General features: G+C 62.1%; 227 protein-coding genes, 2 tRNA genes and 3 riboswitches (2 of these 232 only partly in view). Of the genes, 105 read left to right on the top strand and 124 right to left on the bottom strand.

The features are described 5' to 3' along the window. Positions 1–439: the start of a serine hydroxymethyltransferase gene (gene glyA, locus ACR0JC_RS05855; protein WP_170338092.1), read on the bottom strand. The gene continues 857 nt to the left of window position 1, outside the view; only the first 439 of its 1,296 coding nucleotides appear in the window; the start codon lies at positions 437–439; its stop codon lies off the left edge, out of view. A gap of 168 nt (positions 440–607) precedes the next feature. On the opposite strand from glyA, the gene ACR0JC_RS05850 reads away from it, so the two are divergent. Then, positions 608–1,369: an NAD kinase gene (locus tag ACR0JC_RS05850; protein ID WP_170337641.1), complete on the top strand. Its 762-nt coding sequence runs from the start codon at positions 608–610 to the stop codon at positions 1,367–1,369. Between the two features lie 262 nt (positions 1,370–1,631). Here the strand turns inward: ACR0JC_RS05850 and ACR0JC_RS05845 are convergent, their stop codons facing one another. The 4 genes from ACR0JC_RS05845 to ACR0JC_RS05830 form a co-directional block, all read right to left on the bottom strand. Beyond that, positions 1,632–3,071, bottom strand: a complete 1,440-nt coding sequence (locus ACR0JC_RS05845) for an amidase family protein (protein ID WP_170338094.1) — start codon at positions 3,069–3,071, stop codon at positions 1,632–1,634. A gap of 90 nt (positions 3,072–3,161) precedes the next feature. Then, entirely contained in the window at positions 3,162–5,051 is a 1,890-nt protein-coding gene (gene prpE, locus ACR0JC_RS05840; protein ID WP_170338096.1) for a propionate-CoA ligase PrpE, read from the bottom strand. Positions 5,052–5,279: 228 nt separating this feature from the next. Then, positions 5,280–5,669, bottom strand: a complete 390-nt coding sequence (locus ACR0JC_RS05835; protein ID WP_170338099.1) for a GFA family protein — start codon at positions 5,667–5,669, stop codon at positions 5,280–5,282. A 46-nt stretch (positions 5,670–5,715) separates the two neighbouring features. After that, positions 5,716–7,989, bottom strand: coding sequence for an NADP-dependent malic enzyme (locus tag ACR0JC_RS05830; RefSeq protein ID WP_170338101.1), 2,274 nt, complete (start codon positions 7,987–7,989; stop codon positions 5,716–5,718). Between the two features lie 143 nt (positions 7,990–8,132). On the opposite strand from ACR0JC_RS05830, the gene ACR0JC_RS05825 reads away from it, so the two are divergent. The 6 genes from ACR0JC_RS05825 (at position 8,133) to upp (ending at position 13,847) form a co-directional block, all read left to right on the top strand. Continuing rightward, the gene (locus ACR0JC_RS05825; RefSeq protein WP_170338103.1) at positions 8,133–9,218 is read left to right on the top strand and encodes a cupin domain-containing protein; all 1,086 of its coding nucleotides are present in this window, start codon (positions 8,133–8,135) and stop codon (positions 9,216–9,218) included. A 106-nt stretch (positions 9,219–9,324) separates the two neighbouring features. Then, positions 9,325–9,708 carry a cytidine deaminase gene (locus ACR0JC_RS05820; RefSeq protein WP_170338105.1) on the top strand — a complete coding sequence of 128 codons (384 nt, stop codon included), beginning with the start codon at positions 9,325–9,327 and terminating at the stop codon, positions 9,706–9,708. A gap of 11 nt (positions 9,709–9,719) precedes the next feature. Further along, entirely contained in the window at positions 9,720–11,027 is a 1,308-nt protein-coding gene (locus tag ACR0JC_RS05815; RefSeq protein ID WP_170338117.1) for a thymidine phosphorylase, read from the top strand. Then, on the top strand, positions 11,024–12,235 hold the full coding sequence (locus ACR0JC_RS05810) for a phosphopentomutase (RefSeq protein ID WP_170338119.1): 1,212 nt from the start codon (positions 11,024–11,026) through the stop codon (positions 12,233–12,235). The genes ACR0JC_RS05815 and ACR0JC_RS05810 overlap by 4 nt, the downstream gene beginning before the upstream one ends. After that, complete coding sequence (locus ACR0JC_RS05805) at positions 12,232–13,218, top strand: adenosine deaminase (RefSeq protein WP_170338121.1); 987 nt, start codon at positions 12,232–12,234, stop codon at positions 13,216–13,218. The genes ACR0JC_RS05810 and ACR0JC_RS05805 overlap by 4 nt, the downstream gene beginning before the upstream one ends. Continuing rightward, positions 13,215–13,847: a uracil phosphoribosyltransferase gene (upp, locus tag ACR0JC_RS05800; RefSeq protein ID WP_170338123.1), complete on the top strand. Its 633-nt coding sequence runs from the start codon at positions 13,215–13,217 to the stop codon at positions 13,845–13,847. Before ACR0JC_RS05805 ends, upp begins: the two co-directional genes overlap by 4 nt. 6 nt (positions 13,848–13,853) lie before the next feature. On the opposite strand, the gene ACR0JC_RS05795 is transcribed toward upp, so the two are convergent. Beyond that, entirely contained in the window at positions 13,854–14,867 is a 1,014-nt protein-coding gene (locus tag ACR0JC_RS05795) for a hypothetical protein (protein WP_170338125.1), read from the bottom strand. Between the two features lie 145 nt (positions 14,868–15,012). On the opposite strand from ACR0JC_RS05795, the gene ACR0JC_RS05790 reads away from it, so the two are divergent. From ACR0JC_RS05790 to ACR0JC_RS05780, 3 genes are all read left to right on the top strand, one after another. After that, positions 15,013–15,948, top strand: coding sequence for a DMT family transporter (locus ACR0JC_RS05790; RefSeq protein WP_170338127.1), 936 nt, complete (start codon positions 15,013–15,015; stop codon positions 15,946–15,948). Beyond that, positions 15,945–16,592: a sulfotransferase family 2 domain-containing protein gene (locus ACR0JC_RS05785; protein WP_170338129.1), complete on the top strand. Its 648-nt coding sequence runs from the start codon at positions 15,945–15,947 to the stop codon at positions 16,590–16,592. Before ACR0JC_RS05790 ends, ACR0JC_RS05785 begins: the two co-directional genes overlap by 4 nt. A gap of 186 nt (positions 16,593–16,778) precedes the next feature. After that, on the top strand, positions 16,779–17,543 hold the full coding sequence (locus ACR0JC_RS05780) for a Hint domain-containing protein (RefSeq protein WP_260063326.1): 765 nt from the start codon (positions 16,779–16,781) through the stop codon (positions 17,541–17,543). A 55-nt stretch (positions 17,544–17,598) separates the two neighbouring features. Here the strand turns inward: ACR0JC_RS05780 and ACR0JC_RS05775 are convergent, their stop codons facing one another. The 7 genes from ACR0JC_RS05775 to ACR0JC_RS05745 all read right to left on the bottom strand — a co-directional run bounded on the left by ACR0JC_RS05775 (position 17,599) and on the right by ACR0JC_RS05745 (position 24,973). Then, positions 17,599–19,800 carry a 3-hydroxyacyl-CoA dehydrogenase NAD-binding domain-containing protein gene (locus tag ACR0JC_RS05775; protein ID WP_170338131.1) on the bottom strand — a complete coding sequence of 734 codons (2,202 nt, stop codon included), beginning with the start codon at positions 19,798–19,800 and terminating at the stop codon, positions 17,599–17,601. A gap of 23 nt (positions 19,801–19,823) precedes the next feature. After that, positions 19,824–21,035, bottom strand: coding sequence for an acetyl-CoA C-acetyltransferase (locus ACR0JC_RS05770; protein ID WP_170337662.1), 1,212 nt, complete (start codon positions 21,033–21,035; stop codon positions 19,824–19,826). A 10-nt stretch (positions 21,036–21,045) separates the two neighbouring features. Next, a complete protein-coding gene (locus ACR0JC_RS05765; protein ID WP_170338133.1) occupies positions 21,046–21,684 on the bottom strand; it encodes a glutathione S-transferase family protein in 639 nt (212 codons plus the stop codon). A 136-nt stretch (positions 21,685–21,820) separates the two neighbouring features. Then, on the bottom strand, positions 21,821–22,033 hold the full coding sequence (locus ACR0JC_RS05760) for a hypothetical protein (protein WP_005981899.1): 213 nt from the start codon (positions 22,031–22,033) through the stop codon (positions 21,821–21,823). A 56-nt stretch (positions 22,034–22,089) separates the two neighbouring features. Beyond that, positions 22,090–23,871, bottom strand: a complete 1,782-nt coding sequence (locus ACR0JC_RS05755) for an acyl-CoA dehydrogenase C-terminal domain-containing protein (RefSeq protein WP_170338135.1) — start codon at positions 23,869–23,871, stop codon at positions 22,090–22,092. Positions 23,872–23,917: 46 nt separating this feature from the next. Then, entirely contained in the window at positions 23,918–24,319 is a 402-nt protein-coding gene (locus ACR0JC_RS05750; RefSeq protein WP_093962630.1) for a MerR family transcriptional regulator, read from the bottom strand. 285 nt (positions 24,320–24,604) lie between these two features. Beyond that, positions 24,605–24,973 (bottom strand): MerR family transcriptional regulator, encoded by a 369-nt coding sequence (locus ACR0JC_RS05745; protein ID WP_093962629.1) that lies wholly within the window; start codon positions 24,971–24,973, stop codon positions 24,605–24,607. A 113-nt stretch (positions 24,974–25,086) separates the two neighbouring features. Between ACR0JC_RS05745 and ACR0JC_RS05740 the strand changes: the two genes are divergently transcribed. From ACR0JC_RS05740 to ACR0JC_RS05730, 3 genes are read left to right on the top strand one after another with little or no spacing between them, the layout of a single operon-like run. Continuing rightward, complete coding sequence (locus ACR0JC_RS05740; RefSeq protein WP_093962628.1) at positions 25,087–25,506, top strand: PaaI family thioesterase; 420 nt, start codon at positions 25,087–25,089, stop codon at positions 25,504–25,506. Between the two features lies 1 nt (position 25,507). Then, complete coding sequence (locus ACR0JC_RS05735; protein WP_170338137.1) at positions 25,508–26,026, top strand: PaaI family thioesterase; 519 nt, start codon at positions 25,508–25,510, stop codon at positions 26,024–26,026. 5 nt (positions 26,027–26,031) lie between these two features. Continuing rightward, entirely contained in the window at positions 26,032–27,348 is a 1,317-nt protein-coding gene (locus ACR0JC_RS05730; RefSeq protein WP_170338139.1) for an MATE family efflux transporter, read from the top strand. Here ACR0JC_RS05730 and arsC read toward each other — a convergent pair. The 4 genes from arsC to ACR0JC_RS05710 are packed head-to-tail and all read right to left on the bottom strand — an operon-like array spanning position 27,345 to position 29,504. Further along, a complete protein-coding gene (arsC, locus tag ACR0JC_RS05725; RefSeq protein ID WP_170338141.1) occupies positions 27,345–27,686 on the bottom strand; it encodes an arsenate reductase (glutaredoxin) in 342 nt (113 codons plus the stop codon). The genes ACR0JC_RS05730 and arsC overlap by 4 nt on opposite strands. Next, entirely contained in the window at positions 27,683–28,741 is a 1,059-nt protein-coding gene (locus ACR0JC_RS05720; protein ID WP_170338143.1) for a quinone-dependent dihydroorotate dehydrogenase, read from the bottom strand. Before ACR0JC_RS05720 ends, arsC begins: the two co-directional genes overlap by 4 nt. Next, positions 28,738–29,169: a DUF1330 domain-containing protein gene (locus ACR0JC_RS05715; RefSeq protein WP_170338146.1), complete on the bottom strand. Its 432-nt coding sequence runs from the start codon at positions 29,167–29,169 to the stop codon at positions 28,738–28,740. The genes ACR0JC_RS05720 and ACR0JC_RS05715 overlap by 4 nt, the downstream gene beginning before the upstream one ends. After that, entirely contained in the window at positions 29,166–29,504 is a 339-nt protein-coding gene (locus ACR0JC_RS05710) for a DUF952 domain-containing protein (protein WP_170340004.1), read from the bottom strand. Before ACR0JC_RS05710 ends, ACR0JC_RS05715 begins: the two co-directional genes overlap by 4 nt. 107 nt (positions 29,505–29,611) lie before the next feature. Between ACR0JC_RS05710 and ACR0JC_RS05705 the strand changes: the two genes are divergently transcribed. Continuing rightward, positions 29,612–31,189, top strand: coding sequence for a bifunctional metallophosphatase/5'-nucleotidase (locus tag ACR0JC_RS05705; RefSeq protein ID WP_170338148.1), 1,578 nt, complete (start codon positions 29,612–29,614; stop codon positions 31,187–31,189). 63 nt (positions 31,190–31,252) lie between these two features. Here ACR0JC_RS05705 and ACR0JC_RS05700 read toward each other — a convergent pair whose 3' ends face one another. Continuing rightward, complete coding sequence (locus tag ACR0JC_RS05700) at positions 31,253–32,905, bottom strand: tetratricopeptide repeat-containing sulfotransferase family protein (RefSeq protein ID WP_170338150.1); 1,653 nt, start codon at positions 32,903–32,905, stop codon at positions 31,253–31,255. Positions 32,906–32,960: 55 nt separating this feature from the next. Between ACR0JC_RS05700 and ACR0JC_RS05695 the strand changes: the two genes are divergently transcribed. Beyond that, positions 32,961–33,629, top strand: a complete 669-nt coding sequence (locus ACR0JC_RS05695; RefSeq protein ID WP_170338153.1) for an SOS response-associated peptidase — start codon at positions 32,961–32,963, stop codon at positions 33,627–33,629. 51 nt (positions 33,630–33,680) lie between these two features. Then, entirely contained in the window at positions 33,681–34,733 is a 1,053-nt protein-coding gene (gene mnmH, locus ACR0JC_RS05690; protein ID WP_170338155.1) for a tRNA 2-selenouridine(34) synthase MnmH, read from the top strand. Here the strand turns inward: mnmH and selD are convergent. The 7 genes from selD to ACR0JC_RS05655 are packed head-to-tail and all read right to left on the bottom strand — an operon-like array spanning position 34,724 to position 42,830. After that, positions 34,724–36,883 carry a selenide, water dikinase SelD gene (gene selD, locus ACR0JC_RS05685; protein WP_170338157.1) on the bottom strand — a complete coding sequence of 720 codons (2,160 nt, stop codon included), beginning with the start codon at positions 36,881–36,883 and terminating at the stop codon, positions 34,724–34,726. The genes mnmH and selD overlap by 10 nt on opposite strands. Positions 36,884–36,887: 4 nt before the next feature. Continuing rightward, positions 36,888–37,274 carry a Na+/H+ antiporter subunit G gene (locus ACR0JC_RS05680; RefSeq protein WP_170338159.1) on the bottom strand — a complete coding sequence of 129 codons (387 nt, stop codon included), beginning with the start codon at positions 37,272–37,274 and terminating at the stop codon, positions 36,888–36,890. A gap of 7 nt (positions 37,275–37,281) precedes the next feature. Further along, on the bottom strand, positions 37,282–37,551 hold the full coding sequence (locus tag ACR0JC_RS05675) for a K+/H+ antiporter subunit F (RefSeq protein ID WP_093962617.1): 270 nt from the start codon (positions 37,549–37,551) through the stop codon (positions 37,282–37,284). Beyond that, positions 37,548–38,045 carry a Na+/H+ antiporter subunit E gene (locus tag ACR0JC_RS05670; protein WP_093962616.1) on the bottom strand — a complete coding sequence of 166 codons (498 nt, stop codon included), beginning with the start codon at positions 38,043–38,045 and terminating at the stop codon, positions 37,548–37,550. Before ACR0JC_RS05670 ends, ACR0JC_RS05675 begins: the two co-directional genes overlap by 4 nt. After that, complete coding sequence (locus ACR0JC_RS05665) at positions 38,045–39,601, bottom strand: monovalent cation/H+ antiporter subunit D (protein WP_170338163.1); 1,557 nt, start codon at positions 39,599–39,601, stop codon at positions 38,045–38,047. Before ACR0JC_RS05665 ends, ACR0JC_RS05670 begins: the two co-directional genes overlap by 1 nt. Then, on the bottom strand, positions 39,598–39,957 hold the full coding sequence (locus ACR0JC_RS05660; protein ID WP_170338166.1) for a Na+/H+ antiporter subunit C: 360 nt from the start codon (positions 39,955–39,957) through the stop codon (positions 39,598–39,600). The genes ACR0JC_RS05665 and ACR0JC_RS05660 overlap by 4 nt, the downstream gene beginning before the upstream one ends. Further along, the gene (locus ACR0JC_RS05655; protein ID WP_170338168.1) at positions 39,957–42,830 is read right to left on the bottom strand and encodes a monovalent cation/H+ antiporter subunit A; all 2,874 of its coding nucleotides are present in this window, start codon (positions 42,828–42,830) and stop codon (positions 39,957–39,959) included. The genes ACR0JC_RS05660 and ACR0JC_RS05655 overlap by 1 nt, the downstream gene beginning before the upstream one ends. A 222-nt stretch (positions 42,831–43,052) precedes the next feature. On the opposite strand from ACR0JC_RS05655, the gene ACR0JC_RS05650 reads away from it, so the two are divergent. Both ACR0JC_RS05650 and ACR0JC_RS05645 read left to right on the top strand, forming a co-directional pair. Beyond that, positions 43,053–43,523: a rhodanese-like domain-containing protein gene (locus ACR0JC_RS05650; RefSeq protein ID WP_170338170.1), complete on the top strand. Its 471-nt coding sequence runs from the start codon at positions 43,053–43,055 to the stop codon at positions 43,521–43,523. Continuing rightward, positions 43,523–44,338, top strand: coding sequence for a CE1 family esterase (locus ACR0JC_RS05645; RefSeq protein ID WP_170338172.1), 816 nt, complete (start codon positions 43,523–43,525; stop codon positions 44,336–44,338). Before ACR0JC_RS05650 ends, ACR0JC_RS05645 begins: the two co-directional genes overlap by 1 nt. Here ACR0JC_RS05645 and mdoH read toward each other — a convergent pair whose 3' ends face one another. The 7 genes from mdoH to ACR0JC_RS05610 form a co-directional block, all read right to left on the bottom strand. Further along, complete coding sequence (mdoH, locus tag ACR0JC_RS05640; RefSeq protein WP_170338174.1) at positions 44,339–46,219, bottom strand: glucans biosynthesis glucosyltransferase MdoH; 1,881 nt, start codon at positions 46,217–46,219, stop codon at positions 44,339–44,341. After that, positions 46,207–47,706 carry an OpgD/OpgG family glucan biosynthesis protein gene (locus ACR0JC_RS05635; protein ID WP_170338176.1) on the bottom strand — a complete coding sequence of 500 codons (1,500 nt, stop codon included), beginning with the start codon at positions 47,704–47,706 and terminating at the stop codon, positions 46,207–46,209. Before ACR0JC_RS05635 ends, mdoH begins: the two co-directional genes overlap by 13 nt. Continuing rightward, the gene (locus ACR0JC_RS05630) at positions 47,703–48,920 is read right to left on the bottom strand and encodes an OpgC family protein (protein ID WP_170338178.1); all 1,218 of its coding nucleotides are present in this window, start codon (positions 48,918–48,920) and stop codon (positions 47,703–47,705) included. Before ACR0JC_RS05630 ends, ACR0JC_RS05635 begins: the two co-directional genes overlap by 4 nt. Positions 48,921–48,949: 29 nt before the next feature. After that, a complete protein-coding gene (locus ACR0JC_RS05625; RefSeq protein ID WP_170338180.1) occupies positions 48,950–50,320 on the bottom strand; it encodes a tetratricopeptide repeat protein in 1,371 nt (456 codons plus the stop codon). Between the two features lie 180 nt (positions 50,321–50,500). After that, entirely contained in the window at positions 50,501–51,685 is a 1,185-nt protein-coding gene (locus ACR0JC_RS05620) for a CaiB/BaiF CoA transferase family protein (RefSeq protein ID WP_170338182.1), read from the bottom strand. Further along, a complete protein-coding gene (locus ACR0JC_RS05615) occupies positions 51,672–53,291 on the bottom strand; it encodes a thiamine pyrophosphate-binding protein (RefSeq protein ID WP_170338184.1) in 1,620 nt (539 codons plus the stop codon). Before ACR0JC_RS05615 ends, ACR0JC_RS05620 begins: the two co-directional genes overlap by 14 nt. Positions 53,292–53,370: 79 nt before the next feature. Further along, positions 53,371–53,832, bottom strand: a complete 462-nt coding sequence (locus ACR0JC_RS05610) for a DUF302 domain-containing protein (RefSeq protein ID WP_170338186.1) — start codon at positions 53,830–53,832, stop codon at positions 53,371–53,373. Between the two features lie 144 nt (positions 53,833–53,976). Between ACR0JC_RS05610 and ACR0JC_RS05605 the strand changes: the two genes are divergently transcribed. Further along, positions 53,977–54,321, top strand: a complete 345-nt coding sequence (locus tag ACR0JC_RS05605; protein WP_170338188.1) for a DUF1636 family protein — start codon at positions 53,977–53,979, stop codon at positions 54,319–54,321. On the opposite strand, the gene ACR0JC_RS05600 is transcribed toward ACR0JC_RS05605, so the two are convergent. From ACR0JC_RS05600 to cbiE, 9 genes are all read right to left on the bottom strand, one after another. Beyond that, entirely contained in the window at positions 54,309–54,803 is a 495-nt protein-coding gene (locus tag ACR0JC_RS05600; protein ID WP_170338190.1) for a hypothetical protein, read from the bottom strand. The two genes, ACR0JC_RS05605 and ACR0JC_RS05600, sit on opposite strands and share 13 nt — an antisense overlap. Before the next feature lie 64 nt (positions 54,804–54,867). Then, entirely contained in the window at positions 54,868–55,566 is a 699-nt protein-coding gene (locus ACR0JC_RS05595; protein ID WP_170337718.1) for a CbtA family protein, read from the bottom strand. A 4-nt stretch (positions 55,567–55,570) separates the two neighbouring features. Continuing rightward, entirely contained in the window at positions 55,571–55,741 is a 171-nt protein-coding gene (locus ACR0JC_RS05590; RefSeq protein WP_170338193.1) for a CbtB domain-containing protein, read from the bottom strand. Between the two features lie 36 nt (positions 55,742–55,777). Continuing rightward, positions 55,778–55,986, bottom strand: a riboswitch (cobalamin riboswitch). Between the two features lie 43 nt (positions 55,987–56,029). Beyond that, positions 56,030–56,773, bottom strand: a complete 744-nt coding sequence (cobF, locus tag ACR0JC_RS05585) for a precorrin-6A synthase (deacetylating) (protein WP_170338195.1) — start codon at positions 56,771–56,773, stop codon at positions 56,030–56,032. Beyond that, positions 56,766–57,494: a uroporphyrinogen-III C-methyltransferase gene (cobA, locus tag ACR0JC_RS05580; protein WP_170338197.1), complete on the bottom strand. Its 729-nt coding sequence runs from the start codon at positions 57,492–57,494 to the stop codon at positions 56,766–56,768. The genes cobF and cobA overlap by 8 nt, the downstream gene beginning before the upstream one ends. Further along, complete coding sequence (locus tag ACR0JC_RS05575; protein ID WP_480763433.1) at positions 57,491–58,807, bottom strand: cobyrinic acid a,c-diamide synthase CobB; 1,317 nt, start codon at positions 58,805–58,807, stop codon at positions 57,491–57,493. The genes cobA and ACR0JC_RS05575 overlap by 4 nt, the downstream gene beginning before the upstream one ends. Further along, on the bottom strand, positions 58,800–59,594 hold the full coding sequence (gene cobM / locus ACR0JC_RS05570) for a precorrin-4 C(11)-methyltransferase (RefSeq protein ID WP_170338201.1): 795 nt from the start codon (positions 59,592–59,594) through the stop codon (positions 58,800–58,802). The genes ACR0JC_RS05575 and cobM overlap by 8 nt, the downstream gene beginning before the upstream one ends. Continuing rightward, positions 59,591–59,959 carry a cobalamin biosynthesis protein gene (locus ACR0JC_RS05565; RefSeq protein WP_170340006.1) on the bottom strand — a complete coding sequence of 123 codons (369 nt, stop codon included), beginning with the start codon at positions 59,957–59,959 and terminating at the stop codon, positions 59,591–59,593. The genes cobM and ACR0JC_RS05565 overlap by 4 nt, the downstream gene beginning before the upstream one ends. Continuing rightward, a complete protein-coding gene (cbiE, locus tag ACR0JC_RS05560) occupies positions 59,956–61,155 on the bottom strand; it encodes a precorrin-6y C5,15-methyltransferase (decarboxylating) subunit CbiE (RefSeq protein WP_170338203.1) in 1,200 nt (399 codons plus the stop codon). Before cbiE ends, ACR0JC_RS05565 begins: the two co-directional genes overlap by 4 nt. Between cbiE and ACR0JC_RS05555 the strand changes: the two genes are divergently transcribed. After that, positions 61,154–61,903, top strand: coding sequence for a cobalt-precorrin-6A reductase (locus ACR0JC_RS05555; protein ID WP_170338205.1), 750 nt, complete (start codon positions 61,154–61,156; stop codon positions 61,901–61,903). The two genes, cbiE and ACR0JC_RS05555, sit on opposite strands and share 2 nt — an antisense overlap. On the opposite strand, the gene cobJ is transcribed toward ACR0JC_RS05555, so the two are convergent. From cobJ to ACR0JC_RS05515, 8 genes are all read right to left on the bottom strand, one after another. Continuing rightward, positions 61,876–62,628, bottom strand: coding sequence for a precorrin-3B C(17)-methyltransferase (cobJ, locus tag ACR0JC_RS05550; RefSeq protein WP_170338207.1), 753 nt, complete (start codon positions 62,626–62,628; stop codon positions 61,876–61,878). The genes ACR0JC_RS05555 and cobJ overlap by 28 nt on opposite strands. Continuing rightward, positions 62,625–63,353: a precorrin-2 C(20)-methyltransferase gene (locus tag ACR0JC_RS05545; protein ID WP_170338209.1), complete on the bottom strand. Its 729-nt coding sequence runs from the start codon at positions 63,351–63,353 to the stop codon at positions 62,625–62,627. The genes cobJ and ACR0JC_RS05545 overlap by 4 nt, the downstream gene beginning before the upstream one ends. After that, a complete protein-coding gene (locus tag ACR0JC_RS05540; protein ID WP_170446721.1) occupies positions 63,350–63,979 on the bottom strand; it encodes a precorrin-8X methylmutase in 630 nt (209 codons plus the stop codon). The genes ACR0JC_RS05545 and ACR0JC_RS05540 overlap by 4 nt, the downstream gene beginning before the upstream one ends. Then, the gene (gene cobG, locus ACR0JC_RS05535; RefSeq protein ID WP_170338213.1) at positions 63,979–65,106 is read right to left on the bottom strand and encodes a precorrin-3B synthase; all 1,128 of its coding nucleotides are present in this window, start codon (positions 65,104–65,106) and stop codon (positions 63,979–63,981) included. Before cobG ends, ACR0JC_RS05540 begins: the two co-directional genes overlap by 1 nt. Further along, positions 65,103–68,396: a cobaltochelatase subunit CobN gene (gene cobN / locus ACR0JC_RS05530; RefSeq protein ID WP_480763424.1), complete on the bottom strand. Its 3,294-nt coding sequence runs from the start codon at positions 68,394–68,396 to the stop codon at positions 65,103–65,105. The genes cobG and cobN overlap by 4 nt, the downstream gene beginning before the upstream one ends. A 6-nt stretch (positions 68,397–68,402) precedes the next feature. Further along, positions 68,403–69,458 carry a cobalamin biosynthesis protein CobW gene (gene cobW, locus ACR0JC_RS05525; RefSeq protein WP_480763422.1) on the bottom strand — a complete coding sequence of 352 codons (1,056 nt, stop codon included), beginning with the start codon at positions 69,456–69,458 and terminating at the stop codon, positions 68,403–68,405. A gap of 2 nt (positions 69,459–69,460) precedes the next feature. Beyond that, the gene (locus tag ACR0JC_RS05520) at positions 69,461–69,844 is read right to left on the bottom strand and encodes a DUF1636 family protein (RefSeq protein ID WP_093962591.1); all 384 of its coding nucleotides are present in this window, start codon (positions 69,842–69,844) and stop codon (positions 69,461–69,463) included. An 82-nt stretch (positions 69,845–69,926) separates the two neighbouring features. Further along, positions 69,927–70,131, bottom strand: a riboswitch (cobalamin riboswitch). Positions 70,132–70,203: 72 nt separating this feature from the next. Next, the gene (locus ACR0JC_RS05515) at positions 70,204–71,079 is read right to left on the bottom strand and encodes a LysR family transcriptional regulator (protein ID WP_170338219.1); all 876 of its coding nucleotides are present in this window, start codon (positions 71,077–71,079) and stop codon (positions 70,204–70,206) included. Positions 71,080–71,187: 108 nt separating this feature from the next. Between ACR0JC_RS05515 and ACR0JC_RS05510 the strand changes: the two genes are divergently transcribed. Beyond that, the gene (locus tag ACR0JC_RS05510) at positions 71,188–72,144 is read left to right on the top strand and encodes an NAD(P)-dependent oxidoreductase (RefSeq protein ID WP_170338221.1); all 957 of its coding nucleotides are present in this window, start codon (positions 71,188–71,190) and stop codon (positions 72,142–72,144) included. A gap of 220 nt (positions 72,145–72,364) precedes the next feature. Here the strand turns inward: ACR0JC_RS05510 and ACR0JC_RS05505 are convergent. After that, positions 72,365–72,438: transfer RNA gene (locus ACR0JC_RS05505), tRNA-Cys, on the bottom strand. Between the two features lie 227 nt (positions 72,439–72,665). Between ACR0JC_RS05505 and ACR0JC_RS05500 the strand changes: the two genes are divergently transcribed. From ACR0JC_RS05500 to ACR0JC_RS05490, 3 genes are all read left to right on the top strand, one after another. Then, positions 72,666–73,319 carry a protein-L-isoaspartate O-methyltransferase family protein gene (locus ACR0JC_RS05500; RefSeq protein WP_170338223.1) on the top strand — a complete coding sequence of 218 codons (654 nt, stop codon included), beginning with the start codon at positions 72,666–72,668 and terminating at the stop codon, positions 73,317–73,319. 95 nt (positions 73,320–73,414) lie between these two features. After that, a complete protein-coding gene (locus ACR0JC_RS05495; protein WP_170338225.1) occupies positions 73,415–74,833 on the top strand; it encodes a TolC family outer membrane protein in 1,419 nt (472 codons plus the stop codon). 74 nt (positions 74,834–74,907) lie between these two features. Beyond that, on the top strand, positions 74,908–75,726 hold the full coding sequence (locus ACR0JC_RS05490) for a hypothetical protein (RefSeq protein ID WP_170338226.1): 819 nt from the start codon (positions 74,908–74,910) through the stop codon (positions 75,724–75,726). A 3-nt stretch (positions 75,727–75,729) separates the two neighbouring features. Here the strand turns inward: ACR0JC_RS05490 and ACR0JC_RS05485 are convergent, their stop codons facing one another. Next, positions 75,730–77,187, bottom strand: coding sequence for a cobyric acid synthase (locus tag ACR0JC_RS05485; RefSeq protein WP_480763417.1), 1,458 nt, complete (start codon positions 77,185–77,187; stop codon positions 75,730–75,732). A gap of 158 nt (positions 77,188–77,345) precedes the next feature. Beyond that, the gene (locus ACR0JC_RS05480; RefSeq protein ID WP_093962585.1) at positions 77,346–77,666 is read right to left on the bottom strand and encodes a DUF6280 family protein; all 321 of its coding nucleotides are present in this window, start codon (positions 77,664–77,666) and stop codon (positions 77,346–77,348) included. A gap of 219 nt (positions 77,667–77,885) precedes the next feature. Here ACR0JC_RS05480 and efp point away from each other — a divergent pair, with 219 nt between their 5' ends. Continuing rightward, the gene (gene efp, locus ACR0JC_RS05475; RefSeq protein ID WP_093962584.1) at positions 77,886–78,449 is read left to right on the top strand and encodes an elongation factor P; all 564 of its coding nucleotides are present in this window, start codon (positions 77,886–77,888) and stop codon (positions 78,447–78,449) included. 40 nt (positions 78,450–78,489) lie between these two features. Here efp and ACR0JC_RS05470 read toward each other — a convergent pair whose 3' ends face one another. Together ACR0JC_RS05470 and ygfZ are read right to left on the bottom strand one after the other, a co-directional pair. Continuing rightward, positions 78,490–79,455, bottom strand: coding sequence for an ABC transporter transmembrane domain-containing protein (locus tag ACR0JC_RS05470; RefSeq protein WP_170338230.1), 966 nt, complete (start codon positions 79,453–79,455; stop codon positions 78,490–78,492). A gap of 106 nt (positions 79,456–79,561) precedes the next feature. Then, complete coding sequence (gene ygfZ / locus ACR0JC_RS05465) at positions 79,562–80,299, bottom strand: CAF17-like 4Fe-4S cluster assembly/insertion protein YgfZ (RefSeq protein WP_170338232.1); 738 nt, start codon at positions 80,297–80,299, stop codon at positions 79,562–79,564. 72 nt (positions 80,300–80,371) lie between these two features. Here ygfZ and ACR0JC_RS05460 point away from each other — a divergent pair, with 72 nt between their 5' ends. Next, positions 80,372–80,971 (top strand): glycosyltransferase, encoded by a 600-nt coding sequence (locus ACR0JC_RS05460; RefSeq protein ID WP_170338234.1) that lies wholly within the window; start codon positions 80,372–80,374, stop codon positions 80,969–80,971. On the opposite strand, the gene ACR0JC_RS05455 is transcribed toward ACR0JC_RS05460, so the two are convergent. Beyond that, entirely contained in the window at positions 80,919–81,788 is an 870-nt protein-coding gene (locus ACR0JC_RS05455) for a hypothetical protein (RefSeq protein WP_254430695.1), read from the bottom strand. The two genes, ACR0JC_RS05460 and ACR0JC_RS05455, sit on opposite strands and share 53 nt — an antisense overlap. 106 nt (positions 81,789–81,894) lie before the next feature. Here ACR0JC_RS05455 and ACR0JC_RS05450 point away from each other — a divergent pair, with 106 nt between their 5' ends. Next, a complete protein-coding gene (locus tag ACR0JC_RS05450) occupies positions 81,895–82,665 on the top strand; it encodes an alpha/beta hydrolase (RefSeq protein WP_170338236.1) in 771 nt (256 codons plus the stop codon). Between the two features lie 14 nt (positions 82,666–82,679). Here the strand turns inward: ACR0JC_RS05450 and ACR0JC_RS05445 are convergent, their stop codons facing one another. From ACR0JC_RS05445 to parE, 3 genes are all read right to left on the bottom strand, one after another. Continuing rightward, the gene (locus ACR0JC_RS05445) at positions 82,680–82,961 is read right to left on the bottom strand and encodes a DUF1496 domain-containing protein (RefSeq protein ID WP_170338238.1); all 282 of its coding nucleotides are present in this window, start codon (positions 82,959–82,961) and stop codon (positions 82,680–82,682) included. 301 nt (positions 82,962–83,262) lie between these two features. After that, complete coding sequence (locus ACR0JC_RS05440; protein ID WP_170338240.1) at positions 83,263–84,198, bottom strand: COG2958 family protein; 936 nt, start codon at positions 84,196–84,198, stop codon at positions 83,263–83,265. A 2-nt stretch (positions 84,199–84,200) separates the two neighbouring features. Further along, entirely contained in the window at positions 84,201–86,159 is a 1,959-nt protein-coding gene (gene parE / locus ACR0JC_RS05435) for a DNA topoisomerase IV subunit B (RefSeq protein ID WP_170338242.1), read from the bottom strand. 156 nt (positions 86,160–86,315) lie between these two features. On the opposite strand from parE, the gene ACR0JC_RS05430 reads away from it, so the two are divergent. Then, positions 86,316–86,924, top strand: coding sequence for a carboxymuconolactone decarboxylase family protein (locus tag ACR0JC_RS05430; protein ID WP_170338244.1), 609 nt, complete (start codon positions 86,316–86,318; stop codon positions 86,922–86,924). A 45-nt stretch (positions 86,925–86,969) separates the two neighbouring features. Here the strand turns inward: ACR0JC_RS05430 and ACR0JC_RS05425 are convergent, their stop codons facing one another. Next, positions 86,970–87,848 carry an alpha/beta fold hydrolase gene (locus ACR0JC_RS05425; protein WP_170338247.1) on the bottom strand — a complete coding sequence of 293 codons (879 nt, stop codon included), beginning with the start codon at positions 87,846–87,848 and terminating at the stop codon, positions 86,970–86,972. Positions 87,849–88,030: 182 nt separating this feature from the next. Here ACR0JC_RS05425 and ppk2 point away from each other — a divergent pair, with 182 nt between their 5' ends. Beyond that, the gene (gene ppk2, locus ACR0JC_RS05420) at positions 88,031–88,912 is read left to right on the top strand and encodes a polyphosphate kinase 2 (protein WP_437342832.1); all 882 of its coding nucleotides are present in this window, start codon (positions 88,031–88,033) and stop codon (positions 88,910–88,912) included. 101 nt (positions 88,913–89,013) lie between these two features. Continuing rightward, positions 89,014–90,366 carry an MATE family efflux transporter gene (locus ACR0JC_RS05415; RefSeq protein WP_170338251.1) on the top strand — a complete coding sequence of 451 codons (1,353 nt, stop codon included), beginning with the start codon at positions 89,014–89,016 and terminating at the stop codon, positions 90,364–90,366. A 15-nt stretch (positions 90,367–90,381) separates the two neighbouring features. Here the strand turns inward: ACR0JC_RS05415 and ACR0JC_RS05410 are convergent, their stop codons facing one another. Together ACR0JC_RS05410 and ACR0JC_RS05405 are read right to left on the bottom strand one after the other, a co-directional pair. After that, positions 90,382–90,783 carry a hypothetical protein gene (locus ACR0JC_RS05410; RefSeq protein ID WP_170338253.1) on the bottom strand — a complete coding sequence of 134 codons (402 nt, stop codon included), beginning with the start codon at positions 90,781–90,783 and terminating at the stop codon, positions 90,382–90,384. A gap of 14 nt (positions 90,784–90,797) precedes the next feature. Further along, positions 90,798–92,000, bottom strand: coding sequence for a pyridoxal phosphate-dependent aminotransferase (locus tag ACR0JC_RS05405; protein WP_170338255.1), 1,203 nt, complete (start codon positions 91,998–92,000; stop codon positions 90,798–90,800). A gap of 92 nt (positions 92,001–92,092) precedes the next feature. On the opposite strand from ACR0JC_RS05405, the gene ACR0JC_RS05400 reads away from it, so the two are divergent. The 3 genes from ACR0JC_RS05400 to ACR0JC_RS05390 all read left to right on the top strand — a co-directional run bounded on the left by ACR0JC_RS05400 (position 92,093) and on the right by ACR0JC_RS05390 (position 93,306). Continuing rightward, positions 92,093–92,485 (top strand): helix-turn-helix domain-containing protein, encoded by a 393-nt coding sequence (locus ACR0JC_RS05400; RefSeq protein WP_170337797.1) that lies wholly within the window; start codon positions 92,093–92,095, stop codon positions 92,483–92,485. Next, entirely contained in the window at positions 92,482–92,730 is a 249-nt protein-coding gene (locus ACR0JC_RS05395) for a succinate dehydrogenase assembly factor 2 (protein ID WP_170338258.1), read from the top strand. Before ACR0JC_RS05400 ends, ACR0JC_RS05395 begins: the two co-directional genes overlap by 4 nt. 78 nt (positions 92,731–92,808) lie before the next feature. Further along, positions 92,809–93,306 (top strand): MarR family winged helix-turn-helix transcriptional regulator, encoded by a 498-nt coding sequence (locus tag ACR0JC_RS05390; RefSeq protein WP_093962569.1) that lies wholly within the window; start codon positions 92,809–92,811, stop codon positions 93,304–93,306. On the opposite strand, the gene ACR0JC_RS05385 is transcribed toward ACR0JC_RS05390, so the two are convergent. Genes ACR0JC_RS05385 through ACR0JC_RS05375 form a run of 3 tightly spaced genes read right to left on the bottom strand, consistent with a single transcriptional unit; the run spans position 93,300 to position 95,154 of the window. Further along, positions 93,300–94,031 carry a DUF1194 domain-containing protein gene (locus ACR0JC_RS05385; protein WP_170338260.1) on the bottom strand — a complete coding sequence of 244 codons (732 nt, stop codon included), beginning with the start codon at positions 94,029–94,031 and terminating at the stop codon, positions 93,300–93,302. The genes ACR0JC_RS05390 and ACR0JC_RS05385 overlap by 7 nt on opposite strands. Then, on the bottom strand, positions 94,028–94,729 hold the full coding sequence (locus ACR0JC_RS05380; RefSeq protein ID WP_170337802.1) for a DUF1194 domain-containing protein: 702 nt from the start codon (positions 94,727–94,729) through the stop codon (positions 94,028–94,030). Before ACR0JC_RS05380 ends, ACR0JC_RS05385 begins: the two co-directional genes overlap by 4 nt. Continuing rightward, positions 94,726–95,154 carry a VOC family protein gene (locus ACR0JC_RS05375; protein ID WP_170337804.1) on the bottom strand — a complete coding sequence of 143 codons (429 nt, stop codon included), beginning with the start codon at positions 95,152–95,154 and terminating at the stop codon, positions 94,726–94,728. Before ACR0JC_RS05375 ends, ACR0JC_RS05380 begins: the two co-directional genes overlap by 4 nt. Positions 95,155–95,332: 178 nt before the next feature. Here ACR0JC_RS05375 and thyX point away from each other — a divergent pair, with 178 nt between their 5' ends. Further along, the gene (thyX, locus tag ACR0JC_RS05370; protein WP_093962566.1) at positions 95,333–96,244 is read left to right on the top strand and encodes an FAD-dependent thymidylate synthase; all 912 of its coding nucleotides are present in this window, start codon (positions 95,333–95,335) and stop codon (positions 96,242–96,244) included. Between the two features lie 43 nt (positions 96,245–96,287). After that, positions 96,288–96,596 (top strand): hypothetical protein, encoded by a 309-nt coding sequence (locus ACR0JC_RS05365; RefSeq protein WP_170338263.1) that lies wholly within the window; start codon positions 96,288–96,290, stop codon positions 96,594–96,596. 82 nt (positions 96,597–96,678) lie between these two features. Here the strand turns inward: ACR0JC_RS05365 and ACR0JC_RS05360 are convergent, their stop codons facing one another. After that, positions 96,679–96,885, bottom strand: a complete 207-nt coding sequence (locus ACR0JC_RS05360) for a cold-shock protein (protein ID WP_008758035.1) — start codon at positions 96,883–96,885, stop codon at positions 96,679–96,681. 213 nt (positions 96,886–97,098) lie between these two features. Here ACR0JC_RS05360 and ACR0JC_RS05355 point away from each other — a divergent pair, with 213 nt between their 5' ends. Both ACR0JC_RS05355 and ACR0JC_RS05350 read left to right on the top strand, forming a co-directional pair. Then, the gene (locus tag ACR0JC_RS05355; RefSeq protein ID WP_170338265.1) at positions 97,099–97,416 is read left to right on the top strand and encodes an ArsC/Spx/MgsR family protein; all 318 of its coding nucleotides are present in this window, start codon (positions 97,099–97,101) and stop codon (positions 97,414–97,416) included. A 42-nt stretch (positions 97,417–97,458) separates the two neighbouring features. After that, positions 97,459–97,827, top strand: a complete 369-nt coding sequence (locus ACR0JC_RS05350) for a hypothetical protein (protein WP_170338267.1) — start codon at positions 97,459–97,461, stop codon at positions 97,825–97,827. 1 nt (position 97,828) lies between these two features. Here ACR0JC_RS05350 and ACR0JC_RS05345 read toward each other — a convergent pair whose 3' ends face one another. From ACR0JC_RS05345 to thrS, 5 genes are all read right to left on the bottom strand, one after another. Continuing rightward, positions 97,829–98,356 carry a DoxX family membrane protein gene (locus ACR0JC_RS05345; protein WP_170338269.1) on the bottom strand — a complete coding sequence of 176 codons (528 nt, stop codon included), beginning with the start codon at positions 98,354–98,356 and terminating at the stop codon, positions 97,829–97,831. Then, entirely contained in the window at positions 98,353–99,117 is a 765-nt protein-coding gene (locus ACR0JC_RS05340) for an HvfC/BufC N-terminal domain-containing protein (RefSeq protein ID WP_170338271.1), read from the bottom strand. The genes ACR0JC_RS05345 and ACR0JC_RS05340 overlap by 4 nt, the downstream gene beginning before the upstream one ends. After that, on the bottom strand, positions 99,114–99,971 hold the full coding sequence (bufB, locus tag ACR0JC_RS05335) for an MNIO family bufferin maturase (protein WP_093962561.1): 858 nt from the start codon (positions 99,969–99,971) through the stop codon (positions 99,114–99,116). The genes ACR0JC_RS05340 and bufB overlap by 4 nt, the downstream gene beginning before the upstream one ends. Positions 99,972–100,044: 73 nt before the next feature. Further along, the gene (locus tag ACR0JC_RS05330) at positions 100,045–100,347 is read right to left on the bottom strand and encodes a BufA1 family periplasmic bufferin-type metallophore (protein WP_005982123.1); all 303 of its coding nucleotides are present in this window, start codon (positions 100,345–100,347) and stop codon (positions 100,045–100,047) included. Between the two features lie 222 nt (positions 100,348–100,569). Then, positions 100,570–102,528, bottom strand: a complete 1,959-nt coding sequence (thrS, locus tag ACR0JC_RS05325) for a threonine--tRNA ligase (RefSeq protein ID WP_170338273.1) — start codon at positions 102,526–102,528, stop codon at positions 100,570–100,572. Positions 102,529–102,747: 219 nt separating this feature from the next. Here thrS and ACR0JC_RS05320 point away from each other — a divergent pair, with 219 nt between their 5' ends. The 5 genes from ACR0JC_RS05320 to ACR0JC_RS05300 all read left to right on the top strand — a co-directional run bounded on the left by ACR0JC_RS05320 (position 102,748) and on the right by ACR0JC_RS05300 (position 106,344). Beyond that, a complete protein-coding gene (locus ACR0JC_RS05320) occupies positions 102,748–103,497 on the top strand; it encodes an alpha/beta fold hydrolase (RefSeq protein WP_170338275.1) in 750 nt (249 codons plus the stop codon). After that, complete coding sequence (locus ACR0JC_RS05315) at positions 103,497–104,489, top strand: alpha/beta hydrolase (protein WP_170338277.1); 993 nt, start codon at positions 103,497–103,499, stop codon at positions 104,487–104,489. Before ACR0JC_RS05320 ends, ACR0JC_RS05315 begins: the two co-directional genes overlap by 1 nt. After that, positions 104,489–104,914 (top strand): VOC family protein, encoded by a 426-nt coding sequence (locus ACR0JC_RS05310; RefSeq protein WP_170338279.1) that lies wholly within the window; start codon positions 104,489–104,491, stop codon positions 104,912–104,914. The genes ACR0JC_RS05315 and ACR0JC_RS05310 overlap by 1 nt, the downstream gene beginning before the upstream one ends. 20 nt (positions 104,915–104,934) lie before the next feature. Further along, positions 104,935–105,549 carry a hypothetical protein gene (locus ACR0JC_RS05305; RefSeq protein ID WP_480763620.1) on the top strand — a complete coding sequence of 205 codons (615 nt, stop codon included), beginning with the start codon at positions 104,935–104,937 and terminating at the stop codon, positions 105,547–105,549. 84 nt (positions 105,550–105,633) lie between these two features. Next, a complete protein-coding gene (locus ACR0JC_RS05300) occupies positions 105,634–106,344 on the top strand; it encodes an alpha/beta fold hydrolase (protein WP_170338281.1) in 711 nt (236 codons plus the stop codon). Here ACR0JC_RS05300 and ACR0JC_RS05295 read toward each other — a convergent pair. Both ACR0JC_RS05295 and phaZ read right to left on the bottom strand, forming a co-directional pair. Beyond that, positions 106,341–106,925: a DUF6151 family protein gene (locus tag ACR0JC_RS05295; RefSeq protein WP_170338283.1), complete on the bottom strand. Its 585-nt coding sequence runs from the start codon at positions 106,923–106,925 to the stop codon at positions 106,341–106,343. The two genes, ACR0JC_RS05300 and ACR0JC_RS05295, sit on opposite strands and share 4 nt — an antisense overlap. Further along, positions 106,925–108,196, bottom strand: coding sequence for a polyhydroxyalkanoate depolymerase (phaZ, locus tag ACR0JC_RS05290; protein ID WP_170337826.1), 1,272 nt, complete (start codon positions 108,194–108,196; stop codon positions 106,925–106,927). The genes ACR0JC_RS05295 and phaZ overlap by 1 nt, the downstream gene beginning before the upstream one ends. 111 nt (positions 108,197–108,307) lie before the next feature. On the opposite strand from phaZ, the gene ACR0JC_RS05285 reads away from it, so the two are divergent. From ACR0JC_RS05285 to phaR, 3 genes are all read left to right on the top strand, one after another. Then, positions 108,308–110,110, top strand: a complete 1,803-nt coding sequence (locus ACR0JC_RS05285; RefSeq protein WP_170338286.1) for a PHA/PHB synthase family protein — start codon at positions 108,308–108,310, stop codon at positions 110,108–110,110. Between the two features lie 130 nt (positions 110,111–110,240). Then, positions 110,241–110,687, top strand: coding sequence for a phasin, PhaP (locus ACR0JC_RS05280; RefSeq protein WP_170338288.1), 447 nt, complete (start codon positions 110,241–110,243; stop codon positions 110,685–110,687). Positions 110,688–110,823: 136 nt separating this feature from the next. After that, positions 110,824–111,378: a polyhydroxyalkanoate synthesis repressor PhaR gene (gene phaR, locus ACR0JC_RS05275; RefSeq protein ID WP_170338290.1), complete on the top strand. Its 555-nt coding sequence runs from the start codon at positions 110,824–110,826 to the stop codon at positions 111,376–111,378. A gap of 48 nt (positions 111,379–111,426) precedes the next feature. On the opposite strand, the gene ACR0JC_RS05270 is transcribed toward phaR, so the two are convergent. From ACR0JC_RS05270 to ACR0JC_RS05250, 5 genes are all read right to left on the bottom strand, one after another. Then, positions 111,427–112,641 (bottom strand): DegT/DnrJ/EryC1/StrS family aminotransferase, encoded by a 1,215-nt coding sequence (locus ACR0JC_RS05270; RefSeq protein WP_170338292.1) that lies wholly within the window; start codon positions 112,639–112,641, stop codon positions 111,427–111,429. Between the two features lie 111 nt (positions 112,642–112,752). Beyond that, a complete protein-coding gene (locus tag ACR0JC_RS05265) occupies positions 112,753–114,057 on the bottom strand; it encodes an NAD(P)/FAD-dependent oxidoreductase (protein WP_170338294.1) in 1,305 nt (434 codons plus the stop codon). Between the two features lie 12 nt (positions 114,058–114,069). Continuing rightward, positions 114,070–115,428, bottom strand: a complete 1,359-nt coding sequence (locus ACR0JC_RS05260) for a glutamine synthetase family protein (RefSeq protein WP_170338296.1) — start codon at positions 115,426–115,428, stop codon at positions 114,070–114,072. After that, a complete protein-coding gene (locus ACR0JC_RS05255) occupies positions 115,428–116,108 on the bottom strand; it encodes a type 1 glutamine amidotransferase (protein ID WP_170338298.1) in 681 nt (226 codons plus the stop codon). The genes ACR0JC_RS05260 and ACR0JC_RS05255 overlap by 1 nt, the downstream gene beginning before the upstream one ends. 58 nt (positions 116,109–116,166) lie before the next feature. Beyond that, positions 116,167–117,486, bottom strand: a complete 1,320-nt coding sequence (locus ACR0JC_RS05250; protein WP_170338300.1) for a glutamine synthetase family protein — start codon at positions 117,484–117,486, stop codon at positions 116,167–116,169. 272 nt (positions 117,487–117,758) lie between these two features. Between ACR0JC_RS05250 and ACR0JC_RS05245 the strand changes: the two genes are divergently transcribed. Beyond that, entirely contained in the window at positions 117,759–118,046 is a 288-nt protein-coding gene (locus ACR0JC_RS05245; protein WP_170338302.1) for a sll1863 family stress response protein, read from the top strand. 25 nt (positions 118,047–118,071) lie between these two features. On the opposite strand, the gene ACR0JC_RS05240 is transcribed toward ACR0JC_RS05245, so the two are convergent. The 10 genes from ACR0JC_RS05240 to secG form a co-directional block, all read right to left on the bottom strand. Then, complete coding sequence (locus ACR0JC_RS05240) at positions 118,072–118,878, bottom strand: ABC transporter permease (RefSeq protein ID WP_093962543.1); 807 nt, start codon at positions 118,876–118,878, stop codon at positions 118,072–118,074. Beyond that, the gene (locus tag ACR0JC_RS05235) at positions 118,875–119,762 is read right to left on the bottom strand and encodes an ABC transporter permease (RefSeq protein WP_170338304.1); all 888 of its coding nucleotides are present in this window, start codon (positions 119,760–119,762) and stop codon (positions 118,875–118,877) included. Before ACR0JC_RS05235 ends, ACR0JC_RS05240 begins: the two co-directional genes overlap by 4 nt. Positions 119,763–119,842: 80 nt before the next feature. Further along, positions 119,843–120,592, bottom strand: a complete 750-nt coding sequence (locus ACR0JC_RS05230) for a transporter substrate-binding domain-containing protein (protein WP_093962541.1) — start codon at positions 120,590–120,592, stop codon at positions 119,843–119,845. A gap of 32 nt (positions 120,593–120,624) precedes the next feature. Continuing rightward, positions 120,625–121,401, bottom strand: coding sequence for an ABC transporter ATP-binding protein (locus ACR0JC_RS05225; RefSeq protein ID WP_170338306.1), 777 nt, complete (start codon positions 121,399–121,401; stop codon positions 120,625–120,627). Positions 121,402–121,529: 128 nt separating this feature from the next. Then, positions 121,530–122,273 carry a phosphate/phosphite/phosphonate ABC transporter substrate-binding protein gene (locus ACR0JC_RS05220; RefSeq protein WP_170340010.1) on the bottom strand — a complete coding sequence of 248 codons (744 nt, stop codon included), beginning with the start codon at positions 122,271–122,273 and terminating at the stop codon, positions 121,530–121,532. A gap of 5 nt (positions 122,274–122,278) precedes the next feature. Next, positions 122,279–122,716, bottom strand: coding sequence for a tellurite resistance TerB family protein (locus tag ACR0JC_RS05215; RefSeq protein ID WP_093962539.1), 438 nt, complete (start codon positions 122,714–122,716; stop codon positions 122,279–122,281). A gap of 20 nt (positions 122,717–122,736) precedes the next feature. Next, positions 122,737–123,186, bottom strand: a complete 450-nt coding sequence (locus ACR0JC_RS05210; RefSeq protein ID WP_170340012.1) for a tellurite resistance TerB family protein — start codon at positions 123,184–123,186, stop codon at positions 122,737–122,739. 39 nt (positions 123,187–123,225) lie between these two features. Beyond that, on the bottom strand, positions 123,226–123,519 hold the full coding sequence (locus tag ACR0JC_RS05205) for a DUF1330 domain-containing protein (protein WP_170338308.1): 294 nt from the start codon (positions 123,517–123,519) through the stop codon (positions 123,226–123,228). 80 nt (positions 123,520–123,599) lie between these two features. Further along, on the bottom strand, positions 123,600–125,243 hold the full coding sequence (locus ACR0JC_RS05200) for a CTP synthase (RefSeq protein WP_093963011.1): 1,644 nt from the start codon (positions 125,241–125,243) through the stop codon (positions 123,600–123,602). A gap of 160 nt (positions 125,244–125,403) precedes the next feature. Beyond that, entirely contained in the window at positions 125,404–125,769 is a 366-nt protein-coding gene (secG, locus tag ACR0JC_RS05195; protein WP_093962537.1) for a preprotein translocase subunit SecG, read from the bottom strand. Positions 125,770–125,919: 150 nt separating this feature from the next. Between secG and nthA the strand changes: the two genes are divergently transcribed. The 6 genes from nthA (at position 125,920) to ACR0JC_RS05165 (ending at position 130,087) form a co-directional block, all read left to right on the top strand. After that, on the top strand, positions 125,920–126,534 hold the full coding sequence (nthA, locus tag ACR0JC_RS05190; protein ID WP_170338310.1) for a nitrile hydratase subunit alpha: 615 nt from the start codon (positions 125,920–125,922) through the stop codon (positions 126,532–126,534). Further along, on the top strand, positions 126,531–127,208 hold the full coding sequence (nthB, locus tag ACR0JC_RS05185; RefSeq protein ID WP_170338312.1) for a nitrile hydratase subunit beta: 678 nt from the start codon (positions 126,531–126,533) through the stop codon (positions 127,206–127,208). The genes nthA and nthB overlap by 4 nt, the downstream gene beginning before the upstream one ends. Then, entirely contained in the window at positions 127,205–127,531 is a 327-nt protein-coding gene (locus ACR0JC_RS05180) for a nitrile hydratase accessory protein (RefSeq protein ID WP_170338314.1), read from the top strand. Before nthB ends, ACR0JC_RS05180 begins: the two co-directional genes overlap by 4 nt. 218 nt (positions 127,532–127,749) lie before the next feature. Next, positions 127,750–129,045, top strand: coding sequence for an adenylosuccinate synthase (locus ACR0JC_RS05175; RefSeq protein WP_170337852.1), 1,296 nt, complete (start codon positions 127,750–127,752; stop codon positions 129,043–129,045). Further along, the gene (locus tag ACR0JC_RS05170) at positions 129,045–129,287 is read left to right on the top strand and encodes a DUF2842 domain-containing protein (protein ID WP_093962533.1); all 243 of its coding nucleotides are present in this window, start codon (positions 129,045–129,047) and stop codon (positions 129,285–129,287) included. The genes ACR0JC_RS05175 and ACR0JC_RS05170 overlap by 1 nt, the downstream gene beginning before the upstream one ends. 86 nt (positions 129,288–129,373) lie before the next feature. Then, positions 129,374–130,087: a porin family protein gene (locus tag ACR0JC_RS05165; RefSeq protein WP_170337854.1), complete on the top strand. Its 714-nt coding sequence runs from the start codon at positions 129,374–129,376 to the stop codon at positions 130,085–130,087. Between the two features lie 69 nt (positions 130,088–130,156). Here ACR0JC_RS05165 and ACR0JC_RS05160 read toward each other — a convergent pair whose 3' ends face one another. Further along, entirely contained in the window at positions 130,157–131,893 is a 1,737-nt protein-coding gene (locus ACR0JC_RS05160; RefSeq protein ID WP_170338318.1) for a hypothetical protein, read from the bottom strand. 124 nt (positions 131,894–132,017) lie between these two features. On the opposite strand from ACR0JC_RS05160, the gene ACR0JC_RS05155 reads away from it, so the two are divergent. Further along, positions 132,018–132,725 carry a thiamine diphosphokinase gene (locus tag ACR0JC_RS05155; RefSeq protein ID WP_170338321.1) on the top strand — a complete coding sequence of 236 codons (708 nt, stop codon included), beginning with the start codon at positions 132,018–132,020 and terminating at the stop codon, positions 132,723–132,725. Here ACR0JC_RS05155 and ACR0JC_RS05150 read toward each other — a convergent pair. From ACR0JC_RS05150 to ACR0JC_RS05140, 3 genes are read right to left on the bottom strand one after another with little or no spacing between them, the layout of a single operon-like run. Beyond that, positions 132,670–133,584, bottom strand: coding sequence for a DMT family transporter (locus ACR0JC_RS05150; RefSeq protein ID WP_170338323.1), 915 nt, complete (start codon positions 133,582–133,584; stop codon positions 132,670–132,672). The two genes, ACR0JC_RS05155 and ACR0JC_RS05150, sit on opposite strands and share 56 nt — an antisense overlap. A gap of 45 nt (positions 133,585–133,629) precedes the next feature. Next, positions 133,630–134,046, bottom strand: a complete 417-nt coding sequence (locus ACR0JC_RS05145) for a GFA family protein (RefSeq protein WP_170338326.1) — start codon at positions 134,044–134,046, stop codon at positions 133,630–133,632. Between the two features lie 25 nt (positions 134,047–134,071). Beyond that, complete coding sequence (locus ACR0JC_RS05140) at positions 134,072–135,445, bottom strand: L-serine ammonia-lyase (RefSeq protein WP_170338328.1); 1,374 nt, start codon at positions 135,443–135,445, stop codon at positions 134,072–134,074. Between the two features lie 242 nt (positions 135,446–135,687). On the opposite strand from ACR0JC_RS05140, the gene rpiA reads away from it, so the two are divergent. The 6 genes from rpiA to ACR0JC_RS05110 all read left to right on the top strand — a co-directional run bounded on the left by rpiA (position 135,688) and on the right by ACR0JC_RS05110 (position 141,890). Beyond that, a complete protein-coding gene (gene rpiA / locus ACR0JC_RS05135) occupies positions 135,688–136,473 on the top strand; it encodes a ribose-5-phosphate isomerase RpiA (protein WP_170338330.1) in 786 nt (261 codons plus the stop codon). A gap of 119 nt (positions 136,474–136,592) precedes the next feature. Continuing rightward, positions 136,593–137,951, top strand: coding sequence for a glutathione-disulfide reductase (gor, locus tag ACR0JC_RS05130; protein ID WP_170338332.1), 1,359 nt, complete (start codon positions 136,593–136,595; stop codon positions 137,949–137,951). Between the two features lie 72 nt (positions 137,952–138,023). Further along, positions 138,024–139,172, top strand: coding sequence for an FtsH protease activity modulator HflK (gene hflK, locus ACR0JC_RS05125; protein WP_170338334.1), 1,149 nt, complete (start codon positions 138,024–138,026; stop codon positions 139,170–139,172). A 3-nt stretch (positions 139,173–139,175) separates the two neighbouring features. Beyond that, positions 139,176–140,072, top strand: coding sequence for a protease modulator HflC (hflC, locus tag ACR0JC_RS05120; RefSeq protein WP_170338336.1), 897 nt, complete (start codon positions 139,176–139,178; stop codon positions 140,070–140,072). Beyond that, on the top strand, positions 140,072–140,266 hold the full coding sequence (locus ACR0JC_RS05115; protein WP_170338338.1) for a DUF2065 domain-containing protein: 195 nt from the start codon (positions 140,072–140,074) through the stop codon (positions 140,264–140,266). Before hflC ends, ACR0JC_RS05115 begins: the two co-directional genes overlap by 1 nt. A 130-nt stretch (positions 140,267–140,396) precedes the next feature. Next, positions 140,397–141,890 (top strand): Do family serine endopeptidase, encoded by a 1,494-nt coding sequence (locus ACR0JC_RS05110; RefSeq protein WP_390895962.1) that lies wholly within the window; start codon positions 140,397–140,399, stop codon positions 141,888–141,890. Positions 141,891–142,131: 241 nt separating this feature from the next. Here ACR0JC_RS05110 and ACR0JC_RS05105 read toward each other — a convergent pair whose 3' ends face one another. The 5 genes from ACR0JC_RS05105 to ACR0JC_RS05085 all read right to left on the bottom strand — a co-directional run bounded on the left by ACR0JC_RS05105 (position 142,132) and on the right by ACR0JC_RS05085 (position 146,381). Continuing rightward, a complete protein-coding gene (locus tag ACR0JC_RS05105; RefSeq protein WP_170337872.1) occupies positions 142,132–142,800 on the bottom strand; it encodes a Crp/Fnr family transcriptional regulator in 669 nt (222 codons plus the stop codon). 131 nt (positions 142,801–142,931) lie between these two features. Next, entirely contained in the window at positions 142,932–143,537 is a 606-nt protein-coding gene (locus ACR0JC_RS05100) for an inner membrane-spanning protein YciB (RefSeq protein ID WP_170338344.1), read from the bottom strand. A gap of 17 nt (positions 143,538–143,554) precedes the next feature. Continuing rightward, complete coding sequence (locus ACR0JC_RS05095; RefSeq protein ID WP_093963009.1) at positions 143,555–144,457, bottom strand: EamA family transporter; 903 nt, start codon at positions 144,455–144,457, stop codon at positions 143,555–143,557. A gap of 79 nt (positions 144,458–144,536) precedes the next feature. After that, complete coding sequence (gene ftsY, locus ACR0JC_RS05090; RefSeq protein ID WP_170338346.1) at positions 144,537–145,688, bottom strand: signal recognition particle-docking protein FtsY; 1,152 nt, start codon at positions 145,686–145,688, stop codon at positions 144,537–144,539. A 57-nt stretch (positions 145,689–145,745) separates the two neighbouring features. Then, on the bottom strand, positions 145,746–146,381 hold the full coding sequence (locus ACR0JC_RS05085; RefSeq protein WP_170338347.1) for a lysoplasmalogenase: 636 nt from the start codon (positions 146,379–146,381) through the stop codon (positions 145,746–145,748). Positions 146,382–146,508: 127 nt separating this feature from the next. Between ACR0JC_RS05085 and ACR0JC_RS05080 the strand changes: the two genes are divergently transcribed. After that, a complete protein-coding gene (locus ACR0JC_RS05080) occupies positions 146,509–146,901 on the top strand; it encodes a hypothetical protein (RefSeq protein WP_170338349.1) in 393 nt (130 codons plus the stop codon). Positions 146,902–146,914: 13 nt separating this feature from the next. Here the strand turns inward: ACR0JC_RS05080 and xseA are convergent, their stop codons facing one another. Then, positions 146,915–148,408: an exodeoxyribonuclease VII large subunit gene (gene xseA / locus ACR0JC_RS05075; RefSeq protein WP_170338352.1), complete on the bottom strand. Its 1,494-nt coding sequence runs from the start codon at positions 148,406–148,408 to the stop codon at positions 146,915–146,917. Between the two features lie 74 nt (positions 148,409–148,482). Between xseA and purD the strand changes: the two genes are divergently transcribed. Continuing rightward, positions 148,483–149,745, top strand: coding sequence for a phosphoribosylamine--glycine ligase (gene purD / locus ACR0JC_RS05070; RefSeq protein WP_170338354.1), 1,263 nt, complete (start codon positions 148,483–148,485; stop codon positions 149,743–149,745). 78 nt (positions 149,746–149,823) lie between these two features. Here the strand turns inward: purD and ACR0JC_RS05065 are convergent, their stop codons facing one another. Both ACR0JC_RS05065 and ACR0JC_RS05060 read right to left on the bottom strand, forming a co-directional pair. Then, positions 149,824–150,570, bottom strand: coding sequence for an FG-GAP repeat domain-containing protein (locus ACR0JC_RS05065; RefSeq protein ID WP_480763618.1), 747 nt, complete (start codon positions 150,568–150,570; stop codon positions 149,824–149,826). A 32-nt stretch (positions 150,571–150,602) separates the two neighbouring features. Then, on the bottom strand, positions 150,603–150,926 hold the full coding sequence (locus tag ACR0JC_RS05060) for a 2Fe-2S iron-sulfur cluster-binding protein (protein ID WP_170338356.1): 324 nt from the start codon (positions 150,924–150,926) through the stop codon (positions 150,603–150,605). Positions 150,927–151,188: 262 nt separating this feature from the next. Here ACR0JC_RS05060 and ACR0JC_RS05055 point away from each other — a divergent pair, with 262 nt between their 5' ends. The 3 genes from ACR0JC_RS05055 (at position 151,189) to ACR0JC_RS05045 (ending at position 152,894) form a co-directional block, all read left to right on the top strand. Beyond that, the gene (locus ACR0JC_RS05055) at positions 151,189–151,503 is read left to right on the top strand and encodes a hypothetical protein (RefSeq protein ID WP_093962513.1); all 315 of its coding nucleotides are present in this window, start codon (positions 151,189–151,191) and stop codon (positions 151,501–151,503) included. Between the two features lie 102 nt (positions 151,504–151,605). Then, positions 151,606–152,043, top strand: coding sequence for an OB-fold nucleic acid binding domain-containing protein (locus ACR0JC_RS05050; protein WP_170338358.1), 438 nt, complete (start codon positions 151,606–151,608; stop codon positions 152,041–152,043). A 38-nt stretch (positions 152,044–152,081) separates the two neighbouring features. After that, positions 152,082–152,894 carry a class I SAM-dependent methyltransferase gene (locus tag ACR0JC_RS05045; protein WP_170338360.1) on the top strand — a complete coding sequence of 271 codons (813 nt, stop codon included), beginning with the start codon at positions 152,082–152,084 and terminating at the stop codon, positions 152,892–152,894. A gap of 49 nt (positions 152,895–152,943) precedes the next feature. On the opposite strand, the gene ACR0JC_RS05040 is transcribed toward ACR0JC_RS05045, so the two are convergent. From ACR0JC_RS05040 to ACR0JC_RS05030, 3 genes are all read right to left on the bottom strand, one after another. Next, on the bottom strand, positions 152,944–153,702 hold the full coding sequence (locus ACR0JC_RS05040) for a Hint domain-containing protein (protein WP_170338362.1): 759 nt from the start codon (positions 153,700–153,702) through the stop codon (positions 152,944–152,946). Next, positions 153,605–154,012 carry a hypothetical protein gene (locus ACR0JC_RS05035; RefSeq protein WP_170338365.1) on the bottom strand — a complete coding sequence of 136 codons (408 nt, stop codon included), beginning with the start codon at positions 154,010–154,012 and terminating at the stop codon, positions 153,605–153,607. Before ACR0JC_RS05035 ends, ACR0JC_RS05040 begins: the two co-directional genes overlap by 98 nt. 129 nt (positions 154,013–154,141) lie before the next feature. Continuing rightward, positions 154,142–154,840 (bottom strand): glutathione S-transferase N-terminal domain-containing protein, encoded by a 699-nt coding sequence (locus ACR0JC_RS05030; protein ID WP_170338367.1) that lies wholly within the window; start codon positions 154,838–154,840, stop codon positions 154,142–154,144. A gap of 105 nt (positions 154,841–154,945) precedes the next feature. After that, positions 154,946–155,023, top strand: a riboswitch (SAM riboswitch). Between the two features lie 67 nt (positions 155,024–155,090). On the opposite strand from ACR0JC_RS05030, the gene metZ reads away from it, so the two are divergent. From metZ to ACR0JC_RS05005, 5 genes are all read left to right on the top strand, one after another. Continuing rightward, a complete protein-coding gene (gene metZ / locus ACR0JC_RS05025) occupies positions 155,091–156,281 on the top strand; it encodes an O-succinylhomoserine sulfhydrylase (protein WP_170338369.1) in 1,191 nt (396 codons plus the stop codon). A 192-nt stretch (positions 156,282–156,473) separates the two neighbouring features. Further along, positions 156,474–157,577, top strand: a complete 1,104-nt coding sequence (gene folE2, locus ACR0JC_RS05020; protein ID WP_170338371.1) for a GTP cyclohydrolase FolE2 — start codon at positions 156,474–156,476, stop codon at positions 157,575–157,577. A gap of 277 nt (positions 157,578–157,854) precedes the next feature. Continuing rightward, positions 157,855–158,463, top strand: a complete 609-nt coding sequence (locus ACR0JC_RS05015; RefSeq protein ID WP_170338374.1) for a hypothetical protein — start codon at positions 157,855–157,857, stop codon at positions 158,461–158,463. Between the two features lie 52 nt (positions 158,464–158,515). Then, positions 158,516–159,964, top strand: coding sequence for a TrkH family potassium uptake protein (locus ACR0JC_RS05010; RefSeq protein ID WP_170418083.1), 1,449 nt, complete (start codon positions 158,516–158,518; stop codon positions 159,962–159,964). Continuing rightward, the gene (locus ACR0JC_RS05005) at positions 159,964–161,544 is read left to right on the top strand and encodes a thiamine pyrophosphate-binding protein (RefSeq protein ID WP_170338378.1); all 1,581 of its coding nucleotides are present in this window, start codon (positions 159,964–159,966) and stop codon (positions 161,542–161,544) included. Before ACR0JC_RS05010 ends, ACR0JC_RS05005 begins: the two co-directional genes overlap by 1 nt. A 53-nt stretch (positions 161,545–161,597) precedes the next feature. Here ACR0JC_RS05005 and ACR0JC_RS05000 read toward each other — a convergent pair whose 3' ends face one another. Further along, a complete protein-coding gene (locus tag ACR0JC_RS05000) occupies positions 161,598–163,343 on the bottom strand; it encodes a serine protease (protein WP_170338379.1) in 1,746 nt (581 codons plus the stop codon). Between the two features lie 206 nt (positions 163,344–163,549). On the opposite strand from ACR0JC_RS05000, the gene ACR0JC_RS04995 reads away from it, so the two are divergent. The 10 genes from ACR0JC_RS04995 to glmM all read left to right on the top strand — a co-directional run bounded on the left by ACR0JC_RS04995 (position 163,550) and on the right by glmM (position 176,842). Beyond that, a complete protein-coding gene (locus tag ACR0JC_RS04995; protein WP_093962505.1) occupies positions 163,550–164,479 on the top strand; it encodes a glycine--tRNA ligase subunit alpha in 930 nt (309 codons plus the stop codon). 31 nt (positions 164,480–164,510) lie between these two features. Next, positions 164,511–165,035 carry a DUF6446 family protein gene (locus tag ACR0JC_RS04990; RefSeq protein WP_170338381.1) on the top strand — a complete coding sequence of 175 codons (525 nt, stop codon included), beginning with the start codon at positions 164,511–164,513 and terminating at the stop codon, positions 165,033–165,035. A gap of 9 nt (positions 165,036–165,044) precedes the next feature. Further along, entirely contained in the window at positions 165,045–166,256 is a 1,212-nt protein-coding gene (gene gltS / locus ACR0JC_RS04985; protein ID WP_170338383.1) for a sodium/glutamate symporter, read from the top strand. 9 nt (positions 166,257–166,265) lie between these two features. Then, positions 166,266–168,530: a glycine--tRNA ligase subunit beta gene (glyS, locus tag ACR0JC_RS04980; protein ID WP_170338385.1), complete on the top strand. Its 2,265-nt coding sequence runs from the start codon at positions 166,266–166,268 to the stop codon at positions 168,528–168,530. A gap of 66 nt (positions 168,531–168,596) precedes the next feature. Further along, positions 168,597–171,158 carry a putative PEP-binding protein gene (locus ACR0JC_RS04975; protein WP_170338387.1) on the top strand — a complete coding sequence of 854 codons (2,562 nt, stop codon included), beginning with the start codon at positions 168,597–168,599 and terminating at the stop codon, positions 171,156–171,158. A 186-nt stretch (positions 171,159–171,344) separates the two neighbouring features. Then, entirely contained in the window at positions 171,345–171,986 is a 642-nt protein-coding gene (locus ACR0JC_RS04970) for a cell wall hydrolase (RefSeq protein WP_170338389.1), read from the top strand. A 79-nt stretch (positions 171,987–172,065) separates the two neighbouring features. Continuing rightward, the gene (locus ACR0JC_RS04965) at positions 172,066–173,442 is read left to right on the top strand and encodes a multicopper oxidase family protein (protein ID WP_170338391.1); all 1,377 of its coding nucleotides are present in this window, start codon (positions 172,066–172,068) and stop codon (positions 173,440–173,442) included. Positions 173,443–173,544: 102 nt separating this feature from the next. After that, positions 173,545–174,465, top strand: coding sequence for a dihydroneopterin aldolase (locus ACR0JC_RS04960; protein WP_170338393.1), 921 nt, complete (start codon positions 173,545–173,547; stop codon positions 174,463–174,465). Beyond that, positions 174,462–175,460: a dihydropteroate synthase gene (gene folP / locus ACR0JC_RS04955; RefSeq protein ID WP_170338395.1), complete on the top strand. Its 999-nt coding sequence runs from the start codon at positions 174,462–174,464 to the stop codon at positions 175,458–175,460. Before ACR0JC_RS04960 ends, folP begins: the two co-directional genes overlap by 4 nt. A 35-nt stretch (positions 175,461–175,495) precedes the next feature. Further along, positions 175,496–176,842 carry a phosphoglucosamine mutase gene (gene glmM / locus ACR0JC_RS04950; protein WP_170338397.1) on the top strand — a complete coding sequence of 449 codons (1,347 nt, stop codon included), beginning with the start codon at positions 175,496–175,498 and terminating at the stop codon, positions 176,840–176,842. Here the strand turns inward: glmM and ACR0JC_RS04945 are convergent. Next, the gene (locus ACR0JC_RS04945) at positions 176,836–177,738 is read right to left on the bottom strand and encodes a DMT family transporter (protein WP_170340016.1); all 903 of its coding nucleotides are present in this window, start codon (positions 177,736–177,738) and stop codon (positions 176,836–176,838) included. The genes glmM and ACR0JC_RS04945 overlap by 7 nt on opposite strands. Positions 177,739–177,810: 72 nt before the next feature. After that, the gene (gene ilvC / locus ACR0JC_RS04940; RefSeq protein ID WP_093962496.1) at positions 177,811–178,833 is read right to left on the bottom strand and encodes a ketol-acid reductoisomerase; all 1,023 of its coding nucleotides are present in this window, start codon (positions 178,831–178,833) and stop codon (positions 177,811–177,813) included. Positions 178,834–178,964: 131 nt separating this feature from the next. Between ilvC and ACR0JC_RS04935 the strand changes: the two genes are divergently transcribed. Next, positions 178,965–179,420, top strand: coding sequence for an Lrp/AsnC family transcriptional regulator (locus tag ACR0JC_RS04935; RefSeq protein ID WP_170338399.1), 456 nt, complete (start codon positions 178,965–178,967; stop codon positions 179,418–179,420). Beyond that, entirely contained in the window at positions 179,417–179,875 is a 459-nt protein-coding gene (locus ACR0JC_RS04930; protein ID WP_170338401.1) for an Lrp/AsnC family transcriptional regulator, read from the top strand. Before ACR0JC_RS04935 ends, ACR0JC_RS04930 begins: the two co-directional genes overlap by 4 nt. Positions 179,876–179,878: 3 nt before the next feature. On the opposite strand, the gene ACR0JC_RS04925 is transcribed toward ACR0JC_RS04930, so the two are convergent. Continuing rightward, a complete protein-coding gene (locus ACR0JC_RS04925; RefSeq protein WP_170338403.1) occupies positions 179,879–180,580 on the bottom strand; it encodes a GntR family transcriptional regulator in 702 nt (233 codons plus the stop codon). Between the two features lie 231 nt (positions 180,581–180,811). Here ACR0JC_RS04925 and ACR0JC_RS04920 point away from each other — a divergent pair, with 231 nt between their 5' ends. Continuing rightward, entirely contained in the window at positions 180,812–181,939 is a 1,128-nt protein-coding gene (locus ACR0JC_RS04920; RefSeq protein WP_170338405.1) for an aminotransferase class V-fold PLP-dependent enzyme, read from the top strand. Between the two features lie 13 nt (positions 181,940–181,952). Here the strand turns inward: ACR0JC_RS04920 and ACR0JC_RS04915 are convergent, their stop codons facing one another. The 3 genes from ACR0JC_RS04915 to ACR0JC_RS04905 all read right to left on the bottom strand — a co-directional run bounded on the left by ACR0JC_RS04915 (position 181,953) and on the right by ACR0JC_RS04905 (position 184,239). Beyond that, positions 181,953–183,149: a UbiH/UbiF family hydroxylase gene (locus tag ACR0JC_RS04915; RefSeq protein ID WP_170338407.1), complete on the bottom strand. Its 1,197-nt coding sequence runs from the start codon at positions 183,147–183,149 to the stop codon at positions 181,953–181,955. 74 nt (positions 183,150–183,223) lie between these two features. Beyond that, positions 183,224–183,472 carry a hypothetical protein gene (locus tag ACR0JC_RS04910; RefSeq protein ID WP_093962490.1) on the bottom strand — a complete coding sequence of 83 codons (249 nt, stop codon included), beginning with the start codon at positions 183,470–183,472 and terminating at the stop codon, positions 183,224–183,226. 122 nt (positions 183,473–183,594) lie between these two features. Then, a complete protein-coding gene (locus ACR0JC_RS04905; protein ID WP_170338409.1) occupies positions 183,595–184,239 on the bottom strand; it encodes a pyrimidine 5'-nucleotidase in 645 nt (214 codons plus the stop codon). A 101-nt stretch (positions 184,240–184,340) separates the two neighbouring features. Here ACR0JC_RS04905 and ACR0JC_RS04900 point away from each other — a divergent pair, with 101 nt between their 5' ends. Then, on the top strand, positions 184,341–184,988 hold the full coding sequence (locus tag ACR0JC_RS04900; RefSeq protein ID WP_093962488.1) for a GntR family transcriptional regulator: 648 nt from the start codon (positions 184,341–184,343) through the stop codon (positions 184,986–184,988). On the opposite strand, the gene ACR0JC_RS04895 is transcribed toward ACR0JC_RS04900, so the two are convergent. Next, positions 184,945–186,864 carry a glycosyltransferase family 2 protein gene (locus ACR0JC_RS04895; protein WP_480763375.1) on the bottom strand — a complete coding sequence of 640 codons (1,920 nt, stop codon included), beginning with the start codon at positions 186,862–186,864 and terminating at the stop codon, positions 184,945–184,947. The two genes, ACR0JC_RS04900 and ACR0JC_RS04895, sit on opposite strands and share 44 nt — an antisense overlap. 89 nt (positions 186,865–186,953) lie before the next feature. After that, entirely contained in the window at positions 186,954–188,120 is a 1,167-nt protein-coding gene (gene carA / locus ACR0JC_RS04890; protein ID WP_480763373.1) for a glutamine-hydrolyzing carbamoyl-phosphate synthase small subunit, read from the bottom strand. 183 nt (positions 188,121–188,303) lie between these two features. Between carA and ACR0JC_RS04885 the strand changes: the two genes are divergently transcribed. Then, entirely contained in the window at positions 188,304–188,789 is a 486-nt protein-coding gene (locus ACR0JC_RS04885) for a GatB/YqeY domain-containing protein (protein WP_170338416.1), read from the top strand. Between the two features lie 6 nt (positions 188,790–188,795). On the opposite strand, the gene ACR0JC_RS04880 is transcribed toward ACR0JC_RS04885, so the two are convergent. From ACR0JC_RS04880 to ctaD, 3 genes are all read right to left on the bottom strand, one after another. After that, positions 188,796–189,287, bottom strand: a complete 492-nt coding sequence (locus tag ACR0JC_RS04880; protein WP_170337938.1) for a DUF2244 domain-containing protein — start codon at positions 189,285–189,287, stop codon at positions 188,796–188,798. A 43-nt stretch (positions 189,288–189,330) separates the two neighbouring features. Continuing rightward, the gene (locus tag ACR0JC_RS04875) at positions 189,331–189,930 is read right to left on the bottom strand and encodes a 2-hydroxychromene-2-carboxylate isomerase (RefSeq protein ID WP_170338418.1); all 600 of its coding nucleotides are present in this window, start codon (positions 189,928–189,930) and stop codon (positions 189,331–189,333) included. A gap of 155 nt (positions 189,931–190,085) precedes the next feature. Then, positions 190,086–191,744: a cytochrome c oxidase subunit I gene (gene ctaD / locus ACR0JC_RS04870; protein ID WP_170337942.1), complete on the bottom strand. Its 1,659-nt coding sequence runs from the start codon at positions 191,742–191,744 to the stop codon at positions 190,086–190,088. Positions 191,745–192,036: 292 nt separating this feature from the next. Here ctaD and ACR0JC_RS04865 point away from each other — a divergent pair, with 292 nt between their 5' ends. Continuing rightward, positions 192,037–192,456 (top strand): HIT family protein, encoded by a 420-nt coding sequence (locus tag ACR0JC_RS04865; protein WP_170338421.1) that lies wholly within the window; start codon positions 192,037–192,039, stop codon positions 192,454–192,456. On the opposite strand, the gene ACR0JC_RS04860 is transcribed toward ACR0JC_RS04865, so the two are convergent. Beyond that, a complete protein-coding gene (locus ACR0JC_RS04860) occupies positions 192,437–192,883 on the bottom strand; it encodes a MerR family transcriptional regulator (protein ID WP_170338422.1) in 447 nt (148 codons plus the stop codon). The two genes, ACR0JC_RS04865 and ACR0JC_RS04860, sit on opposite strands and share 20 nt — an antisense overlap. Positions 192,884–192,960: 77 nt before the next feature. Here ACR0JC_RS04860 and ACR0JC_RS04855 point away from each other — a divergent pair, with 77 nt between their 5' ends. Continuing rightward, positions 192,961–193,914 (top strand): cation diffusion facilitator family transporter, encoded by a 954-nt coding sequence (locus ACR0JC_RS04855; protein WP_170338425.1) that lies wholly within the window; start codon positions 192,961–192,963, stop codon positions 193,912–193,914. A 314-nt stretch (positions 193,915–194,228) separates the two neighbouring features. On the opposite strand, the gene lipB is transcribed toward ACR0JC_RS04855, so the two are convergent. Continuing rightward, positions 194,229–194,885 (bottom strand): lipoyl(octanoyl) transferase LipB, encoded by a 657-nt coding sequence (gene lipB / locus ACR0JC_RS04850; RefSeq protein ID WP_093962478.1) that lies wholly within the window; start codon positions 194,883–194,885, stop codon positions 194,229–194,231. Between the two features lie 39 nt (positions 194,886–194,924). Next, on the bottom strand, positions 194,925–195,584 hold the full coding sequence (locus tag ACR0JC_RS04845; protein ID WP_170340018.1) for a DsbA family oxidoreductase: 660 nt from the start codon (positions 195,582–195,584) through the stop codon (positions 194,925–194,927). A gap of 142 nt (positions 195,585–195,726) precedes the next feature. On the opposite strand from ACR0JC_RS04845, the gene ACR0JC_RS04840 reads away from it, so the two are divergent. The 10 genes from ACR0JC_RS04840 (at position 195,727) to ACR0JC_RS04795 (ending at position 204,222) form a co-directional block, all read left to right on the top strand. Continuing rightward, positions 195,727–195,813: transfer RNA gene (locus ACR0JC_RS04840), tRNA-Leu, on the top strand. A gap of 139 nt (positions 195,814–195,952) precedes the next feature. Beyond that, positions 195,953–196,798 carry an arsenate reductase/protein-tyrosine-phosphatase family protein gene (locus ACR0JC_RS04835; RefSeq protein ID WP_170338427.1) on the top strand — a complete coding sequence of 282 codons (846 nt, stop codon included), beginning with the start codon at positions 195,953–195,955 and terminating at the stop codon, positions 196,796–196,798. Continuing rightward, complete coding sequence (locus ACR0JC_RS04830; RefSeq protein WP_170338429.1) at positions 196,795–197,793, top strand: ArsJ-associated glyceraldehyde-3-phosphate dehydrogenase; 999 nt, start codon at positions 196,795–196,797, stop codon at positions 197,791–197,793. Before ACR0JC_RS04835 ends, ACR0JC_RS04830 begins: the two co-directional genes overlap by 4 nt. Continuing rightward, complete coding sequence (gene arsJ, locus ACR0JC_RS04825) at positions 197,790–199,067, top strand: organoarsenical effux MFS transporter ArsJ (RefSeq protein WP_254430698.1); 1,278 nt, start codon at positions 197,790–197,792, stop codon at positions 199,065–199,067. Before ACR0JC_RS04830 ends, arsJ begins: the two co-directional genes overlap by 4 nt. Beyond that, positions 199,064–200,107, top strand: a complete 1,044-nt coding sequence (arsB, locus tag ACR0JC_RS04820; protein ID WP_170338431.1) for an ACR3 family arsenite efflux transporter — start codon at positions 199,064–199,066, stop codon at positions 200,105–200,107. Before arsJ ends, arsB begins: the two co-directional genes overlap by 4 nt. A gap of 108 nt (positions 200,108–200,215) precedes the next feature. Continuing rightward, positions 200,216–201,253 (top strand): tRNA dihydrouridine(20/20a) synthase DusA, encoded by a 1,038-nt coding sequence (gene dusA / locus ACR0JC_RS04815; protein ID WP_170338434.1) that lies wholly within the window; start codon positions 200,216–200,218, stop codon positions 201,251–201,253. Between the two features lie 33 nt (positions 201,254–201,286). After that, entirely contained in the window at positions 201,287–202,111 is an 825-nt protein-coding gene (locus ACR0JC_RS04810; protein ID WP_170337959.1) for a sulfite exporter TauE/SafE family protein, read from the top strand. Between the two features lie 59 nt (positions 202,112–202,170). After that, positions 202,171–202,890 (top strand): hypothetical protein, encoded by a 720-nt coding sequence (locus ACR0JC_RS04805; protein ID WP_367646500.1) that lies wholly within the window; start codon positions 202,171–202,173, stop codon positions 202,888–202,890. 33 nt (positions 202,891–202,923) lie between these two features. Then, positions 202,924–203,652, top strand: a complete 729-nt coding sequence (locus ACR0JC_RS04800; protein WP_480763364.1) for a SpoIIAA family protein — start codon at positions 202,924–202,926, stop codon at positions 203,650–203,652. Positions 203,653–204,003: 351 nt separating this feature from the next. Further along, positions 204,004–204,222, top strand: a complete 219-nt coding sequence (locus tag ACR0JC_RS04795) for a hypothetical protein (RefSeq protein ID WP_170338453.1) — start codon at positions 204,004–204,006, stop codon at positions 204,220–204,222. Positions 204,223–204,225: 3 nt separating this feature from the next. On the opposite strand, the gene ACR0JC_RS04790 is transcribed toward ACR0JC_RS04795, so the two are convergent. The 3 genes from ACR0JC_RS04790 to ccmI are packed head-to-tail and all read right to left on the bottom strand — an operon-like array spanning position 204,226 to position 206,168. Beyond that, a complete protein-coding gene (locus ACR0JC_RS04790) occupies positions 204,226–204,459 on the bottom strand; it encodes a DUF1289 domain-containing protein (RefSeq protein ID WP_170337967.1) in 234 nt (77 codons plus the stop codon). An 18-nt stretch (positions 204,460–204,477) separates the two neighbouring features. Continuing rightward, on the bottom strand, positions 204,478–204,942 hold the full coding sequence (gene ruvX / locus ACR0JC_RS04785; protein ID WP_093962467.1) for a Holliday junction resolvase RuvX: 465 nt from the start codon (positions 204,940–204,942) through the stop codon (positions 204,478–204,480). Continuing rightward, positions 204,939–206,168 (bottom strand): c-type cytochrome biogenesis protein CcmI, encoded by a 1,230-nt coding sequence (gene ccmI / locus ACR0JC_RS04780; protein WP_170338463.1) that lies wholly within the window; start codon positions 206,166–206,168, stop codon positions 204,939–204,941. The genes ruvX and ccmI overlap by 4 nt, the downstream gene beginning before the upstream one ends. A 175-nt stretch (positions 206,169–206,343) precedes the next feature. On the opposite strand from ccmI, the gene ACR0JC_RS04775 reads away from it, so the two are divergent. From ACR0JC_RS04775 to ACR0JC_RS04760, 4 genes are all read left to right on the top strand, one after another. Beyond that, complete coding sequence (locus tag ACR0JC_RS04775; protein ID WP_170338465.1) at positions 206,344–207,588, top strand: sarcosine oxidase subunit beta family protein; 1,245 nt, start codon at positions 206,344–206,346, stop codon at positions 207,586–207,588. Positions 207,589–207,802: 214 nt separating this feature from the next. Next, the gene (locus ACR0JC_RS04770) at positions 207,803–208,132 is read left to right on the top strand and encodes a sarcosine oxidase subunit delta (protein ID WP_170338467.1); all 330 of its coding nucleotides are present in this window, start codon (positions 207,803–207,805) and stop codon (positions 208,130–208,132) included. Between the two features lie 67 nt (positions 208,133–208,199). Beyond that, complete coding sequence (locus ACR0JC_RS04765) at positions 208,200–211,214, top strand: sarcosine oxidase subunit alpha family protein (RefSeq protein WP_170338470.1); 3,015 nt, start codon at positions 208,200–208,202, stop codon at positions 211,212–211,214. Next, positions 211,207–211,773, top strand: coding sequence for a sarcosine oxidase subunit gamma (locus tag ACR0JC_RS04760; RefSeq protein WP_170338472.1), 567 nt, complete (start codon positions 211,207–211,209; stop codon positions 211,771–211,773). The genes ACR0JC_RS04765 and ACR0JC_RS04760 overlap by 8 nt, the downstream gene beginning before the upstream one ends. A 55-nt stretch (positions 211,774–211,828) precedes the next feature. Here the strand turns inward: ACR0JC_RS04760 and ACR0JC_RS04755 are convergent, their stop codons facing one another. After that, entirely contained in the window at positions 211,829–212,215 is a 387-nt protein-coding gene (locus ACR0JC_RS04755; RefSeq protein WP_170338474.1) for a hypothetical protein, read from the bottom strand. A 105-nt stretch (positions 212,216–212,320) separates the two neighbouring features. Continuing rightward, complete coding sequence (locus tag ACR0JC_RS04750) at positions 212,321–213,082, bottom strand: FkbM family methyltransferase (protein ID WP_170338484.1); 762 nt, start codon at positions 213,080–213,082, stop codon at positions 212,321–212,323. Between the two features lie 97 nt (positions 213,083–213,179). On the opposite strand from ACR0JC_RS04750, the gene ACR0JC_RS04745 reads away from it, so the two are divergent. The 3 genes from ACR0JC_RS04745 to ACR0JC_RS04735 all read left to right on the top strand — a co-directional run bounded on the left by ACR0JC_RS04745 (position 213,180) and on the right by ACR0JC_RS04735 (position 215,342). Continuing rightward, entirely contained in the window at positions 213,180–213,779 is a 600-nt protein-coding gene (locus ACR0JC_RS04745) for a superoxide dismutase (protein WP_093962459.1), read from the top strand. Between the two features lie 3 nt (positions 213,780–213,782). Continuing rightward, on the top strand, positions 213,783–214,664 hold the full coding sequence (locus ACR0JC_RS04740) for a metallophosphoesterase (protein WP_170338487.1): 882 nt from the start codon (positions 213,783–213,785) through the stop codon (positions 214,662–214,664). A 216-nt stretch (positions 214,665–214,880) separates the two neighbouring features. Next, positions 214,881–215,342 carry a host attachment family protein gene (locus tag ACR0JC_RS04735; RefSeq protein ID WP_170338489.1) on the top strand — a complete coding sequence of 154 codons (462 nt, stop codon included), beginning with the start codon at positions 214,881–214,883 and terminating at the stop codon, positions 215,340–215,342. Positions 215,343–215,390: 48 nt separating this feature from the next. On the opposite strand, the gene ACR0JC_RS04730 is transcribed toward ACR0JC_RS04735, so the two are convergent. Beyond that, positions 215,391–215,942 carry an LOG family protein gene (locus ACR0JC_RS04730; RefSeq protein WP_170338492.1) on the bottom strand — a complete coding sequence of 184 codons (552 nt, stop codon included), beginning with the start codon at positions 215,940–215,942 and terminating at the stop codon, positions 215,391–215,393. Between the two features lie 126 nt (positions 215,943–216,068). On the opposite strand from ACR0JC_RS04730, the gene ACR0JC_RS04725 reads away from it, so the two are divergent. Then, positions 216,069–217,484 (top strand): LysM peptidoglycan-binding domain-containing protein, encoded by a 1,416-nt coding sequence (locus ACR0JC_RS04725; RefSeq protein ID WP_170338494.1) that lies wholly within the window; start codon positions 216,069–216,071, stop codon positions 217,482–217,484. A gap of 91 nt (positions 217,485–217,575) precedes the next feature. Then, entirely contained in the window at positions 217,576–219,366 is a 1,791-nt protein-coding gene (locus ACR0JC_RS04720) for an ABCB family ABC transporter ATP-binding protein/permease (protein WP_480763356.1), read from the top strand. Positions 219,367–219,426: 60 nt separating this feature from the next. Here the strand turns inward: ACR0JC_RS04720 and ACR0JC_RS04715 are convergent, their stop codons facing one another. Next, positions 219,427–221,678 carry the 3' portion of an efflux RND transporter permease subunit gene (locus tag ACR0JC_RS04715; RefSeq protein ID WP_170338498.1) on the bottom strand. It continues 1,525 nt past the right edge of the window, so 2,252 of the gene's 3,777 nt are visible here — the last part of the coding sequence; the start codon falls outside the window, past its right edge; its stop codon occupies positions 219,427–219,429.

The following is a 221,678-nucleotide window of genomic DNA, read 5'->3' as shown; positions in this document are numbered from 1 at the left end:
ACCACTTGCCCGACTGGTTGGGCTTGGCGCCATGGGTCAGGTGACCGCCGGCATCCAGGCTCATGCCCAGAATGGTGTCGCCCGGCTGGATCAGCGCCTGGAACACGCCCTGGTTGGCTTGTGATCCCGAATTCGGCTGCACGTTGGCGAATTCGCAACCGAAAAGTTGCTTGGCGCGGTCGATGGCCAAGTTCTCGGCGATGTCGACGAACTGGCAGCCGCCATAGTAACGCCGCCCGGGATAACCTTCGGCGTACTTGTTGGTCATGACCGAGCCCTGCGCCTCCATGACGGCTGCGCTGACGATGTTTTCCGAAGCGATCAGCTCGATCTCGTCGCGCTGACGTCCCAGTTCGGACGTGATTGCCCCAAAAAGTTCAGGGTCGCGATCCGCGAGGGACTGGGTGAAGAAACCGGTATCACGAAGATTGGCGTTCATGGGCGCTCCGCATGGCTGAGGTTGGTTTGGCGGATTTCCTATAGGAAACTGTACGGATGAAAAAGACTTTAAAGCGACGAAATGGCCAGCTGCGGCGTCACGTCTGGCCTAATGGGGAAAGGTATGTTTGTTTCGGAACCAAATGCGCAGCACCGGAAACCGGAAAACATGACCAAGAGAATCGCTTTTCTCGCCAGCGACGTGGATGTCGCGCAGTCGGCCCGCAACAAACTGGTGGCACGCTATGGCAATGCGGCCCCCCGAGATGCGGATGTCATCGTGGCGCTGGGCGGCGACGGGTTCATGTTGCGGACGCTGCACAACACGCAGCATCTGGATGTGCCGGTCTACGGCATGAATCGCGGGACTATCGGGTTTCTGATGAACGAGTTCCACGAAGCCGATCTGATGGAGCGTCTGAGAGCCGCCGAAGAAGAAGTCATCAACCCCTTGACGATGAAGGCCATGGACCAATCGGGACAGGTGCACGAAGCCCTTGCGATTAACGAGGTTTCGTTGCTGCGCGCCGGTCCGCAAGCCGCGCGCCTGAAGATCAGCGTGAATGGCCGCGTGCGGTTGGCCGAACTGGTCTGTGATGGCGCGCTGTTGTCCACGCCCGCCGGGTCGACCGCCTACAACTATTCGGCACATGGCCCGATTCTGCCCATTGGGTCGGATGTTCTGGCGCTGACGGCCATTGCGGCCTTTCGTCCTCGGCGGTGGCGCGGTGCGTTGCTGCCCAGTACGGCGCATGTGCGCTTTGACGTGCTTGAGGCCGACAAGCGTCCGGTGATGGCGGACGCTGATTCCATATCCTTTCCGGATATCGATTGGGTCGAGATTCGGTCGGAACCCAAGATCCGTCACAGGATCCTGTTTGACCCCGGGCATGGCCTGGAAGAGCGTCTAACGATTGAACAATTTACATAAATTCCCGAGATTCTCGGACTTATGTGAAGCAGTTCACAGGAAGCTGACCACCTCTCAGCTATGCTGATCTTGCCCGGAGAACACGCCGCGGTGGGAGTGAGTGGCCACCAAATGGTGTTTTCGGATGATTGCGCAGTTTTCGCGCTGGCGAGGGTGGGTGGTGCTACGCTCGTCATCACAATCCGGGCATATTTTAGCACGTGGACCCCGGGCTCTCAGTCCCGGGGTCAATTATTTTGGGCAGTTGAAAGCGGTTGGTGTTTCAGCCCGTGCTTGCCAGATCGGCCCACAGGTGATCAGCCATACGATCAACCCGGGCTTCAATCGCGATGGCGGCGTCCACCGCCAAGTCCTCGCGCCAGCGCTGCGCCGCGACCTGAACGTTGATTGGCTGGCGCCCGCTCGGTAATTCGGCCAAACGCGCCGGAACGCAGGCGGCGGGCAGGCCCAGAAAGTTCATGGCATAGGAATAGACTGCACAGCCCAGCACTTCGTGCACGCCTTCCGAGCCTTCCGTATCACGGTCGGGTCTGAAAAAGGGCTGCGGCAGGAAAGGCGACAGCACCAGCGGGTAGTCCTCCAAGAACAGGGACCATTCCCGCGCATAGTGGCTGCGCTGGGCCAGTGCTCGGATCAGGTCCGGGCCTGTGATCGGTGGGAATTCCTTGAAGTAGGTGGCAAAGATGCGCTGGATGGTCTCGGACCCGGCCGCCTCGACATCGGCCTTCATCAGGGTCAGCACTTCGCCCATCAAGGCGCGATAACCCAGCCGTCCACATTCAAAAACGTTCGGAGGATCGATCTCGTCAACGGTGTACCCGGCATCAACCAGTGCATCACGGGCCGTGTCCAGCGCCTTGTCGACCTCGGGGTGGAGATCGTAGCCGAAAGTGTTCTTGGTGAAAGCCACCCGCGGCTGCTGGTCAGATTCGGCCGTGCGCCATGGCAGCGGGACATGAAACGGATCGCGCGGATCCGGCGCGATCAGGCTGGGCATGGCCAGGTGCAGGTCAGCCGCGCTGCGGGTGATCAGGCCTTGCACCGACATGGATTGCGCAAGCAGTCCACGTTCGGCGGTTTGGCTGGGGTTCCATGCGGGAACGCGCCCCAGGCCCGGCTTCACGGTGACCGCGCCGTTGGCAGCCGCCGGGAACCGCAGGCTGCCGCCGATATCGTTGCCATGCGCCAGGGCGCCCATGCCGGTCATCACCGCCACACCGGCCCCGCCTGAGGAGCCCCCAGGAGAAATATGCTGTCCCCACGGGTTGTGCGTGCGCCCATACAGCGGGTTGTCGGTGTCGGCGCGGAATGAGAACTCGGGCGTGTTGGTCCGGCCAATCACCACCGCTCCGGCCTTCAACAGGTTCGACACGACGGGCGCATCGTCGGGGGCAATCACATCTTTCAGAGCGGCCACGCCATTGGTCGTGGCATGGCCCTTCTGGTCGACATTGACTTTGATCGTGACGGGAACGCCGTGCAGGGGGCCGGTCGGTTCGCCGCGCGCCTGCGCGGCGTCCAGCGCCCGGGCACGCTCCTGCGCCTCGGTGCTGAGGTCTTCGACGACGGCATTTAGCGCCGGGTTCAGCGCGTGCATCCGGTCGATCGCGCTTTGGACGGCTTCGGTCGCGCTCAGGTCCCCGGAACGGGTCAGTTTTGCGAGTTCTGCGGCGCTCAGGCGCCAGATGTCGTCATTTGCCATGTGCCCTCCGTCAAGGGCACAGTAGGCGGTCTGCCAATGGTTGCAACCCCGCAGAGCAGGGCGGGCGGCCCGGGGCCGCCCGATGCCCGGTTACTGGGCGTAACCGATTGATTTCAGGGCTTCGGTGATCTCGTCCAGAATGGCCGGATCGTCGATCGTGGCTGGCATTTTGTATTCCTTGCCATCGGCGATCGACACCATCGTTCCACGCAGGATCTTGCCAGACCGTGTCTTTGGCAGACGATCCACTACGACGGCCAGTTTGAATGCCGCAACTGGCCCGATTTTGTCGCGCACCATCTGCACGACCTCCTTCGCGATCTCGGCATGGTCACGATTGCAACCCGCGTTCAGGCACAGGAAGCCAACCGGGGCCTGACCCTTCAACTGGTCCGATACACCGATGACTGCGCATTCGGCCACATCGGGATGGGCTGCCAGAACCTCCTCCATCGCGCCGGTGGACAGGCGGTGGCCGGCCACGTTAATCACGTCATCGGTGCGGGCCATGATATACAGATACCCGTCCTCGTCGATCATGCCTGCATCGCCGGTTTCATAATAGCCCGGGAAATGCTCGAGATAGGATTTCTTGAACCGCTCCTCGGCATTCCACAGGGTCGGCAGCGTGCCCGGAGGCAGGGGCAGCTTGACCGCGATCGCGCCCAACTCGCCCGGTTTCATCGGGTGGCCGCCTTCGTCCAGGATCTGCACGTCATAGCCGGGCATCGGCTTGGCGGGCGAGCCCAGCTTGATCGGCAGTTCCTCGATCCCCAGCGGGTTTCCAGCGATGGTCCAGCCGGTTTCGGTCTGCCACCAGTGGTCGACGACCGGAACCTTCAGCGCGTCCTGTGCCCAAGTGATCGTGTCCGGGTCGGCGCGTTCACCGGCTAGGAACAGGGCCTTGAGGCAGGACAGGTCGTATTTCGCCAGCATTTCGCCCTTGGGGTCCTCGCGCTTGACCGCGCGGATCGCCGTTGGGGCGGTGAAAAAGCTTTTGACCTTGTGCTCGGATATCACCCGCCAGAAGGTGCCCGCGTCGGGGGTGCCGACGGGTTTGCCCTCGAACACGATGGTGGTGTTGCCGTGGATCAGCGGACCATAGCAGATGTAGGAATGCCCCACGACCCAGCCCACATCCGAGGCCGCCCAGAACACGTCGCCGGGATCGACGTTGTAGATGTTCTTCATCGTCCAGTTCAGAGCCACAAGGTGCCCCGCCGTGGGCCGTACGACGCCCTTGGGCGCGCCCGTGGTGCCCGAGGTGTAGAGGATATAGGCCGGATCGTTGCCTTCGACCGGGACACATTCGGCCGGCTCAACGCCGTACTGGAAGCCGTGCCAGTTGTAGTCGCGCCCCTCGACCAGCTTGGCCACTTCCTGTTCGCGCTGGAAGATCACGCAGAAATCGGGCTTGTGTTCGGCCATGTCGATGGCGCCGTCCAGCAGCGGCTTGTAATGCACCACGCGACCGGGCTCCAACCCGCAGGACGCCGCGATGATCGCTTTGGGTTTGGCGTCGTCGATCCGCACCGCCAGTTCGTTGCTGGCAAACCCGCCAAAGACCACCGAATGCACCGCACCCAGCCGCGCGCAGGCCAGCATAGCCTCGAGCGCCTCGGGGATCATCGGCATGTAGATGATGACGCGGTCGCCCTTTTCGATCCCCTTGGCGCGCAGCGCGCCGGCCAGAGTCGCCACGCGATTGCGCAGCTCCATGTAGGAGATTTCGCGCTTGGTGTGGGTGATCGGGCTGTCATAGATGATGGCGGTTTGCTCGCCCCGGCCGTTTTCAACGTGGCGGTCCACGGCATTCCAGCAGGTGTTCACCTTGGCATCACAGAACCATTCATAAAGAGGGGCGATGTCGTCAAACAGGGCCTTGCTTGGCGGTTGGAACCAGTCGATCCCCTTGGCTGCGTCCATCCAGAAAGCCTCTGGGTCTTTTTGCCAGCTCTCGTAAACGTCCTGGTATGCCATGGGTCCTCCTCCCAAAAATTGCTCGCATTGTGTTAGGCGCGGACGGCTGACCGAGCAAGCGGCGCGCGTGACGGCGCGTCAGTTTATCGCGAAATATTTGCAGAACTGCCCCGTTTGTCTTGCAAAGTTTTGCAAATGAACCTTGTTTTCGCGCCTGGGCGGGAAATTTTCGCAGAACTTGCAAATTTGCGAAGCGTCCGGTGCAAAAGTGGCTTTGTCAGATTCGGATCAGGTCGCCGTTCCCGCATATCGGGGCAGACTGTCTTGGATGTTAAGCCAATGCAGATGCTCGGCGTGAAATACGTGAAACCGGGGCGCGGCATCCTCGGGGTTGTCCAGCGTGGCGGTGTAGAGGTGAATATTCACCCGGTCGCGGGCATTGCGGTATGCCATCGGCGTGCCGCAGGTCCCGCAGAACAGGCGTTCGACATCCCTAGACGAGTTGTACACGCGCGGCGCATCCCCCGACCACGTCACCGAACCGTGGGGCAGCCCGATGAACGCGGTAACCGGGGCGGCGCAGTTGCGCCTGCAATCCGCGCAGTGGCAGTAACAGCTCCAGGCGATCTCGGCATCGCTGGCCCATCGCACGGCGCCGCAGTGGCAGTGACCTTTCATGATGACCTCCCTCGGCAGGGCGGCCAGACCGGTCGGGCCGCCGTGGTCAACCGTAATGCGCGACGGGCGTTCCGGCAATTGCCGCCATGTTCAACAGCCCGCGCGCCGTGATCGAGGGTGTCACGATATGTGCCTTGTTGCCCATGCCCATCAGGATGGGGCCGACCTCGATGCCGTCTGCCTTCATCTTCAGAATGTTGCGCACGCCGCTGGCCGCGTCCGCATGGGCAAAGATCAGAACGTTGGCGGCCCCCTCCAGGCGGGAATTGGGAAATATCCGCTCGCGCAGTTCGGGGTCCAGGGCCACGTCCAGGTTCATTTCGCCTTCATAGATGAAGTCGCGGGGCTTGCTGTCCAATATCGCGATGGCTTCGCGCAGGCGCTTGCCCGAGCCCTCGGCCTGATTGCCGAATTGCGATTGCGAGCAGAACGCGATCTTTGGCGCCAGCCCGAAACGCCGGACATGGCGAGCGGCGCCCACGGTGATCTCAGCCAGTTCTTCCGGGCTGGGCAATTGCCGGACATGAGTGTCGGCGATGAACAGCGGGCCGTCTTCAAGGATCATGAGGGACAATGCACCATGGGGGCGCAGGTCGCCGTCATTCAGCACCTGCTCAACATAGTTCAGGTGCCAACGATACTCGCCGAAGGTGCCGCAGATCATGCTGTCGGCTTCACCCCTGTGAACCATGATTGCGCCGATCGCGGTGGAATTGGTCCGCATGATCGCCTTGGCCAGATCGGGCGTTACCCCCCGGCGCTGCATGATTTGGTGGTACGAATTCCAATAGTCATAATAACGAGGGTCGTTTTCCGGGTTCACGATCTGGAAGTCCTGCCCGGGGCGGACCGACAGGCCCAGACGTTCGCAGCGCGCCTCGATCACCTCGGGACGGCCGATCAGGATCGGGGTTTCGGTGGTTTCCTCAAGAATCGCCTGAGCGGCGCGCAGCACGCGTTCGTCTTCGCCTTCGGCAAAGACGATGCGGCGCGAGGCAGCGGCGGCGGCCTCGAAGACGGGGCGCATCAGCAGGGCGGACTTGAAGACCGTCTGGTTCAGCTTTTCCTTGTAAGCTTCGATGTCCTCGATCGGGCGTCTGGCCACGCCGCTTTCCATCGCGGCCCGGGCCACGGCCGAGGATACCACACCCACCAGTCGCGGATCGAACGGCTTGGGGATCAGGTAGTCTGGGCCGAAGGTCAGCTGTTCGCCCTTGTAGGCGGCTGCGGCCTCGGCGCTAGTGGTGGCGCGGGCCATTTCGGCGATGCCTTCAACGCAGGCGATCTGCATGGCATCGTTGATCTCGGTCGCACCCACGTCCAGCGCACCGCGGAAGATGAACGGGAAACAAAGGACGTTGTTCACCTGGTTCGGGAAGTCGCTGCGCCCGGTGGCGATGATGGCATCGGGGGCGACTTCGCGCGCGGCGTCGGGCAGGATCTCCGGGGTCGGGTTCGCAAGGGCGAAGATGATCGGCTGTTCGGCCATGCGCGCGACCATCTCGGGCTTGAGCACGTTCGGCCCGCTGAGGCCCAGAAACAGGTCGGCCCCGTCGATCACCTGATCCAGCGTGCGCAGGTCGGTTTTCTGGGCGAATTGGTCCTTGTGCGGGTTCATGTCTTCGACGCGACCCTCATAGACCAGCCCGTGAATGTCGCACAGCCAGATGTTCTCGCGCTTGACGCCCAGCTTGACCAGCATGTTCAGGCAGGCGATCCCCGCCGCACCGCCGCCGGTGGACACGACCTTGATGTCCTCGATCCGTTTGCCGGCCACGTGCAGCGCGTTGCGTGCAGCGGCCCCCACCACGATGGCGGTGCCGTGCTGGTCGTCGTGGAACACCGGGATGTTCATCCGCTCGCGGCACAGTTTCTCGACGACAAAGCAATCGGGTGCCTTGATGTCCTCGAGGTTGATCGCGCCGAAGGTGGGTTCCAGCGCGCAGACGATATCGGCCAGCTTCTCGGGATCGGGTTCGTTCACCTCGATGTCGAAACAGTCGATGCCGGCGAATTTCTTGAACAGGACGGCCTTGCCCTCCATCACCGGCTTGGAGGCCAGCGCGCCGATATTGCCCAGCCCCAGCACCGCGGTGCCATTCGAAACCACGGCCACCAGATTTCCGCGCGCGGTATACATCTCGGCGGTCGCCGGGTCGGCCTTGATCTCAAGGCTCGCCTCGGCCACGCCGGGCGAATAGGCGCGCGCAAGGTCGCGCCCGTTGGCCATGGGTTTGGTCGCCTTGATCTCCAGTTTCCCAGGCTTCGGATGCGCGTGGTAATCAAGTGCGGCCTGGCGCAGGCTGGGTGTGTCGGACATGTCAAAACTTCCCGTTTGGAATTTAGTTTAGTGCTAAACTATTTCTGACGCAGGGGAAACCTCGAAATCGCATGAAGGCGGATCCGACCCCGACTTGCAAATCCCCCAGCGGCCCCTCACAGTCTCGCGCAGAGGAGACCAGCATGACCGACACCATAGCCGAATTCCGCATTCCGACCCAAGAGTTGCGCGACGACATTCCGTTCTACACCAAGGTTCTGGGCATGCGGATGGACATGATCTATCCGGCGGATGACCCTCGGGTCGCGGTGTTTTCCGGGCACGGCCTGCGCCTGCGGGTGGAAAAGGACGCGCCCGAGGCGCCGGGCACCTTGCGCATCCTCACTGATGATCCGGACGGGTTTGCCGGCGGTCAGCGCAGCCTGGTCGCCCCCAACGGCACCCGCATCGAGATCGAAGAGCGCAACCCGCCCCTGGTGATGCCCGAGACGGTTCATTCCTTCGTCGTCCGCAGGCTCAAGGATCAGGCGCCCTGGATCATCGGGCGCGCGGGCATGCACTATCGTGACCTGGTGCCGGACCGACTGGGCGGGTCGATCATCGCCAGCCATATCCGCATTCCCGACGGCGGTCCGGTCCCGGACATGGTGCATTTTCACAAGGTCGGGTTCCAGCTGATCTTCTGCATCCACGGCTGGGTGGATGTGGTCTATGAGGATCAGGGCGACAAGATGCGCCTGACCGCTGGCGACTGTTTCATCCAGCCACCCGAGATCCGGCACCGCGTGCTCGAAGCGTCGGACAACGTTCAGGTGATCGAAATCGGCGTTCCGGCCGAGCATGTCACCGAGATCGACCACGAAATGCAGCTGCCCACGCCGCATTACCGCCCCGAGCGGGAATGGCAGAGCCAGCGGTTCGTCTACAACCGGGCCGAAGGGGCAGCGTGGCAGCCGTTCCGCCTGCCGGGCTATCAATGCCGCGACACGACGATTGCTGAAAACACCAAGGGCGTGGCGGGCGTTCAGGTGGTGCGCCGGGGGCAGGGCGACCCGGTCTGGGCCAGCCATGATGCCGATATCCACTTTACCTTCGTGATGAACGGGGCCGTCACCCTGGAAGGTGAAGGACGTGATCCGTTTCGTCTGGAGCAGGGTGATGCCTTTGTCATCCCGCCCGGAATGCGCACGCGGCTGGCCGACCCCAGCGACGATGTCGAACTGCTCGAGGTCACGCTGCCGGGGTATTTCAAGACCGATCTGGGCTGACGCGCGGGCGCGCTGCGATTCCCGTACCGAGGGGGCTTCAATTCCCCCGCGGATTTCCAGTAGGGTATGGCATTCTGACCAGATGATCAAAAATCGGGGAATCGCCATGTCGTTGAAAGAAGCAGCCCTCAAGGTGCGTGAAAACGCCTATGCGCCCTATTCGAATTTCAAGGTGGGCGCCGCGGTCCGCACCCCGTCGGGCGAAGTGTTCGCGGGCTGCAACGTGGAAAACGTGGCCTATCCCGAAGGCACATGCGCCGAGGCCGGGGCGATCGCCGCGATGGTCGCCGCCGGAGAAAACAAGCTGGCCGAGGTCTATGTGGTGGCCTCCAGCCCGCAACCGGTGCCGCCCTGCGGCGGGTGCCGGCAGAAACTGGCCGAGTTCGGGGACAAGGACGTGGTGGTCACCATGGCGACGGTGGACGGGATTGAGACCCGCACGACCATCGGCGAGCTGCTGCCCGGCGCCTTCGACGCCTCGTTCATGTAAGGGCCGCGCCCATGGACGCCCGTTCGATCATCGCGAAACTGCGCCGCCGCGAGGTGCCGGATGCCGGCGAGCTGGCATGGTTCGCCCAGGGCCTGGCCGATGGAAGCGTCAGCGACGCCCAGGCCGGAGCCTTTGCCATGGCCGTCTGCATGGGCGGGCTTGGTCCCGAGGGCCGCGCGGCGCTGACGCTGGCCATGCGCGACAGCGGTGAGGTTCTGACCTGGGATCTGGACGGCCCGGTGATCGACAAGCATTCGACCGGCGGGGTGGGGGATTGCGTCAGCCTTGTGCTGGCCCCGGCGCTGGCGGAATGCGGGGCCTATGTGCCGATGATCTCGGGGCGCGGCCTGGGCCATACCGGCGGGACGCTCGACAAGCTCGAGGCGATCCCGGGCGTGTCGACCCAGATCAGCCAGGACCGGCTGGCCCAGATCCTGGCCGAGACCGGCGCCGCTATCGTTGGCGCGACGGCACAGATCGCTCCGGCGGACAAACGGCTCTATGCCATCCGCGACGTGACCGCCACGGTCGAAAGCCTCGACCTGATCACGGCCTCGATCCTGTCCAAGAAACTGGCGGCCAGCCCGGATGCGCTGGTGCTGGACGTCAAGGTGGGCAGTGGGGCCTTCATGAAAACGCTGGACGAGGCGCGCAAGCTGGCGCAGGCCCTGACCGAAACGGCCAATACGGCCGGGTGCCGGACCTCGGCCCTGATCACCGACATGAATCAGCCGCTGGCGCCCGCCTTGGGCAACGCCCTGGAAATCGCCGAGGTGATGAAGGTACTGACCGGTGGGCAGCCCTCGCCCCTGGCCGAGATTTCGGCCGAGCTGGGCGGCGTTTTGCTGTCTGACGCAGGTATGGTCGGCGATGCGCAGGCCGGGCAGGACATGATCGCCGAGGTGATCCGCGATGGCCGCGCGGCCGAGCGGTTCGGCCGGATGATGGCTGCGGTCGGCGGGCCGTTGGGTCTGGTCGAGGACTGGGCGCGCTATCTCCCCGAGGCCAGCGTGATCCTTGAGGTGACGGCGCAGGATGAAGGCTATGTCTCCGCGATGGACGGCGAGGCGCTGGGCCTTGCGGTCGTGGCGCTGGGCGGTGGCCGACAGGTGGAAAGCGACGTGATCGATCCGGCGGTGGGTCTGTCGGGGCTGGTGCGGCTGGGCGACAAGGTCTCGGCCGGAACGCCAATGGCCGTGGTCCATGCCGCGCGCGAGGATGCCGCACAGCGGGCCGCGCAAGCCGTGCGCGCCGCGATCACCATCGGCCCGACGCCCGTTCCGGTGCCGGACCTTGTACAGGAAAGGATCCTCGCATGAGTCGCGCGTTCCTTGTGGTGATGGATTCAGTGGGCATCGGCGGCGCGCCGGATGCCGACCGGTTCTTCAACGGCGACGTGCCGGACACGGGCGCCAACACGGTGGCCCATATCGCGCAGGCCTGCGCCGAAGGGCGGGCCGAGGATGGCCGGTCCGGGCCGCTGCACCTGCCCAACCTTGATGCGCTGGGGCTGGGGGCGGCGGTGCGACTGGCCTCGGGCGCGGATGTGCCAGGGTTGGAGGCCGACCCGACCGGCCTTTGGGGCTGCGCGCGCGAGCATTCGCCGGGCAAGGACACACCTTCGGGTCATTGGGAACTGGCCGGGCTGCCGGTGCCGTGGGACTGGCACTATTTCCCCGACACGGTTCCCGCGTTCCCTGATGATGTGACCCGCGCCGCTGCACAAGCCGCCGGCACCGAGGGCATTTTGGGCAATTGCCATGCCTCGGGCACCACGATCATTGCCGAACTGGGCGCCGAACATATGCGCACCGGTTGGCCGATCTGCTATACCTCGGCCGACAGCGTGTTCCAGATTGCCGCGCACGAGGAGACGTTCGGGCTGGAGCGCCTGTACCAAATGTGCCGGACACTGGCCCCCATGCTGCACGAGATGAAGGTCGGACGGGTGATCGCGCGCCCCTTCGTGGGTTCGCCCGAACAGGGGTTCGTCCGCACCACCAACCGCAAGGATTTCGCCATCACGCCGCCCGCGCCGGTGCTGACCAACTGGGCGCAGGATGCCGGGCGCAAGGTGCATGGTGTGGGCAAGATCGGCGACATCTTCTCGATGCAGGGGATCGATACGCTGGACAAGGGCTCGGACGCCGATCTGATGGGTCACCTCTCGCGCCTTGTGGACAGCGCCGAGGACGGCAGCCTGACTTTCGCAAATTTCGTCGAGTTTGACAGCCAGTACGGCCACCGGCGCGACATCTCGGGCTATGCGCGCGCGCTGGAGTGGTTTGACGCCCAGATCGGCCGTATCCTGCCCCGGCTGCGCCCGGGCGACCTGTTTCTGCTGACCGCCGATCACGGCAACGACCCCAGCTGGGTCGGCACCGACCACACTCGCGAGCAGGTGCCGGTGCTGATCGCCGGCCTGGGGGCCGGGCGGATCGGGCAGGTCAAGTTCGCCGACGTGGCCGCCAGCATCGCCCATCATCTGAACATTCCGGCGCAAGGGCCGGGAGGGACCTTTCTATGACCGTCGCAGACCTGCCCAAGATCGAACTGCACCTGCATCACGAAGGCGCGGCCCCGCCCGCCTTCATTCGCCAACTGGCGCATGAAAAGAAGGTTGACCTGAGCGGCATCTTCAAGCCCGACGGCAGCTATGACTTCCGCGATTTCGCGCATTTCCTCAGCGTCTACGAGGCCGCTTGCGCGGTCTTGAAAACGCCCGAGGATTTCCGCCGCCTGACGCTGGCGATTCTGGAAGAAAGCGCAGCGAACGGGGTGGTCTATTCCGAAACCTTCCTCAGCCCAGATTTCTGCGGCGGGGGCGATCTGCATGCCTGGCGCGACTATCTGGCCGCCATTCAGGACGCCGCCGACGAGGCCGAGCGCAGGTTCGACATCACGCTGCGCGGTGTGGTGACCTGCGTGCGCCATTTCGGGCCCGACAAGGCCAAGAGCAGCGCGCTGTGCGCCGCCGAAACCGCGGGTGACTGGATCGCCGGGTTCGGCATGGGCGGGAACGAGGCCATAGGCCAGCAGGCCGATTTCAAATGGGCCTTCGATTGCGCGCGCGAGGCCGGATTGCGCCTGACCACCCATGCCGGCGAATTCGGCGGCCCCGAAAGCGTGCGCGATGCGGTGCGCGCGCTGGGGGTCGAACGTGTGGGCCACGGCGTGCGAGCCATCGAAGACCTCGATCTGGTACATGAACTGGCCGACCGGGGCATCACGCTCGAGGTCTGTCCGGGCTCGAACGTGGTGCTGGGACTGTACCCGGATTTTGCGGCCCACCCGATCGCGCGGCTGCGCGAGGCGGGTGTGAAGGTCACGGTTTCCACCGATGACCCGCCGTTTTTTCATACCACCATGCGCCGCGAATATGAGATGCTGGCCCAGGCCTTCGGCTGGGACGCCGAGGATTTCGCCGCGCTGAACGACACCGCCCTGAACGCCGCATTCTGCGATGAAGAGACCCGCGCAAGGGTCAGGAAAAGACTGGAGAACACATGAGCGAACATCTGACCGTCGTCGACCACCCGCTGGTTCAGCACAAACTGACGCTCATGCGGGACAAGGGCACCTCGACCGCCTCGTTCCGGCAACTGCTGCGCGAGATCACGCTGCTGCTGGCGTATGAGGTGACCCGCGATCTGCCGCTGACCACGCGCCATATCGAGACTCCGATGGAGGAGATGGACGCGCCGATCCTGGCGGGCAAGAAACTGGCGCTGGTGTCGATCCTGCGTGCGGGCAACGGGATGCTGGACGGCGTTCTGGAACTGGTGCCCTCCGCCCGGGTCGGATTCGTGGGCCTGTATCGCGATGAAGAAACGCTGCAGCCGGTGCAGTACTACTACAAGGCCCCCGAAGGCCTTAAAGATCGGCTGGTGATTGCGGTTGACCCGATGCTGGCCACCGGCAACAGCTCGGCCGCTGCGATCGACCTTCTGAAACAGGCCGGTGCCACCGACATCCGGTTCCTGTGCCTGCTGGCCGCCCCCGAAGGCGTGGCCCGCATGAAAGAGGCGCATCCCGACGTCAAGATTGTGACTGCCGCACTGGACCGCGAGCTGAATTCCAAAGGCTACATCATGCCCGGTCTGGGCGATGCCGGAGACCGGATGTTCGGCACCAAATAGGCGCGCCTAGTCGCTGCAGATGTTCTGCAGCCGCACCCAGTCGCGGTCGGGCATAACCTGATCCAAAGGCTGACCCGCCATCGGGTCGGCCTCGATCAGACCCAGAACCGTTTCGCCCGTGATATCAACCGCATAGGCATATGGGGTTGAGGGCAAATTGGCGGACGCAAACGCCGCCAGCAGGTCGTCTTCCGGAACTGCGGGGCGGGGTTCGGCCAGAACCTGTTCGGTATAGGTGTCCACGATCTGGGGTGTCAGTTCGCCCGTCGTCAGCAGACGAAACGCTGCAGTGGGCCCAGTTTTGTCCAGGAGATCATCCAACGGATCATGCTGCCGGGCCCGCGTGCGTTCAGCTATCACGTAACCGGCGGCCACCGCTGGATCTTCACTGTCTTCAACCAGCGCTCGGTTCAGCAGCACGATCCCGCCGGGAAGTGACAGACTTTCCTGCACCCCGGCCGGCAACACAACGATCCGTCGCACACCTGTTCTCTGGGCCAGCTTCTGCAGCGCCGGCTGCGCGTCCGCCGAGGCGCAGGCCCGGCCCGAGACCCGTTCAATCCGTTGCAGAATCGTGTTCCCGATGTCCTGCCGTTTGATCTCGGGCACGACCTTTTCGACATGGCTTTGCAGGGCGCCGGGCAGCCAGAACAGCAAGATCGCCGCGACAGCCGCAACCACGCCGCCGACACTGGCCCACCGCAACCGCCCGGGATGCGGGCGCGCCCGTTCGATGGCGCGTTGCAAGCGGTCGATTGCCTCGATCATGGTGGATTCGGACTGCTCCAGCTCCAGTGTCTCGTCCGGATCGCCGTCGGGGTTGAATATCGCGGGGAACTTGCCCGGGTTCTGCCTTTCAAGTGCGGCAAGCGACCAGTGCGTCAGCGCGCGATCGTTGAAATCGGTGATGGTCAACGTCGCTTCGCCGATCGAAACAACCACTTCGCGCCGCTGCTCGTCGGGCGACGGGCGCCACAGACCGGTAGCCTCGATCCGCTGGTATTGTTTCAGTGCCGTCATTTCGATGAGGTCTGCTCGTTTTTTCTTTTGTCGATTTCTAACACGGAGAGATTAATCCGCGCAAACCTGTTGCGTGGTGATTTGGAAATGTGCTCGATAACTGGGACGCGCAGTTTCGGCCAAAGGGCCCGGAGGCCAAGGCCACATGCAGACAGCACATCCTTCTTCACCGGTTCTTGCATCGGTTCTGATGGTCTCGGCCATGGCAATCATCGGCGTCGTGGACAATTTCGTCATTCGGCTGGCCGAAACGATCGGTCTGTGGCAATTCCACCTTAGCCGGGCCGTGATGATGCTGCCTCTTATCGTGGGACTGTCGTTTCTGGGGTTTGGAGGGCTGCGACCTCAGAGGTTTTGGGCGGTCCTGCTGCGCAGTGTCCTGATCACCCTGGCGATGCTGTTCTATTTCAGCTCACTGGCTTTGATGCCAATTGCTCAGGCCCTTGCGGGGCTGTTCACATCACCGATCTTCGTTCTGTTGATTTCCGCGCTGTTGCTGGACCAGAAGATCGGCCCCTGGCGGGTCCTGGCTGTGCTTATCGGGTTTGTCGGAATCCTCTGTGTATTGCAGCCTGACCCCAATGCCTTTGATGCGACCAGCCTATTGCCGGTGGCTGGCGGCTTTTTCTATGCGCTCAGTGCGATTCTGACCCGAACGCATTGTGCAAACGAAAGCACCGTCGCCTTGCTGGCCGCGATGATTGTCACGCTTGGGCTGGCCGGCGCTCTTGGCCTCGCCGTGTTTTCGGTTTTGCCGGTGGTCGGGTCTGACGGCCCGGCTGGTTTTGTGACCCGGGGCTGGGTCTGGCCGATGGAGGCCGCTCTGCCTTGGGTCGCATTGCAGGCGGTTGGGTCCACGGCTGCGGTATTCATGCTGATCAAGGCCTACCAACTGGGCGAGCCGTCATATGTCGCGGTGTTCGAGTATTCGGTCATGATCTTCGGGCCGCTTTTTGCCTGGGTGGTGATGGGGCAGGGGATCGGACCGCTTCAGATTGCGGGCATCGCCCTGATCGCCGCGGCCGGTGCAGTTCTGGCGTGGCGGGCGAGCGTGGTTCCCCAACGGGAACCGGCGCAATGATTCTATCAACAGGGCGGTCCTACATCTTCATACAAATTCCCAAGACCGGGGGAACATCGCTGGCGCTGGCGCTCGAGCAGCGGGCCATGAAGGACGATATCCTGGTGGGCGACACCCCCAAGGCGCAGCGCAGAAACAAACGCAACAGGTCACTGAAGACGGCGGGAAGGCTGTGGAAACACTCCCGGCTGACCGATTTGCGGGGGCTTTTGCCCGCCCAGCAGATGAAAGAGATGTTCGTGTTCACGCTGATCCGGAACCCGTGGGACCGGATGGTCAGCTATTACCACTGGCTGAGGGATCAGTCCTTTGATCACCCAGCAGTCCATCTGGCCGGGCGGCTGGATTTTGAGGCCTTTGTTCTGCACCCTAAAATCCAGCAGTCCTTTCGGGAAAACCCGTTCCCATCCTATGTCAGAGACGCCACCGGAACCGATCTTTGTCGCGCATACATTCGGATCGAAAGCTTTCAGCGGGATGCGGCCCCACTGTTCGATCATCTGGGGTTTCGTCTGGACCTTCCGCATGAAAACCGGTCAGCCCGGGGGGCGGAATACGCCAACTACTACTCGGTCCAGGCAAAAAAGGCTGTGTTTGACGCCTGTCGCGAAGACATAGAGAGATTCGAATATCGGTTCGAATAAGGCTGGTCGATTATTTCCCGAATTGCGCGAAACGCTGACAAATACAGGCTTTTGTTTATTAAAAAACGCGACTAATGGGGCGAAAAAGGCCCAAATTGGCCCTAAATATGGCAAAACTAAGTCACTCCCGAAAACTTCGTGCTAGCACAATGGGATAGTTTGAAAGTGCCAAAAGGGGGTCGGCACGTGTTGGAAGTAGTGAGTGTTTCGGGGTTTTCCGAAAATAATATCCAGACCGTACCGGGTGACGCCGTTTCGGTCAGGCGTGGCGGATTGCTGCATGGGACGAAGGTTGCCACCACCAGTGGCTGGAAACTGGCCGAGGCATTGGTCGCCGGGGATCTGGTCAGAACGATGGACAACGGGTTCCAGGAAGTGAAACGCGTGTCCCACGACAGAATAGCCGTACCGGCTGGCGAGGTTCGACCTGACTTTTTGCCCGTGCGCGTGCCGTCCCGCGCGGCATATAACGGTCGCGCGGTCTGGCTGATGCCCGAGCAGGGAATGGCCGTAGCCTTGTCTTCTGATGGCAGCATCGACGAGGGGCTGGCGATCATTCCGGCGCGTCTGCTGAGCGGGCACTTCAGCTTTTCCTCTCGGACACCGGCAGAGGAATTCCAGGTCACATCGCTGTTTTTTGAGCAGGACGAAGTGGTCTTTATCGAGGGTGGCTTTCAAGCCTTCTGTTCCTCGTGCCGCATCCGTTCGCTGTCTGGCCCGTCCCGACGATCCTACGCGGTGCTGGAAGAATCCGAGGCGCGGAGCCTCGTTACATCTATCGCAGAGGCCGGCGAACTGTCGGCCCTTGCAAACCCGTTGGGTGCACTGCCTGCACCCATCCCGCAGGAACCGATCTTTCCGATCCGTCCCCCATCGGGGGTGCGGCGTCCGGGACGTCCGGGGCGGCCCAACGTGCCGGCCTTGTTTCTGCGGCCTGAATGGCAGACCTGACCAAACACTCTAAGAAAGATGCTGGCGCATGGGATCATGCGCCAGCATCACTTGTTCAGGCAGCCTTGGCTTCGGGGTCGAAGCGGCCGTAGAAGGTCTGACCTTTTTCGGCCATCTCGCGCAGCAGCGGCGGGCAGGCGAAGCGGTCACCGTACTTCTCCGACAACTGGTCACAACGCTCGGCCGCGTAAGGCGCACCGATGATATCAAGCCAGCTGAACGGACCACCTGACCAGGGCGCAAAGCCCCAGGCCAGGATGGCGCCGACATCGCCTTCGCGGATGTCTTCCAGAACACCTTCTTCAAGCGCGCGCACGGCTTCAAGAACCTGTGCGAACATCAGGCGTTCCTGCACCTCGATCAGGTCGGGCTGCTGCTCGGCCAGCGGATATTTGTCCTGCAGACCTTTCCAGTAGCCGATGCGCTTGCCATTTTCGTCATAATCGAAGAACCCGGCCTTGGACTTGCGGCCCAAGCGACCCTGTTCTTCCATCCAGAAGATCAGATCGTCTGCAGGGCTTTCCGGGTAGGCGTCGCCCATTGCCGCCTTGGTCGCCCGCGCGATCTTGGCGCCCAGGTCGATCGAAGTTTCGTCGGTCAGCTGGACAGGACCGACCGGGAAGCCCAGTTGACGGGCGGCGTTATCGACCAGAACCGGGCTGACGCCTTCGGTGATCATCCGCGCGCCTTCGTTGATGTAGGGGATGATGCAGCGGTTGCAGTAGAAGAACCGCGCGTCATTGACCACGATCGGCGTCTTGCGGATCTGGCGGACATAGTCCAGCGCCTTGGCCACGGCCCGGTCACCGGTTTCCTTGCCCTTGATGATCTCGACCAGGAACATCTTCTCGACCGGCGAGAAGAAGTGGATGCCGATGAACTGATCGGGCCGCTTGCTGGCCTTGGCCAGTTCGGTGATCGGCAAGGTCGAAGTGTTCGAGGCAAAGATGCAGTCCTCGGGGATGATCGCCTCGACCTTCTGGGTCATCTCGGCCTTGACCTTGGGATCCTCGAACACGGCTTCGATGATCAGATCGCAGCCTGCCAGTTTCTCAAGATCCGGCGTGGCAGTGATGCGGGCCAGCATGGCCTCTTTCTTTTCGGCCGTGACCTTGCCACGCTTCATGCCCTTGTCCAGATAGGCTTCGGTATAGGCCTTGCCCTTGTCCGCGGCGGCCTGATCGCGGTCGATCAGCACGACCTCCATCCCGGCCTGCGCCGAGACCAGCGCAATACCCGCGCCCATCATGCCGGCACCCAGAACGCCGATCTTCTTGACCGACTGATCCGGAATGCCTTGCGGACGAACGGCGCCTTTTTCCAGCGCCTCCTTGTTCAGGAACAGCGAACGGATCATCGCGCCCGAGGACGGGTTCATCAGCACCGAGGTGAACCAGCGCGCCTCGATCTTCAGCGCGGTGTCGAAATCGACCAGTGCGCCTTCATACACCGCGCTCAGCAGGGCCTTGGCCGCCGGGAAGGCGCCTTGGGTCTTGCCGTTTACCATGGCCGAGGCACCCACGAAGTTCATGAAGCCCGCCGGGTGATAGGGCGCACCGCCGGGCATCTTGTAGCCCTTCGCGTCCCACGGCTTGACCAGATCGGCCTCCTTGGCGTTCAGCACCCATTCCTTGGCCGCGGCCAGCGGATCGGCTGCGATCTCGTCGATGTAGCCTGCGCCTTTGGCCTTTTTCACGTCCAGCATCTTGCCTTCCAGCAGCAGCGGAGCCGCCGCGATGGCGCCCACCTTGCGGACCATACGCGTGGTGCCGCCCGCGCCGGGGAAGATGCCGACCATGATTTCCGGCAGGCCGTATTTGGCCTTGGGGTTTTCGGCGGCAAAGATGCGATGGGTCGCCAGCGGCAGCTCCATGCCGATGCCGGCGGCGGTGCCGGGCAGGGCGGCCGCGATCGGTTTGCCACCTTTCTTGGTCTTGGGGTCCATGCCGGCCAGCTCGATCTTGCGAAGCAGAGCGTGCATTTTCATCGTGCCCTCGAAAAGGCCCTTGGCCGGGTCGTCACCCGCCTGCTCCTTCATAACCGCCAGCAGATTCAGGTCCATGCCGCCGGCAAAGGATCCCTCCTTGCCGCTGGTGATCACGATGCCTTTGATCTCGTCATCGGCCAGGGCCTGATCGATGCAGTCGTTCAGTTCGGACAGGCCGTCGAACGACATCACGTTCATGGTCTTGCCGGGGACGTCCCAGGTGATGATGCCAACGCCGCCGGCGTCTTTGGTCAGTGTAAAATCAGCCATTTTTCTTCTCCTGATCCCCGCCGTTACACACGTTCGATGATGGTTGCCGCGCCCATGCCGGATGCGATGCACAAGGTGGCCAGACCGGTTTCCTTGTCCTGGCGCTCCAGCTCGTCCAGCAGGGTGCCGATGATGATCGCGCCGGTGGCGCCCAGCGGGTGGCCCATGGCGATCGAACCGCCATTGACGTTTACCAGCGCCGGATCGACGTCAAACGCCTGCTGGAACCGCAGCACGACCGAGGCGAAGGCCTCGTTGACCTCGAACAGGTCCAGATCGCTGATCTTCATGCCGGTTTCGGCCAGGATCTTTTCGGTCACCGGAACCGGGCCGGTCAGCATGATGGTCGGGTCGGTGCCGATCTTGGCGGTGGCCTTGATGCGGGCGCGCGGCTTCAGACCGTATTTCTCGCCGAATTCCTTGTTGCCGATCAGAACGGCCGCCGCGCCATCCACGATGCCCGAGCTGTTGCCGGCGTGGTGGATGTGGTTGATCTTTTCCAGATGCGGGTATTTCAGCATCGCCACCTTGTCGAAACCGGGCATCTGCTCGCCCATCATCTGGAACGAGGGGTTCAGCGCGCCGAGGCTCTGCATGTCGGTGCCGGGGCGCATGTATTCGTCGCGGTCCAGAATGGTCAGGCCGTTGCGGTCCTTCACCGAGATCACCGACTTGGCAAAGCGGTTCTCTTCCCACGCCTTGGCCGCGCGTTTCTGAGACTCGACGGCCAGCGCGTCGGCATCGTCGCGGCTGAAACCGTATTCGGTGGCGATGATGTCGGCCGAGATGCCCTGCGGGACGAAATAGGTCTCCATCGCCAGCGACGGATCGACGGCGATGGCGGCGCCGTCGCTGCCCATGGGCACGCGGCCCATCATCTCGACGCCACCGGCGATATAGGCCTCGCCCGCGCCGCCTTTGACCTGGTTGGCGGCCAAGTTCACGGCCTCCATACCGGATGCGCAGAACCGGTTGATGGCCAGACCGGGGATCGATTCATCCAGGTCCGAGGCCAGAACCGCGGACCGCGCCAGGCAGCCGCCCTGTTCCATCACTTGGGTCACGTTGCCCCAGATCACGTCCTCGACGGCGTGGCCTTCCAGGTTGTTGCGCTCCTTGATGGCGTTCAGGGCCACCGCCGACAGGCGCACCGAGGTCACCTCGTGCAGGCTGCCGTCCTTGCGGCCCTTGCCGCGCGGGGTGCGCAGGGCATCATAAATGTAAGCTTCGGTCATACTTCTCTCCTCAAGCTCGATCCGACGGATTGCCGGGCATCAGGTCATAGGGGTGTTTCCATCCGGGCTGCTCGGACAGGCGGGTCAGCCAGGCGTCGATATGGGGCCATTCGGCGCGGTCAAAACCGAAGGGTTCGGGGTAATACAGGTAGCCGCAGCAGCTGAGATCGGCGTTGGTCACGCTGTCGCCGACGATCCAGTCGCGGCCCTCAAGATGCGCGTTCAGCACCTGATAGGCGGCCTTCAGGCGGCCCTGGTTGAAGGCGATCACATCCGGGTTGCGGTGCTCTTCGGGCAGAAAGTTGATCAGGAACCGGGTCATGCCAGCCATCGAGCTGAACTTGTGGTTGTCCCACAGCACCCAGCGCAGGATGTCATAGTTTTCTTCCCGAGTATTTCCGCCGAATTTACCTGACTTTTCGGTGACATAGGCCTGAATCGCGCCCGATTGGCTGGTCCGGAAATCTCCGTCGATCAACACCGGCGCTTCGCCCATTTCGTTGACTTCGGCGCGGTATTCGGGGGTTCGGGTCTGGCCGTTGAAGAAATCGACAAAGACCGGCTCCCATTCCAGCCCCGACATCTCGAGCGCAAGGGCGGCCTTGTACGAGTTTCCGCTTTCTCCGAAGCAATGCAGTTTTATCGTCATGCACTCACCCCTCCCAAGGCGGTTTGTACGGTTTCGTCACGCACGTGTTTCGAGAAAAACCTGACCGCGGGCCGCAGCCGCGTTCGGACTTGTCTTGCTGAAAACACGCCGGGCCTGGGCCAGGCATCGGGGTCGTCTAGCGTTTGCGCGCCTCAAGCTCGGAATTGAAGATGCGCAGCCGGTGGGTCAGGTTCTCTTCGTCGATCACGCTGTTGAAATTCTCGAACAGGAATGACAGCGCCTCTCCTTCGTCCAGCCCGGCCTCGCGGGCAAACCCCTTGAGTTTTCGATACCCGTCCTCGGTCATGGCGACGGGAAAGCGGCGGGTCAGGCGAAAGCGTTTTGGCATGTCATCTCCTCCATGAGCGCTGGTTCCGGGCGGGGTCGCCCGGAACCAGACTGGGATCAGAAGTTCGCCGCGTCCAGTGCCATCACCGTGTCGGCGCCGGTCTGGATCCGAGCCAGGTGCATGCCCGTGGCCGGCAGACGGCGCGCCATGTAGTAGCGGCCGGTGGCGATCTTGGTTTCGTAGAAGTCCTTGTCGGACGCACCGGCATCCAGTGCTTCCTGCGCGGCCTTGGCCATCTGCGCCCACATCAGGCCCAGGCAGACATGACCGAACATGTGCATGAAGTCATACGAGCCCGACAGAGCGTTGTTCGGGTTGGTCATACCGTTCTGCATGAAATACATGCCGGCGGCCTGCAGGTCCTTCGAGGCGGCCTTCAGTGGTTCGATGAACGCCTTGTCATAGGCTTCGTCTTTGCCGCTGTTTTCCTTGCAGAAGGTTTTGACCATGTCGAAGAAGGCCATGACATGCTTGCCGCCGTCCTGCGCCAGCTTGCGGCCGACCAGGTCCAGCGCCTGAACGCCGTTGGCGCCTTCGTAGATCATGGCGATGCGGGCGTCGCGGGTGTATTGCGACATGCCCCATTCCTCGATGTAGCCATGGCCGCCATAGACCTGCTGGGCCTGAACGGTCATGTCGTAACCTTCGTCGGTCAGGAAGCCCTTGATGACCGGGGTCATCAGCGAGATCAACCCGTCGGCATCCTTGTCACCCGAACGGTGCGCCTTGTCGATCAGGGTCGCGCCCCACAGGATGAAGGCCCGCGCGCCTTCCACAAAGCTTTTCTGGTCCATCAGGCTGCGGCGGATGTCGGGATGTACGATCAGCGGATCGGCCGGGCCGTCGGGGTTCTTGGCGCCGGTCACGTCGCGGCCTTGCAGACGGTCCTTGGCGTATTCCAGCGCGTTCTGATAGGCGGCCTCGGCCTGAGCCAGACCTTGCATGCCGACACCCAAACGCGCTTCGTTCATCATGGTGAACATGGCGCGCATGCCCTTGTGTTCCTGACCCAGCAGGTAACCGGTTGCGCCGTCATAGTTCATCACGCAGGTCGAGTTGCCGTGAATGCCCATCTTTTCTTCGATCTTGCCGACCGAAACACCATTGCGCTCGCCCAGGCTGCCGTCTTCGTTCACCAGGAACTTGGGCACGATGAACAGCGACACGCCCTTGATGCCCTCGGGGCCGCCGGGGATCTTGGCCAGCACCAGGTGGATGATGTTGTCGGCCATGTCGTGATCGCCGGACGAGATAAAGATCTTCTGGCCGGTGATCTTGTAGCTGCCATCGCCCTGCGGCTCGGCCTTGGTGCGCATCAGGCCCAGATCGGTGCCGCAATGCGGCTCGGTCAGGTTCATGGTGCCGGTCCATTCACAGCTGACCATCTTGGGCAGATATGTGTCTTTCTGCGCATCGGTGCCATGCGCCAGGATGGCCGAGGCCGCGCCGTGGGTCAGGCCCTGATACATGGTGAAGGCCTGGTTTGCGGCCGAGAACATCTCGCCCACGGCCGTGCCAAGAACATAAGGCATGTTCTGGCCGCCATATTCCTCGGGCATGTCCAGACCGGTCCAGCCGCCTTCCTTGACCTGCTCGAACGCATCCTTGAACCCGGTCGGGGTGTAGACGACGCCGTTTTCCAGCCGGCAGCCTTCGGTGTCGCCGACCACGTTCAGCGGGTGCAGCAGGTTGACGGCGACCTTGCCGGCCTCTTCCAGAACGGCGCCCGTGAACTCGGGCTCCAGCTCATCGTAGCCCGGAATATCCGAGGCCGAGATTTTCAGAACGTCATGCAGAACGAATTGCGTGTCTTTGGTAGGCGCGTTGTAAACGGGCATTTGAAGCTCCCTTAATTCAGATGTCCGGGTGGCAGGCGGCGCGGAGTTACTCGGCCGCCTTCTTTTCCTGTTTCATCGAGGCGATGACCTTCTCGCCCCAGCGCAACTGCTCCTTCAGATCGTCAATGGCCTGAGTCAGTTCCTCGCGGCGGGCTTCCATGTCCGCCAGACGCTCGCACGCGATTTCATAGGTGCGGGTCATCTGGGTCAGTTGCTGGTCGCCGACATGGTACAGATCCAGAAGCTGTCGAATCTCTTCCAGGCTGAAACCAAAGCGTTTGCCGCGCAGGATCAGCTTGAGCCGCGCCCTGTCACGTTTGGTGAACAGCCGTTTTTGGCCCTCACGGATCGGAAACAGAAGCTCTTTGGCTTCGTAGAACCGCAAGGTCCGCGGCGTGACGTCATAGGTCTCGCACATCTCGCGGATGGTCATAAGATCTTCGGTCATTGGTCACCCTCTCGTCGCTGGCGTCATGAGAAAGTTGCGCAGTCGATGGCCGCTTTACAACATGAGATTGACGTTTACGTAATCCAGACGCTGCGTCACAAAGAAATTGACGTAACTTCCGGTCGCGTAAAGCGGCGGGTTGGCAATTTTCTTTCCGTTGGGTCAGCCAAATCCATTGTAACCGCGCGGTTCGAATCCGACGGGCAGGCAGCAGGGCTCCAGCCGAAAAATGCAGATTTCCGGTGTAATGAGGGATGGATTTGGGGGGGGCTCGAACTGGCCGATTTAGGTCAGGGAGTTGGCCGTTTGATCGCGAAGGCGCTGCAACTCGTCCATGGCTTCGTCCAGTTGCTGACGCTGCTGACGCAGTTCTTCCATCTGGCGGTCGGCCATTTCGACAAAGGTGGCCATCTGGGCCTTGTTGCCTTGATCTTCGTAGATCAGCAACCACTGCCGGATTTCCTCAAGTGGGAAACCGAACTTTCGGCCACGCATGATCAGCTTCATCCGCGCACGCTCGCGCGGACCGTAAAACCGTGAACGTCCTTCCCGGTCTGGCTGCAGCAGCTCGATATACTCGTAGTAGCGCAGGGTGCGCGGAGTCACGTCGAACTCGGCGCACATCTCTTTGAATGACAAACGCTTGTCGGACATTCCTGTTCTCCTCGGTTGCAACCTAGGGCGTTGTGCGGACAAGCGCAACAGGCGGGCTTGCCCTTTGCGCGCAGAGCAGATCATAAAGGGGCAGGACAACAGGACTGAACCTCATGGTCGACAAAACAGTACTCGCCCGCCAGTTCATCGAGGCGATCCCCCATGCGCGGGCACTGGGCCTGACGCTGACCCATATCGGCGAGGGGGAGGCCGAGATCACCATGCCTTACAACGAGGATCTGATCGGCGATCCCCGCACGGGCGTGATTCACGGTGGGGCGGTGTCGGCCAGTCTGGATACCTGCTGCGGGGCTGCGGTCATGAGCCACCCGGCCGCGCCCGGCGGCACAGCCACCATCGACCTGCGCATCGACTACATGCGCGCCGCAACGCCCGGCCAGACGATCACCACCCGCGCGACCTGCTATCACATCACGCGCAACGTGGCCTTCGTGCGCGCAACCGCGATGGACGACGAACAGGATCGCCCGGTGGCCACCGCCTCGGGCGCCTTCACGGTCGAGGGGAAGTGACATGGCAAGACCCCGCCCCGAACCGATACAGGTGGTGAAACAGCGCCGCGACGCGGCCCTCAAGGCGCTGGTCGAGGGGGTTCCGTATATCCGGTTCCTCAACATCAGTTTCGATCGGCGCGGAGATGAGCTGACCGGAGTTCTGAATTTCGACGAAAAGCTGATCGGCAACCCGTTCCTGCCGGCGATTCATGGGGGCGTCACGGCGGCCTTTCTCGAGGTGACGGCGGTGATCACGTTAAGTTGGGAGCACCTGTTTCCACGCATCGAAAGCGGCGAGATCGACGCCGAGGACATCATCTCAGATCACAGTATCCGTTTTCCCAAGACCATCGATTTCACGGTGGATTACCTGCGCTCGGGCCTGCCGCGCGATGCCTATGCTCGCGCCTTCATCAGCCGGGCAGGGCGGCGGTACGCCTCGGTGCGCGTCGAGGCCTGGCAGGACAACCACGCCAAGCTGTTCGCGCAGGCCACAGGGCATTTCCTGATGCCGCAAGAGCCTTCGGCCAAGGGCTGAGCAAAATGCGGGACGCCTCGGCACCCATTACGCACAGACGGGTGCTGAAGATCGCGGTGCCGATTGTGCTGTCCAACGCGACGGTGCCGATTCTGGGCGCTGTGGATACCGGCGTGGTCGGCCAGATGGGGCAGGCCGCCCCGATCGGCGCGGTTGGCATTGGCGCGGTCATTCTGGCCACGATCTATTGGGTGTTCGGTTTTCTGCGCATGGGCACGACCGGTCTGGCCGCACAGGCCCGAGGCGCGGGAGACACGGCCGAAACCGGTGCTCTGCTCATGCGCGGTCTGCTCTTGGGTGGCGCGGCTGGGCTGTTCTTTATCGTGGCGCAGGTGGCGGTATTCGCAGGGGCGTTCGCGCTGTCGCCCGCCAGCCCCGAGGTCGAGGCGCTGACGCGCAAATACCTCGAGATTCGGATCTGGGGCGCGCCGGCGACCATTGCGCTTTATGCCGTGACGGGGTGGCTAATCGCGGTCGAGCGCACGCGCGGCGTGTTCGTCCTGCAGGTTTGGATGAACGGGCTGAACATCCTGCTGGATTTGTGGTTCGTGCTGGGTCTGGGCTGGGGCGTTGAAGGTGTGGCGGTGGCCACGCTGATTGCCGAATGGACGGGTCTGGCGCTGGGTTTGTGGTTGTGTCGCGATGCTTTCGGGGGCAATCAATGGCGCGACTGGGCGCGGATCTTCGACCCCGCCCGCCTGCGCCGGATGATGCAGGTCAATGGCGACATCATGATCCGGTCGGTGCTGCTGACCGGGTCCTTTACCACCTTTCTGTTCGTGGGCGCCGATCTGGGCGACGTGACGCTGGCCGCCAACCAGGTGCTGCTGCAGTTCCTGGAAATCACCGCCTTTGCGCTGGACGGGTTCGCCTTTTCCGCCGAGGCGCTGGTGGGCAGCGCCGTCGGAGCCAAGGACCGATACCGGGTCCGGCGCGCCTCGGTCATGGCGTCGCAATGGGGCGTCGGTGGGGCGTTGCTGCTGGGGGTCACTTTCTTTTTGGCGGGGCCGGCCTTGATCGACCTGATGGCAACAGCGCCCGAGGTGCGGATCGCGGCGCGCGAATACCTGATCTGGGCAGCGCTGGCCCCGGTGATCGGAGTCGCCAGTTGGATGTTCGACGGCATCTACATCGGTGCTACTTGGACCCGCGCCATGCGCACCGCCATGATCCAGTCGGTGGCGATCTATGTGGTGGCGCTGTTCCTGCTTGTGCCGACAATGGGCAATCACGGGCTGTGGGCCGCGCTGATGGTGCTGAACACCGCCCGCGCGGTGACGCTGGGCCTGCGCTATCCCCGGCTCGAGGCGCAGGTTGCCTAGAGCAGGGTCAGCAGGTTCTCGGGCGGGCGACCGATGGCGACCTTGTCGGCGGTGATCCCGACCGGGCGTTCGATGAGGATCGGGTTCTCGGCAATGGCCTGAACCAAGGCCTCTTCCGGCGTATCCTTACTCAGCCCCAGTTCCTTGAACCGCGCCTCGCCCTGGCGCATCATCTCGATCGCCGGGATGCCCAACCGGGACAGCACCGCACGCAGCTCATCCGCGCTGGGCGCGTCCTCGAGGTATCTGCGAACGATGACTTCGGCGCCGCGGTCCTGCAGCAGGGCCAGCCCGGCGCGCGATTTTGAACAGCGTGGGTTGTGCCAGTATTCGATCACAGCCAATCCTCTCGTTTGCTGCCGACGGCGTCGGCCACCGATTTGAACCCGTCCCGCGCCAGCAGGGCGTCCAGCCCCCGCGCGATCTCGGCCGCCAGCGACAGGCCACCATAGACCATCGCGGTATAGAACTGCACGGCCGAGGCCCCGGCGCAGATCTTGGCATAGGCCTGTTCGGCCGTGCCGATGCCACCCACGCCGATCAGCGGAATCTGCCCGTCGGTCATCTGGCTCAGCCGGGCCAGAACGCGGGTCGATTTCTCGAACAGGGGCGCGCCTGACAATCCGCCGGACTGATCCTTGTGCGGGCTGCGCAGCCCTTCGCGCGACAAGGTCGTGTTGGCGGCGATGACACCGTCGATACCCGTGTCACGGGCGACATCGGCGATGTCCCGCAGTTCGTCATCCGTCAGGTCGGGGGCGATCTTCAGAAACACCGGGATCGGCCGCGCCAAGGCATCGCGGGTGTCCAGCACACCTGCCAGCAGGGCGCTCAGCGCCTCTCTTCCCTGCAGGTCGCGCAGCTTTTCGGTGTTGGGCGACGAGACATTCACCGTGGCGAAATCCAGCCATTGCCCGCAATGGGCCAGCACCTGTGCAAAATCCCGCGCCCGGTCGGTGCTGTCTTTGTTGGCGCCCAGGTTCAAGCCGATCACCGCGTCCTTGGGGCGGTGCGCCAGACGCCGGGCCATCGCCTCCATCCCTTCGTTGTTGAAGCCGAACCGGTTGATGGCGGCGCGGTCCTCGGTCAGTCGGAACAGGCGCGGCTTGGGGTTGCCCGGCTGCGGGCGCGGTGTGACGGCACCCACCTCGATAAACCCAAAGCCTGCGCGTGACAGCGGGCCCAGAACCTCGCCATTTTTGTCGAACCCGGCGGCCAGCCCCACAGGGTTGGGCAGGTCCAGCCCGGCAAGTTGCGTGCGCAGGCGCGTCGAGGTGACGGGACCGGGCGCCGGGGTCAGACCCGTTTTCAGTGCCTTGATCGACAGGCCGTGCGCGGTTTCGGGGTCAAGGCGGTGCAGGGCCGCCAGCGCAAGTTTCTCGGTCAGTTTCATCCGAAGGACGTTCCGGTTGGGGCGGGGGCGGAGCGGATCAGGCGCGAGTCGGCCACAGCCGCCTGCCGGTGAATGACCGCCGCGCGGTAAGCCGGGTCGGTCACCATCTCCAGAAACGCATGGGCCGAGGGGTAGCGGGCGATGAACATCTCGTCCCATACCTCGTCCTGCGGGCCGATCAGCGTTGTTTGGAACGTGCCGCGCCAGATGATCGAGGCCCCCAGCCGCGCGATGATCGGCGCGGTTTCGGCCCCGTACCGGCGATAGGCTTCGACGCCGCTCAGCCCCGCGCCGGCCAGGTCGTGGCCTGCGGGATAGACGGCCTTGGCGCGGAACCGCACAAGGTTCAGCATCTCGATCGGGTGATCGCGGTCCAGCGCCTTGAACGCCTCGAACTGGGCGCGGTCGGGGTCGATATGGCCGGTCATTGCATCTCCTTGGGGAAGCGGTGCGCGCCGTTTTCCAGCGGTAGCGGCTTGGCCCAGACCACATCCGCCATGCGCATGTTGCGATAGAGATGCGGGAACAAGGCCCCGCCGCGCGAGACCTCCCATTTCAGATCATCGCCCATTTTCTGGGCATCGCACGCCACGAGGGTCAGGTTTTCGACCCCGGCAAAGTGTTTGGCCGCGGTCTCCGCCGCCTGTTCTGCGGTGGAAAAATGCACAAACCCATCGGTCACGTCGATGGGTGCGCCCCGGGTTTCGCCCTGTGCCTGCAGGGCCGCCCATTCCTCGGCCCGGAATATCTTGTAGATCAGCATGGCGCCGTGATGCCCCGCGCGCGGGGTAGAATCAAGCCGCATTTCCCCCTTTGACTCTTTGCCGCCCTCGGCGCACGATCCTGACAATCAATAACAGGGAGTTTCAAATGATTACCCGTTTCCTGACATCCGTCGCGGCCCTTGGCCTGACTGCAGGCATGGCGGCGGCCGACTACAAGCTGACCATTCTGCACACCAACGACTTCCATTCCCGGTTCGAGCCGATCAACAAATATGACAGCGGCTGTGGTGCCGAGGACAATGCCGAGGGCAAGTGCTTCGGCGGTTCGGCGCGACTGGTGACCGCGGTCAACGACGCCCGCGCACGGGCCGAAAACTCGATCCTCGTGGACGGCGGTGACCAGTTTCAGGGGTCGTTGTTTTATACCTATTACAAGGGCAAGGTCGCGGCCGAGTTCATGAACAAGCTGGGCTATGATGCGATGACCGTGGGCAACCACGAATTCGATGACGGCCCCGAGGTTCTGGCCGGTTTCGTCGATGCGGTCGAATTTCCGATTCTGATGTCGAATGCGAACATCGAGAACGAAGAACTTCTGACTGACCGGATCAAGAAATCGACCGTGATCGAAGTGGGTGGAGAGAAGATTGGCCTGATCGGCCTGACCCCCGAAGACACCGACGAGTTGGCTTCACCCGGGCCGAATGTCGTGTTCTCTGATCCTGTTCCGGCGGTTCAGGCCGAGGTGGACAAGCTGACGGGGGAAGGCATCAACAAGATCATCGTGCTCAGCCACTCGGGCTATGGTGTCGACCAGCGGGTCGCGCAGGAAACCACGGGTGTTGACGTGATCGTGGGCGGACATTCGAACACTTACCTTTCGAACACTTCGGACAAGGCCGCCGGGCCATATCCGACCGTTGTGAACGGGGTGCAGATCGTTCAGGCCTATGCCTACGGCAAGTTCCTGGGCGAGCTGAACGTGACCTTCGATGACGACGGCAACGTGGTCGAGGCGGTGGGTGAACCGCTGATCATGGACAATACCGTGACCGAGGATCAGGCTGCCCTTGATCGCATCGCTGAACTGGCCAAGCCGCTGGACGAGATCCGCAACAAGGTTGTGGCCAATGCTGCAGCTCCGATCGAAGGCGACCGGTCGATCTGCCGCGTGCAGGAATGCGAGATGGGTAACCTGGTGGCCGATGCCATGCTGGCGCGGGTCGCCGATCAGGGCGTTCAGATAGCCATCGCCAACTCGGGTGGCCTGCGTGCCTCGATCGACGCGGGCGACGTGACCATGGGCGAGGTGCTGACTGTTCTGCCCTTCCAGAACACGCTCTCGACCTTCGAGATCAGCGGGCAGGGCATCATCGATGCGCTGGAAAACGGCGTAAGCCAAGTGGAAGAGGTCAAGGGTCGCTTCCCGCAGGTGGCAGGGTTGAAATTCACCTGGGATCCGTCGGTTGCCCCCAACGAAGGTCGCGTGACCGAAGTTATGGTGGCCGAGGGAGATGGCTATGTGCCAATCGATCCGGCCAAGACCTATCTGGTGGTGACCAACAACTATGTCCGCAACGGTGGCGACGGGTACAAGATGTTCTCTGGCGAGGACAAGAATGCCTATGACTTCGGTCCCGATCTTGCGGATGTGACCGCGGAATACCTTGCGGCCAATGCACCTTACACGCCCTATCTGGACGGACGTATTCAGCAGAAGTGATTGCTGACACAAAGAAAGAAAAGGCCGCATCCAAGGATGCGGCCTTTTTTGTTGGGGTTCGGCTTAATCGAATTCGTATTCGGGCCACAACTCGGGGTCGAAACCGTCCAACATGGGCCGGATATAATCCGCAACCTGACGCCAGCCGCCAACCGATTTGGTCGAGATTTTGTTGCGCACCTGGTCGATACTGGCCGTACGCACCTGTTTCTTGTTTTCTTCCGGGTGCATCATGCTTTCGCGCCATTCGATCCCGCAGAATTCTGCAACCTGCTTGCTGTAGGTCTCGGGATCGGCCACCAGCTTTTCGTAGGGTACCGTCAGGATGCGATCCCCGAAGATAGCATCCCAATGCTGCATGTAGCGGCGATACATGTTGGCCGAGTGCGCGATCGAGTTCAGGTTCGATGCGTATCGCATTCCGCCCGCTGGAAAACGCCGGATCCATTTCGACAGGCCGACGTCCCGAGGGTCGCGCAGCATGTTGATGATCTTGGCGTTGGGGAAGGCTGCCAAAAGAAAACCAACACGCTGGTAGTTGTGCGGCATCTTGTCGACGAAAGCGATCGAACCCTCGGGGATCGGGGGCATCAACTCGCGGAAATGCTTGGCGAACTCAGCAGCTTCTGCGTCCGAGAATGCCTTCTTTTCGTTCGAGTATGGCGCCGAAAGGTCGGACCCGAGGTTCAGCTCTCCACATCCCGCGATGTCGGGGGCGGAACTCAGCATCATTTCCATCAAGGTGGTGCCCGACCGAGGCTGTCCGATCACGAAAATCGGCAAGGGCATTTCCTCGATCCCGGAACTTGGGACCGACGCGCTGTCAGGGAACAAGCCACAGATGCGGCGTAGTTTGCGCTCTTCTTCTTCGAAATCGTATGGGTTTTCGTCGTGCTGCACCCTGTTTGCGACTGCAAACTGCGCAAGGGCGGCCTCCAGCCCACCGATCTTCGATTGAAGCTGTGCCAGCGTGAATTCCAGAGTCGAATTGGGGTGTTTCCGCTTTGCGATCGCAGCCTCGACCCGAGGCAGCAATGCTTCGGCCTGTTCGGCGTCTACCATCGACGACAATTGGAACAACGCCGATGCGTGATACGGATCCTTGTCCAGCACGCGCCACAATAGGTCAGTACAGCCCTTTTTGTCGCCAGCCTGGTGCAGGTCCACCGCTCGGCGGAAGGCGATTTCGATGTTGTCGGGATCCAGCTCGTATGCACGCGCAATATCGGCCGAGGCCGCATCCACGAAGCCGACGCGCCCATAGGCCCTGCTGCGGGTGGACAGCAGCTTGGGGTTGTCCGGATCGGTCATCAGGCGCTTGGTGGCGTTCTCGATGATGCTGCGCCAGTTCTTGCCCTTGAGCGTGATTTCATCGATCACCCGGACGATCTCGCGGTTGCCGGGCATCTTTTCGGCCATCTTTTCGGCATAGGCCAACGCTCGCGCGATCTGGCCGGTCTGCATCAGGGCATTCGCAATGTTTTCGACGAATTGCGGGTCGTCCGGTTTCAGGCGGGCGGCTTCCTGGAAATGCGGCAGCGATTTCTTGTACTGCTTCATCTCGGTCAGAACGAACCCGGCAATCGCGTGGTAGTCCGCGTCTTTCGGGAATTTCTTGATGCCGAGGGTAGCTTTCTTCAGAGCCTGAGGAAGCTTGCCGGAGTCCAGATCCGCCACCGCCTTGGCCTTGAGGGAATTTGGTGCTTGATTTGTCATCTGACTGCGCGAGACCCTGTGCCTGATTGAAACTTTTGTTGTTGGTTCATTACCCATGTGCGGACGGTTTGCAATAACTCTTCCCAACGATGCCATGGCGCAGCTGTTCGTTGCGCGGCCTTCAAACGCATTGCCGGCGGTGCCCAACTACAACATCTGCCCGACAAATCAGGTGCATGTCGTGCGCGCCAGAGAGGGAGGGCGGCAGTTGGACCCGCTGCGGTGGGGTTTCTTGCCACATTGGTATAAAACCCAAAACGACGGTCCGCTGCTGATCAACGCGCGCGCCGAAACCCTGGCCCAGAAACCGGCATTTCGCGCAGCTTGCCGTGATCGGCGTTGCCTGATCGTGGCCACGGGTTTCTACGAATGGACCAAGACCCAAGACGGTGCGCGGCTGCCTTGGTACTTCCACCGCAGCGATGGTGCGCCCATCGCCTTTGCCGGCATCTGGCAGAACTGGGGCGAGGGTGAGGCGCGGCAGGCGACCTGCGCGATCGTCACGACCGCAGCCAACGACAATGTGCGTGCGGTTCATCACCGAATGCCGTTGATCATCGAACCGGCGGATTGGGCCTTGTGGCTGGGCGAGGTCGGCAAGGGGGCAGCCCTCCTGATGAAACCCGGCGCCGAGGATGTGTTGCAGTTTCACAGGGTCGGCACGGCCGTAAACTCCAACCGGGCCAGTGGGCCGGACCTGATCGCGCCCGAAGCCGATGAATGACAGCGGCGGGGCCTTCTTTTCTTTTGCCATCCTGCGCGCTAAACCCCTGTCATGGCCCTGAAATTCTCAAACCTGCCGCAGCTGTACGCGCATCCGTTCGATACGATCATCGATGTGCGCAGCCCGGCCGAATTTGCCGAGGACCATCTGCCCGGCGCCATCAACCTCCCGGTTCTGGACAATGAGGAACGAGCACGTGTCGGCACGATCTACGTTCAGCAGAGCCCGTTTCTGGCGCGCAAGCTGGGGGCTGCTTTGGTATTTCGCAATGCCGCCACCCACATCGAGACGCAACTCAGCCACCACGAGGGCGGTTGGCGACCTCTGGTCTATTGCTGGCGCGGCGGTCAGCGGTCAGGATCCTTCACCTGGATGCTGCAGCAGATTGGCTGGCGAGCCGAGGTCATCGAGGGCGGATACCGCAGCTATCGGCGTCTGGTGAAGCAGTACCTCTACGATGACCCGCTGCCGTTCAAGCTGGTGGCGTTGGACGGCTACACCGGCACTGCAAAAACGGAACTTCTGGCCCAGTTGCAAACGCGTGGGGTGCAGGTTCTGGATCTCGAAGCGTTGGCCAATCACCGCGGTTCGCTGCTGGGCGAGCAACCCGGCGGACAACCCAGCCAGAAAGCGTTCGAATCTGCCTTGGCCTCGGCCATGTGTGCGCTTGATCCGGCACGGCCCGTGTTGGTCGAGGCCGAGTCGTCAAAAATCGGTTCGTTGATTTTGCCCCCAGCGGTCTGGCAGAGCCTTGGCCAAGCGCCGCGAATACTTGTCACGGCAGATATCGAGGCGCGAACGGACTATCTGGTCGCTGCCTATGACGACATCCTGTCTGATGCCGAGCGTTTGCAGGACCGCCTGTCGCCGCTGCGGTTTCACCGGGGGCATGATGTCGTGGATGCGTGGATGGCTCAGATTGCCGAGGGCAACAAGAAAGCTCTGACGCGTGCCTTGATGGAGCAGCACTATGACCCGGCTTACGAAAAGTCGCGGAAAAACCACCAGTTTGATGTGATTGCGCGCGTGCATGCCGTGTCCTTGACCACGGACGGGCTGGATCAGGTCGCGTCGGAAATCGAAGGGATTGTAGCTCAGCTCTGAAGGCGCAGGCCGGGTGTGTCGCTCAATACACCGATGACTGCAGCCGGGTAACCAGCGGCACGCAAATGGTCGCAGATATTTCGTGCGTCGTCGGCCGAAACGGCAGCCAGCAACCCACCTGCGGTCTGAGGATCGAACAGCAGATCGGCTTTGCCGTCAATTGGAACTTCGGGCGCGATGGAACGATTGTCGTTGAACAAGCTGGACCGGACACCTTGCTGGCTGAGCTCGAGCGCCCCCTCCATGACCGGGACTGCGTCGAGATTCAGGACTGCGCCGCAGTTGGATGCCTCGCACAGTCCAACGAGATGCCCGGCCAGTCCAAATCCGGTGACGTCGGTCATGGCATGGGCTTGGGCCAGAATGCGTGCGGCGTCACCCTGCGGCCGCGTCATGTGGTCATAGGCGGACACTACCCACTCGCCGTTGGCTTGCCCTGCCATTTCTGCGGCCATCAGGACTCCGCTGCCAATAGGTTTGGTCAGGATCAACACATCACCGGGCCGCCCACCCGAAAGGGTGATCGGATCAGACTGGCACAAACCCGTGATGGTGAAACCGATGGTAAGCTCATCGCCCATCGAGCTATGGCCGCCGACGATCTCAGCGCCGGCGCTGCGCATGACTTCGGTCGCGGTTGCCATGATTTCAGCCATGGTGCGGTGTTGCAGCTGGGAGGACATGCGCGGCAGGATCAGAGTGGCCGTCGCGGCCTGTGGGGTCGCACCCATCGCCCAGATGTCCCCCAGTGCGTGAATGGCCGCGATGCGGGTCATCAGAACAGGGTCCGGAACGAAGCTGCGCAAATGATCTGACGTCAGCACCTGCCGGACGCCTTCAAAGGTCAACATCGCTGCATCATCCCCGGGCAGGGGCGCGATATCCGGACGGTCGGATCGCGGTACTGCGGACAGCGCGGCCTGCAAGGCGCCGCGACCTACCTTGGCGCCGCAACCGCCGCACATGGGCTTGTCGCCCAGAGCATCGCGCAGGCCATCCGCATGATGACGGGGAAGCGCGGGGCCTGGCATCTGGGGCAGCTCACGAAAGCGACGCATGAACTTCTGGTCGATATGGTTTTTCCACCGCCACATCACAGGTCCGCTGAATGACGTCCCAAAGCGCTCGGCCAGTGCCGAGCGTTCCCCCAGCGAGATCAGCTTCAGGTAATCCTTCTGCGGCTTGTACCGGCGCATGGTTCCAGCGCCGAGAGCTGCGCGCAGGTTGTTGAAGAGAACAGGAGCCTCTCGCACGGCAAAGACACCGGCCTTGGGGCGCGGCGTGTCATCCAGATGAGCGCAGTCGCCGACTGCGAAGACCGATGGATCGCTGGACTGCAAATACCCGTTCACTCGGATAAAGCCGTCGTGCAGGTCCAGTCCGGTCTGGCCGATCCAGTCATAGGGACGGGCGCCCGCCGCGCCGGTTGTGAAATCGGCCGTGATCTGACACCCATCGGTCAGTTGCACGCCTTCGGGTGTGATCTGCGCAATTTCGGCCTGTTCGATGCAGTCGATGCCAAGCTTTTCCATCGCCCGCCGAATGGTCTGGGCGGCTTTGGGGTTTATCGCGGTCAGGATTTGCGCCTTGTCGATCAGAGCGACCGTTGCTTGCCGACCCTTGGCGCGCAGGGCATGAGCCATGGCCATCGCCAGTTCGACGCCCGCGACACCGCCGCCGATGACCGCCACCGAAGCAGGGTCGGTTGTCTCCAGGTACTGGGCCCATTTTGCGGCAAAGGGACCAAGAGGTTTTGCCGGGATGGCATGTTCCGTGAACCCGGGCAAAGACGGCATGTCCGATGTTATTCCGACATTGATCGAGGCAACATCGAAAGCGACATCAGGATGATCGGCCACATTCACCAGCCGCCGGTTCGGGTCCAGGCCGATCGCGGCACCCAGAATGATCCGGGCCCCCGCAAACCGTGCCAGCCGGATCAGATCGATGTCCAGGTCGCGGCGGGCGTAGTGCCCCGCGACATATCCGGGCAACATCCCGGAATAGGGTGCGGTCGGGCCAGGATTGATTACGGTCAACCGCGCGCCGGGTAGGGGGTTCATCCCCCATTTCCGAAGGAACAGCGCATGCGTATGCCCTCCGCCCACCAGAACCAGATCGCGGGTAAGTGGTAACGAAGGTGTCTTCATGAAGTCAGTTCGCGCTGTGGTCCGGGACGTCTTCGACCTGCTCGACCGCGTGGGTGGCCCAGAGCTTGTCTTCGCCCGCGTCTGGCAGATCCTCGGGGGCTTCATGGCGGTGTATGTGCCACTTGGCAATGAACAGAGCCGTGATCGGAGCCGTCAGAAACAGGAACAGCGTGATCAGCAGTTCATGCATGGAAAGGCGCTGCTCGATCAGGATCGAATGAAAGATCGAGGCCAGCAACACACCGCCCACGCCCAGCGTGGTGGCTTTGGTCGGGGCGTGCAGCCGCGACATCGGATCCTTCAGCTTGATCATGCCGAATGACCCGACAAAGCCGAAAATCCCTGAAACGATCAGGAAAAACGCAATCAGAACCTCGAAGATGAATTCCATGGCGGCCTCACTCGATGATGTTGCCGCGCAGCATAAAGCGCGCATAGGCCACGGTCGAAACAAAGCCCAGCATGGCAATGATCATGGCGGCTTCGAAAAAGATCTCGGTGCCCAGATGCAGGCCGTACAGGATCATCAAGGCGATAGTGTTGATCACCATCGTATCAAGGGCGAGCACTCGCGTCCCCACACCGTCGGCGGTGATGATCCGCCACAGGCACATCATGATCGCGGCCCCAAAGCAGGCAAAGGCAAAGTAGATTGCATATTCGATCATTCGAAAATCTCCTTCAGGCGGCGCTCGTAACGCTGCTTGATCTGGTCTCGTACCGCGCCCGGATCCGGAGCGTCCAGGCAATGGACCAGCAGACAATGCCCTTGGGCCGAGAGGTCGCAACTGACGGTGCCCGGCGTCATGGTGATGGTTCCAGCCAGTACCGTGATCGCTTCGGGTGTGCGCAGTTCCAGCGGGATCGAGATCCAGTTCGGTTGTCTGTCCGCGTCGCGTTTGAACAGGATGATGCGGGCCACGGTCACGTTGGCCACCACGATGTCCCACAGAACCACGATCATGTACTCAACGACCATGGGCCAGTTCCGCAGGACGGGCCGGTCGGGCCAGTAGGGTTGGGTGATGAAGGGTATGATGATCCCCAGAAGCAATCCAAAGACCAGTGAGTTCAGCGAGGGCGCGTTGGCCAACAGCACCCAGACCAGAGTCAGCAGGAAGCTCAAATGCGGGTGGGGGAATATCCGGCGCAGCAGTTTCATCAGTCTTCCCTTCCCAATACGGCCGAGATGTATTGTTCCGGCGCGAACAGTTGCGCGGCGGTCTTGCGAGTGTAGTCCAGCGAGGGCCCGGCGAACAGGGTCAGCAGGACGAGCCCCAGAACCACTCCGAACACCGAGGTGAACGCCAGCCCCGGCTGCGGTTCAGGCGCGGGCCGGTGCGACGGTTCATCATCGTTGGTGGCCTCGGTTTCGGGTTCCGGTTCGATCTGGGTGCTGGCGTCATAGCTTTTCCAGAAGATCAGGGATCCGGCGCGGGCCAGACCTACGATGGTGACGAAGGACCCGATCAGAACGACCGCCCAGACCGCAGTGGCATCCGGCGCATACCAAGACGCATCCAGCACCAGAAGCTTGCCGATGAACCCCGACAAAGGCGGCATGCCCGCCATCGCTATGGCTCCTACGAAGAACAGCGCCGAGATCAGTCCGCTTTGCGGCATCGGCGGGCGGGGCGCAATGGCCCCTCCACGACGTTCCATCACCAGATCGGCCACCAGGAACAGCAGCGCGGTCGCCAAGGTTGAATGGTAGACGTAGTACAGAGCGGCGGCTGTGGCCGTCTCGGTGAACAAGGAAATAGCCACCAGCAGCGTTCCCATCGAGGCGATGGCGCAAAACGCAACCATGCGCGCGATGTGCCGCGTGCCCAGAATACCGATCGAGCCGATGGCAAGGGTCACCAGCGCGGCAGGTTGTAGCCAGTCACCAACCAGTCCTTCGGTGACGGCAACATCCGGGCCGAATGCCAAAGTATAGACCCGCAGGATCGAATAGGCCCCCACCTTGGTCATGATCGCAAACAGCGCGGCAACTGGCAGCGGCGCGTTGGCATAGCTGGCCGGCAGCCAGAAATGCAGCGGCAGGACAGCGGCCTTGATGCAGAAGACCAGCAGCAGAAGAACCGCACCCACGCGCAACAGGGCGGTGTCTTCGGCCGGAATTTCCGCGACGCGCACAGCCAGGTCGGCCATGTTCAGGGTACCGGTAACCGAATAGATCGTGCCCAATGCAAACAGGAACAGAGTTGACCCCAAGAGGTTGTAGGTGACGTATTGCACCCCGGCCTTCAGGCGTACCGCGCCGCCGCCATGGGTCATCAGGCCGTAGGAGGCGATCAACAACACCTCAAAAAATACGAACAGGTTGAAAGCGTCCCCGGTCAGGAAGGCGCCGCAGACACCCATCAGCTGGAATTGGAACAACGGGTGAAAGTGGTTGCCGCGTTCGTCCCACCCGGACGCGATGGCGTACAGCACGACAGGCAAGGCCAGCAACGCCGTCAGCAACACCATCATCGCGGACAACCGGTCAAGGACCAGAACAATGCCAAACGGAGCCGGCCAATCGCCCAGTTCGTAGACATGAATCTCGCCGCCCGCCGCCTGCGCAGTGATGGTCAGCGCGATGCCGAGCAAGCCCACCACACCGGCGACTGAAAAGATACGCTGCAGGTCCAGATGGTACCGCAGAACCATGATGATGAAGGGGGCCAGGATCGCGGGCAGGACGATCGGCGCAACGATCCAATGGTTCATGCGTCTTCTCCTGCGTCATCCACGCTGTCCTGCGCGGCCATGTCTATATGGTCATCCTTCGAAGACAGGTAGGCGCCCAGAGCGATCATCACGATCACAGCTGTCATCCCGAACGAGATCACAATCGCCGTCAGAACAAGGGCCTGCGGCAATGGATCGGTATAGGGAACCTCTTCGTATCTGTTCAGAACTGCAGGCGCGTTCACGGCCAGCCGTCCCGTGGCGAACAGGAACACGTTGACCGCATAGGTCAGCAGAGACAGGCCCAGGATGACCGGAAAGGTCCGACGGCGCAGGATCAGAAAGATCCCTGCGGCGGTCAGAACGCCAACGGCCGATGCGACGAGTGCTTCCATCAGCCCTGCTCCTTCGCTTTTTCTTGTTCTTCGGCCAGATCATCCCGCAACGGGTTGATGTCCATCGGGAATTCCTGCGCCATGCCCGGCCGCCACGCGAACCGCGACAGGCTGTCAAGAGCCAGCATTACGGCGCCCAGAACGGCCAGGAACACGCCTGTGTCGAACAGCATGGCCGTGGCCCATTCGAACTCTTCCAGCGGTGGCCAATGCAGATAGCCGAAATCGCTGGTCAGGAAGGGCCGCTCGTTGAACCAGGCGCCCAAACCCGTGGCTGCAGCGATCAAAACGCCCCAGCCGATTGTGCCATGGTAGTAGAACCGCTGCCGCTCGATCGCCCAGGTATAGCCACTGGCCATGTACTGCATCAGGAAGGCGATCGCGACCACCAGACCGGCGATGAACCCGCCTCCGGGCTGGTTGTGCCCCCGGAAGAAGATGTAGGCGCCCACCATAAGGGCGATCGGCATCATCACACGTGTGGCAACAACCATCATCAGCGGGTGTGAGTCACCTGACTGGGGCCAGTGCGGTTTGCGGTTCAGCAGGTAGGCGCGGACACTGGTGCCCAGCACGGCCTCGGTCAGGGCAAAGATGATCAAGGCCGCGATCCCCAGCACGATGATCTCGCCGAAGGTATCAAATCCCCGGAAGTCCACCAGGATCACGTTGACCACGTTGGTGCCTCCGCCACCCTTGTAGGAATTGGCCAGGTGGAACTCCGAAATCGTCGGGAAGGCGAAATCGCGCAGCATGAGCGCATAGATCAAGCCCCCGGCGCCGATGCCGGCAACCACCGAAATGGCCGCGTCTCGCCAGCGCCGCGCCGCGCTGCTGTCCCATGGGGTCTCGGTCGGCAGGAAGTTCAGCGACAGCAGCAGCAGGATCATCGTGACGACTTCGACCGAGATCTGCGTCAGGGCTAGATCAGGCGCGGACAGATAGTTGAAGGCCATCGACACGATCAGGCCAACGACACCGATCAAAACAAGCGACAGCAAACGGTTCCGGTGGAACCACATGATGCCCATCGTCGCCACGATCAGGCACAGCCAGCCGATGATCGGAATGATTGGAGCCGGCAGCGGAACCCGCGTTTCCACGCCAATCGTGCCGGTCGAATAGGCATAGTATCCAAGGCCGACCGTAAAGGCGATCAGGATGATCGCATAGCGGCTGATGACACCGTTGTGCAGCTCGTCCGTGATCCACCGGCTGGCGGCGGTCAATCCGCCGATCACGGCGTCGAAGATGGTCTTGGCCTCGGGGCGGGGCAGGATATTCCAGACCTGCTCGCCGCGGCGGTGCAAAGCCAACAGGAAGAGGCCGCCAAAAGTTGCGACGATCGACATGTACAAGGCAGGCGTGAACCCGTGCCACAGCTTCAGTGAGTAATAGGGCAGCTTCTCGCCGCCGATCACCGCGGAAGACACAACCGCAACCAACGGGCCGACGATGGCGGCCGAGTTCAGGCCGATCAGCACGACCAGCACAACCAGGAATGCCGGAGCCAGCCACAGCCCCACTGGCGGGTCATGCGGGTGCGCAGGGTAATCCTCGCGTTCTGGGCCCAAGAAAACGTGGGAGACGAACCGGAAGGAATATGCGGCAGAGAAGATCGCGGCCACCAGGGCAAGGGCTGGCACCAGATAGTGCGAGTTTCGCCAGACCGTGTGCACGGTTTCTTCCAGCATCATTTCCTTGGACAGGAAACCGTTCAAAGGTGGAATGCCTGCCATGGACAAAGCGGCGATTGTTCCAATCGTGAAGGTGATCGGCATCAAATGGCGCAGCCCGCCCAGGCGCTTGATGTTCCGGGTGCCGGTTTCGTGGTCCACGATCCCGGCGGTCATGAACAGGGCGGCCTTGAAGGTGGCGTGGTTGATGATGTGAAAGATGGCGGCCACGACCGCGATCTTGGTGCCAAAGCCCAGAAGCATCGTGACCAGCCCCAGATGCGACACCGTCGAAAAGGCCAGCAACGCCTTGAGGTCATCCTTGAACAGCGCGATCACCGCGCCGATCAGCATGGTCACCAGGCCGGTGGTGGCGACGATGTAGAACCACGCCTCGGTTCCGGCCAGAACCGGCCACATGCGCGCCATCAGAAACAGGCCAGCCTTCACCATCGTGGCCGAGTGCAGATAGGCCGAAACCGGCGTTGGAGCGGCCATTGCATGCGGCAGCCAGAAATGGAACGGGAACTGGGCCGACTTGGTGAAACATCCCAGCAGGATCAGTATCAACGCCGGCAGGTAGTAGGGCGAAGACTGGATCAGTTCGCGGTTCTGGAGGATCACGCTCAGGTCATAGGACCCCACGATATTGCCGAGGATCAGCATCCCCGCGATCATCGCCAGCCCGCCGGACCCGGTGACCGCCAGCGCCATCCGCGCGCCCTGGCGGCCTTCGGGCAGGTGTTTCCAATAGCCGATGAGCAAGAACGAACTGAGCGAGGTCAATTCCCAGAAAACCAGCAAAAGCAGTATGTTGTCGGACAGAACGATACCGACCATCGCGCCCTGGAACAGCAGGAGATAGGTATAGAATTGCCCCATTGGGTCTTCACGCGACAGGTAGAACCGCGCGTACAGGATGATCAGCAGACCAATGCCGAGGATCAGCAGCGCGAACAGAAATCCCAGCCCGTCCAGCATGAAATTGGCGTTCAACCCCAGCCCCGGAATCCAGTCGAACCGAGCGGTGACCACCGTGCCGTTCATGACGTCCGGGATATGAATCAGCAGCCCCATCAAGGCCAGAAACGTGGTCAATCCCGCTGCCGATGCGGCCGCGTTGCGCCCGGCGCGGATCAACAGGGCGGGAAAGACAGCTCCGAGGAAGGGAAGGGCCGCGATAAGGAATAGGGACAACTGCGATACTCCGGGCTGAGCGGTCAGGGTGCTGTTGATTTTGTAAGGATAATTTATTGACTGTCCAGCTATTGCAAGTTTTTCACATTGCACTACACCGCTCGGATTTTTGGCCAAAGCCTGCGCGAAAATGACGCGAACTTGATCTGCGCCCTGCTTTTCGGCGCAGCGTCGGAGGCGGACCCGTGATAAAACCGGTTTGGAGAAACCGGAGGGTGCACATTGGCGATCACAACCAAGCTCAGCCGCAGAGGCGTGTTCCTTGGGGGCGCAGCCGCTGTGCTTGCGGGTTTTGCGATCCGTGAATACCGTCTGATCCCCGAAGACTTTTCTGGCGGTACGTTGACCGTCGCTCAGGCGCACGAAAAGGCTGTTGCAGGGGAAATCCTGTTGCTCGACATTCGGACCCCGCGCGAATGGCGGGCCTCAGGCATCGGGCAGGGCGCCCAACCGCTGGACATGCGCCGTGAAGACTTTTTGGATGTGTTGGATCGCCTGTCTGGCGGTGACAAGGGGCGGCCGATTGCCTTGATCTGCGCCCGTGGTGTGCGGTCAGCGCGGCTAGGCAACAGGTTGACCGAGGCGGGCTACGGCAACATTCTTGACGTGCCCGAAGGGATGCTGGGGTCAGCCGCAGGTCCGGGCTGGGTGCGGGCCGGGCTGCCGGTGCAGGCGTATTCGGAGGGGGCGTGATGAGGCTCAGGGATCTGTTGGCTGTGTTGGTCGCAACCGCCGCAACTCCGGCAGTGGCCGCGTGTGGGCAGGATCAGGGTGTTTGCGAGACTGCAACCGGAAGCTATCGCATCGAGCTGCCGGAAGAAACCAACCCGCCATTGGTCGTGTTCCTGCACGGGTATGGCGGCAGCGCGCAGGGAACCATGAAAAACCGCGGCATGGTCGAACCCTTGCTGGCGCGGGGATACGCGGTCATGGCACCCGAGGGGGCCGAGCGGAACGGTCGAAAAAGCTGGAGCTTCTATCCGGGGTGGGACGGGCGAGACGAAGCCGCGTTCCTGAAGGAGGTTGTTGCGGATGCGGCCCAACGGTTCGGGGTCGATGACCATCGCGTGGTGCTGGGGGGATTCTCGGCCGGCGGCTTCATGGTGAATTATTTGGCCTGCGCCGATCCCGAGGCATTCTCGGCCTACGTGCCTGTCTCAGGAGGATTCTGGCGCCCGCATCCCGAAAGCTGCGCGGGGCCCGTGCGCCTTTTTCACACACATGGCTGGACTGACAACGTGGTGCCGCTAGAGGGGCGCGCACTGGGCGGCGGTCGGTTCCTTCAGGGCGATATCTTCGCCGGGCTCGAGATCTGGCGGCAGGCCAACGAATGCGCCGACAACCGTCCAGACGGGTTTTCAACGACAGGCCAGTTCATGCGTCGCAAGTGGACCGCCTGTGCTGACGGCAGCGCATTGGAGTTCGCGCTGTTTCCCGGCGGTCATTCCGTCCCTCGGGGTTGGGCCGACATGATGGTGGATTGGTACGAAGGGTTGCCCGGCGGGTGATCATTCCGCCGGGGTCATGGTTCCCTTGCCCTCGATCAGGCGTTTCAACTCGTTGCGATGCGAACGTGCCGCCCGCGTGATGGCGGGCTCGTGGAAATCCTCGGGCATGCCGACCATGCGACGCGCCGCAGCCGCAGATACGCCGCTGAGAGCGGAGAGCGGTACCGCAAAAGTCAGGCTGATGGCGATTGGCGCCAACCAGACTGAGACCAACCCAGCCAGGATGCCCGCGCTCAGCGCGAGGCCGCTGATGGTTTCGAGCGCATGACACACGATCAGCGTCCGCAGCCCATAGGTGCCGCCATCTCGTGCCTGCGGGGTCCAGCCTTTTTGCACACCGAGAAGGGTGCGGAACACGGCGATCATCTGCTGTACCATAAGGATTGGTGCGTACAGGATCGACAGCACGACCTCGAACAGGAATGACGCAAGAAACCGGGTCCGGCCGCCGAAATCTTCATAGCGAACACCGCTGAGGGGCAATGCCAGTGCACCCAGAATCTTGGGGGCCAGCAGCATCGCGTACATGACAAGGATGATCAGAACATGCCGCGTTTCGGTCATTTCCGGCCACTGGGGGAACATCGGATTGTCCGGGCTGAAATAGTGCAGCACCGAAGCATCCTTGCCCTGACCGATCAACGCCCACATGACCAGCAGTGCGAACCACAAGGGTGACATCAGGTATCCGACGGCACCGTGGAACAGATGAAACCGCGACACGGCCCGAAAGCCGGTCGAGCCGAGCAGACGCAGATGCTGCAAGTTGCCCTGGCACCAGCGGCGGTCGCGTAGGGCGTGGTCGATCAGTGTCGGCGGTGTTTCCTCGTACGAGCCTCGGATGCGCGGCAGAAAGCGAACGCCCCAACCGGCGCGGCGCAGCAACCCGGCCTCGACGAAGTCGTGGCTCATGATCAGTTGTTCCTGGCCCGAGAGCGAGCGCAGCTTGGGCAGACCCGCACAGGTCGCAAATGCCTTGGTGCGGATGATGGCGTTGTGGCCCCAATAGTTGCCTTCCTGGCCACACCAACGGGACAGGCCCTCTGCAAATGCGATGCCGTAAACACCATTGGCGAACTGCTGCATCCGTGCAAAGACGGACTGGGCACCGATCAGTTGCGGATAGCTTTGGATCAGGCCGGCGCCGGGATCGCGGGCCAGCGCGTCGGTCAGCCGCGCGATCGCGCGCCCGGTCATCAAGCTGTCGGCGTCCAGAACCAGCATTGCATCCCAAGCGCCACCCCAGCGGCTGACCCAATCAGCTATATTGCCGACCTTGCGGTCCGTATTCTGTTCCCTGCGTCGGTAATACAGCTCAAGACCCGGGGCCAGCGTGGTACGCAGCGCCTCGATGCTGGCCTGTTCCTGGGCCGCGATTTCCGGATCGCGGGTGTCGGACAGGATGAACATCGCATAGTGATGCTTGCCCCCTCGGGCGCGCAGTTCTTCGAGCATCGTGCGGGCATTGCCCAACACGTTCCACGGCACTTCGTTGTAGACGGGCATCAGCAAAGCGACCCGCAGTGGTTGCGCGCGACCCTGCCGTACCGGACGCTCTTGCCGGGCTAGAGAGACCATTCCCAGCAGGACGGTGCAGACCGTGAAGGAAATCCAGAAGAAATTGAACGAAATCAATGCCAACAGGATCGCTTCGACCACGTTGATCCCTTCGGCGTCGAACCAGTCCGCCATGACCCACAGCAAAGCAACCGAGGCGGCCATGGCCGGGGAAAACGCCAATGCGCGCCAAAGGCCAGCCGACGACCGGCGGGCATCCGCAGGTGCTTGGGCGTCCCGAAACCCGGCGCCAAAGTCCTGCTCCGGCATTGCCAGCGGTGCCTCGGGCGGCATGATTTTCAGGTCCGGGATTATGCTGTCCATCTGTACATCCAGACTTCCGAGGCGGGCTCGTCACCCAGCCTCAGTTGCGCGCGCAATTCTACGTGGTCGCGGTCGCCGGGTTGAAACGAAAAGGCCAGACGCAAACCGCCCGTATCCGGGTTGCGTTGCAGAACCCCGTCCGAGGTTTCCGCATGAGGCGACTGCACGAACACGCTGAGGGCGTCCGGATCGTCGAACAACTCGCTGGCTTCGAAGTCGATCACCGCAAGCCGTCCTTCCCCGAAAGTGTTCTCGCCCATTGCGGTGTTGATCACCCGCGGCATGGCGGTCCGCTGAGGTTCCTCGCCCCAGATCAGGCGGTATGACAAGTCGAGCTGAGCACCGGCAGCGACCGGTTCAGCGGGACGCCAATAGGCGACAATGTTGTCGTAGATCTCCTGATCGGCCGGAATTTCGACCAGAGTGACCGTACCTTTACCCCAATCGCCCATCGGCTCGACCCAAAGGCCGGGGCGCTTGTGGTATTGCGCCTCGAGGTCGGCATAGTCGGAAAACGCGCGTTTGCGCTGCATCAGTCCGAACCCGCGAGGATTCATGTCGACGAATGAGGACACCTGCAATCTCTTGGGATTGGCGAGCGGGCGCCAAATCACTTCTCCCGCCCCGTTTCGGATCATCAGCCCGTCGCTGTCATGCACGGCCGGACGGAAATCGTCGAACCGGTTGTGATTGGTCTGATCGAACAGGAACATCGACGTCCCCGGAGCGATCCCGACATGGGGAAGTTCTTCCCGAGCAAACAAGGTTGCCTGCACCTCCATGATGCAGTCAGCGCCGGCCGAGATATCGAACCGGTAGGCGCCGGTCACACTGGGGCTGTCCATCAGGGCGTGAACGATCATGTTGCGCTGGCCGGGCTTTGGGCGCTCCAGCCAAAATCGGATGAAATCCGGAAATTCTTCGCCCTCGGGATCCCCGGTTTTCAGTGCAAGACCACGGGCTGACAGGCCATAAACCTCGTGAAGGCCGATGGCACGGAAATAGCTGGCTCCCTGAAAGACGCAGAACTCGTCCGTCTTGCCAGGGCGATGCATCTCGGTGCGCAGCCGGAAACCCGAAAAACCCAGCGTTTCGTCCACGGGCAGATCGGGGACATCCTCGGCCCGGTCGAACATCTCGAGGTCGAAGGCAACCGGCGCGATCATCCCGTTCTCAACTGCCGAGACCTGAACGGTTCGCGGGAAGTAGAGGCCGGGGGTGAAGAAATCGACGTTGAACGGCGTATCGGTTCCGTACCAGAGTGCACGGTCCAGCCGGAAACGGATGGAGCGGTACTGTTCGTAAGTGAGGTCCTGCCACGCCTGCGGAACGGTTTCGCGCGCCTCGTAGGGGCGGCTGGCCAGATCGCGGGCAAGGGCGATGATGTCGGCCCGGTCGAATGGCACCTCGCCACCGGTGGCAAAGGTGGCCGGGGCGAAGGCCAGCGCCGTAGTCGACGCAAGGAATGCACGACGCGTGAACTTCATGACTTCGATTTCCATGGGTGTGATTTGAACCAAGCGGCCAGATAAGCCACGCCGATGATCAATGCAAATCCAATTAGATTTGCGGCCAGAACGGTGGCAAAATCCCGCCCAAATTCGTCGAGGAAAACGCCGATAAGTCGTGCTGCTGCCATTGAAAATACGAAAACCGCCAAGGACTGCTGGCCCACTTTGGTGATCTGCTTCAGGATCCATCGCCACAGCTGCGCGCCCATCGTGTTGCCGGTGGCGATCAGGCGATGCCCATGTTGCCCAGCAGCCACCCATCCCAGGTAGGCCAGCGACAGGAAGTGCATGTACCGGAACAAGCCGAAATCGGTTTTTTCGCGCAGTTCGCTTGTCAGGGGCCAGACCTTTCGGATGTTCTCGGCAAGATCCGGTGCGGCCGCCTGGACCCACAAGAACACTTTCCACGATCCGAACGGGGCCGAGAGGACAAGGAACAATGCCGCGGCCCAGATCAGCGTCTTGGAAACCGGCGGCGCAGGGATCCAGCCCCGCATGAATGCAAAGCCCGTGAAAAACAGCAACTGCCATCCAAACGGGTTGAAGAACCACTGGCGGTCCGACCACGGTTCGGCCGGAAGCGCCAACAAACCGGTCTGCGCCACCAGCCAGATCGCGACCGAGACCAACCCGACCGCCCAGATGCTGAGGCGCGACAGCCCCATGAACATCGGCATCATTGCCAGAACGACCAGGTACATCGGCAGGATGTCGAAATAGTTCGGCACATAGGTCAGGGTGAACAGCCCCACCATCTGTGGCATCGGGTCGTTGAAGAAATGCTGCAGGTTCAATCCCGAGACATAGCTTTTGTCGAAGGCTCCGGACAGATCCAGCGCCGCCATGGACATTGCGACAAAGAAAAACAGGCAGATATGTGCCCAGTAGACCTGCCAGATGCGGAAACTGACCCGGGCGGTCCCCATCCACCAGCCCTTGCGTTCGAACGCGCCGCCAAAGGCGATGGCCGAAGCCATGCCCGAGCAGAAAACAAAGATTTCAGTCGCGTCCGAGAATCCGAAACGGGCCGGGATCCATCGGGCCCAGGGGTCATTCGGGATGTGCGCGATCAGGATGATGAACATCGCAATACCGCGATAGAAATCCAGCCGCGGGTCGCGGGTTGTGGCAGCAGGGGCGGAGGATGCCGCCACCGGTGCAAAATCAGAAGCGGGCGATGCGGTCGCCATTCGTTTCTCTGTCCTTTGTGGTCGTCTTGTTATTCAGCCGGTACGCTTTGCACACCGGATTGGTCGCGGGCCGAACTGATCAGAGCGCGGCGCGCGAGGGCGTAATTGTCTTCGGTGCCGGACCGTTTGGCCTTGCGGTCGTCCAAAATGCGCTCGACATCGTCGAGGCGTCCGGCACGCAGGCCGGAATCGATCGTAATGCGTTCAAAAACATCCCTCTGGGCGTGACTGCCGCCGGCCAATTGCATCGAATTTCGCGCATTTGCAAGATGCTCGAAGGCTTGAAGATAATCGCCTTTTCCAAATGCCTCGAGGCCAATGGCAGCGGCCAAGCCCGGGTCGGCCATGCGACGTGCCGTGTCGGTTGCGGGCTGTTGCGAGTCCTTGTGAATGCGGGCCAGCAACTTGGCGGTCGAGTCGGGCCTGTTGTCACCAGTCAGTGCCAGAAGGTAGTGCAGATCAGCGAAGATCAGACAGCCGTCTTCGGTGCGGGCGGCGCTCAGGTCGGCCAGTTCTTCCCATCGGGTGCCAATGTCCACGCCTTCAAGCTCGAGCCTCGACAATAGCGAAGTCGCATTCGAAATATCGCGATAGTCATCTGTTTTGTCCTGGCGAATCTCGTGGTCGTACAGATCAAGCACCTGGTCGATCTGACCCAGATCCAGATGCATCAACGCCTTGTGCCACCACACGTGGTAGCGGAAGTTGTTGCAGTGGGACCAGGCAGCCTCGCGCCCGGCCAGCCAGTCCAGGCCGGATTGCGCATTGCCCGTCATTTCGTGCACATGGGCGACTGCGTGCAGGCCCCACGCGTCGTCGGAAACCATCCACAGAGCCTGACGCCCTGCGATTTCGGCCTTTTCATAGGCACCGGTTTCTTCCAACGCAAAGGAATGGCACCCAAGCAGGTATCCACGACCGGGGTGATCAGGCGCATAAGCGGGCAGAACCCGTTCGATCGAGCGTCGCATCCCTGCGGAATCACCCAACACGAAACGGGTCGCGTGGCTGAGCTTCATGGCCAGCGTGTCCTCGGGGTGAGTGCGCAGAATTGCCTCGAAAGTTTGTACGGCGCGGGTGGGTTGGCCTGCCAACCAATGATCCAAGGCCTCAACATACAGTGTCTCGCGGGCCGAAATCGGCTGCTCAGCGGCCGCACTCTTTGCGGCGGCGGCGGCCTGATGGGCGACCTCCATCATTTCCCTGCGCCCCAACAGAACCATGAACAGCCCCTTGATGGCATGCCCAAGCGCAAAGCCCGGTTCAAGCTCAAGCACCTTGCCCAGATGCTGAGGTGTGACCGCTGCGTGAGCCATGAAACCAAGCAGAACACCATTCCACGCTTCGGCGCTGTCCGGGTGGGTCAGGGTGTTCATCTGTCCGAAAACATCTTGCTGCATGCTTGGGTCCAATCTGGTTGCAAAAACTCACACTCTTGGACTTAGCAGAGTGTGCAGACGGGACGTAACAGTATCGGGCCTGCTCTCGAATTGGTGAAAGCTTGTGTTCGCAAAAAGCGAAAAAAATCGCCGATTCAATGACATGTTTCAGCGACTTGCCGCCGAAAAAGGCAGAGTGTTTCAATCCTCGAAGGGGTTTTCCGCGTTCAGAACCGTCTGCGTGTCAGCGCCGAACTCGGGCGGAGCAGAGCGGTAGGTCACCGGGCTGCGGGACAACTTCAATGGATTCCCGATGAGACGCACCGGGCCGGGCCGGGCTGGCATATCCACTTGCATCCGCCGCGCTGCCACTTGGTCCGAGGCAAAGACCTGATCCAGCGTCTGAACCGGGCCGACCGGCACTTTCAACGCCTCAAGGCCATCGATGACGGCCTTGGTCTCCAGCCGCAGCAGCGCGGGCCGCAGAACGGCGTTCAATGCATTGCGGTGTTCCAGCCGGGCCGGGTTGGTGGCGAACCGCGCGTCGTCGGGCAGGTGGCTCAACTCCAGAAAACCGCAGAAGCGCTGGAACTGGCTGTCATTTCCCACGGCCAGAATGACGTGCCCATCGGCGGTTTCATAAACATCGTAGGGCACGATGTTGGGGTGCCCATTGCCGCGCCGCTGTGGAACCTGGCCCGAGGTCAGATAGTTCACGCCCTCGTTGATCAGCCATGCGATCTGGCTGTCGACCAGCGCGATGTCGATCTGCTGGCCTTCGCCGGTCTGATCCCGGTGGCGCAGCGCCGCCAGTATGCCGACGGTCGCGTACATGCCGCACATCACGTCGGCGATGCCCACGCCGACTTTCATAGGGGCTCCGTCCGGCTCGCCCGTCAGCGACATGATCCCGCCATAGCCCTGCGCCATCAGGTCATAGCCCGGCTTGGCCGCGTTCGGGCCGGTCTGGCCGTAGCCTGAGATCGAACAGTAGATCAGCCCCGGAAATTCGCGCGAGAGGGTTTCATGGTCCAGCCCGTATTTGGCCAGCCCGCCGGGTTTGAAATTCTCGATGAGGATGTCGGCATGAGAGGCCAGCCGCCGGATCTGTTCCTGCCCGTCTGGCGTGGCGATATCGATGGCGACGGATTTCTTGTTGCGGTTCGCGGCCATGAAATAGGCGCTCAGATCGGTCGGGTTGCCATCCGCGTCGGTGACATAGGGCGGCCCCCATTGGCGGGTGTCATCGCCCCCGGTGGCCGGGTTTTCCACCTTGATCACGCTGGCGCCCAGATCGCCCAGCAGTTGCGTGCAGGTCGGCCCGGCCAGAATGCGTGACAGATCCAGAACCTTGACGCCCTTCAGCGGCCCTTCAGATGCGGCCATCATAGCCTCCGCGGTCGATCTCGGCGGCGATCACCGTGAACGTGTCGGCGGTCATCGCGGCCTGCAGCGCCGCGCGCAGATCGGCGCGGTTTCGCACGGTGTGACCATGGCCGCCGAACGCCCGGCCCATCGCGGCATAGTCATGCCGGTCGAAATCGACGCCCCGATTGCCCATCTGGCGCTGGCGCTGTTTCAGCTCGATCAGTGCCAGGCTGGCATCGACAAAGACCAGAAAGATCGGGTTTCCGCCCATTTCTGCGGCGGTCGACAACTCACCGGCGACCATCAAGAACCCGGCATCGCCGGAAAAGCTGATTACCGGGCGGTCGGGTTCGGCCAGTTTCAGGCCGATCGCCATCGGAACGGCGCATCCCATCGTGCACAGCGCCGACGACTGGATCAGGCCGCGCGCCTCGGAGCATTGCCACATCTGGCTGAGAAGGATGCGGTGCGCGCCGCTGTCGGCGGTGGCCAGTGTTTCGGGGGGCAGGGTGTCGCGGGCCTCGGCGATCACGGCGGCGGGGCCCCAGTCGTCGTCGGTGGGAAAGGCCGCGGCCAATGCGGCCTTGACCTGCGCCGGTTGGCCTTGGGGCCAAGTCGGTCGCGCAGGGTTGCCCTTGGCGATCGCCTCGAGCGTGGCGCCGGTATCGGCGACCAGGTTCAGCCCCGCCTGGTGCATGTAGTGGTCATTCACCACGGCCGAAATGTCGATCACGCGTTTTTCGTCCGGGTCCCAGATCTCGCGCCAGCCGGGGCGCATTTCGATGGGGTCATAGCCCAGGCACAGGATCAGGTCGGCCTGTTCGACCAGCGGCACAAGCTGCGTGTCGGCCAAGGGCGACAGCCCCGCGCCCCCCAGGCACAGCGGGTGATCCTCGGGCACCACGCCCTTGGCCTTGTAGGTCGTGACGAACGGGATGCCGAAATGTTCCAGAAACGCCCGCACCACGCTGCGCGAGTCGTCATACAGCACGTCCAGCCCGATGATCGCCAGCGGACGCTCGGCCTCGGCGACCCATCGGCGGGCCTTCTCCAGGCATGTGCCCTCGGGCGCGACGCGGGCGGCCCGGGTCAGCCGTCGGCGCTTGGCGGCCGACACCCGTGTATCGGCGACCGAGATCGGCACGTCGATATGCACCGGCCCGGGGCGTGGCTGCGTGGCCAGCGACACGGCCTTGTCGGCGATGATGTCGGCGCCCTTGGCCGTCAGGGTGAACGTACCCTTGGTGATCGAGCGATAGACCTGCGCATGATCCATGACCTGATGCGTGTAAGTCAGCGCCTCGTCGGCATCGACGCAGCCGGTCAGCACGATCATCGGTACCCGATCCTGCAGCGCGTTGGCCACGACATTGATGCCGTTCATGGCCCCAGGACCCAGGGTCGCCACCAGAACCGCCGGCGCACCATCGCGATGGTGCACCGCCTCGGCCATGAAACCGGCCGAGTTTTCGTGCTTGGTCAGGTGAAAGGTGATCCCGACCTGTTCCAGCGCATCGACCAGGGTCAACACCTCGCCCCCGGGCATGCCGAATGCGTGGCGGCACCCGGCCTCGTACAGCCGTTGCGCCAGAAGGTCCGCAGCGCGGGGGGACAGGTCCTGCATCGAACAAGCTCCGTAAGTTCCGTTGCGCAGCAGATTGCGGAGGTTCCGGGCCGGCGCAAGCCGCATCACGTCAGTGTGACTATTTGACAGCCGTCTGGGCGATGGCGGCGAATTTGGCGTCCAACTCTGCGGCAATCGCGGGCAAGGCGTCGGATCCATCGGTGTAGGGGGCAAAGACCAAAGTGGGCGTTTTGTAGGACAGCGTCGCGGTCCCGTCCTCGTTTTCCGTGACGTACAGGCGGATCGGCGCCTCGATCATCGCGGGCACCGATTGTTCCAGAACCCGCACCGCATAGTCGTTGTTGAAGACGCCGATCACCCGATTGCCCGGAATGGTGATGCCGCGCGCGGCGGCGGCCTTGGTGGGCCCGGCCTGCGTTACCACGATCAGACCGTTTGCCTTGACCGCTGCGATCGTGTCGGCCACCAGCGCGTCATGGGTCTTGGTCGTCGGGTGGACGGCCCAACCCGGCCGCGGTTCGATATCGGCAGCAAGCGCGGGCAGCGCCAGCAGGCCGAGGAAAAACATAAGACGTTTCATCACGGGCTCTCCAGGTCGTGGTTGGCCCAAGTCTTCCCGAATTCCCGGGTGCGTACAGTCACAATATCGTGGGCGGCGGGCTTGCGCCGGGGGTGCGAAACCCGCACAAGCGACAGTGTGAAACGGAAAAGGCAGGCGAGTGGCATGCGTGTTTTGATCTGCAGCAGCTGCGCGGGCGAGCGCGACTTGCCGGCCGAGCGTCAGGCCGTATCGGACGCCCTGCGCGCTGCGGGCGTGGACGGGCAGGTCGAGATCGCCGAGCACACCTGTTTCAGCGGTTGCAATGAGCCGACCGTGGTGGCGATGCAGGGGGAAAGCCTGGCGTCCTACGTGTTTTCGGGGATCGATCCGGTTGCCGATGCCGATGACATTGCGGCGACCTGCCGGACCATTCTGAACAGCCCGAATGGCTGGATCGAAGACGCCCGGCCGTGCGGGCGGCTTCGCTTGTGTCTGCGGGCGCGGATCCCCGCGTTTCAGTCCACCTGAACCGTGACCGAGGCGCTGACCGGCACCCCATCCACGGCCAGCGGGCTGTGGCTGTTGGCGTTCAGCGAGACCTCGATGGTAGTGTCGCCCTTGGGCAGGTCCGAAATGTGCATCCAGTTGCCATAAAGCCGGGCCAGCTTGACGCCGTTTACATAGACATGCGCATGGCCTTCGCCGGGCTTGTTGTCCAGCGAGGCGTTCTCCGGCGAGAAGCGGAAGTTTTTTGGCATCACATGCAGGTTCCAACCCGCCATCGGGTCGGGGGAGACGGCGATCTCCAGCCCCGGCGCGTCCGGTCCGGCGGGCAGGTTGATGGCGGCGCTGTGGTCATGGGCCATGGCCTCGGCGTGATGGCCGCCATGTTGGGCGGGGTCGGAATGGTCGTGGCCATCGAAGGTGACGCCGTTGGCCGCGGCCAGCACGAACCCGGCACCCCCACCAAAGACCAGACCGATCGCGAAAAGAGCAAGCGAGCGTGTCATCATGTTTCCTTGAAAAGCAAATGACCCGCCGGTTGGGCGCCGGCGGGTCGTGGGATTTCGGGGATCAGGCCGCGGCTTCGACGCGCTTGCCCTCGCTTTGCCAGAAATACCCGGCAAACGAACCCAGCAGCACCCAGGCCACAAGGCCGACGCCAAAGGCGCGTGCTGCGAACAGGGCCCCGATCTCGGTCGGAACCGGCCCGGTGAACACGTCGGGTTCCGGCGCGCCGATCAGGTGCGGGGCCATCAACAGCACGGCCGCAACCAGATAGCTGACGATGTTGCCACCAAAGGCGATCAGCCACATGGCCACACCAGCAGCCGCGACGGTTGCCCACCACCAGATCTGCCGCGCGAACACGTCGGCTGCGGCAACACCCGGAACCTCGGGGGCCAGGGTGAAGCCCGGCGCCAGGTGAAAGGCGATGAAACCGGCAAGCCCCCATAGCACGCCCGTGCGCCCGTCAACCGGGTGGCCTTGCGCCTCGGCCAGCGACATCAGGGCGACCAGAACCAGCGCATAGCCGGTATAGGTCAGCATGGTGAACACCACGCTCAGCCCGTCGCGGGTCAGGTCCGAGAACATGCCCGGCAGTTCGGGATGGGCCGAGACGGCTTCGGCTCCGAAATGCACCAGCTCTCCGGATTCATAGAGTTCAGCATGCAGCAACACGGGTTGCACGAATACCAACTGCAGCAGGGCGACGATCAACCCGGCTGCAGCACCAGCGAACAACGCGCTGGTCAGAATGCGACTGAACATTGGTTTAGTGGCAGGGGAAGCCGGTTGCGTGGCGCACGTCATGCGCGGCGTCATGCAGCGCCGATGCCTGAACGTGACCGGCCAGGGTGATGATCCCCAGGCCCAGAGCTGCCGCGAACACTGTCGAAAGAATGCCAGCGCGTGCCGTTGATGCGGTTTGCGTTTGTGTCGTCATTTTCTGTCCTCCTGTGCCGCCGCACCCGACGGCCGGTGTTTCATTGTTCGCCTGGCAGGTCTCCTGGCTTGCGGGTCAGCGCCTCTGTTCGCCTTCCCCCCGAACGGATCGGGAGTGGCTGGTTGAACAGGGCTCACCGCTTACAGTCGCGGGGGCGGCTTTGGATTTGACCTGCGCGCAGGCCGCACCAAATTCCCTCTTAGCATCCGGATGTCTCCGGCAGGACCAGACCCGTCCATTTAGACGTGAATGCCGCTTTGGCGCAATCGCCATTTGCGACCTTTCGCGTCAATTCCCGCGCTTTTTCAGAACATAGATATCCATGATCCACCCGTGCCGGCCGCGGGCCTCGGCGCGGGTGCGCAAAATCTTGTCGGCCACATCCGCCAGCGGACCTTTGATCAGGACCTGCTCGGGCATGCCCACGTAAGCCCCCCACCAGATGTCAAAATCGGCCATGTCCAGCGTCTGGAACGAACATTCGCCATCCAGCATCACCGCAACCGTATCGGCGTCGCTGGGCCAGCCCTCGTCGCGGATGCGCCGGCCGGTGGTGACCAGATAGGGCGCGCCGATCTCATTGATTGGCATGGCATGGGCCGCCGTCAGCGCCTGCAGCGCCGTGATGCCGGGGATCACCGTCGTGTTCGGCTGCGGGTCCAGCCGCGCCGCGATTCGCAGCGAGCTGTCATAGAGCGACGGGTCGCCCCAGATCAGCAGGGCGACCGTGCGCGCGTCGGGGTGCCGGGCCATCGCTTCCTGCCAGCGCAGGGCGATTGCGTCGTGCCATTCATCCACGCCGCGCAGGTAGCCATCCTGCGACCGGCGCTCGGGGATGTCGAAATAGGCGATTTGGGGCGGTGTGTCGGTGACCTTGCGGATGATTTCCTCGCGCACGCCGGCCAGATCGGCCTTGTTGGCGCCCTTGCGCGGGATCAGGATCAGATCGGCCGCGCGGATCGCCTTCGCGCCCTGAAAGGTCACGTGGTCCGGGTTGCCGGTGCCGATCCCGATCAAGACCAGATCAATCATCGTCGAACTCCGCCAGCGGACCATAAAGGATCAGCGCTGGCGCGGTGCCGATCTCGGAACCCAGGCGCTCGGCCAAGGCACCGACGGTGGACCGGTGCAGCGACTGCTCAGGCGTCGAGACCGACTCGGCCATCAGCGCGGGGGTATCCAGCGGCAGCCCATGCGCGTGCAGCGCGCCGGCTAGCAGTGGAAAGGTGCGCTTGCCCATGAACACCACCGTCGTCGCACCCGGGTCGGCCAGCGCGGGCAGGTTCAAGTCCTCGGGAAGCTTCCCGCTGACATCGTGGCCGGTGACGAACTGCACGCGCCGCGCGGTCAGCCGCCGGGTCAGCGGGATGCCTGCCGCGGCAGCCGCGGCAATGGCTGAGGGGATGCCCGGAATGATCTCGTAGGCGATGCCGGCAGCGCGCAGGGCCACCAGTTCCTCCTCTAGCCGTCCGAACAGGCCGCCATCGCCCGATTTCAGCCGCACGATCCGCTGGCCGGTCTGGGCGTACTCGACCAGCAGGCGGCTGACATGGTCCTGCTTGGGCGAGGGCCGCCCGGCGCGCTTGCCCACGCCCACAAGGTCGGCCTCCTTGCGCGCATGGCTCAGGATCGGCCCGCTGCTGAGATCGTCGAACAGTACCGCATCGGCCTTTTGCAGCCGGTCCACGGCCTTGAGGGTCAACAGCTCCGGGTCGCCGGGGCCGGACCCGATGAAGGAAACGAAACCGCTCATGCGCTGGCCTCTGCGATCAGATGGAAGAACGTACCGGTGACATGTTCGCGGCGCGATCCGGTCTGCGGACCTTCGGCGCCTTCGGCGTCAAAAACCCGCGCCAAGGGCGCGTCGGGCTGCTCGATGATCGAGGAATAGTGGAACTCGTGCCCCCGCAGCGCGGTCCCGGCAGAAAAGCCGGGCATGTCGGCCAGCAACTCGGCTCGGCGATAGCCCAAGTTGAACTTGCGCTTCTCGTACGAGGTGACCAGGCCCAGCAGCCCGGCCATCCGGTGGCGGGTGCCGTCCTTGTCGATCAGCCCTTGGCCCAAGGCCATGTAGCCACCGCATTCGCCATGTACGGGCCGCGTTTCGGCATGTTTGCGCAAGCCGGTCAAGAACCGCTCTGCTGCAGCCAGGGTTCCGGCGTGCAGTTCGGGGTACCCGCCGGGCAACCAGACCAGATCGGCGTCCGGGGCCGGCGCCTCGTCCGCCAGCGGAGAAAACGGCAGAATCTCGGCTCCGGCCGCGCGCCAGCCTTCCAGAAGATGCGGATAGGTAAAGGAAAACGCCGCGTCCCGGGCCAGTGCGATCCGTTGCGCCGGAGGGCGCGGCAGCGCGGCCGACGACGACCCCGCGGGGCCCGAGGAGGCCGCCCGCTTGATCGCCTCCAGATCCACATGCGCGCGCAGAAAGGCCGCGTAGCCGGCAATTGCGCTTTCCAGATCGGGGTGCTCGACCGCCTGGATCAAGCCAAGATGCCGCTCGGGCAGGGTCAGGTCGCCGCGCCGGGGCAAAACGCCCAGAACCGGCAGGCCCGCGCGCTCCATCCCCAGACGGGTCAGGCGTTCGTGGCGCGGGCTGGCGCAGCGGTTCAGAATCACGCCGGCAAAGGGCAGGTCGGGGTTGTACATCCGGAACCCCAGCGCCGTAGCGGCGGCCGATTGCGCCTGACCGCCCACATCCAGCACCAGAACCACCGGCCAGCCCATGCGCAGCGCGGTCTCGGCGCTGGACCCGTGGCCCTGCTCGCCCGGCTTGGCGACACCGTCGAACAGGCCCATCGACCCTTCGGCCACCACGATGTCGGCACCTTTGGCCTGCGCCGCAATCGCGCCCAGCAACGGCGCGCCCATCGCCCAACTGTCCAGGTTGAACGAGGCCCGCCCCGCCGCCGCCCGGTGAAAGGCCGGGTCGATATAGTCGGGACCGCTCTTGAAGGGCTGCACGGTCAGCCCGTCCTCGGCCAGAGCGCGCAGCAGGCCTAGCATCACCGTGGTCTTGCCGGTCCCCGAGGATGGGGCCGAGATCAGCAGTCCGGGCGGGTTAGTCATCGCCCTGACTCCAACTCGACCACGGGCTGTCGGCGCTTTGCGGGCGATAGCGACGGTCATAGGTTTTGGAATACAGACAGCTTTCGTCGAAGCCTTCGCCGGCCAGCGCCGGCCCGACCAGGATCAGCGCGGTGCGCGAGATGCTCTCGTCCAGCGAGTCCTTCAACGTGCCCAGCGTGGCGCGGATGATCCGCTCGTCCGGCCAGCTGGCGCGGTACACCACGGCCACGGGGCAGTCGGCGCCATAGGCGGGGGTCAGGTCAGACACGACCTTGTCCAGATTGCCGATCGACAGGTGGATGGTCAACGTGGCGCCGGTGCGGGCGAAGTTTTCCAGCGTCTCGCCCACGGGCATGGACGAGGCGCGCCCCGGGGTCCGAGTCAGCACCACCGATTGCGCCAGCCCGGGCAGGGTCAGCTCGGTGCCCAACGCGGCTGCGGCGGCGGCAAAGGACGGAACGCCGGGCGTCACACTGACTGGAATGCCCATCTGTTTCAGGCGCCGGATCTGTTCGCCCATCGCCGACCAGACCGACAGGTCGCCCGAATGTAGGCGGGCCACGTCCTGCCCGGCGTCATGGGCGGTTTTGATTTCGGCCATGATCTGATCCAGATCCATCGGCGCGGTGTTCACGATGCGCGCGCCTTCGGGGCAGTGGGCCAGGATCTCTTCGGGCACAAGCGACCCGGCATACAGGCACACGGGGCAAGCGGCGATGATGTCGCGTCCGCGCAGGGTCAGAAGGTCGGCGGCGCCCGGTCCGGCGCCGATGAAATGAACGGTCATGTCTGTCCTCCGATGGCGACCGCGCAGGTGGCAAGCCGGTCGTCCGAGATCTGTCGGGGTGAAAGCAGCCGCGCGCCCGGTCCGGCGGCGGCAAGGGCGGAAGCTTCGGCCACGCTGCCGGTGCCATGGGTGGCGCGGCTGCGGGGCGAGCAGGTGAGCGTGCGTTGCCCGGCCAGATCGGCCGGTTCCGTGAAATGCAGGGGCAGGGCGCAGGCGGCGGCAAATTCGGCCAGCGCCGGGTGGCCGGCCTTGTCGGCGGCGGTGGCCAGCGCGTCCACCGCCTGCCCGGCAGTGGCGCGGTCGAACGCGGCTCGCAGGCTGGCGCAGGTCGCGGTGGACGAAAACCCAAGCCCGGCCACGATCATAGGGTCACACTCCACTGCACGACCGGATAGGCCGATTTCCAACCGCGCCGGGGGCCTAGGTCGCCGGCCTGCGCCAGCTCGATCCGCAGCAGGTCGCCGCCCAGCTTGGCGTGCCAATGGCTCAGCACCGCTTCGCTTTCCAGCGTCACGGCGTTGGCAACCAGACGGATGCCCGAGGGCAGGTTGGCCGCAAGCCAGTCCAGTAGCGCGTCGCTCAGCCCACCGCCGATGAACACCACGTCAGGCAAGGGCAGTCCGTCCAGCGCGTCGGGCGCCCGGCCATGGATGACCTGCAACCGATCTTGTCCCAGCGCGTCGGCATTGGCGCGGATGCGCGCGGCGCGGTCGGCGCGCGGCTCGATCGTTGTGGCAGTAAGGGACGGGTCGCACATCAGCCACTCGATGCCGATCGATCCGCTGCCGCCGCCGACGTCCCACAGATGCTCGCCCCGCGCGGGCGCCAGCGCCGACAGGGTCAACGCACGCACCGGCCGTTTGGTGATCTGCCCATCGGTTTCGAAAATCTCGTCGGGTTTGCCCGAGGCCAACGGCAGCGCAGGCCCGTCGCCCGCAACCTCAAGCGCCACGCAGACCGGATGCTCGAACGAGTCCAGCAGGGCTTCGGTCAGGGACATGCTGCGCGCGCGTTCCCGAGGGCCGCCGAGGGCCTCCATCACGTGCAGGGTCGTTTCGCCGAACCCGGTCTCGGTCAGATAGCGGGCCAGCTCGGCCACAGCGGCCCCGTCGCGCAGCAGGACGATGGCGCGCATGCCGCGTGACAGATGCGGACGCAGGCGGGTCAGGGGGGCGGCGTGCAGGCCGAAGGTGGCAGTGCCTTCCAACGGCCAGCCCAACCGCGCCGCCGCCAGCGAGAAGGTCGACTGCCCCGGCCGTGCCACCCAGTCTTCGGGGGCGAAATTGCGCGCGATCACCGACCCGGCGCCAAACCAGAACGGATCACCCGAGGCCAGAACCACCGTGCGCTGGCCCTTCAGCCCTTGCAGGATGGGTAGCCCGTCGGCGAACGGCACCGGCCATTCGATGCGTTCGGCTCCGGTTTCGGGAACCAGCGACAGGTGCCGCGGCGGGCCCATGATGACCTCGGCGCGCTCCAGCTCTTGACGGCTTGCGGCCGAGAGGCCATCCAGTCCATCCTCGCCCAGGCCCAGAATGGTCAGCCACGGAGTTTCAGACATGCCCAACCTCCTGATCCTTGGCGGCACGACCGAGGCCAACGCATTGGCCCGCGCCGTGGCGGATTTGGGTGTGGCGGCAACCTATTCCTATGCGGGCCGGGTCGACAACCCGCGGCCGCAACCGCTGCCGACGCGCGTGGGTGGCTTTGGCGGGGCCGAGGGTTTGGCGGGTTACATCCGAGACACCGGCGTGACCCATGTGATCGACGCCACCCATCCCTTTGCCGCGCAGATGAGCCGCAATGCCATCGCTGCCTGCCAACAGACGCAGACGCCGTTGGCCGCGCTGACCCGCGCAGAATGGACAGCCGTGCCCGGCGACCGGTGGCAACACGTGCCCGACATCGCCAGCGCCGTCGACGCGCTGGCCGGTCCGCCGCGTCGGGTGTTCCTTGCGGTGGGGCGCATGCATCTTGAGGATTTTGCGGCGCAGCCCCAGCACCACTATCTTCTGCGGCTGGTCGATGAGCCCGGCCCGCTGCCCTTCGCCGATTGCGACGTGGTCGTGTCGCGCGGGCCTTTTACGGTTGAAGACGATACGGCGCTGATGCGCCGGCACCGGACCGAACTGGTGGTGTCCAAGAACGCCGGCGGCACCGGCGCGCGCGCCAAGCTGGACGCCGCGCGAGCGTTGGACATCCCGGTGCTGATGATCGACCGGCCCAGGCTGCCCCGCCGGGTCGAGTTGACAAGCGTGCCGCAGGTTCTGGACTGGCTGGCTCATTCCGGCGTGGACCTTGGCGTATAGACGATGGGGCCGATGGGCCGCTCGATGACGCGGGTCAGGGATGAGCCGACGATCACCACCGTCTGCATGTCGGCCATGTCGGGCGTTGCCTCGGCCAGGGTCGCGATGCAGATCGCCTCGTCTGGGCGTGACACGGCGCGGGCGAACAGGATCAGACGCTCGGGTTCGCATTCCTGCCGCAGGATTTCCAGTGTCTTCACAAAGCCTTCGGGCCGCGACTTCGAGCGTGGATTGTAAAAGGCCATCGCGAAATCGGCCTGCGCGGCCAGCCGCAGGCGTTTCTCGATTACGGCCCATGGCTTGAGGTTGTCGCTGAGGTTGATGGCGCAGAAATCATGGCCCAGCGGCGCGCCCGCCCGGGCCGCGGCGGCCAGCATGGCGGTGATGCCGGGTAGAACCTCGACAGGGATCTCGCGCCATGTGTCCGGGCCGTTTTCCAGCGCCTCGAATACGGCGGCGGCCATGGCAAAAACGCCCGGATCGCCCGACGAGACCACGACCACCCGCTTGCCCTCGGCCGCCATGCGCAGCGCGTGCTGCGAGCGGTCGATCTCGACCCGGTTGTCGCTGGCGTGCAGGGCCAGGCCCGGCCGTTCGGCCACCCGCGCAACGTAGGGGATGTAACCCACCACATCGGTCGCCTCGGCCAGGGCGGCGGTCACCTCGGGGGTCACCAGCGCCTCGTTTCCGGGGCCAAGCCCGGCGATCTTGACCCAGCCGCTCATGGCCGCCGCCCCCGTCCATGCACGATGATGATCGAGAAATAGGGCGTGACCTCGGTGCAGGCGTCGCTCAGCTTGCGGACGGTCTGGTTGGGCATCTGCGCGTATTCCACGATCCAGGCCCGGTCGAACAGGCCCGCCGTTTTCAGCGCGCGTTTCACCTTGTCGATGTTGCGGCCGATCTTCATCACCACCAGCGCGTCGGTGCGCGCCATGCGGTCTGCCAGAACATCTTCGGGCAGGGTTCCCATCAGCACCGTGAGGATGTCGTCGCCCCAAGTGATCGGATCGCCCGAGGCGGTCCACGCGCCCGACATGCCGGTGATCGCCGGCACCACCTCGACGTGCACCACGTCGCGCAGGCGGCTGTAGAGATGCATGAACGAGCCGTAGAAGAACGGGTCTCCCTCGCACAGCACCACCACGTCCTCGCCCTGATCGGCCAGTTCTTTCAAGCGTGCGGTGCAGCGTTCGTAAAACTCGGCCAGCAGTGCGTTGTAGCGCGGATCGGTGACCGGGATCTCGGTCGTGACCGGGTATTCCATGGGAAACTCGACCGCATCGTCGCGGATCATCCCGTTCACGATCTTGCGCGCCTGCCCGGTGCGGCCGGGCTTGCGGAAATAGGCCACGTGTTTCGCGCCGCGCAACAGGCGGTCGGCCCGGACGCTCATCAAATCGGGGTCGCCTGGGCCGAGGCCCACGCCATAGATCGTGCCCATGCTCATTCCGCCCGGCTTGCGATGGCGTTGATCGCGGCGACGGTGATGGCGCTGCCGCCCAGACGGCCCTTGACGATGCAGCAGGGCACCGGCTGCGCTTCCCACAGGGCGTCCTTGGATTCGACCGCACCGACAAAGCCCACCGGGCAGCCGATGATCGCGGCGGGGCGGGGGCAGTCGGGGTCTTCCAGCATGTTCAGCAGGTGAAACAGCGCCGTGGGCGCGTTGCCGATGGCCACCAGCGCACCCTCCAGATGCGGGCGCCACAGTTCCAGCGCGGCGGCGGATCGGGTGTTGCCCATCTTCTCGGCCAGCGCGCGCACGCGCTCGTCATGCAGGGTGCAGATGACCTGGTTGTCAGCGGGCAGGCGAAAGCGTGTGACGCCTTCGGACACCATCCGCGCGTCGCACAGGATCGGCGCGCCGTTTTCCAGCGCGGCGCGGGCGGTGCGCACGAAGCCGTCCGAGAAATGGATGAATTCTTCCAGCCCGACCATCCCGGCGGCATGGATCATGCGGACGGCGACCTGCTCTTCGTCCGGATCAAAGCGGGCCAGATCGGCCTCGGACCGGATCGTGGCGAAGGATTGCTTGTAGATCGCCGCGCCGTCGGTTTCGTATTCATAGGGCATCAGGTCAGGTCCATGGTCTTCAGTGTTTCGGGGTCCAGCCCGCGCTGGAGGGGCTCATCCCCCGCGCGGCCGTGTTTTACAAGATCAAATCGCCCGTCGCGGCCCACCAGCGTCAAGTCCGCCGCGGCCATGCGTGCGCAGCCCTTGGCGCAGCCCGAGACATGCAGGCTGCCGGACACGCGCGGAGCCAGCGCGCGGGCGATGGCGCGGGTCTCGGCCTGTGCCTGCGGGCAGAATGGCGCGCCGGGGCAGGCGTCGGTGGTCAACAGAGGGTCGGCGCCGTCCGTCACGAACGCCGGAGCGGGGATCGCCGCCCCGCCTTCCAGCAGGAACAACCGCCAGGGTGTGACGCGCAGGGCGGCGGCGCCCGAGGCCTCGACCAATGCACGCAACTCGGCGGCGGGCAGTTGCCCGAAGGCCGCGCCATAGATCGGGCCGATTGTGCTTTTACCGGGTTGCGGCGCCGGTGCCGTGGGGCCGGGGGCGTGGCCCTGCCATTCCTCGGGCAGAGCCTGCACCGCGATCAGGCGGGCCATGCGGCGGGTGTCAGAAGTGAAGCGCTCGGCGAACCACATGGCCAGATCGATCACGCGATCGATCGCCTCATCTTCGGTCACCAAACGGCCGGTCTCGGCCCCGTCGGCGCGCAGGATCAGGCCCGAAGCTCCCCGCTCCAGCCGGATATCGGCAGAGTCCCCAGCCAACAGCCGCGCCTCGCCGGTATCCACTGCAAAGCCGAACTTGGCGGGCAGGGCGGGCAGATCTCTCAGCCGGTCGATCAACGACTGTGTCAGCTGCGCAGTCAGGTCGCCAGGTTGGTAAAGCGGCGACACAAGTATGTTGCGCCGGGTTTCGATGCCCGGTTCGGCGTCCAGCAGGTTCAGCGCCGACAACTCGGCCAGCAGTGGCTGGTGATCGTCTTCAGCCACACCCCGCAGTTGCAGGTTGGCGCGGTTGGTCAGGTCGATAGTGCCGTTGCCGAAGCGCAGCGCCAGATCGCACAGCCCCAGCGTCTGCGCGGCGCTCAGCCGAGCCAGACGCGGGCGCACCCGCACTACCAGCCCGTCGCCGGACATCATCGGGCGATGCGCGCCGGGGCACCAGCCCTGAACGACCGGGGCGCTCATCCCAAACCCTCCAGATTCGCGCGGATCGAGTTGCGGCGGGTGTTCCACAGCCCGGCCTCTAGCAGCGCGCGGAACCGATCCTGCATGGCTTGGCGGGCCTGGGGATTGGCCTGCTGCAAAAAGGCGTCCACCTCAGGGTTTCCGAGGGTGGCATCGTGATAGAGGTCGAACAAATGCGGGGCGACGCTGCCTGACAGATGCGCGAAAGACGCCATGTGATCCAGCGTCGCGGCGATCTCGGCCGCACCGCGGAAGCCGTGGCGCTGCATCCCGGCGATCCAGTCGGGGTTGGCGGCGCGGGCGTGGACCACGCGGCTGATTTCCTCGGGCAGGGTGCGGGCGCGGGGTGTTTCTGGGCGGGTATTGTCCAGATGATACAGCTGCGCCTGCCCGCCGGTCAGCTTTTTGGCGGCGGCAAATCCGGCCTCATGCGTGGCATAGTCATTGGCCAGCAGCAGGTCGGTCTCGGTCAGGTCCTGCAGGTGCACGAAGCTATCGGCCTGCGCCACGCGCTGGGTGATCCCGTCGGGGTCATGGGCGATGTGCTCGCCCTCGAAGGCGAAGGCGCTGGCGTCCAGCCAGGCCTGACCGGCCTGCGCGCGCGCCGCGTCGGTATAGGTCTCGGACAGGTGGGTCATGTTCAGCCCATAGCTGCCCGGCGCCGGGCCATAGACGCGGGCGGCGGGAGCGTGGCCGGCATAGGGGTTCCAGTCGGGCGCCTCGTCGCGCTCCGACAGCGCCCGGACCGCCTGACCGAACAGCGCCGAAAGGGTCGGGAATACGTCGCGGAATAGGCCTGAGACGCGCAGGGTCACGTCCAGCCGCGGGCGTTCCAGATCGGTGATAGGCAGGACCTCGATGCCCGAGACGCGTTCGGAACCCGGATCCCAGACCGGTTTGACGCCCAGCAGGTGCAGCGCCATGGCGAATTCCTCGCCCGCCGTGCGCATCGTGGCCGAGCCCCACAGATCGACGATCAAGCCCTTGGGGTAATCGCCTTCCTCCTGCAGGTGGCGGCGCACCAGTTCTTCGGCCAGCTTCACCCCCTGCGAATAGGCGGCGCGAGTGGGGACAGAGCGCGGATCGGTAGTGAACAGGTTGCGCCCTGTGGGCAGCACATCGGTGCGCCCGCGATAGGGCGAGCCGGACGGCCCGGCCTCGATCCGTTTGCCCGCCAGCGCATCCAGCAGGGCTTGCCGTTCGGACCGGGCCGAGGGCTCGGCGTCGAAATTGCCTTCTTCGCTGGGCGGGCGGCCAAAGACATGCAGCCCGTCGCCAAACTGGCTTTCCTTGATGTCGCAGACGAAGCGGTCGATGCGGGTGATGGCCTCGGCGGTGCTGGTGGCCTGATCCAGCCCCAGATCGGCCTCGAGCCCGATGGCCTGTGCCTCGTCACGGATATCGGCCTGCAGCCGGTCACGCCGCTTGGGGTCCAGCCCGTCTGCGTTCGAGAACTCGTCCAGCAGCGATTCCAGCCGCACCATGCGGTCGGGCGTGCTGCTCTGTTTCATCGGCGGCGGGATGTGGCCCAGCGTGACGGCCCCGATCCGGCGCTTGGCCTGCGCGGCCTCACCCGGGTCGTTCACGATGAACGGGTAGATCACCGGCAGATCGCGGATCAGCGCCTCGGGCCAGCATTCCGCCGACAGGGCGACCGATTTGCCCGGCAGCCATTCCAGCGTTCCGTGGGCGCCGATATGGATCAGCGCATCCGCTCCCAACCCGTGCCGCAGCCACAGGTAGAAGGCCACATAGCCATGCCGGGGCGTGCGCGATAGGTCGTGATATTCGTCGTCGCGCAACTCGGGCGTGCAGCGTTCGGGCTGCAACGCCACCAGCGCCTTGCCGCGCCGAAGCGCGGTGAAGTGGAAGGCCCCATCGGCACAGGTCGGGTCGTCCTCGGGTGCGCCCCAGACGGTTTCCAGATCGGCGCGCAACGCCGCGGGCAGTTGCGCCAGCGCCGCGCGGTAGGCCGAGACCGGCCAGGAAATCCGGGCGTCCATCAGGTTATCGGCAATCGGTTCGGCGGGGGCGGTGTCATATCCGGCGCCCTGCAGGTCGGACAGGATCGCCTCGGCCGAGGCCAGCGCGTCCAGCCCCACCGCATGGGCCATCTGCCAGTCTTTGCCCGGATAGGTGGACAGGACCAGCGCGGGGACCTGTTGCGCCTTTGGTTTCTCGGCCAGGTCCACCCAGGCCATCGCCCGGTCGACGATGGCGGTGATCCGGTCGGGCTCGGGTCGGTGGGCGAAACGGGAATATTCCAGATGCGGGTCGCGCTTGCCCGGCTCCTTGAACGAGGCGACACCGGCTGTGATACGCCCGTCCACCTCGGGCAGGACCACATGCATGGCCAGATCGGCGGGCGACAGGCCGCGTTCTGCCTCGGCCCAGGCCTTGCGGCGCGAAGTGGCCAGCGCGACCTGAAATACCGGCACGCCCGCCACGTCCAAGGGCGATGTGCCCGACGCGCCCTTGCCCGAAAACGAGGTGGCATTGATGATCGCCGAGGGCGTCATCTCGGGGATAATCTCGGCCAGCCATTCCGCCGCCGCAGGCGCCTTGAGCGAGGGCGCGAACAGCCCTACCGCCTGATGACCCCGCGCGCGGATTTCTCGGATCAGGGCCGCGACCGGCGCGGTATCGGCCGCGGTCAGGTAGGCGCGGTAGAACGTCACGATGATGCGCCGGCCTTCGCCCGCGAATGCGTCCTCGGGCGCAATCACGCCGCGATCCGGGCACCACGCGCCGCAGTCGGGCAGAGTCTTGGCCCCCATCACCGGCCCGGCATAGAGTCCCGCCGCCAGCGCCATCTGCGCCAGCGCCGCCTGCGCGGCCACCTCGCCGCCGGTGTCGCACAGATGCGCCAGCCGCCGCAGGGTCGAGACCGGCAGGGTGGAATAGTCGTCCAGCCGCGTATCCTCGCGCCCGTCGGCGGGCAGCACCGCCAGCGCGATGCCCTTGGCCTGCGCCAGCGCCAGCACCTGCCGCAACCCGTAGGACCAATAGGGCACTCCGCCGATCAGCCGGATCAGGATGCCCTTGGCACCCTCCAGCGTCTGCTCGACATAGGTATCGACCGACAATGGGTGCTTCAGCGCCGTCAGGTTGGCCAGCCGCAACGAGGGCATCCGCCCCTCGGGCCCGCCGCCGCGATGCCAGCCGGCCGCGAAAGCACCCAGATCGCTGTCCGAAAAGGACAGCACCACCAGATCCGCCGGGCTCTGGCCCAGATCGGTCGGGGTCTCGGTTTCTTCGAGCCCGTGGCTTTCGCGGAAGACGACGTGCATCGGTGCTTACTCGGCGGCCTCGGTGACGCCCGTCAGGATGCCGCGGATCGCGGCCTCGTCGATGTCGTCATGCTCGGCGATGACCACAAGGCGCGAGCGGCGCTCTTCCTCGGGTTTCCACGGGCGGTCATACTGGTGCCGCACCCGCGCGCCGACCGCCTGAACCAGCAGGCGCATCGGCTTGCCCTGAACGGCGGCATAGCCCTTGACCCGCAGGATGTTCAGCTCGTTCGCCAGACGCTCGATATTGGCGACCAGCTGCGCCGGGTCGGTCTGTTCTGGCAGCTCAACCACAATGCTTTCGAAATCGTCATGTTCGTGGTCGTCATGGCCATCGTGATGCGAGGGGCGGGCGTCCATGTCGTCTTCGGCTGCGGCCTCCAGCCCCAGCACCACGCGCACGTCCACCGCACCCTCGGCCACTTCGACCACGGGCAGGGGGCGGGGCGCCTCGGCGGCGATGATCTCGCGCGCCTTGGCCACGCCTTCGGGGCCGGCCAGGTCAGGCTTGGTCAGCAGGATGATGTCGGCGCACGAGATCTGATCCTCGAACACCTCGGACAGGGGCGTTTCGTGGTCGATCGAGTCATCGGCCATGCGCTGGGCGTCCACCGCCGCGACATTCGGGGCGAAGCGGCCTGCGGCCACGGCCTCGGCATCGGCCAGAGCGATCACGCCGTCCACGGTGATCTTGGAACGGATGTCGGGCCAGTCGAACGCCTTGAGCAGCGGTTTCGGCAGGGCCAGACCGCTGGTTTCGATCAGGATGTGATCGGGGCGCGGGTCGAGCGCCATCAGCGCCTCGATCGTGGGGATGAAGTCATCGGCCACGGTGCAGCAGATGCAGCCATTGGCCAGTTCCATGATGTTTTCCGCCGGGCAGCCGGGGATCGCGCAGCTTTTCAGGATTTCGCCATCGACGCCCACGTTGCCGAATTCGTTGACCACCACGGCCAGCCGCTTGCCCTGCGGGTTTTGCATCAGATGGCGGATCAGCGTGGTCTTGCCCGAGCCGAGAAAGCCGGTGATGACGGTGACGGGAAGTTTTTCGAGGGTGCTCATGCTCAGGCTCCAATCGGGGGAATGCGGGCGGCGCAGTTCTTGCGGAAATGTTCAGGGCGGTCGCGCCATTTCACAAGGCCATCATCGGCGGCCAGATATTTAGTGGCGCCTTCGACGATGATCTCGACATGGTCGGATTCGTTCAGGTTTTCATAGACGAAGGTCCAGCGCGACGGCCCGCCGCGCAGAACGATCGAGCAGCCCTGATCGCAGTTCGACAGGCATTCGACCGGCTTCAGGGTGATGCCCTCGGGCAGGTCGGCAGCGGCCAGCGCCTTGTGCAGCAGCGTGCCGGGGCGTTGGGCGTCATCCTCGATGGGCAGCCCGCGTCGGCAGGTGGTGCAGACCAGCAGTTCAACTGGTGTGGTCTCGGTCACGTCTCTCATCCCCCCTCACTCGGTTGTCGGGGGACGGGGTATGCGCGGGCCACGTTGCGGACATGGGCCCGACACCGGAACACCCCGTCCGGTTTGTCTTCGGGCGTTGGCAGGTCTCCCGGCTTGCGGATGTCAGAGCGGCGCTCTGTCGGATGTCCCGCCTTCCCGGCCAGCGGCCAGTGGCATTTGGGCACCCTCTCCGGTCACGGTCGCGGGGGCGGCTGCGTTTGACGGAAAACCGCTGACGCATTCCCTTTTCATCTGCTTGCACAGACACCAACGCAAGCGACATGCGGTACGGGCAGGGGGGTTGTCAAGCGCGCAGGGGCAAGTGCTTTGCGTCGGATCGAAAAAGCGACTTGCCGGGGTCAATCCGCGGCATCACCGGCCAATCGGTCGCGCAACCACGCGAGGAACAACTGGGCGGGGATGGACGGAGGCGCCGCGCTGACGCTGCGGATCAGGTAGTGCGACTGGGCAAAGGGAATCGCTGGCCCCGCAACCCGGATCGGCGTGCCCTGCGCGATGGCGTTGAGCGCGAACCGCTCCAGAACGGTGGCATAGCCCGCGCCGGCCATCACCAGTTGCAGCGCCGTGACGGTCGTATCCGCCGAATGGCGCGCGGGGCGGTCGGGCAAGTCGATGCTCGTGGCCTCGGCGTACCGCGCCCAGTTGTCCTCGTACCCCAGAATGTGGATCAACGGGCCGTTTTGCAGGTCTGGCGCCGGGTCCTGCGCCCGGCAGACGGGCACCAGCCGTTCCGAGCACAGCTGTTCGGCCGCAACTCCGGGCCAATCGCCATAGCCCAGCCGGATTTCCACGTCCACATCCGCAGGCGCGGCCGAGTCGTTCCAGATATGCGACACCAGCCGCACCGGGATCTCGGGGTGCTGGGCGCTGAACACGGGCAGTTCGGCGGCGATCCAGTAGGTCATCGACGATATCGCCGCCCGGATGGTCAACGCCTGCCGCGAGGCGGGGCCGAACAGGCTGTTGGTGGACAGCGCGATATCCGACAGCGCCCGGCGCACGGTCAGCGCATAGGACTGGCCCAGCTCGGTCAGCGACAGGTGTCGTGCGTTGCGGGCAAAAAGCGGCTGCCCAAGGTCCGCCTCGAGCGAGCGGATATGCAGCGACACCGCCGTCTGGGTCAGGCCCAGCTCCTGCGCGGCGGTTGTGAAATTCAGATGGCGGGCGGCGGCTTCGAAGCTGCGCAGCCAGGCCGGATTGGGCAGGCGGTCCATTCAGCACCAAAATAATTTTTGTATAGATGGCTTTATTATTCGTTTCTTTTGTCGATGGGCAACGGAAATACTCGGGCCAACGAAAACGCGCCTGCGGGAGGGCAGAACATGAAGGTCGGTTTCATCGGTTTGGGCAATGTGGGGGGCAAGCTGTCGGGGTCGCTGCTGCGCAACGGTATCGACCTGACGGTACACGACTTGGACCCCGATCTTGTGGCGGAGTTCGCCGCCAAGGGAGCAAAAGCCGGTGAAAGCCCGGCCCAGATGATGCGCGATTGCGATGCGGTCATCACCTGCCTGCCGTCGCCCGCTGCCTCGGACGCAGTGATGCAGCAGATGCTGCCCGAGGTTACCCACGGTAAGATCTGGATGGAGATGTCCACCACCGACGAGGCCGAGGTCAAACGCCTGGGGGCCATGGTGATCGAACGCGGCGGGGCGGCGGTGGACTGCCCGGTTTCGGGCGGGTGCCACCGGGCGGCCACGGGCAATATCTCGATCTTCGCGGGCTGCGACCGGGCCACGTTCGAGCGTATCCTGCCGTTCCTTACGACCATGGGCCGGCGCATTCTGCATACCGGCGATCTGGGCACGGCCTCGGTTCTGAAGGTGCTGACCAACTATCTAGCCACTGCCAACCTGATCACCTGCGCCGAGGCGCTGGTGACCGCCAAGGCCGCCGGGATGGACCTGAACACCACCTACGAGGCGATCAAGATCTCGTCCGGCACGTCCTTCGTGCATGAAACCGAAAGCCAGGTGATCCTGAACGGCTCGCGCGATATTTCCTTCACCATGGACCTGGTAAAAAAGGATATCGGCCTGTTCCAGGAGGTCGCCGACCGCGCCGGCGTGCCGTTGGAGATGAACCCGTTGATGATCAAGATCTTCGACGACGCCATCGCCCGCTATGGCGCGCGCGAGCTGTCGCCCAACGTCATTCGACGGCTCGAGGATGCAACCGGGCTGAGCATTACCGCGCCCGGTTTTCCGGCCGAGATGCAGGACGATGAACCGGAAGAGCCGGGGTATGAGGTGATTCCTTCAGGCCGAAGCACGGTTTGAGCCGACGGTCAGCGCAGAGCACGCCCTTTCCCGGGGGGTCTCGCATGTTCCGACCGCGTCGGCGGTGCCCCGGCGCCGACTAAATCCGTGGCCGATTGTTACTGGTTGGCTCGGCTGCGCTAACCATCTCCGCGCGTATTTTGGCGTTTCGTATCAACAAACTGGTCCAGGCGACTATCACAGGACCAGAGAACAGCGATGCAATGCGAGGCTGGAAAGTTGGAGGCGAGTACCGGAATCGAACCGGTGTACACGGATTTGCAATCCGCTGCGTCACCACTCCGCCAACTCGCCTTTTCAAGCAATTTCAATTACTTGACGTGGTGCAGCCGCGGTTCTAGCAGCTTTCCCGAACAACGTCCAGAGGGTTGCTGAAAATTCCGCCGACCACGGCGTTGGATGGTCGGTCAGCGCAGTGGCAACTTTTGTCGCGGCCTGCAATTTTTGCCGGGCTGGCCGTTGCCGGGCGGGATCGGATGTGGCAAAAGCCGAGCAACCATGGGAAATATACGAGCGGTCACATGACGGATTTCGCAGCCCGACGCCACACGATGGTAGACACTCAGATCAGGCCCTCTGATGTCACCAAATTCCCGATCATCGATTCAATGCTGAAGGTCCAGCGTGAGAACTTCGTGCCGGATGCCAGTCGCGAAGTGGCCTATGCTGGCGACCTGATCGACCTGGGAAACGGGCGCTGCCTGCTGGAGCCGAGGACTCTGGCGAAGATGCTGGATGCATTGAATATTTCGAATGACGAGGTGGTTCTGGATATCGCCCCGGCGTTCGGATACTCGACCGCCGTCGCCGCGAACATGGCGCAGCTTGTGGTGGGCGTCGAGGATGACGAGGCCAACGCAGCCGACGCGCAGTCCCGCCTGATGGAGGCGGATATCGACAACGCGATCATTCATGTCGGACCTTTGGAGCAGGGGGCGGCCGAGCATGGCCCCTATGATGTCATTATCATCCAAGGCGGTGTGGAACGTCTGCCCGATGCCCTACTCGATCAACTGAAAGATCATGGCCGCATCGCCTGCCTGTTCGTCGAAGGCAATCTGGGCACCGTTCGCATTGGTCGAAAGTCCGATGGGCGGGTGACTTGGCGTCATGGCTTCAACGCAAACGCCCCGGTACTGCCGGCGTTTTCGGCCGAGTGTGCATTTTCGCTATAGTCGATCAGCGGTTTTCCGCGGTCCCTTGATTAGTTGAAAACAAAGGCGCAAACTGCCTGCGGGCTTGCGTTATTTTGATTTGAGAGGATTTGGGTATGCTTGGAACGGCTGGAGGGAAGCTGGTCAAGGCAGTCGCTCTGACGGCGGGAATCGCGCTGAGCGTGATGCCGGGGCGCTCGGTTTTGGCGGACAATCTGACCGACGCGTTCATCGGTGCATACAACACAAGCGGGCTGTTGGAACAGAACCGCGCCTTGCTGCGCGCAGCCGACGAAGACGTTGCAATCGCGTTGTCGGCCCTGCGCCCGATCATCAACTGGACCGTCCGTGTCAGCCAGGATTACGCCAAGACCCGCGCCGGAACTGTGGTGTCGACGGTCGAACCATCGCGCTTCTTCTCGGGGTTAACGCTGAGCCAGCTGGTCTATGACGGCGGTGCATCGATTCTCGGGAAACAGTCGGCTCAGGAAACAGTTCTGGCAACCCGCCAGGCATTGATCGACATTGAGCAACAGGTTCTGTTCCGCGCAACGACGGCTTATCTGAGTGTTCTGCTGCAGGAAGAAACGGTTCAAATTCGCCAGAACAACGTCAATCTCTCGGGCGAGGAACTGCGGGCCACGCAGGACCGTTTTGAAGTCGGTGAGGTCACCCGGACCGACGTCGCGCTGTCCGAAGCGCAGTTGGCAAGCTCGCAGGCTGATCTGGCCGATGCGCGAGGCGACCTGAGCACCGCCCAAGCGGAATACGTGAACGCCGTCGGCAAACAGCCTGGTCGTACTGCGGGCCAGCCGCGTCTGCCGAAGCTGCCCGGTTCATTGGCCGAGGCCATCAGCCTGGCACAAAGAAACCACCCGGCAATCCTGTCGGCGCAGCATCAGGTGCGTGCCTTGGATCTGACAGTGCAGCAGCAGCGCGCGGGTCTCGGTCCGAATGTCAGCTTGAACGCGGACGCGGGGATCACCGAAAGCTATGACAACGACGACTATACCAACGATGCGTCCATCTCGTTGAATTTCAATCAGCCCATCTATGCCGGTGGTCGATTGGCGGCCAACGTGCGCCGCGCGATGGCTCAGCGGGATGCATCGCGCGCCAACCTTCTGAATGTGCAGAAAGACATCACTCAGGGTGTGACCGACGCCTATGTGCGCTTTGAAACGGCCACTGCCAGCCTGCGGGCATCCGTCGAACGGGTAAGGGCATCGCAGGTCGCCTTTGACGGGATTCGCGAAGAGGCCACGCTGGGGGCTCGGACCACACTGGACGTTCTGACCGCTCAGCAGGATTTGCTGGACGCACAATTGGCCGAAGTTGCCTCGCGGACGGAACGGTCTCTGGCGGCCTATCAGTTGTTGCAGGCACAAGGTCTGTTGACCGCCGAGCGTCTTGGATTGGCGGTACAGATTTACGACCCGACGCTCTACTACAACCTGGTCAAAAAAGCGCCAGCACAGATCAGCAAGCAAAGCCGCGACCTGGATCGAGTTCTCAAAGCTTTGCGGCGCGAGTGATCAGCCACACTATCTGTTGTTAGGTTCGACCGGATTGGATACACTGGTCCAAAAGGTCAGAGCGGTAGAGAACAATGACGGATAGCAGTGTCAAAGCAGGTGTCGAAGACGTATTGTCGTCGATCAAGCGTTTGGTCAGCGAAGAAGGGCGCAAGGTCCCGAACCTGATCAAAGCGACTGCGGCCCGCAAGCCGGGACGCCTGGTTTTGACGGATGCCCTGCGGGTTGGCACATCGGCCGAGGATCCAAAAGCACCTTTGAAACTGGCCCAAAAGATCTCGGCTGAGGCGGCCTCGCAGCATGCTGCGAATGTCGAGGCGGTGCGCCCGGCCAACGACCTGTCACAACCTATGCGGTTGCGGTCTTGCGATATCGTTCGTCCCGGAACCCCGGCAATCAACGACATTGGCGGCGAGTCTTCGGATGATCGCGAAGGCCGCAGGGATCTGGCCGGCAGCCTGAGCGCCAAGATCGCAGCTCTTGAGGCTGCGATTGCGCGGACCGAAGATCAGTGGGAGCCTGACGGTGAAAGCGACGACGCTTATTCCGGCACGCGCACCGACACGGTCAGTTGGGCCTCGGACACCGGGTTTTCGACGTCGAAGGATGCGGCTGCGTCCGAAGCTGAGATGGACGCTGACAGCGACGAGGAAACAACGCCTGCCACGTTTATCCGCGACAACCGGGATGCCTCAGAGGCCGAAGTAAAGCTGGATCAGGAAACGCCGGCGATGGCGACCGGCACGATGGATGAAGACGAATTGCGCGAGTTGATCGCAGACATCGTCCGTCAGGAACTGCAGGGCGCGCTGGGTGAACGTATCACCCGCAACATTCGCAAGCTGGTGCGGCGCGAGATCAACCGCGCTTTGGCCGCTCAGACTTTGGATTGACGCTCAGCCGAACCTAGGCTCGGCTGTCAGTGACAGCAGGGCATCAAGGTCCATATGCTGTTCAAGGTGATCGGCCAAAGACTCCAACGTTTGCTCAACACTGACTTCGTATGCCAGTTCCGACCTGGCTCCAAACCGCTGTAGAAACGACGCGCGGAAGGCGTCTGACGCGAAAATGCCGTGCAAATAGCTTCCCAGAACGCGCCCGTCTCTCGATGCGGCGCCTTCCGGGCGCCCTTCCACCTGCAACCACGCGCGGGCAGTATCCGGACCTTGGGTGCGCCCCATGTGGATTTCGTAGCCGGTGACAGGCTCGCCGCCGGGCAAGGCCTGCGCTGATCGCAGTTCGACCCGTTTTTCCCCGGACATAACCGTTTCCACGTCCAGCAAACCCAGCCCATCGACGCTGCCGGGTCTGCCGTCCACGCCATCAGGGTCGGTGATCACCCGGCCCAGCATCTGATACCCGCCGCAGAGGCCAAGAACATGGCCGCCCCGCCGTACATGGGCATACAGGTCGATGTCCCAACCTTGTTTGCGGAAAAAGGCCAAATCTCCGATCGTGGATTTGCTGCCCGGCAGAATCACCAGATCCGCGTCACCGGGAAGGGGGCGGCCAGCCGGAATGATCTCGACCGAAACACCCGGCTCGGCAGACAGCGGGTCCAAATCGTCGAAATTCGCCATGCGCTCCAACTGCGGCACCGCAACTTTGCAGGTGCCGCCTGCGTGCGAGCGAATATCCATCATGTCTTCGGCCGGCAGTTTCCAGGCGTCCTCAAACCAGGGAACGACGCCCAGGCAAGGCCATCCGGTGCGTGCCGCAATGTCGTCGCGACCGTCATCAAACAGGCTGACGTCTCCCTTGAAACGATTGACCGCAAAGCCGCGGATCATTGCTAGATCGGCACTGTCCAGCACTGCATGGGTGCCTACGATCTGCGCTATGACACCGCCCCGGTGAATGTCTCCTACCAGTATCACGGGCACATTTGCGGCGCAGGCAAAGCCCATGTTGGCGATGTCGCCTACCCGCAGGTTGGTCTCGGCCGGACTGCCGGCGCCCTCGACCAGCACAAGGTCGGCATCTTGGCAAAGCCTGGCAAAGCTCTCGAGCGCGGCGTTCAGAAGCTTGGATTTGTCCTTGCGATAGTCCTTGGCCCGCATCGTTCCCGCCCGCTTGCCCTGAACGATCACCTGCGCACCGGTATCGGTTTCCGGTTTCAGAAGGATTGGATTCATGTCCGTATGCGGCGCGCGCCCCGCCGCCCGGGCCTGCAGCGCCTGGGCGCGGCCAATCTCGCCTCCATTTGCCGCCACTGCGGCGTTGTTGGACATGTTCTGCGGTTTGAAGGGGGCAACCTTCAACCCTCGCCGCGCAAAGGCCCGGGCCAGCCCGGCCACAAGCATCGACTTGCCGACGTTGCTGCCGGTCCCCTGAATCATGATCGCGCTAACCATCTGAGCCTCCTGCGGATGTTGGCAGATGACCGCATTTATTCAGCCGACGAAAGCGTGGATCGGGCCATTTGCACGACGAATGCGACTATTCCGCTGCGTACAGGGCAAAAAAAAGCGCGCCGAAAGTACCGGCGCGCGTTTTTGGGTCGGGCAAAGCCTTAGGCGGCTTCGGCCTGCTGTGCAGCGTTGCGGCGTTCGCTTTCTTCGCGCGACAGGGCGACGGAGGTACGCACGCCACGGCCAACGAACTCCATCAGTCCGTGGACAACCCGTTCGTTCGGGTCGATGCCAGCGCAGGACAGCACTTCGCGCCCATCGCGAGAGCGTGCCCAGCGGGCGATTTGTTCCGGGCCATTGCCGTATTTCTTGTCATCGGCGATGGCATCATCGAGTGCAGCCAGCACAACGGCCGCGAAAAGTTTGCGGGCACGGTTGCCTTGCTCATTGTTAAAGGCGGTGCCGTCAACGAAATCTCTCATCTCGTTTTCCTTGTTGTTCTTGCTCTTGTAATTTTCGGCGTGGCGGTCCTTATGACCTATTTAGTGCGATTCGGATACACCTAATTTGCATAGTTGCGTTGCGTCATTTGCATGGCTCTCTGCAGGTGCAGCACTAGGTTTCGTTGTATTGCATGGATCGGTCCCGCCAGATATAGGGACGACAACTGACGCATCAACCATGTGTGAAGGAAATATGTCATGCCCAAGATCAATGGGAACGAAATTCGCCCGGGCAATGTGCTTGAGCATAACGGCGGTCTGTGGGCGGCGGTCAAGGTCGATCACGTCAAACCGGGCAAAGGCGGTGCCTTTGCACAGGTGGAATTGCGGAACCTGCGCAACGGTTCGAAACTGAACGAGCGGTTCCGTTCAGCGGACAAGGTCGAGCGTGTTCGGTTGGAGCAGAAAGACCAGCAGTTCCTGTATGAAAGCGACGGGATGCTGGTATTCATGGATGCCGAGACCTATGAACAGATTGAATTGCCTGCAGATTTGCTGGGTGACCGTCGTCCGTTCCTTCAGGACGGGATGACCATCGTGGTCGAATTCTATGAAAGCGAGGCGCTGAACGCGACGCTGCCTCAGAAAGTCGTCTGCAAGGTCGTCGAGACTGAACCGGTCGTTAAAGGTCAGACTGCGGCGAACTCGTTCAAGCCGGCGGTTCTGGACAACGGGGTCAAAGTCATGGTGCCGCCGTTCATCGCGCAGGACGAGATGATCGTCGTGAACACCGAGACCATGGAATATTCCGAGCGCGCGTAACGTTGCGTCATACTCGGAGAAAGACCAAGAAACCGCGCCGCTATTCGGCGCGGTTTTTTTCTTGCGAGGCGGCCCCGCCCCGGCGGTAGCGGGCGCGGTCCGGGCCGAACAGTTCCAGCAACAGCTCGAACTTGATGCGATTGGCGCTGACCTGTCGGTAAAAAGCGATGAGAAACCCGGTCGGCCCTTGGATCCGGGCCAGACCGCTGGTCGCGGCGACCACGGTTCCCACGTCGGTTTCTCCTTGCAGAACCAGCCATCCGCCCAGCATCAGAACACCGACGGTGCCTGCACCGTTGATCACGCTCAGCAGAAACTTGGCCGACAATTTCCACAGGAACATCCGCCGCCGGGTGTCGTAGATCGCGTCGAACTGGTCGTGCACCTCTTGAGTCACGGCCTCGATGTTTTCGATCGTCAGATGGTCGGTCGCGCTACGCAATATGCGGACGCGGTCCGCCACGAACACGTTCACCTTTCTCTGCGAGACGAGAACGATGAGGATCTGCGGCGCGATCATCGAAAGGGCGATCAGTCCCAGCCAGGGTTGCGTCGACGAGATGTAGCCAATCACGCTGACCAAGGTTCCGATCTGTACGACCGGGTCCGAGAACGCGCCGCCTGCGAATTTGCCCAGTTCTTCGGCTTCGGCAGAAATGGCCGTCGTCATGGTTCCCTTGCGGACATTCTCGCCCGACTCGTCCACGTCCACGGTGCGGGCCAGCAAAAGCTGACGGATCCGACGGATCATGTCTTCGCCCAACGTCCCCGCGCGATATCCCAGCACCCACTTCAGGGCGAGGCTCAGCAGGATCACCCCCATCATGCCGGCACCCAGCAGCAGGAGATGGGGCGCCTCGATATTGTCCGAGGTCAGATGGTTGATGATGTCCCGTTGAAACTCCAACGGGGCCGCGGCAAGAGCCGCGACCGACAAGGACAACAGGATCAGTATGACTTGCCGTCCGGCGCTGGCGCGCCAGATGGCTGAATACAGTTGGAGCATGCAGGCACCCGATCAGCCAAGTGCCTCAAGTCTTACCGTGTGGCCGGGCCGGATAAAACGTTTGCGGAGCAGCCCGGTCGGTGGTCGTGCCGGTTGGGCAACAGGCTCAATCCAGCAGACGCAGGCGGGCGTCTCCGGCCAGCATGTCGTCGCCCGCCCGATCAAGGCGCAGATAGGCGATGGCCTGTCCGTTTGATTGGGTGAACAGCGTACCAGCTGGCTTTCCCGCCGAGAGGATTTCGGAGCCGACCGGAGCCGCACCGTCGATGGCGACAACCCGCAGCCCCTTGCGCAACTGGGTCTTGTGCTTCATGCGGGCGGTTACCTCTTGCCCGACATAGCAACCCTTTTTGAAATCGACGCCGTTGAGCGGCTCGAATCCGGCCTCGAGGATATACGTGTCCGGTGTCAGCTCGATCCCGGTTTCCGGGATGCAATAACGCACCCGAATTGCGTCCCAATCCGTTCCATCTTCGGCTTCGGGAGCGTCAGAATATGCGCGCCAGCCCATATCGGGGTGACGAGGATCGGGCAGGGCGCCTTCGGGCGCGGGCCCGGTTCCGCGTTGCAAGTGCAAGTTGGTTTCCTCGATACGCACGTCCGCCCGCAGCTTGTACATGTTCAGCCGCTTGATCAGTGCATCCGCCATCCCCTCAGCCACGTCCAGCAGCACCGAGTCGCCATCGCGTTTCAGAAAGAAATCGGCCAGGTACTTGCCCTGCGGGGTCAGGATGGCCGCGTAGACAAGACCATCGTCCAGCTTGCGGGTGTCATTGGTGACCAGACCTTGCAAGAAGCTGTCGGTATCCGTGCCTTTCAGGCGCAAAATGCGGCGGGTGCTCATCTTTGGGTCCTCGTCATTGCCCTGAGAGCGGTGATATAAGCGAACCCGTTGCCAAGACCAGAGGTTTCGAACGTGTCCGCCCCGATCAGTATCGTGATTCCGACATTCGATTCCCAAACCGAACTCGCGCGCTCGCTGATGACCCTGATGGAAGGTCTGCACGCCGGTCTGATCCGTGAACTTGTCATCGCCGATGGCGGGTCGACCGATCATACGTTGCGTATTGCCGATGAAGCAGGTGCCCGGATCGTTGCCGGGACCGGGTCCCGTACCGCGCAGCTGCGCGTGGGATGCGACGCCGCGGTGGGCGACTGGTTGCTGATCATCCTTCCAGGGACCGAGCTTGAGCCCGGATGGACCGACGCGGTGGCCGAGCACCTTGTAACGCGGCGTCCGGGTGTGTTCCGCCTTGGGTTCCGGTCCTCAGGCCTGATGCCGAGTTTGACGGCAGGCTGGGCCAATCTGCGCAGCCGGGTCTTTGGACTGGCGTTTGGTGATCAGGGTCTGCTGCTGCCGGCGCAATTGTACAAGGCCGCCGGTGAATATCCGGATCAACCGGGGAAGGAGGGGGCGTTCATGCGCTCTCTGCCGCGCGCGACTCTTTTGCGGGCGCGTGCCATTACAGGTGCCGGGCGCCGTGGTCGGACCCGTCCTGAGGCGCCACCTCAGTAACCCCGGTCGTAGATGCTTCAGGGGGTGGCTGCCGCGCCGGCGGCTCGGTGATGAGGTTGGACCGCAACTCGACAACAGATTTGCCCAACCGGAATGGTGCCGCAAAGCTGACAAGACACAGCGCGATGATCTGTAGCACGAGAATGTGGGCGTTTTCCTGAAGATACTCCCACTCTCCCTTCAGTTTGGCGACCTGAGCGATCAGGTCATCATAGCTTTGCGCGAGGATCATATAGTCTCCGGCGATTGCCGGCACTTTCCGCCGCATGTTGTCGATCGCGGTCTGTGTTTCTTCGTCCAGCGTGGTGAATACCAGGAATTGCTCGATGTCGAAGGCATCGGCCTTGGCGGCCATGTCCTGAATGTCATCCATCTGGCCTCGGGACCGTGCGCCGAAGATGAAGTTCAGGCCCTGCAGCGGCGAAACTTCGTTGGTGACGGCGATGAACAGCGGCAGGTCGGCGTTGCTGGCGGTCGAGGCCGACAGGAACTCGACCTTGTCGCACAAAACCGACGTGTCCGGGTCGTAGGCCGGATCGCAGAACCGCAGCCGGAACCGCGCGGCGTCGCGGTCGAAGGCCAGCGTCGCCGCATAGGCAACGTCGATCTGCCTGTCCAACCTTGAGCTGTCGGATTTGTAGAGCCCCGCCATGACCGCCACCAGCGCGCCCAGCCCACCCAACACGACCCACACGAGGTCGGCCAGCTTCCATGCCCGGTGACCCGCTGGTTTGCGAAACAGGAACGCGGTGCCAATCGATCCGGCCAGAAAGAACAGCAACAGCAGGGGCAGCTGGTAGTCGGTGATGAAGCTCATGCATCCGAGTTTAAGTTGTCAGTCTTCCCACGCAACAGCGATCACGTGCAGTTGTAACGCGTGTCAGGATGCCCATACTCGGGTCAGGAGCCGGAGGGAGAACGTGATGACCAAAGAGATTGTGCTGATCCACGGTGCGTTTGCCGGGCCGTGGTGCATGGCGGACTATGCGGAGTTCTTCCGCGCCCGTGGCTGGACGGTGCACACCCCGGCGCTGAGGTTCCATGGCGGCGATCCTGCAGCCGAGCCCGATGCGGGCCTGACCGACACCAGCGTACTGGATTATGCCAACGACATTGCCGAATTCGTCCAGGGGTTGGACAGCAAACCCGTGATCCTCGGTCATGCCATTGCGGGCGTCGTTGCCCAGCAGGTTGCGTCTCGCGGGCTGGCCAGCGCTATCGTGTTGATCAACCCGAACGCGGCCTGGGGCACCCTGCCGGAAACCGATGACGAACGCGCCGTGCCGCGCGCCTTGATGGAGGGCGGGGCCTTCTGGAAGCAGCCCATGCGCGTCGATTTCGACCTGATGGCCCCATTCGCATTGAACAAAATGCCCGAAGCCCAGCAATATGCGGTCTTCGATCAGCTTGGCCCGGAAAGCGGGCGGGTTATGTTCGAGATGTTTTTCTGGATGTTCGACGATCACCACGCGATGAAGGTTGATATCGACAAGGTCGACTGCCCGGTTCTGATCGTTTCAGGCTCGGAGGACAGGGCGGTGAACCCCAACACCTGCCGTGCCTTGGCGAAACTCTATGGCGACCGCGCGACCTTTCTGTCCGCAGAAGGTCACGCGCATTTTCTGTTCATGGAGCCCGGTTGGGAAAAGCCAGCCGCACAGATCGCGGACTGGCTGGACCAGAAGCTGGGCTAGGGGCCGTTCAGGCCTTATTTGCTGACCTGAAACGTGCTCTGCGGCCGCCAACGCAGCACGCCGTCGCTTTCACGGTAACAACGCAACAGGCGTTCCTGCACCGTGCTCACCGTGCTGGTGACGGTGTTGTCACCGACCATCAGCACAAAGGCGTCCTCGGAATAGGCCATGCCTTCGTAATAGCAGAACCGGGTCTCGGCGCCGTCGGGGATGGGGGATGCGGTGCTGAGCATCTGCTGCGCGGGGGCTGCCGAGGCCATCAGGGTCAGGGCCAGGCCGAGGGTCAAAGTTTTCATGTCGTCCTCCCGTTCGGATATCCGATTTTCAAATTGGGTCTTGGACGCTCGGAACCTCAAAGCTCGTTCTTGAATGACGGGTTGAGAGTAAGTGTGAACGGGATCAACGGGTTAGGCAAGGGGGAGGATGCAGGGTGTTTGACTTTGGGCGGTCCGTTCATCGCCGTGTAAGATACAAAGAATCATATATACGTTAGAGCCATCCCTTGGGCGGCGCGGGGTTTATGGTTGGGGTGGGACAGGACTTTATCCCACAATTGCGAGGTGATTTTTTCGGAGGGAAGTAGGTTGGAAACCCACCCTACCGGTTGTTGTAGTCCCAATCAGATTTGCGAAGATCGCCAGTTTGATGAAAGTGCCGCACGACTTTGATGTATTGAAGGAAATCAGAGTTTTCCTGCACTAGTCTGTCAGCGCTGAGCCAATCGACCGACTGTCGTTCTCTTGCAGGGATCAAAATTTGGCTGTCGCTGGGGGATGAAGGATTCAACTCCATCACGCCGATTCCGTGCACTCCAGACAGGGTCCGAAGTTCTTGCATGGTCAATCTGCCTTCAATCTCAGCAGCCACAAGGTATCCAAGGTTAGCCCACGACGAATTGCTCACGGTCTGGAAATATGCTTCCCTCACATTTGTGGAGTTAAGGTGAAGTTTTACTTCGAAAGACCAAAGCTTGGCCCTCGTGTCCCCAAACTCTCTGACGCAGTCTTTGGTTTCGCGGTCCCAAGTAGCGCTTAGGTCCTCAAGTCCCACAAGATCGGGGAACAACCACCGATTGCCGTTTTGCCCTCTGCGATTGGTGGCGCGTTTTTCATCAATCCGAACTGAAAACACATCCAGTTCATCTCTAAGGTAATTGGACAACAGAGGGTAAAGGTCATGCTCGCGAATGTGTTTCGATTCCGAGGTGGCTTTGGTAGGCAGATTCCCCGGGTCGACTTCGTCGTCCTCGCTTAGTTCAGAGTAGTAGTATCTCCGGGGCCGACCTTCTGTCGCGCGAATTTTCGAGTTTCGCGTAATCGAACGCCTCTGCGACCCAATTTCGGCAACGAGTTGCTGGATGAGGGCATCATCCGTGTCTAAAGGGATTTTCTTAGCCGTACTACGTGCGCGTTTTTCTTCACAGTCTTGGCGGTAATTTTCGAATATCCATTTCGCGATTTCTCGCGCCGTGAAGCGCTTTTCTGGATTATTGGAAAGGAGTTCTGGAACGACTTTGGTGATGCTCAGGGCCATATTTAAACATCCAACTCCTCCACAAACCGCGCGTTCTCTTGAATATATTGGAACCGCAGTTCGGGTTTCTTACCCATCAAGCGCTCGACCAGATCGCCGGTCTCGCCCGGTTCGTCCTCGTCGATGGTGACGCGGATCAGCTTGCGGGAGGCCGGGTCCATCGTGGTTTCTTTCAGGTCCTTGGCGTCCATCTCGCCCAGACCCTTGAAGCGGCTGACGTCGATCTTGCCTTTGCCGCCCAGACCTTTTTCCAGCCACGCGTCGCGCTCGGCTTCGTCCAGGCAATAGACGCGCTTGGCGCCTTGGGTCAGGCGGTAGAGCGGTGGGCAGGCCAGGTACAGGTGGCCCGCGTCGATCATCGGGCGCATCTGGGTGAAGAAGAAGGTCATCAGCAGCGAGGCGATATGCGCGCCGTCTACGTCGGCGTCGGTCATGATGATGACCTTGTCATAGCGCAGGTCGTCGATGTTGAACTTGGTGCCCAGCCCGACGCCAAGGGCCTGCGTCAGGTCATTGATCTCGGCGTTGGTGCCCAGTTTCGAGCTGGCCGCGCCCAGTACGTTCAGGATCTTGCCGCGCAGGGGCAGCAGCGCCTGTGTCTTGCGGTCGCGGGCCATCTTGGCCGAGCCGCCAGCCGAGTCGCCCTCGACGATGAATAATTCGGTGCCGTCGCGTGTTGAACTACTACAGTCCACCAACTTGCCGGGAAGACGGAGTTTCTTAGTGGCGGACTTGCGTTGTGTTTCCTTCTCGGCCCGTCGGCGCAGGCGTTCCTCGGCCCGCAGGATGAGGAAATCCAGAATGGCGCCGGCGGATTTGGTGTCGGCGGCCAGCCAGTTGTCGAAATGGTCGCGGACCGAGTTTTCGACCAGCCGCTGCGCCTCGACCGTGGCGAGGCGGTCTTTGGTCTGGCCGACGAATTCGGGTTCACGGATGAAGCACGAGACCAGCGCGCAGCCCCCGGTGATCAGGTCATCGCGGGTGATCTGGGCGGCCTTCTTGTTGTTGATCAGTTCACCGTAGGCCTTGATGCCCTTGAGGATCGCGGCCCAGAAGCCCGCGACGTGGGTACCGCCCTCGGGCGTGGGCACGGTGTTGCAGTAGGACTGGATGAAGCCATCGCGCGACGGTGTCCAGTTGATCGCCCATTCCACTTTGCCGGGGGCGCCGAATTTCTCGTTGAAATCGACGGTTCCGGCGAAGGGCTGCTCGGAATAGGTCGAGGAGCCGTTCATCGTTTCCTTGAGGTAGTCCGACAGGCCGCCGGGGAAGTGGAAGGTGGCCTCGGTGGGCGTCTCGCCGTCGTCGATGGCGGTTTTCCAGCGGATTTCAACGCCCGAGAACAGGTAGGCCTTGGAGCGGATCGATTTGAACAGGCGGGCGGGTTTGAACCGGTGGTGGCCGAAGATTTCGGGGTCGGCGTGGAAGGTGACGGTGGTGCCGCGCCGGTTGGGAGCCGAGCCCACCTTTTCGACCGGACCCAGCGGGATGCCGCGCGAAAAGCGCTGTTCGTACAGCTCCTTGTTGCGGGCCACCTGTACGACCATCGAATCCGACAGCGCGTTGACCACCGAGGCGCCCACGCCGTGCAGACCGCCCGAGGTCTGGTAGGCCTTGCCCGAGAACTTGCCGCCCGCGTGCAGGGTGCACAGGATCACCTCAAGCGCGGATTTGTCGGGGAACTTCGGGTGCGGGTCGATCGGAATACCGCGGCCGTTGTCCCGCACGGTCAGGGCGTAATCGTCGTGCAGTTCCACCTCGATACGGTTGGCATGGCCGGCAACGGCCTCGTCCATCGAGTTGTCGAGGATTTCGGCCACCATGTGGTGCAGTGCCCGTTCATCGGTGCCGCCGATATACATGCCGGGGCGTTTGCGCACGGGCTCCAGGCCTTCGAGGACCTCGATCGAGGAGGCGTCGTAGGTGGTGGCGGATTCGGGCGTCAACAGGTCGTCGGGCATGGGTGCTGCTCTTGTTTTTGGGTTTGGCCCATTATGGCAGGTGATGTAGGTCGGGGGAAGAGGCACGCGAGGTGTTGTATCAAACTTGCGGTCGGTGGCGGGTTGCAAAACGGTTGGTTTTCCCGCTGAGTTGCGGAAATCGCGGAGGAGCAGGTGATGAGCTGGATCAAGACGATACCATTCGACGAGGCACGCGGTCGGTTGAAGACGCTGTATGACCGGGTCACGGGGCCCGGGAACAATGTGGACAACATCATGATGGTGCATTCCCTGCGTCCACATTCGATGGAAGGTCACATGGCGCTCTACAAGAACGTGCTGCACCATTCGGGAAACTCGGTTCCCAAGTGGTTTCTGGAAGTGCTCGGAGTCTGGGTCAGTTCGCTGAATCGCTGCGGCTATTGTGTTGAGCATCATTTCAGCGGGTTGCAGCGACTCTTGGGCGACGAGCAGCGCGGTTTGGCCATCCGCGCGGCGATCGAGGCGGAAACACCCGAGACGGCGCCGCTGGACCCCGCACAGGTGGCGGCGATGGAATACGCCCGAAAACTGACCGAGAACCCGGCCGACCTGGTGGCGGGGGATATCGACGCGTTGCGATCTGTTGGCTGGGACGATGGTGAGATCCTGGAGATCAATCAGGTTTGCGCCTATTTCTCCTATGCCAACCGCACCGTTCTGGGGCTTGGCTGTTCGACCAAGGGCGACATTCTGGGGTTGTCTCCGAACAATTCGGACAATCCGGATGACTGGGGCCATCGGTGAAGGGCGCTGCCTCTTGCGTCCTTCGGCGTCGGGCGAAGAGTTGGCTCAGTTGTCCTGAACCCAATCGAGAATAGCGTCGGCCACCGCCTGAGGTTTCTGGTGATGCAGCCAATGGTCTGTACCGTCGATCTGCATGCGGGTCAGGTTGGGAGCGAACTCTTCCAGCCCATCGGTGCATTCGGGAAGCAAGGCTTTGTCCCGCGGCCCCCACAGAAGCAAATGCGGGCAGCGGACCCTCAGCCTGTCAACGGGCAGTTCCGGCAGGTCCGTGCAGGGCGCGCCTGGCTCAGCCACCACAAGGGGTGAGGCCCGGTACCAGTTCAGCATGGCGTCGAGCCGTTCCGGGCGGGCCCATTCGGTGCGATAGTCGCCCATGCGCGCGTCGCTCATCCAGTCCAACCCCATGCCATGCCGAAAGAATTGTTCGAGCTTGGCGAAGTTGTCGGCCGAAAGAAATTCGGCTGCATCGGGCGCGCGCAGGCGGTTGATGTATTGAGAGGCCTCGGATTGTTTGCCTCCTGCCGCAAGTTCGCGCTGGAACGGGACAGGGTGAACACCGTTGGCGATGATCAGGCGGCTGACCAACTTGGGGTGGAACATGGCAATTCCGTAAGCCACCGAGGCGCCCCAATCATGTCCCAGCACAGTGACGGGGTCGCCAACCTGCTCGATCAGCACGGCCATGTCCGACACCAGCTTTGACAGCGCATAGTTCGAAATACCCTCGGGGGCCCAGCTTTGACCATAGCCACGCTGGTCCGGCGCGATGCAGTGAAAGCGGTCCGACAGGTGCGGGGCCAGGTCGGACCACGCGCCGCCATACTCCGGGAAACCGTGCAACATCAAAAGCGTAGGCAGGTTGGGATCGCCCCAGCGGCGGACGAAGAACGGGTGGCCGTTGAGGTCGAAGAATTCGCTGTCCATGCGGGATGCCCCTGACTGAGTTCACACCTGCAGAGTTTTCGGAGCCGTCGCCGAAGTCAACTTGATACGGATCAACGCGGAAAAGATGCAGATCTGCTAGGCGTTTCGGCGGACAGTGACACAGGAGAGAGCATATGGACGCAGTGATCCGAAAAAAGACGACCGCAGCCCCCGTGGCCGTCATGGCCAAACCGAACGCGGACACCGAAGCGCCCACCCGCGAAAAGATCCGGCAGGCCTTTGAAAGCGGGGAGTATCCGTATCGCTCGAAATTGTCCCGGGCGGCTTATGAAAAGCAGAAGGCCCAGTTGCAGGCCGAATTGTTGAAGGTGCAGTTGTGGGCGCAGGAGACCGGGCAGAAGTTCGTGCTGTTGTTCGAGGGTCGCGACGCCGCCGGCAAGGGCGGCACCATCAAGCGGTTCATGGAGCATCTCAACCCGCGTCAGGCCCGGGTGGTGGCGCTGAACAAGCCGACCTGGGAGGAGAAGGGCCAGTGGTATTACCAGCGCTATATCCAGGAATTGCCCACCGTCGGCGAAATGGTCTTTTATGACCGGTCCTGGTACAACCGGGCCGGGGTCGAGCGGGTGATGGGGTTCTGCACCCCGAACGAATACCTCGAGTTCATGCGCCAGACGCCCGAGTTGGAGCGCATGATGGTTCGGTCGGGAATCCAGTTTTATAAATACTGGTTCTCGGTGACACGGGATGAGCAGCTGCGCCGTTTCAAAAGCCGCGAGACGGACCCGCTGAAGCAATGGAAACTGTCGCCCATCGACAAGGCCAGCTTGGACAAATGGGATGACTACACCGAGGCGAAAGAGGCGATGTTCTTCTATACCGACACCGCCGACGCGCCTTGGACCATCGTCAAGTCGAACGACAAGAAGCGCGCCCGGCTGAACTGCATGCGGCATTTCCTGTCGACGCTGGATTATCCGGACAAGGATCATGACATCGTGGGCCAGCCCGATCCTCTGATCGTGGGGCAGGCACATCATGTGGTCCACCGGTCGGATCACATCCTTGGTACGGCGATCCATCCCGAGGCGCGCGTCACCTGATTGGCCCGACGGGCGTCACCGAGGTCTCGAAGTGAAATTTCAGAGATCTCCCCTTGCCCCGGCTCGGGGCCGCGCATATGGCTGGCGGGATGAGAAAGGTCATGACATATCCCGCCCATTTCCGGGCCATTGCTGTGCTGGGGCTGCCGTTGATCGGTGGTCATCTGGCGCAATTCGCCATTGGCCTGACGGATACGATCATGCTGGGCTGGTATGGCGTCGAGGCACTGGCCGCGGTGACGCTGGCCAGCAGCTTTTACTTTGTTCTGTTTCTTTTCGGAGGCGGATTTGGCCTAGCCGTCATGCCGATGGTCGCGACCGCGGCCGCAGAGGAGGATGAAACCAGCATTCGCCGCAGCACCCGAATGGGTCTGTGGCTGTCGCTGCTGTATGGCATGCTGATCATGCCGCTGCTGTGGTGGTCCTACCCGATTCTGATCGCCACGGATCAGGATCCACAAGTGGCGCAAACCGCGTCCGAGTATCTGCGGGTTGCGGGCTGGGGCCTGTTCCCGGCGCTGGTGGTGATGGTTCTTAAATCCTATCTGGCCGCTCTGGAGCGCACGCAGATCGTGCTGTGGATTACCGTCGCGGCGGCAGTGGTCAATGGACTTACGAATTATGCGCTGATCTTCGGCAACTGGGGCGCGCCGGAACTGGGCGTGATGGGTGCCGCGATTGCATCGGTGGTCACGCAGAGCGTGTCGCTGGTGGCCGTGATCATTTACGCGGTGAAAGTCCTGCCGGAACATAACCTGTTCCAGCGGTTCTGGCGCCCGGATTGGGAAATGTTGCTGAGCGTCCTGAAGCTGGGTGTGCCCATCGGTCTGACCTTGTTGGCCGAAGTGTCTCTGTTCGCCATGTCCGCCTTCATGATGGGTTGGATCGGGCAGGTGCCGCTGGCGGCGCACGGGATTGCGCTGAACCTGGCGTCGGCGACGTTCATGGTGCATCTGGGCCTGTCGAATGCAGCAACGATCCGGGCCGGCAACGCGCTGGGCCGCAAGGATCGACCGCATCTCGAGAAAGGCGCAATTGCGGTCACTGGCATGTCCCTTGTGGTGTCAGTGCTGACAATCATCCTGTTCCTGACCTGCGCCGAGCCGCTCATCTCGGTATTTGTCGAACCGGACGACCCGCAGCGCCCCCAGATTCTGGCCATCGGGACCGGTCTGCTGGCCATGGCGGCCCTGTTCCAGTTGGTGGACGGCGCGCAGGTAATCGCTCTGGGCCTTCTGCGGGGGTTGCAAGACGCCAAGGTGCCCATGGTTATGGCGGGCCTCAGCTATTGGGTCGTGGGGATCCCCGCATCCTACTACTTTGGTTTCGTGCAAGGCATGGCCGGGATCGGAGTTTGGCTTGGCCTTGTTCTGGGCCTGGCCTGCGCGGCAGTCATGCTGATGGGACGGTTCTGGCTGCGATCCGTCCGCGTGGTTGGTGCGCCCGCCGCATAGCGACAACCGGCAGGCTCAGCCCTTGTCCAGCCGATCGGCCTTCTTGCGCACCAGTACCGTGCGCAGGTCGTGCATCGCCAGCAGCAACCGGTCCGTAATGTCTTCCAGCTGGGTATCGGTCGCCTTGGACTGGGCCCACTGCGTGGTCAGGTTCAGGTGATCGATCGTGCGGTGGATGTCGTCGACGTCGCGCCGCGCAAGCAGGGCTTTGCGTTCGTCCATCCAACGGGCGATTTCGACTTTGTCGGCTTCGGTCAGGGTACCCTGACCATGCGGCTTGACCTCGCCGTTGCGGATGTTGATCACCGCGATCTGGTCCATTTCGATCCGGCGCTGCCGGTTCTCCGTGTCGATCTTGAACACGACCGCGCCGTTCTCGCGGACGCGAAAGTAATATTCGGGCAGTGCTGCGGACATGACGAATCTCGGTCTTAGCTCAGGGACGCGCAAAACCGCTGGATGCGGGTGCAGGCCTCGGTCAAGGCTTCGTCCGAAGTCGCGTAGCTGACGCGGAAATTGGGGCTGAGGCCGAACGCCGCTCCAAACACTACGGCCACGTCTGCTTCCTCCAATAGGGCGGTCGCGAAGGCCTCGTCCGTGTCGATGACCGTACCGGCCGGTGAGGTCTTGCCGATCAACCCGGCGATGGACGGATAGACGTAGAATGCGCCCTCGGGAGTGGGGCAGGTGATGCCGTCAATCTGGTTCAGCATCCCAACCACAAGATCGCGCCGGCGTTTGAAGGTTTCATTGTTCGGGGCAAGGAAGACTTGGGTGCCGTTCAAGGCCTCGACCGCGGCCCACTGGCTGATCGAGCACGGGTTCGACGTGGATTGCGACTGGATCTTGCGCATGGCCGCGATCAGCTCGACGGGGCCTGCGGCATAGCCGATACGCCAACCAGTCATGGCATAGGCCTTGGAGACACCGTTGCACGTGAGTGTGCGATCATACAGCCCGGGTTCGACTTCGGCTGGCGTGCAGAACTCGAAGCCGTCATAGGCCAGGTGTTCATACATGTCGTCCGACATGATCCAGACATGAGGATGCTGCATCAGAACATCGGTCAGAGCCTTGAGCTCGGCGCGGCTGTACCCGGCTCCTGTCGGGTTCGACGGCGAGTTGAAGATGAACCATTTGGTGTTTGGCGTGATTGCGGCTTCCAACTGGTCTGGGGTCAGCTTGAAGCTGTTTTCCAGTGTGGTCTCAACCACGACAGGCGAACCGCCCGCAAGCAGCACCATGTCCGGATAGCTGACCCAGTAGGGGGCGGGAATGATCACTTCGTCGCCCGGATTCATCGTCGCCATCAGCGCATTGTACAGCGTCTGCTTGCCACCTGTTCCGACCGAGATCTGTGCGGGCGTGTAGTCCAGCCCGTGGTCACGTTTCATCTTGGCGCAAGCGGCCTGTTTCAGCTCGGGAATGCCGTCAGGCGCGGTGTATTTCGTTTTACCGGCGGCGATTGCGGCAACGGCTGCGTCCTTGATGTTCTGCGGCGTGTCGAAATCGGGCTCACCTGCGCTAAGGCCGATGACGTCACGTCCGGCGGCCTTCAACTCGGCGGCTTTGGCCGTCATGGCAATGGTCGGCGAAGGTTTGACGCGCGACAGTGTCGCAGACAGAAAGCTCATGGTGGGCCCCGGTTTGTATGTTGCTCAGGACTGTCATAGGGTGCCGCCGAAACACGATCAAGCGATATGCTTTTGAAGAACTGGAGAGTTTGATGAGCGACGAAACCGACTGGTTCGGACCCGAGGCCGCGACATTCGGAGACCGCGTGGCCGGCGCGCGCGAAGCCGCCGGTATGACCCAGACCCAACTGGCCCGCCGGCTGGGTGTCAAGAAGTCCACTGTGGTGGCCTGGGAGAATGACCTGTCAGAACCGCGCGCCAACAAGCTGTCGATGATGGCAGGTATGTTGAACGTGTCGATCATGTGGCTGCTAACCGGTGAAGGCGAGGGCATGGACGCTCCGGACGTCGCGGAAGCCGCGGATATGGAGCTGGCACCGCTGGTCGCGGAGTTGCGCGCCATCCGAGGTGAGATGCGCGCCAGTTCCGAGCGCCTTGCGCGGGTCGAGAAAACGCTGCGGCTGAAGCTGGAGAAAGGCGAATGAACGACATCCGGATCAAGCGGCTGAAGATGCGGTCGATGCGGCGCGGCATCAAGGAAATGGACATAATTCTGTCTGCCTATGCCGACCAGCGGCTTGAGCGGATGTCTGCGACCGAATTGGACCTGTACGAAGCTTTGTTGCACGAAAACGATCAGGACCTCTACCAATGGGTAACCGGGCAGGTCGCCGCCCCCGAACACTACGCGAGCATGATCTTCGATATCTCGCAAGTATTTCAAAAATAGAGGCAAAATAGACTTAACCGATTCTTCGGAATTTCGCGTCAAAGTTTCCTGAACGGCGCGATGGAATCGGAGGATCGGATGAGTTTGGAATTGCAGGTCTCCGCACCCGGAACCAAGGGGTTCATGTCCAGCTATCTTGAGGCGCTGGCATTGGTTGAACGTCTGCATCGGTTGCTTCTGGACGTCATCAAGGACGAGTTCGAGCGGGTCGGCGTTCTGGAAATCAACGCGGTGCAGGCGCTGCTGCTGTTCAACATCGGTGACCACGAGGTGACTGCCGGTGAACTCAAAAGCCGCGGCTATTATCAAGGCAGCAATGTCAGTTACAACCTCAAGAAACTGGTCGAGATGGGGTTCATGCATCACCAGAGATGCGAGATTGACCGACGTTCGGTACGGGTGCGTCTGACACCTCGGGGGCGGGAAATCCGTGACATCGTGGCCGATCTCTTCTCGCGGCACGCCGAAGGGCTACAGGCCAAAGGTGTCCTTGGCACCGAAGGGATCGAAGAGATTACCAGCGCTTTGCGCCGAGTCGAACGGTATTGGACGGATCAGATCCGGTACATCTACTGACTACCGCCGTTCAATGGCAAAACTTGGGACAGGGTCAGCGAATCCAGCTCTCTGATCAGCTTGCGCGTCATCGCGTCTTCGTAGGCTTCAAATCCCAAAGCGGTTTCGACGAAGGCTCCGGGCCCCAGAATGACCCAAGCGTTGTAATAGGCCGACAACTCTCCGATTTGCACATACCGCTTGTCCCCGGTGCTGGGATCATCGGCTCCGATCACGAGCCCATTGATCGTGATGCCGGTTGCCTGCAGTTGGGCTTTAGCTTCTCTGGGATGGAGGCCGACATTGTGCTTGCCATCTCCTGAGAGGTCCAGCGTCCGCTTCCAGCAATCGGCTTGGGTATCCAACAAATCAGCCCCGTACTGCATGGCAGACCCCACCGCTGTGCCCTGTGGTGCCGATGACCGACGCGTGGATTGCAGACGTTGCGCAATCCCGGACAAATCGGTCGGGGATCGAATGTCGGTCCAGCCGACCAACAGCCGCTGAAAACCGGCTTCGCTCCATTCGAAAACGGCGATGCGAACGGGGGCTTCGGGATTTGACAGGATCAGCCGTTCCACCTCCGGCCGTTGCAATGCAGCGGCCAAGCCGTCCAATTGAAGTCGGTATTCGTTGCTGTCGACTGAGCCGGAAACATCCAACCCAAGCGCCAGGGCTTGCCGGCATTGAGCGGCGGCCGGGCTGCCCAAGGCCAAACAACACAGAGCCAGCGCACGGGTAATCATTTTGCGCTGCGCCCCAACGCGCCGACCTGAAGGCTGGTCAATTCCCGTTCCAGCTTGCGTCGCATGGCGCGTTCAAAATCTTCGAACCCTTGCGCGATTTCCAGAAAGGCGTTTGGCCCATGCAAGACGTTGTTCTCAAAAAACGGGATGAGGAACAGCTCCCCTTCGAAATCCGCCGCATTTATGACCAACCCATTCACGGTTATGCGGTCGAAGGGAAAGTGGCGATAGGCGATCTGCGGACCGTAGCCGTCATTGTTCGAGCCGTCCCCGGACAGGTCAATCGTTTGAAACAGGCATTGCGGAGCCTGCTCCATCAGAGAGGCCCCGAAAGCCAGGGCATATCCCATGGCAGTGGCCGAGCCGCTGTCCGATCTTTGGGACTCGCTCACCTGTGTCGCTGCAACAAGCAGATCAGCCTCGGTCTCGATCAGGCGCCAGGGAAGGACGATGTACTGGGCGTCGCGACCGCTCCACTCATAAACCGTCAGGGCTACGGGCAGCGGCGAGGAAAAGAACGCTTTCCGGACTTCAGGAGCGATCAGGGCTGAAGCCAGGCCCTGCCGCTGCAGGGCGTCTTCTTTGGCGTCGACCGAAACGGATATGTCCAAAGCAAGCGCCAAGGCCAGCCGGCAGTTTTGGGCCTCAGCAGAGCTGGCCAGAACGGCCAGCCCCAATCCTGTCAGCCAGCGGATCACCAGTGGCCGGTGCTTTCCATGCTGGCCCAAGGTTCGGCCGGGGGCAAGGCATCGCCATTCTGCAGCAGTTCAACCGAAATGTTGTCAGGCGAGCGCACGAACGCCATACGCCCATCGCGGGGAGGGCGGTTGATGACGACGCCATTGTCGGCAAGGTGCTGACAGGTCTCGTAAATGTTGTCGACCCCATAGGCTAGGTGGCCGAAATGGCGGCTGTCGCTTGGCAAACCCTCATCGCCATCCCAGTTCCATGTCAGCTCGATCGGCCTGTCCTCCTGACCCGGAGGGGCCATGAAGATCAGCGAAAACCGCCCTTCCTCGCTGTCGTAACGGCGGGTTTCCTGGAGTCCCAGCAGCTTGTAGAAGGCCATGGATTTTTCCAAATCCTTCACGCGCACCATGGTGTGGAGGTATCTCAGCCCCATCTCGGCGATCCTTTCGGTGTTGATGATTGTGTGCAGCTTAGCGCGCTGCAGGGGCGTGTCGAGGGGGCGGTCGCAGAGAAACCGAAAAATGCGCGACGCAGCACACATATGGCGGTTTCAGTGCTGATGTTGCCGATATATAGTGGTCGGCGACTCATTTCAAAAACGAGGTATGTCCATGCCGCTGTCCGCCGAACAACTGGCCGAGATCGAAGAGCAACGCGCACAAACGCAGTCGACCCGCCGTGTTGTGGCTCCGGGTATGGAACAGCACCTTTACACTGCGCATCCTGTTCTGGACCATGGTTTCGTGCGGGTCATCGACTATATGGGCGATGATGCTGCGATCTGCCAGGCGGCCCGCGTGTCCTACGGCAAAGGTACGAAGTCCGTACAGAATGACGAGGGGTTGATCCGCTATCTGATGCGCCACTGGCATTCGACCCCGTTCGAGATGTGCGAAGTGAAACTGCACGTTAAACTGCCGGTCTTCGTCGCCCGTCAGTGGATCCGCCACCGCACGGCGAACGTGAACGAATACTCGGCCCGTTATTCGATCCTTGACCGGGAATTCTACATTCCCGCGCCGGATCAGCTGGCGGCGCAATCAGCGATCAACAATCAGGGGCGGGGCGAGGCGCTGCAGGGCGAAGAGGCTGCGCGTGTCCTGGACATTCTCAAGGCCGACAGCGCCCGCTGCTATGACAATTATGAAGCGATGATCGGCCAGGATGGCCAGCAGGGTCTGGCGCGCGAACTGGCGCGGATGAACCTGCCGGCGAACATCTACACGCAGTGGTATTGGAAGGTGGACCTGCACAATCTGTTCCACTTCCTGCGCCTGCGGGCAGATCCGCATGCGCAATACGAGATCCGCGTCTATGCCGAAACCATGTGCAAGATCGTGGCCGACTGGGTACCGTTCGCGTACAAGGCGTTCGAAGACTATCGCCTGGGTGCGGTCAACCTGTCGGCGCAGATGGTCGAAGCGCTGCGTCGGATGCTGAAGGGCGAGCAGGTGACGCAGGAAAACTCCGGCATGACCGCGCGCGAATGGCGCGAGTTCGAAGCGGTGATCCGCGAAGGCTGATCGCCACCTGTTCGAATTGTCATGATCCTGTTACACTTTGAGCATGACGTTCAGCTTTAAGTTTAGAACTGCGGCGATCGCTTTGTTGCTGGGCCAGCCGGCCTACGCAAAGTCGCCAATAGCTGAAGTGATCTGCGAGCCCACGGCGCGGATGCATGACAAACTGCGCCACCAATTCGGGGCGCAGCAGACCGCCTCTGGTGTTCGCGGACCCGAGCAGATCATGGAGGTGTGGACCAGCCGTCGCGGTGATTGGACCCTTGTCGTAACCTATGCGACCGGGACGTCCTGCATTGTGGCCATGGGCGACAACTGGACAAACCGCACCGAGGCCGACCCGACGCGAGGTTAGACTATCCGGGAAGAGGGTGGACAACGGCCTGTCAATTGGCCGTTGACCTTGTTTCGTCGCACCCGCCAGTTGGCGGGCCCTTTTACAATGGCTTCAAATCAGCCGCCATTTGGCGGCCGTCACGTCCGTCCTGCAACTCGTACGAGACTTTCTGATTGTCGGCGAGTCCGGTCAGGCCGGATCGTTCTACGGCCGAGATATGAACAAACACATCCTTACCCCCTTCATCGGGGGCAATAAAACCATAGCCTTTGGTCGTATTGAACCACTTCACGGTGCCGGTTGGCATTTCCCGTGTCTCCTTCTCCTTGCGCGTCACCCAGCAAATCGGCAGGGCATAGTCAAAGCGACCACAAACCCACGCAGTTCCGAACGAACGAGACGGCGTAAATTGTGTGTTTCGCCTTTTTCAACATTGCACGGTGAAGTAAAAAATCAAGGAATACTGGGTTAACCTATTCGTTTTGCCCGAAATTGCTGCAACGACCGGAGTGGATACATCATGCGCCTTTTTGGCCTGAAGACCTGCGATACCTGCCGTAAGGCACTGAAATCACTGCCTGATGCCGAATTTATTGATGTCCGAGGTGCGGGTGTTCCTTCGGAGGTGTTGGCCAAAGCGTTTGACCAGTTCGGCGAAGCCTTGCTCAATACCCGCTCGACAACCTGGCGTGGATTGGACGACGATCAACGCTCGCGACCACCGCTGGAACTGCTGGCGGATCATCCTGCCCTGATGAAGCGTCCGCTGATCGAGCGCGACGGTCACTTGTTCCTGGGCTGGACTCCGCAAACCCGCACAGCCCTTGGCATTGCCTGATCGGGTGACTATCTGAACCGGCGCAACAATCAGGAATACTTCATGCGAAACGCAGCCATGATATTGGGTGTCATTGCCGGTCTGGTCGGAATGATCGTCGGTTTTTTTGGGTACGGGTTTGTCGAGCTTGTGGATCGTTACGGCGAGATCGAGGGGTTGGCAGAGCAGGTGGAAAACCCCCAGCTCATAAAGACAGCATCGCTTTTGGCGCCGTTGCTGGCGATTGCCGGGGGGGCCATGGCGCATGCGCGTGCGTTGCTGGCCGGTGTTCTGTTGCTGATTTCCGCGGCGGGGATGTACTACGCTTTCGGCTTTGGCGTGTTCACCATGTTCCCGATTGCCTTCGCCGGCGTCGCCGGGCTGCTTGGGATCGCCGCGGGCAAGCCGGACGAACCCAAAGCGCATTTCTAGATCATTTCAGGCGCAGAACCCTATCGAGCGAGAGCGGGCCCGCGCCGTTGATCACGATCACCACGAACAGGAAGCTCCACATAACCCGTTGATCCATCAGGGTGATGGTGTTGTCGAACAGACCGCCCAGCTTGACCCCGTGCCCGGTGACATCGGTGAAGGTCTGGACCCAGACGAACCCGATCATGCCCAGGGCGGCAAGGCGGGTCAGCAGCCCCACCAGAAGCAACGCAGGCAGGATGAACTCGGCCCAGGTTCCTGCGACGGCAACGGGCCAGGTAAAGAACCCTAGCTGCGAGCTGTCGTAGCCGACGGCCTCCATCGCCTTGGGGAAGATCTGGACATAGGCCCCATCCGAGGGGAACAGGAACCCGAAAAACCCGCTGCCCAGCTTGGTCATGGCCGAGTTCCAGTAATAGACCAGAAGAACCGCTATGAAAGTCAGCCGCGCCACGGTCGGTGTCAGCCAGTTCGAGGCGTGGTCCAGCTTTCCGAGAACGGAATTGTGCATAGAGATCAGGGCAGTCATGTTTCCGGCCTTTCGATAGTCACTGAAGTAATCGCACTGCCCTGCAGCAGCAGTGCCAGGGTGGCGCCCAGGTCGAACGCGGGCGTCCGGGTGGTGGTTGCCTCGAAGGCCTGACCAATGGTCTGGCCGGCCTGCATGGCGGTGATCCAGTCGAACCCGCCGGGCGGCAGCAGGTGTGGCGACGGGTCAAATTCGGGGCGCGTGATCAGCACGTCCTGCGCGCCGGGCTGGGGCTTTGGCGCGCCGTCTTCGGTGTTGAACCGCCAGATGGCGTGGATGGGCCAGTCGGACCGGATCAGCTGCATGGTTGGGGCAAAGCCCAGCCGCGCCTGCATCAGGTCTTCGGGCGGCAGGGCGGCCAGCGCGTCGGGCGTGATCGGTTGGCTGTCGGCGGCGTGGTAGGACCGGCGCAAGGCCAGTTCCAGCCGCGCCACGTCGGGCAGATAGCCAAGATGCGCCAGTTGCTCGGTGTCGGCGAGGAATTCGGGGAAGCTCTCGCCATAGAACATCATCAGCGGAGAGCTAGGCGGGTGCTGACGCAGATAGATTCCGGCCAGACCGTCCATGTTCTGCGAACCCAGCAGCTTGGTGATGACCGGAAATGCCTGGTGCATGGCTTCGGTCAGCGACACGGCCACGTTGTTGCGATAGACGCTGAAGCGGCGTCCGGCGGGGCGGGCCTGATCGTCCAGCAACCCGTCGGGCACAGGCGCCGCCGGGTCCAGCACGGCCGCCCGGAACTCTGATTGCGAAACGCTCATGCCGGGATCCGGTCCAGCGCGGATTGCGCGCGTTCGGCCTCGGAGCGCAAGGTGGGCCAGTCGGGCACGTCATTGTCCCATTCGATCAGCACGGGTTTGGGGCCTGACTGGTCGAGCACATAATCCAGCAACGCCCAGACCGGATCGACGACGGCGCGGCCGTGGCTGTCGATGAGCAGGGGTTGGCCGTGATCGTCCTGATCCTCGTCATGGCCGCCAAGGTGGATCTCACCAACCTGGTCCAGAGGGTAGGCGTCGATATAGGCCTGCGGGCTGTAGTTCAGATTGGTGGCCGAGACGAACACGTTGTTGACGTCCAGCAGCAGGCCACATCCAGTCCGGCGCGTGATCTCGCGCAAGAAGTCGGGTTCTGACCACGTGCTTTCAGCAAAAGCGAGATAGCTGGAAGGGTTTTCCAGCAGCATCTGCCGGCCCACCGTCTCCTGTACCTGATCGATATGATCGCAGATGCGGGTCAGTGTGGCGTCGGTATAGGGCAGGGGCAGCAGATCGTTCAGGAACTGGCTGTCATGGGTGGACCATGCCAGATGCTCCGAAAAGCTGGCCGGGTTCAGCCAGCCCACAAGATGCTTCAGGCGGGCCAGGTGCTCGGCGTCTAGCGGGCCTTCGCCACCGATGGACAGGCCCACGCCGTGCACCGAAATGGGAAACCGTTCGGACAGGTGGCGCAGCTGCGCCAAGGGGCGACCGCCGTCGCCCATGTAGTTTTCGGCGTGAATTTCCAGCCAGCCGACCGGGCCGGGCTGGTCAAGGATCTCGGTATAGTGCTGCGGCTTGTAGCCGACCCCGGGCGCGGCGGGCAGCCGTTGCATTCTGCGGGCGTCATCCAACATCGCGTGATCCTTCTCAGCAAGAAACAGGGCGGGCTGTTTGGTTTAGCCCGCCCCTGACATTCCTTCCCGTGCCTTATGCCGGCAGATCGCGTTCCAGCGGCTCAAGCGAGCCTTTGCGGGGCGTTCCGTCCGCGGATTTGGGCAGCTCGATGTCGGCGCAGGTGCCCGCATCGACCAACGTCCAGGCGTTGCCTTGGTAGTCCACGGTCGAGGTGCCGGCACACGTGGTGCCCGGTCCGGCGGCGCAGTCGTTCTGGCCTGCCAGCGATACGCCATAGCATTTTTCTTTGGCCTGAGCGGCGGCGGTGGTTGCAGAGCCCGCAACGGCTGCGGCAACGGCGCTTGCGATTACGAGGGTTTTGGCGGTGTTCGACATCTCAGGTAATCCTTTTCGTGATTGCGTATGTCTGCTTGTGACAGTGACAAAGGTAACGGCTGACACTGCTCTGTTGAATTCACGAGCCCGTGTCTCACGGCTGTGTCAGGGAGCGTTAACGCCCCTTGCAAGTTAACACACTGTAATAAATTAGGAAATCCAGAATTGTTTCAATCCGGCCCCGTGCTGGGGGCCGGATTGGCGGCAAGACTGTGCCGATTGTTACAGAAGATCGGGGGGCGTAGCCGCGTGCGCCAGCTCTTTTGTTACAGCGTCGAGCGGCTGGACCTGGGTCTGCTTCTCGCCCAGGCGGCGGACGCTGACTGTGCGCTCTTCGACCTCGCGGTGGCCCACCGCCAGGATCACTGGCACCTTGCCGACCGAATGTTCGCGGACCTTGTAGTTGATCTTCTCGTTGCGGATGTCAGCCTCGGCCCGGACACCGGCAGCCTTGAGCGTTTCGACCACTTCCAGAACATAGTCATCGGCCTCGGAGGTGATCGAGGCCACGACGACCTGGCGCGGCGCCAGCCAGAAAGGAAGTTTGCCGGCGTGTTCTTCGATCAGGATGCCGATGAACCGTTCGAACGATCCCAGGCAGGCGCGGTGCAGCATCACCGGACGGTGTTTGGCACCATCGGCGCCGATATAGGTGGCGTCCAGCCGTTCGGGCAGGACGAAATCCACCTGGAAGGTGCCGCATTGCCAGTCACGCCCGATCGCGTCGGTTAGGACGAATTCCAGTTTCGGCCCATAGAAGGCACCTTCGCCGGGGTTCAGTTCCGGCTCGACCCCTGCGGCGCGCGTGGCGGTCAGCAGGGCCTCTTCGGCCTTGTCCCAAACCTCATCCGAGCCGGCGCGCTGTTCGGGGCGGTCCGAGAATTTGACCTTGAAACTGTCAAAACCCAGATCTTTGTAGACATCAGTCAGAAACCCGATGAAACGGGCACATTCGTCGCCGATCTGGTCCTCGGTCGAGAAGATATGCGCGTCGTCCTGGGCAAAACCGCGGACCCGCATGATGCCATGCAGCGCGCCCGAGGGTTCGTAGCGCGCGCAGGATCCGAACTCGGCCATGCGCAGCGGCAGGTCGCGATAGGATTTCAGGCCCTGCTTGAAGATTTCCACGTGGCAGGGACAGTTCATCGGTTTGAGCGCGTTCACGGCCTTTTCGCGGGCGTGTTCCTCGTCAACTTCGACGATGAACATGTTTTCCTGGTACTTGTCCCAGTGGCCCGAGCGTTCCCACAGCTTGCGGTCGACCACCTGAGGGGTGTTGACCTCGACATAGCCGCCGCGGTGCTGGGCACGCCGCATATAATCTTGAAGCTGGGTGTAGATGGTCCAGCCGTTGGGGTGCCAGAATATCTGGCCAGGGGCCTCTTCCTGCATGTGGAACAAGTCCATTTCGCGGCCCAGCTTGCGGTGGTCGCGCTTGGCGGCCTCTTCCAGCATGTGCAGGTGCGCCTTCAGCTTTTCCTTGCCGGTGAAGGCCACGCCGTAGATGCGTTGCAGCATCGGGCGGTTGCTGTCGCCGCGCCAGTAGGCGCCGGCGATCGACATCAGCTTGAAGGCGTCGCCGGGCAGTTGGCCGGTATGCTGCAGGTGCGGGCCGCGGCAGAGATCCTGCCAATGGCCGTGCCAATACATGCGCACCGGCTCGTCACCCGGAATCGCCTCGATCAGCTCGACCTTGTAGGGCTCGTTGTTGGCCTTGTAGAACGCGATGGCACGCTCGCGGTCCCAGATCTCGGTGGTGACGGGATCGCGCTTGTTGATGATCTCTTTCATCTTTTTTTCGATGAGGCCGAGATCTTCGGGCGTGAACGGCTCTGCGCGGTCAAAGTCGTAGTACCAGCCGTTTTCGATGACCGGGCCGATGGTGACCTTGGTGTCAGGCCAGATTTCCTGCACCGCGCGGGCCATCACGTGGGCAAAGTCGTGGCGGATCAGCTCGTTGGCCTGGGCCTCGTCCTTCATCGTATGGAGAGCGATTTCGGCATCCTGTTCGATGGGCCACTGCAGGTCCCAGTGCTGGCCGTTGACGGTGGCCGAGATGGACTTTTTCGCCAGCGAGGTGGAGATGTCGGCAGCGACCTCGGCCGGCGTAACGCCTGCCGCGTAGGATCGGGAATTGCCATCGGGGAAGGTAAGAGAGACGGATTTTGAATCCAAGGCCATGGTCTGGCTCTCCTCGTCGGTTTGGCGCCCACTGAACGCCCGGTTGCGGGTTATGGTGTCGGGTCCGTTTGGCAGTTGGTGGTGTCCGTGTCAAGCGTTGGCGGGCAGAGGGCTCTGCTCTTGGCGTGCCGCGGGATATCTGCCTCCAGATGACGGAGGGGCGGGAATTGCACTTGGGCGCGGCGCGTGCATGATGCTGGAAAAGCATGTGAGGATTTCATGACAGCGACGGCATTTCTGGAAACGCCGCCGGGGCGGCGGCTGGCCTATCACAAGAGCGAAGGGGCGGGGCCCACGGTCGTTTTCCTGGGTGGCCTCAAGTCGGACATGGAGGGCACCAAGGCGGTGCATCTCGAGGACTGGGCGCGGGCGCGTGGGCAGGCCTATCTGCGGTTCGACTATTCCGGGCACGGGGAAAGCTCCAGCCGGTTCGAGGAAGGGTGCATCGGGGATTGGCACGAGGACACGGTTGCGGCGGTTTCAGCGCTGACCGATGGACCGTTGATCGTGGTGGGCTCATCCATGGGCGGGTGGCAGGCGCTGTTGCTGGCCAAGGCCATGCCCGAGCGGATCGCCGGCATGGTCACCATCGCGGCGGCGCCGGATTTCACCGAGGATGGCTATTGGGCCTCGTTCAGCGACGAACAGAAACAGGCGCTGGAGACGGTCGGGCATGTTGAACTGCCTTCGGACTACATGGAGCCCTACATCATCACCAAGCGGATGATCGAGGATGGGCGGACGCGGCTGGTGTTGCGGTCGCCGTTGAACCTGCCGTTCCCGGTACGGTTTCTGCAAGGCACGGCGGATACGGCGGTTTCGGTCGACACCGCTGTACGGCTGCTCGACCATGCCAGCGGGCCGGACATGCGGTTGTTGCTGGTCAAGGACGCGGATCACCGGTTCTCGGACGGGCCGTGCCTGGGGCTGATCGAGGATGCGGTTCGCGACGTGATGGGGACAAACTGATGCGGCGGCTGGGGCGGTTTCTCGGGCGGGCCTTGCTGGCGTTGGTGGTGGTCGGCGGGCTGATCTACTGGTTCGGCCCGCGCGAAGAAGTGGATCTGCACCCGCGGTTCGATCCGCGCAAGTTTGGCGAGGGGGTCCAAGTCTATTTCGAAAGCATCGAGTCCGCCTATGACGATATCGTACCGGGTGTCGAAAAGCGGGTGATCTGGCAGGACGGGTTCAAGGAACGTCGCGCGCCCTATTCGGTGCTTTATGTGCACGGGTTCTCGGCCTCGTCCGAGGAAATCCGCCCGGTGCCCGACAGGATCGCCGACGCGCTGGGGGCCAATCTTGTCTATACGCGCCTGCAGGGGCACGGGCGCGACGGGTTGGCAATGGCCGAAGGGACGGCCTCGGGCTGGATGCAGGACATGGCCGAAGGTCTGGCCGCCGCCCGCGCGGTGGGCGACAAGGTCATCGTGATCTCGACCTCGACCGGGGGAACCCTGGCGGCAGCCGCGGCGCTGGACCCCGAGCTGAGCAAGGACGTGGTCGGGATGGTGTTCATCTCGCCCAATTTCGGGGTGCAGGCGGCCGGATCCTGGATACCATCACTGCCTTGGGCGCGCAGCTGGCTGCCGTTGCTGATGGGGGAAACCCGCGACGTGTCGGGCCCTGATCCGGAAAAGAACCTGTACTGGTCGTCCTCTTATCCGTGGGAGGCGGTGGTTCCGATGTCTGTTCTGGTGGATACCGTCGACGCGCTGGATTTTTCGGGTGCACTGGTGCCGGCTCTGTTCTGGTTCTCGGATGACGATCAGGTGGTTCGGCCCGACCTGACGCACAAAGTTGCAGAAGACTGGCGGGCACCTGCGACCGTTCAGACCGTAACCATGGGGCCGGGTGACGACCCGCAATCGCATGTTATTGCCGGACGGCTGATGTCGCCGGGGCAGACCGATGCGACGGTGGCGGGTATTCTGCAATGGCTGAACGGTTTGGGGGTAGAGTGATGGAGCAACGCGTCAGCCTGATCACGATCGGGGCCGAAGATCCCGAAGCCGCAGCCCGCTTTTACGAGGCGCTGGGCTGGCGCCGCACCGACAGCCCGGACGGGGTGATCGTTTTTGACCTGATCGGCCAGACGCTGGGTCTGTACCCATTGACCGCGCTGGCCGAAGAAATCGGGGTTGGCGTTGAAACCCCGGGTCGCGGCGCGATGACGCTCAGCCACAATTGCCGATCCAAGGAGGGTGTCGCCGAACTGTTGCAAGCTGCCGAGGCAGCGGGGGCCGAAATCCTGAAACCAGCCTCAGACGTGTTCTGGGGCGGGCACCATGGGTACTTTCGGGCACCGGATGGTACGATCTGGGAAGTTGCGTTCAACCCGTACTCGGCCCTCGCGCCGGATGGGGCCTTTCGCTGGAACGGGTATTGAATATGCGCAGACCGGGCAGCATGTGGAGCCTCGAGACCCTGGGCCGCGTGCGCCTGTCGCGCCATTTCTTCATGCGCGATTTCCTGTATTCCGAGATCGGGAACTTTCACGAAAAACAGAACCTGCCGGACGACCCGGATCTGGCCATCGAAACCGGCCGTGCATTTTGCGAAACCCTTCTGGATCCGTTGGAGGAAACATTCGGGCGTGTTGCCGTCCGGTCTGGATACCGGTCACCTTCGCTGAACCGGTTTGGAAACGAGAACAAGTTGAACTGCGCCCGCAACGATCATCCCCTTGAATGCCACATCTGGGACCGGGGAACAGGCGAGGCGCGAATTGCCGGAGCCTCGATCGTGATCCCATGGTTTGCCGACCGTTACGCACAGGGCAGGGACTGGCGCGATCTGGCCTGGTGGATGCACGATCATCTCGATTATTCCGAGATATGGTTCTTTCCCAAACTCTGCGCCTTCAATCTGGTGTGGCGGCCCACCCCACTGCGCCGGATCGACAGCTACATTGCGCCGCGTGGCAGTCTGCTCAGGGCCGGTACCGATCCGGATGAGGCCCTGCGTGAACGCCGTCGGCGCTATGCGGACTTTCCCGATTTTCGCGCAATCCGCTATCCCTAAAGTTTTTCTTGCCCGTCTGCGCCGAAACTCTCATCCTGATCAACAAAACGGCCGAGCCGATCGGCCAGTACAAGGAGGCCCTGCGTGATCGAGCCGCTGGTCTTGTTGCCAGGATTGATGTGCGATGCACGGCTGTTTCAGCCGCAGACAACCCGGCTGTCTCAGACCAGGCCGGTGATGGTCGCGCCGATCGGCGGCGGTGATCGGATCGAAGAGATTGCCTCGTCGCTTTTGGACCAGTTGCCCCACCGCTTTGCGTTGGCTGGTCTGAGCATGGGGGGCATTGTCGCGCTGGAACTGGTGCGCCGGGCCCCGGAACGCGTGACCCGCCTTTGCCTCATGGCGACGGATGCGCAGGCCGATACCCCCCAGATCGCCGCTGACCGCGAAGAGCTGATCGTTGCGGCGCAGGCTGGCCGTCTTGAGGATGTCATGCGCAAGGTTCTGGGCTCGGACACGCTGGCCCCCGGACCGCAGCGGATCCCGATATTGAACGACATGCTGGAAATGGCGCTGGAGCTGGGGCCGGAACTGTTCGTGCGCCAAATGCGCGCTCTGCAGCGCCGTCCGGATCAGCAGGGCACCTTGCGGCGAATAAAGGTGCCGACCTTGGTTCTGTGCGGGGCACATGACACTTTGACGCCGGTCAGAAAACACAGCTTCATGGCCGAGTTGATCCCCGGGGCAGCCTTGCATGTGGTGGACATGGCGGGTCATCTTCCAACGCTTGAAGCGCCGGGTGAAACCACCGACGCGCTGTCCGATTGGTTGAACATACCCGTGCGGGTTTTCTAGTCGTACAGCGCCTTGCGTTCTTCAAGGCTGATGACATGCGGAGCCACAACCGGATTTCCGGTTGCGACGTCGAAGAACGGAGTTTGCTTCCAACGACCGGAAAGGCGCGCCGCAATGACTCTGCGGATCATGCCGAGAACAGCAGGAGCCACATTCTCGTGCTTCCATTTGCCATTCGCCTGCGGGACATGGGCGCGGGTCTTCACAGGCCCCAGAGGGGAGAGATCGGAAAATCGGGCGACATCAAATCCGGCAAAGGGGAATTTCATGCTGCTGGTGGTGGTAGCCACAGGCGCGTTGCAGCATTTGGCGTACCATCGAAACAGACCTTTGGGTCCCAGCCGCATCACGGCCAGGTACTCGGTGCCTTTGGTGATGCGGATATATTCGGGCGACATCTGAAAAATGTCTACCGGTCCCGGTGCGGGGTCAGGTTGACCGAAATACAGCTGTCCGGCGCGGCAATCTGGGCAGAAACAGACGACATGGGTGCCACTGGACACCCCTTTGGCCGTGATCTCGCCGCTAAGCTCACCGCAGTTGCAGGCGAACGGAAGGGCAGGCGCCGGGTCTGCGGACATCAAGCAACCTTGTTGCTGTTGGCCGCGCGGCGGCGCGGTTTGCGGCTGTTTTCGTTCATGAAGTCTATGACCAGCGGGCGGATATTGTCACGCCAACTGCGTCCGGCGAAGATACCGTAATGGCCCGCGCCGGGTTCGACATGGCTGGCCTTCTTGCTGTCGGGCAGGCCGGTGCACAAGTCCAGCGCCGCGATACACTGACCGGGGGCCGAGATGTCGTCATTGGCGCCTTCGACCGTCTTGACCGCCACATCCGTGATTTTGCCGATGTCGACTTTGTGGCCAGCCACGATGAACTCATTCCGGGCGATCTCACGGTTCTTGAACACCCGCTCGACCGTCGAGAGGTAGAACTCTGCCGTCATGTCCATCACGGCCAGATATTCATCGTAGAAACGGTTGTGGGCGTCATGATCCGACGCCTCACCCCGCATGACGCGCTGGATCTGGTCGGAGAACGCCTTGCCATGGCGCTCGGCATTCATCGACATGAAGGATGCCAATTGAAGAAGCCCGGGATAAACCATGCGTCCCACGCCCTTGTATTTGAAGCCCACCCGCTGGATCATCGTTTCCTCAAGCTGGCCCATGGTCACCCGGCGGCCGAAATCGGTGACTTCGGTCGGGGTTGCGTCAGGGTCAACCGGGCCACCGATCAGCGTCAGCGTGCTGGGCTGCGCCTTGGGGTCGGTTTCGGCAAGGTACGCCGTCGCCGCAAGGGTCAGGGGCGCGGGCTGGCAGACAGCGACGACATGCGTGTCCGGCCCCAGCTCCTTCATGAAATCGACAAGGTACAGGGTGTAGTCCTCGACATCGAACTTGCCTTCGGACACGGGGATGTCGCGCGCGTTATGCCAATCGGTCACGTAGACTTCGCAATTGACCAGCAGGCTCTTGACGGTCGAGCGCAGCAGGGTGGCGTAGTGTCCGGACATCGGCGCAACCAACAGCACCTTGCGCGGTTGCTCTTTGCGGCCATTCACGCGAAAGTGGACCAGATCGCCAAACGGGCGTTCAAGCACGGAGGTGACATCCACCAGATGATCTTTGCCGTCTTCGCAGGTAAACGTTCGGATACCCCAATCGGGTTTCACGACCATGCGTTGAAACGTGCGTTCGGTTACTTCGCCCCACGCGGCCATCCAGTTGAATGCCGGATTGGGGATCATGGAAAACTGGGGGTAGGACGCCATCGCGCTTGCGGTTGCACCAAGCCATTGGTTGGTGTTGCGCATGGTTTCCATCAGGTCGTAGGTCATCATGTAACGCACGGGAATGGCCTCCTAAATGTCAGCCTGAGAGTTCGGACCATTCGTCGCTTTGCCCCCCGGTGCCCACGACGATATTCTGCACAGCAGCGAGGTTAGGGGGGATTTGTTAAAATGACAACAAGTGAAGGCCACATGCCCGACTTAAGTGACGAACACGTTGAACGCCTTAAGGAAAACATGCTGAAAGTCGAAGATCTGTCCAAGCGGCTGATCGAGGTGATGGCGTCGAAAAAAGCTCATACTCCCGCGCTGGACGGCCCGAATCAGGAACTTTTTGCAAGAGCAGCAACAGCTTATTGGGCCGAGGCCCTGCAAAATCCGGCCAAGTTGTTGGAACAACAGCTGGAATACTGGGGCAAGTCCGTCCTGAATTTTGCTGCGGCGCAGCAGGCCCTGATGGCGGGTGAAGGAGAAGCGGACGAGGCTCCGAGCAAGGATAAACGTTTCTCGAACCCGCTGTGGGATACGAACCCCTATTTCCGTCTCGTCCGCCAGCAATACCTGACAAATGCCGAAGCCATCGCGAACGCGGTGGAGTCGGTCGAGGACTTGGACGCCAAGGACAAGCGGCGGCTGAAATACTTCTCGCAGCAGATTGTCGACATGATGTCGCCGACGAATTTCCTGCCGACCAACCCCGACGCTCTGCAGAAGGCGATCGAAACCGATGGCCAGTCGCTGATCCAGGGGCTGGAGAATCTTGTTGCCGATCTCGAAGCCAATGATGGCGAGCTGATCGTCAAGCTGGCGGATGAAAACGCGTTCAAGGTGGGCGGCAACCTGGCCACAACGCCCGGCGAAGTCGTCTATCGAAATCGGATGATGGAACTGATCCAGTACAGTCCTGCGACTGAGACGGTTTATGAAACCCCCGTCGTTCTGTTCCCGCCCTGGATCAACAAGTTCTACATTCTGGATCTGAAGGCACAAAACAGTCTGATCAAGTGGATCACCGATCAGGGCTATACCTTGTTCGTCGTCAGCTGGGTCAATCCGGATTCCAGCTATGCCGAAACGGGAATGGAAGACTACGTTCAGGACGGATTCCTGACGGCGGTCGAAGAGGCCAAGAAGATCTGCAAGGTCAAACAAGTCAATGCGGTCGGGTACTGCATTGCCGGAACGACCTTGAGCCTCACTCTGTCGCTTTTGAAGCAGCGCGGTGACAAGTCGATCAAATCCGCCACGTTCTTTACGGCGCTGACCGATTTTTCGGATCAGGGCGAGTTTACCCCCTTCCTGCAGAATGATTTCATCGACGGGATCGAGGAAGAGGTGAACAAGGAAGGTGTGCTGCGGTCATGGATCATGGCGCGCACGATGTCGTTCCTTCGGTCTCGCGACCTGGTCTATGGACCGGCGATCCGCAGCTACATGCTGGGCGAGACGCCACCCGCCTTTGACCTGTTGTACTGGAATGGGGACGGCGCGAACCTGCCCGCGAAAATGGCTGTGCAGTATTTACGTGGCTTGTGTCAGCGCAACGAGTTCGCCTCGGACGGGTTCGAATTGATGGGCCACAAGCTGCATGTCCGCGACGTGGATGTGCCGTTGATGGCGATCACCTGCGAGACGGACCATATCGCCGCTTGGAAGGACTGCTATCGCGGTGTGCAGAAAATGGGTTCCCGCAGCAAAACCTTCATCGTTTCGGAATCGGGACATATTGCAGGCATCGTCAATCCGCCCAGCAAAAAGAAATACGGTCACTACACCAACCCCGATCTCAAGGCGGGTGCCGATACCTGGATGAAAGAGGCAAGCTTCCACGAAGGCTCGTGGTGGCCCCGCTGGGAGGCTTGGTTGAAGAAGCGGTCTGGCAAGCAGGTTCCGGCACGCGAACCGGGTGATTCGAGCCATCCACCGTTGGCTCCGGCGCCGGGAACCTATGTAGTCGCCAAACCAAAGTCTTGATTTCACATTGAAACTAAAAAATTCTGCGGTGCAGCAACAAAAAACTTGAAATGCTGCGCCGCAGCAATCATATTGTCCTCAAGCTGATGAAACCCGGGGTGGGCCCGGACCGGCTGAAAGGATTAGGACAATGGCAAAGACCCAAGACTTTACCGCGATCATGAAAGACATGATGGGCGCGTTCCCGGTGGACACCTCCGCCGTTGAAAATGCATTCAAATCGACCGCTTCGCTGAACGAAAAGCTGTCGGGCGTTGCTCTGGAAGCTGCCGAGAAATCGGCTGAAATCTCGAACAAGTGGACCAAGGAAACTCTGGCCAAGCTGAGCGAGATGTCGAAAGCCAAGGCAGAGCCGGCCGACTACGCCAAAGCAGCAACCGATTTCGCCAGCGCTTCGGCTGAAGTTGCTGCCGAGAACCTGGCTGCTTTCGCTGAAATCGCCAAGAAAGTTCAGTCGGAAACCGTCGAGCTGCTGATGGCTGCTGGCAAAGAAGCTGCGGAAGAAACCACCGCGGCCGTCAAGAAAGCCACCAACGAAGTGACCGCTGCTGCCAAGAAAGCAACGGCTGCCAAGTAAGCAAGATCCGCGAAACGCACCCATCCCTCCCAAATTGGTGCAATCGCTAAGGGCAGGTCCATTGACCTGCCCTTTCTTTTTGTTCTGCAGTCGCATAACCTCTGCTGCAACGCATCATCCTTGGGGAGGGTAAACGGTGTCGGACAAAGATAAACCTCTGCTGATCAAGCGGTATGCCAGCCGTCGGCTGTATAACACCGAGACCAGCGACTACGTCACGCTTGAGGACATCGCTGGGTTCATCCGCGACGGGCGCGAGGTTCAGATCATCGACCTGAAAACCGGCGACGACCTGACACGACAGTATCTACTTCAAATCATTGCCGAACATGAAAGCCGGGGCGAAAACGTCCTGCCTGTGAACGTTCTGAATGACTTGGTGCGCAGCTACATGGTGCCGGGTGGGGGCATGATGCCGCAATTCCTGCAATCCAGCTTTGAGATGCTGCGCGAAAGCCAGGCCAAGATGATGGAAAACATGAATGCGATGAACCCCATGAGCAGCATTCCCGGGTTCGAAGCAATGCAGGCGCAGCAGCAGGCGTTCCTGAAGGCCATGACAGGCGGGCTGTCGGGCAATTGGTCCGGGCCGGACAAGGACGAAGAAGGCAAGTCCGAGTCCAAAGAAGACCTGGACGACATCAAGAAACAACTGGCTGAATTGCAGCAGAAGCTTTCCAAGCTCAGCTGAGACCAGACAGGCCCGGACAACCCGGGCTTTTTCTTTCCTGTGTTGGGGTCAGGTGCCGAAGGCCACTTCGGGTGCGGTAACCTCGCCGACCGAGGCCAGGATGATGTCGGCGATTACATCCAGTTCCGCACGGGTCAGGCGCACCGGCAGACGCACGTCACAGGCCGACATCAGCATTGCGCGCGTTCGAGGCAACTCGACCTGCTCTGGCAGAAACTGCCAGTTCCAGAAGGCGCGGGCATTGTCCTCGTTCAGACCAAACACCTGCACCTTGACGCCACGGCCCTCGGCGGCAGCGGCAAATGCCTTGATCTGGTCTTTGTCCAGATCGACCAGGTTGAACTGGATCGAATCCGGCGCGCGTCGCTCCGGTGCCAACGGGTCGGGGACGTGGATATGCGGTGAGGAGTTCAGGCGCTGCGCGACATAATCGTGGTTGGCCAGCCCGTCCCGCACCCGCCGCGCCAGTTCGGGCAGTTGGGGGCGGATCACCGCGGCGCTGAGATTGCTCATACGCAGATTGTAGAGCGGCAACTTGTTCTGCCATCGCGCAAAAGCTTGCTCCAGATCAGGTGTATTCTGGCCGTGCGGGCCTTTGTGTTTCTTCCAATTGTGCTCGTAGGCGCCCGACATGATTACGGCGCGTGCGACTAGGTCGGCGTCGTCGGTGACAAGGATGCCCCCTTCGCCCGCGTTGATCATCTTGTAGGACTGGAACGAGAAACAGCCCACCTTGCCGATGGTGCCGATGTTGCGGCCATGCCAAGTGGTGCCCAGCGAATGGGCCGCGTCCTCGATCACCGGGATGTCGCGCGCGTCGCACAGCGCCATGATCGCGTCCATGTCCGAGGTATGGCCGCGCATGTGGCTGATGATCACCGCTTGAACGTCGTCGAGCTTGGCCGCGAAATCGTCGATGTCGATGCGGTAATTGTCGCCCACCTCGCACAGGACCGGAACGCAGTCTGCATGCACCACCGACGAGGGCACCGCCGCAAAGGTAAAGCCCGGGATCAGCACCCGCGCGTCCCGCGGCAGCCCCAGCGCCTTCAGCGACAGGAACAGCGCCGCCGAACAGGACGACACCGCCAGCGCGTATTTGCTGCCCAGCAACTCGGCGAACTCTGCCTCAAGCAAAGCAACCGGTGCGTCCTGCGGCGCGGTATAGCGGAACAGGTCCCCGGATTGCATCAGGGACTCGATCGCGTCTTTGGCAGCGGCGGGGATGGGTTCGGCGTCATGGACGTTGGGTGGCAGCGTCATATTTGATAATCCCAAATTCTATGTTTGGAAAAGATAAAATGAAAAGCTGAGCAAACCAAGCCTTCATTCGCCTGCTGGGCGAAATTTCACCGAACCGTCACAAGTGGTGGGTCAAAGGCCCAGCCTATCACGCAGGGCATACCAAGTCATCGCCAGCACCAGCAGAGGGCTGCGCAGGGCCGAGCCTCCGGGGAAGGGCATGGCAGGCACGCGGGCCATCGTGTCGAACCCTTCGGCCTGACCCTGGATGGCCAGCGCCATCAACTGACCGGCATGGGTTGCAGTGCCGACCCCATGACCGGAATAGCCCGAGGCCGACAGGATGTTCGGCGCCAGACGCGTCAGGTAGGGCATCCGCCGCATGGTGATGGCCAGCGTGCCGCCCCAGGCATAGTCGATCCGCACGTCGCGCAGATGCGGAAAGATCTCGGTCATCGGTTTGCGGACCTTGGTGGCGATGTCGGACGGAAAACGATAGCCATAGCTCTCGCCACCGCCGAACAACAGCCGCCCATCGGCGCTGAGGCGGAAATAGTTCACCACGAATTTCGTGTCGGCAACCGCCACGTCCTGCGTCAGAACCTTTGCGGCCTCGGCGCCCAGCGGCTCGGTCGCGGCGATGAAATTGTTGATCGGCATGACCCGCGCCGCGACCTTGCGGTTCAGGTTGCCCAGATAGCCATTGCAGGCCAGAACCAGATGGTCGGCCGTGACCGAACCCTGTTCGGTGCGAACGGTGACGCGCGGGCCTTCTTCGATGCCCAGTACTTCGGTGTTTTCGTGCAGCGTCAGACCGGCGGCCAAGGCGGCCTCGGCCAGGCCAAGCGCATAGTTCAGCGGGTGCAGATGGGCCGCGCCCATGTCCAGATATCCGCCCGCATAGGCCGGCGAGGGGCAGAGCGCGCGCCCGGCTTCGGCATCTAGAAGCTCGATCTGGTCATAGCCATAGGCGGTTTTCAGGTGATCGGCGTGAGCGTGCAATTCGGCGCGTTCGCCGTCGCTGAAGCCCAACGTGGCGATGCCCGGTTTCAAGTCGCAATCGATGCCCTGGCGTTCGATCAGCGATTTGGTCAGCGTCTTGGCGTCTTCGGCCAGATCCCACAGCTTGGCCGCGTCGTCGCGCCCCACCAGCTTCTCCAGGTCTTCCTGATCCATGCGCTGGGCGCTGCCCAGTTGCCCGCCGTTGCGCCCCGAGGCGCCGAAGCCCACGCGGTGCGCTTCAAGCAGGACCACCCTGAACCCGGCCTCGGCCAGGTGCAGCGCGGTCGAGAGGCCCGTATACCCTCCACCCACGACACAAACGTCGGCAGTGACATCGCCGCGCAGCGGCTCGGTCGGGGTTCGCGGGTGCGCGGTGGCGGCATACCAGCTGGGCGGGTAGGTGCCGCGTTTGTCATTGCTGTACAGCAGGTTCATGGCGCACATGGCTCAGACGTTCAGCAGCAGGTGTTCACGCTCCCACGGCGAAATCACCTGCAGGAACTCCTCGTACTCGGCGCGTTTTACGATGCTGTAGACCCGTGCGAACTCGGGGCCCAGAACCTGATGCAAGGCTTCGGCCTCGTCGAACAGATCCAGCGCGTTGCCCATGACCTGCGGGATGTCGCCGTCACCTTCGTAAGCGTCGCCATAGAACTGACGGCGCGGGCGGTCCTGATTGACCAGACCAAGATAGCCACAGGCCAGCGACACGGCGATGCCCAGATAGGGGTTGCAATCCATCCCGGCGATGCGGTTTTCCACCCGGCGGCTGTCGGGACCCGACAGCGGCACACGTATCCCCGTGGTACGGTTGTCGCGCGCCCATTCCAGGTTGATCGGGGCGGCATGGTCCTTGACGTAGCGCCGGTACGAGTTGACGTAGGGCGCCATCACCGCCAGCCCGGCGGGCAGGTGCAGCTGCAGACCGGCGATGAAGTTGTAGAACGCGTCCGTCTCGCCGCCCTGAGGCCCCGAGAACAGGTTCTTGCCCGTCTCCATGTCGATGATCGAATGATGGATGTGCATGGCCGATCCCGGCTCATCCTCGATCGGCTTGGCCATGAAGGTGGCAAAGCAGTTGTGACGCAGCGCGGCCTCGCGGATCAGGCGTTTGAAATAGAACACCTCGTCAGCCAGCTTGACCGGATCGCCATGGCGCAGGTTGATTTCAAGCTGACCGGCGCCGCCTTCCTGGGTGATGCCGTCGATCTCGAAACCTTGCGCTTCGGCGAAATCATAGATGTCGTCGATCACGGGGCCGAATTCATCCACGGCGGTCATGGAATAGGCCTGCCGCGCGGCAGCCGGACGGCCCGAGCGGCCCATCATCGGCTCGATCCCCTTGGCCGGGTCCACGTTGCGGGCGACCAGAAAGAATTCCATCTCGGGCGCGACAACCGGTTTCCACCCTTTGTCCTTGTACAGCTGGACCACGCGTTTCAGCACGTTGCGCGGGCTGAACGGAATCGGATCGCCGTCCCGGTCGTAGGCGTCATGGATCACCTGAAGGGTCCAGTCACCGGTCCACGGTGCCGCCGAGGCCGTGCTGAAATCGGGCTTGAGGATCATGTCGCGTTCGATGAACCCATCCTCGCCGGCGGCCTCACCCCAGTCACCAGTGATGGTTTGGTAGAAGATGCTGTCGGGTAGATGGAAATAGGCCTGCTTGGCGAATTTCGATGCCGGAACCGCCTTGCCGCGGGCAATCCCCGGCAGGTCCGAGATGATGCACTCGACCTCGTCCAGCCGGTGCCCTTCGATGTAATCCCGTGCTGCTTGTGGAAGTTGGTCTGTCCAGTCGGCCATCAGGCCCTCTCTTTCTTCAGGAACTCTGCCATGAAACGCCCGATATTGGCGTTGTCATCCGGAGCGTTCCATCGGGTTTTTGCGTCGTCCATCAGGGCGTCGGGCACCACGCCTTTACCGCGTGTCTCCATGAGGCCCTGAATGAAATCGTTGGAATATTCGGGATGTGCCTGCACCGTCCAGATCGTGTCCCCGTAGGCAACCATCGCGTTCTTGCAGAACGCGTTGCTACCCAATAGCTGGGCGCTGTCGGGCAAGGCCGTCACCTGATCCTGGTGCCACGCGTTCAACGACACCTTGCGCCCGTCATAGTCATACTCCGTGCGTCCGATCGCCCAACCCTTGTCGAACTTTTCAACCTTGCCGCCCAACGCCTGAGCGATGATCTGGTGGCCGAAACAGACCCCGATCAACGGTTTCCGTGCCGCTTGGATCTCGCGGATCAGTTGCTCAAGCTTGGGGATCCACGGATGATCTTCGTAGGCGCCATGCCGCGAGCCGGTAATCACCCATCCATCGCAGTCGCTTGCGCTGTCGGGGAACACATCATCCACCACCGCATAGGTCATGAACTCGAAATCGTTGCCGTCCAGAAGCTGTTGAAACATCAGGTCGTAGTCGCCGAACGATCGTTCCAGCGGTTCGGGCGCGTGGCCGGTCTGCAGTATGCCGATTTTCATGAGTCACCAAATTTGATCAAATTCAATCTACCCGAGTCTCGATCCACGGGCAAGAGGATCATACGGACTCCAGATAGCTCAGCCAGTGACTGTCGGGGTCCATGTCGGCAAAGCGTGCGGATTCCTGCCTTTTGGTCATCACCATGTTGCGGATCAGATCCCCAGAGATGATACGCGCGATGATCGGGTCCGTCTCGAACGCCGAAATGGCCGAATCCCAGTCCCCCGCCAATTGCGGAAGCCCTTCGATCTCGTAGGCGTTGCCGGTGATCGGGGCGGGGGGCTGCAGGCCGTCCTCGATGCCGATCAGAGCCGCGCCCAGAACCGCGGCCAGCATCAGATAGGGGTTGATGTCGCCGCCGGCCACACGGTGCTCGATCCGGCGGGCGGCGGGCGCACCGCCCGGAATGCGGATTGCGGCGGTCCGGTTTTCATAGGCCCAGGCCGCGCCTGTGGGGGCATGGGCTCCGGGTACGAGCCGCGTGTACGAATTGCCATGCGGAGCAAAGATCAGGGTGCTGCCGGGCATGGCGGCCAGACAGCCGGCGACGGCAGAGCGCAGGATATCGGTCCCTTCACGCCCGCCATTGTCAAAGACGTTGCGGCCCTGGCCATCCAGCACCGAGAAATGCACATGCATCCCGTTCCCCGCATCATCGGCATAGGGTTTGGCCATGAAGGTCGCGGTAAAGCCGTGCTTGCGGGCCAGCCCACGGGTCAATGCCTTGAAAAGCCACGTATCATCGGCGCAGCGCATGGCGTCCTGATGGTTCAGGTTGATCTCGAACTGGCCGATACCGCTTTCGGAAATTGCCGTCTGGGCGGGAATCCCCATTTCGGCGCACCCGTCATAGAGCTCGGTGAAGAAGGCGTCGAAGGCGTCCATTTCGGCCATCGACAACACCGCCTCGCCGCGCAGCCGACGACCGGTAACCGGGTTATGCGGGGGCTTTGGTTGCGCGTCCGAGGAATCAAGCAGGGTGAATTCTAGTTCGGTCGCGGCAACAACTTTCCATCCGCGCTTGGCATAGCGTGACAGGACCGCGGCCAGCGCATGGCGGGGATCGCCGGCAAAGGGTGTGCCGTGATCGTCGTACAGGCACATCGGCACCAGCGCCGTGGGTGTGGTCAGCCAGGGCATCGACACCGGGCCGCGCTCGGTCGGGCGCAGCACTCCATCGGCGTCGCCGGTTTCGAACACCAGTGGGCTGCCCTCGATATCGGCGCCCCACAGATCGACGTTCAGCGCCGAAAACGGCATGCGCACCGCGCCGCTGTCCAGCTTGTCGGCGTAAGATGGGGGCACGCGTTTGCCGCGCATCTGGCCGTTCAGATCACAGGCGGCGACGCGAAATGTATGCAGGGCGGCAAGGTCCATCTGGGGCTCCGTCGGTATGTTGCGGCAAACCTAGTCGAGCTTTTGGGTGTTGTCACGATATTTGATCAAATTATTCCGGTGGCGATCTCGTGCGCGGCAGAAAAACGAAACATCAGGACTTGTACACATTCCAGCACCTGCATTGCAGGGTTTGCACAACTTCGACTGGCCGGCTCGGATCAGTACTCGGATGCGTATTTGGGGGAATCGCGAGGGCTGGGTTACGCTGTGATCCGCAGTCAGGAAGTTTTTCACAGGAAAGGAATATTCGGATGTCGGAAAGAGATGTTTACGTCGAGAAAGCCAAGGCCATGCTGGACCAGTGGAACGCCGAAATCGACAAGACCAAGGCCAAGATCGACGAGGCCGCGGCGGACAGTAAAATCCGGTACCAAAAGCAGTTGGAAGAAATGCAGGCGCAGCGGGACAAGGCCGAGGCCGAATTGAAGGAAATGCGCAAGGCCAGTGACGCGGCCTGGGCCGATATGAAAGCCGGGTTCGACAAGGCGTGGGACAACATGTCCGAGGCTTTTGACACCGCGATGGCGCGCTTTAAGTGAAACGACAGTTAAAGGGCTTGGCGCCTCAGCGCGCCAGGTTCAGGCGGAACCGCATCTTGGCCTTGCGCGCCACCGGCAGGTGCCGGTTCAGCCGCTTGTTGATCAGGCCGAACACGCCCACGATCACCAGTGTCAGCAGGATGAAGTAGAACGCCAGGATCGGGTAGGGGACGAACGGGTTGAACGTCTTGTCGGCGAAATAGCTGGCATAGTACAGCGCGTCCCCGCGTTGTTGCCAGGCCGGGAAGGCCGAGAAGAAGACCAGCGTGGTGGCATGGAACAGGAAAATCGCCTCGTTCGTGTAGGCGGGCCAGGCCAGCCGCAGCATGGTGGGCCATACGACCCGGCGGAAGCGCGACCATCCTGACATGCCATAGGCATCGGCGGCCTCGATATCTCCCTTGGGGATCGACCGCAGCGCGCCATAGAAGATCTCGCCCGAATAGGCGGCGGTGTTCAGGAACAACACGATCAGCGCCCCCAGCCAAGCCGAGGTGAAGGCGTCGAACATCGGGTAGGTCTTCTTGAGCGACAGGAACAAGAAGTAGGCAAAGAAGAACTGGATGAACAGCGGCGAGCCGCGGAAGATGAAGATGAACCACTCGGACGGTTTGCGCAGCCACTTGCGGCTGGACGCCTTGCCCAGGGCCACGGCCGTGGCCAGGAAGAACCCGGTGGCCAGCGCCATCACGCCGAAATAGATGTTCCAGATCATCCCTGAACCGATCAGGGTGAACTGTTCGCACAGGGTGAAATCGCTGCGCGGCAGCAGGCGCTCGCCAAACCCGATCGAACGCAGGCCGTAATCCTGGATGGTCTGCAGGCAGCTCATGCGGTGGTCTCCTTGCGCAGCAGCTCTCCGCCCGATGTGGCCTGGCCATGCGACAGGCGGCGCATCAGCCGTTCGAGGCCGATCTCGGAAACGCGGGTCATGCCAAGGTAGAAAACCAGCAGGAACAGGAAGTACCACATGCGCCAGTCGCCATGCGGATAGGCGGTGAATTTCGAGGTCTTGGTGCCGCCCAGCTCGCGCGCCCAATAGACGATGTCTTCGACCCCCAGCAGGAACAGCAGCGGCGTGGCTTTGATCAGCACCATCCACAGGTTCGACAGGCCGGGCAGGGCATAGACCCACATCTGCGGCACGAGAATGCGCCAGAAGGTCTGGCGGCGGGTCATGCCATAGGCCTCGGCGGTTTCAAGCTGCGCCAGCGGCACGGCGCGCATGCCGCCGAACAGCACGTTGGCGGCGAAGGCACCAAACACGATCGAGAAGGTGATGACGGCCAGGAAAAAGCCGTAGGTTTCGTGCACCCATTCCGGTGCGGTGCCCAGCGGCAGCTTGGCCTGGGGGCAGACGAGGAAATCGTTGCCCTGGCGGATCGGATCGGTCCAGTCGGGACACAGCACCTGATGCCGCATCCACTCGAACCCCTGGTCCAGGGCGATCACGAAAAACAGGAAAAACGCAATGTCGGGCACACCGCGCACGATGGCGATATAGCCCTTGCCCAGCCAACCGAGTGGCGGGAAATGCGACCGCGCCGCCATGGCCCCCGCAAAGCCGAAAGCCAACGCCACCGGGGCCGTCACCGCCAGCAAGGCCAGAACCTTGATGAACGACAGGTAGAACGACCAGTGCACGCCGTTGGTCAGATAGCATGAAAACCAGCGGAAAGTGCCGAGCGTGTCGGGATCAGCGCAGTAGGAAAACATGGGGCGTCTTTCGAACGTCGGGTCCGGCGCGGGCCGGGGTGGGTTCGGCGCGCGTGGCGCCGAACCGCAGGACCGGATGCTTAGTTGGTGACGACCGAGCCGTCAGGTGCGTAGGTGGCGGTGTCTTCACCAAACCACTTTTTCAGCATCTCGTTCAGGGTGCCGTCCTCTTTCATCGAGGTGATGGCGGCATCGAACTTGCCGCGCAGTTCGGCATCGCTTTCGCGCAGGCCCATGCCGACGCCACCGCCCAGCGGGACCGGATCGCCGACAAAGACCAGTTCGCCATTCGATTCCTCGACCAGCGGCACCAGGTAGTCGCGGTCGGCCAGAACGGCATCAGCCTCACCGTTGCGCACGGCGGCGATGGTTTCTTCGGGCGTTGCGAATTCAACTAGAGTTGCGCCCGACTCGGCCACGTGGCCGGCTTGGATGGTGGCGGTCTGTGCGGCGACCACGCCGCCGGTCACGTCAGCATCCGCCGAGGTTGCGACATAGGCCGACGCGGTAGGCGGATAGTAGTCCTGGGTGAAGTCGATGACCTCATCACGCTCGGCCGTGATCGACATGCCCGCGATGATGGTGTCGTAGTTGCCCGAGACCAGGTTCGGAATGATCGAATCCCAGTCGTTCTTGACCCATTCGCATTCCAGCTGGGCGCGTTTGCACAGCTCGTCGCCGACCTCACGCTCGAAGCCGTCGATCTCGCCGGCGTCGTTGATGAAGTTGTACGGAGGATAGGCGCCCTCGGTGCCCATGCGGACCGTGTCGGCCATGGCCATACCAGCGCCAAGCGCCAGCGCTGCAGTGGTCAGAATCAGGTTTTTCATTGGTAACTCCCCTGTTTGGTTCTGTCCTGATTTTACGCCGCCTTTGTGGCGGAGAGAAAGCCCCGAAGCCTTTCGGATTCGGCAGCAGTGAAAATATCTTCGGGCGAGCCTTCTTCTTCAATCAGGCCCTGGTGCAGAAACACCACGTGGCTCGAGATGTCGGCGGCCATCTGCATGTCATGGGTCACGATGATCATGGTGCGACCTTCGGCGGCCAGATCCTTGATCACCTTGATCACTTCCTGTTCCAGCTCGGGATCGAGCGCCGAGGTCGGCTCGTCGAACAGCAGCGCCTCGGGCTCCATGCACAGGCCCCGCGCGATCGCGGCGCGCTGTTGCTGGCCGCCCGACAACTGTGCCGGATAGGCGTCGCATTTGTCGCCGATGCCAACTTTGTCCAGGTATTTGCGGGCGCTGTCCTCGACCTCGTGCCGGTCACGGCCGAGCACGGTGATCGGGGCCTCCATCACGTTCTGCAAGATGGTCATGTGGGCCCAAAGGTTAAACTGCTGGAATACCATCGACAGGTTGGTACGGATGCGCAGCACCTGCTTTGGATCGGCGGGGCGGCGGTGATCGCGAGTTCCGGTCCAGCGCACCGGCTCGCCCTTGAACATGATTTCGCCCTCCTGGCTGTCTTCCAGCAGATTGCAGCAGCGTAGCAGGGTGGATTTGCCCGACCCGGATGATCCGATCAGCGACACCACATCGCCGCGATGGGCGGTGATGTCCACTCCTTTGAGGACTTCGAGATTGCCAAAGCTTTTGTGCAGGTTCTTGATCTCGATGACGGGAGTGCTGTCTGTCACGGGACGTCCTGGTGTTGTTGATTGCGTTGGTGCGGTACTAGGGCCGAAAAACAAGAGCAATGCAATGCGCAAATGACAAGTTCAAGTCCCGAAACCTCCGATTCGGCCACGGTCAGTGGTCAAATTGGTCAGCTTTCGGGCAGCAACGCCGCAGGCGATGGCGGGTTGGGAACGGCCAGGTAGAGATCGGCGGCAATGTCGATCAACCCGCGGATGTGCAGCGCTGCGCGATCAGCCGGGGAAAGGTCTGAGATCGCGGCGCGAACCGCGGCGGCGACCGGGGACGGATCGCGCGCGGTCGCAGTGATGTAGGGCAACGCCGGGGTGGGGCGCGTGCTTTCCACCGGGCGCAGGCGCTGGCCCAGATCGGTATGCTCTTGCAGCAGCACCCATGTAAGTGCGTCCAACGATGCGAAATCGGCGTGGCCGTCGGCCACCGCATGCGCCGACAGAGCGTGTCCGCCGGTTTCCAGCAGGCGTAACGGCGTAAGGCCCAGTTCGGACAGATGCGTGACCGGCGCGGCCCAGCCCGATTGGGACAGCGCCTCGTTATAGGCAAAAATGCCCAGTGCCAGTTCAGGCAGATCGCGCGCGTCATCGGCGCGGGCCACGAAAACCGAGCAGTAGTGTCCTGGCGGACAGCCCGGCAGGTCATAATCTGGAGTGCCGACCAGATGCACCTTGCCGTGCAGGCGCGTGCGATAGGGCATACCGCAGGTCTGGGCAAAAACCAGGCTCGGATCCTGCCAGATGTCCCAGAAATCACGATCGCGGGTCAGTTGGCCCGGACCTTCGCCCAAATGTGCGCGAATCGAACTCCAAAAGCGATCGTTGGCCGGTTGCAAAGCGGGCATGTCGTACATGCCCAGCATCGCCGTCACGATTTGGCGGCCTTCTGCCGGGCTAGAGCTGAATCCACGTCGCTGACGCCCAGAAGGCTGACGACCAGTCGCAGCAGCGAGTCCTCGTCCTGCGAGCGCTGACCGTCAGCCAGCGCCACCGACCACAGCGCCTGAACAACTCCGAGGCGATGGTCGTACGGCACCGCATCCTTGATCGCACGGGTAAAGCGGACGGTATCAGGGGCCTCGGCCTCGAGATCTTCGGCTTGGGCGCGCAGCCCTGCGGCCTCGAACGGGGACAGGCCGTAGCGCTCGGCCAGAACCTTGTCGATGCGCGACATCTCGGTATCGGCATAGTCATCATCGGACCGGGCAAGGCGAACCAGCAGGGCGGCCAAGGCCAGCCGGGCGTCATCATCGGTCAGTGGGTCGGGCTGCGGCTGGGTCAGCCGGGACAGAAAGGCGTTGAACATGGCCTAGATATAGCGGCCACTCAGCCCGCGTCCAAGCGGCTTTGCACCCGTTCGCGCGCGGCCTGGCTGTCATTGTAGCTGAGGCCCATGGCGATACGCGCTTCTTCGACGATCTTGATCTCGCCCTCGTCCGAATTGCCGTCGGCCAGCACAACCTCCCAAAGGGCCTCCATCGCGGCCAGACGTTCGTGCAAATCCGTCGTTTCGCGGATCAGTTTGCCGAACGTATCCGTGTCGGGGGCTGCGGCGTGCAGCTTCTCGCAGGTGGCGCGGACCTTGGCGGCCTCGATCGCGTTGTGCTGGTACAGCCGTGCCAGAATGCGGTCGATCAGGCTGATTTCCTCGATCTTGTAGTCGCGGTCGGCCTGCGCAACACGCACCAGCAAAGCGCCAAGCGCCAGTTCCGCATCGGGGTCCGGCAGCGTGGTCTGCTGAGGAGGGCGCAAAGCCTGCAGGAAGTTCTTTAGCAGTGGCATTGGGGAATCCGTATTTCTGTCACCGTGTCCGTGCTAGGCGTCATACCCTTCGATGATCACCAGATCACTGGATGAAACTGGATCGCGCAAGGCTTTAGCCTTTTGATACAGATCGCTGTCATAGCAGGCCAGGGCGGCCTCGTAGCTGGGAAATTCGATAACGACGGTTCGCGCCCGCGCTGCGCCTTCCCGCACCTGCCGATCTCCACCGCGGACCAGAAAACGGGCACCGTATTCGGCAAAAGCCTCGCCATTGGCAGCGATGTAGGTCTTGTAGGTCTCCATGTCGTCTACATCGACATGGGCCACCCAGTATCCTTTGCTCACGCGGTCTGCTCCTTTTGTCCGTTCCGGCTCAAACTGAACCGGAACGCTTTGCAAAGCAAGACCAAGCGGTACAGTCCGCTTCAGACCAGACGCGACGTGTCCTTGGCCGCGCGAACGAAGTCGCGGAACAACGGGTGCGGATCGAAAGGTTTGGATTTCAGTTCCGGGTGGTACTGCACGCCGATGAACCACGGGTGATCCGACCATTCGACGATCTCGGGCAGGCGTCCGTCGGGTGACATCCCCGAGAAGTTCAAACCCGCTTTCTCAAGCTGTTCGCGATACTTGGTGTCCACCTCATAGCGGTGGCGGTGTCGTTCTTCGATCTGGGTGCTGCCATAGACCTCGGCCACTTTCGAGCCTTCGGTCAGAACCGCGTTGTAGGCACCCAGACGCATGGTGCCGCCCTTGTCGTCACCAACCTTGCGTTCGATCTTGGCGTTGCCCTGAACCCATTCCTTGAGGTGATAGACCACCGGTTCAAAGCGTTTTTTGCCGGCCTCGTGGTCGAATTCCTCGGACCCCGCGCCGGAAATGCCGGCCACGTTGCGCGCGGCCTCGATCACTGCCATCTGCATGCCCAGACAGATGCCCAGATACGGCACCTTGTGTTCGCGGGCATATTGCGCAGCCTTGATCTTGCCTTCGGTGCCGCGCTCGCCAAAGCCGCCGGGCACCAGAATGGCGTGGAACCCTTCCAGATGCGGGCCGGGGTCTTCGGTGTCGAAGATCTCGGCATCGACCCACTCAACCTTGACCCGGACGCGATTGGCCATGCCGCCATGGGTCAGCGCCTCGGCGATGGACTTATAGGCGTCTTCCAGCTGGGTGTACTTTCCGACGATCGCGACCTTCACTTCGCCCTCGGCGTTGTGGATGCGGTCGCTGACGTCTTCCCACTTCGACAGGTCGGGCTTGGGCGCCGGGCTGATCTGGAATGCGTCAAGCACGGCCTGATCGAGACCTTCGCGGTGATAGGCCAGCGGCGCGTCGTAAATGGTCGAGAGATCCTGCGCGGCGATTACCGCGTCGGGGCGCACGTTGCAGAACAGGGCCAGCTTTTCGCGCTCTTTCTGCGGGATCGGTCCTTCGGAACGGCAGACCAGAATGTCGGGCGCCAGGCCGATTGAGCGCAGTTCCTTGACCGAGTGCTGGGTGGGCTTGGTCTTCAGCTCGCCAGAGGCCTTGATGTAAGGCAACAGGGTCAGGTGCATGAAAATGCACTGGCCGCGCGGTTTGTCCTGACTGAACTGACGGATGGCTTCAAAGAAGGGCAGGCCTTCGATGTCGCCCACGGTGCCGCCGATCTCACACAGCATGAAATCGACCTCATCCTCGCCGATGGCGATGAAGTCCTTGATCTCGTTGGTCACGTGAGGGATCACCTGAATGGTCTTGCCCAGATAGTCGCCGCGGCGTTCCTTTTCCAGAACGTTTGAATAGATCCGCCCCGAACTGACCGAGTCGGTCTTTCGTGCGGCAACACCCGTGAAGCGTTCGTAGTGACCCAGGTCCAGGTCGGTCTCGGCCCCGTCGTCGGTGACGAAGACTTCACCATGTTCGAACGGCGACATCGTGCCGGGATCGACATTCAGGTAGGGATCCAGCTTGCGCAGCCGAACCGAGTATCCCCGAGCCTGCAGAAGCGAACCCAGAGCAGCGGACGCCAGCCCTTTGCCTAAGGATGAAACAACACCACCAGTGATGAAAATAAATCGTGCCATGTTTCTTCGGCTGCCCCCGTGAGACGTCAACATCAACTGCCCGGCGGTTCGAAAAAACCGCAGCATCACGGGACTTCACATATAAAGGATTCGCGCAAAAAGCGCAAGAGAACCGCAAGATGCTGTTGTGGTTCTCTTTCAGATTTCTAGGTTTTGTGGATCAGTCGGCCTGTGGGATCAGCGGCGCGTTGTCGCCCTGCGCCGGCGGCAGCAGGTCCTCGGCCGAGGGAACAGCAGGTGTGCTCTCTTCGGTCGCGTCCTGAGCCGGAACGCCAAGCCGGTCGATGACCGAGCTTCCAGCCGATTTTTCCGCGGCAAGAATCGTCAGCGTGATCGAAGTGACGATGAAGCAGGCCGCAAGGATCCAGGTCACCTTTGCCAGTGCCGTCGTTGCCGAACGTCCTGCAATGGCGCCACCGCCGCCGCCACCCATGCCCAGGCCACCGCCTTCGGACCGCTGCAGCAGAACAACGGCGATCAGGCCCAAAGCCAAAAGAAGGTGGATGATGAGAACGACGTTTTCCATGGTGTTCCTGTGCGGCGTGGCGTGTATCGCCGGGTACTTAAGCAAGTTTGAGGCCGGGGGCAAGCCACGAGTTGCCATCACCGCCGGGGATTGTGCCGAACAGGCCAAATGGGGCTGGACACCCGGCGGTGCCTGGCTCAGGCTGCGGCCATGCCACATGACGATCACGACCACCCGCACGCGTTGCTGCCCCCGGACCCCGCTTTGCGCGTCAAAGCGCTTGAGACGATCCTGACCCGCAAGGGTTTGATCGATCCGGCCGCTCTGGACGAGATCATCGACACCTATCAGAACCGGATCGGTCCGCAGAACGGTGCGAAGGTTGTCGCCAAAGCTTGGTCTGACCCGGACTTCAAACGCGCCCTGCTGGACGACGCTACGCCTGTGCTCTCTGAGATGGGGTTTTATGGCCGGCAGGGCGAGCATATGGTCGTGGTCGAGAATACTCCCCGGACGCACAACATGGTCGTCTGCACCTTGTGCAGCTGTTACCCATGGCCGCTGTTGGGTATCCCCCCGGGCTGGTACAAATCTGACGCTTACCGCGCCCGAGCCGTGCGCGAGCCGCGCCGCGTCCTGGCTGAGTTCGGAGTTGAACTGCCCAAGGGTACCGCAGTTCGTGTCTGGGATTCGACCGCCGAAATACGGTATCTGGTCTTGCCCATGCGCCCAGAAGGCACTGATGGTCTGAGCGAAGCAGACCTGGCCGCGCTGGTCACGCGCGACAGCATGATCGGCACGGGTTTGCCGAAGGTGTCGGCATGACCCGTGTCCACGACATGGGCGGGCGGTTCGGTGACGGGCCGGTACGCCCCGAGCCTGAGGACGCGCCGGTTTTTGCCGAAGACTGGCACGCGCGGGCCCTTGCAGTGACGCTGGCTGCGGGCGCGTTGGGCCAATGGAACATCGACACGTCGCGCCATGCGCGGGAAAGGCTGTCCCCCAAGGACTATGCCCGGTTCAGCTATTACGAGAAATGGATTTCGGCCCTGGCCGACCTGTTGGTCGAGACCGGGGTTCTGCGGATCGAGGATCTGCGCGGGCAGGGCGTTGACGGGCCACATCCGCTTGCTCCGCGAAAGCTGCCGGCAGATGCGGTGGCCAGAGTTCTGGCCAAAGGTGGACCGGCCGATCGCCCGTCGAACATCCCTGCCGCTTTTGAGGTCGGCCAGACCGTTCGCACGCTGCGCCCTTCGGCCAATCGTCTTGTTGAAGGGGGGCACACGCGGCTGCCCGCATACGGAGCGGGCGCGACCGGACGCATTTTGCGGTTTCACGGCACACATGTCTTGCCGGACTCCAGCGCGCATGGTCTGGGTGAAGCGCCCGAGCCGCTTTATGCCGTTGCTTTTCCCGCGTCGGAACTGTGGGCCAATCCCGAACACCCGGATGACGAGGTGATTCTGGATCTCTGGCAAAGCTATCTGGAACCCGCATGAGCATCTGTCCCGATCACAACGCCCCAAGACCGGTTTTTGAGAACCCCTGGCACGCTCAGGTGTTTGCGGTGACGGTGGCGTTGAACGAGGCCGGCCGGATTTCCTGGACCGATTGGGCCGCCCGGTTCTCCGAGACTTTGCGGCGCCACGGGCTGAACCGCGAGCTGGACGGGGGCGATGACTATTTCATGGCCTGGCTCGAAACGCTCGAGTCGGTTTTGGCAGAGCAGGAAACGGCATTGCCCGAAGAAATCCACGAAATGCGCGCAGCTTGGGAGGAGGCGTATCTGAAGACGCCTCACGGAATGCCGGTGCGCCTGTAGCGCTAGTTGGCTTTCAAGGTGTTGCCTGTTCAGGGCCTTTTTCAGGTGTGTTCCCGGCCAGATGAACAACGGCGCGGACCCCGTCCGGTGGCCATTATCCCCGACAAGAGCATTGCGCGTCGGCGCGATTGGTGGCTGCGGCGAATTACCGGTTTCCCTGTTGCCTGCACCCCGCTATATGGGCCGGGTTTGGTAATTCAGCGCAAAAAGGACCGGATATGGCCAATGTGGTTGTTGTCGGCGCCCAATGGGGTGACGAAGGAAAAGGCAAGATCGTCGACTGGCTCAGCGAGCGGGCAGACGTGATCGCGCGTTTTCAGGGCGGGCACAACGCCGGGCATACGCTGGTCATCGATGGTGAGGTCTACAAGCTGCATGCACTGCCGTCTGGTGTGGTGCGTGGTGGCAAGCTGAGCGTCATCGGCAACGGGGTTGTACTGGATCCCTGGCATCTGCTGAAAGAGATCGAAACGATCCGTGCGCAAGGCGTCGAGATCACACCTGAAACGCTGATGATTGCCGAAAACACACCCTTGATCCTGCCGATCCACGGCGAGCTGGACCGCGCGCGCGAGGAAGCAGCGAGCAAGGGAACCAAGATTGGCACGACCGGGCGCGGGATCGGCCCGGCCTATGAAGACAAGGTTGGTCGCCGCTCGGTGCGTGTGGCCGATCTTGCGGATGAGGCGACTCTCGAGGCTCGGGTCGATAGGGCGTTGCAACACCACGACCCGCTGCGCAAGGGTTTGGGTATCGACGCCGTGGATCGTGACGCACTGATCGCCCAATTGAAGGAAATCGCGCCGCAGATCCTGCCTTTTGCGGCTCCCGTCTGGAAGGTGCTGAACGAAAAGCGCAAAGCGGGCAAGCGCATCCTGTTCGAAGGCGCTCAGGGTGCATTGCTGGATATCGATTTTGGCACGTATCCGTTTGTGACCTCGTCAAATGTGATTGCAGGGCAGGCGGCGACGGGCGTGGGGATCGGTCCGGGGTCGATCGACTTCGTTCTGGGTATCGTGAAGGCCTACACTACCCGTGTTGGCGAAGGCCCGTTCCCGACCGAACTGCACGACGCCGACGGGCAGCGACTGGGAGAGCGCGGACATGAATTCGGCACCACGACAGGCCGCAAGCGGCGCTGCGGCTGGTTTGACGCCTGCCTCGTGCGGCAAACCTGCGCCACAAGCGGCGTCAACGGAATTTCCCTGACCAAGCTCGATGTTCTGGACGGGTTCGAGACGCTGAAAATCTGTGTCGCTTACGAACTGGACGGCAAGCGTTTGGACTATTTGCCCACGGCTGCAGATCAGCAGGCGCGGTGCACACCGATCTATGAAGAAATGCCGGGCTGGAGCGAGTCCACCGAAGGCGCGCGCAGCTGGGCAGACTTGCCGGCAAACGCCATCAAATATGTCCGCCGGGTGGAAGAACTGATCGAATGCCCGGTGGCGCTGCTGTCTACCAGCCCGGAGCGGGACGACACCATCCTGGTGACCGACCCGTTTGCCGACTGATGGCGGGCGCGGACAAACCCGGCCTCAGCTACAAGGCCCGCAGACGGTGGTCGCTGGTTCTATTGCTGGTGGGGCTGCCGCTGTACATTGTGGCAGTGGTCACCATCGTGAACTGGCTGGACCGACCATCGATCCTGGTCGAACTGCTGGTCTATGTGGTTTTGGGTGTTCTGTGGGCGCTGCCATTCAAATTTGTGTTTCGTGGCGTTGGCAAGGAAGACCCGGATCAGGATCAGCAGTAGGCCAGACCGTTGTAAGAAACCTGCCGACGTGACAGGCTTGTCCGAAAAACAGTTTTGGTAAGCACAAGTCGGCAGGTGGATCCTTGATGAAAAATGCTGTTTTGGTCACATTGACCAGTCTCTCAACCCTGAGTTCGGGTGCTGTCTGGGCTGATGATTGGGAGTTCGTCATTGCCCCTTATCTCTGGGGACCGGATTTCAGAACCTCGCTGGATATTGGGCCGAACCCTCCGGTTGATGGCAGCAAATCCATCTTCGACATTCTAAACAGTGCTTTCCTGATCGCGGGCGAGGCCCGGAAAGGGCGTTGGACGATCGGAGGCGAGTTCAACTATCTGAATCTGGGCGACACCGTTTCAATCGGACCATTCAGCAACGCCGCGAGCTGGGAGCTGGACGGGATCATGACCTCGCTCGCGGGCAGCTACGCTGTGGCAGAGGACAGCCAGTCCCGGATCGAGGTGCTGGGCGGGCTGCGCCATTGGGATCTTGATCTGTCGACAACTGTGGCCGGTTTCACGGCAAGCACTGACCAAAGCTGGACAGATCCAATCATTGGGGCACGATACTCTCGTGCGCTGAATGAGCGGTGGAAACTTGCGGCCATGGGCAACATCGGTGGCTTTGGCTATGGGTCGAAATTCCAGTGGGAAGCCCTCGTTCAAGCCAATTGGAGCTGGACCGAAACCGTCGATGTTGCAGCCGGCTACCGTCATCTGAGCGTTGATTTTGAGGACGGCCGCAACGTTGTCGATCTTATTCTGACTGGCCCGTACGTGGCGTTGGCGTTCAAGTTCTGAGCTTTCACGCAAAATGCAAAAAAGGCCGGAGAGGATCTCCGGCCTGTCTTGGGCAGTTGGGGGGTCTTGTCAGCCCGCGGCGCGCTTGTCGTCGGGGCGGAAGCCGATCTGGTTCGAGGCGGCAAAGCGCCCTCCGCCGGCTTTTTCGATCTTTCCATCGCGCAGAAGCTGGCCGAACGAACGCAAGCTTTCTTCGCGGTTGAATTCATCCTGCTTGAGTGACCGCACCTTGTTCATCAGCTGCGGACGCGAGAACTGCTCCTGACCTTCGATGAAAGACAGGTAGGCCGCCGCCGCCTCCAGCAGGTCGGGCAGGGATTGTGCGCCCTGCTCCTGAGCGAAATGGGCAAAGCCGCCTTCTTCGGATGCGTCGTCGTCTTGTGCTGCGGTCACGCGGCGCGGGGTGACCGGACCGGCGTCCGCGTCCTGCGTATCGATACGCTGCTCGGCAACCAGCTTGAGCGGCGCGGCCGTATCCGACTCGGGGCGCATGCTGGTGACATGGATTTCCGGACGACGGGGGCTGACGACCGAGGCCAGGTCTCCACGATATTTCTGGTTTTCGTCCTCATCCGCATCGCGGGCCTTGCCGCCTTCAGCTTCGGTGGCTGCTACAGCTGTGCGCAGGTGGGAATAAGTTTCCCGCTTGTCCGAAGTGGCCGGGTCGTCCATTTGGGCGTCGGCCTTCTCCATCAGGCGCAACACGTCCGAGTCCACGTCCTGAGGCTTGTTTGCGTCGCGTTTCGAGCGCGCATCCATTTCCGCTTCGATTTCCGAGATCTCACCCAGGATGCTCTCTTCGTCTTCGGCAGTCAGGACGCCGTCTTCCGCGAGTTCAGAGACTTCCTCATCGGCATCTTCGGGCTGATCACCCAGAATGTTGAGGATATCGTCAGCCTCGGGCTCCGAGTCGGTGTCCTCTTCAAGATCAGCAAAGAGAATCTCGGACGAGGCTTCTTCATCACTGGCGGCCTGGTCGTCTTCGGACGTTTCTTCCGCCGCGGCTTCCTCAGCCTCTTCCAGATCAGCTTCAACTTCCGGAGCATCCTCGGCGCCTTCATCAGCCTCCGCTTCGACTTCCGATGCTGCCGAGAATTCTTCTTCCGCTTCGAATTCGACCGCGGCCTGAGGTTCTTCCTCGGCGAGGTCAACAAACGGGTCCGTGGGCTGTTGTGTGGCTTCTACCGGAGCATCTTCCTGCATCACCTCTTCAGTTGCATCCAGATCTTCGGGGCTGAGCGCTCCGGCTTCGAATGCGGCCGAGATGGCGTCAATCTGGGGCTCGGGCGAGGCTAGAAAACCGCTGTCTTCGTCTTCGCTGTAGGCGGGGGGCGTCTGGTCATTATGCGAGACGACCGCGCGGATGCGCTGCAGCTTGGCGGCGATGCTGTCGGCGCCTTGGGGGGCTGCGGATTCGACTGGCTCGGCATCGGCAAAGAATGCGGCAGCACCAGCCGCCGGTGCTGTGTCGACCACGCTCAGGTCCGGGCTGGCGGGCGCCGGTGTGCTGGCTGCGGGTGCGGGTTGTTGCGGGGCCGCATCATGGGCTTCATCCGTGGCGCGCAGCAGCAGTCCGGTGTCGTTCTGCTTGGCTTCCACACGGCGCGAAGCGTCACGCTGAGCGATACGGGTCAACATTTCTGCGTCTGGTTGCGGAGGCTCGGAGCCGAAATACCTGTCATCCGCAGCAAGATCGCGGAAGTATTCGGCAATCGCCTTCATCGTCTCAAAGGAATCGTCAAAGCCTTCCAAAGTGCATGAGAAGGTTCCGTAGGAAACGGTCAATACCTTGTTGTTCTGTACCATCAGACGCACGTCCTCTACAAACTACACAGAGCCAACCCGCGCGACGCTGGGCGCGTCTGTCAGCTCGAACCTGTTCTAAAGAACCTATCATTTTGTGGTCTCAATGTGTCCAAAAGCGGGAAAAATGGTCAATCTTGGAAAAAACGGCGAAATTGTTCATTCCAAAAGACCAATTGCCCTGTTCGGCGGAGGGGAAATCGGCCCCGATGACCTGAATCTGGCGCTGAATCGCGTCAATGGCGCTGTAGCTGCGGATGGCGGGGCCGCCGCATTGATCGATTCGGGGCGCGTTCCGGATGCGGTGATCGGCGACTTCGATTCGTTGGCACACGCCTATCTTGCACGGATACCAGAGGACCGTTTGTTTCCGATCCGGGAACAGGACAGCACTGATTTCGACAAGGCCCTACGCAATATCCGCGCGCCGCTGGTCTTGGGTGTCGGGTTTCTCGGAGGTCGGCTGGACCACCAACTGGCGGTGCTCAATACGCTGGTTTGCCACAAAGACAGGCCGTGCGTCCTTCTGGGAGCACGCGAAGTGGTCTTTCACGCCCCGCCTAGGATATCACTGTCGCTCACGCCGGGCGACACAGTGTCATTGTTTCCATTTCAGCGGGTAACCGGACGCAGTTCGGGGTTGGAGTGGCCAATCGACGGACTGGTGCTTGAGCCGGACGGGCGAGTCGGAACATCGAACCGTGCGCTGGCTCAGGTTACCCTCGAGGTTGACGGACCCGGGTTGCTGGTCATGGTGCCGCGCGATGCTCTTGATGCTGTCATGCGGGCGTTTGCGTCGGAGCAGACCGTGCGCTGGCCCGCTCGCGCAGGATGACATAAAGCCCGGCCGCGATCGTGATGGCGATCCCCAGGGCCGCCAGACCGTTTGGCAGATCGTGAAAGATGAGCCAGCCGATCAACGTCGCCACCGGAATCTCCAGATACTGTATCGGCGCCAGCGTTGCCGAAGGCGCGAACCGCAGCGCCCATGTCATCAGCAGATGTGCCACGGTTCCCAGAACACCGATCGCCAACAGCAACCAATGGGCGTTGCCTTGCGGCAGGGTCAGTGCCAGATCTGGAAGACCTGTCAGGGCCCCGATCGCGAGCAATGGAGCCAGGACCGCGGTGGCCAGCAGCCCGGACACGGCCTGCAGTGCAATTGGATCGGTTTCTTTGGCAATCTGCCGGGTCACCAGCATGAACAGGGCAAAGACGACGGCCACGATCAGCGGCAAAAGGGCCGGAGCACCAACCTCGGCAAAGCTGGGCTGGATGACCAGCAACGTGCCAGCAAAGCCGACAATGCAGGCGATCAGACGACGATGCCCGACTTCTTCACCCAGCACATACTTGCCCAGCAGCAGCATGATGAATGGCATGACAAAGGCGATGGCGACGGCATCGGCCAGCGGCAGATACTGCAGCGCACTGAACATCGCTGCGATACCGACAATGTGCAGCAGAGTGCGCAGCACGGTCAGCCGCAGCACGCGCCCGCGCATTCGCCAGGTCCGACCCGTCAGCGCCACCAGCGGGATCAGGATGGCCGCCTGCACCGCAAAACGCACCAGCACCAGAACGCCAAGCGGAGTGGTTTCTCCCAACAGCTTGGCCAAGGCATCGCCCAGCGGTGCAAGCACGCAGAAACCAAGCATCAAAACGATGCCGAAGACGGGACGATCCTGTGTCATGGGCGCGACGCTAGACGTTTCCCGCAGAATGGGAAAGGCCCGTCGTCAGTCCTCGGGCAAGGGCTGAACCTTTGTGTAGTCCGGACCGAGGCAAGTGGGCAGCTCGTCACCCAGTTCGAGCCACGTCAGTTTCTCTTCATAGGCGACATGCAGCGTTGGCCGCAGGGCTCCGGGGTTCTCCAGTGTCGCTACATAAAGGTGCAAAACGTCGGACATCGTAGTGGATCGGAACGAGATCGGCGTTCCGCAATGCGGGCAAAAGCTGCGCTCGGCACCGGGGGAAGAGTTGAACCGCTTCGGTTCCTCTCCGGTCCAACGCCACTGACCGTCGCGCACCCCAAAATATGTGGTCATCGGCGCGGCACACTGGCGGCGGCAGCTGTCACAATGGCAGGAAACACAAGACAGGACCGGAGGGTCGACCTCGAACCCGATTCTGCCGCACAGGCAATGTCCGCGCATTGAGCTGCCCTCCCGGTTCGATCCCTCAGCAGTTTGGCACGTTGACGGCCAGTCCGCCCAGCGAGGTTTCCTTGTACTTCTCGTGCATGTCATGGCCGGTCTGGCGCATGGTCTCGATCACCGCATCCAGCGGCACGAAATGCTGCCCGTCTCCGCGCAGGGCCAGCGACGCCGCCGAAACCGCCTTGATCGCACCCAGCCCGTTGCGCTCGATGCAAGGCACCTGAACCAGCCCGGCGACCGGGTCGCAAGTCATGCCCAAGTGATGCTCCAGCGCGATCTCGGCGGCGTTTTCCACTTGTTCCGGTGTGCCGCCCATCACTGCGCAAAGACCCGCCGCGGCCATTGCGGCCGCGCTGCCGACCTCGGCCTGGCAGCCAGCCTCGGCACCCGAGATCGACGCGTTGTACTTCACCAACCCACCAATCGCGGCGGCGGTCAGCAGGAAATCCTCGATATGGCTTTCTGACGCGCCGGGAACGTGATCGAGGTAATAGCGCAGCACCGCCGGCAGTACGCCCGCCGCGCCGTTGGTGGGGGCGGTGACGACCTGACCGCCGGCGGCGTTTTCCTCGTTCACCGCCATCGCATAGACGCTCATCCAGTCGTTGATCGTGTGCGGCGCGTTCAGGTTCATGCCGCGCTCGGCCATCAGGGCATCGTGGATCGCCTTGGCCCGGCGCCGCACCTTGAGGCCGCCGGGCAGGATGCCGTCGGTGCTCAGCCCGCGCTCGATACAGGCGTTCATCACCTCCCACAATCGAGCGGTGCCCTTCGCGAAACTGTCGGCGCAGCCGCGCGCGATCTCGTTGGCGCGTTTCATCTCGGCGACCGTCTTGCCGCTGCTGCGCGCCATTTCCAGCATTTCGGCGGCGGTCTTGAACGGGAAGGGCACCGGCGGGCCGTCATTGGTGTCCTTGCCTTCGGCCAGTTCCTCTTCGGTCAGGACAAAGCCGCCGCCGACCGAGTAATAAACCTGCCGCAAGATCACGTCGCCCTGCGCGTCGGTGGCCATCAGTATCATGCCGTTGGCATGGCCGTGTAGGGTATTGTCGTAGTCGAAGATCAGATCGGCCTTTGGGTCGAACCGCAGGGTCGGCAGACCCTCGGGTGTGACAGTGCCGGTTACGGCAATTGCAGCCAGTGCCGCTTCGGCACGATCGTGGTCATAGCTGTCGGGGACAAACCCAGCCAGCCCCAGGATCGTGGCGCGGTCCGTGGCGTGGCCGACGCCGGTGAAGGCCAAAGATCCATGCAGAGACGCGCGCAAGCCAGCGAATTCGAATGGCGAGGCGCGCATCAGATCGAGGAACCGCGCGGCCGCCACCATCGGCCCCATCGTGTGGGACGAGGATGGGCCAACGCCCACTTTGAACATATCGAAGACGGATAGAAACATGTCTGGTCGCTGAGCCTTGTGGCGAGTTGGCGGCCGGGTCGTTTTGAACTGCCCGAACCGCTGGGAAACTGTATGCGCTTTATTTACACAACCGAGCCGACCACTGAAGATTTGATTGCGACGTTTCCGATGGGAAACGCGTATTCGTGTATCGATTATTGCGCCGGTCCCGCGGATTTTGGGCCTCGCAGTCGGGCAGGGCTTTCCGTATAAGTTCCCCAAAGAACTGAGGGGAAGCCGCAATGACAGCAGAGTTGTCACCCATCGACCGGGCCAAGAGCGTCGCCGCCTATCGCGCGGCCGAGATGGTCGAAGACGGGATGCGCGTGGGTCTGGGTACCGGATCGACCGCGGCATGGTTGGTGCGTCGTCTGGGAGAGCGGGTTCGGGACGAAGGTCTGCGGATCAAAGGCGTTCCAACGTCGACGGCTACGGCACAGCTTGCGCGCGAGGTCGGGATCGAGGTTGTTTCGCTGGATCAGGCGGGTTGGCTGGACGTGACGATCGATGGCGCCGACGAATTCGACGGCGAGCTGAACCTGATCAAGGGCGGCGGCGCGGCGTTGCTGCAGGAAAAGATCGCGGCAACGGCCAGCGACCAGATGATCGTGATCGCCGATGCAGGGAAAGAGGTCGAGGCGCTGGGCGCGTTCCCGCTGCCGGTCGAGGTCATTCCCTTTGGCTGGCAGACCACGCGCACGCTGATTGAGGAGTTGCTGGACACGATGGACGTGCTGGGTACTTCGGCGACCCTGCGGATGAACAGCGAGGCGCCGACCGTGACGGATGAGGGCAATCACATACTCGACCTGCACCTGCAACGCATCGGCAACCCGAGGCAACTGGCTTTGGTGCTGAACCAGATACCGGGTGTGGTCGAAAACGGGCTGTTCATCGACATCTGCGACAAGGTCGTGATCGGCCACGGCGACGGCCGGGTCGAGCTGCGCGATTTCAACAGCGGTACGATCGAGCTGGATCGGTTGGGCGACGAACACGACAACCTGTTTTCGGACCTGGCCGACTGAGCCAACCGCGCACCCGGCTTCACAGCGGTGTGCGATTTCCAGGCCAAGGGGTTGGCACGATCATTCACGCCCCCAAATACTCAGGGCAATTTCAGGCAGGCTGACAAAAGGAACGCGGCATGAGCTTTGACTATGATCTTTTCGTCATTGGAGGCGGCTCGGGCGGTGTCCGCGCGGCGCGTGTGGCGGCGGGCGAAAACGGCGCGAAGGTCGCGCTGGCCGAAGAGGACCGCTATGGCGGAACCTGCGTGATCCGTGGCTGCGTTCCCAAAAAGCTGATGGTGTTTGCCAGCGAATACGCGGGAATGGTCGAGGACGCTCGTGCCTATGGTTGGGATATTCAGCCAGGCGCTTTCGACTGGCCGCAGTTCCGCGGCAAGCTGCATGCCGAACTCGACCGGCTGGAAGGCATCTATCGCAATATCCTCAAGAACAACGGTGTCGAAACCTTTGACCAGCGCGCGAAACTGGTCGACCCGCATACGGTTGAACTGGCCGACGGCACTCGCAAGACGGCCAAGCACATCCTGATCGCCACCGGCGGGCGACCGGTGGTGCCGGAATTCCCCGGTTCAGATCTGGCCATCACCTCGAATGAAATCTTCCACCTTGAGAAGCTGCCCGAGACCATGCTGATCGTCGGCGGCGGCTATATCGCCTGTGAATTCGCCGGGATCATGAACGGCATGGGCGTCAAGACCACGCAATTTTATCGCGGCGCGCAAATCCTGCGGGGTTTCGACGACGAGGCGCGCGGGCTGATCTGCGAAGAGATGTGCCAAAACGGGATCGACGTGCATCTGGGCACCAATGTGCTCGAGATGAAAAAACAGGGCGACAAGATCTGGGTCAAGGCGACCAACGGGTCTGAACAGCTGTTCGATGTGGTGATGTATGCCACGGGCCGGGCGCCAAATGCGGATGATCTGGGCCTTGAGGCGCTGGGCGTCGAACGTGGCCGCAAAGGGCAGATTGTCGTGGACGAATACAGCCAGACCGCGGTGCCCTCGATCTATGCCATCGGGGACGTGACCGACCGGGTGAACCTGACGCCGGTCGCCATCCGCGAGGGCATGGCCGTTGTCGAGACCGTGTTCAAGGGCAACCCCACCCCGGTGGATCATGAGCTGATCCCGACCGCGATCTTCACCCAGCCCGAGATGGGCACCGTGGGCCTGAGCGAGGAGCAGGCCGCCGAGCAGGAGCCGATCGAGGTTTACGCGACCTCGTTCAAGCCGATGCAGAAGGCGTTCGCGGGCGGCACGCAACGGGTGTTGATGAAGCTGATCGTCAGCCAGGCCACCCGCAAGGTGCTGGGCTGTCACATTGTCGCCCCCGGCGCGGGTGAAATGATCCAGTTGGCGGGAATCGCGGTCAAAATGGGCGCGACAAAGGAAGATTTCGATCGCACGGTTGCAGTTCATCCGGTGATGGCCGAAGAACTGGTAACCATGCGGCAACCCGTGCGTACCGCTTGATTTGCAAGCGCGCGCACACAGGTTACAAGTGATCCCGTAAGCACACGGGCCAAAACAAGGGAAATGAAACACATGGCGGGCAACAGCGGAGGCCCCTGGGGGGGCGGAGGCTCATCCGGTGGCGGAGGAAACCGGGGAAACAATGGGGACGGGCGACGCCCGCCCGAAGGCGACGGGCCGCAGATCCCCGAGATCGACGAGTTGATGAAAAAAGGCCAGGAGCAGCTGCGCGTGCTGATGGGCGGGCGCGGCGGCGGTGGCCGAGGTGGCAACGGATCCGGCCAGGGCGGCGGTGGCGGCCCGGCGATCACCAAAGGCACCATCCTGTTGGGCGGGGTTGCCGCCTTGGTTCTGTGGGGCTTTGCCAGCGCCTATACGGTCAAGCCCGAAGAGCAGTCGGTTGAACTGCTATTCGGTCGCTTTACCGGAATCGGCACCGAAGGTCTGAACTTTGCCCCGTGGCCTGTTGTCACGGCCGAAGTCATCCCGGTGAAGGTCGAACAGACCGAAACCATCGGATCGGGCGGTCGCGGTTCGGACGCCGGTCTGATGCTGACGGGCGACGAAAATATCGTCGATATCGATTTCCAGGTGGTCTGGAATATCTCGAATCCTGCGGACTACCTGTTCAACCTGCGCGACCCGAAACAAACTATCCAGGCCGTGTCTGAGTCGGCCATGCGCGAGATCATCGCGCAGTCGGACCTCGCGCCGATCCTGAACCGCGACCGTGCTATCATCGCCGAACGGCTTGAGGAACTGATCCAGTCGACTCTGGACAGCTACAACTCGGGTATCAACATCGTCCGTGTGAACTTTGACGGCGCCGACCCACCGGAACCGGTAAAGGATGCCTTCCGCGAGGTTCAGTCGGCTGGACAGGAACGCGACCGGCTGGAGAAGCAGGCCGATGCCTATGCGAACCGGGTTTTGGCCGGCGCGCGTGGTGAAGCCGCGCAGGTGCTGGAAGAGGCCGAAGGCTATCGGGCACAGGTCGTGAACGAAGCTCAGGGTGAGGCCAGCCGGTTTGGCGCGGTTCTCGAAGAATACTCGAAAGCTCCGGATGTGACCCGCAAACGTCTGTACCTTGAACGGATGGAGCAGGTTCTGGGCGACGTGGACAAGATCATCTTGGATGACAGCGCAACAGGCCAGGGGCAGGGCGTCGTGCCTTATCTGCCGCTGAACGAACTGCGCCGCAACTCGGGTGAGGGGAACTAAGACATGCGTAAATCAACCTTTCTCCTACCTGCCATTTTCGTGGTTATTGTGATCGCCCTCTCAGCGATCTTCATCGTGGACGAGCGTGAAAAAGCGCTGGTTCTGCAATTCGGTCGCGTGATCGACGTCAAGGAAGACCCGGGCCTGGCCTTCAAGATTCCGGTCATTCAGGAGGTCGTGCGCTACGATGACCGTATTCTAAGCCGCGAGGTCGGGCCGCTGGAAGTCACGCCGCTGGATGACCGCCGCCTGGTGGTCGACGCCTTCGCGCGCTATCGGATCACCGATGTGCGGCAGTTCCGTGAGGCCGTGGGTGCCGGTGGCATCGACACAGCGGAGCAGCGTCTGGATTCGATCCTGCGCGCCAAAACCCGCGAGGTTCTGGGTTCGGTAAGCTCGAATGACATTCTCAGCTCGGACCGGGCGGCGCTGATGCTGCGCATTCGCAACGGCGCGATCGCCGAGGCCCGCGATCTGGGCCTTGAGGTGATCGACGTTCGCCTGAAACGTACCGACCTGCCGCAGGCCAACCTCGAAGCGACCTTTGCCCGGATGCGCGCCGAGCGGGAACGCGAGGCGGCCGACGAAGTGGCGCGCGGTGAAGAAGCTGCACAGCGGATTCGTGCCCAGGCTGACCGGACCGTGGTCGAACTGGTCTCCGAGGCCCGCCGTGAGGCGGAGATCGTTCGCGGTGAGGCTGATGCCGAACGGAACGCGATCTTTGCGGAAGCTTATGGCAAGGACCCGGAGTTCTTCGAGTTCTACCGCTCGCTTTCGGCCTATGAGAACGCTCTGAAAGGCGGCAACAGCTCGCTGGTGCTCAGCCCGGATTCCGAGTTCTTCAACTACCTCGGATCTCCGCAAGGCCGTTCGGCGCCCGCCGCGCCGGCCTCCCAATAATGGGTATGATCCTGCTGGCCTTCGGGCTGGTGTTGATTGTCGAGGGGCTGGCCTATGCGCTGGCCCCTTCGCTTGTCGAGCGGATGCTTGAGGCGTTGCGCAGCATTCCCGAGCCGGCCCGCAGACTGGTCGGACTTCTTTGTGTGGTCAGTGGCTTCGTCCTGTTGTGGACGGCCAATCGGATGGGGTTTTGATCGGTTGGAGTAAACTGGCAGTGAATTCCTCAACTTCCCGAGTTGCGGGCGGTCACAAACTGACTACATTGTTTCCCAGCAAGCTGCTCAGGCAGCCACCAACAGAACAATGTCGACAAGGAGAGACCAAGTGCAGGCAGTAGCACGCAGTGTATCCGTCCGCCGGGACGATGTGGTGACGATGGCGCGGCTTTTGTGGCTGGCTTTTGCCGCGGTTTCCCTTTTGTTGCTCCAGACGTTGGCTGCACAGGCCCGTCAGGAAAGCCTGGCGCCGCTGGTCAACCGGATCAGCCCGGCCGTGGTCAACATCACCACGACGACCCTGATCGAGGGGCAGTCGGGCGCGCAGGGGATCGTTCCCGAGGGTTCCCCGTTCGAGGACTTTTTCCGCGAGTTCCAGGACCGCAATGGCGACCAGGACAATCGCCCGCGCCGCAGCAATGCCTTGGGATCGGGGTTCGTGATTTCCGAGGATGGCTACATCGTCACCAACAATCACGTCATCGCAGAGGCGGATGAAATTCTGATCGAGTTCTTCCCCGGCGATGGTCAGCCGGTAAAAGAGCTGCCGGCCAAGGTCATCGGAACGGATGAGAAAACGGACATTGCGTTGCTCAAGGTCGAGGCGTCGGGTCCGCTGAAATACGTCACTTTCGGCGACAGCGACACAGCGCTTGTAGGGGACTGGGTGGTTGCCATGGGCAACCCGCTGGGCCAGGGGTTTTCGGTATCTGCCGGGATCGTGTCGGCGCGCAATCGCGAGCTCAGCGGTTCCTATGACGACTATATCCAGACGGATGCGGCCATCAACCGGGGCAACTCGGGCGGTCCTCTGTTCAACATGGACGGTCAGGTCATCGGTGTGAACACCGCGATCTTGTCGCCGAATGGCGGGTCGATCGGTATCGGGTTCTCGATGGCGTCGAACGTGGTTTCCAAGGTTGTCGATCAGTTGCGGGAATTCGGCGAAACTCGCCGCGGCTGGCTGGGTGTCCGCATTCAGGACGTGACCGAGGATATGGCCGAGGCGATGGGCCTGGACAAGCCGGGCGGTGCGCTGATCAGCGATGTGCCGGACGGCCCTGCCAAAGAAGCGGGTCTGCTCGCAGGGGATGTGATTCTCAGCTTTGATGGTGTTGAGGTGAAGGACACGCGCGGATTGGTGCGGCAGGTCGGTGAGACACCGGTCGGCAAGTCCGTGCGCGTGGTTGTTCAGCGGGACGGCAGCACTCAGACCGTGCTTGTCACTCTGGGGCGTCGCGAGGATGCCGAGCGTGCGGAAACCGGCGATGATGATGGTGCGGAAGAGGCGCCGCTGGACGAGAATGCAGACATCCTTGGCCTGACGATTTCGCCGCTGACCGACACGTTGCGCGAAGATCTGGGTCTGGACGCGGACGCAGATGGTCTGGTTGTGACGGATGTGGATGAGGCCTCCGAAGCCTACGCCAAGGGCCTGCGGGCAGGCGACCTGATCACCGAGGCTGGTCAGCAGAAAGTGTCGTCGATCTCCGATCTCGAGGATCGGATGGACGAGGCTCGGGAGGCGGGGCGCAAGTCGCTGCTGCTGCTGGTGCGCCGCGGTGGCGATCCGCGCTTCGTCGCGCTGAGCCTCGAAGAGTAGGGCAGCCAGTTTGGTCAACATGATCGGCCGGGGCAGATGCTCCGGCCGATTTTCGTTTTGGCTGCATGAATCAAAAGAGCCACACGCCGGGGAGGCGCGTGGCTCTGGTGCAGGGAGATGCCAGTGGACAGATATCGGGGATGATACTCTGGCACCCTACGGTAACAATTCATTACCTAATAGAAGCGAATCCCGTTGTATGTGAAGCGGATCACATCCGGGTCATTTTCCGGGCAGCAGGTCAGATCAGATCGGATTCGGCGAGTTGGCGCAGGGCGTCAAAGTCGTGGATCTGCAGCCCACCGCGTGAAGCCTCGACCACGTTCGAGCGTTTCCACGTCGAGATCGTCTTGGATACCGCCTCGCGCGTCGCGCCGACGAATTCCGCTAGCTCGCTCTGCGACAGGGCGATGCGTTCGGACGGCGCGTCCTGCTGGTTGGCCAGAAGCAGAAGCTTTCGCGCAAGTCGCACAGGCATCGGCAGGAATACCTGCTCGTTCAACTGCGCCCCCATCCAGCGCATGCGCAGTCCGGCCAGCCGGATCATGTCCTCGGCCAGTTCGGGGTGCTTGCGGATTTGTTCCATCAGATCCTTGCGGCGCACGCGCAGTACACGCGACGGCTCGGCTGCGGTGATGGTGGCGGTGCGCGGGCCGCTGTCGAAGAGGGCGATTTCGCCGAACACTTCGCCCGGGCGCATCAGGCTGAGCGCCAACTTGCGCCCGCTCATGGCCAGGAAGGACACCTCCAAAGCGCCTTCCAGCAAGGCATAGAGGGCGTCCCCCTCGTCGCCTTGTTCGAACAAGACCTCGCCGCGGTCCAGCGAGACAGAAGTGGCTAGCGCAGAGAGCATATCACGAAGCCGGTCTGAAGCTTCGGACAGGAACCCGCTGTTCGGAAAGGCGGTCATGGAAGACACGGTTCTCCGGATGAGTGGTGTGGGTGGTTTCCCAGCTTTCCACAGCTTTGGAGCTAAGCCAAGGATTTTATCCGGTTTTCCTAAGGTTTCCCCAAGGTCCGCCGGCCCGTGTCAGGGACGCATTACTGCTTGTCCGGATCGTCCATATAGCTTTGCAGGATGCTGAATTGCAGCATCAGGAACCCCATCAAGGCAATCGGAAAGCCAAAGGTTTCGATCTTGACCCACAAATCGGTGGACAGGGTGCGCCAGACCAGTTCATTGGCCACCGCCAGCACTGCGAAACAGGCGCAAAGGCGGCGGGTCAGGATCATCCAGCCCTCGTGGCGCATGGGCAGCATTTCGTCCAGCACATAGGCGAGGTAGGATTTGCCTTGCAGCAGGCCGATGCCCAGCATCAGCGAGAAGAACCCGTAGACCAGCGTGGTTTTCATCTTGAAGAACCGCTCGTCGTTGAACCAGGCGGTCAGGCCGCCGAAGAAGATGACCATGATGGCGGTGAAGATCTGCATCCGGCTGAGTTTGCCGGTCAGATACCACAGGACGCCCATCGCCCCCAGCATCAGCGGAACGAAGATGATGGTGGCCACGATGAAGCCGGAATATTCGGTGCCGCCGATTAGAAAGCTGTCGTCGCGCAGGCGCAGATAGATGAAGAAGAAGGCCAGCGGTGGTCCCAGTTCCAGCACCTGTTTCAGAAACGGATTGATCTCTTTCTTGTCTGCCATGCCTGTCGTCCTGCTGTTCACCCGCCCATTTCAACTATTACCGCGCCCAATGCAATCAATGCCATCAGGATTATGCGCCGAGGCCCCACGGTCTCTTTCAGGGCCAGCCAGCCGATCAGGGCGGCAAAGACGGTCGAGGTTTCGCGCAGCACCGCGGCTTCGCCGACCTTGTCCAGCCGGGTGGCCAGCATGATCGCTCCGAAAGACATGGGGGCGATCAGCCCGCCTGCAAGCCCCCGCAGCATCAACGGCCCGATTGCCGGGCGGTGAACCATCGCCCGCCAGCGCAGGAAGGCGTAGATCGGCATGGTCGCCCCGTCGATCATGAAGAACCAGGCCAGAAAGGTGAACGGATCGGCCGTGGCGCGGATGCCGTAGGCGTCATAGGTGGTGTAGAGCGCCACGAAGAGGCCGGTTGCGACCGCAAGGGCCAATGCGATGCCCAAAGTCTCGCGGTTGGTTTCCAGGAAGCGGAAATTGTAGGCGGCCAACCCGAAGATGCCAGTCAGCAGCACGGCGACGCCCAGCCATTGGGTAGGCGAGAAGGTTTCATTGAACAGAAGATAAGCGCCGATGACCGTGAACAGCGGGCCGGTGCCGCGCACCACAGGGTAGACCACGGTGTAGGACCCTTTGGTGTAGGCCATCGCCTGCAGCGTCTTGTAGGCGACATGGATCAGCCAGACCACGGCAAATATCGGCCACATGAAGGGTTCGGGCCAGGGCACGACGAAGAACGCAAAGGGCGCGGCCATCAGGCAATAGCAGGCGTCGATCGCCCCGCGCGACAGCCAGGGATCGTGCCGACCCTTCTGCAGCGCGCCGAACACCGCATGCAGAAAGGCCGCCATCAGGGCGAGGCCAAGGGCCAGCCTGTGCCCGGCTTCGGTGCCTTCGAGGGAGATCAGCCAGTCGCTCACGCTGCGGGTCTTTCGCTGGTGGAGAAGCTGGGGGTTTTCCACCCCCAGACCCCTGAGGATATTTGGGGCCCGATGAAGGTCAGTTGCTGTCGAGCCCGGTCAGGGCGGCGGCGAATTCCTCGGGGTCGAAAGGGGCCAGATCGTCGATCTGTTCGCCGACGCCGATGGCGTGGATCGGCAGGCCGAACTTGTCGGCCAGCGCCACCAACACGCCGCCCTTGGCGGTGCCGTCGAGCTTGGTCATCACAAGGCCCGAGACATCGGCCAGCTTGCGGAAGGTTTCCACCTGGCTGAGCGCGTTCTGACCGGTGGTGGCGTCGAGCACCAGAAGCGTGTTGTGGGGCGCCGTCTCGTCGATCTTGCGGATGACGCGGACGATCTTGGCCAGTTCCTCCATCAGGTCGGCGCGGTTCTGCAAGCGGCCGGCAGTGTCGATCATCAGCAGGTCGGCGCCTTCGGCTTGCGCCTTGGTCAGGGCGTCGAAGGCAAGCGAGGCGGGGTCGGAGCCTTCGGGCGCGGTCAGGACTGGAACTCCGGCGCGGTCGCCCCAGACCTGCAGCTGTTCGACGGCGGCGGCCCGGAAGGTGTCGCCCGCGGCGATGACCACCTTTTTGCCGGCGGCCTTGAACTGGCTGGCCAGCTTTCCGATGGTCGTGGTCTTGCCCGAGCCGTTGACGCCCACCACCAGCACCACCTGCGGGCGCTTAGGGTAGATCGGCATCGGTTTGGCGACCGGCTCCATCACGCGGGCGATTTCCTGCGCCAGCAGCTGCTTGATTTCCTGTGTCGAGAGTTTCTTGCCATAGCGCCCCTCGGCCATGTTGGCGGTGACGCGCAGGGCGGTGTCGACACCCATGTCCGAGGCGATCAGCAGTTCCTCGAGCTGTTCGAGCATGTCGTCGTCCAGCGTGCGACGCACCACCGGCCCGGCATCGCCGCGACCGAACAGACGCCCGATCAGGCCTTTGGATTGCGCCTGTTCCGGCAGTTCCGGCGGAGGCGGGGCAGGCACCGGATCGGCCGGCTCGGGCGAGGGTGTCTCGACCGGTTGCGGCGTGGGCGCGGGTTCGGGGATTTCTGGGACGGGTTGCGGCTCGGGCTCGGGCTGGGGAATCACCGGGTCAGGGGCGGTGGTTTCTTCGCCGCCGTCCTCGACGATTGCCTCAAGCCCCTGTTCGAGGCGGGACGAGGATTTGAACAGCCGGTCCTTGAGTTTAGTAAAAAACGCCATCTGGGTCTCCGCAGGTGTTCCCTTCACCTAATGCGGAATGGCGGCAGTTGCAAAGGGTCAGGTGAAGGCGAGAAAAAAGCCGAACTGCGCACCCCAGTAGAGCGGCCAGACCAGATAGGGCGTCAGTCGCAGGGCCGGGTGTCCGGGCGGCAGCAGGAACCTTTCGGTTGCCAGAATCAGGTCCGAGGCGATGAAGGCCATCGCGGCCGGTAAAGCCCATCGCAGCGCTCCGGCCTCGGGCAGGGCCAAAACGGTGATGCCCATACCCAAAATGATCGGGATATAGGCCAGGACCGGTCCGCGCAGATCACCGGCCCGAGGGGCCAGGAGCGTGGCCATCACGATGCCCAGAATGACCAGCGTCCAGGCGTATCCGGGTTTGTCCAGGATCAGGGCGGTGTCGCTTTTCGGATGGGTCAGGAACAGGGCGATGTAAACCAGGTGCCCGGCGGCGAACGCCCCGATGCCGGCCATGAAGGTGTCGTCGGTTTCGCGCGACAGAAGGGCGTCGCCCAAGGCGCAGAGAGACAGCGCGAGGATCAGAAGCAGCGGGCCTGACTGTACCGCGGCCTCGACCGCCAACAGGGCGACGCTGGCGGTTTTCAACGCCGTGCGTAGCAGGCTGGCCGGACGGGCCGTCAGGGCCAGGTAGGCCAGGGCACAGGCCAGCGCCGCGAGTACGAGTATCGTCATGTCCTGCCTTCCGATGGCTCCGATGCAATGCAGTGTCGCCGCGGAGTGAGTTTGCGCTCAACCCATAACGTTGGGGCAGTGCGTTCCAAGATTGGCGCGCGGCCGTGGCATCTGCCAGAATGAAACGATGTGGATACGTTCGTTGATTCTCGGATCTTTGCTGGCCCAGCCGGTCGTCGCGCAGTCTCTGTCAGGGGCGGAATTCGATGCCTACACGCGCGGTAAAACCCTGTTCTACGGCTTTGGTGGTACGACTTATGGCGTCGAACGGTATTTGCCCAACCGGCGCGTGGTCTGGTCGTTTCTGGATGGCGACTGCAAGGAGGGCATCTGGTACGAACAGAACGGCCAGATTTGCTTTGTTTACGAAGACCGCACCGACCCGCAATGCTGGGTCTTTACCCGCTCGTCCCAGGGGTTAATCGCGCAGTTCGAGGGCAACCCCGAAGCCACCGAACTGTACGAAGCAGCCGACGTCGACGAAGATATGATCTGTTACGGACCCGAGGTCGGCGTCTGAACGTGGGTCTTCGTCAGAACAACGATCCTTGATCCGGGGCCGGTGGCTTGGACGGTTTCTTGGCGGTCGGGGTTGTCCCGGACAGCGGTTCGGTCTTCAATTCTCCATCGGCAAACTCGATGGTCAGTGCAGCGTGCTTGCTGGCTTGCGCCTTTGTGGTGACCACGCCGCTTTCGGAATGCACCACGGCGTAGCCGCGTTGAAGCGTGGCTTTGTAGCTGAGCGTCTCGCGCAACCGGTCAGTCGCATCCAGTTGCTGGCGGAGCCGGTCCACCCGCAGAGTCTGCGCGGCCGTCATGCGCTGGGCCAGTTGGTTGACTCGGTCGCGCTGCTGCTGGATGTCGCGTTGGATCGGGCGGATCGACAGGCGCGAGGACAGGTTGCGCAGCGTGTCGCGCCGCGCGGCCACGAGGTTGCGCAACGTTGACGGGCGCAGGTGCCCCGACAGTTCCACCACCTGCAAGCGGCGGTTCTGAACACCGCGTTGCAACGCCGGGGCCAGACGATCGGCAATAAGGTCCAGTCGCTGGCGCGGCCCGTCTAGCAGGGTCTCGGGGCGCGGCAGGGCGCGCGATAGATCGCGCAGGCGTTGGGCGCGGCGCTGTACCGCTTCGGTGGCCGCGCGGGACAGACGCGCGCCTTGTTCGCCGGTCCAAGCCAGCAGTTCCATCCGGACGGGAACCGCCAGTTCGGCGGCGGCGGTGGGGGTGGGCGCACGGCGGTCCGAGACATAGTCGATCAGCGTGGTGTCGGTTTCGTGCCCCACCGCCGAGATCAGCGGGATCTCGGACGCGGCGGCGGCGCGGGCCACGATTTCCTCGTTGAAGCCCCACAGATCCTCGATCGAGCCGCCACCGCGGGCGACGATGATCAGGTCGGGGCGGGGCAGCGCGCCGCCGGGCGTCAGGCGGTTGAAGCCCTGGATGGCGTTGGCGACCTCGGGCGCGCAATTGGCGCCCTGCACGGCCACGGGCCAGATCAGCACCTTGCGCGGGAAACGGTCGCGCAGCCGGTGCAGGATGTCGCGGATCACTGCGCCCGAAGGCGAGGTGACGACGCCGATGATCTGCGGAAGGAAGGGCAGGGGTTTCTTGCGCTCGGGCGCGAAAAGGCCCTCAGACTCGAGCTGTTTCTTGCGTTTTTCCAGCAGCGCCATCAGCGCGCCTTGCCCGGCTACGGCCACCTCGTCGACGTTGAGGTTGTATTTCGACTGCGCGCCGAATGCGGTGAGGCGGCCCGTGACGACGACTTCGAGCCCCTCTTCCGGCACCACCGACAGGCCCGCGATCTGGCCTTTCCAGGTGGTGCAGGCCAGCACGCTCCGGTCGTCCTTGATGTCATAGTACAAATGCCCCGAGCGCGCCTTGAACACGCGCCCGACCTCGCCCCGTACGCGGATTCGGCCAAATGTGCCTTCCAGCGTGCGTTTCACCTCGCCCGAGATCTCGGACACGGAGTATTCGGGGGTATTCTGGCCGGGAATCGGATCGTCAAGCAGGTCGGACATTTCAGCGCCTTGTTTCGATTGCCCGAGCAGCTTAGAACGCCGCGCAGGCAAGGCCAAGCAGATCGGAGACTTTCATGAACATCCTCATTCTCGGGAGCGGCGGGCGCGAACACAGCCTGGCCTGGGCGGTGATGCAAAACCCCAAATGCGACCGCCTGATCGTGGCGCCGGGCAATGCCGGGATCGCGCAGATCGCCGATTGCGCGGCACTGGATATCGAGAATGGCGGCGCGGTGGTCAGTTTCGCCGAGGAAAACGCGATTGATTTCGTGATCATCGGCCCCGAGGCGCCCCTGGCCGCCGGGGTGGCCGACCGGCTGCGCGAGGCGGGCATTCTGGTGTTCGGCCCCTCGGCCGAGGCGGCGCGGCTGGAGGCCTCGAAGAGTTTCACCAAAGAAATCTGCGATGCGGCCGGTGCGCCCACTGCGGCCTATGCCCGGTTCACCGAGGCCGAGCCCGCCAAGGCCTATATCCGTCAGCAGGGCGCGCCGATCGTGGTCAAGGCCGACGGTCTGGCCGCTGGCAAGGGCGTGATCGTGGCGATGGACGAGGCGACCGCGCTGGAGGCCGTGGACGACATGTTCGGCGGCGCCTTCGGCGGGGCCGGGGCCGAGGTGGTGATCGAGGAATTCATGGACGGCGAAGAAGCCTCGCTGTTCGTGCTGTGTGACGGCGAGAACATCCTGTCGGTCGGCACTGCGCAGGACCACAAGCGCGTGGGCGAGGGCGATACCGGCCTGAACACCGGCGGCATGGGCGCCTATTCTCCGGCTCCGGTTCTGAGCTCTGAGATTGAGGAGCGGGCGATGGAACAGATCGTGCGCCCGACGATGGCCGAGATGGCCCGGCGCGGCACGCCGTTTCAAGGGGTGCTGTACGCCGGGCTGATGATCAAGGACGGGCAGCCGAGGCTGGTGGAATACAACGTGCGCTTTGGCGACCCGGAATGTCAGGTGCTGATGATGCGGTTGGGGGCACAGGCGCTGGACCTGATGCATGCGGCAGCCGAGGGACGGCTGGGCGAGGCGCGGGTCAACTGGGCCGACGATCACGCCTTGACCGTGGTGATGGCCGCGCAGGGCTATCCTGGGGCATATGAAAAAGGCAGCGTGATCAACGGGCTGGATGACTTGCCCGAGGACAGTAGCCATATGGTTTTTCACGCAGGCACCAAAGCGCAGGACGGGCAGGTCATGGCCTCAGGAGGGCGGGTTCTGAACGTGACGGCGCGTGGAGCAACACTTCAGGAGGCGCGGGACAATGCTTATGCGATGGTCGAGGCCATCGATTGGCCGGGCGGCTTCTATCGTCGCGATATCGGGTGGCGGGCGCTTTGACGGTTTGAGGGTCCGCAGGTAAAGGGGGCTCGGTCGACGGCCTCACCTCGGGATTTCTTGACAATATGAATCCCCGGGTCAGCAGTTCAGCGCGCTCACAAGGGCTTGTCGGTTTTTCAACGGGCCAAGATCTTGAGATTTCCAGCCGCCATCGTAGCGGACAGCAATGATCCGGCGCCAATCGCTGCTGGCGACGATCAACTCAGGCTGGCCGTTGCAGGTACGAAGGCCGCCTGAAATGAAATCCTCTCCGATCCGGTGATTGGTCAGGCCGGGGAGCGCAGCGATTTCCGTCAGTCGGCCGTCCGAGAAGCGCCAGATGCGCAGGGTCTTGGCCAGGTGGGGGCGGTCGACATAGGCAATTTCGATATTTCCGTCGCCATCCAGGTCTGCTGCTCCGACAGGGGCCAGCCAGCGGAAACGGGTGCCGATATGCGGTGTCGCCGTCATGCGGCCCTGCGGGCCGTAGATGGCAAGGCGCGCGCCCTGTCGTGCGTCACTCTCCACCGCAATGACTTCTGGAAGACCGTCGCCCGTGACGTCGATCACGCGGGGCGCGAGGTCTTCGAAGACCAGATGATCGGGCAGCGTGAAGCTGCGGCGTTTGCCATCTGAAAACGTGAGTTCAATCGAACCCCATTCGATCTGGTCACCCAGAACGCCGTGGGGATAGCGGGTGGTCGGATCCGTGTAGCGGGCGGTCGTTATGGTTTCGGCAGCCAAGGCAGGACCCGCCAGCCACAGGCATGCAGCCATAAGCGCGCCGCGCACGCGGCATGGCCAAAAGCGCACCGCCGGACGCGGCGCTTTGAAGCCGCAGCGCATGCCGCCGGACGAGCGGGGCATGCGCCGTCGCATCAGATCTGCTTTTCCGGCATCTGGACGACCAGCCCGTCCAGTTCGTCCGTCACCTTGATCTGGCAGGTCAGTCGCGAACGGGCCGGGTCGGGCTCGTAGGCGAAGTCCAGCATGTCTTCTTCCATGTCGTCCTTGGCAGGCAGTTTCTCGACCCAATCGGGATGGATGTAGACGTGACAGGTCGAGCAGGCGCAAGCGCCGCCGCAATCGGCCTCGATGCCGGGAATGTTGTTGTCACGGGCGCCTTCCATGACGGTCAGGCCGTTGGCGACCTCGACTGTGTGTTCGTTGCCGCCATGCTCGACATAGGTGATCTTTGCCATTGCTCGCGTCTTCCTTCTGCGGTGTTCAGGTTCCTCATTAGTCAAGGGATTTAGGTCTTTCCAGTGCCATTTGCGACCAATCGGGGCGTGATCGGGCAAACGGTCCGTCATTGTCGCCCAAATTCCACGCGTTCGCGCCGCAACCGAGTGGTTTGACCGGTTTATTCCATCAAAGGTTGAGGCTCGGATAGCGGTTTCGATTGTTGCGTGCATGGATTTGTGTTCTGGTCGTGTGACCGTGATTTGATAAGGGAGTGAGCAGATGCCGTTGACGGTTCAGGACGCAAAGATTGTGGTTGGGATGAACGAGCGGGGCGATGCCGAGCATGACATTGCCGCGTGGTTTGGCGAAAGCCAGGCGAAAATCGTGGAGGTGATCGACGGGATCAGCCATGGTGCATTGGCAGCAGCGAATGACGATGAGCTTCATCCGGTCGGAGCACCGGGCCCCAAGGCTCTGCGGTTGCGCAGTGACGTTTTGCGGGCGCTGGATGCGTTGGACGGGGATGACCTGGCCAAGGCCAAGGCGGTTCTGCGGGAAGGTTTGGCCACGTTCAACGCGCATGACGCCAAGTGACCCTTGTCTGCGCTGCGGTCGCGCGTAGCGCATGACCTTTCTGGCTGTGGTTTCGGTCCCCTGCATCTGGACATTCAGGGCATTTGTTCTATTTTTGTTCTTATGCGTATCGCATCGACACCACAGCCCAGTTCGGGCCGCCCATGGCCCAGACCACCGGCTTGCCTTCCAGCCGACCGACTGGACGACCCGCCCGAGGGTGCGCGGGTTGCTGTGGCGGGATTGGTGATCCTGCGGCAGCGGCCTGGTACGGCCAAAGGGGTGATCTTCATCACGCTCGAAGACGAGACCGGCATCGTGAACGTGATTGTCTGGCGCAAGATCTATGAGCGGTTCCGCCGAGCGGTGATCTCGGGGCGGTTGCTGCGGGTAACCGGGCGGATGCAGCGGGCCCATGCGGTGACCCATGTGATCGCGGAAGAGATCGAGGACATATCGGGCATGCTGGACCTGCTGGTGCGGGGTGACGGGGCGGATGCCTACCGGCCCCAGCCGACTGCAGAGCAGAATGAGTTCGCCAAAACGCGCAATTTCGGCTAGTCTTTTGCATCATGCGGTTGCCGGGGGGGGGAGCGCAGATGTCAACAAATTCGGCTGGTTTCGTGGGCAATATTCCAAGTCATTACGACGCGGGGTTGGGCCCGAATATCTTCACTGACTACGCAGACAGACTTGCCGCCCGTTGCGCCGAAGAGCCGGTGGCCAAGGCCATTGAACTGGCCGCGGGTACGGGGATCCTGAGCCGCAAGCTGTGCGATGTGCTGCCGAGCGAGGCCCAAGTTCTGATCTCGGACCTGAACGCGCCCATGCTGGAGGTTGCAAAGGCCAAATTCTCGGCGGCGGACAACGTCGAGTTCGCGGTCGTCAACGCGATGGATCTACCGTTCGAAGACGGCGCGTTCGACCTGATTACCTGCCAGTTCGGGGTCATGTTCTTTCCCGACAAACCCGCTTCGTTCCATGAGGCGGCGCGGGTGCTCAGACCGGGTGGGCGCTATGTTTTCAACGTGTGGAGCCCGATGTCCGAAAACCCGTTCTCGCAAGTCGCGCACGATGTGGGGGCGCATTTCTTTCCGCAGGATCCGCCGGGATTCTACAAGGTACCGTTTCACTATGGTGACCCCGAGGCTGTCCGGGCTGATCTGAGGGCCGCAAGCTGGACGGATATCGAACACGAAACGATCCGGTTGACGAAGACCATCGTCAACCCGGAAGCCTTTGCCCACGCTCTGGTTTTTGGCAACCCGTTGGTCGATGAAGTACGAGAGCGCGGCGGTGTGGAACCCGCGGACGTGGCGGCGCGGATGTTCTCTGAATTGAAGCGCGTCTTTGGTCCGCAGGGCATGACGATGCCACTGTCAGCGACCACGTTCGTCTGTCGAAGGACCTGACGGTAGGTCACGCACACTCCGACCAAGATCAGAAAATACCCAATGAAGATCAGGCCAACAGTGCTTGACCGTTCTTGAAGTGACGCGAAATCAGACCGCGCTGCTTGTGACCCTTTGGGATCAGGGCGGCTGGCCGCGGTTCAAAGCCGGGGTCCTTAAGCTCGGGGAACAGGGCCAATATCTCGTTGCGAGCCGCCTCGGGGATGGATTTCAGCGCTTCGGGACCGGCGAACAGGCTTTCGCTTGGGGTGTCGTTGGCAAAGATGACCTGATGCGCGTCGAAAAGAAGGTGGAAATAGCGAACGGATTCCGTGGCACAGACCCGGTCAATGCCGTCCAGCGGCAGCAGCGACTTGGCCGAAACCAGCACCTCGTTGGTGTTGAACATGCGTTGCGCGATCTTTGACCGCACCAGAATGCGGTGCTGGGGTGAAACGGTCAGGTCCTGCGTTGGCAGCCCTGCGCCGAGCGCGTCGGCGGAAATCCGGATGGGAACCAGTTTTGGATTGGCGGAGAGGTCGACGCTGTCCAGCTCTCGGCGCCCGATCCAGCGGATCGGTTCATAGCTGCCGGCGTAGGTCAGAACCAGATCTCCGACCGACAAGTCTTCGATCCTTGTTGTCCCGCCCTTGGTGGTGATCAGTGTGCCGGCGGAAAAGCATGGGACATTCGAAATCGGCGATGCCTGACCATCACTGCTGCCGGCAACCTCATAGGTCGTACCGGGCGTTGGCAAGACAGGACCGCTGATGCCGACATTCACACCGTCGATGCGAATGACCCAGAGCGTGTCGCCGGAAGTTGTCATAAAAACCGAACTCAAGCTCGACCTGATCGCCGGGCTGAAAGGTCTGTCCGTTGATCGTCACCGCCTGGCTCAATACCTGGTCGTTGTTGGCCGTACTGGGCGACGACCCGTCTCCGGGCGTGTCGATGTAACCGTCCGAGAACAGCTGGCTGGCCGTGCCGTCGTCATCCTGAACGTTGATCACGGTCAGTGCGGCACCGGCATTCAAGGAAAAGGTCGTTCCGACAGGATAGCCGACTGTGTTGTTCGTCGATGCGCCGGTCCGTTGGTCGAACCCGTAAATCGGAACCCTGAAATTGAATGTCGCCAAACCTTAACTCCTTGTTACCGCTTGTAGTTACAGAACGGTCAACGCGCAATTCAACTGTCGTCAGGGTCTTGATGCAGAAAGAGGTGCGATTCGCACCTAATTGCCTGAAATTTCAGCATTTGGTGAACGCTACCGTTTGAACAAAACGTTCTGCGCGTCTTTGCTGCGATGATCTCCGCGCAGCTCGGCATGCAGGGCACGTCCCGCCTGAACTCCGGGGCGGGCTCCCACGGTTTCCAGCCACCGGGCAAAGTGGGGCTTGTCCTCCAGCGTCTGCTGCTGACCCTCCCACAGGCTCGCCCAGCCCCAAATCGACATATCGGCGATCGAATAGAAGTCGCCGGCAACATACTCGTTGTCGGCAAGGCGCCGGTCCAGAACGCCGTACAGGCGCGCAACCTCGGTGCGATAGCGGTCCTTGGCATAGGGCAGGTCCTGCGGCGGGTCCAACTGGGGGGCATATTTCAGAAAGTGGTGTGCCTGACCGGCCATCGGTCCGACGCCACCCATCTGCCACATCAGCCATTCCTCGACCGCGATCCGGTCACGCTCGGTCGACCCGTAGAACTGGCCGGTCTTGCGGGCAAGGTACATCAGGATCGCGCCGCTTTCGAAAACCGAGATCGGTGCGCCATCCGGGCCGTCTGGGTCGACGATCGCAGGCATCCGGTTGTTGGGCGAGAAATTCAGAAACTCGGGCGCGAACTGATCGCCTTTGCCGATGTTTATGAGGTGGGTCTGGTAGGGCAGCCTCATCTCTTCAAGGGCAATGGATACTTTCCAGCCATTTGGCGTGGGCCAGAAATACAGATCGATCGGGTGTGTCATGGGGCCTCCGTGTTGCGGGACGATCATGAGCCATTCGCTGCAAAGGGCAAGTGCGCGGTGGATGTCGCGGCTTGACGCCCGCGCGCCCGAGGCGTATGCGCAATCCAGAAACCACGTGGCGATTTGTTACCGGATTGCGGGCCACGCTAAACAACACCGCTAAAAGGTCAGGATGAAAGACCCCTTTCGCTTGACCGCGTCTGGGGTTTTTTTGATTTGCCCTCGGGTTTCGGGGCCGAAAGGTAAAGACATGAGCGAAAGCTGGAACAAACGCACCCAAGCCGTCCACGGCGGTATCCGTCGCAGCCAGTACAACGAAGTCAGCGAGGCGATTTTCCTGACGCAGGGGTTCGTCTACGACACCGCCGAGCAGGCCGAAGCTCGGTTCATCGAGACTGGCCCGGACGAGTTCATCTATGCCCGTTATGGCAACCCGACGGTTGCGATGTTCGAACAGCGCATCGCTGCGCTTGAGGGGGCCGAGGATGGTTTTGCGACGGCGTCCGGTATGGCGGCCGTGAACGGGGCGCTGACCTCGATGCTGAAGGCGGGCGATCACGTGGTTTCGGCCAAGGCCCTGTTCGGGTCGTGCCTGTACATTCTGGAGAATATCCTGACCCGCTATGGTGTCGAGGTGACCTTTGTCGACGGTACGGACATGGACCAATGGAAGGCCGCGATCCGGCCCGACACCAAGGCCGTGTTCTTCGAATCCATGTCGAACCCCACGCTCGAAGTCATCGACATTCGCGCGGTGGCAGAACTGGCCCATGCGGTGGGGGCCACAGTGATCGTCGACAACGTGTTCTCGACCCCGGTGTTCTCGCAAGCGATCGCGCAGGGCGCGGATGTGGTGGTTTACTCGGCCACCAAGCATATCGACGGGCAGGGACGCGCGCTGGGCGGCGTGATCCTGGGCGCCAAGGAGTTCATTCGCGGAACGGTCGAGCCGTACCTCAAACACACGGGCGGCGCACTCAGCCCGTTCAACGCCTGGATCATGCTCAAGGGGCTGGAAACGTTGGCCCTGCGAGTCAATGCCCAGGCCGAGACGGCGCAGAAACTGGCCGACGCGCTGGAAGGCCATGAGGCGCTGGAACGGATCATGTATCCGGGCCTGACATCTCATGCCCAGAACGCTCTGGTGCAGAGCCAGCTGGGGGGCAAGGGCGGTACGGTCCTGTCGCTGGACATCAAGGGGGGCAAGGACGCGGCCTTCCGGTTCCTGAACGCGCTGACGATCCCGGTGATTTCGAACAATCTGGGCGACGCCAAGTCCATCGCAACCCACCCCGCGACGACCACGCACCAGCGGTTGAGCGATGTGCAGAAAGTCGAATTGGGGATCACGCCCGGTTTGATCCGCTTTTCTGTCGGGCTCGAGGATGCCGACGATCTGCTGGAAGATATCCGGCAGGCATTGTCGGCTGCTGCGGTGTGACGGCGCACACGCCCCGTTGAACACATCGGCATCCGCGCAATGTCGTCCGGATAAAAGGGCGCAATCCGTTCGGAAATGGCGGTTTTGCGATGGTTTTTTCGATCCGGGCTGCTATCTCAACCGTATTGGGTTACACTGCGGTTTCCGCCGCAGCCAGAGATGGCCTGACGACACACCGAGGATACGCAGCCAATGAACATTCATTCGCGCGACATTGACGAAAAACCTGATCGGGACGAGGCCGCTGAGGCTCTCAAGGTCCTGCGGAAATGGGCAAAGGGCGCCAGCGAGGCCGAGATCAGCCAGCTTGATCCAGCCGTGGCGCGCTTGGTGCCCGGGTTGATGCCGGACAACTACCCTTCGATGTCACGTGAATACCCCGAAGACTTCAAAGTCGACGAAGCCTACAAATCTGCTTTGCCCGATCTCCAGAACGGCCCGTCCAGCCTGATCCGCGGTGCGAAACAGCAGATCCAGCATGTGGGCATCTCGAATTTCCGTCTGCCGATCCGGTTTCACAGCAAGAACGGTCCGGACCTGACGCTGGAAACCTCGGTTACGGGCACCGTCAGCCTCGAAGCCGAGAAAAAGGGCATCAACATGTCCCGGATCATGCGGTCCTTCTACAAGCATGCCGAGCGTACGTTCAGTTTCGAGGTGATGGAATCTGCGCTGAGCGATTATCTGACCGACCTCGACAGTTTCGATGCAAGGCTTCAGATGCGCTTCTCCTATCCCGATCGGGTCAAAAGCCTGCGTTCGGGTCTTGAGGGATATCAGTATTACGACATCGCGCTTGAACTGGTCGAACAGGGCGGCGTGCGTCAGAAGATCATGCATCTCGACTATGTCTATTCTTCGACCTGCCCATGCTCGCTGGAACTCAGCGAACACGCCCGGTCGGTGCGCGGACAGCTTGCGACGCCGCATTCACAGCGTTCCGTGGCGCGCATTTCGGTCGTGGTCGATTGTGACGCCGATTGCCTGTGGTTCGAGGATCTGATCGCCCTGTGCCGCCGTGCCGTCCCCACCGAAACCCAGGTGATGGTCAAGCGCGAAGACGAACAGGCCTTTGCTGAGCTGAACGCCGCCAACCCCATCTTTGTCGAAGACGCCGCGCGTCTGTTCTGTGCCGAGCTGCTGGCCGATCATCACGTGGGTGACTTCCGCGTCGTCGCCAGCCATCAGGAAAGTCTGCACAGCCACGATGCGGTGTCGATTCTGACCGAGGGGCCGACATTTGCATCCACCAGCTTGGACCCGCGCCTGTTCACGACGCTGTTCCACGTCGGCTGACCCAAAAAACGCCGCGAAAACCGGCGTATATTGGGCGGTAGGCGCCTTTTTGCCGCAATGCAGCGGAAAATGCTGCATACGCGCGACTATTTGCATACATTGAAGATGAATGCAGCTGTGGCGCGCCATGTCAGTTGTGGCGCACCACCCCGAAGGGAAGCCGGGACGTGTTACGCCTTGGACTGCAATACACCTTCGTCCGTCCGCGCGATCGGAACGGCAAGGGCTTTTCTACCTCGGAAATCGGGCTGCTTCATTGCTACAGGAGAGACTTGGAATGAATCCCATTGCCCAACAGCTTGAGCTGCAGGCTGCCGCCGTGCGTCTGGCCGGCTATGCCGTGACCAGCCAGATGAAAATGATGCAGGCATTTGCTCAAACCGTGTTCCCGATCCCGGTTGCGTCGGTCACCGAACCAACGAAGCCGGCCGTGAAGTCGGCCAAGAAACCGGTGGCGCGAACCACGGCCAAACCCGCCGCGAAGAAGGCGAAACCTGTGGTCCGGGTCAAGGCCAAGACGGTCGCAAAGCCGGCTCCGAAGCCGAAGGCGCCCGCAAAAGCCGCACCGAAACCGGTCACGAAGGCCACAGCCAAGCCCAAAACGCCGCCTGCAACGGCTCAAAAACCGTCGCAGCCCGTCGCAACGGCCACCCCTGCACAGCGCGTCACTCCGGTCGCATCGGAGAAACCCGCAACGGCCGTGACGCCCAAGGCCAAGCCCACCGAGGCAAAACCTGCGCCTTCAACCGAAGAAGCCAAGGCCAAAAAGCCCGTAGCGGCTGCAACAACCAAACCCGCCGAGGCACCGAAACCGGCCACGCGCCGCACGCGTGCGCCGTCCAAGCCACCGGCCATGCCGCCCGTGGCTGAAAAAATGGACGACTGATCACAGATCATCTGCTTGACACTTTCGGGCCGGCGCGCCAACGCTGCCCGTCATGATGGATCTTCGCCCGGTCGGATATGTGATTGGCTTGCTGGTCGCCATACTTGGGGCGACCATGCTGTTGCCGATGCTTGCGGACATCATCGAGGGTCGGGGCGAGTGGAACGTTTTCTTTGAAAGCGGCGTCATCACGATCCTGACCGGCGTGGTTCTGGCCATGAGCTGCTCGAACGGTGTGGGCGAGGGGCTGACCATCCGTCAGACCTTTTTGCTGACCACCGGCGTCTGGGTCGCGCTGCCGCTCTTCGGGGCAATCCCCTTCGTGTTCGGTGAGACCGAGCTTCGATTTGTCGATGCCTATTTCGAAGCCATGTCCGGGTTAACCACCACCGGGTCGACAGTCATTTCCGGGTTGGATGATTTGCCGCGTGGCCTGCTTTTGTGGCGCGGTTTGCTGCAATGGCTGGGCGGGATCGGCATCATTGTCGTGGCCATGGTTTTCCTACCCGAGCTCAAGGTCGGCGGTATGCAGATCTTCCGCTCGGAAGGATTTGAAACCATGGGGAAAATCCTTCCTCGCGCGCAAGAGATCGCGGGCCAGATTTCGCTGATCTATGTTTTCCTGACCGTAGCCTGCGCCCTGGTTTATGCCGGTTTGGGTATGAACTTTTTCGACGCGGTTGTTCACGCGTTCACAACCATGTCCACCGGCGGGTTCTCGAACTATGACGCTTCGTTCGGTACGTTCTCGGGGCCCGCGGAATACGCCGCGTCCGTATTCATGATCCTCGCTGCTCTGCCGTTCGTGCGGTATGTGCAGTTCGTCAACGGCCGGACAGGCTCGATCCTGGAAGACAGCCAGATCAGGGCCTTTCTGGCCACGATTGCCGTTCTGGTGGTGATCATGGCGGTCTTTCTGACATCGGTCTTTCCGCACCACTGGGAACAGGCGGTGCGCGAGTCGCTGTTCAACATCACCTCGATCATTTCCGGCACCGGCTACGCCAGTGTCGATTACATGACCTGGGGCAGTTTTCCGATCATGATGTTTTTCATGATCGGCCTGATCGGTGGTTGCGCCGGTTCTACGGCCTGCTCCATCAAGATCTTCCGCTATCAGTTGCTGATTGCGTCCATCAAGGCTCAGATCAGTCGGATCCGGTCGCCGCACGGGGTGTTCGTGCCCAAATATGATGGCCGCGCCATCAGCCGCGATGTCCTGACATCGGTCATGAGCTTTTTCATGTTCTTCGCGCTGTCGCTGGGGGCGTTGTCCTGGGCGCTGGCGCTGACTGGTCTGGATTTCATCACAGCGGTATCCGGTGCAGCGACGGCGCTTGCAAATGTCGGCCCCGGTTTGGGTGATCAGATCGGCCCCGCAGGGAATTTTGCCGGGCTGAACGACACGGCCAAGTGGTTGTTGACCTTCGGAATGCTGACCGGCCGGCTGGAGCTGATGGCCGTGTATGTCCTGTTCACCATTCGGTTCTGGAGAGGCTGATGAAAAGACCATTGGGCGCCCAAATCTCGCACATGCTCAAGGATCGGGGGGTCGAAGTCATTTTCGGCATTCCCGGTGTGCACAATCAGGAAATGTACCGTGGAATCGAAGAAGCGGGCATTACTCATGTGCTGGCGCGGCATGAGCAGGGCGCGGGCTTCATGGCTGACGGTTATGCAAGGGCGACGGGCAAGCCCGGCGTGGCCTACGTTATCACCGGTCCTGGCCTGTGCAACGTCATGACGCCGATGGGGCAGGGCTATACCGACTCGGTTCCGATGCTGGTTCTGTCGTCCTGTCTGAGCGAAACGCAGGCGCAGCGTGGCCAGTTGCACCAGATGAAAGACCAGCGCGCGGCCGCTGAATGCGTGACCGACTGGTCCTGCCAGGCAAACGACGCGCAATCGGCCTATGGCCTGATCGAACGCGCCTTTGAGGAGTTCGCGCTGAAACGCCCGCGCCCCAAGCATATCCAGGTCCCGATCGCGCAGTTGGAGGCCGAGGCCGACCCCGCTCCTTTTCCGAACCAGGACGCGGAGCGGGTCAAGGCTCTGGCGCCGGACATTGGGCCGGTTCTGTCACTGCTGAACATCGCGCGGCGGCCGCTGTTCATACTGGGTGGTGGGTCGCGGTCGAACCTGTGGCGCCAGATTCTGTCCCAGCTTGGTGCGGCCTGTTTCACCACTTACGCGGGGCGTGGGTTGGTCGGCACCGGCTATGCCCTTGATTTCGGAGCGACCTTGCCGCGACCCGGCAGTGCCGAGGTGATTGGGTCGGCCGATCTGGTCATCGCGGTCGGTGCCGAATTGGGTGAGGTCGACCTTTGGCGCGACCGGTTGGGCCACAAGGCGACCTTGGTGCGGGTTGACCTCGACCCCGAGGTGCTGGCCGACCGGCACCGGGCGTCGGTCAAGCTGCAGGCCGACGGCGAAAGTTTTGCCCATGCACTGTGGTCCGCGACCCAAGACTGCAAACCGGCCACCGGCTGGTCGCCGGAAGAGGTGGCCGAAGCCCGAGCACGCTGGCGCGCCGAGGTCGACGCGGAAAGACCGGGTATCGTGCCGGTTGCCGACGCCTTGCGTGCAGCGATGCCCGCCGACACCATGATCTATTCCGACATGACCCAGTTCGCCTATGCCGCGAAAGAGGTCTGGGACATGGCGCGCCCATACCACTGGCACCACCCGACCGGGTTCGGCACCCTGGGCTATGCACTGCCGGCCGGGATCGGCGGCGCGGTTGCGCGGCGCGGAAAGCCAACTGCCGTGATCGCGGGTGACTACGGGTTCCACTATACGATGCAGGAACTGGGTGCGGCGGTCGAGCTGGGGTTGTCGCTGCCCATCATCCTTTGGGACAACGGTAAGCTGAAAGAGATCGAGGACAGCATGGTCGGCAGCCAGATTGCTCCGAATGCGGTCGTCGCGCGCAACCCTGATTTCTGCAAGCTGGCCGAGGCTTTCGGTGCGCGGTCAGCCGCTCCGAACTCGCTGCCGGAAATGCAGGCTGCCGTTCGTGCGGCCCTTGACGCGCCCGTGCCGACCCTTGTGCACGTCACGCCCGATATCTTGAAGGGATAAAAAAGGCGCCGCAATGTCCTGCGGCGCCTTCAAATTCTGTTCGTGGCTTTCGGTCAGCCCCAGCAGTTCACCAGCACGGTCATGCCGGTCGCGCGGCGGTTCAACTCGTCAGGTGAAACCTGGCCGGTTTCCTGCGCGGTCTGGGCCGTTGCCCCGGCCTTTGACAGGATCTCGTGAAGGCGATCGGCCGCGGCAGCCAGGCTGACATCGCGGGGCAGGGTGCGCCCCTCGGTCTGCGCAGGCAGCAGCATTCCGACCACGTTGCCGTGATCATCGAATACCGGGCCGCCTGCGTCTCCGGGTTGTGCGGTCAGGCTCAGGCGGGTCACGCCGGCCTCTCCGTTCAGCCCACGGATATCGGCGATCTTGCCGTAGGTCAGGGTCGGAGCCCCCAAAGCGCCCTCATATGAGTATCCCGCGACGGCCACTTCGGATTGCAGGCGAGGCTGGGCTTCATTCAAGGCCGCAACGGCCATCGGTGCCAGCGTCTTGTTGGGGCGCAGGACCGCAACGCCCAGTTCGGGATCGCTCCACGCGGTTTGCAGTTCCTGACCGTCTTCAAGGGTGACGCGGGTGCAGTTCTGCACCGCCTCGGCCACGGTCAGGACCAGACCGTTGGGATCGGCGAAAAAGCCCGATCGCGACAACCTTGGTTTTCTGAGTTGCAGACCGGACATCAAGTCGATGCTTTGCTCGGCATTGGCGCCAGCCGCAGCATCAAGAACACCATCGGTGGTTTCAAAGCTGGCGGTCATTGCGGCCAGAACCCGGGCGCGGCGTGCGTCATCGCCTTCGGGCCAAACAAGGGTGAAGCCTTTGATCTTGCCGTCGCTCAGATTGGCCTGTGTATAGGATACGATCCCGTTGCCACGGCCTTCGATGGTAAACCTGTCGCCACGCAGCTCACGCGGGCCGTTCAGCGGCACGATCTCGAGCGATTGCATCGCCTCGAACAGCGCGCGCAAAGTGGTTTTGCTGCCCTCCTGGCTGATCAAAACGACCCGTGCGTCCAGATCCCCGCTGGAATTGAAATGCGCGAACGGCGCCTCGTATCGGTCGAAGGCAATTACCCCAAGCGGCAGATCGACGGAAATCCCGGCGCGATCATCAACGTGACGGGCCATGCCGACGCTGATTAGCGGGGCGTTGTAGTCATCCATCAGGGCCTTGCGCTGTGCCGTCGTCAGGACGCCGGTCGGTTCAAAGCCGTTGAACCGCTGCCATTCCGCCATCGACCGGCGTGTACCTTGGCCGAATGCCCCGTCAATGGTCGAACTGTAGAACCCGGCAGCCTGCAATGCGGTTTGCAGGTCTTTTCGTTCCTGTCCGCTCAGCAGCCGCTCGGACTGCAGGGCCTGTGATCTCGTCTCGTCCGAAGGTTGCGGCGTCAGACCGGCCTGAGGCTGCTCTGGCTGCGGCTCAGGCTGAACGGGCGCTGTTATTGCGCCGCGGTTCAGGACGTTGGCGCCAATTGGCCAGAACTGCTGCCCAAGGGCGCCTGAAAAGGTGATGAAACTGTCTGAGGGGATCTGCCGTTCGGCCCGGTAGACGCGCAGCACCTGCTCGGCGTCGGCCCGCAGATAGGGGCCGATCACGATGGCGTACCAACCGCTGTTCAGGCGGAACCCGTTCACGTCGGGCAGGGCATTGGCATAGACTTGCGCCCGGTCCTGCGCCTCGCGCAGCGATGGCTGCGCTTCGACCTGAACCCAGACGCCTGCGTCAGCCCCCTGTTGAGCATACGCAGCGCGCAGGCCGACTGTAATCAGTAAAAGAATTGCAACGAATATGCGTGTCATTTTCTGCCCGTTTTATGCAGTGTTTTGGCTTTGCCTCAACTTACGCGATTCAGGGGTGAAAACGCTATGCCCACGATACGGGGAATTTCTGGTGTGGCGGCACAGTGACAGCAGGCGGGCATTGGCCCGTTGACGCCCCTTGGCCCCTTGCATAGGAAGGGCAAAACCGACCGGAACCGGGCAAATCCGCGCCCAAAGGGAATGTCATGACCGAACCGTCCAGCGCACCACGTTCATTTCAGGAAATCATCCTGCGGCTTCAGAACTACTGGGCCTCGAAGGGCTGTGCCATCCTGCAGCCATACGACATGGAAGTCGGTGCCGGTACCTTCCACCCTGCAACCACCCTGCGGGCTCTGGGGTCCAAACCCTGGGCTGCGGCCTACGTTCAGCCGTCGCGCCGTCCGACCGATGGGCGCTATGGTGAAAACCCCAACCGCTTGCAGCATTACTATCAGTACCAGGTGCTGATCAAACCCAGCCCTCCGGACCTGCAGGAGCTGTATCTGGGCAGCCTTCAGGCCATAGGCATCGACATGGACCTGCACGACATCCGTTTCGTCGAGGATGACTGGGAAAGCCCGACCTTGGGCGCATGGGGCCTGGGATGGGAGGTCTGGTGCGACGGCATGGAAGTCAGCCAGTTTACCTATTTCCAGCAGGTCGGCGGCCATGACTGCGCGCCGGTCTCGGGCGAGCTGACATATGGTCTGGAACGGCTGGCGATGTATGTGCTGGGCATCGACCACGTAATGGACATGCCCTTCAACGACCCGCAATCACCCAGCCCGCTGACATATGGCGACATCTTCAAGCAAACCGAAGAGGAATACGCCCGTTGGAACTTTGATGTGGCCAACACCGAGGTTTTGCTGCGCCACTTCGAAGAGGCCGAGGAAGAATGCGCCGCGATTCTGAGCCAGGAAAACGTTGACCCCAAAACGGGCAAGCGGATCATCATGGCGCATCCTGCTTATGACCAGTGCATCAAGGCCAGCCATATCTTCAACCTCCTGGACGCGCGCGGCGTGATTTCGGTGACCGAGCGGCAGGCCTATATCGGGCGGGTGCGCGCGCTAGCGAAGCAATGCGCCGATGCCTTCGTGCAGACCGAGGCCGCAGGTTTTGAGGCCTGATGGCCCGTCGCACCCCACAGGAGGATCGCGCATGACCGGGAAAATGCTGGCAATTCTGTTGGTCGCTTGCGCCGTCGTTGCTGGCGTCAGCATGTATTACCTGCAGGTCTACGGCTACTACTACGAGGTCGAACCCTCACCCGGTCAGGATGTTGTTCTGACCGAAACCGCGACCGGCCAACCGGTGCCAATTGCCTACAGCGCGTTTCAGGCGATCGACGCCGACAGCTCTCCGATCCGGTATCGGGCTTGTTTCCATACAGATCTGAAGCCGGAACAGCTGGCCGTCCGCTACATGAGCGCCGAAAAGGCCGAGCCGCTGACGGCCCCGGGTTGGTTCGACTGTTATGATGCGGCTACTCTGGCCGAGGCGTTGGCGAACGGATCCGCCCGCGCTTTCATAGGGGTCAAGAACATCCACTACGGCGTTGATCGGATCGTCGCGGTGACGCAGGACGGCTCGGGCTTTGCCTGGCATGCCCTGAACAACTGCGGCGAAAAGGCCTATGACGGAACGGTTGTCGGCGAAGAGTGCCCGCCCCGACCGGAAAACTGAGTGGGCGGGATGGGGTTCATCGTTGAAATCCCCGGATTTCTGACGGCAACGCTGGGCTTTGCCGTCTACCTGATGGGCGCCGAGATCAACGCCCGCACAGAGGTTCTGCGCCGATTCAACATTCCCGAACCCGTCACCGGAGGTCTGTTGGCCTCGTTGGTGGTTCTGACGCTGTATCTGCTGTTCGGGATGGAACTGGAGTTCGACCTGACCGCGCGGGATTTCCTGCTGGTGCTGTTCTTTACCGGGATCGGCCTGAACGCCCGGCTGTCCGATCTGATCGCGGGCGGAAAGCCTCTGGTGCTGCTGCTGATCCTGACGTTGCTGACGATCGTGGCGCAGAACCTGATCGGCGCGGCGGGGGCGGCGGCCTTCGGCTATCCGGCGCAGTCCGGCGTTCTGTTCGGCTCGGCTGCCCTGATCGGCGGCCACGGCACCGCCATCGCCTGGGCGCCCGAGGTCGCGCAGGTCACCGGGCTTGAGGGCGCGACCGAGCTGGGCGTTGCAGTTGCGACCTTGGGCTTGGTCCTGGCGGCGCTGGTCGGTGGCCCCATCGCGCGTCTGTTGATCGAAGGACGCGACCTGTCGCCAAACCGCCCGGACGAGGAACATACCATCGGCGTGCCCGACGAGCCGTCAGACGCGGCCGCGAAGATCGACCACCTGACGGTGATGCGGGTGCTGCTGTACCTGAACATGGCCATCATCGCGGGCTATGCTCTGTCCGAGGTGATCCTGGCCGCGGGTTTGAAACTGCCGCTGTTCGTGCCCTGCCTGATCATGGGTATCGTGATCGGCAACCTGCGCCCGCTGCTGGCCCCGCGCGCCGCGCCGGTGTCGCGCACGCCGTCGCTGGCGCTGATCTCGGAATTCGCACTGGGCGCGTTTCTGGCCATGTCGCTGATGAGCCTGCAGCTGTGGACCATCGCCGATTTGGGCCTGTCCATCGTGGTGATCATGACGGCGCAGACGTTGTTTGCGGTGGCCTTCGTGATCTGGGTTCTGTTCCCGGTCATGGGCGCCAACTACCGCGCGGCCGTGCTGGCGGCGGGGTTCGGCGGCTTCGCGCTGGGCGCGACACCGACCGCAATTGCCAATATGACCGCCGTAACCAAGCGATACGGGCCTTCGCCTATTGCCTTTATCGTGCTCCCCCTTGTATCCGCATTCTTCGTGGATATCGCCAATGCCATCGTCATCCAGACGATCGTCTATTTCTAAGGATCGAAAATGCCCGACCTGCTGATCGAACTGTTTTCCGAGGAAATCCCCGCGCGCATGCAGACCCGCGCCGGCGAAGATCTGAAAAAACGGATCACCGATGGTCTGGTCGAGGCCGGTCTGACCTATGCCCATGCCCACGCCCTGACCACGCCGCGCCGCCTGACGCTGGCGATCGAGGGGCTGCTGGCGGAAAGCCCCACCATCCGCGAGGAGCGCAAGGGCCCCAAGGTCGGCGCGCCGGACAAGGCGATCGATGGCTTCTTGCGTGGCGCAGGGATCAGCCGCGACCAGCTCGAGGAACGGGACACGCCCAAAGGTGCGGTCTATTTCGCCACCATCGAGAAACCGGGCCGCCCGGCGGCCGAGATCGTGGCCGAGGTTTTGGCCGACACGATCCGCAACTTCCCCTGGCCGAAATCCATGCGCTGGGGCAGTGGGGCCCTGCGCTGGGTGCGGCCGCTGCATTCGATCCTGTGCATCCTTGGCGATGAAGCCGGCGCGCAGGTCGTACCGATGGAGATCGACGGGATCTCCACCGGCGACACCACCGAGGGCCACCGCTTCATGGCGCCGGGCCGGTTTGCCGTGACCGGGTTCGAGGATTACGCCGCCAAGCTGAAGCGCGCCTTTGTCGTGCTGTCGCCCGAGGAACGGGCCGAGCACATCTGGAACGACGCACAGAACATGGCCTTTGCCGCCGGTCTGGAAGTGGTCGAGGACAAGGGCTTGCTGGCCGAGGTGGCCGGGCTGGTCGAATGGCCGGTGGTGCTGATGGGGCAGATCGACGATGAATTCCTCGACCTGCCGCCCGAGGTACTGCAGACCTCGATGAAAGAGCACCAGAAATTCTTCTCGGTCCGCAATCCCAAGACGGGGCGGATCGAGCGGTTCATCACCGTGGCCAACCGCGAGACCACCGACAATGGCGCGACCATTCTGGCCGGCAACCAGAAGGTGCTGTCGGCGCGTCTGGCCGATGCGAAATTCTTCTGGGAGAATGACCTGCGCGTCGCCAAGGCCGACATCACGCAATGGACCCGCGCGCTTGAGAACGTGACCTTCCACAACAAGCTGGGCACCCAGGCGCAGCGGATCGACCGCATTGCCGCACTGGCCCGCGAACTGGCCCCGGTGACGGGCGCCGACCCGGATCAGGCCGAGAAGGCCGCGCGGCTGGCCAAGGCCGATCTGAGTTCGGAAATGGTCTATGAATTCCCGGAACTTCAGGGGCTTATGGGGCGGTATTACATCGAAGCCGCCGGTGAAGACGCCGCCGTGGCCGCCGTGGCGCAGGAGCATTACTCGCCTCTGGGCCCGTCGGATGACGTGCCGACTGCGCCGCTGTCGGTGACCGTGGCGCTGGCCGACAAGCTGGACACGCTGACCGGGTTCTGGGCGATAGACGAAAAGCCCACCGGCTCGAAAGACCCGTTTGCGCTGCGACGGGCGGCGTTGGGGGTTATTCAGTTGATTCTGGAGAACGGTATCAGAATGAATATTGCTGAATATGTCATTCCCTCTGCGCTTATCCGGAACCGAATTGGGGCAATTCGTTCGAATAGAGCTTATTCTCTGAAAGTAATTCGCGCCTCAATGCAGCATATGTCAGAGAAATTTGTATCTCGGTACAGAGGGGATTTGGATAATCAGCGTTTTTCGGGCGAGCGTTACTTGGCGATGTTAGAAGATGCTCTGACGGAGGAAGGGCTAAAACAGCTCAACGCAAAAGAACTGCGGCCTGTTGGTGCCAACCTCCTCTCCTTCTTCCACGACCGCCTCAAAGTCTTCCTGCGTGACGAAGGCATTCGCCACGACGTGATCGACGCCTGTATCGCGATGGACGGCAATGACGACCTGAACCTGCTGGTCAAACGCGCCCGCGCGTTGAATGTGGTGATCGCGACCGAAGATGGCGAGAATCTGGTGCAGGGCTTCAAGCGCGCCAACAACATACTGACCCAGGCCGAGGAGAAGGACGGGGTCGAGTACTCGTTCGGTGCCGATCTGAAATTCGCCGAGACCGACAGCGAAAAGGCCCTGTTCGCCGCGCTGGATCAAGCACAAGCCAAGATTGCTCCGGCACTCAAGGCCGAGGATTTCCCGGCGGCGATGGCTGCCATGGCCGCGCTGCGCGGGCCGATCGACGCGTTCTTCGAGGACGTCCAGGTCAATTCCGACAATGCCGTGCTGCGCCGCAACCGCCTGAATCTGCTGAGCCAGATCCGCCAGATCTGCTCCAGCGTCGCGGACCTGACCAAGATCGAAGGCTGACCTAGAGGGCGCGCTCTGGCGCGCCCACAAGGCCCTTGCGCGGAAGGCTGGGGCGCTTATGCTGCGGTGAAACCAAAAGGTGCCGCAGTGCAGAATAATCCGCATACCACGCTCATCACTCCTGACGCTCCTGTCGCCGCCGACACCCATGGCGGCCGGGCGAAATGTCTGCAGCGCCTTGTGCGGTTGGACCTTCCCGTACCGCGTACGGTGGCCCTGTCCTTCGATCAGGTGCGTCGGATCGCTGACGGCGATATCCCGGCAATCGAAGCCATACTTGAACAGTTCGACGCATCGGCGTTGCTGTGCGTTCGCCCCAGTTCCGAGGACCCTGACTGGGGTGGCCCCGGCGCGGTTCTGAACATCGGGATCAACGATGCCCGTTTCGTGGAATTGTCCGACAAGATGGGCCCCGAGGCCGCCGCCGCATTGTATCTGCGGTTCGTCCAAAGCTACGCGATCCACGTCGCGCGCCTGGACGCAGACGTTTTCGACGACATCGAAGCCGATGGTCGCGAAGGCCTGCGCCAGACCCTGCGCGCGTATGAGGACGAAACCGACGAAGCGTTCCCCCAGGACCGGGGCGAGCAGTTGCTGGCGGTCCTGCGCTCGATGGCGCGGGCGTGGGATGGAACGTCCGCCCGCCTGTTGCGGCAGGCCAAGGGCGCTCCGGCGGATGCAGGGCTGGGCCTTGTCATCCAGGAGATGATCCCGGGCGTCGGCCAGGGCGAATGCGGATCGGGTGTGTTGCAGCTGGTGGATTCCTCGACCGGCATGCCGCAGATCACAGGCCGCTACCTGAGCCAAAGCCAGGGGCGTGATGCGCTGGGCGAGGGGGTTGCCGCCCTGTACCTTGAAAAAGACCCGCGCGGGCAAGCGCTCGAGGATGTTGCGCCTCAGGCCTTTGCCGACCTGAAGGCCCATGCGGCGTTGATGCGGCGCAAATTGCGCGAAGAGATGCAGGTCGAATTCGTGATCGAAAACGGCAAGGTGCATATTCTGGACGGGGTCCGCGTTCAGCGCAGCGCCCGCGCCGCCATGCGGATCGCCGTTCGATTGGCCGAGGATGGCATCATCACCCAGCAGGAAGCCGTCATGCGGATCGATCCGCATTCGTTGAATGAGTTGCTGCACCGTCAGGTTCATCCCGAGGCCAAGCGTGACGTGCTGACCACGGGCATCGGGGCCAGTCCCGGAGCGGCCACCGGCCGGATCGTGTTCACTTCGGCCGAGGCACAGGCCAGCGCCGCACGCGGTGAGCCCTGCATTCTGGTGCGCCGTGAAACCTCGCCCGAGGATGTGCGCGGCATGCACGCCGCGGTCGCAGTACTGACCGAAAAAGGTGGCATGACCAGCCATGCGGCCGTGATCGGGCGCGGCCTGGGGCTGCCCTGTATCGTCGGCGCGTCCGAGATGCGGTTTCAGACCAAGAAAAAGCAGCTTTCCGTTCCGGACGGCCGCGTTTTCACCACTGGCGACATTCTGACGATTGACGGAAGCTCGGGCCAGGTGTTGGCAGGCGAGCCGGCGATGCTTGAAGCTGCTCTGGATGACTGTTTTCAGACATTGATGAGTTGGGCCGACGCCGAGCGTGACATATCAATTCGTGCCAATGCCGACACACCTGCCGACGCGCAGGCTGCGCGGAATTTCCAGGCGCAGGGGATCGGGTTGTGCCGAACCGAGCATATGTTTTTTGACCCCGGTCGCCTGATCGTGATGCGCGAGATGATTTTCGCTCAGACTTCATCGGGGCGCGCGGCGGTTCTGGAACGGTTGCTTCCGATGCAACGCGATGATTTTGTGCAGCTTTTCCGGATCATGGAAGGCCAGCCCGTCTGCATCCGATTGTTTGATCCGCCTCTGCACGAGTTTCTGCCGACCACACGCAGCGGGCAGCGCGAACTGGCCGAAGCGCTGGACCTTCCGGTTTCGGATGTCGAGCGTCGGGTGGACGAAATGAGCGAGTACAACCCCATGCTGGGGTTGCGGGGCGTGCGCCTTGGTATCACGGTGCCCGAGATCTATGACATGCAAGCCCGCGCGATCTTCGAGGCGACGCTCGAAGCCAGCAAAAATGGCGCGCCGGTAGTGCCCGAGGTCATGATCCCGCTGGTTTCGGCCAAGCGCGAGGTCGAACTGATCAAGGCGCGGGTGGACACGGTTGCCGCAGCCGTCGCGGCCGAGCGAGGTCAGGAGTTTGAATACCGGTTGGGTGTGATGGTCGAAACGCCCCGGGCCTGTTTGCGTGCCGAGGAAATCGCTCCTCATGCCTCGTTCCTGAGTTTCGGCACCAATGACCTGACACAGATGACCTATGGTCTGTCGCGCGACGACGCGGGACGCTTCATGTCGGCCTATGTCCGGCAGGGGGTGTTCACCGAGGATCCGTTCCATGTTCTGGACGCCGATGGGGTCGGCGAACTGCTCAAGCTGGGCTCGGAGCGGGGGCGTACAGCTCGGCCCGATGTCACGCTTTCGGTCTGTGGTGAACATGGCGGCAACCCCGAATCAATCGCCCTTTGTCGGGATTTGGGGTTCGATTATGTGTCCTGTTCACCCTTCCGAGTCCCGGTCGCTCGGCTGGCTGCCGCTCAGTTGGCGATTTCGTCAAAACTTGGGGGTTGACAGGCCGTCAAAGCCCTAGGAATAGTGGTTTTGGGATGGACCTGTGGCTGATAAATTTTGGCCCCGCGGGCAAGATTTTTCTTGCTTTTTCCTCAGAACTGGACCTTTCGCGCCTTCTGCGTTAAGACCCCGTCGCGCCCGCCGGGGGAGGGTATGGCGCGTGAAGTGCCTGTGCGAGGTTATCTGATGCTACGATATATACTGGCTGTTGCCATTGCGGCGGCAACCGTGATGCCGAGTGCGTCCGTTGCCGAGAGGGAAGCCACCGAGACTGCCAAGCGCGAACTGGTGTCGCGCAACGAGGTGCCGGGACAAAGCTTTCGCGACTATCTGAAGCTGTTCCAACCTAGGAAAGAGGTCCAACCGGTTGAGATTTCCTACACCAAGGGCTGGCTGGACCAACAGCCCAAAGCCAGCGGTGGCGAAGATCTGAAATGCTTGGCCGAGGCCCTGTATTTCGAAGCGCGCGGAGAGAGCGTGCGCGGCCAATTCGCGGTTGCCGAGGTGATTTTGAACCGGGTGGAAAGCACCCGTTTCCCGAACACCGTCTGCGGCGTGATCCGTCAGGGAACAGGCAAGAAATATCAGTGCCAGTTCACCTATACCTGTGACGGCCGCAAGGAAGTCATTCACGAGAAGAAAGCCTATGAGCGCGTGGCCAAAGTTGCCAAGGCGGCGATCGAGGGGGTCAGCGACCCGCTGACGTCGGGGGCCACGCATTACCACACCAAGGCGGTGCGCCCGTCGTGGTCGCGCGTTTACAAGGAAACTGCGCGCATCGGTGTGCATATCTTCTACCGCCACAACTACCGCACTGCGAGCAACTAGCGCGCATTGACGCACCCGCGCTGGAACGTTGATGGCGCGGGTGAAACCAAGGGCTATATTGCGGTCAAGGAGATCCGCAATGAATCTGAGCCGCCGAAGCCTTTTGAAATCTGCCGCCGCGCTTGCGGTGTTTCCAACGCTGGCGCGCTCCGCGCCGCTGACCCTGACTGCGCGCGAGGGCGCTCAGTTGATTGCCCCTCCGGGGTATCCGGAAACCGATATCTGGGGCTTTGATGGGTCGGTGCCAGGCAGCCCAATCCATCTGAAGCAAGGCGAGCGGGTTCAGCGCCGCTTGGTGAACGAATTACCGCAAGCCACCTCGGTTCATTGGCATGGTATCCGCATCGACAACGCTATGGATGGCGTGCCGGGTCTTACTCAGGAAGCGGTTCCAAGCGGCGCGACCTTCGACTATGATTTCATCGTGCCGGACGCCGGAACCTATTGGTATCATGCGCATAACAAGTCAGTCGAACAGGTGGCCCGTGGCCTGTATGGCCCTTTGATCGTGCACGAGTCCGAAGCGCCGGATGTGGGGCAGGATCTGGTGCTGATGCTCGATGACTGGCGACTTGATCCGGAAACGGCCCAGATTACCCAAGACTTCGACAACGGTCATGACCTCAGCCATGCTGGTCGGCTGGGAAACCTCACTACCGTCAATGGAGCATTCGACCCATCCTTTCCTGTTCAACAAAACCAACGCCTGCGTCTGAGGTTGGTCAACGCCGCGAATGCGCGTGTCTTCACCGTGGGCCTCGACGGAATGTCCGGATGGATCGTCGCGCTGGATGGAATGCCTTTGGCCGAGCCGATCCCGATTGAGGACACGTTCCCGCTGGCCCCGGCACAACGTGCGGATTTGTTGGTGGATGTGCTGGCTGCGGATGCGGAAACGGCTAGCCTGTTCAGTCAGGAACGTGACGGCGCCTTTGGTTTGGCCCGATTTTCTGTGGCAGGGCAGGCGGCTTCCACTCCCCGGTCGGGAGTTCGGCCATTGCCGCCGAACCCGCTTCCGGAATTGACGGATATCAACAACGTACCGCGGCACGAGATGAGGCTGCAGGGCGGTGCCATGCGCTGGCTTGAAAGCGCGCGGATTGGCGAGACCCAGCTCTCGGGCCGGGAGCTGGCTCAGCTGGGCCGGTTCTGGGCGTTGAACGGTTATGCCGAACGCCCCGAGGACCCGTTTCTGGATGCGTCCTTGGGAAGCGTTCACCGGATCGCCTTCGTGAACGAAACGGTATTCCCGCACGCGATGCACCTGCATGGCCACCACTTTCGGCTGATCTTGCCGGACGGAAGTCTTGGGCCATGGCGCGACACGGTTCTGGTCGAACGCGGCGAGACTCGCGAGATCGCGCTGGTCACCGACAACCCGGGCAACTGGCTGCTGCATTGCCATATGCTTGGACACGCCGCATCGGGTATGATGAGTTGGTACCGCGTCACCTGACGCCGCATTCGGCGGCTGGAATGGCGTTTGCTTGAATGCTATAGCCGCGCGGAACCACTAAATTGGGCAAACCTGTCCAAGCTGCCCGAAAAGGCCCGTGCCATGAGTACTGAAATCCGCCTTGCCTTTGCGCACCCGTCCGAACGGTCCGAGGCGACTGCGCCACGCGGGCCGCTGGATCGTATCTCGTTGCGCGACCACATTGTCGAGGTCGAGATCGGCGCCTTTCAGGCCGAACGGGGCACCACCCAGCGCATCTGTTTCAACATTGTGGTCGAAGTGCGTCCGCTGACCGAAAACATCGACGATGATGTCGATCGCATCCTGTCCTATGACCGGGTGACCGAGGCCATCGCCTATGAACTGGCGGCCGAGCGTCTGAACTTGCTCGAAACGCTGGCGGATCGAATAGCCGAGCGGATCCTGCTTGAACCTCAGGCGGTAAGAGCTTTTGTACGCATTGAAAAACTGGATCGCGGTCCGGGTGCTTTGGGCGTCGAAATCGTTCGTGGCAAGGATGCCGTCCATCACGATGTCATCGAAGAAGAGCGCCCACATCCCCGGCTGGTCTTTCTGTCGAACGCAGCGATTGAGTCCGAAAATTTGTCGGGCTGGATCGACCAGTTGGAAAACCGGCAGCGACCGCTGATTCTTTGCGTGGGCGCCTCCGATCTGCCGGTGCCGCAGACCGGCCATGCCATGACCCAGCGCCGGATCGACCTGCTGGCGATCGAGCAGAACGCTTGGGTGCTGGCCGCGCGTGATCATCGCTGCGTCGTCGTCTCGACCCGGACCGAACTGGACTGGGCCATGAAGAACGGTCAGATCTGTGTCTGGGCACCGTCCAAGATCGTGCTGGATGCGGTCGATGGGCCTTCGGCGGCGCCGTCCGATGCGGTGGCCTTGGCCGCCTGGTTCGCCGCCACCTTTGAGGCCAGCGAAATGCTGGTCCTTGGCGGCGAACTGCCCGAGTCGCCCAAAACGCCGCTTCGGGCGGTTCCGGTGGAGCAGGCGCAACTGTGACCAGCTACTATCGCCCATTGGTGCAACACGGGCCTGTGCGCCCGGACGGGGCCTTGCTGCTGGCGGGGCAGGACCTGTGGTTCACCCATGCCGAATGTCTGCAGCGTGACGCGGCACCCCGGATCGTTGCGGCTGCCGATATCCCTGAAACGTGGCTAGACCGGCTGACGCAACCGCGCGCCGCGATTGCCGGACTGGATATGGCGCAGCCGCAGATCATGGGCATTCTGAACGCCACGCCCGACAGCTTTTCCGACGGTGGCAAGCACAGCACCCCCGACGCCGCGTGTGCAGCAGCCCGGGAAATGGTCGCGCACGGTGCGACCATTCTGGACATCGGTGGTGAATCCACTCGCCCCGGTGCGGATTTTGTGCCCGAGGACGAAGAGATCGCCCGCACCCAGCCCTTGATCCGCGCGATCCGGGCTGAGACACCGGCGCTGATCTCGATCGACACGCGCAAATCCGCCGTGGCCAGGGCCGCAGTCGAGGCCGGGGCAGGGCTGATCAACGATGTTTCAGGCTTTACCTTCGATCCCGCGCTTGGGGCTTTCTGCGCTGAAATCAATGCGCCGGTCTGCGTGATGCACATGCAGGGCGACCCGGCCACGATGCAGGACAACCCGACCTATGACGACGTTCTGCTGGACGTCTACGATTTCCTGTCCGGGCAGGTGGCCCGGCTGGAAGGCCTCGGGCTGGATCGGGGCCGGATCATCGTTGATCCAGGCATCGGTTTCGGCAAGACCGAGGGACACAACCTGACCCTGCTGCGCAATCTCAGCCTGTTTCACGGGTTGGGCTGCCCGATCCTGCTGGGTGTGTCACGCAAGGGCTTCATCGGCCGGATCGGTGCGGAACCGCGCAAGGATGCCCGCGCGCCGGGATCAATCGCCGTTGCGTTGGCAGGATTGTCGCAAGGTGTGCAGATCATCCGGGTGCATGACGTGGCCGAGACCGCTCAGGCCTTGCGCCTGTGGGCCGCTGTCCGGTAATCGGGTCGCAGGCAGGACTTTGTGGAGTAACAGGTATGCGCAAGCTGTTCGGAACCGACGGGGTGCGGGGCACCGCCAACACCTACCCGATGACGGCCGAGATGGCGTTGCGGATCGGCGCGGCCGTGGGGCGGTACTTCCGCCGGGATGGCTCGGGCGTTCACCGGGTGGTGATTGGCAAGGATACGCGCCTGTCGGGCTATATGCTGGAAAACGCGCTGACGGCGGGTCTGACGTCAACCGGCATGAACGTGCTGCTGCTGGGGCCGGTGCCGACACCGGCGGTCGGGCTGATGACCCGGTCGATGCGGGCCGATCTGGGTGTGATGATCTCGGCCAGCCACAACCCGGCCGAGGATAACGGGATCAAGTTCTTCGGACCCGATGGGTTCAAACTGTCCGATCAGGCCGAGTTGGAGATCGAACAGCTGATCGAAGCGGGTGTCAAACCCGCGCAGGCGCAGAATATCGGGCGTGCCCGGCGTGTCGATGACGCGCGGTTCCGCTATGGCGAGCGGGTCAAGTCATCTCTGCCGCGCGAGCTGCGTTTGGATGGCCTCAAGGTGGTGATCGACTGCGCCAACGGCGCCGCGCACCGCACCGCACCCGAGGTCCTGTGGGAACTGGGGGCCGAGGTGATCCCTGTTGGAACTGCGCCCAACGGCAAGAACATCAATCTGGGTTGCGGCTCGACCCAGCCGCGCGTTGCGGCCGAGGCCGTCGTGGCGCATGGGGCGGATGTGGGCATTTGCCTCGACGGCGATGCCGACCGGGTGGTGATCGTGGATGAGACCGGGCAGGTCGCCGATGGTGATCAACTCATGGCCCTTCTGGCTACCGCCTGGGCCACTTCCGAACGGCTGAAAGGCGGTGCGCTTGTTGCGACCGTCATGTCGAACCTGGGGCTGGAACGGTTCCTGGGCGCGCGCGGGCTGCGGCTGGAACGGACGGCGGTCGGTGACCGCTATGTGGTCGAGCGTATGCGGGACGGCGGGTTCAACCTTGGCGGCGAGCAATCCGGCCATATCGTCATGAGCGACTATGCCACCACGGGTGACGGCCTGATGGCGGGGCTGCATTTCCTGGCCGAGATGGTGAATTCGGGGCGCAAAGCCTCGGATCTGGCGCAACAGTTCGAGACGGTGCCGCAACTGTTGAAGAACGTGCGCTATGGCGAAGGTCAGGCCCCGCTGGAAGCGGAAACAGTCAAGGCCGCGATTGCCGATGCCGAGGCGCGGCTGAACGGGCAGGGGCGGTTGTTGATCCGCAAGTCGGGCACCGAGCCCCTGATCCGTGTAATGGCGGAATGCGAGGACGACACCCTTTTGGCGCAGGTCGTTGATGGGATCGTGGCCGAGGTCGAAGCCGCCGCGCGTCAGTAGCCCAACAGCAACTTGCGCAGACTGAACCATTGGCTGATGGCCATTCCGGTCAGGATCAGCGCCAGCGCGATGTAAAACCGTAGCGGCAGCGCCTCGGACAGGATCCATGCGCCGAAGATCATCGACCAGACCGGCACCTGATAGTTCACCAGCGTCATGAAGACCGAACCGGCGCTGCGAATGATCGACACCCGCAGCAGGGTCGCAAAGGCCGTTGGCACAAGCCCCAGCACGATCAAGGCAAGCGTGGGGCGCAGACCCTGCGGGGCGGGCACGCCCTCGGTCGTCAACATGATCGGCAGCAAGATCACCGCGCCCACCACCAATGTCAGTGCGGCCAGTACCACCGGGTCGATCGGCGGGCAGCGCCGGGTCAGGATCGACGCCACCGAATAGCAGAACGCCGCCCCGATGCAGGCCAGTTGGGCCAGCGGCTCGGCCCCGCTGCCCAGTTGCGCAAGCCCCGGGCCGATAAGCACCAGCGCTCCGGTGAAGCCCAACGATACCCCCACGAAACGACGTGCGTTCAGGGGTTCATCCGAAAAGAAATGCGCCAGCGGAAGAACCATCAGCGGAATTGCGGCCATGGACAGCCCTGCAAAGGCCGAGGGTACATATTGCTGCCCCCAGCTGAGCAGCACGAAAGGCAGCGCGGTGGACAGGATGCCGATCAGGATCACCGACCACGCCAGACTCGGTGTCAGGCTGGGGATGCGCCGCCCGGTCAGCCCCATCAAGGCCAACAGCATCACCGCGCCCAGCGTCGTCCGCGCCGTGGCCACCGTGATCGGGCCATAGCCGTCCAACGCCATCGCGACGACCATGAAGGTGCCGCCCCAGATCAGGCCCAGGGCAATGACGCCGCTCCAGTCGCGTATGTTGGGTTGAGGCACCATCGCTGGCCGTTCGTCCATTCTGTATGAAAAGGGCGGCCACCGGGGCCGCCCTTGGGTCCAAGCCGTTAAGGCTTAGTTCTTTTCCTGATCGACCAACTTGCCGGCCGAAATCCAGGGCATCATGCCCCGCAGCTTTTTGCCGACTTCTTCGATCTGGTGTTCGTCATTGGCCCGGCGCGAGGCCTTGATCGTGGGCTGACCGACCTGGTTTTCCAGCATGAAGTCGCGCACGAACTTGCCCTGCTGGATGTCGTTCAGAACCTCTTTCATCGCCTTCTTGGTCTGCTCATAGGGCAGGATGCGGGGGCCAGTGACGTATTGACCGTATTCCGCAGTGTTCGAGATCGAGTAGTCCATGTTGGCGATGCCGCCTTCATAGATCAGGTCCACGATCAGCTTCACCTCGTGCAGACACTCGAAATAGGCCATCTCGGGCGCATAACCGGCCTCAACCAGGGTTTCAAAGCCGCAGCGGATCAGTTCGACCAGACCACCGCACAGAACGGCCTGCTCACCGAACAGGTCGGTTTCGCATTCCTCGCGGAAGTTGGTCTCGATGATGCCCGAACGACCGCCGCCGATGGCCGAGCAGTAGGACAAGCCGATTTCCAGCGCCTTGCCGGTCGCGTCGGTGTGGACCGCCACCAGGCAGGGCACGCCGCCGCCTTTGACATATTCGCCGCGCACGGTGTGGCCGGGGCCTTTGGGGGCCATCATGATGACGTCCACGCCCTCTTTCGGCTCGATCAGGCCGAAATGCACGTTCAGGCCGTGGGCAAAGGCGATTGCCGCGCCGGGCTTGATGTTGTCATGCACATATTTCTTGTAGGTCTCGGCCTGAAGCTCGTCGGGCATGGTGAACATGATGACGTCGCACCAGGCTGCGGCCTCGGCAATGCCCATCACCTGCAGGCCTTCGGCTTCGGCTTTCTTGGCCGAGGGCGAGCCTTCGCGCAGGGCGACGACCAGGTTCTTGGCGCCTGAGTCGCGCAGGTTCAGCGCGTGGGCGTGGCCTTGGGAACCGTAGCCCAGAATGGCCACTTTCTTGTCCTTGATCAGGTTGATGTCGCAATCGCGATCGTAATAGACGCGCATTTTGCCGGTCCTTTCTGTTTCGATTGCTGCGTTTCTATCTGCGGTGATTGCTATTGGCGAGAGCGATGACATTGGATATTGACGACAGAAGCGAAGAATAATTCTCAGAAACCGAAAAAACTAAAAAAGTCATGCTTGACGACATCGACCGCCGTATCCTGCGCCATTTTCAGGTCGACCCGAGCCTGAGCACCGCCGAACTGGCCGAGCGGTGCCGGATCAGCAATGGCGTGTGCTGGCGGCGGATCGAGAAGATGCAGGCCGTCGGGATCATTCAGGGGCAGGAGGCCGTGATTGACTGGTCCGCTATGGGCTATGCGGTCGAGGTGTCGCTGCGGGTGACCCTGGACAAGACCCAGCCGCGCGCCTTCGACGAATTCACCGAAGCCGGCCGCAAGGTGCCCGAGGTGATCGAGATCCAGACCTTTCTGGGGAGGGTGGATGTCCGCCTGTCCGTCATCGCGCGGGACATGGCGCATTATCAGCAGGTCTATCGCGACCGTATCCTGACCCTGCCGCATATCGCCGATATCGAGGCCCTGATGCACATCGCGCGGGTCAAGCGGGACGAGGTGCTGCCGGTATGATCGAACTGGATGAACTGGACCGCAAACTGCTGCGCGCCTTGGCGCAGGACGCCACACAGAGCGCAGGTGCGCTGGGGCGGCGTTTCGGTCTGTCGCAGCCTGCCACCTGGCGCCGGATCCGGCGGCTGGAGCAGGCGGGCATCATCAAAGGGCGCAGGCTGCGCCTGAACGCCGAGGCACTGGGGTTCGGTGTCACCGTATTTCTGGGCGTCAAGCTGGCCCGCAAAGGGCAGGTCAGCCTCGAGGATTTCGAACGCGCCGTCAGCGCCATTCCCGAAGTCCAAACCGTGGAACACGTACTGGGCCTGTATGACTACCGACTGCGCGTGGTCGCGCGCGACCTGGCGGACTTTGAACGGGTCCTGCGTCGGCGCATCATGACCCTGCCGGGGGCCGGGGATGTCGAAGCAAATGTACTGCTGAGCGAAGAACGCCTGTCCGGGCCGATTGGGTAGCGGTCAGTAGCGGGTACGGATGCAATAGCCTGGATGGTGGGTCAGGCGGGCAAACGAAACCGGCTGTCCGTCTTTCCATGTCGTGCGCTCAAGCTGAATCATCGCGGCCCCGGTCGTCGTTCCCATATAATCTGCCAAGTGGCTGTCGGCGGAAATGGCGTAGAGTGCAAGCTCGGCGTCAATGAAGGGGTTCGCATTCAACAGCCATTCATGCGGCCCGACTTCTTCCAGATTGGCATCTTCAACCTCGGGGACGGCCGAAATGTTGATCCAGCGTTCTTCGTGCTGAAACGGGCGGTTGTCGGCATAGTGCATGCACACCAGATGCAGGATCTGCGATTGCGGCGGCAGACCCAGTTGCGAGCTGAGCCAGCCCGGGCTCTTGTCGATGCTGCGCTCGACCAGGGCATAGCGGTAGGTCTGGTTCTGGTCTTCGACCATCTGACGGGCCAGCGACAGTTCCAGCTTGGCCTGTTTGCTGGGTGATTTCTTGACCCGCGTTCCGCTCTTGCGCTTACGCTCGACGAACCCTTGCTCTGCCAGTTCGCGCAGCGCACGGTTGACGGTTGCACGCGCGCAGTTGAACTCTTCGGCAAGCTGGGTTTCGGTCGGCAGCAAGGAACCTTGGGGCCAGACCCGTGTCTCGATCCGCCGCTTCACTTCGTCCCGAACGAATTGAAAACTGATCCGCTTTTGAACGTTCACGGTCTAAAATATCCTTTCAAGCTCAAGATGTGCGTATCTGTTCAGAAACACGTCAAGGTGTAAAGAGAGAGGTGACACTAATTGGCGTCAATTCGGCCTATCAGGCTGCTGAGACGGGTGTGCAGCCGAGCTTCTGACCGTTGACTTAGGGGGAGCGCATGAGGGTCAATGAGCACTTTACCAACAGATGCAAAGCCTTCAGAAAGTGAGCAACCCAGAAAAGGAGACAACATGCCTGCATTGTTGAATACAGTCGATCCGGACGGGCTCGAAGAATTCTCGGTCGTGTTCACCGACCGCTCGCTCAATCACATGTCGCAAGCGTTCCAGCGGGTGATGCGCGACATCTCAGGGATGCTGCGTGAGGTCTATGGTGCGGACGGCGTGGCCGTGGTGCCGGGCGGCGGAACTTATGCGATGGAGGCCGTGGCCCGACAGTTCGCCCGCGGCGCCAACGTGCTGGTGGTACGCAACGGCTGGTTTTCGTATCGTTGGAGCCAGATCATCGAAACCGGGGGGCTGACGGCCTCGGCCACCGTTTTGAAGGCTCGTCAAACGGGGAATTCCAGCCCGTCGCCCTTTGCGCCGGCGCCGATCGACGAGGTGGTCGAAACCATTCGCAGCCAGCGACCCAGCGTGGTGTTTGCGCCGCATGTGGAAACCTCGGCCGGGGTCATTCTGCCGGATGACTATGTCACCGCGATGGCCGCTGCCGCGCACGAGGTCGGCGCGTTAATGGTGCTCGACTGCATCGCCTCGGGCTGTGCCTGGATCGACATGAAGGCCACCGGCGTGGACGTTCTGATCTCGGCCCCGCAAAAAGGTTGGAGCGCCTCGCCCAGTGCCGGTCTGGTCATGCTGTCCGACCGCGCCGAAGCGCGGCTGGCCGAGACCACCTCGGACAGTTTCGCGCTGGACCTGAAGAAATGGCGCCAGATCATGCAGGCCTATGAGGGCGGCGGCCATGCCTATCACGCCACCATGCCCACCGATGCGCTGCGGGCGTTCCGTGATACGATGCAGGAGACCCGTGACTATGGGTTCGACAAGCTGCGCTTAGCGCAATGGCGGCTGGGAAATGCGGTGCGGGCGATGCTGCGCGACAAGGGGGTCGTTTCGGTCGCGGCCGAAGGCTTTGGCGCGCCGGGGGTGGTGGTCAGCTATACCGACGATCCCGAGGTGCAGAACGGCAGGAAATTCGCCGCGCTGGGCATGCAAATCGCCGCCGGGGTGCCGCTGCAATGTGACGAGCCCGAGGGGTTCAGCACCTTCCGCCTGGGCCTGTTCGGGTTGGACAAGCTGTATGATGTCGACGAAACGGTGGCCCGGCTGAAGCGGGTTCTGGATCAGGTGCTGTAGGCCGGTACGGGCCTCAGCGCACGCCGAGGCCCATCTGCATCAACGTCTTGCGCACCACCGGCATCGAATAAAGCGCGTTCAGCCCGGCAGCGCGCGCATCGCGCAACGGCCGTGCCTCGACCATCGAGGCGCGGTTCAGCAGGTCGATCCCCTTGACGCGCAGTTCGATCTCGGCATGGCGGGCCTTGTGATAGGCGTCGAGCATCTGGGTATCTCCCAAACCCTCGGGTCGGGCCTGGGCCAGGTCCAGAAGGCTGCGCAGATCCCCCAGTGACATGTTCAGCCCCTGCGCGCCGATCGGGGGCACCACATGGGCGGCCTCGGCCATCAGGGCCACGCGCTGGGCCGACAGACGCTCGGCCGATTGGCTGATGATCGGCCAGATTGTCCGGCGCGAGGCCAGTTTCAGCGGTCCGAACAGGCCACAGGACCGCTCGGTCATTGCGGCCTCGAATTCTGCCTCTGGCAGGTTCAGCAGGTCGACAGCACGCGGGCCGCGCTCCATCCACACGATCGCCGACGAGGGTTGACCCTGCCAATCGGGCAGGGGGACCAGCGTGAACGGCCCGCCGGACCGGTGGATCTCGGTCGAGACGTTTTCATGGGCGATCGGATGCGTCACCGCAAAGGCCAGTGCCTTTTGCCCGTATCGTGTGGTTTGGACCTTGATCCCCGCAGCCTCGCGCATGGGCGAGTTGCGGCCATCGGCGGCGATCACCAGCTTGGTGCGGATGCGCGTGCCGTCCGACAGGCCCACACGGGCCTCGGCGGTGCGGGTGAACAGGCTGACGGTGCCGGTGCCGGGGCGGAAATCGACATTCGGCAGTTCGTGCAGCCGGGCCACCATCTCGCGCCGCAGCAGCCAGTTGGGCAGGTTCCAGCCAAAGGGTTGATCCGAGATATCGGCGGCGTTGAAATCGCGCACAACGCGCGGCTCGGGGATGTCGCCGCCTGCGTCCACGATGCGCATGATCTGCAGGGGCGCGGCGTGGGGTTCCAGCCGGTCCCACAACCCGCAGTGCTGCAGTAGGCCGTGCGCCGGTTGCAGAAACGCAGTGGTGCGCAGGTCGGACCCGTCGGCGTCGCGGTCGGTGACGGGCGGGGTCGGGTCCACGCAGATCACGTCGAACCCTGCGGCGCCAAATACGGCCGCCGCGGTCAGCCCGGCGATGCCGCCGCCGGAAATCAGGATGTCACAACTGTCGGTCATCGCGTCACTCTCCGTTGCCTGCGGACCCTAGTGCGGTTCTAGGGCCTGCGCCAAGTGACATCCTGTCCCGTGGTCTAGCCGCGTGAAATCAGGACCAGAATCAGGAACATCACCGGCACCATCGCCAGGGCCGGCAGATACAGGCCCGGCAGGCCGAACAACAGGGCCGAACAGCCCCACATGCTGACCAGCGCCGCAACGGTATAGCCGAGATCCTCGGGCTTGCCATTGGCCGCATCGCGGGCCAGCCAGCCAAACAGGGGAATTGCAAAAAGCAGGCGCTGCCAAAAGGGCAGGCGGCCGGGCATCTCGATCGCGGTCATCGGGGTCTCCAGTTCTGTTCGTCGCTGAGCCTGATGTAGGAACGACTTTGCACCCGCAGAATGCGCGGATCGTCGCAGTTTCAGGCTGCGCGCAGGCGCATTTCGTCGCAGTCTCGGGTGGTTCAGATCAGGCGGGCGAGAAAGGCGGTCAGGTCATCGGTGTGGTGGTGGATGTGATCCGCCTCATGAGGATCGGGGGCAACATGCACCGTACGCATGCCCATGTCATGCGGGGCCTTCAGGTTGCGAGGCTCGTCTTCGAACATCGCGGCGCGGTCGGGGTGGATGCCGTCGCGGGAAAAGACCGTTTCAAACGCGGCCTTGTCCGGTTTGGGCCGATACCCCGCATGTTCGACCCCATAGATCGCGTCGAACAGCCCGTCCAATCCGCGTGAGGCCAGAACCCGCTCGGCATAGGGCGCGCTGCCGTTGGTGTAGACGATGCGCCGCCCCGGCAGAGCCCGGATATGCGCGGCCAGCGCAGGGTCGGGCTCCATGTGGCTCAGGTCGACCTGATGAACCGCGTGCAGATAGGGCTCGGGGTCCAGGTCATGTTCGGCCATCAGCCCGGCCAGCGTGGTGCCGTGTTCGCGCCAATAGTGCTGGCGCAGCCGGTCGGCCTCGACCCGGTCGACGCGCAGGGCTTCGACCACGTATTCGGTCATCAGCACCTCGATCTGGTCGAACAGGCGCATCTGTGGCGGATACAGGGTATTGTCCAGATCGAACACCCATTGGGTGACATGTGAAAATGCAGGCTTGACCATAGGCTTGGGTTTAGGCCGCGGCCACCGGGTTTTCAATGGCGCACTTGATTGCAGACCCATGGCCCGGATAGACAGGTCCGAACGAGGAGAGACCCGACCAAATGAACCAGTCCCGACAGCCCCAGACCGATGCCTACAGCTTGATCCTCGAAGCGATCGACGTGGGGGTGTACAAACCCGGCGACCGGCTGGTGGAAAGCGAATTGGCCGAGCGGTTCGGCGTGTCGCGCACCCCGATCCGCGAGGCGCTGCAGCGGCTCGAGACGCAGTCGCTGTTGGAACGTGACGGGCGGTCGCTGATCGTGGCCTCGCTGGACCACAACCAGATGGCCGAGCTGTATGTCGTTCGACGTGAATTGGAAGGGCTGGCGGCCCGACTGGCCGCGCGCCATGCCACGGATGAGGAAATCAAAGTCCTGCAGGATATGGTCGAAGCCGATGACGCGCTTGTGGATGATCCCGTGGCGCTGTCCCGGGCCAACCGGCGGTTCCACGAGCAGATCCACCTTGCGTCGCACAACCGCTACCTTGTGCAGCAATTGGACCTTGTCCATCGCACCATGGCTCTGATGGCAACGACTTCATTGGCCGCGCAGGGCCGCGGTGAGATCGCTCAGAGTGAGCATAAGGGGATCGTCGAGGCAATCGCGGCTCATGACGAAGAAGCCGCCGATCGAGCCCTGAAGGAACATATCTCGGTCGCGTTCATGACCCGGCTGAAGCAGGATGCAATCCGGCGCGAGAAATAGCTGCCTCGTCTGGCTGCACTTCTTCGCTGGCCTGCCCGTGCTGGGTCTTGTCCCAGAAGAACGGTCTGACCGCCAGTTCCCACAGCGCCTTGTAGGCTGCTGCCACGCCCAAGGGGTAGTAGAGTGCCATGGTCGGGACCCACGGCAGCAGGAAACGGCGACCGCCGGCCACCACGCCCAAGCCTCCAACTAGGATGTTCGCGGCCTCGGCGGTCAGGAACAGGTAGACACAGGCGTGCAAGATTTGCGGTGCCAATACAGCTTCGAAAGGGTTCGTCAGCCCCAAAAAGGTCAGCCAGAAGACCCAAAGCACCGGGGCGAGCAGGAATTGTCCGACCGTCCCCAGGAAAAAGGCTTGGACACCCAGAAAGCGCCACATCCCCAGATCGCGCATCAATGCCAGGGGCGAGCGCATGTGGACAAGGTACGTGACCATGAACCCTTTGAGCCAGCGCGAGCGTTGCTTCACCCAAGGCCAGGCGCGGAAATTGGCCTCTTCATACGTGGCGGTTTTCACTATTTCGGTGCGATAGCCCGCGCGGCTGAGCCGAACCCCCAAATCCGCGTCCTCGGTCACGTTGTGAGCGTCCCAGCCTCCCAATTCCAACAGCTTGTCCCTGCGGAAGAAGAACGTCGTTCCACCCAGCGGCACCACAAGACCCAACCGCGCGATTCCGGGCAGGATCACGCGGAACCAACCGCTGTATTCGATGGTGAAGCAACGCGAGCGCCAGTTGGTGCGCGGGTTGTAGTAGTCCAGAACACCCTGCAGGCAGACCACATCATCGGGCGCGCGGGCGAATTGCTCCACCACGGTCTCGATTTGGTCTGGCAGAGGCGCATCCTCGGCATCCCAGACGCCCAAAATCTCTCCTCGGCAGAAATCCAGCGCATAGTTCATCGCCCTTGGCTTGGTGGTCAGGTTGCCAAGATCGGGCACCTCCAGCGTTCGGATCCAGCTGGGCAGGGTGGTCTGCGCAAGCGCTGACCGGGTGACGTCATCATGCTCTTCCAAGACCAGAATCACGTCCAACAGCGCCTTTGGATAGGTCAGGCGTTTCAGCCGTTGGATCAGCGCACCAGCGATTTCCCGTTCCTTGTGCAGCGGTACCAGGATGGACACGCAGGGCAGGCGCTGTTGCGCAAGCAGACAGTCTGGTTTCTCGGCCTTTTTGGGGAAGAGATACGATATCAACCCGGCCAGCCGAAGAATCAGGAACAGGATCAGCGTTGAAACTGCTGCCCAGAACAGCAGGGATAGCCCGGCATTCGGTTGCAGACCCAAGCCCACAAGCGCAGCCAGCGCCAAGAGGGTAGGCAGGAGACGTGAACTCGCAGTCCATGAGCGGCAGCTTTGCGATAGCGGCGCCCGTGTTTCCGCCGCCTCGGCCAAAGGTTTTGCGTAGTGTCGGGCAATGGCTTGGTCGATGTTATCGGGTGCGGCCAGAACCGGCAGGACGGTCTGGGCGCAATCTGCCAACCCGGACCTTATTTCATCAAAGCGGTCTGGGTAGGCTGTCGCGACCAAAAGCACGGGTCCGACTCGCAGCCACGGAATGGCGTTGTGCGTCAGCCAGAACTGCATCGGGCGCAGCGCGCAAAGGTCAGCGGGTGGCGGCGTGTTTTCCAGATCGGCGATCTGCAGCCCATGTTGTTGGCCCAGCGCCAACAACACATCGCTGCGCGAGGCCATATGCTCGCCAACCAGAATTTCGCCCAGAGGAGCGTCCTGCCGCTCCTGCAGTTTCAGGGCGTGATCCAGTTGAGCGGGGGTGATCACCCCCAAGTCGATCAGGCAAGTGCCCAAAGGTTTGCGGGGGCCAATGCCGGAAACCGGGGTCGCAGGCCCGTGACCCAGAAAATTCAATTCAACCATAAGAAAACCCTGCCCGAGATGTCGGGTCAGAGTTGCTCAATCAAGGTTAATTCCGGGTTAACGTTGACGCGGTCCGCAAACCTGCGGGATTAAGCGCGCACTTTTCGGTCTGCCATGGCCGCGGCAAACCGTTCAAACAGGTAAAAGCTGTCTTGCGGGCCGGGCGAGGCTTCGGGGTGATACTGAACCGAATACACCGGGCGATCGGACATGCGGATGCCGCAGTTCGAGCCATCGAACAGCGACCGGTGGGTTTCAACCACCCCGGCAGGCAACGATTGGGCGTCGACCGCAAAGCCATGGTTCATCGAGGTGATCTCGACCTTGCCGGTTTCCAGGTCCTTGACCGGGTGGTTGGCGCCGTGGTGTCCGTGGTTCATCTTGATGGTCTTGCCGCCCAAAGCCAATGCAAGCATCTGGTGACCAAGGCAGATCCCGAAAAGCGGCAGATCCGTGGTTTCAAGTATTTCCTTGATCATCGGCACCGCATAAGTGCCGGTGGCAGCCGGGTCTCCGGGACCGTTGGACAGAAATACGCCATCGGGGTCGTGCGCCAGCACCTCAGCCGCGGTTGCGGTTGCGGGCAGGACCGTCACGTCACAACCGGCCGAGGCCAGGCAACGCAGGATGTTCCGTTTTGCGCCGTAGTCCAGCGCGACGACCTTGTGCAACGGCGCTTCCTGACGCTGGTAGCCGTCCGGCCAGGCCCAGCGCATCTCGTCCCAGCGGTAGCTTTGGGCGCAGGTCACATCCTTGGCCAGATCCATGCCCTCCAGACCGGCGAAACCACGCGCCGCTGCTACCAGGGCTTCGATGTCGAAGTTGCCCTGCGGGTCATGGGCCAGCGCGACATGCGGAGCGCCTTGCTGGCGGATCGCACGGGTCAGCCGGCGGGTATCGACCCCACCGATGGCAATCCGGCCACGGCGTGCCAGCCAGTCGGTCAGCCGCTCGGCCGAGCGCCAGTTCGACGGCTCGGTCGGGTCCCACTTGACCACCATGCCCGCGGCCACCGGATCGGCGGTTTCGTCATCGTCGGGATTTACGCCGACATTGCCGATATGAGGGAAAGTGAAAGTCACGATCTGCCCGGCATAGGACGGGTCGGTCATGATTTCCTGATACCCGGTCATCGCGGTGTTGAAACACAGCTCGGCCTTGGTTTGCCCCGTGGCGCCGAACCCGGTTCCGAAGAAGAGCGTTCCGTCGGCCAGAGCCAGACATGCGGTGGGCTTGGACGTGGCTTGATGGGCCATGGCGCGACTCTCCTATCGGGTAAATCGGCGCATAACTAAGGGGGTTGGTGCCTCGGGTCAACCCTGTTCAAATTTTGGGCTATTGTTGTTTTTCAATGATTTAGCCTTATCTGTCTGCTGTTGTGCCTCGGATTTTGTTTAGATATGTTCGGGGTTCCGTTGCCATGGGGATGGACAGAACAGATGGATATGCGAACTCGGGTGACCACTGCCCTGAAGCAAGCAATGAAGGACAAGGATGCCGAGCGTCTGTCGACGCTGCGGCTGGTCAATGCCGCGATCAAGGATCGGGACATCGCGCTGCGCGCGGCCGGAAACGAAGAGGCCAAGGGCTGCGATGACGCGGATGTTCTTGAGATTCTTGGGAAAATGAGCAAGCAGCGCAAGGAAAGCGCGCGGGCCTATGAGGAAGGCGGTCGTTTGGACCTGGCCGAGCGCGAACTGCGCGAGGTGAAGATCATCGAGGAATTCCTGCCCAAGCAGTTGGATGATGATGAGGTCGCAAAGGCCATCCAGACGGCGATCACCGCGACCGGTGCCGGGTCGATCCGGGACATGGGCAAGGTCATGGGCGAGCTCAAGGCCAACTACACAGGCCAGATGGACTTTGGAAAGGTGGGGCCGCTGGTCAAAGACCACCTGTGCGCCGCGTCGAACGGCGACTGCTGACGCACTTTATTCGGGTGCCGGTTCGCGCAGCCGTTTTACCAGATCATCATACAAGGCAATGCGTTCCTCCTCTGAGAGGAACGCGCCAATCTCGACCACCCGACCTTCACCCGACAGGGTCACATAATTCGGGACGGGTCCGCCGGCCTTGTGCATTTCCGGACGGGCCCAGTATCGATTGCAACTCCATTCCTGCTGGCCGGTCCGGGCGCTGTGATGGATCAGGCGTGCTTGGGTTCCGGTAAGGGTCAGTACCTCAAACACGTTTCGGGACCGATAGTTTGACTGGATCGCAAGCCATAGGCCCGCCACCGTCAACAGAAGGAACGGCAAAAGCCCCCACAGCAGCACCGATCCCAGAACTGCAAGCAGGGGTATTAGTCCAAACAGGAAAACCGATAGCACGACGGCCATCGCGCCGCGCGGTGGCAGGGAATTGTGCGGCCAAAGGCGCAATTCCTGTTCCGAGTTCGAGCTGACGTTCCAATGGTAGGGCATATTGCAAAAATAGCGCCTGCTGATCCGGTGTCGATTGCCAATTTCAAACGACGTGTCCGACCCTTGCCCAGGACAACGCGTCCTCAAGCCGGTCGTCGCCCCAGAACACTTCGCCTCGCGTGACAAAGCTGGGCGCGCCGAATACGCCGAGGCCCACCGCCGTTTCGGTTTCAGTTTTCAACGCGGTTTCGATTTCGGGGCTGCGCGCGCGGGCTAGGACTGGCAACGGGTCCAGCTGGCAGCGGAACAGAGCTTCGGACATGGCGTTTTCACTGCCGGCTTCGATACCGTCCTCAAACCAGATCCTGTAAAGGTTTTGGGTAAAGCTCTTGCCCCATCCTTCCCGGATTCCCTGCAGCGCGACCTGGTTGGCCAATTCGAGGTTCGAAATCGGATAGGGGGCCGGCAGCTTGGCGTGGATATGGTACTTGGCTGCGCGGCGTTCGATGTCGCGCCACATGTACGCCGACTTGACGGGTTTGCCCGCAAACGGAATGTTCTTCTGTTCAGACATGACCGCGCGCACGTCGAAAGGGCGCCAGTTAACCTGCGCCTGATGTTCTGCGCACCAGTCGTCCAGACGCATGATGGTCAGGAAACTGTAAGTGCTGCCGATGGAGTACCAGAAATCAATATCGGGCATGGTGACCTCGGAGATTGGCCGGACATTCGGCGCGCCAAGGATACCCGATTTTCAACGATATTGCGACCGCCCGCGGAATGCGATGGCCGGTAGAGCGCGAACAGAAAAAGAAAAACCCCGCCGTGAAGGCGGGGTTTCCTGTTTTCGGGAAGGGATCAATGCGCGTGGCCCTTGTCCCAGTCTTCCTGCTTGGGCAGCTGCTCGAACGTGTGTTCGGGCGGCGGCGAGGGCAGGGTCCATTCCAGCGTATCCGCGTATTCGTTCCACGGGTTCGGGCGTGTTTCCTTGGCGCCACGGAACAGGGCGTAGAACACGATCCCGAAGAACAGCAGAAACGAAGCGAACGAGACGAACGCACCGATCGAAGACACGAAGTTCCACTGAGCGAAGGCTTCGGGATAGTCGATATACCGGCGCGGCATGCCCTGACGGCCCAGGAAGTGCTGCGGGAAGAAGGTCAGGTTTGCACCGATGAAGAACATCCAGAAGTGCACCTTGCCCCAGAACTCCGAGTACTGCCGGCCCGTCATCTTCGAGAAGTAGAAGTACACGCCTGCAAAGATTGCGAAGACTGCGCCCAGGCTCATCACGTAGTGGAAGTGCGCGACGACATAGTAGGTGTCGTGGTAGGCACGGTCGATACCGGCCTGCGACAGAACCACACCGGTCACACCGCCGACGGTGAACAGGAACAGGAAGCCGAAGGCGAACAGCATCGGCGTCTTGAACTCGATCGAGCCGCCCCACATGGTGGCGATCCACGAGAACACCTTGACCCCCGTCGGAACCGCGATGACCATCGTGGCCAGCATGAAGTAGGCCTGCTGGCGCAGCGACATGCCGACGGTGTACATGTGGTGTGCCCACACGACAAAGCCCAGCGCGCCGATTGCGATGATCGCCCAGACCATCGGCAGATAGCCAAAGATCGGCTTGCGCGAGAAAGTGGCGATCACGTGGCTGATGATGCCGAAGCCTGGCAGGATCACGATGTACACTTCGGGGTGTCCGAAGAACCACAGGATATGCTGGTACAGGATCGGGTCACCGCCACCGGCCGGATCAAAGAAGGTGAAGCCGAAATTGCGGTCCATCAGCAGCATGGTGATCGCGCCCGCCAGAACCGGCAGCGACAGCAGAATCAGCCACGAGGTGACGAAGATCGACCAGCTGAACAGCGGCACCTTGAACAGGGTCATGCCCGGGGCACGCATGTTCAGGAAGGTGGTGATCATGTTGATCGCGCCGAGGATCGAGGAGGCGCCCGATACGTGCACGGCAAAGATCGCCAAGTCCATGGACATGCCGCCTTCGGTCGTCGACAGCGGCGGGTACAGAACCCAGCCCACGCCCGAGCCGGCCTGATCGTTGCCGCCGGGGGCCAGCAGCGACGCGATGCCCAGCGAGGTGCCGGCGACATACAGCCAGAAGGACAGGTTGTTCATCCGCGGGAACGCCATGTCCGGCGCACCGATCTGCAACGGCATGAAATAGTTGCCAAAACCGCCGAACAGGGCGGGAATGACCACAAAGAACATCATCAGGACACCGTGATAGGTGATCATCACGTTCCAAAGGTGTCCGTTGGGCGTGCAGGGGTCGGCCATGAAGCCTTCCAGGCACATGTACTGAACGCCCGGATGCATCAGTTCAAGCCGCATGTAGATGGTCATCGCGACCGAGATGAACCCGGCAAAGGCCGAGAAGATCAGGTAAAGGATCCCGATATCCTTGTGGTTGGTCGACATGAACCACCGGGTAAAGAACCCGCGCTGGTCTTCATGATCGTGACCATGAATGGCTGCGTCTGCCATTTAGGTGCCTCCTGTTGCAAATAGACCGCGCAGCCGGACCTCTCCGGCGCGCGGGATTCCTGCTGGTTTTAGAATGCAAGGGGGCGGCCTTCAATGGCCGAGTTTGATCTGGATCAAGAATAATTGTCGCGGGGCAGGAGGACACCCGCGCGATATCGGCCTTGGATGACCGGTATCTGGGGATGATCGGGCGAATTGCAAGGACAGGGGCTGTCCAAGGGCGGAATCACGCCTTGACCCGCTGCGGGCTTGGCCGCAGAACAGCACGCAGCCCCTTTGTCGGAGACCCACCATGACCGCTTATGATCCCGAAAACATCTTTGCCAAGATCCTGCGGGGCGAGATCCCCTCGACCCGCGTCTACGAGGATGAGGACACGCTGGCTTTCATGGATATCATGCCGCGTGCGGACGGGCACCTTCTGGTGATCCCGAAAACGCCTTGCCGCAACATGCTGGATGCCACACCCGAGCAATTGGCCGCAGTCATGACCACGGTTCAGAAACTGGCGCGTGCGGTCATGCGCGCCTTTGACGCCGAAGGGGTGACCATCCAGCAGTTCAACGAGGCGGCCGGAGGGCAGGAGGTGTTTCACCTGCATTTCCATGTCCTGCCCCGGCACGAGGGCGTCTCTCTGCGCCCGCCCGGAAAGATGGGCGATTTCGACGAGATCGCCAAACACGCCGAGCGCATCAGGGCTGCGCTGGCGTGACGGGTGGAGGCGCCTGATGCGTCCCTGAACAGGCATCGTGATCCCCAAACGCCTGCAAGACTGAGCAGACGTGGTCGTGCTGCCCGTCGCAGGCGGCCGCGATCCGGGCAAGCTCGGTCTCGAGCCGGCGCAGCTTTGCAATCCGATCCTGCAGGTCCGCCAGTTGCCGCTCGGCGATTTCGTGTGCCCGGTTCAGATCGGCGCCTTGGGCGCCTTCCAATGACAGCAGGGCCTCGACATCGGCCAGTGGCAGTCCAAGATCGCGCATGTGTTTGACAAAGTGCAGCCGCTCGAGCGCGGCGCGGTCATAGCGCCTTTGGTTGCCAGCGCTCCGTTCCGGCGGTGGCAGCAGGCCCCTTTCTTCGTAAAACCGGATCGTGGCGACTTTGACGCCTGTGCGCCGTGACAAATCCCCGATCGAGAACATTTTCCGCAATCCCCCTTGAACCTCTAGTCACTAGAGGAATTAGGTATGGACCATGACCCAGACAAGGACACGACATCATGGCGCATGATCATTCCCACGCCGGACACAAACACCACGCCCAAATCGACGCCGATGCCGGAGACGCGCGGGTGGCATGGGCCATCGCGGTCAACATGTTTCTGACGCTGGCACAGGTGGTCGGCGGAATCTTTTCGGGGTCGCTGGCGCTCATCGCTGACGCGCTGCACAATTTTTCCGACGCGATTGCACTGATCATCGCGTTCTTTGCCCGCAAGATCGCGCGACGCCCAGCCGACCCGCGCATGAGCTTCGGATACGGTCGGGCCGAAGTGGTCGCGGCGCTGGTCAACTATACCACACTGATCGTCATCGCCGCGTACCTGATGTACGAAGGGGTTGCCCGGTTCTTTCAGCCCGAGCCGATTGACGGCTGGCTTCTAGTCTGGATAGCCATGCTGGCGTTGGTGGTGGATCTGATCACCGCGCTTTTGACCTATAGCATGGCCAAAACCAGCATGAATATCCGCGCGGCTTTTTTGCACAACGTTGCTGATGCGCTGGGATCGGTTGCAGTGATCGTGGCCGGGGTGGCTGTGATCCTGTTCAACTGGACCTGGGTCGACCCGGCCGTCACCATTCTGATTTCGCTGTACATCCTTTGGCATGTCCAAAGCGAAATCGGAGGAACGATCCGTGTTCTCATGCTTGGCGCGCCGCCCGATCTGGACCCCGAGGAGGTCGCTTCGGCCATTGAGGCAACGGACGGCGTGCGCGAGGTTCACCATGTCCACTTGTGGAGCATGCAGGAAAACCAGCCCGCTCTTACCGCGCATCTGGTGGTCGAAGACTGCGCCTGGTCGCAGGCTGAACAGGTGCGCGGTCTGGTGAAACAGGCAATGCGCGACAGTTTTGGGATCGGCCACCTGACGCTTGAGGTGGAAATGGCCGCTCGGTCCTGCCCAAAGACCATGCGGTTCGGCCATGCCGCGGACCAATCAGGCGAAAACTGAGGCCCCAAAAACGAGAATTGCCGTTCCGATATGGGGTCGGAACGGCAGACTCGTAACCAAACACTTGATCGATTTTCGCGGGCTGGCCGCGATCACCGGTTAACATACCACTCACTCTTGAACGGTATATTCATGATACCTCAAACTGCGGCTGTTGTGTGGAAGGAAGAAGGAGATTCCCTAAATTTTAAGGCAATTCGCGGCAATCTTCGGAAATTTGCGACCATATTGAGAAACAGAGGAACCCTGCATCGAGGATTGTCGTTCCGCAGGGTCAGATTCTGCGATTCGAGACCATGGTCGATGCGAGGGGGTCAGGCCGCCTCGGGGCCGAAAGCCTCAGTAAAGGTTTTGCGCAGAGCCACATCGACATCGGCCATTGTCACCGGCAATCCCAGATCCACCAACGAAGTCACGCCGAACTCCCGGATGCCGCAGGGAACGATGCCCGAAAAATGCTCCAGGTCCGGTTCCACGTTTATCGAGATGCCGTGGAAGCTGATCCATTTCCGCAAGCGGATGCCGATCGCAGCGATCTTGTCCTCGGCCGGTTCGCCACTGACGGTCAGCGGCTTGTCCTTGCGCGGCACCCACACACCGACACGGCCTTCGCGGATTTCTCCGTGGACGTTGAACTCGGCCAGTGCCGAGATCACCCAGGTTTCCAGCTGTTTGACAAAGCGGCGGACATCATGGCCGCGTTTTCCGACATCCAGCATGACATAAACGACCCGCTGGCCGGGTCCGTGATAGGTGTATTCGCCCCCGCGCTTGCTGGCATAGACCGGAAATCGATCCGGGTCGGTCAGATCTTGGGGTTTGGCCGATGTTCCGGCCGTATAAAGCGGCGGATGCTCCAAGAACCAGATGCACTCGTCCGCAGTTCCGGCCGCAATCTCGGCCACCCGCGCCTCCATGAAGGCGACGGCGGTGTCATAGTCTGTCAGTCCGTCGGTGATCTTCCATTCCATGCGCGCCTCATAGCCGTCCTGCAGTCAGAGCGAAAGAGTTTAGGCGGCCTCGGCCAGGCATCGCTGCAGGACCTGAGCGTAAGTCTCGGTGCCCTGCGCACCCGTCAGCAGGTACTTGCCGCCAAAAACCATTGCCGGAACTCCGGTGATGCCTCGGCTGGTCCAGAATTGTTGCTTTTGCCTTACCGGGTCTGCATGCGTGCCCGATTCCAACGCCGCGCGGGCGGCGTCTGGGTCGAGGCCAGCCGTCTGAGCGGCATCCAGCAACACCTCAACTTTCGAAACATCCCGCTGATCTGTGAAATAGGCCTTGAACAAGGCCAGCTTCAGCGGGTGTTGCCTGCCTTGCGTTTCGGCCCAGTCCAGAAGTTGATGCGCAGCAAAGGTGTTCACTATCCGGCTGTCATCATTGAAATTGAACGTGAAGCTCAAATCTGCACCCAGCGCGGTCAAGCGGTCTCGGGCCTGCTGGCTCTGCTCGGCGGTCGAGCTGTACTTCTCCATGATGTGCTCTCGCAGGTTCTGGCCGTCCGGCCCCATAGTGGGGTTCAGTTCGAATGGGTGCCACCGGAGCTGCGCCAGCACGTTCTCCTGCTCCAGCGCCATATCAAGCTGACGAAACCCGACGATGCACCACGGGCATACGACATCGGATACGATGTCGACTTGGATGACGGGGCGAGGATCGGGGGTGGGCATCGTATGCTCCTGCTGCAATGTGGCATCGGGTTTCATGACCCCACAGATATGGTTGCGGGCCGGGAATTCCAATGCGGTTGCTTTTGCCTCTTCACATCCTTTTGCCAAGCGTCTATACGCCGCCTACCAAGTCACAGGCAGTGCGGCCGTGGCGGAATTGGTAGACGCGCAGCGTTGAGGTCGCTGTGGGGTAACACCCGTGGAAGTTCGAGTCTTCTCGGCCGCACCATTTTCTTCCTTGTCAATTCACCCGTCGTTCCGTTTTGGGCGAGGGGCGGCATTGTGGCTAATCGCGAATTCTTGCGAGCGGTTTCAACGCGCCAAAAACGGGCACTTGATTTCGCCGTTAATTCGAATATCCATGAACTATGGAAAGAGTGATTCCCGACCGCCTGTCCACCTTGGGTCATCCGTCTCGGTTGGCCGTTTTTCGGTTGTTGATGCGCCGGTATCCCGATCGCATACCCGCGACCGAGATTGCCATCGCGTTGGACCTCAAGCCGAATACGCTGTCCAACTACGTGAATGCGCTGATGCAGGCGGGACTTGTGACGCAGGAAAGGGTCGGGACGTCCTTACGCTACTCGGTGGATATGGACGCCGTGCGGGAGACGTTCGATTATCTTCTGCTGGATTGCTGCCGTGGGCGCCCGGAACTCTGCGCGCCCAGTCCGCTCAACGGCGTTGACGCGCATGCGGCCAATGCCGCGCGTACCTACAACGTTTTGTTCATATGCACCGGGAATTCCGCGCGCTCGATTTTCGCCGAGGCCCTTTTGAAGCAGCTTGGCGGCGACCGGTTCCACGTGTTTTCCGCCGGTACACGTCCTCAGTCCCAGTTGAACCCAGCGGCGCTTGAGGTGCTGCGGCAGAATGGGCACGACATCTCGGACCTGCGCGCCAAGAATGTAGGCGAGTTCCAGGCCCCGGGCGCGCCGAAATTCGATTTCGTGTTCACCGTATGCAATCAGGCTGCGAACGAAGATTGCCCCGCCTGGCCCGGGCAGCCGATCAGCGCGCATTGGGGTATGCCCGATCCGGTGAAGGCCGAGGGGACAGAGGCCCAAAAAAGCCTTGCCTTCCAGCAGGCCTACGGCGCGTTGCGCAACCGGATCCTGACCTTTTCCTCGCTGCCGTTCGAAACCCTTGACCGCATGTCCCTTCAGAAGGCCGTGGATGACATCGGCCAGATCCATACCGGAGAAATCGCATGACCGTCTATGCTCTCAACGGCCTTGGCCGCATCGGCAAGCTGGCCCTGAAACCCCTGCTTGAGAAAGGCGCGCAGATCGCCTGGATCAACGACGCGGTGGGGGACCCCGCGATGCACGCGCATCTTCTGGAGTTCGACACCGTGCATGGCCGCTGGGACGCCGAGTTTCGCCATGATGAAAGCTCGGTCACCATCGACGGCGTTCGGTTGCCCTTCATCGGAACCCGCAACCTGTCTGATCTGCCGCTTGAAGGCGTCGACGTCGTCATCGACTGCACCGGGGTCTTCAAAACCGAGGCCAAGCTGGCCCCATACTTTGACGCCGGAGTGAAGAAAGTGGTGGTCTCGGCGCCGGTCAAGGATGGTGATGCGGCCAATATCGTCTTCGGCGTGAACGAGGGCACCTATGATCCGGCGCGCCACCGCATCGTGACCGCGGCCAGTTGCACCACGAACTGCCTGGCCCCGGTGGTCAAGGTGATCCACGAGAGCCTGGGCATCCGGCACGGCTCGATCACCACGATTCATGACGTGACCAACACGCAGACGATCGTGGACCGTCCGGCCAAGGACCTGCGCCGTGCGCGCTCGGCGCTGAACTCGCTGATCCCCACGACCACTGGCAGCGCCACGGCGATCACCCTGATCTATCCCGAGCTGACGGGGCGGCTGAACGGGCATGCGGTGCGGGTGCCGCTGCTGAATGCCTCGCTGACCGATTACGTGTTCGAGGTCGAACGCGAAACGACGGCCGAAGAGGTGAACGTCATGTTCAAGGCCGCGGCCGAGGGGCCTCTGGCCGGCATTCTGGGCTATGAGGAGCGTCCTCTGGTCTCGACCGACTATACCAATGACACCCGGTCCAGCATCGTGGATGCACCGTCGACCATGGTGGTGAACGGAACGCAGGTAAAGGTCTATGCTTGGTACGACAACGAGATGGGCTACGCGCACCGTCTGGTGGATGTCGCGATGATGGTCGGGGCATCGCTTTGACAAGCGCTTCCCAGCGTCCGGACGGGTTGTCGGCCTATATGGCCGTCACGGCTGCCTATTGGGCCTTCATGCTGACCGACGGCGCCCTGCGGATGCTGGTGCTGCTGCATTTTCACACGCTGGGCTTTTCACCGGTTCAGCTGGCCTATCTGTTCGTGCTGTACGAGATCGCCGGGATGGTCACCAATCTGGCCGCCGGGTGGATCGCCGCGCGGTTCGGGCTGACCGCGACCCTGTATGCGGGGCTGACGATACAGGTGCTGGCATTGCTGGCGTTGGCGCAGTTGGATCCGGGCTGGACCATCGGTGTGTCTGTCGCCTTCGTGATGGTCGTGCAGGGCGCCAGCGGGGTGGCCAAGGACCTGACCAAGATGTCGTCGAAATCGGCGGTCAAGCTGTTGGCCCCCGCCGAAGACGGAGGGCTGTTCCGCTGGGTCGCGGTGCTGACCGGGTCGAAGAATGCGGTGAAGGGGCTGGGGTTTCTGCTGGGGGCGGCCTTGTTGGCCGGGTTCGGCTTTACCGGCGCCGTGCTGGGCATGGCGGGGGTCTTGTTCCTGATCCTGGTGGCGGTGCTGCTGGCGATGCCGCCGGGGCTGCCCAAAGGCCGCAAAGGTGCGAAATTTTCCGAGGTCTTCTCAAAATCGGCCAATGTGAACTGGCTGTCCGCGGCGCGGGTCTTCCTGTTCGGTGCGCGCGACGTCTGGTTTGTTGTCGGCATCCCGATCTATTTCTACGCCGTGCTGTCGGATGGCAGCGAAGCGGGCAACCGCTCGGCCTTTTTTCTGATCGGCGGGTTCATGGCCTTGTGGATCATTCTGTACGGCATTGTTCAGGCCGCCGCCCCGCGTCTGCTGCGGGCAGGGGCGCGGGATGAGGCCGATCTGGTCGCAGCGGCGCGCAGCTGGGCCTGGGGGCTGGCCTGCGTGCCGGCCGTCCTGACGGTGGCCGCGCTGATGTCCACTGGACCCGCGCCGTGGCTGACGCTGACGCTGGTGGGTGGCCTGCTGGCCTTTGGCGCGGTCTTTGCGGTGAATTCCTCGCTGCATTCCTATCTGATCCTGGCCTTCACCCAGGCCGAGCGTGTGACGATGGATGTGGGCTTCTACTACATGGCCAATGCGGGCGGGCGGCTGTTGGGTACGCTGCTGTCTGGCCTGACCTATCAACGGGGCGGGTTGCCCTTGCTGCTGGGGACGGCGGCCGCCATGGTCGCGCTGTCCGCCCTGGCGGCGGGGCGCTTGCAGCCCCAGACAACTTCGGAGATCTCTGCATGAGCGTATTTGAACGGTATCTGTCCCTGTGGATCGCGCTGGCCATGGCCGCCGGGATCGCCATTGGCTCATTCGCGCCGGGTTTGGTCCAGGCCATCGCGGCGGCCGAGGTGGCCAGTGTCAACCTTGTGGTGGCGGTACTGATCTGGGCCATGGTCTATCCGATGATGGTGGGGGTGGACCCAAGCAGCCTGCGCGACGTGGTAAAACAACCCAAGGGGCTGGCGATCACCCTGGTGGTCAACTGGCTGATCAAGCCCTTCACCATGGCCGCGCTGGGCGTGCTGTTCTTCGAATACGTCTTCGCCGACCTGATCGCGCCCGCCGATGCCCAGCAATACATCGCGGGGCTGATCCTGCTGGGTGCCGCGCCCTGTACGGCAATGGTGTTCGTCTGGTCGCATCTGACCAAGGGGGACGAGAACTATACCCTGCTGCAGGTGTCGGTGAATGACATCGTCATGGTCTTCGCCTTCGCTCCGATCGTGGCTTTCCTGCTGGGCGTGACCGACATTTCGGTTCCGTGGCAGACGCTGGTCCTGTCGGTTGTCCTGTTCGTGGCGCTGCCCTTGGCGGCGGGTGTCTGGACGCGCAACCGGCTGGGCTCGGCCGAGCGGATCGAGGCGTTCCGCGACCGGGTCAAGCCTTGGGGCGTTGTCGGACTGATCACGACCGTCGTCATCCTGTTCGGCCTGCAGGGGCAGGTGATACTGGACCGGCCCGCGGTCATCGCGCTGATCGCCGTACCGATCCTGATCCAGTCTTACGGGATCTTTGCGGTGGCTTATGCGGCGGCCTTTGCCCTGCGCGTGCCGCACCGGATTGCGGCGCCCTGCGCACTGATCGGCACGTCGAACTTTTTTGAACTGGCGGTGGCCGTCGCCATCAGCCTGTTCGGCCTGAATTCGGGGGCGGCTCTGGCCACGGTGGTGGGTGTTCTGGTCGAGGTGCCGGTGATGCTGTCGCTGGTGGCTTTCGCCAACCGGACGCGCGGCAGTTTTGCCCAGCGTTCGGAACAATCTCCAACGGACGTCCGGGCCTAGCAATCCGACAGTGGAAATCTGGCGTCAAACAGTGGTAGACGCCTAGCGCGGACCCAGCTTGGCCGGTCGCCGCACTTTTGTCTGGGCCACAAAAAGGAACGTGCACTGATGGCTGGGTCTCAATCTCGGGCACTTGCTGATCGCAGCGAAGTCACTCGCGCTGCGCGCTTGTCGGTTGCGCCGATGATGGATTGGACCGATCGGCACTGTCGGTATCTGCACCGTTTGCTCAGTGCTGAAACGCTTTTGTACACGGAAATGGTGACGGCCCCTGCTCTGGTACGGGGTGGAGCGCTGCATCTTCTGGACCATAGCCCCGAGGAACATCCCGTCGCTTTGCAATTGGGTGGATCTGACCCGCAGGAGCTGGCTCAGGCGGCCGCATTGGGGGCTGAGGCCGGATATGACGAGATCAACCTGAACTGCGGCTGCCCGTCGGATCGGGTTCAATCAGGAACGTTTGGGGCCGTCTTGATGAAAGAGGCGGGTCGGGTCGCCGATTGCTTGGCCGCCATGCGGGATGCTGTTGACGTCGATGTCACGGTCAAGTGTCGGATCGGCGTGGATGACCAAAACCCCGAGGACATATTGCCTAACTTTCTGGATCGGATTCGCGCCGCCGGCTGTCGGCGCGTGACGATCCACGCCCGCAAGGCTTGGCTTCAGGGGCTTAGCCCCAAAGAAAACAGGGAAATACCGCCGCTGGACTACGATCTGGTTCACCGGATGAAAGCCGATTTTCCGGATCTCCACATCTCGATCAACGGAGGCATCACGACACTGGCCGAAGCCCAAGTGCATCTGGACGCCGGACTGGACGGGGTGATGATCGGCCGGGCTGCTTATCATCAGCCAACCGATATTCTGGCCGATGCCGACCCGCTGATCTACGGGTCGGGGCAAAAGGCGGATCCGGTTGAAGTCGTGATGAAAATGCTGCCCTATATCGATCGGCATCTTGCCGGCGGGGGGCGGTTGCACCAGATCACCCGACATATGCTGGGATTGTTCGCAGGACGCCCGGGTGCTCGTGGTTGGAGGCGCGCTTTGTCCGAAGGCGCGGTCAAAGACCATGCCGGACCCGAGGTGGTTCTGGGCGCGCTGTCCCGCGTGACACCGGATGCCGAGGCGGCGCAGGTAGTTTAAGACGGCCCAAGGGCCGGGGACCAAGGGGGACGGATGCCCGATACGATGTTGCTGGCCCAGATGCTGGGCCTTTTGCTTGTGATCGGCGCGCTGGCCGGTGTTTTGGCTGGCCTTTTGGGAGTCGGTGGCGGGATCGTTCTGGTGCCGGCCTTCTTCTACGCTTTTCAAACGCTGGGATATGGTGGCCCGCAGCTGATGCAGCTGTGTCTTGCGACGTCACTTGCCACGATCATCGTGACTTCGGTTCGTTCGGTGCTGAGTCACAACAAGAAAGGCGCCGTCGATTGGGATATTCTACGCGGTTGGGGTCCGGGTATCGCAGTCGGTGCGATTGTTGGCGTACTGGTCGCCTCGGCCCTGCGCACGGAAGCGTTGCAGGCGCTGTTCGGTATCCTTGGAATGGTGATTGGCGCTTATCTGGGACTTGGCAAGTCCGAATGGCGATTGGGTGATGCCATGCCCGGCGGGCTGAAGCGGTTGGTGATTTCGCCGTTGGTCGGGTTTCTGTCGGTGCTGATGGGAATTGGCGGCGGCAGCTTTGGGGTGCCTCTGATGAGCCTCTACAACACACCGATCCATCGGGCCGTTGCGACGGCCGCGGGGTTTGGCGTGATCATCGCCGTACCCTCGGTACTGGGCTTTCTGTTTCTGCCGATCGCAGCTGAACACCGTCCGCCGCTGACAATCGGCGCCGTCAATCTTGTGGCCTTTGGTGTGGTTGTTGCGATGACGATGATCACCGCGCCCTGGGGGGTGAAACTGGCCCATGCGATGGACCCCAAGCCGCTCAAACGGGTGTTTGCCGTGTTCCTCACGCTGGTGGCCCTGAATATGCTGCGCAAGGCAGTAGGGTGGTAAGGCATTTCTGGTCGCGGGGTTGGGAAGTATTCCCCTACGACCAGCCCATAGCAGACTGGGTGGCCCACGCCCTACCACTGGCGCAGCAGGCCGCCAGTGACCCAGCCCACCGGCAGTGGTTGGATTGCGAAGGCACCTGGTTCATCGGCGTCGATGCTCTGCCCAATGACGGGGCAGGGCGTGTCGTCGCCTCAGCTCCGTTGAGCGGGCAGGCTGTCGCGTTTCTGGTTGAACACTATGGTTCGATCGAATTGCACAAGGGGCAGGTCTCGGTCGTCTATCCCGGCTATCCGCGCCCGCGCAGGGGCGAGAACGAGGCGGCGGCCCGATACCGGGCCAAGCGCGACGCGGCGCATGTGGATGGCCTGAAACCCGGCGGCCCGGACCGTCGGCGCAAGATCGACGAACCTCACGCATGGGTCCTGGGTATCCCACTGACACAGGCGAGCGCAGATGCTGCGCCTCTGGTTGTTTGGGATGGCAGCCACAGGATCATGGGCGCGGCATTCCGGGCTGCGTTGGCCGGTGTTCCTCGCGCTCAGTGGGCGCAGACCGATATCACCGAGGCCTATCAGGCTGCTCGTCGCGAAGTGTTCGAAACCTGCCCGCGTATCGAAGTGTCGGCTTCGCCCGGCGAAACCTACGTGTTGCATCGCCATTGCCTGCATGGGGTCGCGCCTTGGGGGGCAGGGGCAACGGCGGGGCCGGACGGACGGATGATTGCCTATTTCCGGCCCGAGCTGCCGGGCGGTGTGGCCGAATGGATCGAATCCCCGTAACCTTCTGCCATTCTTTGGCTTTGGAGGCTCAAAATGATTACGGTCCACAAGAATTCCGACGGTGCATTGATCGAAATCGAATTGTCGGGCGAAGTAACAAGCGCCGATTACACAAGCACTCTGGTTCCCGCAATCGAGGCTGCGCTGGCGGAACATGACGCCGTCCGCCTCCTGGTAATCGTCGGCCCCGAGTTCAAAGGCTATGATCTGGGCGCTGCTTGGGAAGATACCAAGCTGGGCCTAAGCCATTGGCGCGGCTTCGATCGCGCCGCGGTCGTCGCAGACAAGGGCTGGGTCCAGACCAGCGTGCGTCTGGCTGCGCCGCTTATGCCCTGTCCGGTACAGGTATTCGAGCTGGCCGAGCTGGAAGAAGCGCGCCGCTGGATCCGTGAATCCCTGGGCGTGATCCACATTGTGGATTTGGGCGGGCCATGCGTGCAGGTCAGCCTGATGGGTAAGCTGGATCCCGAGGAATACGAAAAGGCCGAAGCCGATCTGGATGCCATCCTGGGCGACCGGGATGCGCTCCGGTTGCTGATCGATCTGAGGGAGTTTGATGGCTGGCAAGGGCTGACCGCTCTGGCCGCGCATTTCCGTCTGGCCCGCGGTCACGTTGGAATGCTGGATCGGGCAGCCATCGTCGGCGACAAGGCATGGCAGAACATCGCGCAGCGCGTGGGTGGCCACATTCTGGGTACACGTACCCAGTTTTTCCCGTCCGAAGAGATTGAAAACGCCAAAGCGTGGCTGGCTGCCGGATGACGATGGCGCGCTGCCCGAATGATTGGGCCGCGCTGCGCGTCCGGGGCAAATCCTGGATTGACACCTGACGCTGTCGCGGGCCGGTCCAACTTGTTACGTTACGTCCTTTTCGCCCAGCCGCGGGGCGCGAAGGCATTGTAACTGTTGAGTCTCTCCGGCTAATTTGTCTAATTGGTAAAAAAATTGAAGCGCGACGGCAGGTTTTCCCCCTTTCTCAAAAGCCTGACTCCGGTATGCGCAAATCGTCGCTGCGGGCCGCCACTCACTCACGCATAGTCATACGGCTCGACCCCCCTTTTCCCGAGCTTTCGACCGGCCCGCAGCGACGCAGATTTATTCGGGAAGGCTCGTATGCGGCTGATCAAGTTTTTGAAAAGAAAATCCATGACCAGCGCGGCTGTCGAAGTTGATTTTCAGGAATCCAGTCTTCGGCGGTCGCAGACCAGCAAGTCGGAAATCACCCGTTTGTTCCGCAGTGAATTGAAGGCCGGGCAACGGTCCGGTGTAAAGACATGCGCAGACTCTGCGAAAGATGAAGAAGACGGTCGGAAGACCGACAAAGCCCTTTGATTGTCAGGATTTGTCCAGACGGGCCGCGCGACCACCCCGTCTCTTGGCCAAGCGAGGCTTGCGGGCAGGCAGGTCATTCATGATTTCGGCGCGTTCCGAACTGTCCATTTTCGACCAGCGCGTGATTTCGTCAATGGTGCGATAGCAGCCGGTGCAGATCCGCTCGGTCGGATGCACGACGCAGATCTGGACACAGGGGCTTTCGACCTCGTTCCTTTTCCAAATCATGTTCGTCATCGCCGGTCTCCGGGCTCGTTAAAGAAAGCGCAGCCTGTCCAGCGCTCCTTGCAGGATATAACCCGCCGCGACGTGGTCGATAACCTGTCCGCGACGTTTTCGTGTCGTATCCGCCTCCAAAAGTGCCTTTTCTGCCGCAACTGTGCTCAGACGCTCGTCCCAGAACCCGATCGGGATGTCGGTCAGTTGGGACAGGTTGCGGGCAAACGCGCGGGTTGATTGGCACCTTGGACCCTCGGATCCGTCCATATTCATGGGCAGGCCAAGAACGATCCCTCCGATCTCGCGGTCGGCAGCGATTTCCAGAAGGCGGGCAGAGTCCAGCTTGAATTTCTTGCGGCGCACGGTCTCAAGTGGGCTGGCCACACCGCGCATGCGGTCGGAAACAGCCACGCCGATCGTCTTTTCGCCCAGATCCAGTCCCATCAACGCCTGCATCGGGGGCAGTGCGGCTGCGAAATCCTCGAACACGTCCTGGATCATTGCGACAGGCCAGCCTGCTGCGCGGCCGAGTTGATCAGTTCAAGCGCGGCAGGGTCTTCGGCAAACTTGGTCGCGGCTTCATCGCGGATCGCGGCGGCCTGCTCGGTTTCTCCCAGCACCCCCAACGCCGAGATCAATCGGGCCCATTCCTGCGGAGAACCACCTTCGGTCGCCAGCCTGTCCGACAATCCGTCAACCATGCCGCGGATCATCTCCTGACGCTCCTCGGGCGTCAATTCCGCCGCAGCTTCCATATCCGACTGGCTGGGGCCGGCACCTGCCGGAGCAGCTGCCATTTCGGGCGCGTTGAAGACGCCGGCGCGCCAGGCAAGTTCGTCGATCTGGGCGCGAATGGCGTTGGCCCAAGGCGCGCCCGGCGGCGACGTGCGCAGCGTGTCCATCCAGACGCGATAGGCCTGGTCCGGCCGTCCGATCTGAAGCAGCATCTGTCCCCAGTAATAGCGCGCCGGTCCCGATTGTGGGTCGCGTTCCAGTGCCTGTCGCAAGGCCGCTTCGGCTTCGGGAGAGACATAGCCCCCTGCCGCCAGGATCAGCATTTCTGCCAGGTTCGAATAGGCGTCCGCCGGAGCCTCATCCCCCATCAACTCGATTGCACGGCGTTGGGCTGCATAACCGGCCTGAAAATTGCCCGCGTTGGTTTCGTGCTGCGCCAATAGAATGTGACCCTGAAGATCGTCCGGTCGGTCGGCCACGGTCGTGCGCAGCTGGTTCAGAAGGTTGGCATAGCTGTCTTCAAGCTGAGGCGCTTCGACGGGTGGGGCCATCTGCTCGGCCTCTTCCTGGCCGGGTCTGTTCTCACGCAGTTCGGCGGCCATTTCCATGCGCGCTGAAAGCGGCTGATCAGGGTATCCGGCAGCACCCAGTTGGCGGTACAAAGCAAACGCTCCGCCGATCAGAACCAGGGCAACGAACCCGATGGCGGCCAACCGAACAGTGGTCGACGGCCCGGTCGTCGCGTCACCGGTACGGATTTGCGCGTCGGCGGCCAGGATACGGCGCGAAATCTCGGTCCGAACCCGCTCGGCGTCGGCTTTGGCGATCACTCCGCGGGCCAGATCGCGGTCAACGCTGGCCAGCTGCTCCTTGTAGACCCGCAAATCGTAAGTCGCCGGATGTTCCTGTCGCCGGCGGGTTCGGGTCAGGCCAAAGGCCAGGAATGCGGTGATCGACAGCGCAAAGAGCAGAAGCAGAACCCAGAATGTCATGATCTCTCCGGAATTGTTGCCCTCACTTAGACCTGCGCGCGCCCGGAAAAAAGGGACAAATGGCCGCGAATGGCCTACATGTCGCAATAGTGCGATATTGCGGCGCTGTACGGCAGGGGTAATCTGTCGCCGCACGGCATATCTTCGGCCAATCACGAACCGGACGGATTCGCTCATGAAACACTATTCAGCCTTTGCCGTAGCGCGAGAGTCGCTGCGCTATCACACCGGATGGGAGCGCGCCTGGCGTTCGCCAGAACCCAAGAAACGGTATGACGTGATCATCGTCGGTGCCGGCGGGCACGGTTTGGCGACGGCGTATTATCTGGGCAAGAACTACGGTATCCAGAACGTCGCAGTGATCGAAAAGGGCTGGCTGGGCGGCGGCAATACCGGGCGGAACACGACCATCATCCGCTCGAACTATCTGCAGGACCCGTCGGCGGCGATCTACGAAAAATCGCGCAGCTTGTACGAGGATCTGAGCCAGGATCTGAACTACAACGTGATGTTCAGCCCGCGCGGCGTGATGATGCTGGCGCAAACCCAGCACGAGGTGCGCGGCTATCAGCGTACGGCGCATGCCAACGCGCTGCAGGGGGTCAAGACCGAATGGATCGAGCCCGAGCGCGTAAAGCAGCTGGTCCCGATCATCAACATCGACGGCCCGCGCTATCCGGTCCTTGGTGCGCTGTGGCAAGAGCGCGGAGGCACCGCACGCCACGATGCGGTGGCCTGGGGCTATGCGCGTGCCTGTTCGAATATGGGCATGGACATCATCCAGCAGTGTGAGGTCACGGGCGTCCGGTCTGAAAACGGTCGCGTCACAGGGGTCGAGACGACCAAGGGCGCCATCGAATGTGACAAGTTGGGCATCGTGGTCGCGGGTCACTCGGGCCAACTGGCCGAGATGGCGGGCTTCCGCCTGCCGGTCGAGGCGCTGGCCCTACAGGCGCTGGTGTCCGAGCCGATCAAGCCCTGCATGGACGTGGTGGTGATGGCCAACACAGTGCACGGCTACATGTCGCAATCCGACAAGGGCGAGATGGTGATCGGCGGTGGCACCGACGGGTTCAACAACTACACCCAGCGCGGTTCGTTCCACCATATCGAGGAAACCGTCCGCGCGCTGGTCGAAACCTTCCCGATGATCTCGCGGCTAAAGATGCTGCGGCAATGGGGCGGGATCGTCGACATGACCGGCGACCGTTCCCCCATCCTGTCCAAGACGCCCCTGGGCGGTTGTTTCATTAACTGCGGTTGGGGGACCGGCGGGTTCAAGGCCATCCCGGGCTCGGGCTGGGGCATGGCGCAGCTGATGGCCACCGGGCATTCCCCGTTGACCGAGGCGTTCTCGCTGGACCGGTTCAAAGAGGGCCGCTTCATCGACGAAAGCGTTGCCGCCGGGGTCGCGCACTGATGTCAGTCGCCCCAATGTGCCCCGTGAATGGTCTCAGAACTTTTCGGGCTGTCGGATTTTGGCTTGATGGCCTTCTTTTCCTCAGACCGGAAAATGAAAAACGCGATCAGCCCAAAGACGGCAAGCGTGCCTGCAACGGTCAGAATTATGGTCAAAACATCCATACCCTCGACTTGGGCGTGTGGTCGAAAGAATTCAAGCAAGGAGTAGCCACATGCTGATCCTGAAATGCCCTTATTGCGGCGTCGACGCCGAAGAGACCGAACTGACCGCCGGAGGCGAAGCGCATCTGAAACGCTTCGGTCCCGGGTCTTCTGACGACGATTTCCATGACTATCTGTTCATGCGCGAAAACCCCAAGGGCGTGCATTTTGAACGCTGGCGCCACAGCAACGGCTGTGGCAAGTGGTTCCATGCCGCGCGCTGCACCGCGACGCTCGAGGTGTTCGGCACCTATTCGGCCCAGGTCACCGAGCCGCCGCAGGAGATCCGCGATGCGATTTCGGCCAAACGGCCGGGTTGGACGTGGAGAGAGTTCTCCTGATGCTTCGTCTTTTCAAGAACACATCCGCCGGAGGTCTTGGTGCCTCCACCTGCGAAAGGTCCGCAACATGAGCACCCGTCTCGCAAATCAAGGTCGCCTGATCGACAGATCGAAACCGGTCACGTTTTCATTCAACGGTAGCGCGATGCAGGGCTATCAGGGCGACACGCTGGCCTCGGCCCTGCTGGCCAACGATCAGATGATGGTCGGCCGGTCGTTCAAATACCACCGTCCGCGCGGCGTCGTGGCCAGCGGCGCTGAGGAGCCCAACGCGCTGGTGGGTCTGGGGCAGGGCAACCGGTTCGAGCCGAACCAGCGCGCCACTACGACCGAGCTGTTCAACGGCCTGACCGCGATCTCGCAGAACCACTGGCCCAGCCTGGAATATGACATCGGCGCGGTGAACACGGCTCTGGCGCGGTTCCTGCCGGCGGGGTTCTACTACAAGACGTTCATCCACCCCAAGCCGTTCTGGAAACATGTGTACGAGCCGTTCATCCGCCAGTCCGCCGGTCTGGGCAAGGCGCCCGATAAGGACAGCCGCGACGCGGATACCTATGAACACTTCTATGCCTTCACCGACATATTGGTGATCGGCGGCGGTGTTGCGGGCCTGCAGGCGGCCAAAGCCGCCGCGCAATCGGGCGCCAAGGTCATGCTGATCGAGCAGACCGCCTATTGGGGGGGGCGCGCGCCTGTCGACGGCGGCACCGTCAACGACGAGCCTGTGGATAAGTTCGTGGAACAATTGGTTTCCGAACTCGAAACAATGGACAACGTCACCATGCGGTCGCGCTGCATGGGGGCTGGGGTCTATGATCACGGTTACGTGCTGGGATACGAGCGTCTGAACGACCACAAACCGGGCACCCAGGGCCCGCGCCACCGCCTTTGGCGCATACGCGCCAAACAGGTCGCTACGGCGACCGGTGCGATCGAGCGCCCGCTGTCCTTTGCCGGCAATGACGTGCCGGGGGTGATGTTGGCCTCGGCCATGCGCGACTATGTGGTCAACTGGGGCGTGACCCCGGGCGAGCGCGTGATCGTCGCCACCAACAATGACGACGCCTACCGCACCGCGATCATCCTGAAACAGGCTGGCGTGGATGTGTTGCGCGTCGTCGATGCCCGTCCCTCGGCCGGGCCGCTGGCGGACGAGGCGCGCAGCCTCGGTATCCGGGTCGATCCCGGCAAGGCCATCGCCAAGGTCAAGGGCGGCAAGCGGGTCAAGAAGGTCGCGATCTGCAACCAGGAAGGCATCGGCGGCGCTCGGGAAGAGGTCGAATGCGATGCGGTCGCCATGTCGGGCGGCTGGTCTCCGGTGGTGCACATGTGGTCCCATTGCGGTGGCAAGCTGATCTGGGACGAAGCCAACGCCCATTTCCGCCCCGACCCCGACCGTCCGCCGCTGGGCGCGGATGGCGCAGGCTTTGTTGTGGCCGCAGGCTCGGCAAGCGGGCCGATGGCGCTGGGCGAGGTTCTGGCCGATGCCCACGCCGCGGGCAAGTCCGCGGCCAAGGCAGCCGGGTTCAAGCCGAAGAACACCAAGGCACCGCAGGGCGAGGCCGAGACCGAAGCGCCCATGCAGGCCGTTTGGCTGATGCCCGCCAAGGCCGACGTGCAGCTGCGCATGAAGTCGTGGCTGGACTTCCAGAACGACGTGAAGGTCTCGGATGTGCAACTGGCCGCGCGCGAGGGCTATGAAAGCGTCGAGCACACCAAGCGTTATACCACGCTGGGCATGGCGACGGATCAGGGTAAGCTGAGCAATATCAACGGCCTGGCGATCCTTGCTGATGCGCTGGAGTCGGAGATTCCCAAGGTCGGCACCACCACTTTCCGCCCGCCTTATACGCCCATCTCGATGGGAGCCATTGCGGGCGAGGCGCGCGGCGAGGTGTTCCAGCCGATCCGCCGCACGCCCATGCATGACTGGCATGACCGGAATGGTGCCGATTGGGAGCCGGTGGGCCACTGGCGCCGCCCTTACGCCTATGTCCGAGCCGGGGAACCCGTGCATGACGCGGTGAACCGCGAGGTCAAGAACACCCGTGAAAACCTCGGGCTGTTGGATGCCTCGACCCTGGGCAAGCTGATCGTCAAGGGTCCGGACGCGGGCAAGTTTCTGGACATGATGTACACCAACATGATGTCCACGCTGAAGGTCGGCAAATGCCGCTATGGCCTGATGTGCTCGGAAAACGGCTTCCTGATCGACGACGGCGTCGTCGCCCGCATCGACGAGGACACCTGGCTGTGCCACACCACCACCGGCGGTGCCGAACGCATCCATGCCCATATGGAGGAGTGGCTGCAGACCGAATGGTGGGACTGGAAGGTCTATGTCGCCAACGTGACCGAGCAATACGCCCAGGTCGCCGTGGTGGGCCCCAACGCCCGCAAGGTACTGGAGAAGCTCGGCGGCATGGATGTCAGCCGCGAGGCGCTGCCCTTCATGGAGTGGCGCGACGGCCAGATCGGCGGCTTTGATTGCCGCGCCTACCGCATCTCGTTCTCGGGCGAGCTGTCCTATGAAATCGCGGTGCCCGCCAGCCAGGGGCAGGCGTTCTGGGACGCTCTGATGGAAGCCGGGAAAGAGTTCGGCGTGATGCCTTATGGCACGGAATGTCTGCACATTCTGCGGGCCGAGAAGGGCTTCATCATGATCGGGGACGAGACCGACGGCACCGTGATCCCGCAGGATCTGGGGCTGCACTGGGCGATCTCAAAAAAGAAAGAGGATTTCCTGGGCAAGCGGGCGCAGGAACGCTCTCACATGACCGACCCGGACCGCTGGAAACTGGTGGGTCTGGAAACTGTGGATGGATCGGTTCTGCCCGACGGCGCCTATGCGGTGGGCGAGGGCGTGAATGCCAACGGCCAGCGCAACGTGATCGGGCGCGTGACCTCGACTTATTACTCGGCCAATCTGGGCCAGGGTATCGCCATGGGGCTGGTCAAGAACGGGCCGAACCGCATGGGCGACGTGATCGAGTTCCCGGGCACCGACGACAAAATCTACAAGGCAAAGATCGTGGACCCTGTGTTCTACGACAAGGACGGGGAGAAGCAGAATGTCTGAACCCATCAGCGCACTAAACCACGCCAGCTTTGACGGCATCGCCCGGATCGAGGAATGCGGCCTGCAGGGGATGATAACCCTGCGCGGCGATCTGTCCGACAAGCTGGTGACCAAGGCGGTCAAGGATGCCACCGGCCAGAAGATGCCCGGCCAGCGCGAGGCTTTCGTCGATGGCGAAAACGGCGTCTGCTGGATGTCGCCGGACGAGTTGCTGGTGCTTGTTCCCTACGCCGAGGTCGAGGCCAAACTGGCCGCCATGCAGGACGCGCTGAGCGGTGTGCATGCCTTGGCGGTCAACGTCTCGGACGCGCGGGCGGTGTTCCGGGTCTCGGGATCGACCGCGCGTGAGGTGCTGGGCAAGGTTGCGCCCGTCGATTTCTCGTCCGATGCTTTCCAGCCCGGTCAGATCCGGCGCACGCGCCTGGCGCAGGTTGCGGGGGCGTTCTGGATGGACGACGAGGAAACCTTCCGCGTGGTGTGCTTCCGATCAGTTGCGGATTACGTGTTCAAGCTGCTGAAGGTTGCGGCGCAGCCCGGCAGCGAGGTCGGATACTACTGAACCCGACCCCACCTTGGCAGACAGAAAAAGCCCCGGACATTACCGGGGCTTTTCATTATTTGACGACCTCGCATCTGCCGGTTCCGTAAGGTTTGTTCGATGCCCCGACATTCACGAAACTGCCGCTCACCTTCAGCCCACCGTCTGTTGCCGAATTCGCCTGATAGCGCATGCGAATGGCCTGACCTTCGGTACTTTTGAGTGTCACATTCCAGATCATCCGATAGCCCTTGGCCCCACGATCCCGAAGCTGCGCGTTGGTCCAGTCATGGTAGTTGCTGGCGGCTTGGGCCGTGCCGGCCTCGGGGTCGATTTGAAAGGCATATTCGGGTGCAACCCAGCCGTGGCTATCCTTTTTCGTGATCGTGCACTTGTAAGCCGTGGGGGATGCGGCAGCCGCCTGTGCCGTCAGAACCGCGGCGAGGAATAGAATAAGTCGCAAGTCAATTTTCCTGTAATTTCAATGATCAATACAGGAAAATGAACACCGAGTCGTTGGGCGTGCAAGGCCAAACTTTCGTTTGGGTAGAGTTTCCGGTACGGAACTCTATTCCGTGAACAGGACGCTGCGGTACTGGGTCAAAGCGCTCGGGCCCAGCAAGTCCTGGGCCGAGATTGGGCGCCCGGCTTCATCGTGCATGTTCGAGTAGAAAGACAACGTCGCAAGCAGGGCTTCGACCCGTTCGGCGCGGTTGTTTTGGTCCAGCAGGGGCGCGTGCAGCGACAGATACAGGGCTGGCTTCTGCTCCCGCAGCCAGTCGGCGAGCGTCGGAAGAACCGCAAACTCCGCCCCTTCGATGTCCATTTTGACCAGCGAAATGCCTGTCAGGTCCGTCGCTGTGGCGAACTGGTCCCAGGCGATGGTCAGGGCATCGGTTCCATGCGCGCCGTCATGCAGGAGCGAGCTGGTGGAGTCGCCGCGCTCGCCCCTGACTGAAGCCATGCGCGCCACACCGAACCGGTCGGACAAGGCCACGCCAAAGGCCGAGACGTTGCCGATGTCGTTCAGGTCGAGGTTCCAGACCAGATGGCGAAAGGCGGTGGGGTCGGGTTCGAAACACCAGACATGTCGGGCCTTGCGCGCGCCATAGAGAACCGTCGGGCCGATCCAGGCGCCGATGTCCAGATAGTCGCGGTCGGGCGACAGGTGCTGGTCCAGGACCGCGAAAGTCTCGGGCTCCCACGCGCCGCTTGAGGCCTTGCGCCAGAATTTCGAATGGTAGGGGTCCAGCCGGAACACCTCGCCATTCAGGTTGCCTGCACAATGACCGCGGGCACGGTAGAACATCTTGCGCGCCTGCGTCAGCATCGCGGACCTCCGGGTTTTCTGCGCTCGGGCCTTGACCTGCGGCGGTTGCCAAAGCATTTAACCTTGGGAACGCAACACAAATTTACAGGGGGCCGAGATGGCTTTTGAACTTCCTGATCTTCCTTATGCACATGACGCGCTGGCAGCCAAGGGCATGTCGGCTGAAACGCTGGAATATCACCATGATCTGCACCACAAGGCCTATGTCGACAACGGCAACAAGCTGATCGCCGGGACCGAGTGGGACGGCAAGTCGCTGGAAGAGATCATCGTCGGCACCTATGACAAGTCGGCCGTCGCACAGAACGGTATCTTCAACAACATCAGCCAGCTTTGGAACCACAACCAGTTTTGGGAAATGATGGGTCCGGGCGAGTCCAAGATGCCGGGCGAGCTGGAAAAGGCGTTGGTTGAAAGCTTCGGTTCGGTCGAGGAGTTCAAATCGCAGTTCAGCGCGGCCGGTGCCGGTCAGTTCGGTTCGGGCTGGGCGTGGCTGGTCAAGAATGCCGACGGTTCGCTGGCGGTTACCAAAACCGAAAACGGTGTGAACCCGCTGTGCTTCGGCCAGACGGCGCTTCTGGGTTGCGACGTGTGGGAGCACTCCTACTACATTGACTTCCGCAACAAGCGTCCGGCCTACCTGTCGAACTTCCTCGACAACCTGGTAAACTGGGAAAACGTTGCATCGCGGATGTAACTCTTGACCCGACGAGGGTTTATCAAGGGCCTGCTGGCGGTGACGCTGGCAGGCCTTGTTGTTTCGCTGTACGGGTTCTTTATCGAACCGGCTATGCGGCTGCGGGTTCGCAAATGGAAGCTTCAGCGCGCGGACTGGACGGCGCCTCCGCTGCGGATCGCGGTCATCGCCGACCTTCACGCGGGCGAGCCATTCGTTACCCTAAAGCGTATCAAGCAGGTCGTAAGGCGCACAAATGCGCTGGATGCCGATCTGGTCTTGCTGCTGGGGGATTTCACCGCCAGCCACAGGATGGTTTCAAAACCTGTCGCGATGGCGGACATCACCGCGGTTCTTGCCGGGCTGACCGCGCGCCACGGGGTTTTCGCGGTTCTGGGAAACCATGACTGGTGGGATGATACCGCCGCTCAACGCCGGGGCAGTGGGCCCAACTTATATGCCGATACACTGGCCGCGAGTGGCATCCCGGTCCTGTCCAATTCTGCGCAGAAACTGGATGGTCCGGGGATCTGGCTGGCGGGCCTCGAAGACCAACTGGCCATCGTGGAGGGCAATGGGCGATACCGCGGCCTGGACGATCTGTCCGGCACGTTGCGGCAGATTACCGATGACGCGCCCGTCATCCTGATGGCGCATGAACCGGACATATTTCCCCAAGTGCCAGATCGCGTTGCCTTGACGCTGTCCGGTCACACGCATGGTGGGCAAATCAGACTGTTTGGGTGGTCGCCCGTGGTGCCTTCGCGGTTTGGCAATCGCTATGCCTACGGCCCGGTGCGCGAAGGTGGGAAGGATCTGGTAGTTTCCGGCGGCATCGGGTGCTCGATCCTTCCGGTCCGGTTTGGTGTTACACCCGAGATTACGCTTGTCGAGATTTCGGCCTGATCTGTGCCTCGGGTGGAAACTTGCCGATACGTCAACTTTTGCACGCATGCGCCGTTGCAAGACGCCAAAGAGTGATTAGCTGTTAGTTGCGGGAGGAGAGAACCGCCAAAACCAAAACAATGAGGGAATAGCTGCCAAATTGTGCCGTCGGTGCAAGATGTTGGCTGTTCTTATTCGGGCGGGGGACGGCCACGAAAACCACAACGGGAGATCGCAATGGTCGCACTTGCACAGGGTACTTGGGTCATCATCGCCGACGGGGAAAAAGCACTGTTCACTGAAAACGTGACGGATGCCGAGAACCCCAATCTGGTGGTCGTATCGGTTGAGGAACATGATCATCTCGCCGCGCGGAGCAAGCCTTCGGATCGGGCGGGACGGCGAAATGATACCGGGCCGAACCAGAAATCTGCGGTGGAGGAAGACACCTGGCGCACTCACGCCAAATCCCTGTTCGTCCAGGATGTGGCCAACCTGCTCAACAAAAAAGGGCTGAAGGGCGCGTACAAGCGGCTTGTTCTGGTTGCCAGCCCACAGGTCCTGGGCCTGCTGCGCCGGCGCCTTCACAGCGAAGTTCTGGCCAAAGTCGTAGCCGAAGTCGACAAGACCCTGACCAATCATCCACTGCACAAGGTCGAAAAGGTGCTGCAACGCCAACTGCGCACCTCGACCGCCTGATCTAGCTAGTTCGGGACTCACGGGCGGGGAAGCCGCCCGTGACGCCTATTATTTCAATAACTTGCGCAATTCGTCCATCGCGGACTCGGCGTCGTCGACCCAGGTAATGAAACGGGCCAAGGAGGCATCCGCAAAACCTGCGTCGATCACCTGATCCAAAAGCGTGTGAAGCGCGTCCCAGTATCCGTCCACATTCATCACCAGAATGGGTTTGTCATGCAGGCCCAACTGGCGCCAGGTCAGTGCCTCGAACAACTCGTCCAACGACCCGGGTCCGCCGGGCAGCACGACCACGGCATCCGCATTCATGATCATGACTTTCTTGCGCTCGTGCATCGTTTCGGTGACCACGAAACGCGTCAGATCTGTTTTTCCCACTTCCCGCCGGAGCAGATGAACCGGTATCACGCCGAAGGTTTCGCCTCCGGCCGCTTGCGTGGCCCGGGCGACTTCGCCCATCAGGCCCACGTCACCCGCACCGTAGACCAGCCGCCAGCCTTCGGCGGCCAGCAGCCGTCCAAAGGTGCCTGCGGCCTTTGTGTAGGCCGAATTCGCGCCATTGCGTGACCCGCAATACACACAGATCGATTTCTGGGACATCAAACAGCGACTCCGGGGTTGTGTCAGAGGTTTTGACCCGTGATAGCGGGATTGGTAAATTGGCTCAACCGTTCGGCGGAAAGCTTTTGAGTCAAGGCATTTGCGCTGCGGAGTGAAGGAAAAAACATGGACGCCAAATCGGGAAGCGGTAGGTCGGGTGCATTCGTCTGGGGTATCCTTGCGGGTATCTTGGCTGTGATTGGCGCCGGGGGCTTGTATCTTTCGGGTGTCTTCGGTCCTGCGCCGCAGTCTGAACAATCCACTACGGAAGAGGCCGTCGCCGCAAACGCCAGCGAAGAGACGACTGAGCCAGCCGCCGCACCGGCACCAAGCCCAGATGCAGAGGACTCGCAGGTCGTTGCGGAACCTGACAACGCGGACGAGGTTCAGACCTCGACCGAGACCGAAGAAGCAACCGCGGCGGAAGCCGAGGAGAATACTGCGACCGACGAGCAGACTGCGCAGGACGCGACGGTTGAAGAACAGCCGGCAGAGGCTGCTCCCACACCCGTGGCTAACGCGGCCGCAATTGCTCCGACGCTCGACCAGATATTCGTGGAGCCCGACGGCAATGCGCTGCTGTCCGGCAAAGGCGACCCGGGCAGTCAAATTCGTATCCTGCTGGATGGCGAGCCGATCCACAGCTTCACGGTCGATGGCAGCGGCCAGTTCGCCGAGTTCGTCACCATCCCCTTCAGCGAGGCCGCGCGAGGTCTGGTTCTTGAAGCCGGTGACGGCACCCGGTCTGCGCAATCAGATGACTATCTGATTGCCGCGTTGCCCAAGCCGCCTGCGCCACCCGCTACGGACGAGCAAGTCGCCAGCACGGACACCGAAGCGCAGGACGAAACGGCGGAACAGCCGTCTGCGGCCGCAGTCGCAGAGGACACCGAGGTCGCGCAAGCGGACGAGACCGTTGCCGGCGCGCAGGACGAAGAAGCAACCTCACCCGAGGCCACGACCGAGACTCAATCCAGCGAAAGCCAGCAGGTGGCCGTTTTGCGGTCCGGTGAGGAAGGGGTTGAGCTTGTCCAGTCGCCGTCGTCCGAAGACACGTCGCCCGAGCAGGTTGCGCTTGATACGATCGGCTATTCCGACGCTGGCGATGTCCAATTGTCCGGCCGTGTGTCCGAGGGTGCTGCGGTTCGGCTCTATCTGAACAACAAGCTGGTGGCCGATATCACGCCAGGGCAGGACGGTGATTGGCGCGGGGAAATCCAAGAAGTCGATCCCGGTGTCTATACGCTGCGCGTTGACGAAGTCGACACGGACGGAACGGTGCTGAGCCGTCTGGAAACGCCGTTCAAGCGCGAGCCGGTTGAAGTTCTGCAGGCGGCCGAGGCGCAGGATGCGGTGCCGGGCGCCGACCAGAGCACGCCGATCCGGTCCGTTACCGTGCAGAAGGGCGATACCCTGTGGGCCATCTCGCGAGAGCGTTTTGGCGACGGTGTTCTGTATGTTCGCCTGTTCGATGCGAACCGCGACCTGATCCGCGACCCCGACCTGATTTATCCAGGCCAGGTCTTCACCATCCCGGAATAAAGGCTTAGGTCTTGCGGGGCCGGGTTCTCGCCCGGCCTCGAAACTTTCCGGGTCAGACATGAGAAGACTTGCGCCTATGCATTCCGCAGACATGCCACAGATGGACGAACGCAAGTCGGGTTGGCTGACCATCCGAAAAGTGGCTCCGTACCTATGGCCCGAAGATGAGCCGTGGGTCAAACGGCGGGTGGTCTTCGCGATGGCCATGCTGGTTTTAGCCAAGTTGATCGCGGTCTATACGCCGATCCTGTACAAGGGCGCGGTTGACGCGTTGGCGGGCGAGGGCGTGCCGCCGCTCGCGCTGGGCGCCGTAGGGCTGACCGTGGCCTATGGCGTGGCGCGGATGATGACGGTGGGGTTCCAGCAGTTGCGCGATGCGCTGTTCGCGCCGGTGGGGCAACGCGCGCTGCGAGCGCTGGCGCTGGAAACATTCCAGCACATCCACCAGCTGTCGATGCGCTACCATGTGACCCGCCGGACGGGCGGCCTCAGCCGGATCATCGAGCGCGGGGTCAAGGGCGTGGAGTTCCTGCTGCGCTTTCTGCTGTTTTCGATCGGCCCGCTGATCCTTGAACTGCTGCTGGTGGCGGTGGTTTTGATGTGGCTGTTCGACGTCTGGTATCTGGTCGTGGTGGCCGTCACAATCGCGCTGTACATCTGGTTCACCTTCACGGTCACCGAATGGCGCGTGAAGCTGCGGCGCGAGATGAATGATCAGGACACCGAGGCCAACCAGCGCGCCATCGACAGCCTGCTGAATTTCGAAACCGTCAAGTATTTCAACGCCGAGCGGCGCGAAGCTGAACGATATGACGTGTCGATGAAGGCCTATGCGCAGGCCGCGTTGAAAACGGCATATTCGCTGGCCTTCCTGAACTTCGGTCAGTCCTTCCTGATCACCTGTGGCCTGATCGGAGTGATGGTTCTGGCCGCGATCGGCGTTCAGAACGGGCAGTTGACGGTGGGCGATTTCGTGATGGTCAACGCCTACATGATCCAGATCACCGTGCCGCTGAACTTCCTGGGCACCGTCTATCGCGAGATCCGGCAAGCTCTGGTTGATATGGGGCAGATGTTCCAGCTGCTGGAGCAGCCGGCCGAAGTGGTGGACAAGCCCGACGCCAAACCGCTGCAGATCACCGAAGGCCGGGTCGAACTGGACGATGTGCATTTCGGCTATGACCCGGACCGCGAGATCCTGCGCGGTGTCTCTCTGGTGGTGCCAGGGGGGCAGACCGTGGCCATCGTGGGCGCGACCGGCTCGGGCAAATCCACCATTGGGCGGTTGCTGTTCCGGTTCTACGACGTGACCCAAGGCGCGTTGCGGATCGACGGGCAGGATGTGCGCGACGTGACGCAGGAAAGCCTACACGCCGCCATCGGTGTGGTGCCGCAGGATACGGTGCTGTTCAACGATACGATCCGGTACAACATCGCCTATGGCCGCGAGGGGGCCTCGCAGGCCGAGATCGAAGCCGCCGCAAAGGCCGCCCAGATCCACGACTTCATCACCTCTCTGCCCGAGGGGTACGAAACCAAGGTGGGTGAGCGTGGCCTGAAGCTGTCGGGCGGCGAGAAGCAGCGCGTGGGCATTGCGCGGACGCTTTTGAAGAACCCGCCGATCCTGCTGTTGGACGAGGCCACCAGCGCGCTGGATACCGACACCGAGCAGGACATCAAGGATGCCCTGGCCCGCGCCGGCGAGGGGCGCACGGTGATTACCATCGCCCACCGCCTGAGCACGATTGCCGAGGCTGACCAGATCGTCGTTCTCGAAAAGGGCGAGATCATCGAGCGGGGCACCCACGACGAGTTGTTGCGCCGTGAAGGGCGTTATGCCCAGCTGTGGAACCGCCAGCAATCGGATACGCAGGCGGCCTGAAACCTCCGCGGCTAAGATCTCAAACGAAAACGGGCCGGCAGTACCGGCCCGTTTCTTGTGTTACTCCGCCGCTTTCAGCGGATGCCCCGGTGTGTCGCCCGGGCTTTCCTCGGCATCGGCAACCTCATCTTCGGTCCAGACGATTTCCGTCGCCTGCATCCGGCGGGCCGAGTCTCCGATCGCCATGTCCTGCGCGATCTGGCTGGAATGGCCGGCGGTCACGCGGGCCAACAGCTTGCCCAGCCACACGGCATAGGTGGTCACCCAAACCCGCAAGGCCAGGAACGAGGGCGTCACGATCAGCGTCAGAACCGTGGCGATGCCAAGCCCGAACACCACTGCAGTCGCCAGCTGTTTCCACCACAGCGCGGTGGGGCTGTCGATGGAATAGCCGCCGTTGATGAAGTCCAGCGACAGGCCGAACATCATCGGTGTCAGGCCCGCCATCGTGGTCAGGGTGGTCAGCAGAACCGGACGAATCCGCGCCTCGGCCGTGCGCACGATGGCGTCGATCCGGGGCATGTAGCGGCTGTATTCCTGATAGGTGTCGATCAGAACGATGTTGTTGTTCACCACGATCCCCGCCAGTGCCACGATGCCCGTCCCGGTCATGATGATCGAGAAGGGCTGTTGCATCACCATCATCCCGATCAGCACGCCGGTGGTGGACAGAACCACCGCCAGCAGCACCAGCACCGAGTTGTAGAACGAGTTGAACTGCGCCAGCAGGATCACGAACATCAGACCCAGCGCCGCCAGAAAGGCGCTGGAGAGGAAGGCCTGGCTCTCGGCTTGGTCCTCCTGGTCTCCGGTCCATTCCCAAGTGATCGTGTTAGCAAAGGGCTGAGTGTCCAGCCACTCGGTCAGTACCGCGATCCGCTCGTTCGGGTTGATCAGAGTCAGGCGGGCGTCGCCGTCATCAATAGCGGCCTGCACCTCCTGGAGGGTTTCGGCGCCGGTCAACTGAACCAGAGAATAGGCCGTACCATCGGCACCGTTGACCGTCGCACCTTCAGGTTCCGAGCCTTCGGTCACTTCGCGCACCACGGCCAGCCGCTGTTCTCCGTCCGGGGTGGCGATCACCACTTTGCTCAGGCTGGGTTCCACATCGGCCTTGACGTCGTAATAGCGCTCTTGATCCACGCGGTTGATTTCGGCCAGCTTTGCCACCGGTTTGCGGGTGATGAAGTTCGACAAGGGCACTAACCCGTCCGGTGTACGCACCTTGAGCGTATCCAACGTGGACAGGACCCGATCCTGATCGGGCAGGCGGACGCGGATCTCGATCTCTTCATCCACGCTTTCGGGGCGCATTTCGCCCAGCAGGATGCCACGGGTCACCAACTGCACCATCGCGCCCACGGTTGCCACGTCGGCCCCGAACCGGCCGGCCTTGGCCACGTCGACGTCGATCTGCCAATCGATGCCCGGCAAGGGCAGGGTGTCCTCGATCTTGATCAGGCCCGGGGTGTTTTCGAACACTTCGCGCGCGGTCAGCGTGGCGCCGGTCAGGTCGTCCCAGTTGTCGCCCTTGATCCGCAGGTGCACGGGCTTGGCCGAGGCCGGACCTTGTTCCAGCGGCAGGATCTCGACAACGAAACCCGGCAGCTTGGCCAGTTCGGCGTTCAACTGCTCGATCACGAAATCGCCGTCATATTCTGGTGCAACTGTTTGCTTCTCGAACAATCCGCCTGCGACAGGTTCTGACACGTTCGGGCGATCCTCCCACGGGATGATCTCGAACTGCACGCGGCCCACCGTGTCCGCCGGAGCCTGCGCCCCGCCGTTGTTCTGGTTCAGGCCGCCTTCACCGGCGAACGAGAACACGTTGATCACCGCCGGATGCTGGCTGATCACCTGTTCGGCCTCAAAGACCAGCGCGTCCTTTTCGGCCAGCGACAGGTTGCCCCGTGCGCGGACATAGGCGGTGGCCTGTTCCGGCTCGCTTTCGACGAAGAATTCAACACCGCGGTTGTTCTGACCGTACATGGTCATCACCGTCATCACCGCAAAGCCTACCGCCACGATCGAGACGATCGGCATGATCGGATTGCCGACCAGGAACTTGATGACATAGCCGAAGGGCGTATGTTCCTTGGCCGTGTGGACACGTTCGTCCGGCTTGCGCTCGATCCGGGCTGCGCTCAGCGTGACCGATCCGGCGAAGGCGCCGAACAGGAACAGAACCGCGCCCAGCAAGAACCCACCGCCTGCGCCTTCCGGCAATAGATACGTGGGGTTCAGCAGCTGCATTGCGCCCAGGAAGATCATGTAGACCGACGGCGGAACCAAGACGGCACGCACCCACCACG

Source organism: Ruegeria sp. CH5, assembly GCF_056537025.1.
The sequence above is the reverse complement of the archived record's forward strand: the minus strand, read 5'-3'. Positions and strand labels throughout refer to the sequence as shown.

Excerpts from the sequence above, each read along its gene's own strand:
- ACR0JC_RS05850 (WP_170337641.1), top strand. The coding sequence starts at position 608 with ATGACCAAGAGAATCGCTTTTCTCGCCAGCGACGTGGATGTCGCGCAG.
- ACR0JC_RS05845 (WP_170338094.1), bottom strand. The coding sequence starts at position 3,071 with ATGGCAAATGACGACATCTGGCGCCTGAGCGCCGCAGAACTCGCAAAA.
- prpE (WP_170338096.1), bottom strand. The coding sequence starts at position 5,051 with ATGGCATACCAGGACGTTTACGAGAGCTGGCAAAAAGACCCAGAGGCT.
- ACR0JC_RS05835 (WP_170338099.1), bottom strand. The coding sequence starts at position 5,669 with ATGAAAGGTCACTGCCACTGCGGCGCCGTGCGATGGGCCAGCGATGCC.
- ACR0JC_RS05830 (WP_170338101.1), bottom strand. The coding sequence starts at position 7,989 with ATGTCCGACACACCCAGCCTGCGCCAGGCCGCACTTGATTACCACGCG.
- ACR0JC_RS05825 (WP_170338103.1), top strand. The coding sequence starts at position 8,133 with ATGACCGACACCATAGCCGAATTCCGCATTCCGACCCAAGAGTTGCGC.
- ACR0JC_RS05820 (WP_170338105.1), top strand. The coding sequence starts at position 9,325 with ATGTCGTTGAAAGAAGCAGCCCTCAAGGTGCGTGAAAACGCCTATGCG.
- ACR0JC_RS05815 (WP_170338117.1), top strand. The coding sequence starts at position 9,720 with ATGGACGCCCGTTCGATCATCGCGAAACTGCGCCGCCGCGAGGTGCCG.
- ACR0JC_RS05810 (WP_170338119.1), top strand. The coding sequence starts at position 11,024 with ATGAGTCGCGCGTTCCTTGTGGTGATGGATTCAGTGGGCATCGGCGGC.
- ACR0JC_RS05805 (WP_170338121.1), top strand. The coding sequence starts at position 12,232 with ATGACCGTCGCAGACCTGCCCAAGATCGAACTGCACCTGCATCACGAA.
- upp (WP_170338123.1), top strand. The coding sequence starts at position 13,215 with ATGAGCGAACATCTGACCGTCGTCGACCACCCGCTGGTTCAGCACAAA.
- ACR0JC_RS05795 (WP_170338125.1), bottom strand. The coding sequence starts at position 14,867 with ATGACGGCACTGAAACAATACCAGCGGATCGAGGCTACCGGTCTGTGG.
- ACR0JC_RS05790 (WP_170338127.1), top strand. The coding sequence starts at position 15,013 with ATGCAGACAGCACATCCTTCTTCACCGGTTCTTGCATCGGTTCTGATG.
- ACR0JC_RS05785 (WP_170338129.1), top strand. The coding sequence starts at position 15,945 with ATGATTCTATCAACAGGGCGGTCCTACATCTTCATACAAATTCCCAAG.
- ACR0JC_RS05775 (WP_170338131.1), bottom strand. The coding sequence starts at position 19,800 with ATGGCTGATTTTACACTGACCAAAGACGCCGGCGGCGTTGGCATCATC.
- ACR0JC_RS05770 (WP_170337662.1), bottom strand. The coding sequence starts at position 21,035 with ATGACCGAAGCTTACATTTATGATGCCCTGCGCACCCCGCGCGGCAAG.
- ACR0JC_RS05765 (WP_170338133.1), bottom strand. The coding sequence starts at position 21,684 with ATGACGATAAAACTGCATTGCTTCGGAGAAAGCGGAAACTCGTACAAG.
- ACR0JC_RS05760 (WP_005981899.1), bottom strand. The coding sequence starts at position 22,033 with ATGCCAAAACGCTTTCGCCTGACCCGCCGCTTTCCCGTCGCCATGACC.
- ACR0JC_RS05755 (WP_170338135.1), bottom strand. The coding sequence starts at position 23,871 with ATGCCCGTTTACAACGCGCCTACCAAAGACACGCAATTCGTTCTGCAT.
- ACR0JC_RS05750 (WP_093962630.1), bottom strand. The coding sequence starts at position 24,319 with ATGACCGAAGATCTTATGACCATCCGCGAGATGTGCGAGACCTATGAC.
- ACR0JC_RS05745 (WP_093962629.1), bottom strand. The coding sequence starts at position 24,973 with ATGTCCGACAAGCGTTTGTCATTCAAAGAGATGTGCGCCGAGTTCGAC.
- ACR0JC_RS05740 (WP_093962628.1), top strand. The coding sequence starts at position 25,087 with ATGGTCGACAAAACAGTACTCGCCCGCCAGTTCATCGAGGCGATCCCC.
- ACR0JC_RS05735 (WP_170338137.1), top strand. The coding sequence starts at position 25,508 with ATGGCAAGACCCCGCCCCGAACCGATACAGGTGGTGAAACAGCGCCGC.
- ACR0JC_RS05730 (WP_170338139.1), top strand. The coding sequence starts at position 26,032 with ATGCGGGACGCCTCGGCACCCATTACGCACAGACGGGTGCTGAAGATC.
- ACR0JC_RS05720 (WP_170338143.1), bottom strand. The coding sequence starts at position 28,741 with ATGAAACTGACCGAGAAACTTGCGCTGGCGGCCCTGCACCGCCTTGAC.
- ACR0JC_RS05715 (WP_170338146.1), bottom strand. The coding sequence starts at position 29,169 with ATGACCGGCCATATCGACCCCGACCGCGCCCAGTTCGAGGCGTTCAAG.
- ACR0JC_RS05710 (WP_170340004.1), bottom strand. The coding sequence starts at position 29,504 with ATGCTGATCTACAAGATATTCCGGGCCGAGGAATGGGCGGCCCTGCAG.
- ACR0JC_RS05705 (WP_170338148.1), top strand. The coding sequence starts at position 29,612 with ATGATTACCCGTTTCCTGACATCCGTCGCGGCCCTTGGCCTGACTGCA.
- ACR0JC_RS05700 (WP_170338150.1), bottom strand. The coding sequence starts at position 32,905 with ATGACAAATCAAGCACCAAATTCCCTCAAGGCCAAGGCGGTGGCGGAT.
- ACR0JC_RS05695 (WP_170338153.1), top strand. The coding sequence starts at position 32,961 with ATGTGCGGACGGTTTGCAATAACTCTTCCCAACGATGCCATGGCGCAG.
- mnmH (WP_170338155.1), top strand. The coding sequence starts at position 33,681 with ATGGCCCTGAAATTCTCAAACCTGCCGCAGCTGTACGCGCATCCGTTC.
- selD (WP_170338157.1), bottom strand. The coding sequence starts at position 36,883 with ATGAAGACACCTTCGTTACCACTTACCCGCGATCTGGTTCTGGTGGGC.
- ACR0JC_RS05680 (WP_170338159.1), bottom strand. The coding sequence starts at position 37,274 with ATGGAATTCATCTTCGAGGTTCTGATTGCGTTTTTCCTGATCGTTTCA.
- ACR0JC_RS05675 (WP_093962617.1), bottom strand. The coding sequence starts at position 37,551 with ATGATCGAATATGCAATCTACTTTGCCTTTGCCTGCTTTGGGGCCGCG.
- ACR0JC_RS05670 (WP_093962616.1), bottom strand. The coding sequence starts at position 38,045 with ATGAAACTGCTGCGCCGGATATTCCCCCACCCGCATTTGAGCTTCCTG.
- ACR0JC_RS05665 (WP_170338163.1), bottom strand. The coding sequence starts at position 39,601 with ATGAACCATTGGATCGTTGCGCCGATCGTCCTGCCCGCGATCCTGGCC.
- ACR0JC_RS05660 (WP_170338166.1), bottom strand. The coding sequence starts at position 39,957 with ATGGAAGCACTCGTCGCATCGGCCGTTGGCGTTCTGACCGCCGCAGGG.
- ACR0JC_RS05645 (WP_170338172.1), top strand. The coding sequence starts at position 43,523 with ATGAGGCTCAGGGATCTGTTGGCTGTGTTGGTCGCAACCGCCGCAACT.
- mdoH (WP_170338174.1), bottom strand. The coding sequence starts at position 46,219 with ATGGACAGCATAATCCCGGACCTGAAAATCATGCCGCCCGAGGCACCG.
- ACR0JC_RS05635 (WP_170338176.1), bottom strand. The coding sequence starts at position 47,706 with ATGAAGTTCACGCGTCGTGCATTCCTTGCGTCGACTACGGCGCTGGCC.
- ACR0JC_RS05630 (WP_170338178.1), bottom strand. The coding sequence starts at position 48,920 with ATGGCGACCGCATCGCCCGCTTCTGATTTTGCACCGGTGGCGGCATCC.
- ACR0JC_RS05625 (WP_170338180.1), bottom strand. The coding sequence starts at position 50,320 with ATGCAGCAAGATGTTTTCGGACAGATGAACACCCTGACCCACCCGGAC.
- ACR0JC_RS05620 (WP_170338182.1), bottom strand. The coding sequence starts at position 51,685 with ATGGCCGCATCTGAAGGGCCGCTGAAGGGCGTCAAGGTTCTGGATCTG.
- ACR0JC_RS05615 (WP_170338184.1), bottom strand. The coding sequence starts at position 53,291 with ATGCAGGACCTGTCCCCCCGCGCTGCGGACCTTCTGGCGCAACGGCTG.
- ACR0JC_RS05610 (WP_170338186.1), bottom strand. The coding sequence starts at position 53,832 with ATGAAACGTCTTATGTTTTTCCTCGGCCTGCTGGCGCTGCCCGCGCTT.
- ACR0JC_RS05605 (WP_170338188.1), top strand. The coding sequence starts at position 53,977 with ATGCGTGTTTTGATCTGCAGCAGCTGCGCGGGCGAGCGCGACTTGCCG.
- ACR0JC_RS05600 (WP_170338190.1), bottom strand. The coding sequence starts at position 54,803 with ATGACACGCTCGCTTGCTCTTTTCGCGATCGGTCTGGTCTTTGGTGGG.
- ACR0JC_RS05595 (WP_170337718.1), bottom strand. The coding sequence starts at position 55,566 with ATGTTCAGTCGCATTCTGACCAGCGCGTTGTTCGCTGGTGCTGCAGCC.
- ACR0JC_RS05590 (WP_170338193.1), bottom strand. The coding sequence starts at position 55,741 with ATGACGACACAAACGCAAACCGCATCAACGGCACGCGCTGGCATTCTT.
- cobF (WP_170338195.1), bottom strand. The coding sequence starts at position 56,773 with ATGATTGATCTGGTCTTGATCGGGATCGGCACCGGCAACCCGGACCAC.
- cobA (WP_170338197.1), bottom strand. The coding sequence starts at position 57,494 with ATGAGCGGTTTCGTTTCCTTCATCGGGTCCGGCCCCGGCGACCCGGAG.
- ACR0JC_RS05575 (WP_480763433.1), bottom strand. The coding sequence starts at position 58,807 with ATGACTAACCCGCCCGGACTGCTGATCTCGGCCCCATCCTCGGGGACC.
- cobM (WP_170338201.1), bottom strand. The coding sequence starts at position 59,594 with ATGACCGTTCATTTCATCGGCGCCGGACCGGGCGCCGCCGACCTTCTG.
- ACR0JC_RS05565 (WP_170340006.1), bottom strand. The coding sequence starts at position 59,959 with ATGATCGTGGCCGGGCTTGGGTTTTCGTCCACCGCGACCTGCGCCAGC.
- ACR0JC_RS05555 (WP_170338205.1), top strand. The coding sequence starts at position 61,154 with ATGCCCAACCTCCTGATCCTTGGCGGCACGACCGAGGCCAACGCATTG.
- cbiE (WP_170338203.1), bottom strand. The coding sequence starts at position 61,155 with ATGTCTGAAACTCCGTGGCTGACCATTCTGGGCCTGGGCGAGGATGGA.
- cobJ (WP_170338207.1), bottom strand. The coding sequence starts at position 62,628 with ATGAGCGGCTGGGTCAAGATCGCCGGGCTTGGCCCCGGAAACGAGGCG.
- ACR0JC_RS05545 (WP_170338209.1), bottom strand. The coding sequence starts at position 63,353 with ATGAGCATGGGCACGATCTATGGCGTGGGCCTCGGCCCAGGCGACCCC.
- ACR0JC_RS05540 (WP_170446721.1), bottom strand. The coding sequence starts at position 63,979 with ATGCCCTATGAATACGAAACCGACGGCGCGGCGATCTACAAGCAATCC.
- cobG (WP_170338213.1), bottom strand. The coding sequence starts at position 65,106 with ATGAGCGCCCCGGTCGTTCAGGGCTGGTGCCCCGGCGCGCATCGCCCG.
- cobN (WP_480763424.1), bottom strand. The coding sequence starts at position 68,396 with ATGCACGTCGTCTTCCGCGAAAGCCACGGGCTCGAAGAAACCGAGACC.
- cobW (WP_480763422.1), bottom strand. The coding sequence starts at position 69,458 with ATGAGCACCCTCGAAAAACTTCCCGTCACCGTCATCACCGGCTTTCTC.
- ACR0JC_RS05520 (WP_093962591.1), bottom strand. The coding sequence starts at position 69,844 with ATGAGAGACGTGACCGAGACCACACCAGTTGAACTGCTGGTCTGCACC.
- ACR0JC_RS05515 (WP_170338219.1), bottom strand. The coding sequence starts at position 71,079 with ATGGACCGCCTGCCCAATCCGGCCTGGCTGCGCAGCTTCGAAGCCGCC.
- ACR0JC_RS05510 (WP_170338221.1), top strand. The coding sequence starts at position 71,188 with ATGAAGGTCGGTTTCATCGGTTTGGGCAATGTGGGGGGCAAGCTGTCG.
- ACR0JC_RS05500 (WP_170338223.1), top strand. The coding sequence starts at position 72,666 with ATGACGGATTTCGCAGCCCGACGCCACACGATGGTAGACACTCAGATC.
- ACR0JC_RS05495 (WP_170338225.1), top strand. The coding sequence starts at position 73,415 with ATGCTTGGAACGGCTGGAGGGAAGCTGGTCAAGGCAGTCGCTCTGACG.
- ACR0JC_RS05490 (WP_170338226.1), top strand. The coding sequence starts at position 74,908 with ATGACGGATAGCAGTGTCAAAGCAGGTGTCGAAGACGTATTGTCGTCG.
- ACR0JC_RS05485 (WP_480763417.1), bottom strand. The coding sequence starts at position 77,187 with ATGGTTAGCGCGATCATGATTCAGGGGACCGGCAGCAACGTCGGCAAG.
- ACR0JC_RS05480 (WP_093962585.1), bottom strand. The coding sequence starts at position 77,666 with ATGAGAGATTTCGTTGACGGCACCGCCTTTAACAATGAGCAAGGCAAC.
- efp (WP_093962584.1), top strand. The coding sequence starts at position 77,886 with ATGCCCAAGATCAATGGGAACGAAATTCGCCCGGGCAATGTGCTTGAG.
- ACR0JC_RS05470 (WP_170338230.1), bottom strand. The coding sequence starts at position 79,455 with ATGCTCCAACTGTATTCAGCCATCTGGCGCGCCAGCGCCGGACGGCAA.
- ygfZ (WP_170338232.1), bottom strand. The coding sequence starts at position 80,299 with ATGAGCACCCGCCGCATTTTGCGCCTGAAAGGCACGGATACCGACAGC.
- ACR0JC_RS05455 (WP_254430695.1), bottom strand. The coding sequence starts at position 81,788 with ATGAGCTTCATCACCGACTACCAGCTGCCCCTGCTGTTGCTGTTCTTT.
- ACR0JC_RS05450 (WP_170338236.1), top strand. The coding sequence starts at position 81,895 with ATGACCAAAGAGATTGTGCTGATCCACGGTGCGTTTGCCGGGCCGTGG.
- ACR0JC_RS05445 (WP_170338238.1), bottom strand. The coding sequence starts at position 82,961 with ATGAAAACTTTGACCCTCGGCCTGGCCCTGACCCTGATGGCCTCGGCA.
- ACR0JC_RS05440 (WP_170338240.1), bottom strand. The coding sequence starts at position 84,198 with ATGGCCCTGAGCATCACCAAAGTCGTTCCAGAACTCCTTTCCAATAAT.
- parE (WP_170338242.1), bottom strand. The coding sequence starts at position 86,159 with ATGCCCGACGACCTGTTGACGCCCGAATCCGCCACCACCTACGACGCC.
- ACR0JC_RS05430 (WP_170338244.1), top strand. The coding sequence starts at position 86,316 with ATGAGCTGGATCAAGACGATACCATTCGACGAGGCACGCGGTCGGTTG.
- ACR0JC_RS05425 (WP_170338247.1), bottom strand. The coding sequence starts at position 87,848 with ATGGACAGCGAATTCTTCGACCTCAACGGCCACCCGTTCTTCGTCCGC.
- ppk2 (WP_437342832.1), top strand. The coding sequence starts at position 88,031 with ATGGCCAAACCGAACGCGGACACCGAAGCGCCCACCCGCGAAAAGATC.
- ACR0JC_RS05415 (WP_170338251.1), top strand. The coding sequence starts at position 89,014 with ATGACATATCCCGCCCATTTCCGGGCCATTGCTGTGCTGGGGCTGCCG.
- ACR0JC_RS05410 (WP_170338253.1), bottom strand. The coding sequence starts at position 90,783 with ATGTCCGCAGCACTGCCCGAATATTACTTTCGCGTCCGCGAGAACGGC.
- ACR0JC_RS05405 (WP_170338255.1), bottom strand. The coding sequence starts at position 92,000 with ATGAGCTTTCTGTCTGCGACACTGTCGCGCGTCAAACCTTCGCCGACC.
- ACR0JC_RS05400 (WP_170337797.1), top strand. The coding sequence starts at position 92,093 with ATGAGCGACGAAACCGACTGGTTCGGACCCGAGGCCGCGACATTCGGA.
- ACR0JC_RS05395 (WP_170338258.1), top strand. The coding sequence starts at position 92,482 with ATGAACGACATCCGGATCAAGCGGCTGAAGATGCGGTCGATGCGGCGC.
- ACR0JC_RS05390 (WP_093962569.1), top strand. The coding sequence starts at position 92,809 with ATGAGTTTGGAATTGCAGGTCTCCGCACCCGGAACCAAGGGGTTCATG.
- ACR0JC_RS05385 (WP_170338260.1), bottom strand. The coding sequence starts at position 94,031 with ATGATTACCCGTGCGCTGGCTCTGTGTTGTTTGGCCTTGGGCAGCCCG.
- ACR0JC_RS05375 (WP_170337804.1), bottom strand. The coding sequence starts at position 95,154 with ATGGGGCTGAGATACCTCCACACCATGGTGCGCGTGAAGGATTTGGAA.
- thyX (WP_093962566.1), top strand. The coding sequence starts at position 95,333 with ATGCCGCTGTCCGCCGAACAACTGGCCGAGATCGAAGAGCAACGCGCA.
- ACR0JC_RS05365 (WP_170338263.1), top strand. The coding sequence starts at position 96,288 with ATGACGTTCAGCTTTAAGTTTAGAACTGCGGCGATCGCTTTGTTGCTG.
- ACR0JC_RS05360 (WP_008758035.1), bottom strand. The coding sequence starts at position 96,885 with ATGCCAACCGGCACCGTGAAGTGGTTCAATACGACCAAAGGCTATGGT.
- ACR0JC_RS05355 (WP_170338265.1), top strand. The coding sequence starts at position 97,099 with ATGCGCCTTTTTGGCCTGAAGACCTGCGATACCTGCCGTAAGGCACTG.
- ACR0JC_RS05350 (WP_170338267.1), top strand. The coding sequence starts at position 97,459 with ATGCGAAACGCAGCCATGATATTGGGTGTCATTGCCGGTCTGGTCGGA.
- ACR0JC_RS05345 (WP_170338269.1), bottom strand. The coding sequence starts at position 98,356 with ATGACTGCCCTGATCTCTATGCACAATTCCGTTCTCGGAAAGCTGGAC.
- ACR0JC_RS05340 (WP_170338271.1), bottom strand. The coding sequence starts at position 99,117 with ATGAGCGTTTCGCAATCAGAGTTCCGGGCGGCCGTGCTGGACCCGGCG.
- bufB (WP_093962561.1), bottom strand. The coding sequence starts at position 99,971 with ATGTTGGATGACGCCCGCAGAATGCAACGGCTGCCCGCCGCGCCCGGG.
- ACR0JC_RS05330 (WP_005982123.1), bottom strand. The coding sequence starts at position 100,347 with ATGTCGAACACCGCCAAAACCCTCGTAATCGCAAGCGCCGTTGCCGCA.
- thrS (WP_170338273.1), bottom strand. The coding sequence starts at position 102,528 with ATGGCCTTGGATTCAAAATCCGTCTCTCTTACCTTCCCCGATGGCAAT.
- ACR0JC_RS05320 (WP_170338275.1), top strand. The coding sequence starts at position 102,748 with ATGACAGCGACGGCATTTCTGGAAACGCCGCCGGGGCGGCGGCTGGCC.
- ACR0JC_RS05315 (WP_170338277.1), top strand. The coding sequence starts at position 103,497 with ATGCGGCGGCTGGGGCGGTTTCTCGGGCGGGCCTTGCTGGCGTTGGTG.
- ACR0JC_RS05310 (WP_170338279.1), top strand. The coding sequence starts at position 104,489 with ATGGAGCAACGCGTCAGCCTGATCACGATCGGGGCCGAAGATCCCGAA.
- ACR0JC_RS05305 (WP_480763620.1), top strand. The coding sequence starts at position 104,935 with ATGTGGAGCCTCGAGACCCTGGGCCGCGTGCGCCTGTCGCGCCATTTC.
- ACR0JC_RS05295 (WP_170338283.1), bottom strand. The coding sequence starts at position 106,925 with ATGTCCGCAGACCCGGCGCCTGCCCTTCCGTTCGCCTGCAACTGCGGT.
- ACR0JC_RS05285 (WP_170338286.1), top strand. The coding sequence starts at position 108,308 with ATGACAACAAGTGAAGGCCACATGCCCGACTTAAGTGACGAACACGTT.
- ACR0JC_RS05280 (WP_170338288.1), top strand. The coding sequence starts at position 110,241 with ATGGCAAAGACCCAAGACTTTACCGCGATCATGAAAGACATGATGGGC.
- ACR0JC_RS05270 (WP_170338292.1), bottom strand. The coding sequence starts at position 112,641 with ATGACGCTGCCACCCAACGTCCATGACGCCGAACCCATCCCCGCCGCT.
- ACR0JC_RS05265 (WP_170338294.1), bottom strand. The coding sequence starts at position 114,057 with ATGAACCTGCTGTACAGCAATGACAAACGCGGCACCTACCCGCCCAGC.
- ACR0JC_RS05260 (WP_170338296.1), bottom strand. The coding sequence starts at position 115,428 with ATGGCCGACTGGACAGACCAACTTCCACAAGCAGCACGGGATTACATC.
- ACR0JC_RS05255 (WP_170338298.1), bottom strand. The coding sequence starts at position 116,108 with ATGAAAATCGGCATACTGCAGACCGGCCACGCGCCCGAACCGCTGGAA.
- ACR0JC_RS05250 (WP_170338300.1), bottom strand. The coding sequence starts at position 117,486 with ATGGACCTTGCCGCCCTGCATACATTTCGCGTCGCCGCCTGTGATCTG.
- ACR0JC_RS05245 (WP_170338302.1), top strand. The coding sequence starts at position 117,759 with ATGTCGGAAAGAGATGTTTACGTCGAGAAAGCCAAGGCCATGCTGGAC.
- ACR0JC_RS05240 (WP_093962543.1), bottom strand. The coding sequence starts at position 118,878 with ATGAGCTGCCTGCAGACCATCCAGGATTACGGCCTGCGTTCGATCGGG.
- ACR0JC_RS05235 (WP_170338304.1), bottom strand. The coding sequence starts at position 119,762 with ATGTTTTCCTACTGCGCTGATCCCGACACGCTCGGCACTTTCCGCTGG.
- ACR0JC_RS05230 (WP_093962541.1), bottom strand. The coding sequence starts at position 120,592 with ATGAAAAACCTGATTCTGACCACTGCAGCGCTGGCGCTTGGCGCTGGT.
- ACR0JC_RS05220 (WP_170340010.1), bottom strand. The coding sequence starts at position 122,273 with ATGCTGGGCATGTACGACATGCCCGCTTTGCAACCGGCCAACGATCGC.
- ACR0JC_RS05215 (WP_093962539.1), bottom strand. The coding sequence starts at position 122,716 with ATGTTCAACGCCTTTCTGTCCCGGCTGACCCAGCCGCAGCCCGACCCA.
- ACR0JC_RS05200 (WP_093963011.1), bottom strand. The coding sequence starts at position 125,243 with ATGGCACGATTTATTTTCATCACTGGTGGTGTTGTTTCATCCTTAGGC.
- secG (WP_093962537.1), bottom strand. The coding sequence starts at position 125,769 with ATGGAAAACGTCGTTCTCATCATCCACCTTCTTTTGGCTTTGGGCCTG.
- nthA (WP_170338310.1), top strand. The coding sequence starts at position 125,920 with ATGCCACATGACGATCACGACCACCCGCACGCGTTGCTGCCCCCGGAC.
- nthB (WP_170338312.1), top strand. The coding sequence starts at position 126,531 with ATGACCCGTGTCCACGACATGGGCGGGCGGTTCGGTGACGGGCCGGTA.
- ACR0JC_RS05180 (WP_170338314.1), top strand. The coding sequence starts at position 127,205 with ATGAGCATCTGTCCCGATCACAACGCCCCAAGACCGGTTTTTGAGAAC.
- ACR0JC_RS05175 (WP_170337852.1), top strand. The coding sequence starts at position 127,750 with ATGGCCAATGTGGTTGTTGTCGGCGCCCAATGGGGTGACGAAGGAAAA.
- ACR0JC_RS05170 (WP_093962533.1), top strand. The coding sequence starts at position 129,045 with ATGGCGGGCGCGGACAAACCCGGCCTCAGCTACAAGGCCCGCAGACGG.
- ACR0JC_RS05165 (WP_170337854.1), top strand. The coding sequence starts at position 129,374 with ATGAAAAATGCTGTTTTGGTCACATTGACCAGTCTCTCAACCCTGAGT.
- ACR0JC_RS05160 (WP_170338318.1), bottom strand. The coding sequence starts at position 131,893 with ATGGTACAGAACAACAAGGTATTGACCGTTTCCTACGGAACCTTCTCA.
- ACR0JC_RS05155 (WP_170338321.1), top strand. The coding sequence starts at position 132,018 with ATGGTCAATCTTGGAAAAAACGGCGAAATTGTTCATTCCAAAAGACCA.
- ACR0JC_RS05150 (WP_170338323.1), bottom strand. The coding sequence starts at position 133,584 with ATGACACAGGATCGTCCCGTCTTCGGCATCGTTTTGATGCTTGGTTTC.
- ACR0JC_RS05145 (WP_170338326.1), bottom strand. The coding sequence starts at position 134,046 with ATGCGCGGACATTGCCTGTGCGGCAGAATCGGGTTCGAGGTCGACCCT.
- ACR0JC_RS05140 (WP_170338328.1), bottom strand. The coding sequence starts at position 135,445 with ATGTTTCTATCCGTCTTCGATATGTTCAAAGTGGGCGTTGGCCCATCC.
- rpiA (WP_170338330.1), top strand. The coding sequence starts at position 135,688 with ATGACAGCAGAGTTGTCACCCATCGACCGGGCCAAGAGCGTCGCCGCC.
- gor (WP_170338332.1), top strand. The coding sequence starts at position 136,593 with ATGAGCTTTGACTATGATCTTTTCGTCATTGGAGGCGGCTCGGGCGGT.
- hflK (WP_170338334.1), top strand. The coding sequence starts at position 138,024 with ATGGCGGGCAACAGCGGAGGCCCCTGGGGGGGCGGAGGCTCATCCGGT.
- hflC (WP_170338336.1), top strand. The coding sequence starts at position 139,176 with ATGCGTAAATCAACCTTTCTCCTACCTGCCATTTTCGTGGTTATTGTG.
- ACR0JC_RS05115 (WP_170338338.1), top strand. The coding sequence starts at position 140,072 with ATGGGTATGATCCTGCTGGCCTTCGGGCTGGTGTTGATTGTCGAGGGG.
- ACR0JC_RS05105 (WP_170337872.1), bottom strand. The coding sequence starts at position 142,800 with ATGACCGCCTTTCCGAACAGCGGGTTCCTGTCCGAAGCTTCAGACCGG.
- ACR0JC_RS05100 (WP_170338344.1), bottom strand. The coding sequence starts at position 143,537 with ATGGCAGACAAGAAAGAGATCAATCCGTTTCTGAAACAGGTGCTGGAA.
- ftsY (WP_170338346.1), bottom strand. The coding sequence starts at position 145,688 with ATGGCGTTTTTTACTAAACTCAAGGACCGGCTGTTCAAATCCTCGTCC.
- ACR0JC_RS05085 (WP_170338347.1), bottom strand. The coding sequence starts at position 146,381 with ATGACGATACTCGTACTCGCGGCGCTGGCCTGTGCCCTGGCCTACCTG.
- ACR0JC_RS05080 (WP_170338349.1), top strand. The coding sequence starts at position 146,509 with ATGTGGATACGTTCGTTGATTCTCGGATCTTTGCTGGCCCAGCCGGTC.
- xseA (WP_170338352.1), bottom strand. The coding sequence starts at position 148,408 with ATGTCCGACCTGCTTGACGATCCGATTCCCGGCCAGAATACCCCCGAA.
- purD (WP_170338354.1), top strand. The coding sequence starts at position 148,483 with ATGAACATCCTCATTCTCGGGAGCGGCGGGCGCGAACACAGCCTGGCC.
- ACR0JC_RS05065 (WP_480763618.1), bottom strand. The coding sequence starts at position 150,570 with ATGCGCTGCGGCTTCAAAGCGCCGCGTCCGGCGGTGCGCTTTTGGCCA.
- ACR0JC_RS05060 (WP_170338356.1), bottom strand. The coding sequence starts at position 150,926 with ATGGCAAAGATCACCTATGTCGAGCATGGCGGCAACGAACACACAGTC.
- ACR0JC_RS05055 (WP_093962513.1), top strand. The coding sequence starts at position 151,189 with ATGCCGTTGACGGTTCAGGACGCAAAGATTGTGGTTGGGATGAACGAG.
- ACR0JC_RS05050 (WP_170338358.1), top strand. The coding sequence starts at position 151,606 with ATGCGTATCGCATCGACACCACAGCCCAGTTCGGGCCGCCCATGGCCC.
- ACR0JC_RS05045 (WP_170338360.1), top strand. The coding sequence starts at position 152,082 with ATGTCAACAAATTCGGCTGGTTTCGTGGGCAATATTCCAAGTCATTAC.
- ACR0JC_RS05040 (WP_170338362.1), bottom strand. The coding sequence starts at position 153,702 with ATGACAACTTCCGGCGACACGCTCTGGGTCATTCGCATCGACGGTGTG.
- ACR0JC_RS05030 (WP_170338367.1), bottom strand. The coding sequence starts at position 154,840 with ATGACACACCCGATCGATCTGTATTTCTGGCCCACGCCAAATGGCTGG.
- metZ (WP_170338369.1), top strand. The coding sequence starts at position 155,091 with ATGAGCGAAAGCTGGAACAAACGCACCCAAGCCGTCCACGGCGGTATC.
- folE2 (WP_170338371.1), top strand. The coding sequence starts at position 156,474 with ATGAACATTCATTCGCGCGACATTGACGAAAAACCTGATCGGGACGAG.
- ACR0JC_RS05015 (WP_170338374.1), top strand. The coding sequence starts at position 157,855 with ATGAATCCCATTGCCCAACAGCTTGAGCTGCAGGCTGCCGCCGTGCGT.
- ACR0JC_RS05010 (WP_170418083.1), top strand. The coding sequence starts at position 158,516 with ATGATGGATCTTCGCCCGGTCGGATATGTGATTGGCTTGCTGGTCGCC.
- ACR0JC_RS05005 (WP_170338378.1), top strand. The coding sequence starts at position 159,964 with ATGAAAAGACCATTGGGCGCCCAAATCTCGCACATGCTCAAGGATCGG.
- ACR0JC_RS05000 (WP_170338379.1), bottom strand. The coding sequence starts at position 163,343 with ATGACACGCATATTCGTTGCAATTCTTTTACTGATTACAGTCGGCCTG.
- ACR0JC_RS04995 (WP_093962505.1), top strand. The coding sequence starts at position 163,550 with ATGACCGAACCGTCCAGCGCACCACGTTCATTTCAGGAAATCATCCTG.
- ACR0JC_RS04990 (WP_170338381.1), top strand. The coding sequence starts at position 164,511 with ATGACCGGGAAAATGCTGGCAATTCTGTTGGTCGCTTGCGCCGTCGTT.
- gltS (WP_170338383.1), top strand. The coding sequence starts at position 165,045 with ATGGGGTTCATCGTTGAAATCCCCGGATTTCTGACGGCAACGCTGGGC.
- glyS (WP_170338385.1), top strand. The coding sequence starts at position 166,266 with ATGCCCGACCTGCTGATCGAACTGTTTTCCGAGGAAATCCCCGCGCGC.
- ACR0JC_RS04970 (WP_170338389.1), top strand. The coding sequence starts at position 171,345 with ATGCTACGATATATACTGGCTGTTGCCATTGCGGCGGCAACCGTGATG.
- ACR0JC_RS04965 (WP_170338391.1), top strand. The coding sequence starts at position 172,066 with ATGAATCTGAGCCGCCGAAGCCTTTTGAAATCTGCCGCCGCGCTTGCG.
- ACR0JC_RS04960 (WP_170338393.1), top strand. The coding sequence starts at position 173,545 with ATGAGTACTGAAATCCGCCTTGCCTTTGCGCACCCGTCCGAACGGTCC.
- glmM (WP_170338397.1), top strand. The coding sequence starts at position 175,496 with ATGCGCAAGCTGTTCGGAACCGACGGGGTGCGGGGCACCGCCAACACC.
- ACR0JC_RS04945 (WP_170340016.1), bottom strand. The coding sequence starts at position 177,738 with ATGGTGCCTCAACCCAACATACGCGACTGGAGCGGCGTCATTGCCCTG.
- ilvC (WP_093962496.1), bottom strand. The coding sequence starts at position 178,833 with ATGCGCGTCTATTACGATCGCGATTGCGACATCAACCTGATCAAGGAC.
- ACR0JC_RS04935 (WP_170338399.1), top strand. The coding sequence starts at position 178,965 with ATGCTTGACGACATCGACCGCCGTATCCTGCGCCATTTTCAGGTCGAC.
- ACR0JC_RS04930 (WP_170338401.1), top strand. The coding sequence starts at position 179,417 with ATGATCGAACTGGATGAACTGGACCGCAAACTGCTGCGCGCCTTGGCG.
- ACR0JC_RS04920 (WP_170338405.1), top strand. The coding sequence starts at position 180,812 with ATGCCTGCATTGTTGAATACAGTCGATCCGGACGGGCTCGAAGAATTC.
- ACR0JC_RS04915 (WP_170338407.1), bottom strand. The coding sequence starts at position 183,149 with ATGACCGACAGTTGTGACATCCTGATTTCCGGCGGCGGCATCGCCGGG.
- ACR0JC_RS04910 (WP_093962490.1), bottom strand. The coding sequence starts at position 183,472 with ATGACCGCGATCGAGATGCCCGGCCGCCTGCCCTTTTGGCAGCGCCTG.
- ACR0JC_RS04905 (WP_170338409.1), bottom strand. The coding sequence starts at position 184,239 with ATGGTCAAGCCTGCATTTTCACATGTCACCCAATGGGTGTTCGATCTG.
- ACR0JC_RS04900 (WP_093962488.1), top strand. The coding sequence starts at position 184,341 with ATGAACCAGTCCCGACAGCCCCAGACCGATGCCTACAGCTTGATCCTC.
- ACR0JC_RS04895 (WP_480763375.1), bottom strand. The coding sequence starts at position 186,864 with ATGGTTGAATTGAATTTTCTGGGTCACGGGCCTGCGACCCCGGTTTCC.
- carA (WP_480763373.1), bottom strand. The coding sequence starts at position 188,120 with ATGGCCCATCAAGCCACGTCCAAGCCCACCGCATGTCTGGCTCTGGCC.
- ACR0JC_RS04885 (WP_170338416.1), top strand. The coding sequence starts at position 188,304 with ATGGATATGCGAACTCGGGTGACCACTGCCCTGAAGCAAGCAATGAAG.
- ACR0JC_RS04880 (WP_170337938.1), bottom strand. The coding sequence starts at position 189,287 with ATGCCCTACCATTGGAACGTCAGCTCGAACTCGGAACAGGAATTGCGC.
- ACR0JC_RS04875 (WP_170338418.1), bottom strand. The coding sequence starts at position 189,930 with ATGCCCGATATTGATTTCTGGTACTCCATCGGCAGCACTTACAGTTTC.
- ctaD (WP_170337942.1), bottom strand. The coding sequence starts at position 191,744 with ATGGCAGACGCAGCCATTCATGGTCACGATCATGAAGACCAGCGCGGG.
- ACR0JC_RS04865 (WP_170338421.1), top strand. The coding sequence starts at position 192,037 with ATGACCGCTTATGATCCCGAAAACATCTTTGCCAAGATCCTGCGGGGC.
- ACR0JC_RS04860 (WP_170338422.1), bottom strand. The coding sequence starts at position 192,883 with ATGTTCTCGATCGGGGATTTGTCACGGCGCACAGGCGTCAAAGTCGCC.
- ACR0JC_RS04855 (WP_170338425.1), top strand. The coding sequence starts at position 192,961 with ATGGCGCATGATCATTCCCACGCCGGACACAAACACCACGCCCAAATC.
- lipB (WP_093962478.1), bottom strand. The coding sequence starts at position 194,885 with ATGGAATGGAAGATCACCGACGGACTGACAGACTATGACACCGCCGTC.
- ACR0JC_RS04845 (WP_170340018.1), bottom strand. The coding sequence starts at position 195,584 with ATGCCCACCCCCGATCCTCGCCCCGTCATCCAAGTCGACATCGTATCC.
- ACR0JC_RS04835 (WP_170338427.1), top strand. The coding sequence starts at position 195,953 with ATGGAAAGAGTGATTCCCGACCGCCTGTCCACCTTGGGTCATCCGTCT.
- ACR0JC_RS04830 (WP_170338429.1), top strand. The coding sequence starts at position 196,795 with ATGACCGTCTATGCTCTCAACGGCCTTGGCCGCATCGGCAAGCTGGCC.
- arsB (WP_170338431.1), top strand. The coding sequence starts at position 199,064 with ATGAGCGTATTTGAACGGTATCTGTCCCTGTGGATCGCGCTGGCCATG.
- dusA (WP_170338434.1), top strand. The coding sequence starts at position 200,216 with ATGGCTGGGTCTCAATCTCGGGCACTTGCTGATCGCAGCGAAGTCACT.
- ACR0JC_RS04810 (WP_170337959.1), top strand. The coding sequence starts at position 201,287 with ATGCCCGATACGATGTTGCTGGCCCAGATGCTGGGCCTTTTGCTTGTG.
- ACR0JC_RS04800 (WP_480763364.1), top strand. The coding sequence starts at position 202,924 with ATGATTACGGTCCACAAGAATTCCGACGGTGCATTGATCGAAATCGAA.
- ACR0JC_RS04795 (WP_170338453.1), top strand. The coding sequence starts at position 204,004 with ATGCGGCTGATCAAGTTTTTGAAAAGAAAATCCATGACCAGCGCGGCT.
- ACR0JC_RS04790 (WP_170337967.1), bottom strand. The coding sequence starts at position 204,459 with ATGACGAACATGATTTGGAAAAGGAACGAGGTCGAAAGCCCCTGTGTC.
- ruvX (WP_093962467.1), bottom strand. The coding sequence starts at position 204,942 with ATGATCCAGGACGTGTTCGAGGATTTCGCAGCCGCACTGCCCCCGATG.
- ccmI (WP_170338463.1), bottom strand. The coding sequence starts at position 206,168 with ATGACATTCTGGGTTCTGCTTCTGCTCTTTGCGCTGTCGATCACCGCA.
- ACR0JC_RS04775 (WP_170338465.1), top strand. The coding sequence starts at position 206,344 with ATGAAACACTATTCAGCCTTTGCCGTAGCGCGAGAGTCGCTGCGCTAT.
- ACR0JC_RS04770 (WP_170338467.1), top strand. The coding sequence starts at position 207,803 with ATGCTGATCCTGAAATGCCCTTATTGCGGCGTCGACGCCGAAGAGACC.
- ACR0JC_RS04765 (WP_170338470.1), top strand. The coding sequence starts at position 208,200 with ATGAGCACCCGTCTCGCAAATCAAGGTCGCCTGATCGACAGATCGAAA.
- ACR0JC_RS04760 (WP_170338472.1), top strand. The coding sequence starts at position 211,207 with ATGTCTGAACCCATCAGCGCACTAAACCACGCCAGCTTTGACGGCATC.
- ACR0JC_RS04750 (WP_170338484.1), bottom strand. The coding sequence starts at position 213,082 with ATGCTGACGCAGGCGCGCAAGATGTTCTACCGTGCCCGCGGTCATTGT.
- ACR0JC_RS04745 (WP_093962459.1), top strand. The coding sequence starts at position 213,180 with ATGGCTTTTGAACTTCCTGATCTTCCTTATGCACATGACGCGCTGGCA.
- ACR0JC_RS04735 (WP_170338489.1), top strand. The coding sequence starts at position 214,881 with ATGGTCGCACTTGCACAGGGTACTTGGGTCATCATCGCCGACGGGGAA.
- ACR0JC_RS04730 (WP_170338492.1), bottom strand. The coding sequence starts at position 215,942 with ATGTCCCAGAAATCGATCTGTGTGTATTGCGGGTCACGCAATGGCGCG.
- ACR0JC_RS04725 (WP_170338494.1), top strand. The coding sequence starts at position 216,069 with ATGGACGCCAAATCGGGAAGCGGTAGGTCGGGTGCATTCGTCTGGGGT.
- ACR0JC_RS04720 (WP_480763356.1), top strand. The coding sequence starts at position 217,576 with ATGCCACAGATGGACGAACGCAAGTCGGGTTGGCTGACCATCCGAAAA.